The 226860-nt window shown below is 72.0% G+C and carries 218 protein-coding genes, 4 tRNA genes and 2 pseudogenes; 56 read left to right on the top strand and 168 right to left on the bottom strand.

The annotated features are described in order from the left end of the window. Window positions 1-654: 654 nt before the first annotated feature. Together E0L36_RS25745 and E0L36_RS25740 are read right to left on the bottom strand one after the other, a co-directional pair. A complete protein-coding gene (locus tag E0L36_RS25745; RefSeq protein ID WP_180931625.1) occupies window positions 655-2607 on the bottom strand; it encodes a serine/threonine-protein kinase in 1953 nt (650 codons plus the stop codon). Window positions 2608-2754: 147 nt separating this feature from the next. After that, window positions 2755-4461, bottom strand: a complete 1707-nt coding sequence (locus E0L36_RS25740) for a glycerol-3-phosphate dehydrogenase/oxidase (RefSeq protein WP_180931624.1) — start codon at window positions 4459-4461, stop codon at window positions 2755-2757. 617 nt (window positions 4462-5078) lie between these two features. Between E0L36_RS25740 and E0L36_RS25735 the strand changes: the two genes are divergently transcribed. Then, entirely contained in the window at window positions 5079-6341 is a 1263-nt protein-coding gene (locus E0L36_RS25735) for a nucleotide sugar dehydrogenase (protein WP_180931623.1), read from the top strand. Between the two features lie 121 nt (window positions 6342-6462). On the opposite strand, the gene E0L36_RS25730 is transcribed toward E0L36_RS25735, so the two are convergent. The 5 genes from E0L36_RS25730 to E0L36_RS25710 form a co-directional block, all read right to left on the bottom strand. Then, entirely contained in the window at window positions 6463-7578 is a 1116-nt protein-coding gene (locus E0L36_RS25730) for a GuaB3 family IMP dehydrogenase-related protein (protein WP_180931622.1), read from the bottom strand. A 66-nt stretch (window positions 7579-7644) separates the two neighbouring features. Next, entirely contained in the window at window positions 7645-7911 is a 267-nt protein-coding gene (locus tag E0L36_RS25725) for a hypothetical protein (RefSeq protein WP_180931621.1), read from the bottom strand. An 87-nt stretch (window positions 7912-7998) separates the two neighbouring features. Further along, window positions 7999-9510, bottom strand: a complete 1512-nt coding sequence (gene guaB, locus E0L36_RS25720; RefSeq protein ID WP_180931620.1) for an IMP dehydrogenase — start codon at window positions 9508-9510, stop codon at window positions 7999-8001. Window positions 9511-9564: 54 nt separating this feature from the next. After that, window positions 9565-10140 carry a sigma-70 family RNA polymerase sigma factor gene (locus E0L36_RS25715; protein ID WP_308416934.1) on the bottom strand — a complete coding sequence of 192 codons (576 nt, stop codon included), beginning with the start codon at window positions 10138-10140 and terminating at the stop codon, window positions 9565-9567. A gap of 972 nt (window positions 10141-11112) precedes the next feature. Further along, window positions 11113-11724, bottom strand: coding sequence for a response regulator transcription factor (locus tag E0L36_RS25710; RefSeq protein WP_003948568.1), 612 nt, complete (start codon window positions 11722-11724; stop codon window positions 11113-11115). A 369-nt stretch (window positions 11725-12093) separates the two neighbouring features. On the opposite strand from E0L36_RS25710, the pseudogene E0L36_RS28380 reads away from it, so the two are divergent. Both E0L36_RS28380 and E0L36_RS25700 read left to right on the top strand, forming a co-directional pair. Further along, a pseudogene (locus tag E0L36_RS28380) lies at window positions 12094-12417 on the top strand (WhiB family transcriptional regulator); the annotation flags it as partial. Between the two features lie 357 nt (window positions 12418-12774). Then, window positions 12775-13548, top strand: coding sequence for an SDR family oxidoreductase (locus E0L36_RS25700; protein WP_180931618.1), 774 nt, complete (start codon window positions 12775-12777; stop codon window positions 13546-13548). Window positions 13549-13674: 126 nt separating this feature from the next. On the opposite strand, the gene groL is transcribed toward E0L36_RS25700, so the two are convergent. Together groL and groES are read right to left on the bottom strand one after the other, a co-directional pair. Next, complete coding sequence (gene groL / locus E0L36_RS25695; protein ID WP_180931617.1) at window positions 13675-15300, bottom strand: chaperonin GroEL; 1626 nt, start codon at window positions 15298-15300, stop codon at window positions 13675-13677. Window positions 15301-15413: 113 nt separating this feature from the next. After that, on the bottom strand, window positions 15414-15722 hold the full coding sequence (groES, locus tag E0L36_RS25690; RefSeq protein ID WP_070011585.1) for a co-chaperone GroES: 309 nt from the start codon (window positions 15720-15722) through the stop codon (window positions 15414-15416). Between the two features lie 477 nt (window positions 15723-16199). Here groES and E0L36_RS25685 point away from each other — a divergent pair, with 477 nt between their 5' ends. Both E0L36_RS25685 and E0L36_RS25680 read left to right on the top strand, forming a co-directional pair. Beyond that, window positions 16200-17582 (top strand): methyltransferase domain-containing protein, encoded by a 1383-nt coding sequence (locus E0L36_RS25685; RefSeq protein ID WP_180931616.1) that lies wholly within the window; start codon window positions 16200-16202, stop codon window positions 17580-17582. A 253-nt stretch (window positions 17583-17835) separates the two neighbouring features. Next, the gene (locus E0L36_RS25680; RefSeq protein ID WP_180931615.1) at window positions 17836-18714 is read left to right on the top strand and encodes an arylamine N-acetyltransferase; all 879 of its coding nucleotides are present in this window, start codon (window positions 17836-17838) and stop codon (window positions 18712-18714) included. 42 nt (window positions 18715-18756) lie between these two features. Here E0L36_RS25680 and E0L36_RS25675 read toward each other — a convergent pair whose 3' ends face one another. The 5 genes from E0L36_RS25675 to E0L36_RS25655 form a co-directional block, all read right to left on the bottom strand. Next, entirely contained in the window at window positions 18757-19005 is a 249-nt protein-coding gene (locus E0L36_RS25675) for a hypothetical protein (RefSeq protein ID WP_180931614.1), read from the bottom strand. Next, window positions 19002-20180, bottom strand: a complete 1179-nt coding sequence (tsaD, locus tag E0L36_RS25670; protein WP_180931613.1) for a tRNA (adenosine(37)-N6)-threonylcarbamoyltransferase complex transferase subunit TsaD — start codon at window positions 20178-20180, stop codon at window positions 19002-19004. The genes E0L36_RS25675 and tsaD overlap by 4 nt, the downstream gene beginning before the upstream one ends. Further along, the gene (gene rimI / locus E0L36_RS25665; protein WP_180931729.1) at window positions 20173-20715 is read right to left on the bottom strand and encodes a ribosomal protein S18-alanine N-acetyltransferase; all 543 of its coding nucleotides are present in this window, start codon (window positions 20713-20715) and stop codon (window positions 20173-20175) included. The genes tsaD and rimI overlap by 8 nt, the downstream gene beginning before the upstream one ends. A 53-nt stretch (window positions 20716-20768) precedes the next feature. After that, on the bottom strand, window positions 20769-21431 hold the full coding sequence (gene tsaB, locus E0L36_RS25660; protein ID WP_308416932.1) for a tRNA (adenosine(37)-N6)-threonylcarbamoyltransferase complex dimerization subunit type 1 TsaB: 663 nt from the start codon (window positions 21429-21431) through the stop codon (window positions 20769-20771). Window positions 21432-21528: 97 nt separating this feature from the next. Next, window positions 21529-22965: a DUF2993 domain-containing protein gene (locus E0L36_RS25655; RefSeq protein ID WP_180931612.1), complete on the bottom strand. Its 1437-nt coding sequence runs from the start codon at window positions 22963-22965 to the stop codon at window positions 21529-21531. 271 nt (window positions 22966-23236) lie between these two features. On the opposite strand from E0L36_RS25655, the gene E0L36_RS25650 reads away from it, so the two are divergent. After that, complete coding sequence (locus tag E0L36_RS25650; RefSeq protein WP_180931727.1) at window positions 23237-23764, top strand: L,D-transpeptidase; 528 nt, start codon at window positions 23237-23239, stop codon at window positions 23762-23764. A gap of 173 nt (window positions 23765-23937) precedes the next feature. Here the strand turns inward: E0L36_RS25650 and E0L36_RS25645 are convergent, their stop codons facing one another. From E0L36_RS25645 to E0L36_RS25610, 8 genes are all read right to left on the bottom strand, one after another. Then, a complete protein-coding gene (locus E0L36_RS25645; protein WP_180931611.1) occupies window positions 23938-24138 on the bottom strand; it encodes a hypothetical protein in 201 nt (66 codons plus the stop codon). A 443-nt stretch (window positions 24139-24581) separates the two neighbouring features. Beyond that, window positions 24582-25142, bottom strand: coding sequence for a tRNA (adenosine(37)-N6)-threonylcarbamoyltransferase complex ATPase subunit type 1 TsaE (tsaE, locus tag E0L36_RS25640; protein WP_180931610.1), 561 nt, complete (start codon window positions 25140-25142; stop codon window positions 24582-24584). Next, the gene (locus E0L36_RS25635; RefSeq protein WP_308416931.1) at window positions 25045-26328 is read right to left on the bottom strand and encodes an alpha/beta fold hydrolase; all 1284 of its coding nucleotides are present in this window, start codon (window positions 26326-26328) and stop codon (window positions 25045-25047) included. Before E0L36_RS25635 ends, tsaE begins: the two co-directional genes overlap by 98 nt. Before the next feature lie 143 nt (window positions 26329-26471). Then, a complete protein-coding gene (gene alr, locus E0L36_RS25630) occupies window positions 26472-27572 on the bottom strand; it encodes an alanine racemase (protein ID WP_308416940.1) in 1101 nt (366 codons plus the stop codon). 294 nt (window positions 27573-27866) lie between these two features. Continuing rightward, the gene (locus tag E0L36_RS25625) at window positions 27867-29417 is read right to left on the bottom strand and encodes an NAD(P)H-hydrate epimerase (protein WP_180931608.1); all 1551 of its coding nucleotides are present in this window, start codon (window positions 29415-29417) and stop codon (window positions 27867-27869) included. A 131-nt stretch (window positions 29418-29548) separates the two neighbouring features. Continuing rightward, window positions 29549-29917: a holo-ACP synthase gene (locus tag E0L36_RS25620; protein ID WP_180931607.1), complete on the bottom strand. Its 369-nt coding sequence runs from the start codon at window positions 29915-29917 to the stop codon at window positions 29549-29551. 70 nt (window positions 29918-29987) lie between these two features. Beyond that, entirely contained in the window at window positions 29988-31835 is a 1848-nt protein-coding gene (gene glmS / locus E0L36_RS25615) for a glutamine--fructose-6-phosphate transaminase (isomerizing) (protein ID WP_180931606.1), read from the bottom strand. Between the two features lie 399 nt (window positions 31836-32234). Next, window positions 32235-32462, bottom strand: a complete 228-nt coding sequence (locus E0L36_RS25610) for a hypothetical protein (protein WP_180931733.1) — start codon at window positions 32460-32462, stop codon at window positions 32235-32237. 309 nt (window positions 32463-32771) lie between these two features. On the opposite strand from E0L36_RS25610, the gene coaA reads away from it, so the two are divergent. Continuing rightward, window positions 32772-33758 carry a type I pantothenate kinase gene (gene coaA, locus E0L36_RS25605; protein ID WP_180931605.1) on the top strand — a complete coding sequence of 329 codons (987 nt, stop codon included), beginning with the start codon at window positions 32772-32774 and terminating at the stop codon, window positions 33756-33758. Window positions 33759-33864: 106 nt separating this feature from the next. On the opposite strand, the gene glmM is transcribed toward coaA, so the two are convergent. The 4 genes from glmM to E0L36_RS25585 all read right to left on the bottom strand — a co-directional run bounded on the left by glmM (window position 33865) and on the right by E0L36_RS25585 (window position 38811). Beyond that, window positions 33865-35253 carry a phosphoglucosamine mutase gene (glmM, locus tag E0L36_RS25600; protein WP_180931604.1) on the bottom strand — a complete coding sequence of 463 codons (1389 nt, stop codon included), beginning with the start codon at window positions 35251-35253 and terminating at the stop codon, window positions 33865-33867. A 462-nt stretch (window positions 35254-35715) separates the two neighbouring features. Further along, complete coding sequence (gene rpsI / locus E0L36_RS25595; protein ID WP_180931603.1) at window positions 35716-36222, bottom strand: 30S ribosomal protein S9; 507 nt, start codon at window positions 36220-36222, stop codon at window positions 35716-35718. 42 nt (window positions 36223-36264) lie between these two features. Then, window positions 36265-36708: a 50S ribosomal protein L13 gene (gene rplM / locus E0L36_RS25590; RefSeq protein ID WP_180931602.1), complete on the bottom strand. Its 444-nt coding sequence runs from the start codon at window positions 36706-36708 to the stop codon at window positions 36265-36267. 330 nt (window positions 36709-37038) lie between these two features. Next, window positions 37039-38811, bottom strand: a complete 1773-nt coding sequence (locus E0L36_RS25585; RefSeq protein WP_180931601.1) for an ATP-binding cassette domain-containing protein — start codon at window positions 38809-38811, stop codon at window positions 37039-37041. A 53-nt stretch (window positions 38812-38864) separates the two neighbouring features. On the opposite strand from E0L36_RS25585, the gene E0L36_RS25580 reads away from it, so the two are divergent. Then, window positions 38865-39698: a hypothetical protein gene (locus E0L36_RS25580; RefSeq protein WP_180931600.1), complete on the top strand. Its 834-nt coding sequence runs from the start codon at window positions 38865-38867 to the stop codon at window positions 39696-39698. Window positions 39699-39770: 72 nt separating this feature from the next. On the opposite strand, the gene truA is transcribed toward E0L36_RS25580, so the two are convergent. The 47 genes from truA to E0L36_RS25345 all read right to left on the bottom strand — a co-directional run bounded on the left by truA (window position 39771) and on the right by E0L36_RS25345 (window position 78620). Further along, complete coding sequence (gene truA / locus E0L36_RS25575; RefSeq protein WP_180931725.1) at window positions 39771-40658, bottom strand: tRNA pseudouridine(38-40) synthase TruA; 888 nt, start codon at window positions 40656-40658, stop codon at window positions 39771-39773. A gap of 145 nt (window positions 40659-40803) precedes the next feature. Then, window positions 40804-41313 (bottom strand): 50S ribosomal protein L17, encoded by a 510-nt coding sequence (rplQ, locus tag E0L36_RS25570; RefSeq protein ID WP_180931599.1) that lies wholly within the window; start codon window positions 41311-41313, stop codon window positions 40804-40806. A 295-nt stretch (window positions 41314-41608) separates the two neighbouring features. Beyond that, window positions 41609-42631: a DNA-directed RNA polymerase subunit alpha gene (locus E0L36_RS25565; RefSeq protein ID WP_180931598.1), complete on the bottom strand. Its 1023-nt coding sequence runs from the start codon at window positions 42629-42631 to the stop codon at window positions 41609-41611. 138 nt (window positions 42632-42769) lie between these two features. Then, on the bottom strand, window positions 42770-43396 hold the full coding sequence (rpsD, locus tag E0L36_RS25560; RefSeq protein WP_180931597.1) for a 30S ribosomal protein S4: 627 nt from the start codon (window positions 43394-43396) through the stop codon (window positions 42770-42772). A 26-nt stretch (window positions 43397-43422) separates the two neighbouring features. Beyond that, on the bottom strand, window positions 43423-43827 hold the full coding sequence (rpsK, locus tag E0L36_RS25555; RefSeq protein WP_180931596.1) for a 30S ribosomal protein S11: 405 nt from the start codon (window positions 43825-43827) through the stop codon (window positions 43423-43425). A gap of 69 nt (window positions 43828-43896) precedes the next feature. After that, the gene (gene rpsM / locus E0L36_RS25550; RefSeq protein WP_180931595.1) at window positions 43897-44277 is read right to left on the bottom strand and encodes a 30S ribosomal protein S13; all 381 of its coding nucleotides are present in this window, start codon (window positions 44275-44277) and stop codon (window positions 43897-43899) included. A gap of 223 nt (window positions 44278-44500) precedes the next feature. Further along, a complete protein-coding gene (gene rpmJ / locus E0L36_RS25545; protein WP_003956441.1) occupies window positions 44501-44614 on the bottom strand; it encodes a 50S ribosomal protein L36 in 114 nt (37 codons plus the stop codon). Window positions 44615-44678: 64 nt separating this feature from the next. Continuing rightward, window positions 44679-44900, bottom strand: coding sequence for a translation initiation factor IF-1 (infA, locus tag E0L36_RS25540; protein WP_003948620.1), 222 nt, complete (start codon window positions 44898-44900; stop codon window positions 44679-44681). A gap of 396 nt (window positions 44901-45296) precedes the next feature. Further along, window positions 45297-46133, bottom strand: coding sequence for a type I methionyl aminopeptidase (map, locus tag E0L36_RS25535; RefSeq protein WP_180931594.1), 837 nt, complete (start codon window positions 46131-46133; stop codon window positions 45297-45299). 230 nt (window positions 46134-46363) lie between these two features. Next, window positions 46364-47014: an adenylate kinase gene (locus E0L36_RS25530; RefSeq protein WP_180931593.1), complete on the bottom strand. Its 651-nt coding sequence runs from the start codon at window positions 47012-47014 to the stop codon at window positions 46364-46366. Next, window positions 47014-48327: a preprotein translocase subunit SecY gene (gene secY / locus E0L36_RS25525; RefSeq protein ID WP_180931592.1), complete on the bottom strand. Its 1314-nt coding sequence runs from the start codon at window positions 48325-48327 to the stop codon at window positions 47014-47016. The genes E0L36_RS25530 and secY overlap by 1 nt, the downstream gene beginning before the upstream one ends. A 222-nt stretch (window positions 48328-48549) precedes the next feature. Then, entirely contained in the window at window positions 48550-49011 is a 462-nt protein-coding gene (gene rplO, locus E0L36_RS25520) for a 50S ribosomal protein L15 (protein ID WP_180931591.1), read from the bottom strand. Between the two features lies 1 nt (window position 49012). Beyond that, window positions 49013-49195, bottom strand: a complete 183-nt coding sequence (gene rpmD / locus E0L36_RS25515; protein WP_180931590.1) for a 50S ribosomal protein L30 — start codon at window positions 49193-49195, stop codon at window positions 49013-49015. Continuing rightward, a complete protein-coding gene (rpsE, locus tag E0L36_RS25510) occupies window positions 49195-49797 on the bottom strand; it encodes a 30S ribosomal protein S5 (protein WP_180931589.1) in 603 nt (200 codons plus the stop codon). The genes rpmD and rpsE overlap by 1 nt, the downstream gene beginning before the upstream one ends. A 79-nt stretch (window positions 49798-49876) precedes the next feature. Continuing rightward, window positions 49877-50260: a 50S ribosomal protein L18 gene (gene rplR / locus E0L36_RS25505; RefSeq protein ID WP_180931588.1), complete on the bottom strand. Its 384-nt coding sequence runs from the start codon at window positions 50258-50260 to the stop codon at window positions 49877-49879. 3 nt (window positions 50261-50263) lie between these two features. Then, window positions 50264-50803 (bottom strand): 50S ribosomal protein L6, encoded by a 540-nt coding sequence (rplF, locus tag E0L36_RS25500; protein WP_180931587.1) that lies wholly within the window; start codon window positions 50801-50803, stop codon window positions 50264-50266. 23 nt (window positions 50804-50826) lie between these two features. Next, window positions 50827-51225 carry a 30S ribosomal protein S8 gene (gene rpsH, locus E0L36_RS25495; protein WP_180931586.1) on the bottom strand — a complete coding sequence of 133 codons (399 nt, stop codon included), beginning with the start codon at window positions 51223-51225 and terminating at the stop codon, window positions 50827-50829. A gap of 294 nt (window positions 51226-51519) precedes the next feature. Beyond that, a complete protein-coding gene (locus E0L36_RS25490) occupies window positions 51520-51705 on the bottom strand; it encodes a type Z 30S ribosomal protein S14 (RefSeq protein ID WP_030883916.1) in 186 nt (61 codons plus the stop codon). Between the two features lie 2 nt (window positions 51706-51707). Next, on the bottom strand, window positions 51708-52268 hold the full coding sequence (gene rplE / locus E0L36_RS25485; RefSeq protein WP_180931585.1) for a 50S ribosomal protein L5: 561 nt from the start codon (window positions 52266-52268) through the stop codon (window positions 51708-51710). Beyond that, entirely contained in the window at window positions 52268-52591 is a 324-nt protein-coding gene (rplX, locus tag E0L36_RS25480; protein WP_180931584.1) for a 50S ribosomal protein L24, read from the bottom strand. Before rplX ends, rplE begins: the two co-directional genes overlap by 1 nt. A 2-nt stretch (window positions 52592-52593) precedes the next feature. Continuing rightward, entirely contained in the window at window positions 52594-52962 is a 369-nt protein-coding gene (gene rplN / locus E0L36_RS25475; RefSeq protein WP_180931583.1) for a 50S ribosomal protein L14, read from the bottom strand. A 169-nt stretch (window positions 52963-53131) separates the two neighbouring features. Then, window positions 53132-53425 carry a 30S ribosomal protein S17 gene (gene rpsQ / locus E0L36_RS25470; protein ID WP_180931582.1) on the bottom strand — a complete coding sequence of 98 codons (294 nt, stop codon included), beginning with the start codon at window positions 53423-53425 and terminating at the stop codon, window positions 53132-53134. Beyond that, window positions 53425-53649, bottom strand: a complete 225-nt coding sequence (gene rpmC, locus E0L36_RS25465) for a 50S ribosomal protein L29 (protein WP_180931581.1) — start codon at window positions 53647-53649, stop codon at window positions 53425-53427. Before rpmC ends, rpsQ begins: the two co-directional genes overlap by 1 nt. Further along, window positions 53649-54068 (bottom strand): 50S ribosomal protein L16, encoded by a 420-nt coding sequence (rplP, locus tag E0L36_RS25460; RefSeq protein ID WP_180931580.1) that lies wholly within the window; start codon window positions 54066-54068, stop codon window positions 53649-53651. Before rplP ends, rpmC begins: the two co-directional genes overlap by 1 nt. Window positions 54069-54073: 5 nt before the next feature. Then, complete coding sequence (rpsC, locus tag E0L36_RS25455; protein WP_180931579.1) at window positions 54074-54907, bottom strand: 30S ribosomal protein S3; 834 nt, start codon at window positions 54905-54907, stop codon at window positions 54074-54076. Next, window positions 54907-55254 (bottom strand): 50S ribosomal protein L22, encoded by a 348-nt coding sequence (gene rplV / locus E0L36_RS25450; protein ID WP_180931578.1) that lies wholly within the window; start codon window positions 55252-55254, stop codon window positions 54907-54909. The genes rpsC and rplV overlap by 1 nt, the downstream gene beginning before the upstream one ends. Window positions 55255-55296: 42 nt before the next feature. Beyond that, window positions 55297-55578, bottom strand: coding sequence for a 30S ribosomal protein S19 (gene rpsS, locus E0L36_RS25445; RefSeq protein WP_180931577.1), 282 nt, complete (start codon window positions 55576-55578; stop codon window positions 55297-55299). A 14-nt stretch (window positions 55579-55592) separates the two neighbouring features. Further along, the gene (rplB, locus tag E0L36_RS25440) at window positions 55593-56429 is read right to left on the bottom strand and encodes a 50S ribosomal protein L2 (protein WP_180931576.1); all 837 of its coding nucleotides are present in this window, start codon (window positions 56427-56429) and stop codon (window positions 55593-55595) included. Between the two features lie 39 nt (window positions 56430-56468). Beyond that, window positions 56469-56891, bottom strand: a complete 423-nt coding sequence (rplW, locus tag E0L36_RS25435; RefSeq protein ID WP_180931575.1) for a 50S ribosomal protein L23 — start codon at window positions 56889-56891, stop codon at window positions 56469-56471. Further along, a complete protein-coding gene (gene rplD, locus E0L36_RS25430; protein ID WP_180931574.1) occupies window positions 56891-57535 on the bottom strand; it encodes a 50S ribosomal protein L4 in 645 nt (214 codons plus the stop codon). Before rplD ends, rplW begins: the two co-directional genes overlap by 1 nt. A gap of 6 nt (window positions 57536-57541) precedes the next feature. Beyond that, the gene (rplC, locus tag E0L36_RS25425; protein WP_180931573.1) at window positions 57542-58186 is read right to left on the bottom strand and encodes a 50S ribosomal protein L3; all 645 of its coding nucleotides are present in this window, start codon (window positions 58184-58186) and stop codon (window positions 57542-57544) included. A gap of 13 nt (window positions 58187-58199) precedes the next feature. After that, window positions 58200-58508, bottom strand: a complete 309-nt coding sequence (gene rpsJ, locus E0L36_RS25420; RefSeq protein WP_016473429.1) for a 30S ribosomal protein S10 — start codon at window positions 58506-58508, stop codon at window positions 58200-58202. 833 nt (window positions 58509-59341) lie between these two features. Then, window positions 59342-60535: an elongation factor Tu gene (gene tuf, locus E0L36_RS25415; protein WP_180931572.1), complete on the bottom strand. Its 1194-nt coding sequence runs from the start codon at window positions 60533-60535 to the stop codon at window positions 59342-59344. Between the two features lie 223 nt (window positions 60536-60758). Then, window positions 60759-62882, bottom strand: coding sequence for an elongation factor G (gene fusA, locus E0L36_RS25410; RefSeq protein ID WP_180931571.1), 2124 nt, complete (start codon window positions 62880-62882; stop codon window positions 60759-60761). A gap of 39 nt (window positions 62883-62921) precedes the next feature. Then, window positions 62922-63392 (bottom strand): 30S ribosomal protein S7, encoded by a 471-nt coding sequence (gene rpsG / locus E0L36_RS25405; protein ID WP_180931570.1) that lies wholly within the window; start codon window positions 63390-63392, stop codon window positions 62922-62924. A 2-nt stretch (window positions 63393-63394) separates the two neighbouring features. Beyond that, entirely contained in the window at window positions 63395-63766 is a 372-nt protein-coding gene (gene rpsL / locus E0L36_RS25400) for a 30S ribosomal protein S12 (protein ID WP_003948652.1), read from the bottom strand. Between the two features lie 481 nt (window positions 63767-64247). Further along, window positions 64248-64736, bottom strand: a complete 489-nt coding sequence (locus E0L36_RS25395) for a DUF1707 and DUF4190 domain-containing protein (RefSeq protein WP_180931724.1) — start codon at window positions 64734-64736, stop codon at window positions 64248-64250. 218 nt (window positions 64737-64954) lie between these two features. Further along, window positions 64955-68887, bottom strand: a complete 3933-nt coding sequence (locus E0L36_RS25390; protein WP_180931569.1) for a DNA-directed RNA polymerase subunit beta' — start codon at window positions 68885-68887, stop codon at window positions 64955-64957. Window positions 68888-69040: 153 nt separating this feature from the next. Continuing rightward, a complete protein-coding gene (gene rpoB / locus E0L36_RS25385; RefSeq protein ID WP_180931568.1) occupies window positions 69041-72526 on the bottom strand; it encodes a DNA-directed RNA polymerase subunit beta in 3486 nt (1161 codons plus the stop codon). Between the two features lie 544 nt (window positions 72527-73070). Beyond that, complete coding sequence (gene rplL, locus E0L36_RS25380) at window positions 73071-73463, bottom strand: 50S ribosomal protein L7/L12 (RefSeq protein ID WP_180931567.1); 393 nt, start codon at window positions 73461-73463, stop codon at window positions 73071-73073. A gap of 82 nt (window positions 73464-73545) precedes the next feature. Further along, on the bottom strand, window positions 73546-74115 hold the full coding sequence (gene rplJ, locus E0L36_RS25375) for a 50S ribosomal protein L10 (RefSeq protein WP_180931566.1): 570 nt from the start codon (window positions 74113-74115) through the stop codon (window positions 73546-73548). Window positions 74116-74557: 442 nt separating this feature from the next. After that, window positions 74558-75499, bottom strand: coding sequence for a hypothetical protein (locus E0L36_RS25370; RefSeq protein WP_180931565.1), 942 nt, complete (start codon window positions 75497-75499; stop codon window positions 74558-74560). A 147-nt stretch (window positions 75500-75646) separates the two neighbouring features. Further along, the gene (rplA, locus tag E0L36_RS25365; protein ID WP_180931564.1) at window positions 75647-76369 is read right to left on the bottom strand and encodes a 50S ribosomal protein L1; all 723 of its coding nucleotides are present in this window, start codon (window positions 76367-76369) and stop codon (window positions 75647-75649) included. A 106-nt stretch (window positions 76370-76475) separates the two neighbouring features. Then, window positions 76476-76910, bottom strand: a complete 435-nt coding sequence (gene rplK / locus E0L36_RS25360; RefSeq protein ID WP_180931563.1) for a 50S ribosomal protein L11 — start codon at window positions 76908-76910, stop codon at window positions 76476-76478. Between the two features lie 260 nt (window positions 76911-77170). Beyond that, window positions 77171-78073 (bottom strand): transcription termination/antitermination protein NusG, encoded by a 903-nt coding sequence (gene nusG, locus E0L36_RS25355; protein WP_180931562.1) that lies wholly within the window; start codon window positions 78071-78073, stop codon window positions 77171-77173. An 85-nt stretch (window positions 78074-78158) separates the two neighbouring features. Next, window positions 78159-78437 (bottom strand): preprotein translocase subunit SecE, encoded by a 279-nt coding sequence (gene secE, locus E0L36_RS25350; protein ID WP_180931561.1) that lies wholly within the window; start codon window positions 78435-78437, stop codon window positions 78159-78161. A 110-nt stretch (window positions 78438-78547) separates the two neighbouring features. Further along, window positions 78548-78620, bottom strand: a tRNA-Trp gene (locus E0L36_RS25345). Between the two features lie 426 nt (window positions 78621-79046). On the opposite strand from E0L36_RS25345, the gene E0L36_RS25340 reads away from it, so the two are divergent. Next, on the top strand, window positions 79047-80285 hold the full coding sequence (locus E0L36_RS25340; RefSeq protein ID WP_180931560.1) for a pyridoxal phosphate-dependent aminotransferase: 1239 nt from the start codon (window positions 79047-79049) through the stop codon (window positions 80283-80285). 314 nt (window positions 80286-80599) lie between these two features. Beyond that, window positions 80600-81661 carry an adenosine deaminase gene (locus E0L36_RS25335; RefSeq protein ID WP_180931559.1) on the top strand — a complete coding sequence of 354 codons (1062 nt, stop codon included), beginning with the start codon at window positions 80600-80602 and terminating at the stop codon, window positions 81659-81661. A 24-nt stretch (window positions 81662-81685) separates the two neighbouring features. On the opposite strand, the gene E0L36_RS25330 is transcribed toward E0L36_RS25335, so the two are convergent. Continuing rightward, the gene (locus tag E0L36_RS25330; protein ID WP_180931558.1) at window positions 81686-82360 is read right to left on the bottom strand and encodes a TetR/AcrR family transcriptional regulator; all 675 of its coding nucleotides are present in this window, start codon (window positions 82358-82360) and stop codon (window positions 81686-81688) included. 52 nt (window positions 82361-82412) lie between these two features. Here E0L36_RS25330 and E0L36_RS25325 point away from each other — a divergent pair, with 52 nt between their 5' ends. Next, the gene (locus tag E0L36_RS25325; RefSeq protein ID WP_180931557.1) at window positions 82413-83048 is read left to right on the top strand and encodes an NAD(P)-dependent oxidoreductase; all 636 of its coding nucleotides are present in this window, start codon (window positions 82413-82415) and stop codon (window positions 83046-83048) included. Window positions 83049-83132: 84 nt separating this feature from the next. Here the strand turns inward: E0L36_RS25325 and E0L36_RS25320 are convergent, their stop codons facing one another. The 6 genes from E0L36_RS25320 to E0L36_RS25295 form a co-directional block, all read right to left on the bottom strand. Next, window positions 83133-84206, bottom strand: a complete 1074-nt coding sequence (locus E0L36_RS25320) for a UDP-N-acetylmuramate dehydrogenase (protein ID WP_219637100.1) — start codon at window positions 84204-84206, stop codon at window positions 83133-83135. 76 nt (window positions 84207-84282) lie between these two features. Continuing rightward, the gene (locus E0L36_RS25315) at window positions 84283-84717 is read right to left on the bottom strand and encodes a MaoC family dehydratase (protein ID WP_180931723.1); all 435 of its coding nucleotides are present in this window, start codon (window positions 84715-84717) and stop codon (window positions 84283-84285) included. 5 nt (window positions 84718-84722) lie between these two features. Then, the gene (locus E0L36_RS25310) at window positions 84723-85181 is read right to left on the bottom strand and encodes a MaoC family dehydratase N-terminal domain-containing protein (RefSeq protein ID WP_180931555.1); all 459 of its coding nucleotides are present in this window, start codon (window positions 85179-85181) and stop codon (window positions 84723-84725) included. 184 nt (window positions 85182-85365) lie between these two features. Beyond that, window positions 85366-85530, bottom strand: a complete 165-nt coding sequence (rpmG, locus tag E0L36_RS25305) for a 50S ribosomal protein L33 (protein WP_180931554.1) — start codon at window positions 85528-85530, stop codon at window positions 85366-85368. A gap of 90 nt (window positions 85531-85620) precedes the next feature. Next, a tRNA-Met gene (locus E0L36_RS25300) sits at window positions 85621-85693 on the bottom strand. 43 nt (window positions 85694-85736) lie between these two features. Continuing rightward, window positions 85737-85809 (bottom strand) — tRNA-Thr (locus E0L36_RS25295). A gap of 321 nt (window positions 85810-86130) precedes the next feature. Between E0L36_RS25295 and E0L36_RS25290 the strand changes: the two genes are divergently transcribed. Then, a complete protein-coding gene (locus E0L36_RS25290) occupies window positions 86131-87363 on the top strand; it encodes an amidohydrolase family protein (protein WP_180931553.1) in 1233 nt (410 codons plus the stop codon). Window positions 87364-87380: 17 nt separating this feature from the next. Further along, window positions 87381-88049, top strand: coding sequence for an NAD(P)H-binding protein (locus E0L36_RS25285; protein WP_180931552.1), 669 nt, complete (start codon window positions 87381-87383; stop codon window positions 88047-88049). Between the two features lie 39 nt (window positions 88050-88088). Here E0L36_RS25285 and E0L36_RS25280 read toward each other — a convergent pair whose 3' ends face one another. The 11 genes and pseudogenes from E0L36_RS25280 to E0L36_RS25230 all read right to left on the bottom strand — a co-directional run. Further along, window positions 88089-89006, bottom strand: a complete 918-nt coding sequence (locus E0L36_RS25280) for a DUF3048 domain-containing protein (RefSeq protein WP_180931551.1) — start codon at window positions 89004-89006, stop codon at window positions 88089-88091. 416 nt (window positions 89007-89422) lie between these two features. Further along, complete coding sequence (locus tag E0L36_RS25275) at window positions 89423-90376, bottom strand: hypothetical protein (RefSeq protein ID WP_180931550.1); 954 nt, start codon at window positions 90374-90376, stop codon at window positions 89423-89425. Beyond that, window positions 90373-91035 (bottom strand): sigma-70 family RNA polymerase sigma factor, encoded by a 663-nt coding sequence (locus E0L36_RS25270; protein WP_308416930.1) that lies wholly within the window; start codon window positions 91033-91035, stop codon window positions 90373-90375. Before E0L36_RS25270 ends, E0L36_RS25275 begins: the two co-directional genes overlap by 4 nt. Beyond that, window positions 91032-91199 carry a hypothetical protein gene (locus tag E0L36_RS25265; protein ID WP_180931549.1) on the bottom strand — a complete coding sequence of 56 codons (168 nt, stop codon included), beginning with the start codon at window positions 91197-91199 and terminating at the stop codon, window positions 91032-91034. The genes E0L36_RS25270 and E0L36_RS25265 overlap by 4 nt, the downstream gene beginning before the upstream one ends. A 416-nt stretch (window positions 91200-91615) precedes the next feature. Next, window positions 91616-92566, bottom strand: coding sequence for an alpha/beta fold hydrolase (locus E0L36_RS25260; protein WP_180931548.1), 951 nt, complete (start codon window positions 92564-92566; stop codon window positions 91616-91618). A 422-nt stretch (window positions 92567-92988) separates the two neighbouring features. Continuing rightward, on the bottom strand, window positions 92989-94011 hold the full coding sequence (gene rarD / locus E0L36_RS25255) for an EamA family transporter RarD (RefSeq protein ID WP_180931547.1): 1023 nt from the start codon (window positions 94009-94011) through the stop codon (window positions 92989-92991). A 280-nt stretch (window positions 94012-94291) separates the two neighbouring features. Next, complete coding sequence (locus E0L36_RS25250; protein ID WP_180931546.1) at window positions 94292-95401, bottom strand: 2-oxoacid:ferredoxin oxidoreductase subunit beta; 1110 nt, start codon at window positions 95399-95401, stop codon at window positions 94292-94294. Beyond that, window positions 95394-97316: a 2-oxoacid:acceptor oxidoreductase subunit alpha gene (locus E0L36_RS25245; RefSeq protein ID WP_180931545.1), complete on the bottom strand. Its 1923-nt coding sequence runs from the start codon at window positions 97314-97316 to the stop codon at window positions 95394-95396. The genes E0L36_RS25250 and E0L36_RS25245 overlap by 8 nt, the downstream gene beginning before the upstream one ends. A gap of 249 nt (window positions 97317-97565) precedes the next feature. Then, the gene (locus tag E0L36_RS25240; protein ID WP_308416929.1) at window positions 97566-98225 is read right to left on the bottom strand and encodes a response regulator transcription factor; all 660 of its coding nucleotides are present in this window, start codon (window positions 98223-98225) and stop codon (window positions 97566-97568) included. Window positions 98226-98588: 363 nt separating this feature from the next. Then, window positions 98589-100046 (bottom strand): sensor histidine kinase, encoded by a 1458-nt coding sequence (locus tag E0L36_RS25235; protein WP_258016554.1) that lies wholly within the window; start codon window positions 100044-100046, stop codon window positions 98589-98591. Between the two features lie 152 nt (window positions 100047-100198). Continuing rightward, window positions 100199-101362: pseudogene (locus tag E0L36_RS25230) on the bottom strand (sensor histidine kinase); the annotation flags it as partial. A gap of 668 nt (window positions 101363-102030) precedes the next feature. On the opposite strand from E0L36_RS25230, the gene E0L36_RS25225 reads away from it, so the two are divergent. The 12 genes from E0L36_RS25225 (at window position 102031) to E0L36_RS25170 (ending at window position 114891) form a co-directional block, all read left to right on the top strand. Then, complete coding sequence (locus tag E0L36_RS25225; protein WP_180931542.1) at window positions 102031-102402, top strand: NADH-quinone oxidoreductase subunit A; 372 nt, start codon at window positions 102031-102033, stop codon at window positions 102400-102402. Further along, window positions 102393-103025 (top strand): NADH-quinone oxidoreductase subunit B, encoded by a 633-nt coding sequence (locus E0L36_RS25220; protein WP_180931541.1) that lies wholly within the window; start codon window positions 102393-102395, stop codon window positions 103023-103025. The genes E0L36_RS25225 and E0L36_RS25220 overlap by 10 nt, the downstream gene beginning before the upstream one ends. Beyond that, window positions 103022-104431, top strand: a complete 1410-nt coding sequence (locus E0L36_RS25215; protein WP_374705587.1) for an NADH-quinone oxidoreductase subunit C — start codon at window positions 103022-103024, stop codon at window positions 104429-104431. The genes E0L36_RS25220 and E0L36_RS25215 overlap by 4 nt, the downstream gene beginning before the upstream one ends. Continuing rightward, window positions 104428-105390, top strand: a complete 963-nt coding sequence (gene nuoH, locus E0L36_RS25210) for an NADH-quinone oxidoreductase subunit NuoH (protein ID WP_374705591.1) — start codon at window positions 104428-104430, stop codon at window positions 105388-105390. The genes E0L36_RS25215 and nuoH (E0L36_RS25210) overlap by 4 nt, the downstream gene beginning before the upstream one ends. A gap of 134 nt (window positions 105391-105524) precedes the next feature. Next, window positions 105525-106070 carry a 4Fe-4S binding protein gene (locus E0L36_RS25205; RefSeq protein WP_180931539.1) on the top strand — a complete coding sequence of 182 codons (546 nt, stop codon included), beginning with the start codon at window positions 105525-105527 and terminating at the stop codon, window positions 106068-106070. Further along, window positions 106067-106849 carry an NADH-quinone oxidoreductase subunit J gene (locus E0L36_RS25200; RefSeq protein WP_180931538.1) on the top strand — a complete coding sequence of 261 codons (783 nt, stop codon included), beginning with the start codon at window positions 106067-106069 and terminating at the stop codon, window positions 106847-106849. The genes E0L36_RS25205 and E0L36_RS25200 overlap by 4 nt, the downstream gene beginning before the upstream one ends. Continuing rightward, window positions 106849-107295: an NADH-quinone oxidoreductase subunit NuoK gene (gene nuoK, locus E0L36_RS25195; protein WP_180931537.1), complete on the top strand. Its 447-nt coding sequence runs from the start codon at window positions 106849-106851 to the stop codon at window positions 107293-107295. Before E0L36_RS25200 ends, nuoK (E0L36_RS25195) begins: the two co-directional genes overlap by 1 nt. Beyond that, window positions 107292-109412: an NADH-quinone oxidoreductase subunit L gene (locus E0L36_RS25190; protein WP_180931536.1), complete on the top strand. Its 2121-nt coding sequence runs from the start codon at window positions 107292-107294 to the stop codon at window positions 109410-109412. The genes nuoK (E0L36_RS25195) and E0L36_RS25190 overlap by 4 nt, the downstream gene beginning before the upstream one ends. 1 nt (window position 109413) lies before the next feature. Continuing rightward, window positions 109414-111363, top strand: coding sequence for an NADH-quinone oxidoreductase subunit M (locus E0L36_RS25185; protein ID WP_308416928.1), 1950 nt, complete (start codon window positions 109414-109416; stop codon window positions 111361-111363). After that, window positions 111360-113177 carry an NADH-quinone oxidoreductase subunit N gene (locus E0L36_RS25180; RefSeq protein WP_180931535.1) on the top strand — a complete coding sequence of 606 codons (1818 nt, stop codon included), beginning with the start codon at window positions 111360-111362 and terminating at the stop codon, window positions 113175-113177. The genes E0L36_RS25185 and E0L36_RS25180 overlap by 4 nt, the downstream gene beginning before the upstream one ends. 449 nt (window positions 113178-113626) lie before the next feature. Next, window positions 113627-114490, top strand: coding sequence for a zinc metalloprotease HtpX (htpX, locus tag E0L36_RS25175; RefSeq protein WP_180931534.1), 864 nt, complete (start codon window positions 113627-113629; stop codon window positions 114488-114490). Further along, window positions 114487-114891 (top strand): YccF domain-containing protein, encoded by a 405-nt coding sequence (locus tag E0L36_RS25170; protein ID WP_180931533.1) that lies wholly within the window; start codon window positions 114487-114489, stop codon window positions 114889-114891. Before htpX ends, E0L36_RS25170 begins: the two co-directional genes overlap by 4 nt. Window positions 114892-115132: 241 nt before the next feature. On the opposite strand, the gene E0L36_RS25165 is transcribed toward E0L36_RS25170, so the two are convergent. Further along, window positions 115133-115621, bottom strand: coding sequence for a YajQ family cyclic di-GMP-binding protein (locus tag E0L36_RS25165; protein ID WP_180931532.1), 489 nt, complete (start codon window positions 115619-115621; stop codon window positions 115133-115135). 221 nt (window positions 115622-115842) lie between these two features. On the opposite strand from E0L36_RS25165, the gene E0L36_RS25160 reads away from it, so the two are divergent. Beyond that, a tRNA-Tyr gene (locus E0L36_RS25160) sits at window positions 115843-115924 on the top strand. A gap of 152 nt (window positions 115925-116076) precedes the next feature. Here E0L36_RS25160 and E0L36_RS25155 read toward each other — a convergent pair. The 26 genes from E0L36_RS25155 to E0L36_RS25035 all read right to left on the bottom strand — a co-directional run bounded on the left by E0L36_RS25155 (window position 116077) and on the right by E0L36_RS25035 (window position 135837). Beyond that, on the bottom strand, window positions 116077-117453 hold the full coding sequence (locus E0L36_RS25155) for a tyrosine-type recombinase/integrase (RefSeq protein WP_180931531.1): 1377 nt from the start codon (window positions 117451-117453) through the stop codon (window positions 116077-116079). Beyond that, entirely contained in the window at window positions 117450-117659 is a 210-nt protein-coding gene (locus tag E0L36_RS25150; RefSeq protein ID WP_219637016.1) for an AlpA family transcriptional regulator, read from the bottom strand. Before E0L36_RS25150 ends, E0L36_RS25155 begins: the two co-directional genes overlap by 4 nt. A gap of 195 nt (window positions 117660-117854) precedes the next feature. Beyond that, the gene (locus E0L36_RS25145) at window positions 117855-119096 is read right to left on the bottom strand and encodes a DUF3631 domain-containing protein (RefSeq protein ID WP_180931530.1); all 1242 of its coding nucleotides are present in this window, start codon (window positions 119094-119096) and stop codon (window positions 117855-117857) included. Then, window positions 119093-119455: a hypothetical protein gene (locus E0L36_RS25140; protein ID WP_180931732.1), complete on the bottom strand. Its 363-nt coding sequence runs from the start codon at window positions 119453-119455 to the stop codon at window positions 119093-119095. The genes E0L36_RS25145 and E0L36_RS25140 overlap by 4 nt, the downstream gene beginning before the upstream one ends. Further along, on the bottom strand, window positions 119452-120342 hold the full coding sequence (locus tag E0L36_RS25135) for a bifunctional DNA primase/polymerase (protein WP_180931529.1): 891 nt from the start codon (window positions 120340-120342) through the stop codon (window positions 119452-119454). Before E0L36_RS25135 ends, E0L36_RS25140 begins: the two co-directional genes overlap by 4 nt. Next, complete coding sequence (locus E0L36_RS25130; protein WP_180931528.1) at window positions 120339-120659, bottom strand: DNA cytosine methyltransferase; 321 nt, start codon at window positions 120657-120659, stop codon at window positions 120339-120341. Before E0L36_RS25130 ends, E0L36_RS25135 begins: the two co-directional genes overlap by 4 nt. An 87-nt stretch (window positions 120660-120746) precedes the next feature. Continuing rightward, window positions 120747-121196: a single-stranded DNA-binding protein gene (locus E0L36_RS25125; protein WP_180931527.1), complete on the bottom strand. Its 450-nt coding sequence runs from the start codon at window positions 121194-121196 to the stop codon at window positions 120747-120749. Between the two features lie 11 nt (window positions 121197-121207). Beyond that, window positions 121208-121699, bottom strand: a complete 492-nt coding sequence (locus tag E0L36_RS25120) for a hypothetical protein (RefSeq protein WP_308416927.1) — start codon at window positions 121697-121699, stop codon at window positions 121208-121210. 30 nt (window positions 121700-121729) lie between these two features. Continuing rightward, window positions 121730-121924 (bottom strand): hypothetical protein, encoded by a 195-nt coding sequence (locus tag E0L36_RS25115; RefSeq protein WP_180931526.1) that lies wholly within the window; start codon window positions 121922-121924, stop codon window positions 121730-121732. Between the two features lie 208 nt (window positions 121925-122132). After that, window positions 122133-124286 (bottom strand): hypothetical protein, encoded by a 2154-nt coding sequence (locus tag E0L36_RS25110; RefSeq protein ID WP_180931525.1) that lies wholly within the window; start codon window positions 124284-124286, stop codon window positions 122133-122135. An 85-nt stretch (window positions 124287-124371) separates the two neighbouring features. Continuing rightward, complete coding sequence (locus tag E0L36_RS25105; protein ID WP_180931524.1) at window positions 124372-125145, bottom strand: hypothetical protein; 774 nt, start codon at window positions 125143-125145, stop codon at window positions 124372-124374. Window positions 125146-125951: 806 nt separating this feature from the next. Then, window positions 125952-126398: a DUF3307 domain-containing protein gene (locus tag E0L36_RS25100; protein ID WP_180931523.1), complete on the bottom strand. Its 447-nt coding sequence runs from the start codon at window positions 126396-126398 to the stop codon at window positions 125952-125954. Window positions 126399-126440: 42 nt separating this feature from the next. After that, window positions 126441-126812 (bottom strand): RRQRL motif-containing zinc-binding protein, encoded by a 372-nt coding sequence (locus E0L36_RS25095; RefSeq protein ID WP_180931522.1) that lies wholly within the window; start codon window positions 126810-126812, stop codon window positions 126441-126443. Between the two features lie 3 nt (window positions 126813-126815). Then, on the bottom strand, window positions 126816-127103 hold the full coding sequence (locus E0L36_RS25090; protein WP_180931521.1) for a hypothetical protein: 288 nt from the start codon (window positions 127101-127103) through the stop codon (window positions 126816-126818). Continuing rightward, window positions 127103-128113: a DUF2637 domain-containing protein gene (locus E0L36_RS25085; protein WP_180931520.1), complete on the bottom strand. Its 1011-nt coding sequence runs from the start codon at window positions 128111-128113 to the stop codon at window positions 127103-127105. The genes E0L36_RS25090 and E0L36_RS25085 overlap by 1 nt, the downstream gene beginning before the upstream one ends. Continuing rightward, the gene (locus E0L36_RS27195; protein ID WP_308416926.1) at window positions 128110-128295 is read right to left on the bottom strand and encodes a DUF6303 family protein; all 186 of its coding nucleotides are present in this window, start codon (window positions 128293-128295) and stop codon (window positions 128110-128112) included. The genes E0L36_RS25085 and E0L36_RS27195 overlap by 4 nt, the downstream gene beginning before the upstream one ends. Continuing rightward, the gene (locus E0L36_RS25080) at window positions 128292-128777 is read right to left on the bottom strand and encodes a hypothetical protein (RefSeq protein ID WP_219637013.1); all 486 of its coding nucleotides are present in this window, start codon (window positions 128775-128777) and stop codon (window positions 128292-128294) included. The genes E0L36_RS27195 and E0L36_RS25080 overlap by 4 nt, the downstream gene beginning before the upstream one ends. Before the next feature lie 49 nt (window positions 128778-128826). Further along, window positions 128827-129198, bottom strand: coding sequence for a hypothetical protein (locus tag E0L36_RS25075; protein ID WP_180931519.1), 372 nt, complete (start codon window positions 129196-129198; stop codon window positions 128827-128829). After that, window positions 129195-129524 carry a DUF6284 family protein gene (locus E0L36_RS25070; RefSeq protein ID WP_374705586.1) on the bottom strand — a complete coding sequence of 110 codons (330 nt, stop codon included), beginning with the start codon at window positions 129522-129524 and terminating at the stop codon, window positions 129195-129197. The genes E0L36_RS25075 and E0L36_RS25070 overlap by 4 nt, the downstream gene beginning before the upstream one ends. A gap of 26 nt (window positions 129525-129550) precedes the next feature. Beyond that, a complete protein-coding gene (locus E0L36_RS25065; RefSeq protein ID WP_180931518.1) occupies window positions 129551-129757 on the bottom strand; it encodes a hypothetical protein in 207 nt (68 codons plus the stop codon). Next, entirely contained in the window at window positions 129754-130236 is a 483-nt protein-coding gene (locus E0L36_RS25060) for an AAA family ATPase (RefSeq protein WP_180931517.1), read from the bottom strand. The genes E0L36_RS25065 and E0L36_RS25060 overlap by 4 nt, the downstream gene beginning before the upstream one ends. Window positions 130237-130330: 94 nt before the next feature. Continuing rightward, window positions 130331-130474, bottom strand: coding sequence for a hypothetical protein (locus E0L36_RS25055; RefSeq protein WP_180931516.1), 144 nt, complete (start codon window positions 130472-130474; stop codon window positions 130331-130333). Between the two features lie 687 nt (window positions 130475-131161). Then, window positions 131162-131899, bottom strand: coding sequence for a GntR family transcriptional regulator (locus tag E0L36_RS25050; protein ID WP_180931515.1), 738 nt, complete (start codon window positions 131897-131899; stop codon window positions 131162-131164). A gap of 519 nt (window positions 131900-132418) precedes the next feature. Continuing rightward, a complete protein-coding gene (locus tag E0L36_RS25045; protein ID WP_180931514.1) occupies window positions 132419-133327 on the bottom strand; it encodes an aldo/keto reductase in 909 nt (302 codons plus the stop codon). A 265-nt stretch (window positions 133328-133592) separates the two neighbouring features. Next, a complete protein-coding gene (locus E0L36_RS25040) occupies window positions 133593-134624 on the bottom strand; it encodes an ABC transporter permease (RefSeq protein ID WP_258016552.1) in 1032 nt (343 codons plus the stop codon). Next, the gene (locus E0L36_RS25035; protein ID WP_258016551.1) at window positions 134611-135837 is read right to left on the bottom strand and encodes an ABC transporter ATP-binding protein; all 1227 of its coding nucleotides are present in this window, start codon (window positions 135835-135837) and stop codon (window positions 134611-134613) included. Before E0L36_RS25035 ends, E0L36_RS25040 begins: the two co-directional genes overlap by 14 nt. A 263-nt stretch (window positions 135838-136100) precedes the next feature. On the opposite strand from E0L36_RS25035, the gene E0L36_RS25030 reads away from it, so the two are divergent. Further along, window positions 136101-136340, top strand: coding sequence for a hypothetical protein (locus tag E0L36_RS25030; RefSeq protein WP_180931513.1), 240 nt, complete (start codon window positions 136101-136103; stop codon window positions 136338-136340). A gap of 161 nt (window positions 136341-136501) precedes the next feature. Here E0L36_RS25030 and E0L36_RS25025 read toward each other — a convergent pair whose 3' ends face one another. Further along, window positions 136502-137803 (bottom strand): DUF2092 domain-containing protein, encoded by a 1302-nt coding sequence (locus tag E0L36_RS25025; RefSeq protein ID WP_180931512.1) that lies wholly within the window; start codon window positions 137801-137803, stop codon window positions 136502-136504. 525 nt (window positions 137804-138328) lie between these two features. Then, window positions 138329-139342 carry a polyprenyl synthetase family protein gene (locus E0L36_RS25020; protein WP_180931511.1) on the bottom strand — a complete coding sequence of 338 codons (1014 nt, stop codon included), beginning with the start codon at window positions 139340-139342 and terminating at the stop codon, window positions 138329-138331. 753 nt (window positions 139343-140095) lie between these two features. Here E0L36_RS25020 and fahA point away from each other — a divergent pair. Beyond that, a complete protein-coding gene (gene fahA, locus E0L36_RS25015) occupies window positions 140096-141382 on the top strand; it encodes a fumarylacetoacetase (RefSeq protein WP_180931713.1) in 1287 nt (428 codons plus the stop codon). Between the two features lie 76 nt (window positions 141383-141458). Continuing rightward, window positions 141459-141959: a hypothetical protein gene (locus tag E0L36_RS25010; RefSeq protein WP_180931510.1), complete on the top strand. Its 501-nt coding sequence runs from the start codon at window positions 141459-141461 to the stop codon at window positions 141957-141959. A 69-nt stretch (window positions 141960-142028) separates the two neighbouring features. Here E0L36_RS25010 and recQ read toward each other — a convergent pair whose 3' ends face one another. Further along, window positions 142029-144128, bottom strand: coding sequence for a DNA helicase RecQ (gene recQ, locus E0L36_RS25005; protein ID WP_180931509.1), 2100 nt, complete (start codon window positions 144126-144128; stop codon window positions 142029-142031). Between the two features lie 44 nt (window positions 144129-144172). Next, a complete protein-coding gene (locus E0L36_RS25000; RefSeq protein WP_180931508.1) occupies window positions 144173-144568 on the bottom strand; it encodes a cupin domain-containing protein in 396 nt (131 codons plus the stop codon). A 123-nt stretch (window positions 144569-144691) separates the two neighbouring features. Here E0L36_RS25000 and E0L36_RS24995 point away from each other — a divergent pair, with 123 nt between their 5' ends. After that, the gene (locus tag E0L36_RS24995) at window positions 144692-145222 is read left to right on the top strand and encodes a hypothetical protein (RefSeq protein WP_308416925.1); all 531 of its coding nucleotides are present in this window, start codon (window positions 144692-144694) and stop codon (window positions 145220-145222) included. Window positions 145223-145341: 119 nt separating this feature from the next. On the opposite strand, the gene nuoN is transcribed toward E0L36_RS24995, so the two are convergent. The 14 genes from nuoN to E0L36_RS24925 form a co-directional block, all read right to left on the bottom strand. After that, on the bottom strand, window positions 145342-146976 hold the full coding sequence (gene nuoN, locus E0L36_RS24990; RefSeq protein WP_180931507.1) for an NADH-quinone oxidoreductase subunit NuoN: 1635 nt from the start codon (window positions 146974-146976) through the stop codon (window positions 145342-145344). Then, on the bottom strand, window positions 146976-148628 hold the full coding sequence (locus tag E0L36_RS24985) for an NADH-quinone oxidoreductase subunit M (RefSeq protein ID WP_180931506.1): 1653 nt from the start codon (window positions 148626-148628) through the stop codon (window positions 146976-146978). Before E0L36_RS24985 ends, nuoN begins: the two co-directional genes overlap by 1 nt. Window positions 148629-148630: 2 nt before the next feature. Next, a complete protein-coding gene (gene nuoL, locus E0L36_RS24980) occupies window positions 148631-150526 on the bottom strand; it encodes an NADH-quinone oxidoreductase subunit L (RefSeq protein WP_180931505.1) in 1896 nt (631 codons plus the stop codon). Window positions 150527-150539: 13 nt separating this feature from the next. Further along, window positions 150540-150839: an NADH-quinone oxidoreductase subunit NuoK gene (nuoK, locus tag E0L36_RS24975; RefSeq protein WP_180931504.1), complete on the bottom strand. Its 300-nt coding sequence runs from the start codon at window positions 150837-150839 to the stop codon at window positions 150540-150542. Then, window positions 150836-151771 (bottom strand): NADH-quinone oxidoreductase subunit J, encoded by a 936-nt coding sequence (locus tag E0L36_RS24970; RefSeq protein ID WP_258016550.1) that lies wholly within the window; start codon window positions 151769-151771, stop codon window positions 150836-150838. The genes nuoK (E0L36_RS24975) and E0L36_RS24970 overlap by 4 nt, the downstream gene beginning before the upstream one ends. Next, on the bottom strand, window positions 151768-152355 hold the full coding sequence (nuoI, locus tag E0L36_RS24965) for an NADH-quinone oxidoreductase subunit NuoI (protein WP_258016549.1): 588 nt from the start codon (window positions 152353-152355) through the stop codon (window positions 151768-151770). Before nuoI ends, E0L36_RS24970 begins: the two co-directional genes overlap by 4 nt. Then, window positions 152348-153694 carry an NADH-quinone oxidoreductase subunit NuoH gene (nuoH, locus tag E0L36_RS24960; RefSeq protein ID WP_180931710.1) on the bottom strand — a complete coding sequence of 449 codons (1347 nt, stop codon included), beginning with the start codon at window positions 153692-153694 and terminating at the stop codon, window positions 152348-152350. The genes nuoI and nuoH (E0L36_RS24960) overlap by 8 nt, the downstream gene beginning before the upstream one ends. 217 nt (window positions 153695-153911) lie before the next feature. Then, window positions 153912-156455, bottom strand: coding sequence for an NADH-quinone oxidoreductase subunit G (locus tag E0L36_RS24955; protein ID WP_180931503.1), 2544 nt, complete (start codon window positions 156453-156455; stop codon window positions 153912-153914). After that, window positions 156452-157801 carry an NADH-quinone oxidoreductase subunit NuoF gene (gene nuoF / locus E0L36_RS24950; protein WP_180931502.1) on the bottom strand — a complete coding sequence of 450 codons (1350 nt, stop codon included), beginning with the start codon at window positions 157799-157801 and terminating at the stop codon, window positions 156452-156454. The genes E0L36_RS24955 and nuoF overlap by 4 nt, the downstream gene beginning before the upstream one ends. Further along, entirely contained in the window at window positions 157801-158538 is a 738-nt protein-coding gene (gene nuoE, locus E0L36_RS24945; RefSeq protein WP_180931501.1) for an NADH-quinone oxidoreductase subunit NuoE, read from the bottom strand. Before nuoE ends, nuoF begins: the two co-directional genes overlap by 1 nt. Next, window positions 158535-159860 (bottom strand): NADH-quinone oxidoreductase subunit D, encoded by a 1326-nt coding sequence (locus E0L36_RS24940; protein ID WP_180931500.1) that lies wholly within the window; start codon window positions 159858-159860, stop codon window positions 158535-158537. The genes nuoE and E0L36_RS24940 overlap by 4 nt, the downstream gene beginning before the upstream one ends. Then, the gene (locus E0L36_RS24935; protein ID WP_180931499.1) at window positions 159860-160570 is read right to left on the bottom strand and encodes an NADH-quinone oxidoreductase subunit C; all 711 of its coding nucleotides are present in this window, start codon (window positions 160568-160570) and stop codon (window positions 159860-159862) included. Before E0L36_RS24935 ends, E0L36_RS24940 begins: the two co-directional genes overlap by 1 nt. Further along, window positions 160567-161121, bottom strand: coding sequence for an NADH-quinone oxidoreductase subunit B family protein (locus tag E0L36_RS24930; protein WP_180931498.1), 555 nt, complete (start codon window positions 161119-161121; stop codon window positions 160567-160569). The genes E0L36_RS24935 and E0L36_RS24930 overlap by 4 nt, the downstream gene beginning before the upstream one ends. A gap of 12 nt (window positions 161122-161133) precedes the next feature. Further along, entirely contained in the window at window positions 161134-161514 is a 381-nt protein-coding gene (locus tag E0L36_RS24925) for an NADH-quinone oxidoreductase subunit A (RefSeq protein ID WP_180931497.1), read from the bottom strand. A 1162-nt stretch (window positions 161515-162676) separates the two neighbouring features. Between E0L36_RS24925 and E0L36_RS24920 the strand changes: the two genes are divergently transcribed. Beyond that, window positions 162677-163516, top strand: coding sequence for a C40 family peptidase (locus tag E0L36_RS24920; protein WP_180931496.1), 840 nt, complete (start codon window positions 162677-162679; stop codon window positions 163514-163516). A gap of 896 nt (window positions 163517-164412) precedes the next feature. Here the strand turns inward: E0L36_RS24920 and E0L36_RS24915 are convergent. Then, window positions 164413-164616, bottom strand: a complete 204-nt coding sequence (locus tag E0L36_RS24915) for a cold-shock protein (RefSeq protein WP_180931495.1) — start codon at window positions 164614-164616, stop codon at window positions 164413-164415. A 279-nt stretch (window positions 164617-164895) separates the two neighbouring features. Here E0L36_RS24915 and E0L36_RS24910 point away from each other — a divergent pair, with 279 nt between their 5' ends. The 4 genes from E0L36_RS24910 (at window position 164896) to E0L36_RS24895 (ending at window position 169959) form a co-directional block, all read left to right on the top strand. After that, window positions 164896-165747, top strand: a complete 852-nt coding sequence (locus E0L36_RS24910; protein ID WP_180931494.1) for a menaquinone biosynthetic enzyme MqnA/MqnD family protein — start codon at window positions 164896-164898, stop codon at window positions 165745-165747. A gap of 216 nt (window positions 165748-165963) precedes the next feature. Continuing rightward, a complete protein-coding gene (locus tag E0L36_RS24905; RefSeq protein WP_180931493.1) occupies window positions 165964-167883 on the top strand; it encodes a serine/threonine-protein kinase in 1920 nt (639 codons plus the stop codon). Window positions 167884-168043: 160 nt separating this feature from the next. Continuing rightward, window positions 168044-169240 (top strand): cyclic dehypoxanthinyl futalosine synthase, encoded by a 1197-nt coding sequence (gene mqnC / locus E0L36_RS24900; protein ID WP_180931492.1) that lies wholly within the window; start codon window positions 168044-168046, stop codon window positions 169238-169240. 23 nt (window positions 169241-169263) lie between these two features. Further along, complete coding sequence (locus E0L36_RS24895; protein WP_180931491.1) at window positions 169264-169959, top strand: demethylmenaquinone methyltransferase; 696 nt, start codon at window positions 169264-169266, stop codon at window positions 169957-169959. 152 nt (window positions 169960-170111) lie between these two features. Here E0L36_RS24895 and E0L36_RS24890 read toward each other — a convergent pair whose 3' ends face one another. Further along, complete coding sequence (locus E0L36_RS24890) at window positions 170112-170660, bottom strand: GNAT family N-acetyltransferase (RefSeq protein WP_180931709.1); 549 nt, start codon at window positions 170658-170660, stop codon at window positions 170112-170114. 145 nt (window positions 170661-170805) lie between these two features. On the opposite strand from E0L36_RS24890, the gene E0L36_RS24885 reads away from it, so the two are divergent. Then, entirely contained in the window at window positions 170806-172101 is a 1296-nt protein-coding gene (locus tag E0L36_RS24885; protein WP_180931490.1) for a geranylgeranyl reductase family protein, read from the top strand. A gap of 27 nt (window positions 172102-172128) precedes the next feature. Here E0L36_RS24885 and E0L36_RS24880 read toward each other — a convergent pair whose 3' ends face one another. The 10 genes from E0L36_RS24880 to E0L36_RS24835 form a co-directional block, all read right to left on the bottom strand. Continuing rightward, window positions 172129-173601, bottom strand: a complete 1473-nt coding sequence (locus E0L36_RS24880) for a DUF6177 family protein (protein ID WP_180931489.1) — start codon at window positions 173599-173601, stop codon at window positions 172129-172131. Then, window positions 173598-177722, bottom strand: a complete 4125-nt coding sequence (gene eccCa / locus E0L36_RS24875) for a type VII secretion protein EccCa (protein ID WP_180931488.1) — start codon at window positions 177720-177722, stop codon at window positions 173598-173600. Before eccCa ends, E0L36_RS24880 begins: the two co-directional genes overlap by 4 nt. After that, complete coding sequence (locus E0L36_RS28375; protein ID WP_308416924.1) at window positions 177719-178810, bottom strand: hypothetical protein; 1092 nt, start codon at window positions 178808-178810, stop codon at window positions 177719-177721. The genes eccCa and E0L36_RS28375 overlap by 4 nt, the downstream gene beginning before the upstream one ends. A gap of 571 nt (window positions 178811-179381) precedes the next feature. Further along, window positions 179382-180905, bottom strand: a complete 1524-nt coding sequence (locus E0L36_RS24865; protein WP_180931486.1) for an EsaB/YukD family protein — start codon at window positions 180903-180905, stop codon at window positions 179382-179384. Next, window positions 180902-181198, bottom strand: a complete 297-nt coding sequence (locus tag E0L36_RS28060; protein ID WP_258016548.1) for a hypothetical protein — start codon at window positions 181196-181198, stop codon at window positions 180902-180904. Before E0L36_RS28060 ends, E0L36_RS24865 begins: the two co-directional genes overlap by 4 nt. A 286-nt stretch (window positions 181199-181484) precedes the next feature. Continuing rightward, window positions 181485-182126, bottom strand: a complete 642-nt coding sequence (locus E0L36_RS24855) for a hypothetical protein (protein ID WP_180931485.1) — start codon at window positions 182124-182126, stop codon at window positions 181485-181487. Between the two features lie 10 nt (window positions 182127-182136). After that, a complete protein-coding gene (locus E0L36_RS28370; RefSeq protein WP_180931484.1) occupies window positions 182137-184608 on the bottom strand; it encodes a hypothetical protein in 2472 nt (823 codons plus the stop codon). 5 nt (window positions 184609-184613) lie between these two features. After that, window positions 184614-185024 (bottom strand): DUF6507 family protein, encoded by a 411-nt coding sequence (locus E0L36_RS24845; RefSeq protein WP_180931483.1) that lies wholly within the window; start codon window positions 185022-185024, stop codon window positions 184614-184616. 77 nt (window positions 185025-185101) lie between these two features. Then, window positions 185102-185410, bottom strand: coding sequence for a pore-forming ESAT-6 family protein (locus tag E0L36_RS24840; protein ID WP_180931482.1), 309 nt, complete (start codon window positions 185408-185410; stop codon window positions 185102-185104). A 259-nt stretch (window positions 185411-185669) separates the two neighbouring features. Next, window positions 185670-186002, bottom strand: coding sequence for a hypothetical protein (locus tag E0L36_RS24835; protein WP_180931481.1), 333 nt, complete (start codon window positions 186000-186002; stop codon window positions 185670-185672). Window positions 186003-186592: 590 nt separating this feature from the next. On the opposite strand from E0L36_RS24835, the gene E0L36_RS24830 reads away from it, so the two are divergent. The 6 genes from E0L36_RS24830 to E0L36_RS24805 all read left to right on the top strand — a co-directional run bounded on the left by E0L36_RS24830 (window position 186593) and on the right by E0L36_RS24805 (window position 195545). Continuing rightward, window positions 186593-187663 carry a TetR/AcrR family transcriptional regulator gene (locus tag E0L36_RS24830; protein ID WP_180931480.1) on the top strand — a complete coding sequence of 357 codons (1071 nt, stop codon included), beginning with the start codon at window positions 186593-186595 and terminating at the stop codon, window positions 187661-187663. A 254-nt stretch (window positions 187664-187917) separates the two neighbouring features. Then, window positions 187918-188811 (top strand): 3-keto-5-aminohexanoate cleavage protein, encoded by an 894-nt coding sequence (locus E0L36_RS24825; protein ID WP_180931479.1) that lies wholly within the window; start codon window positions 187918-187920, stop codon window positions 188809-188811. 278 nt (window positions 188812-189089) lie between these two features. Beyond that, complete coding sequence (locus E0L36_RS24820; RefSeq protein ID WP_180931708.1) at window positions 189090-190178, top strand: 3-hydroxyacyl-CoA dehydrogenase NAD-binding domain-containing protein; 1089 nt, start codon at window positions 189090-189092, stop codon at window positions 190176-190178. Continuing rightward, on the top strand, window positions 190175-190639 hold the full coding sequence (locus tag E0L36_RS24815) for a thioesterase family protein (RefSeq protein ID WP_180931478.1): 465 nt from the start codon (window positions 190175-190177) through the stop codon (window positions 190637-190639). Before E0L36_RS24820 ends, E0L36_RS24815 begins: the two co-directional genes overlap by 4 nt. A 409-nt stretch (window positions 190640-191048) precedes the next feature. After that, on the top strand, window positions 191049-193958 hold the full coding sequence (locus E0L36_RS24810; protein WP_180931477.1) for a hypothetical protein: 2910 nt from the start codon (window positions 191049-191051) through the stop codon (window positions 193956-193958). Between the two features lie 708 nt (window positions 193959-194666). Continuing rightward, window positions 194667-195545, top strand: coding sequence for a TauD/TfdA family dioxygenase (locus E0L36_RS24805; RefSeq protein WP_180931707.1), 879 nt, complete (start codon window positions 194667-194669; stop codon window positions 195543-195545). Window positions 195546-195701: 156 nt separating this feature from the next. Here E0L36_RS24805 and E0L36_RS24800 read toward each other — a convergent pair whose 3' ends face one another. After that, a complete protein-coding gene (locus E0L36_RS24800; protein ID WP_180931476.1) occupies window positions 195702-196229 on the bottom strand; it encodes an SRPBCC family protein in 528 nt (175 codons plus the stop codon). A gap of 187 nt (window positions 196230-196416) precedes the next feature. Continuing rightward, the gene (locus tag E0L36_RS24795; protein ID WP_180931475.1) at window positions 196417-197610 is read right to left on the bottom strand and encodes an MFS transporter; all 1194 of its coding nucleotides are present in this window, start codon (window positions 197608-197610) and stop codon (window positions 196417-196419) included. 60 nt (window positions 197611-197670) lie between these two features. Between E0L36_RS24795 and E0L36_RS24790 the strand changes: the two genes are divergently transcribed. Both E0L36_RS24790 and E0L36_RS24785 read left to right on the top strand, forming a co-directional pair. After that, a complete protein-coding gene (locus E0L36_RS24790) occupies window positions 197671-198675 on the top strand; it encodes a helix-turn-helix transcriptional regulator (RefSeq protein WP_180931474.1) in 1005 nt (334 codons plus the stop codon). Between the two features lie 92 nt (window positions 198676-198767). Further along, the gene (locus tag E0L36_RS24785; protein WP_258016546.1) at window positions 198768-199253 is read left to right on the top strand and encodes a PaaI family thioesterase; all 486 of its coding nucleotides are present in this window, start codon (window positions 198768-198770) and stop codon (window positions 199251-199253) included. A 98-nt stretch (window positions 199254-199351) separates the two neighbouring features. On the opposite strand, the gene E0L36_RS24780 is transcribed toward E0L36_RS24785, so the two are convergent. The 3 genes from E0L36_RS24780 to E0L36_RS24770 are packed head-to-tail and all read right to left on the bottom strand — an operon-like array spanning window position 199352 to window position 202985. Beyond that, window positions 199352-201493, bottom strand: coding sequence for a xanthine dehydrogenase family protein molybdopterin-binding subunit (locus tag E0L36_RS24780; protein ID WP_180931473.1), 2142 nt, complete (start codon window positions 201491-201493; stop codon window positions 199352-199354). Next, window positions 201490-202482 (bottom strand): xanthine dehydrogenase family protein subunit M, encoded by a 993-nt coding sequence (locus E0L36_RS24775; protein ID WP_180931472.1) that lies wholly within the window; start codon window positions 202480-202482, stop codon window positions 201490-201492. The genes E0L36_RS24780 and E0L36_RS24775 overlap by 4 nt, the downstream gene beginning before the upstream one ends. Beyond that, window positions 202479-202985 (bottom strand): 2Fe-2S iron-sulfur cluster-binding protein, encoded by a 507-nt coding sequence (locus E0L36_RS24770; protein ID WP_180931471.1) that lies wholly within the window; start codon window positions 202983-202985, stop codon window positions 202479-202481. Before E0L36_RS24770 ends, E0L36_RS24775 begins: the two co-directional genes overlap by 4 nt. A gap of 563 nt (window positions 202986-203548) precedes the next feature. Here E0L36_RS24770 and E0L36_RS24765 point away from each other — a divergent pair. Then, window positions 203549-205294 carry an MFS transporter gene (locus tag E0L36_RS24765; RefSeq protein WP_180931470.1) on the top strand — a complete coding sequence of 582 codons (1746 nt, stop codon included), beginning with the start codon at window positions 203549-203551 and terminating at the stop codon, window positions 205292-205294. A 135-nt stretch (window positions 205295-205429) separates the two neighbouring features. Here E0L36_RS24765 and E0L36_RS24760 read toward each other — a convergent pair whose 3' ends face one another. The 3 genes from E0L36_RS24760 to E0L36_RS24750 all read right to left on the bottom strand — a co-directional run bounded on the left by E0L36_RS24760 (window position 205430) and on the right by E0L36_RS24750 (window position 208117). Beyond that, a complete protein-coding gene (locus tag E0L36_RS24760) occupies window positions 205430-206524 on the bottom strand; it encodes a hypothetical protein (protein ID WP_180931469.1) in 1095 nt (364 codons plus the stop codon). 212 nt (window positions 206525-206736) lie between these two features. Then, window positions 206737-207354 (bottom strand): DUF1707 domain-containing protein, encoded by a 618-nt coding sequence (locus tag E0L36_RS24755; protein WP_180931468.1) that lies wholly within the window; start codon window positions 207352-207354, stop codon window positions 206737-206739. 133 nt (window positions 207355-207487) lie between these two features. Continuing rightward, a complete protein-coding gene (locus E0L36_RS24750) occupies window positions 207488-208117 on the bottom strand; it encodes a TetR/AcrR family transcriptional regulator (RefSeq protein WP_180931467.1) in 630 nt (209 codons plus the stop codon). A gap of 89 nt (window positions 208118-208206) precedes the next feature. On the opposite strand from E0L36_RS24750, the gene E0L36_RS24745 reads away from it, so the two are divergent. Next, entirely contained in the window at window positions 208207-208614 is a 408-nt protein-coding gene (locus E0L36_RS24745) for a RidA family protein (protein WP_180931466.1), read from the top strand. 145 nt (window positions 208615-208759) lie between these two features. On the opposite strand, the gene E0L36_RS24740 is transcribed toward E0L36_RS24745, so the two are convergent. Next, complete coding sequence (locus E0L36_RS24740; RefSeq protein ID WP_180931465.1) at window positions 208760-209410, bottom strand: helix-turn-helix domain-containing protein; 651 nt, start codon at window positions 209408-209410, stop codon at window positions 208760-208762. 60 nt (window positions 209411-209470) lie between these two features. Between E0L36_RS24740 and E0L36_RS24735 the strand changes: the two genes are divergently transcribed. Both E0L36_RS24735 and E0L36_RS24730 read left to right on the top strand, forming a co-directional pair. Then, entirely contained in the window at window positions 209471-210418 is a 948-nt protein-coding gene (locus E0L36_RS24735; protein ID WP_180931464.1) for a S9 family peptidase, read from the top strand. Between the two features lie 242 nt (window positions 210419-210660). Next, window positions 210661-211557 (top strand): CPBP family intramembrane glutamic endopeptidase, encoded by an 897-nt coding sequence (locus tag E0L36_RS24730; RefSeq protein WP_258016545.1) that lies wholly within the window; start codon window positions 210661-210663, stop codon window positions 211555-211557. A gap of 209 nt (window positions 211558-211766) precedes the next feature. Here the strand turns inward: E0L36_RS24730 and E0L36_RS24725 are convergent, their stop codons facing one another. The 5 genes from E0L36_RS24725 to E0L36_RS24705 are packed head-to-tail and all read right to left on the bottom strand — an operon-like array spanning window position 211767 to window position 214168. Beyond that, window positions 211767-211985 (bottom strand): DUF397 domain-containing protein, encoded by a 219-nt coding sequence (locus E0L36_RS24725; protein WP_308416923.1) that lies wholly within the window; start codon window positions 211983-211985, stop codon window positions 211767-211769. A gap of 10 nt (window positions 211986-211995) precedes the next feature. After that, window positions 211996-212805, bottom strand: a complete 810-nt coding sequence (locus E0L36_RS24720) for a helix-turn-helix transcriptional regulator (RefSeq protein WP_180931463.1) — start codon at window positions 212803-212805, stop codon at window positions 211996-211998. A 25-nt stretch (window positions 212806-212830) separates the two neighbouring features. Then, on the bottom strand, window positions 212831-213073 hold the full coding sequence (locus E0L36_RS24715) for a DUF397 domain-containing protein (protein ID WP_180931703.1): 243 nt from the start codon (window positions 213071-213073) through the stop codon (window positions 212831-212833). After that, window positions 213073-213300 (bottom strand): DUF397 domain-containing protein, encoded by a 228-nt coding sequence (locus E0L36_RS24710; RefSeq protein ID WP_180931462.1) that lies wholly within the window; start codon window positions 213298-213300, stop codon window positions 213073-213075. Before E0L36_RS24710 ends, E0L36_RS24715 begins: the two co-directional genes overlap by 1 nt. Window position 213301: 1 nt before the next feature. Beyond that, complete coding sequence (locus E0L36_RS24705) at window positions 213302-214168, bottom strand: helix-turn-helix transcriptional regulator (protein ID WP_180931461.1); 867 nt, start codon at window positions 214166-214168, stop codon at window positions 213302-213304. Window positions 214169-214784: 616 nt separating this feature from the next. Between E0L36_RS24705 and E0L36_RS24700 the strand changes: the two genes are divergently transcribed. The 5 genes from E0L36_RS24700 (at window position 214785) to E0L36_RS24680 (ending at window position 217897) form a co-directional block, all read left to right on the top strand. After that, on the top strand, window positions 214785-215306 hold the full coding sequence (locus E0L36_RS24700) for a hypothetical protein (protein ID WP_180931460.1): 522 nt from the start codon (window positions 214785-214787) through the stop codon (window positions 215304-215306). Between the two features lie 354 nt (window positions 215307-215660). Beyond that, window positions 215661-215888 (top strand): hypothetical protein, encoded by a 228-nt coding sequence (locus tag E0L36_RS24695; RefSeq protein WP_180931459.1) that lies wholly within the window; start codon window positions 215661-215663, stop codon window positions 215886-215888. Window positions 215889-215915: 27 nt separating this feature from the next. Then, the gene (locus E0L36_RS24690) at window positions 215916-216410 is read left to right on the top strand and encodes an NUDIX domain-containing protein (RefSeq protein WP_180931458.1); all 495 of its coding nucleotides are present in this window, start codon (window positions 215916-215918) and stop codon (window positions 216408-216410) included. A 299-nt stretch (window positions 216411-216709) separates the two neighbouring features. Beyond that, the gene (locus E0L36_RS24685; protein ID WP_180931457.1) at window positions 216710-216880 is read left to right on the top strand and encodes a hypothetical protein; all 171 of its coding nucleotides are present in this window, start codon (window positions 216710-216712) and stop codon (window positions 216878-216880) included. Window positions 216881-216982: 102 nt separating this feature from the next. Then, window positions 216983-217897, top strand: coding sequence for an HEXXH motif-containing putative peptide modification protein (locus E0L36_RS24680; RefSeq protein WP_180931456.1), 915 nt, complete (start codon window positions 216983-216985; stop codon window positions 217895-217897). A 19-nt stretch (window positions 217898-217916) separates the two neighbouring features. On the opposite strand, the gene E0L36_RS24675 is transcribed toward E0L36_RS24680, so the two are convergent. The 3 genes from E0L36_RS24675 to E0L36_RS24665 form a co-directional block, all read right to left on the bottom strand. Further along, window positions 217917-218591, bottom strand: a complete 675-nt coding sequence (locus E0L36_RS24675) for a pentapeptide repeat-containing protein (RefSeq protein WP_258016543.1) — start codon at window positions 218589-218591, stop codon at window positions 217917-217919. Between the two features lie 118 nt (window positions 218592-218709). Further along, a complete protein-coding gene (locus E0L36_RS24670) occupies window positions 218710-219399 on the bottom strand; it encodes a response regulator transcription factor (protein WP_180931455.1) in 690 nt (229 codons plus the stop codon). Further along, entirely contained in the window at window positions 219390-220538 is a 1149-nt protein-coding gene (locus tag E0L36_RS24665; RefSeq protein WP_308416922.1) for a histidine kinase, read from the bottom strand. The genes E0L36_RS24670 and E0L36_RS24665 overlap by 10 nt, the downstream gene beginning before the upstream one ends. A 205-nt stretch (window positions 220539-220743) precedes the next feature. Here E0L36_RS24665 and E0L36_RS24660 point away from each other — a divergent pair, with 205 nt between their 5' ends. From E0L36_RS24660 to E0L36_RS24650, 3 genes are all read left to right on the top strand, one after another. After that, a complete protein-coding gene (locus E0L36_RS24660) occupies window positions 220744-222015 on the top strand; it encodes a serine hydrolase (protein ID WP_180931454.1) in 1272 nt (423 codons plus the stop codon). Between the two features lie 283 nt (window positions 222016-222298). Then, the gene (locus tag E0L36_RS24655) at window positions 222299-222892 is read left to right on the top strand and encodes a hypothetical protein (RefSeq protein WP_180931453.1); all 594 of its coding nucleotides are present in this window, start codon (window positions 222299-222301) and stop codon (window positions 222890-222892) included. 84 nt (window positions 222893-222976) lie between these two features. Beyond that, window positions 222977-223273 (top strand): antibiotic biosynthesis monooxygenase, encoded by a 297-nt coding sequence (locus E0L36_RS24650; protein ID WP_308416921.1) that lies wholly within the window; start codon window positions 222977-222979, stop codon window positions 223271-223273. A gap of 136 nt (window positions 223274-223409) precedes the next feature. On the opposite strand, the gene E0L36_RS24645 is transcribed toward E0L36_RS24650, so the two are convergent. The 3 genes from E0L36_RS24645 to E0L36_RS24635 all read right to left on the bottom strand — a co-directional run bounded on the left by E0L36_RS24645 (window position 223410) and on the right by E0L36_RS24635 (window position 225836). After that, on the bottom strand, window positions 223410-223814 hold the full coding sequence (locus E0L36_RS24645; protein WP_180931451.1) for a YciI family protein: 405 nt from the start codon (window positions 223812-223814) through the stop codon (window positions 223410-223412). A 120-nt stretch (window positions 223815-223934) separates the two neighbouring features. Then, entirely contained in the window at window positions 223935-224738 is an 804-nt protein-coding gene (locus E0L36_RS24640) for an NYN domain-containing protein (protein ID WP_180931450.1), read from the bottom strand. Window positions 224739-224960: 222 nt separating this feature from the next. Continuing rightward, the gene (locus E0L36_RS24635; RefSeq protein ID WP_180931449.1) at window positions 224961-225836 is read right to left on the bottom strand and encodes a helix-turn-helix domain-containing protein; all 876 of its coding nucleotides are present in this window, start codon (window positions 225834-225836) and stop codon (window positions 224961-224963) included. Window positions 225837-226860: the final 1024 nt, after the last annotated feature.

The following is a 226860-nucleotide window of genomic DNA, read 5'->3' as shown; positions in this document are numbered from 1 at the left end:
ACACGACCGGCTCCCTACCGCCCGACCGGCGGCAACTCGGCCCGTTCCCACCGTGTTTGGCCGAAACCGAGCGGGCCCCACCCCGGTGGGACGGCCGGATCCCGAACCCGGCACCGTCATCGAACCACCCGTCACCGACATCCACCGCGACGCCCCACACCGGCCGCCACCCGCCCCCGAAGGCGGTGACCCGGACGCGGTCAGCCCCGGAGGGCACGGTGACCGACCGGCGCGGAGTCCGCACACATCCGGAGGTGTACCGCCATGGGACGCGCCGGGCCCTTCGCCGCCTTCACACCCTTCACGATACGTCCCCGGACGGGCGGGCGCCGTCCGAACATCCACGTGAGGCCGCGCCGGGCACCGGCCGCGCCGCACCTGACCCGTCCGAACCCAACCCCCGTGCCGACGGGGTCTGTTCAGCGTCGCCGCCCGCGAACACCGGGCGTCGCGGGGGGGCGCGGAAGCACGGGTACGCCGAACCCCGGGGCACCGAAGCGCGGGGGCGGCCCCCCAGCGCCCCGCCGGGGCGACCGGGACACACCGGTTCCGCGCACGCCGCGCGTGAACGCGCCCGGACAGGCGGTCAGTTCGCGTCCGGCCGGGCGGTCGGTTCGGGTCCGGTCGGCGGCCGGTCCGGGGTCGGAGCGACCGTCACTTCGGGGCGAAGCTCCGGAACGCGGACTGCCGGAGCTGGCGGCACTCGCCCGTGGTCCACGCGTCGGCCGGGCAGGTGATCATGATCGCGTAGCCCCGGCCGCCGTCCACCTTGAAGCCCCGGTTGAGCACCCGCACCTTGGTTCCGCCCTCGGTACGGGTGAACTGCCAGTCGGCGACGGTCGGATAGTTCCGCCAGTCGACCGGCCGGAGGCTGAGCCGACGGTAGTCGTTGCTGGCCTTGCGCACGGCGGGCTCCAGGCCCCGCCAGGCGGCCGCCGCGTTCGCGCCGGGACGGCTGTTGTAGTCGACCTGGATCCGGGGGTAACCGCCGCCGGGCTTCGAGTACTTGCCGCCGGAGTTGGCGCCCGCGACGCCCGTCCGCTTCCAGCCGTCCGGCATCGCCATCCGGAAGTTGAAGCGGTCGTCCACCACGTCCTTGAAGTCGTCCGGAACGCGGGGCAGTTTCGGCTTCGCGGGCTTGTCCGAGGGCTTGGCGTCGTCCTTCCCGGAGTCCCCGCCATCCCCGTCCCTCTCGTCCCCCGGGGACTCGTCCTTGCCGGGCGTGGGGCTGGTGTCGCCCGAACCGCCGGAGGACGCCGACTCGTTGCCCTTGTCGTCCCCTCCACTGGCCGCGGCGGCGATCATCGCGCCCAGCGCCACCATCAGCGCCACCACCGCCGCGACGATCACCAGGGTGCGCCGCGAGACGTTGCGCCGCAGCTCCGGAACCTCCCGCAGGTCCCGCAGGGAGGTGATGGAGCCCACCGGCTCCGGGCCGCCGCCGGAGGGGGCGGCGGCGCGCGTCCCGCCGGACGTGCCACGCGCCCCCTGGTCCGCGGTCCCCGAAGAGGGGGTCTTCTCGCCAACAGCCTTGCTATGAGACGGAGTTGAGGCCCGGTCCGGGGCGGAGCGGGAGGACGGCGCGCGGCCGCTCGCGCCGGACCCGGAGCCCCCGGCGCTGGCCGCCGCGCCCGCCGTGGCGTTCCGCACCGACTTGAGCGCGCCCCGCAGCCGGTCGGCGGCCGGACGGCCCTCGGACGGCCGCCCGGAGCCGGAGTCGGCGCCGGGCGTCGGCAGCACGCGCGTGGTACTGCCCTCCGCGCCGCGCGCCTCCAGCGCGGCGCCGGAGGCGACCGGCTCCAGCAGGGCCCGCGCCTCGTCCACGCCGAGCCGCTGGTCCGGGTCCTTGATGAGCAACCCCCGGATGACCTCGTCGAGTTCGGCGGCGCGTTCGGCGGGCGGGACCGGTTCGGTCATCACCGCGGTGAGGGTGGAGATCGCCGAGCCCTTGTCGTACGGAGGGCGGCCCTCGACCGCCGCGTACAGCAGGCCGCCCAGCGACCACAGGTCGGCGGGCGGGCCCGGCGGCTTGCCGCGTGCCCGCTCCGGGGAGATGTACGAGGGGGCGCCAACGAGCATGCCGGTCGAGGTGACGGACGGGTCGCCCTCGACCTTCGCGATGCCGAAGTCGGTCAGCACGACCCGGCCGGTACCCTCCTCCAGCAGCACGTTGGAGGGCTTCACGTCCCGGTGCAGGATGCCCTCACGGTGCGCGGCGCGCAGCACGTCCAGGATGGCCAGGCCGACCTCGGCGGCGCGCTGCGCCTCCAACGGCCCGTGGTCCAGGATGTGTTCGGCCAGCGAGATGCCCTCGATCAGCTCCATCACGATCCATGGACGGTCGTCCTCGTCGACGACGTCGAAGACGGTGATGGCGCTGCCACTGCGGATCCGCGCGATGGCCTTCGCCTCGCGCAGGGTCCGCGTGATGAGCCGCTGCTTCTCCTCCTCCTCGACGCTGGAGGGAAAGCGGAGTTCCTTCACCGCGACCGTGCGGCCGAGGATCTCGTCACGCGACCGCCACACGGTGCCCATTCCGCCGCGGCCGAGGACCTCCTCAAGCCGATAGCGACCCCCTACCAGCCGTCCCGCGTCGTCCTCACTCATGAATCCCCTTGAGTCCCCTTCTGCGGTAAGCCCACCCCCCGCAGCGTCCTTCATTGTGAACCATCGTCCCGACTCCTCAGGGACGGGGGCTACACCGGTGAGCCACGATTCCCCCACATCTCACAGCGCCCCACCGGCCCCCCGGAGTTACAGCGGAACGATGTCCCGCGCCCCCAGCCGCGCGGCGTCCGCCGTCTGGTCGTCCGGCTGGAGTTGGGACTCGCGCTCCGCCTCCACACGCTTCTCGTAGTGCGTCACCTCCCGGTCGATCTGGGCCGTGTCCCAACCGAGTACCGGAGCCATCAACTCGGCGCACTCGCGGGCGCTCAGGGTCCCCCGGTCGAAGGTCTCGATCGAGATGCGCGTCCGCCGCGTCAGCACGTCGTCCAGGTGCCGGGCGCCCTCGTGGGTGCAGGCGTACACCACCTCGGCCTTGAGGTAGTCGTCAGCGGCGGGCAACGGCTCGCCCAACGCCGGGTCAGCGGCGACGAGTTCGAGCACCTCGTCGGTCAACGACCCGTAGCGGTTCAGCAGATGCTCCAGCCGCGCCTCGTGCAGACCGGTGCGCTGCGCCGTCCGCGCCCGCGCGTTCCACAGCGCGTGGTAGCCCTCGGCGCCCACCAGCGGCACCTCCTCGGTCACGCAGTTCGCCACCCGCTGGTCCAGCCCGCGCACCGCCTCGTCCACGGCGTCCTTCGCCATGATCCGGTACGTGGTGTACTTGCCGCCCGCGATCACCACGAGCCCCGGCACCGGGTGCGCCACCGTGTGCTCCCGCGACAGTTTGCTCGTCGCGTCCGACTCCCCCGCCAGCAGCGGGCGCAGGCCCGCGTAGACCCCCTCCACGTCGTCCCGGGTCAGCGGGGTGGCGAGCACCGCGTTCACGTGGTCGAGGAGGTAGTCGATGTCCGCGCTGGACGCGGCGGGGTGGGCCTTGTCCAGGTCCCAGCCGGTGTCCGTCGTCCCGACGATCCAGTGCCGCCCCCAGGGGATGACGAACAGCACGCTCTTCTCCGTACGGAGGATCAGCCCCGTCGAGGAGTTGATGCGGTCCTTCGGCACCACCAGGTGGATGCCCTTGGACGCCCGCACGTGGAACTGCCCGCGCTCCGCGATGAGTCCCTGGGTGTCGTCGGTCCACACACCCGTCGCGTTGACCACCTGCTTGGCGCGCACCTCGAACTCGCCACCCTGCTCCAGGTCACGGACGCGCGCCCCGACCACCCGCTCCCCCTCGCGCAGGAAGCCCACCACCCGGGCCCGGTTGGCCGCCCGCGCGCCGTACGCGGCGGCCGTCCGCACCAGTGTGGCGACGTACCGCGCGTCGTCCATCTGCGCGTCGTAGTACTGCAAGGCGCCCACCAGCGCGTCCCGGCGCAGGCCCGGGGCGACCCGCAGCGCGTGCCGCCGGGTCAAGTGGCGGTGGACGGGCAGGCCTCGCCCGTGCCCCGAGGACATCGACATGGTGTCGTACAGCGCGACCCCGGATCCGGCGTAGAACCGCTCCCAGCCCCGGTGCTGGAGCGGGTAGAGGAACGGCACCGGCTTGACCAGGTGCGGGGCGAGGCGCTGGAGCAGCAGCCCGCGTTCCTTCAGCGCCTCGCGGACGAGCGCGAAGTCCAGCATCTCCAGGTAGCGCAGCCCCCCGTGGATCAGCTTGCTCGACCTGCTGGAGGTCCCGGAGGCCCAGTCCCGCTCCTCGACGATGCCGGTGGCGAGGCCGCGCGTCGCCGCGTCCAGCGCCGCCCCGGCGCCGACCACCCCTCCCCCGACGACGAGCACGTCGAGTTCCCGCTCGGCCATGCTCGCCAGTGCCTCGGCGCGCTGCTCCGGTCCCAGTGTCGCTGTCCTCACGCTGCCTCCTGTGCTGTCGAAAGCCGGGCGCTGCTCACTCGGCTCACCTCGGCCGTCCGTCCGACGCCACCCGCCGTCCCGCTGGCTCCCGTCCCGCTCGCTCCCATCGCGCCGTCCGCTCCTGCCGTCCGCTCCCGCTCATCCCGCGCGCCCGCCAGCTCCCGCGCCCCGGGCCGGAACCCGGGCGCCTCCCGGCGGCCCGTGGCGCCGACGGGTGACGCGCGATCCGACGCGGTGCGGGGTGGGCCCGGTGTGCCGCCGTTCGCCCCGGGAGACGTCCGGGGCCCCACCGGGCCCGGCGCTACCGCGGAGGTGCGAGCATCCCCGCCCGGGCGCCGGGGTGTCTACGGGTACGCGCCCCGGCGCACGGATCCGGCCGCCGCCCGGCCGGTACGCGCCACGGCACCACCGTCCGCCCTCCGCCGGGCACCCTCAGCACCCGCCGCACTGTCGATGGTCCTCCATTTCCACGACTTTGGCTGGCGCCTGGCGCGGCTCGACCCAGAATTCCGTATATCTGTCATATAGACGCTTAACGTTGCATAGCGTCGCATGCCACTCAGTGCGCCGTACCGGGGCCGTACTCGGAGTGCCCAGGGGAAGGGAAGCCCGCCGCCATGCCAGCAGATCTCGCCGTCATCGGACTCGGCTGTTCGGGTCTCCCGCTGGCCCGCGCCGCCACCGCCGCCGGAGTCGGCACCATCGGCTTCGACCCCGACGAACGCGCGGTCGCCGAGCTGAGCGCGGGACGGCCCCCGGCCGACGCGGCGGCCACCCCGGCGGAGATCCGCAGGATGCTGGCCGGGGGCTTCCGGGCCACCACCAACCCGGCGGTGCTCGGACGCGTCCGCACCGCCGTGATCACCGTGCCGACGCCGCTGGGCGCCGACCGCGCGCGCGACCTCTCCGCCGTGCGCGCCGCCGCTCACACCCTCGCCTCCCAGCTCCGCCCCCGGACAACCGTGATCCTTGAGTCGACGGTGTACCCGGGCGGCACCGAGGAAATCCTGCGCCCCCTGCTGGAGGAGGGCTCGGGACTGCGCGCCGGACGGGACTTCCACCTGGCCTGCTCCCCGTCCCGCACCGATCCCGGCAACCGGGTCTACGGCTACCGGAACACCCCCCAGGTGATCGGCGGGCTCACCCCGGCCTGCACGGAGGCCGCCGCCGCCTTCTTCGGACGGCTGACGGACAAAGTGGTGCGGGCCCGGGGCCCCCGCGAGGCCGAGACCTGCAAGCTGCTGGAGACCAACTACCGCCAGCTGAACATCGCGTTGATGAACGAGATGGCGGTCTTCTGCCACGACCTGGGCATCGACCTGTGGGACGTGATCCGCTGCGCGGAGACCAAGCCGTTCGGCTTCCAGGCGTTCCGGCCCGGCCCCGGCGTGGGCGGCCCCGGCGTCCCGCTGGACCCCAACTACCTCTCGTTCCGCAGCCGTTCACTGGGGTACCCGCTGCGGATGGTGGAGCTGGCGCAGGAGGTGAACGAACGCATGCCCCGCTATGTCGCCCAGCGCGCCACCACGTTGCTCAACGAGCACGGCAAGTCGGCGCGTGGCGCCCGGATCCTGTTGCTGGGCGTCACCTACAAGCCGGACCACCCCGGCCGCCAGGGCTCCCCGGCGGACGAGATCGCCACCCGGCTCCGTGAGTTGGGCGCGCAGCTGAGCTACCACGACCCGTACGTGCTCCAGTGGCGGGTGGCGGGCCGCCCGATCCCCCGCGCGGACTTCCTCTACGAGGCCGCCGCCGACGCCGACCTGACGCTCCTGCTCCAGCAGCACCGCACCTACGACCTCCAGGGGCTGGCCGCCAAGGCGCAGTTGCTGCTGGACACCCGGGGCGCGAGTCCCGCGGGCGCCGCCCACCGCCTGTGACCGGCCGCGGGCCCCAACGACCGTCCCACGCCAGCCCGTTGCCCGGCCGCCGTCGTACCCCCGTACGACGTCGCGCCGCCCACCCGTGGACGGGGAGCGGCGCGAGCGCGGACGGCGGGGTTCAGCGGGAGCGGGCCACCGTGACCTCGACCCGCTGGAACTCCTTCAGTTCGGAGTAGCCGGTCGTGGCCATCGCACGGCGCAGCGCGCCGAAGAAGTTCATCGAGCCGTCCGGGGTGTGCGAGGGGCCGAGCAGGATCTCCTCCAGCGTGCCCACGGCCCCCAGGTCGACCCGGCGGCCCCGTGGCAGCTCCTCGTGCACCGCCTCCATGCCCCAGTGGTGGCCACGGCCCGGCGCGTCCGTGGCGCGCGCCAGCGGCGAGCCCATCATCACCGCGTCCGAACCGCAGGCGATGGCCTTGGGCAGGTCTCCCGACCAGCCGACCGCCCCGTCCGCGATGACGTGCACGTAGCGGCCCCCGGACTCGTCCAGGTAGTCCCGGCGGGCGGCGGCCACGTCCGCCACGGCGGTGGCCATCGGCACCTGGATGCCGAGCACGTTCCGGGTCGTGTGCGCGGCGCCGCCGCCGAAGCCGACGAGCACCCCGGCCGCGCCGGTCCGCATCAGGTGGAGCGCCGCCGTGTAGGTGGCGCAGCCACCGACGATCACGGGCACGTCCAGTTCGTAGATGAACTGCTTGAGGTTGAGCGGTTCGGCCGCGCCCGAGACGTGCTCGGCCGAGACCGTGGTCCCCCGGATCACGAAGAGATCCACCCCGGCGTCCACCACCGCCTTCGAGAACTCCGCCGTGCGCTGCGGCGACAGCGCCGCCGCGGTCACCACCCCGGACTCGCGCACCTCCTTGATGCGCTGCCCGATCAGCTCTTCCTTGATCGGCTCCGAGTACAGCTCCTGCATCCGGCGGCTCGCGCTCAGCTCGTCCAGCCCGGCGATCTCCTCCAGCAGCGGCTCCGGGTCCTCGTACCGGGTCCAGAGGCCCTCCAGGTTGAGCACCCCGAGGCCGCCCAGCTCCCCGATGCGGATCGCGGTGCGCGGCGAGACGACCGAGTCCATCGGAGCGGCCATGAACGGCAGATCGAAGCGGTACGCGTCGATCTGCCACGCGATGGAGACTTCCTTTGGATCCCGGGTACGCCTGCTCGGCACCACCGCGATGTCGTCAAAGGCGTAAGCCCGCCGTCCGCGCTTGCCGCGCCCGATCTCGATCTCAGTCACGAAAGTGGCCTTCCATACGGTTGCCGCCCCAGTATTCCCCACACCCCGACAGCCCCCGCACCCCCGTCACTCCGGGACGAGTACCTGCGTGAAGTCCACCACATGCAGGACCAGCACCAGCAGCAGACCGTCACTGACCACGTACTCGACGCCGATGTTCGGTGTCAGGGCCAGGGAGCGGGTCGCCTCGTCGGCCGAGATCGGGACGGACATCTCGGGCCGCGGGTCCTGCGCCAGCAGGGTGAGCCCGCGCTCCAGCAGCGCGCGGCGGTCGCTCGGCAGGCCGTCCCTGACCCGCGCCGCCTCCTCGCTGAACCGCACCGCGTAGAGCATCGCGCCCCCTTCGCGTCCGAACGGCTCCCCGAGCCGTCCGCCGGCTCCGAGAGACGCGCCCAGCCTAGCGTCCGGGGGCGGGCGGGTTCAGCGCCGCGTGTAGTTGGGAGCTTCCGTGGTCATCTGGATGTCGTGCGGGTGGCTCTCCTTCAGCCCGGCCGCCGTGATGCGCACGAACCGGCCCTTCTCCTTCATCTCCGGAACGGTCGCCCCACCGACGTAGAACATGGACTGCTTCAGACCGCCCACCAGCTGGTGCACGACGGCGGAGAGCGGGCCACGGTAGGGGACCTGGCCCTCCACGCCCTCCGGGATCAGCTTGTCGTCCCCGCTGACCCGGTCCTGGAAGTACCGGTCCTTGGAGTACGACTTCTGCTCGCCGCGGCTCTGCATGGCGCCCAGCGAACCCATCCCCCGGTACGACTTGAACTGCTTGCCGTTGATGAACAGCAGCTCGCCCGGCGACTCCTCGCACCCGGCGAGCAGGCTGCCCAGCATCACCGTGTCCGCTCCGGCGACCAGCGCCTTCGCGATGTCGCCGCTGTACTGGAGACCGCCGTCCCCGATCACGGGCACCCCGGCCTCACGTGCCGCGAGCGCCGCGTCGTAGATCGCGGTGACCTGCGGCACCCCGATCCCGGCCACCACGCGCGTGGTGCAGATGGAGCCCGGGCCCACGCCGACCTTGACGCCGTCCGCGCCCGCGTCGACCAGTGTGCGGGCACCCTCGCGGGTGGCGATGTTGCCGCCGATCACGTCGACCGAGGTGTTCGACTTGATCTTCGCGACCATGTCGGCGACCAGTCGGGAGTGGCCGTGCGCGGTGTCCACCACGATGAAGTCGGCGCCCGCCTGGACCAGTTCCTGAGCCCGCTCGTAAGCGTCCCCCGCGACGCCCACGGCGGCACCGACGATCAGCCGCCCCTCGGCGTCCTTCGCGGCGAGTGGGTACTGCTCGGCCTTGACGAAGTCCTTGACGGTGATGAGCCCCTTGAGCACGCCCTCCGCGTCCACCAGCGGCAGCTTCTCGATCTTGTGGCGGCGCAGCAGCTCCATCGCCTCGTGCCGCGAGGTGCCCACCCGGGCGGTGACCAGCGGCATCGGCGTCATGACGTCCTGGACCCGGCGGCTGCGGTCGTCCTCGAAGGCCATATCGCGGTTGGTCACTATCCCCAGGAGCTTGCCCGCCCCGTCGGTGACCGGCACCCCGCTGATCCGGAACGTGCCACACAGCTCGTCCGCCTCGGCCAGCGTGGCCTCGGGGCGGATGGTGATCGGGTCGGCGACCATCCCGGACTCGGACCGCTTGACCCGGTCCACCTGGGTGGCCTGGTCCGCGATCGACAGGTTCCGGTGCAGCACGCCGACCCCGCCCTGCCGCGCCATCGCGATCGCCATCCGGGCCTCGGTGACCTTGTCCATCGCGGCGGAGAGCAGCGGCACGTTCACCCGGACGTTCCGCGAGACCAGCGAGGAGGTGTCGATGTGCTCCGGCGCCATGTCCGACTCACCGGGGAGGAGCAGCACGTCGTCGTAGGTCAGCCCGAGAGTGGCGAACTTGTCGGGGACACCGTCTACCCCGGGGACTCGTTCCGTCATGACACCTTTCCCAATGCTTGCCCTGGTGCGGAAATCCATGGTAACGGGCCAGCGCTACTCCTCCGCCAGCTCCCGGAGCCGGTTCAGCGCCCGGTGCTGGGCGACCCGCACGGCGCCCGGGGACATCCCCAGCATCTGTCCCGTCTCCTCCGCCGTCAGCCCGACGGCGACCCGCAGCAGCACCAGCTCCCGCTGGTGTTCCGGCAGGTTGGCCAGGAGCTTCTTCGCCCACTCCGCGTCGCTGCTGAGCACCGCGCGCTCCTCCGGGCCCAGCGAGTCGTCCGGCCGCTCCGGCATCTCGTCCGAGGGGACAGCGGTGCTGCCGGGGTGACGCATCGCGGCCCGTTGCAGGTCAGCCACCTTGTGCTGGGCAATGGCCACCACGAACGCCTCGAACGGCTTGCCCGTGTCCCGGTAGCGCGGCAGGGCGCAGAGCACCGCGATACACACCTCCTGGGCGAGGTCGTCCACGAAGTGCCGCGCGTCCCCTGGCAGCCGGGTCAGCCGGGTACGGCAGTAGCGCAGCGCCAGCGGGTGGACCTGGGCGAGAAGGTCGTGTCTGGCCTGCTCGTCCCCCTCCGCCGCGCGTTGAACGAGGGCGCTGACCTCCCGCGGCCCGGCAACCGGCATGGGCGGCCCCCCGTTCTCGTCATCGCGCACCGGTGGGCGGTGCGTCGCAGTCCTACGATCCGTCGCACCGCGCCCGTTCTCGCGCCGTGCGGCACTATGAGCTGGCGCACTGGTACTCATGTCCCGCGCTCTCCCCTCACGCCTGCCCGACCGGTCGCCGAGGAACTCCATACCTCAAGCATGCGGCACGCGCGGGATTACTGAGCGCCGCCTCGCGATATCGCACCGGTCACACCTCGCTCCCGTCCCCGGCGACCCACCACTGACCTGGGACACCTCAATCCAGCAAGCGAACCAGAGCGTCCGGCGGGCCCTGCTGCCGGGGCCACGGAAACCCTGGCGGGCACCGCGGCGGCCCTCCGACCATCCGGCGAAACGGGCACGGAACGGCGGTTCCACCCCCCGGACCCGGTCCGGCGCACCGGCGGTCCTTCTCCCCCTCACCCGCCGCGTCCGGCCGGTGCCTTCCCCACCCCGGGTTCGCCCCCACCATCGGACGCGGCGTCGTCGCCCCCGGGGACCGGGCCGACGGCGCGGCCGGCGTACCGCGCTCCCGAACCACCCACTCGGGGGAAGCGCGGAACGGACGGACGTCGACGGGGCCGCGCCACACGCCCTGTCCCCACCACGGTCGAGCCCCACGCGCGTGAAGTCCGACCCCGCGCCACCGGCGGAACCCGGACCAGCCCGGACCCCGGTGGCCCCCGACGGAAGCCGGGGCGGCGGCCGTCCCCACGGGAGACGGCCCTGGCCCGAACCGACGGACGCCGTGCCGAGGCGGTCCCGGCCACCCCGACGGGGTCCGGACCGACGGACACGACGCCTCACCACCATCACCACGGCCCACCGCAACGGCGAACCACGGCTGACACATCCAGCACGTCCCGCACGTGAGCGAACCGGCCCGGGAGCACCGCCAGGTGCTCCCCGTACCGCCGCCCGGGGCGCCCGAGGGCGTGCGCCCCGGACCCGCTAGCGCACCAGACCCCAGCGGAAGCCGAGCGCCACGGCGTGCGCGCGGTCCGAGGCGCCGAGCTTCTTGAACAGCCGCCGGGCGTGGGTCTTCACCGTGTCCTCGGAGAGAAAGAGTTCACGGCCGATCTCCGCGTTGGAGCGGCCGTGGCTCATGCCCTCCAGCACCTGGATCTCGCGCGCGGTGAGCGTCGGCGCCGCCCCCATCTCGGCGGAACGGAGCCGCCGGGGGGCGAGTCGCCAGGTCGGGTCGGCCAGCGCCTGGGTGACGGTGGCCCGCAACTCGGCGCGCGAGGCGTCCTTGTGCAGGTATCCCCGGGCACCGGCGGCGACGGCCAGCGCCACACCGTCCAGGTCCTCGGCGACGGTCAGCATGATGATCCGGGCACCCGGATCAGCGGAGAGCAGTCGCCGTACCGTCTCCACGCCCCCCAGTCCGGGCATGCGGACGTCCATCAGAATCAGGTCGGAACGGTCGGCGCCCCAGCGGCGGAGGACTTCCTCGCCGTTGGCCGCCGTCGTCACCCGCTCCACGCCGGGCACGGTCGCCACCGCTCGGCGGAGTGCCTCCCGGGCAAGCGGGGAGTCGTCGCAGACGAGGACGGAAGTCATGACCGCCCTCCGCAGCTGATGCGCATCACCTTGAGCCTCCAGGCTGCTTGAATCGTCATCTGTGCGATTGACAGCCAGGACGTGGGAGCCCGAGCTGACTTCATCAACCGCTTTCGCACTCTCAACGACGGTCACCCGAAAGAGTTACGGCTTCCAGCGGCTGAGTCCAACACTCTACGTGAGTGCGCGTACACGGATCAGTTCCGCCGTCCTCGGGCATTTGGCGTGACCCGCTCCGCCCGTGGGCGGTTGTTTACTGCCCGATTTGAGGCATTTCCTCGGTTTTGGTGTCATCGGTAGCGAGATTCGAAAGAGTCATATTTACGTACCTCTTTCTTCGCAGCGCTCAGCACACCGAGGGGATAGGCAATGGCAGACTTCTCCCGCCTCCCGGGCCCGAACGCCGATCTGTGGGACTGGCAGCTCCTCGCCGCCTGCCGGGGCGTCGACAGTTCCCTCTTCTTCCATCCGGAGGGCGAGCGGGGCGCCGCCCGCAGCGCGCGGGAGACGTCGGCGAAGGAGGTCTGTATGCGCTGTCCGGTGCGCTCCGAGTGCGCGGCGCACGCCCTCGCCGTCCGTGAGCCGTACGGGGTCTGGGGCGGGCTGACCGAGGACGAGCGGGAGGAGCTGATGGGGCGCGCCCGCACCCGGATGAGCCCCGGACCCGCCACCGCGCCGCCCGCCACCGGTCCGGACGCCCGCCCGGACCCGCCGGCCAGGCCGCTCCCGGCCGAGGCCGCCCGTCCCGCGCGTCCGGCGCCGGGAACGCCCGGCTCCGGCGAACCGGAGACGTGGCCGGACTCCGACACCGGCCCCACCCACCACGCCCCGGTCACCTAGCCCGGGGCTCCGCGGAACGGGAGCCGGGCTTCGGCGGACCGCCGGGCGGCCGGGGCCGGAGCTGCCGGGGGCGGAGGCCGCACGGCTCGTCGGCGCCGCGTCCGTCCGGCGGATGCTCCGGCTGGCCGGGGCGGTGGGTGGCACGTCGCACGGGCGTACGTCCGTGCGGGCCCAACTGGGGGACGCGGCACGGCCGATACCGTTCGCGGTATGACGACTGCACTGATTACCGGGGCGACCGCCGGGCTGGGTGCCGCCTTCGCCCGGCGGCTGGCTCGGGACGGCCACGATGTGGTGCTGGTCGCGCGGGACACGGCGCGGCTTCGCGAACACGCGACCGACCTGCACGACCGGCATGGTGTCGAGGCGAGCGTCCTCACCGCCGACCTCGCCACCGAGAAGGGGATCGCGGCCGTCGAGGACCGGCTGCGGGACCGCGAACACCCCGTCGACCTGCTCGTCAACAACGCCGGGTTCGGCAACAAGGGCCGCTATCTGGACGTACCGATGGCGGACGAGCTGACGATGCTGAAGGTGCACTGCGAGGCGGTGCTCCGGCTGACCACGGCCGCGGTGGAGGGAATGCGGGACCGGGGCCGGGGCGGCGTGATCAACGTGTCCTCGGTCGCCGCCTTCTTCCCCCGCGGCACGTACGGCGCCTCCAAGGCGTGGGTCACGCAGTTCACGCAGGGCGCGGCGAACGACCTGGCGGACAGCGGGATGCGGCTGATGGCGCTCTGCCCCGGGTTCGTCCGCACCGAGTTCCACGCCCGGGCCGGGATGGACGCGGGCAGGGTGCCCGGCTGGATGTGGCTGAGGGCGGACCGGGTGGTCGACACGGCCTTGGCCGACCTGGCCCGGGGCAGGACGCTGTGCGTCCCCGACCCGCGGTACAAGGCGGTGCTCGGCGCGAGCAAGCTCGTGCCCCGGGGGGCGCTCGGCCGGGCGTCCACGAGGACCGGCCGCCGGTACACCCCGCGCTGAGGCGCCCCCGCCCGGGAGACGCGCGGTCGCGCGACGCGTCGGGGCCCGCTTCCACACCGCGTGGGTGGGAAGCGGGCCCCGGGCCGTTCCGTCACACGGGCGGAGCCGCGTGCTGTCGGACCTCGCTCAGTGCGCGTGACCGTGGCCGTGGCCGCCCGCGGCCTCCTCTTCCTCGGCCGGCTTCTCGACGACCAGGGTCTCGGTCGTCAGCAGCAGCGAGGCGATGGACGCCGCGTTCTCCAGCGCCGAACGCGTCACCTTCACCGGGTCGTTGACGCCCGCCTTGATGAGGTCGCCGTACTCGCCGGTGCCGGCGTTGAAGCCGTGGGTCTTCTCCAGCTCGGCCACCTTGGAGGTGACGACGTAGCCCTCGTGCCCGGCGTTCTCCGCGATCCAGCGCAGCGGCTCGACGACGGCGCGGCGGACGACGGCGACACCGGTGGCCTCGTCGCCCTCCTTGCCGAGGTTGCCGTCCAGCACCTTCGCGGCGTGCACCAGGGCGGAGCCGCCACCGAGCACGATGCCTTCCTCGACGGCGGCGCGCGTCGCGGAGATGGCGTCCTCCAGGCGGTGCTTCTTCTCCTTCAGCTCGACCTCGGTGGCCGCGCCGACGCGGATCACGCAGACGCCACCGGCGAGCTTCGCGAGCCGCTCCTGGAGCTTCTCGCGGTCCCAGTCGGAGTCGGTGGCCTCGATCTCGCCCTTGATCTGGGCGACCCGGCCCTGCACGTCGTCGGCGCTGCCCGCGCCGTCGACGATGGTGGTGTCATCCTTGGTGACCGTCACGCGGCGGGCGGTGCCCAGCACGTCCAGCCCGGCCTGGTCCAGCTTGAGACCGACCTCCTCGGCGATGACGGTGCCGCCGGTGAGGGTGGCCATGTCGCCCAGCATCGCCTTACGGCGGTCACCGAAGCCGGGAGCCTTGACGGCGACGGCGTTGAAGGTGCCCCGGATCTTGTTGACGACCAGCGTGGACAGGGCCTCGCCCTCGACGTCCTCGGCGATGATCAGCAGCGGCTTCGAGCCACCCGCCTGCATGATCTTCTCCAGCAGCGGCAGCAGGTCCTGGATGGAGCTGATCTTGCCCTGGTGGATCAGGATGTAGGGGTCGTCGAGGACGGCCTCCATCCGCTCCTGGTCGGTCACGAAGTACGGCGAGAGGTAGCCCTTGTCGAAGGCCATGCCCTCGGTGAAGTCCAGTTCGAGACCGAAGGTCTGGGACTCCTCGACGGTGATCACACCGTCCTTGCCGACCTTGTCCATCGCCTCGGCGATCAGCTCGCCGACCTGGTCGTCCTGGGCGGACAGCCCGGCGACGGCGCCGATGTCCTCCTTGGAGTCGATCGGCCGCGCGACGGCGAGCAGGTCGTCGGAGACGGCCTTGACGGCCGCGTCGATCCCGCGCTTCAGGGCGGCGGGCGAGGCGCCGGCGGCGACGTTCCGCAGCCCCTCGCGGACGAGCGCCTGGGCCAGCACGGTCGCGGTGGTGGTGCCGTCACCCGCGATGTCGTTGGTCTTGGTCGCCACCTCCTTGACCAGCTGGGCGCCCAGGTTCTCGTACGGGTCCTCGACCTCGACCTCACGGGCGATGGTGACGCCGTCGTTGGTGATGGTCGGGGCGCCGAACTTCTTGTCGATGACGACGTTGCGGCCCTTCGGGCCGATCGTCACCTTGACGGTGTTCGCCAGGTTGTCGACACCGCGCTCAAGGGCGCGCCGGGCGTCCTCGTCGAACTTCAGGATCTTGGCCATGGGAGCTGTTCGGTCCTCTCAAACGAGCCGCGCCCCGGCCCCGGCCAGCGCGTACGCGGCGGCGTACACGACTGCGGGGACCAGGGCGCGGATCAGGAGCAATCTTCGATGACTTACTTCTCGACGATCGCGAGAACGTCGCGGGCCGAGAGGACGAGGTACTCCTCGCCGCTGTACTTCACCTCGGTACCGCCGTACTTGCTGTACAGCACGATGTCGCCGACGTTGACGTCGAGCGGCAGGCGGTTGCCGTCCTCGAATCGGCCCGGGCCCACGGCCAGGACGGTGCCCTCCTGGGGCTTCTCCTTGGCGGTGTCCGGAATGACCAGGCCGGAGGCCGTGGTCTCTTCGGCGTCGAGCGGCTGGACCACGATGCGGTCCTCAAGCGGCTTGATGGCAACCTTGCTGGCGGTCGTCACGATCCGACCTCCCCCTTCGGAGATCTCATCACGGGGTCTTATGTCTGGGGTGGCGACCTGGAAGATCCGTCGTCGCGGGTGCCGGATCTGCCCGTCGCGTACTCTTGGCACTCCCTGAGGGAGAGTGCCAGCGCCGAGACTATGCGGGCATTAGCACTCGGTCAAGCCGAGTGCCAGCCGCGCCGGTTCCGGCCCCCGCTGTCCGCCGATCCGGCCCCGCCCCGGCCCGCGTGACCGCACCGGCCCGCTGGCACCCCGGCACCCCGGCACCCCGGCACCCCGAGGCAGCTTCGCCGCTTCCCGCTTTCCCCGCCTCCCCCGCCTCCGTCTCTCCCCGCCCCGGGGCCTGAACGGGGCCGCGTCCGGGCGCCGTTGGGCGGCCCCACGGCGCCGTCGCCGGCGCCGTCGCCGGGTCAGCGCACGGAGCACGGCGCCCCGCCCGCCCGTCCGCGCTCCCACGCGCCCCCGCACAATGAGACCGTGACCGACCTCGACGACCTCGACGCCTTCGCCGCCCTGCTGACCGAGGAGGGCGGAGCGCTGCTCACCTCGCTCCGCGACCTCGCCCCGGCGGACGAGCTGTCCGTCGCGACCCGGCTGCGCCGGGACCATCCGGCGCCGCTGGTGTCGGCCGCGCTCACGCAGGCCCGCCTGCGGCAGCGCGCGGTCGCCAAGTTCGGCGCCGAGGACGCCGCCCGGATGTACTTCACCCCGGACGGGCTGGAGCAGGCGACCAGGGCGAGCGTGGCCACCCACCGCGCGGGGCGCTTCGCGGAGGAGTTCGGGGTGCGCCGGGTGGTGGACCTCTGCTGCGGGATCGGCGGGGACGCGGTGGCCCTGGCCCGGGCGGGCATCGCGGTGCTCGCCGTCGACAGATCCCCGCTGACCTGCGCCGTGGCCCGGGCCAACGCCGAGGCGCTGGGGCTCGGCGAGCTGATCGAGGTGCGCCAGGCGGACGTGGCCGAGGTGCTGGCCGAGGTCGCCGGACCGGCCCGCGCGGACGGTACGGACAGCACCGCGGGTACGGACAGCACCACCGGCGGGGGCGGCGGCGACGGCACGGACGGCGGGGGGTGGGCGGGGGCGCTCGCGGATCCGGCCACCGGGCTGTTCGTCGACCCGGCGCGGCGCGGGGCACGGGGCGGAGGTGGCCGCGGCGGACGGATCTTCGACCCCGAGGCGTACGAACCCCCGCTCAGCTGGGCGATGGCGGCGGCGCGGACGGCGGCGTACGGGGCGGTGAAGGTGGCGCCCGGAATTCCACACGAGGCCGTGCCCGGGGAGGCGGAGGCCGAGTGGGTCTCGGACGCCGGGGACGTCAAGGAGGCGGTGCTCTGGTTCGGCGGGGGCAGCCCCGGGCGGACCCGTGCCACGCTGTGCTCCCCGCGCGGACGGCCGGGGAGGACCGGGCCCGGGGCCAACGTCACGCTGCTGGGAACGGGTCGCCCCGATCCGGAGGCGGGTCCGGTGGGGGACTATCTCTACGAGCCGGACGGCGCGGTGATCCGCGCGCACCTGGTGGCGGAGGTCGCGGCCGACACCGGGGGCCGATTGGTCGACCCGACCATCGCCTACGTCACCTCGGACCTCCCGCGTCCGACCCCGTTCGCCCCCGCGTACCGGATCACCGACCAACTCCCCTTCAACGTCAAGCGGTTGCGGGCGCTGCTGCGTGAACGTGGGGTGGGGGTGGTGGAGGTGAAGAAGCGGGGTTCGGCGGTGGAGCCGGAGGAGCTGCGCCGCAAGCTCAGGCTGTCCGGGCGCGCGTCCTGCACGGTCTTCCTGACCCGGGTCGCGGGGGCACCGGCGATGCTGCTCGGCCATCCGCTGCGGGACGCCACGGAATCCGAACTCCCCTCCTGAGCGGGGAACATGGGCAACGGTCGTCCGTATGCCGGAAGTTGGGTAGCGCGAGACGGCAGTACCGGTCCGGGGAGGTCTCCCGGTCGGGTGAAGGTTCGCGTGTGGCACGTCCGTTGGCCGTGCGGTACCGAACGCCCCCGTCGGATGGGCTCGTTGGGGTCGGGCGCGGGGCCGGGGACGGTCACGGCGTACCGGGAAGACTCGGCACCCGGAGGGCGCGACGCGGGGACCCGGCTGTCCTAGGCTCACAGTCATGTCGGAGCAGAGCGGCACCACTTCGGATTCCCCGTCCGCCATCGACCTCGACGCCTACGCCGCCCGGATCGGTTGGACCGGTCCGCACGAGGCCAGCGTGGAGACCCTGAGCGCGGTGCAGTACGCACATCTCCTCGCGATCCCCTTCGAGAACCTCGAACCGCTCGGGGGCGCGGCGCCCTCGCTGGACGTGGCGGACCTCCAGTCCAAGCTCGTCCACGGCGGGCGGGGCGGGTACTGCTACGAGCACAACTCCCTGTTAGCGGCGGTGTTCTCGGCACTGGGCTTCGAGGTGACGACGCTGGCCGCGCGCGTCCAGGTCGGCGCGCGCGGGGCGGTCCGCCCGCGTACCCACATGTGCCTGCTGGTGCGGTCGCCGGACACGGGCACCCCCTACCTGGCCGACGCGGGCTTCGGCGCACCGGGGGCGCTGCTGGAGCCGGTGCCGCTCGTCCCGGACACGGAACACCGTCAGGTGGGCGGCAGGTGGCGGCGGTTGGTGTGTCAGGAGCCGTCCGGGAAGCAGCCGTTGGAGCGCTGGACGCTCCAGGCGTACGAGGAGGGAGACGGCTGGGCGGACCAGTACCTGTTCACCCTGGAGCCGTACGAGGCACCGGACTTCAACGTCATCAACTGGTACGCCGCGACGCATCCGCGCTCGCCGTTCCACCACACTCCACGGGTCATGCGTGTACTGCCGGACGGCTACCGGCTGTTGACCGGTGACGCGGTCCATCGGGCGCGCGAGGACGTCGGTCTGACGGTCCAGGACATCTCCGCCACGGACGCCACGGAGCTACGGCGCATGCTGACCGAGGAGTTCACGCTGACGCTGCCGGACGAGCCGCTGCCCTTCGGTCCCCCGCCCACCTCCTGAGCCCGCCCCGGGAGGTCCGCACGGGAGGCCGGTGCGGGACGGTCAGACCTGCTCGAAGCGCCAGCGGTGGACCGGTCGGGCCACCAACGGCCCCGGGGGGTCTGGGAGTTCGGGTAGTTCGGCGGAGAGGTCCGCCTCCCACCAGCTGATCACCAGCACCCGTCCGCCCTCGGCCGCGAAGGTCTCCCGGCGCGCGGGCGGCGGGGTGAGCCGCTGTTCGCGGGCCCAGTCGAGCAGTTCGGCGCCGCGCCCGGGCGCGGCCTTGGACTCCCACATCAGGGCTACGGTCATGACGAGTAGAGGTTCTTCCCGCTCAGTTCGTGCACGTGGTCGTGGCTGTGGTCGTGGTCATGGCGGTGGCCATGGCCGTGCGTGTGTCCGGGCTCGTGGCCGTGTCCGGGGTCCTGTCCGTGCGGGTCTCCGCTGGCCGGGAGGTGGGGTTCCGTCACCGGCAGCGAGGAGTCGGCGGGGAGGTCCCAGCCGGAGGGCGCGCGGTTCCTGGCCACCATCTCGGCGCCGAGCGCCGCGACCATCGCACCGTTGTCCGTGCACAGCTTGGGCCGGGGGACGCGCAGCGTGATCCCCGCGGCGGCGCAGCGCTCCTCCGCCATCGCGCGCAGGCGGGAGTTGGCCGCGACCCCACCGCCGATCATCAGGTGGTCCACGCCCTCCTCCCGGCAGGCCCGGACGGCCTTACGGGTCAGCACGTCGACGACCGCCTCCTGGAAGGAGGCCGCCACATCGGCCACCGGCACCTCCTCACCCGCCGCGCGCCGGGCCTCGATCCAGCGGGCCACGGCCGTCTTGAGGCCGGAGAAGGAGAAGTCGTACGGGGCGTCGCGGGGGCCGGTCAGCCCGCGCGGGAAGGCGATGGCGGCCGGGTCCCCCTCGCGGGCGTACCGGTCGATGACCGGTCCGCCGGGGAAGCCGAGGTGCAGCACCCGGGCGACCTTGTCGAACGCCTCGCCCGCGGCGTCGTCGATGGTCGAGCCGAGCGGGCGGACGTCCGTGGTGATGTCCGGCGCGAGCAGCAGCGAGGAGTGGCCGCCAGAGACCAGCAGCGCCATCGTCGGCTCGGGGAGCGCGCCGTGTTCCAGCTGGTCGACGCAGATGTGCGAGGCGAGGTGGTTGACGCCGTAGACCGGCTTGCCCAGCGCGTAGGCGTACGCCTTCGCCGCGGAGACGCCGACGAGCAGCGCGCCCGCGAGGCCGGGCCCCGCGGTGACGGCGACGCCGTCCAGGTCGCGCGCGGCGACGCCCGCCTCGCGCAGCGCGCGCTCGATGGTGGGCACCATCGCCTCCAGGTGGGCGCGGCTGGCGATCTCCGGGACGACGCCGCCGTACCGGGCGTGCTCGTCCACGCTGGACGCCACCGCGTCGGCGAGCAGGGTGTGCCCGCGCACCACCCCCACGCCGGTCTCGTCGCAGGAGGTCTCGATACCGAGGACGAGCGGTTCATCAGCCATGGTTCTCGTGTTCCTTGTGTTCCCGGGAGACGTGGGGATCCTGGTCGGCTCGGGGAGCCAGGGGTGTCGGGGGTGCCGGAAACCCCGCGGACTCCGCGGTCCGGCGCATCACGAGGGCGTCGACCCCGGCGGGCTGGTAGTAGCCGCGCCGCACGCCGACCGGCGCGAAGCCGAAGCGCTCGTACAGCCGCTGGGCCCCGGGGTTGTCGACCCGCACCTCCAGCAGCACCTCGTGGCAGCCGAAGGCGGTGGCGGCGGAGAGCAGCGCGGAGAGCAGCCGGGCGCCGAGGCCCGCGCGGCGGTGGCTCGGCAGGACGCCGATGGTCTGTACGTCGGCGCTGCCGCTGACGGCCGCGAGGCCCGCGTAGCCCACGATCTCGCCGGTGTCCCGGTCGACGGCGAGGAGGTAGCGGCGGGTGGCCCCGGGACCGCGCGCGTGCGCCAGCTCCGACCAGAGCATCCCGGCGGACCAGGCGTCCTCCTCGAACAGCCGCCGCTCCAGCTCGGTGACGCGGGCGATGTGCCACCAGCGCATCTCGCGCAGCTCGACCCGCGCCTCACCCTCCGGGCCCGCTGCCGGTGTTCCGGTCACTGGGGGGTGACCACCTTGTAGTTGGCCGGAACCTTCGCGTCGGGTCGCCGGAGGTAGAGCGGCCGCGGCGGTGGGAAGTCGGCTCCCCCGGCCAGCCGCTCGGCGGCCAGCCGGGCCAGCGCGGCGGCGGACTGACCGGCCGGGAGGTCCGCGCGCAGACCGGGGAAGTCCGCCGGGTACAGCGCCGCCCCGGCGCCGACCGCGGGGAGTTCGCGTACCTCGGGCGGCAGCTCGCCGGGCCGGTTGACCGCCGGATCGCCCAGTCGCGTACGGGAGTTGGCGTACCGCGCCCAGTACACCTCCTTGCGGCGGGCGTCGGTGGCCACGACGAAGGGGGTGTCCAGCCCGGAGGCGTACGCGAGGCCGTCCAGCGTGCAGAGGCCGCGCACCGGGACGCCGAGCGCGGCGCCGAACGCCTCGGCGGTGGCCAGCCCCACCCGGAGGCCGGTGTACGGGCCGGGCCCCACCCCGACGACGACGCTGGTGACCTCGGGCAGCGGCACCTCGGCGGCGCGCAGCACCCGGTCGACGGCGGGCAGCAGCAGTTCGCCGTGACGGCGCGCGTCCGTCTCGTCGGAGGAGGCGAGGACGCGGTCACCGTCCGTGTCGTACAGGGCCACGGTGACGGCTGGGGTTGCGGTGTCGAGAGCGAGCAGCACACCCCCAGCCTACGGCGGCGCCGGGGGTTCCCCGCCGCCGTCGCCCGGCCCCGGCCGTCCTGCCGCCGGGCCACCCCCCTGGCCCGGCGGTGTCGCGCTACCGGCCGCCCTTGCCGTCCTTCTCGGCGGCCGAGCCGAAGGGGACGCCGGAACCGGTGACCTTCGCCCGGATCCCCTCCTTGACGACGGACACGCTCCGCAGCCTCACCTCGCCCGGCAGGTCGGGCAGCGAGACGGAGAGTGACAGCCGTTCCGCCAACTCCGGCTCCTCGATCTTCCGCAGCCCCGCGACCAGCGCCGGGTCGATGCCGAGCTTCTCCAGCAGCGCGGGGTTCCGGACGGCCACGTCCAACACGTTGACCTGCATCAGCTCCCGCGTGAACGTGGGCTTGCGGGTCACCCGGCTCAGCTCGCGGTCGCTGGCCCGCACGCGCTGGGCGCGCTCCGGGGTCAGCCCGAAGCGCTCCGCGAAGGCCCGCACCTCGAACAGCGCCCGCGCCTTCTCGGCGTCCCGCTGGATGCGCTCCGCCACCGGACGGTCGAGCAGCAACCCGCCGTTCTCGCCCGGCGTGTAGCGGAAGCGGCCGGGGACGCGCAGCAGCATGTTGTCGACGGTGGTGCCCACCGCCTTGTCGCCGTCCCGCCGCAGGTGGGCCCGGGCGCGGACGGCCACCTCCTCCCCGGCGACCGGCAGCTTGCCGTCCGCCAGGACGGTGTTCGGCCCGCCGGAACTGAACCCGACCTGGGAGGTGCCGAGTTCACGGTCGAGGTCGTCGAACTCCAGGAGCACGTCGGCCCGCATGCTGCCGAGTACCGCGCCCCTGATGGAGGTCGGCGCGTCCCCGACGATCCGCACGTCCCGCACCGAACCGCTGACCTGCGCGACCGATATCCGGCCCGCGGGCATGTCCGGAATCGTCACCTCGACGTGGTCGAGGCGGTCCCCCGCGAGCTGGGTGAGGAAGGGGAAGCCCCGGATGTGCACCTCCGGCTCGGCGTGCAGGTTCAGCGAGTCCTTCACCTTCTCCGCCGCCTTGCCCTCGGCGTAGAGCGCCGCCCAGCGGTCCGCGACGAACAGGAAGGCCAGCAGCACCACGCAGCCCACCACGCACTTGATCAGCAACCACAGCCGGGAGCGGCGGCGTCTGCGCACGGCCCGCAGGTACGGCATCCGCTCCTCGTAGTCGGAGTAGCCGGAGTACCCGGAGTGGCCGGAGTGCTCGGAGTCCGGGTCGTCCGGCCCGTCGTCGGGGCGGAAGGTGAACCCGAGCGGGCCCTCGTCGAGGGCGCCGCCCGCGTGGGGGGTGTCCGTTTGGCTGGATGAACCAGAGGGGCCGGAGGGGCCGGTGCGGCCGGTGGAGCCGTGGGGGGCGCCTGGTCCCTCGGCGGGGTCCGGTTCGGCGGCCAGTTCCTCGTACGGGTTCCGGCTCGGGGGGTCCGCCGGCGGGCTGCCGGGCGGCGCCAGCTCCGCGTAAGGATTCGGTGTACGTGGTACGGAAGTTGTGGAACGTGTCGATGAACCGTGGGGGGTCATCGCCACATGCGAACACAATGTCGGGCACCGGTCCAAGTCTCACCGGAGGAAGCCGGACAGCGTCCGCGCGGATCGCGGGCGGGCAGACGGCGGCCCCCGGCCACGGGGGCGGAGGCGCTCCCTCCGGCTGCTACCGTCGGCAGCGGTGCGGCCGGGCCGCGCCGCGCGGCTCGACGACGGCGTACTGGACGAGAGGTGGCGGCGCACGGTGGCAGGCAGCAGCGGGGGGCCCGCACAGTCCGGCGGTGGTTCGCACGGGGCCGGAATCGCCGTGACCGCGCTGACCGCGGGGGCGCTCGCCATCATCGGCTTCTTCGCGTACCAGGCGTCCGCCGCGCAGGACGACGCCTCGGCCCGCAAGCCCCCGCCGTCCTCGTCCCCCTCGAAGGACGCGAAGGACTCACCGAAGGAGCGGGCCGAGGCGCTGCCCGCCGACTCGGGGAACGGCAAGCGCGTGGTCTACGCGCTGAAGCGCCAGCGGGTCTGGCTGGTGGACAAGGGCGACAAGGTCGTCCGCACGTTCAAGGTCACCCCGAGCGCGGTCAATCCCCCGCCGGGGGGCTACCGCGTGGAGTCCCGCGCCGCGCACGTCACCGGCTCGGACGGCGTCCCCGTGGAGAACGTCGTGCGCTTCGCGACGGTGCAGGGCACCACGGTCGGCTTCAGCGCCGCCATCGACGGCACGATGCCGGAGCGCGAGACGGGACAGCGGACGGGCGGAGTCCGGGAGTCCCGGCCGGACGGCGAGGCGATGTGGCGGTTCACGATGATCGGCACGAAGGTCGTCGTCGTCCGCTGAGGGCAGCCTCCGCCGCCCGCCCCGGGGAACCCCCGCGCCGGGAACCCGACTCCGGGGCCACGCCGGGGGCCGTACCGAGGGACCGGTTCGCGGGCCGAGCGGGGGAGCCGCCCCGTCCGGCGCCCCGTCCGGACCCGCGCGCGACGCACGCGTCCGGAGGCGCCCGCCGGGGGCTAGGCGGCGTCCTGACCCGGCTCGGGGCGTCCGCACCCGGGGCGCGAGACGCGCGCCGGACGCCGGGTCTCGGACTCGGCCGGTTCCGGATCCGGGGGCGGGGTGGACACCGCGGCGGCGGCGGCGCAGGAGGCCAGCAGATCGCTCATCGGCACCGGTGACACCGGCTCCCGCCTCCGCTCACGCTCATGGGCCGTCATGGTCCCTCCCTGACTCGGGATGCCGGGTGGTTAGGTGTACCTAACCCAGCTGTCTTCAACCATAGGACCATGGGAAAGACCGCCCACGCAACATCTTGCCGACACCCTGTCGGAACGCTGGCGCGCGCTCCTCACCGGGGACGACGGGCGCCACCACCCTCCGTGGCGACGGACCTGACGGGGGACCTGACGGGCCTGACGAGCCTCAGCACACGGTGAGTTCGGCCCCGGTCGGGGCCGCGCGCGGGCGACGCGCGGGACGGCCCGGAGCCCGGACGGCCCCGGAGCCCGGGCGGGATGCTGGGTACGGGGCGTGGTGCCCCGGAGGCCGTGGCCGAGAGCCACGAGGAGACCTGCCGGGGTGGGTGCGTACGGGGGTCGGAGGGTGCCGTCAGGCTGCGGCGGGCGCCGGGGAGGCGAGGCACCGGGGTGGTGCGTACGGGTCAGAGGGTGGGCAGCTCCGCGCCGACCCAGCGGGGGCCGACGCCGGTGAGCCGGACCACCCGCTCGTCCACGCCGGGCCCGGTGGCGTCGCCGGAGGCGCGCTCGATCACCACGTGCAGCCGGTCCTCGGTCAGCTCCTCCACCCGGCCCTCGCCCCACTCCACGACGACCACGGACTCCGGCAGCGAGACGTCGAGGTCCAGGTCCTCCATCTCCTCCAGCCCACCGCCCAGCCGGTACGCGTCGACGTGCACCAGCGGCGGGCCCTCCCCCAGCGGCGGATGCACCCGGGCGATGACGAAGGTGGGCGAGGTGACGTCGCCCCGCACCGCCAGCCCCGCGCCGAGGCCCCGCGTCAGCGTGGTCTTGCCCGCGCCCAGCTCCCCGGTGAGCAGGACCAGATCACCGGCGCGCAGCACGGCCGCGAGGCGCCGTCCCAGCTCCCGCATCTGGTCGGCGGTCTCAACGGTGACGGTTCGGGCGGCCGTGGCGGCGGGGCGGGGTGTCGGCAGCTGGCCGGGCGGCGGGGGCGGGGGGGACGGGTCGTGCGGTGCTTCCATGCGTCCGGATGGTACGCGCCAGCAGCGCCCCGAGCCGCTCGGTGACCTCCCGGGGACGCTCCAGCGGCGCGAGGTGCCCGGTGCCCTCCAGCACCGTCAGCTCGGCGGCGGGCAGGGCCCGCGCGATGGCCTCCGCATGCTCCCTGGGGGTCAGCGGATCGCGGTCGCCCGCGAGGACCAGCGCCGGGATTCCGTCGAGCGTGGCGAGCGCGGCCGTCTTCTCGTGCTCCGCGAAGGCGGGGAAGAACTCCGCGACGACGTCGATCGGTACGGCCTCGATAAGCCGCTCCGCGAACCGGGCCACACCCGGGTCCACCTCGTCCGGGCTGCCGAAGGCGTACCGCTTGACGAGCCCCGCGAGCAGGTCCGCCGCGTGCCGCCGCCCCCGCTCGACCAGCTCCGTCCGGCTGGCCAGACCGCGCAGCACACCCGGCAGCGCGCGGCGCAGCAGCCGCAGCGCGGCCTCGGGCAGCGGCAGTCCGTAGCTCGCCGTGTCCAGCCCGCCCGCGCTGGTGTTGACGAGAACGACCCCGGCCACGCGCTCCGCGACGAACTCCGGATACTGGTCCGCGAGCGCCATCACCGTCATTCCCCCCATCGAGTGGCCGACGAGGACGAGCGGCCCCTCCGGGGCGGCGGCGTCCAGCACCGCCTTCAGGTCGCGGCCGAGCAGGTCGACGCTGACCGGCTCCCCGCCCGGGCCCCGGCCCGAGCGGCCGTGCCCGCGCTGGTCCCAGTAGACGCTCCGGAACGCGCCCCGGAGCGCGGCCCGTTGGAAGTGCCAGCTGTCCTGGCTGAGGCAGTAGCCGTGGCTGAACACCACGGTCGGCGCCCCCGGCCCGGGCGACGCCCCGGGGACCGGCGCCCCCTCCGTCCCGGGTCCGGTGTCCGGCTCCTGTCCGGCGTCCGGCTCGGGTACGGCGTCCGGTTCGGGTACGGCGTCCGGCTCGTCCACCTCGTAGTGGAGGGGCACCCCGTCCTCGGTGGTCGCGGTGCCCGGGGTGCCGCGGAGCGTGCCGTACGGTCCCTGGGCGTCCAGGGCGAGACGGGCCTCGCGCCGGACGGTGCGGTGCACCGTCATCCGCTCGACGGCCACGCCGACCGCCACCAGCCCGACCGCGGCCCCGGCGACCCCCGCGCCGCGCGGCCAGGGCGGGCCGCCCGCTCCCGCGTTCTCCCTCGTCACGGTTGAGCCCCCGTCCACCCGTAGTGCGCCGTGTTCCGGCGTGCACCGTCTCCGTCGCCGCGCGCGGTCGCTCGGCGTCGTCCACTCTCGCGCGCCACGGTCCGGGCGCCGGCCCGACGTCCGCGCGCGAGGCGGCCGTTCGGCTATCCCCGGTATACCCGCGGCACCCGGCCGCCGACGCGCGTGACGATCTCGTAGGCGATGGTCCCGGCGGCCCGCGCCCAGTCCTCGGCGGTCGGCTCGCCCGCGTCCCCGGGGCCGAAGAGCGTCGCCGGGTCACCGGCCGAGGCGGTGTCGCCGCCGAGGTCCACCACGAACTGGTCCATGGCGACACGGCCCGCCACCGTCCGCCAGGCGCCCGCGACCAGCACCGGACCACGGTCCGAGGCGTGCCGGGGGACGCCGTCCGCGTAGCCGATCGGGACCAGCGCGAGCGTGGTGTCACCGGCGGTGCGGTAGTGGTGGCCGTAGCTCACGCCGTGCCCCGGGGGCACCCGCTTGACCAGGGCGAGCGAGGCGCGGAGCGTCATCGCCGGGCGGAGTCCGAGGTCGGCGGCCACTCCGACCTCCGGGGAGGGGGCGAGGCCGTAGATCGAGATGCCGGGGCGCACCAGGTCGAAGTGGGCGTCCGGGAGCGTCAGGGTGGCCGGGGAGTTCGCGTGGTGCCGGACCTCCGGGGTGAGGCCCGCCCGCTCCGCCTCGGCGACGGCCGCCCGGAAGGCGGTCAGCTGCGCGGCGATGGAGGGGTGGCCGGGCTCGTCGGCGCAGGCGAAGTGCGACCAGACGCCGGTGACGCGGATGGCGCCCTCCGCCTCCGCCGCGCGCGCCGCCGCCACCAGCTCCGGCCAGTCGGCGGGCTGGCAGCCGTTCCGGCCGAGTCCGGTGTCGGCCTTGAGGTGGACACGGGCCGGGCGCCCGAGCGCGCGCGCCGCCTCGACGATCTCCGTCAGTGCCCAGTGTCCGCTCGCGGAGACGTCCACGTCCTCCGCGATGGCACGGGCCCACGGCCCGCCGGGGGTCCACAGCCAGCACAGGATCCGGCCGGTGTCCCCCGCCGCGCGCAGCGCGAACGCCTCCTCGGGGGTGGCGGTGCCCAGCCAGCTCGCGCCCGCCTCCCGGGCGGCACGCGCGCAGGGCAGCCCGCCGTGGCCGTAGCCGTCCGCCTTCACCACGGCCATCACCTCGGCCCCGCGCGCGTAGCCGCGCAGCGTACGGATGTTGGCCCGGACCGCGTCGAGGTCGATCTCGGCCCAGGCCCGCGGTGGGGGTGGGTCCTCCGGCTGGGGTGCGGTGGCGGGCGCCTCGGCCGGGACCGGCCGCCCGCGCGTGCCGGGGGAACCGTACCCGGTGGTATGTGGTGCGCTCACCCAGCCATTGTCCAGCACCGCGACGTCCGGGAGAAACCGGACGTCCGCCGAGGCCGGGGCCGGTCAGGCGGGCGGGCGGCCGGGCGGGCGCTCCGGGATCAGCCGGTTCGGCCGGGTCAGCCGGGACCGCGGGGAGCGGGACGGGGCGGCGCGACGGCGGCCGGGCGGGGGTCAGCCACCGACCTCCCGCCAGGCGGCGAACAGGCCGTCGGCGACGTCCGAGGCGCCCGGCGGCTGGGCCGCGAAGCGGCCGGCGAGACCGTGCAGATGCGCGCCGGCCGCGGCGGCGTCCCGGGCGCTGAGGCCGCTCGCGAGCAGCGATCCGGCCAGCCCGGAGAGCACGTCGCCACTGCCCGCGGTGGCCAGCCACCCGGAACCGGTGGCGTTCACCCGCACCGTCCCGGCCCACCCCGGGGCGTCCCCCTCGTCAGCCTCGCCCCCTCCATCCGGCTCGCCCGGCTCGGTGGTGTACGGGGGCCCGGAGGGGTTCGGGGGGTCGGCCACCAGCGTGGTCGACCCCTTGAGCAGTACCGTCGCCCCCGTACGGGCGGCCAGTTCGCGGACCGCCGCGAGGCGCGCCCCCTCGACCTCCTCACGGGCCCAGCCCAGGAGCGCGGCGGCCTCGCCCGCGTGCGGTGTCAGCAGGGTGGGGGCGATGCGGGTCCGCACCCGGGGCAGGTCCATCAGCCGCAGCCCGTCCGCGTCGACCAGCACCGGCAGCTCGGTGTCCAGCACCTCGCGGAGCGCCCGCTCGGCCTCGTGTCCCGCGCCGAGCCCGGGTCCGACCACCCACGCCTGGACCCGCCCGGCCCGTCGCGGCGACCCTCCGGACACCAGCGTCTCCGGATAGCGGGCGATGACGGCGTCGGCGGCCGGACCCGCGTACCGCACGGCCCCGGCGCCGCCGCGCAGCGCCCCGGCGACGGTGAGCACCGCGGCGCCCGGATAGTCCGCCGATCCGGCGGCGATCCCCACCACGCCCCGCCGGTACTTGTCGCTCTCGGCTCCGGGCCGGGGCAGCAGCGCGGCCACGTCCGCGTGCTGCGGGGACTCGGCCACCCCGGCGGCGGGCAGGTACGGGCCGAGCCCGATGTCGACCAGCCGGACCGCGCCCGCGTACGCCCGGGCCGGGTCGATCAGCAAGCCGGGCTTGTAGGCCCCGAAGGTCACCGTGGCGTCGGCGGGCAGCGCGACCCCCGGTACCTCGCCGGTGTCCGCGTCCACCCCGCTCGGCAGGTCCACCGCGACGACGGGCGCCCCGACGGCGCGGACCGCGTCCGCCAGTTCCACCGCGACCGGCCGCAGGCCGCCCCGCGCCCCGATGCCGACGATGCCGTCGACCACCAGGTCGGCCCGCTCCAGCAGCGGCGGCACCGGTTCCGCCACCCCCTCGACCACCGCGCCGGGCGCCGCCACGGCGCGCCCGCCCGCCGCGCGCAGGTCGGCGAGACCGCCCTCGTGCGCCCGTTCCGGGGAGAGCAGGACGGCGGTCACGCCCGCGCCCCGCCGCGCGAGCCGCGCGCCCGCGAAGAGGGCGTCCCCGCCGTTGTCGCCGCTGCCGACGAGCAGCACCACCCGCGCCCCGGACACCCGCCCGAGCAGCCCGGCGCAGGCGGCGGCCAGCCCGGCGGCGGCACGCCGCATCAGCGCCCCGTCCGGCAGCCGCCCCATCAGTTCACGCTCCGCCGCCCGTACCGTCTCCACGCCGTACGCAGTCCTCATGGGCCCAGTCTGCCGCGCGCCGCCCGGCGGGGCCGCCGGACGCCGGTTCCCCGGAAGGGCCGGGCGGAGGCCCGTCGGTCGAAGGCCCGTCGGTCGGAGAGCCGGGCCCGGGCGGAGGGCCCCTCGGCTGGTCAGCCCTCGGCGATGACGAAGGCGGTGGCGACGTCCGCGTCGTGCGAGAGCGAGAGCTGCCAGGAGCGGACCCCCAGCGCGGCGGCCCGCTCCGCGACGGTGCCGCGCACCACCAGGTAGGGCCGCCCGGAGTCGTACGTGCGCACCTCGGCGTCGGTCCAGCGCAGCCCGTCAGGGGCGCCCAGCGCCTTGGCGGCCGCCTCCTTGGCGGCGAACCGCGCGGCGAGCGAGGCGTCGCCCCGGCGCGTGCCGTCCGGACGGCACAACTCGGCCGGGACGAAGAGCCGTTCGGCGAGCGCGGGGGTACGCTCCAGCGCCGCGCCGAACCGCGCGATCCCCGCGACGTCCACGCCCACGCCCACGATCACGCCGCCCCCCGGGGGCCGACCGCGCGCACGGACGGGGCGGGAGCACCGCGCCCGGGGGGACACGGGCGGCTCACTCCACCGTCACCGACTTGGCGAGGTTCCGGGGCTGGTCCACCTCGTTGCCGCGCGCGGTCGCCAGTTCGCAGGCGAACACCTGGAGGGGCACCGTGGCGACCAGCGGCTGGAGCAGCGTCGGGGTGGGTGGGATCTCGACGAGGTGGTCGGCGTACGGGGTGACCGTGTCGTCGCCCCGCTCGGCGATGACGATCGTGCGGGCGCCCCTGGCCCGGATCTCCTGGATGTTGGAGACGATCTTGTCGTGCAGCACCGACCTGCCGCGGGGCGGCGGCACCACGACCACCACCGGCATCCCGTCCTCGACCAGCGCGATCGGCCCGTGCTTCAGCTCTCCGGCGGCGAAGCCCTCGGCGTGCATGTAGGCCAGTTCCTTCAGCTTCAGCGCGCCCTCCAGCGCCACCGGGTAGCCGACGTGCCGCCCGAGGAACAGCACGGTGTCCTGGTCCGCGAGGCCGCGCGCCAGCTCGCGCACCGGCTCCATGGTGGCCAGCACCTCCTCGACCTGCGTGGCGATCTGGGACAGCTCCCGGATGACGGCGATCACCTCGTCGCCCCACTTGCTGCCGCGCACCTGGCCGAGGTACAGCGCCACCAGGTAGCAGGCGACGAGCTGTGTGAGGAACGCCTTGGTGGAGGCGACGGCGACCTCCGGCCCGGCGTGCGTGTACAGCACCGCGTCCGACTCCCGGGGGATGGTCGAGCCGTTGGTGTTGCAGATCGCCAGCACCCGGGCGCCCTGCTCGCGGGCGTGCCGAAGCGCCATCAGCGTGTCCATGGTCTCCCCGGACTGGCTGACGGCGATCACCAGCGTCCGGGAGTCGAGGATCGGGTCCCGGTAGCGGAACTCGCTGGCCAGCTCGGTCTCGCAGGGGATGCGCGTCCAGTGCTCGATCGCGTACTTGGCGATCATGCCCGCGTGGAAGGCGGTACCGCAGGCCACTATCACCACCTTGTCGACCTCGCGGAGCACCGAGTCCGGGATGCGCACCTCGTCCAGCGTCAGCTCCCCCGCCGTGTCGATCCGGCCGAGCAGGGTGTCCGCGACGGCGCGGGGCTGCTCGGCGATCTCCTTCAGCATGAAGTAGTCGTAGCCGCCCTTCTCGGCCGCCGAAGCGTCCCAGTCCACGTGGAAGGGGCGGGCTTCGGCGGTGTTCCCCTCGAAATCGGTGACGGTCACCCCGTCCCGGCGCAGCTCGACCACCTGGTCCTGGCCCAGCTCGATGGCCTCCCGGGTGTACGCGATGAACGCGGCGACGTCCGAGGCCAGGAACGCCTCACCGTCCCCGAGGCCGACGACCAGAGGGGAGTTGCGGCGGGCGCCGACCACCGTCTCCGGCTCGTCGGCGTGCACCGCGACCAGTGTGAACGCGCCGTCCAGCCGACGGCACACCTGACGCATCGCCTCGGCCAGCTCCCCGCAGGACGAGAAGGACTCGGCCAGCAGATGGGCGACCACCTCGGTGTCCGTCTCCGAGAGCAGCTCGTGGCCCCGGTCGGTCAGCTCCGCGCGCAGCTCGGTGAAGTTCTCGATGATCCCGTTGTGCACGACGGCCACCCGGCCCGCGTTGTCCAGGTGCGGATGCGCGTTGACGTCGTTCGGCGCACCGTGCGTGGCCCACCGGGTGTGGCCGATACCGGTGTGCCCGGCCGGGAGGGGATGCTCGGCGAGCCGCTTGTGCAGGTTGGCGAGCTTGCCCTCCCGCTTCGTCGCCGCGAGTCCGCCGTCGGCCAGTACGGCCACACCCGCCGAGTCGTACCCCCGGTACTCCAGCCGCTGCAAACCCGCGATGACCACGTCGAGCGCCGACTGGCCACCCACATAACCGACGATTCCGCACATGGAAGCCCCTCACCTACCTGACCTGCCAGGCTCACGGTACGCGGCGGGTCCACGCGGTTCGCGGGCGCGTACCGAGGTCCGTGTCACACGAGGGAGCGCGGAGGCGTCGAGCTGGCGGCCGTCCGGCGCACGGGAACCGCCCGGGGCGCGCGCCCGCCCCCGGGGGAAGCGGAGGGGCACCGGGGGCGCTCCACCCCGCCGACGGCGCACGCGGGAGCGCGTCGAGGTACGCCGGGACGCACACCCCCGAACCCCCGACGAGGCGTACCACCCGCCGGCGGGGGGCGACATCCGGCCAGAGCACCGGGGGCGGGAGCGGGGACTGGGCCGGGGGACACCGGGGCGGCCGAGCGGGCGAACCGGCCGGGGCGACCGCGGGAACGGGGCGCGGCACCGGCCTCAGTGACCGCGCGCTATCCGATCGACGGCCTCCTCCACCAGCTCCAGGTACTCGCGCTCCTCACAGCGCGGCTTGCTGCCCGGAACGTACAGGTCCAGCGACTCCGACAGGTCCTCGGAGAGGTCCTCGTCCGGCAGGTCGTCCGTCAGGTCGCGGTGTATCAGTTCCTCCGCGCCGCTCATCCGCGGCCCCGGCGCGGCGCGGCCCCAGCCGCCGAGGCGTCTCACACGCCCCACCCGGCCGGCACGGCCCGTCTGACCTCGTGGATATGGCATGACCGGAACGTAGCGGCTCTGCCATCCCAAGTACACCGTTCGCACACGGAATATCCATCCGTCTCACCGGCACCTCCACCCCACCCGTCCACCCGGCCGCCCGTCCACCCGGCCGCCCGGCCGCCCGGCCGCCCGGCCGCCCGGCGAAGCGTCCCGCCACGCACGGAACGTCCCGGTGCGCACCCCGGCGGAACCCCCACCGTCAGCCCACGGCCACACCCCGGACAGGAGACGGCGGTGTGGCGCACGCAGAATGGGCGCGTGTCAACGAAGCCCTACGTCAACCTCTCGCGCTCCGCGTGGAGCGCGCTGCGGCACAGCACGCCGCTCCAGCTGACCGCCGCCGAGGTGGAGCGGCTGCGCGGGCTGGGCGACGTGATCGACCTCGACGAGGTGCGGGAGATCTACCTCCCACTGTCCCGGCTGCTGAACCTGTACATCGAGGCCACCCACGGGCTGCGGGACGCGCTCACCACCTTCCTGGGCGAGGCCGGGCGGGAGCACGGCGCCCGCCCGGCCACCCCCTTCGTCATCGGGGTGGCGGGCAGCGTCGCGGTCGGCAAGTCCACCGTCTCCCGGCTGCTCCAGGCGCTCCTCGCGCTGCCGCACAGCCGGACGGAGACGGAGGGCGGGGCGGTGCCCGAGCGCCCGCACGTCGAACTGGTCACCACGGACGGCTTCCTGCTGCCCAAGGACGAGCTGCGGCGGCGCGGTCTGATGTCCCGCAAGGGCTTCCCGGAGTCGTACGACCGGCGGGCGCTCACCCGGTTCGTCGCCAACGTCAAGGCGGGACATCCGGAGGTCAGCTGTCCCGTCTACTCCCACCTGATCTACGACATCGTGCCCGGCGAGCGGCAGACCGTCCGCAGTCCGGACATCCTGATCGTCGAGGGGCTGAACGTGCTCCAGCCCGCGCTGCCCGGGAAGGACGGCCGCACCCGGCTGGCCGTCGCCGACTACTTCGACTTCTCGGTCTACGTGGACGCCCGGACCGCCGACATCGAGCGGTGGTACCTCGACCGGTTCCGCCAGCTGCGCGAGACGGCGTTCCGCAACCCCCGCTCGTACTTCCACCCGTACACCCAGGTGTCCGAGGAGGAGGCGATGGACTACGCGCGCAACACCTGGCGCACCATCAACGAGCCCAACCTGCGCCAGAACATCGCGCCCACCCGCGGCCGGGCCACCCTGCAACTGCACAAGGCGGCCAACCACAAGGTGGAGCGGCTCTCCCTGCGGAAGCTGTAGCCACCGCGCGCCGCCCACACCGCCCGGCCGCCCGCGCCGGACGGTGAGCCGAGGCCGGACGGTGGGCCGGGGGCCGCGTCCGGCGGTCCGCGGTGGCGAGCGAGTCTCAGCCGAGGGTGCTCTTCACGACGTCCGCGAGGCGTTCCGCGACCGTCCTGGCCTGCTCCTCGTCGGCGGCCTCCACCATCACCCGGACCAGCGGCTCGGTACCGGAGGAGCGCAGCAACACCCGGCCGGTCTCCCCGAGTTCCCGCTCGGCCTCGGTGACCGCGGCGGCCAGTTCCGCCTGGGTGCTCACCCGCGACTTGTCCACGTCCGGGACGTTCACCAGCACCTGCGGCAGCCGCCGCATCGCCCCGGCCAGCTCGGCCAGCGGCTTGCCGGTCGCCGCGACCCGCGCGGCGAGCATCAGCCCGGTCAGCGTGCCGTCCCCGGTGGTCGCGTGGTCCAGCACGATGACGTGCCCGGACTGCTCCCCGCCGAGCGCGTACCCGCCGCGCTTCATCTCCTCCAGCACGTACCGGTCACCGACCGAGGTCTGGAGCAGCTCGATGCCCTCCCGCTCCAGCGCCAGCTTGAAGCCGAGGTTCGACATCACCGTGGCGACCACCGTGTCCCGCCGCAGCTGACCCGCGGCGCGCAGCCCGAGCGCCAGCACCGTGAGGATCTGGTCGCCGTCGACCTCCGCGCCCGTCGCGTCCACCGCGAGGCAGCGGTCGGCGTCCCCGTCGTGCGCGACTCCCAGGTCGGCACCGTGTTCCAGGACGGCGGCCCGCAGCCCGGCCAGATGCGTGGAGCCGCAGCCGTCGTTGATGTTGAGCCCGTCCGGTTCGGCGCCGATCGTGATCACCTCGGCACCGGCCCGCGTGAACGCCTCGGGCGAGACCCGCGAGGCCGCGCCGTGCGCCGCGTCGACGACGACGGTCAGCCCGTCCAGCCGGTTGGGGAGCACTCCCACCAGGTGCGCGACGTAGGTGTCGGCACCCTCACCGTGGTCGGTGACCCGGCCGACCCCGGCGCCGACCGGCCGGTCCCACTGCCGCTCGCCCGACTCGTGCTGCCAGTAGAGGTCCTCGATCCGGTCCTCGACCTCGTCCGGCAGCTTGTGCCCGCCGCGTGCGAAGAACTTGATCCCGTTGTCCGGCATCGGGTTGTGGCTCGCGGAGAGCATCACCCCGAGGTCCGCGCCGAAGGCACCGGTCAGATGAGCGACCGCCGGGGTGGGCAGCACCCCGACCCGGAGCACGTCGACCCCGGCGCTCGCCAGCCCGGCCACCACCGCAGCCTCCAGGAACTCGCCCGAGGCACGCGGGTCGCGCCCCACCACGGCCGTGGGGCGCGCACCGTCGTGCACCGCGCCCTCCTCGTGGCTGCGCCGGGGAGACCCCCAGGCCAGCACGTGGCCCGCCGCCACCGACAGGCCGAGCGCCATCTCGGCCGTCAGCCCTTCGTTGGCGACACCACGTACTCCGTCCGTGCCGAAGAGTCGTCCCACTGTCGTTCCTCCGAGTTCACCGCTGCCGGGTCACGGCCCGGCCTTTCCAGGTATACGCGTGGCGATCCGCGGCGGCACGCGCCATCACCGGCGCGCCGGACCACGGGCCACGGCGGCTCCCCCGCTCCGCCGAACCGCTCCTCTCCCCCCGTTCCGCGCTCGTCGTCCCGCCCTCGGACGGGGACCGGCACCACCCCGGTTCCCACGCCCCGTCCCCGCCGACCCGTGCTGGCCCACCGATCGACGTTCTCCCCCGCGCGCCCCGCACTCCCACCGGCCCACACCCCACGGCGGCCCGGCACCCGAGGCACCCGAGGCACCCGAGGCACCCGAGGCACCCGAGGCACCCGAGGCACCCGAACGACAAACGCCCCGTACGGCACCGAAGTGCCGACGGGGCGTTCGCGTACTGCCTCCCGCGGGGCCGGGCGCGCCCGGCCCGGGCGGACGGTGAGGCGCGGGTCAGCGCTTGCTGTACTGCGTGCCCTTACGCGCCTTCTTCAGACCGGCCTTCTTCCGCTCCACGGCGCGCGCGTCACGGGTCAGGAAGCCGGCCTTCTTCAGCGGGCCGCGGTTGTTGTCCACGTCCGCCTCGTTCAGGGCGCGGGCGACGCCCAGGCGCAGCGCACCGGCCTGGCCGGAGATGCCGCCACCGGAGATACGGGCGACGACGTCGTACCGGCCGTCCAGCTCCAGCACCTTGAACGGCTCGTTGACTTCCTGCTGGTGCACCTTGTTCGGGAAGTAGCCCTCCAGGGTGCGCCCGTTCACCTTCCACCGGCCGCTGCCGGGGATGATGCGGACCCGCGCGATGGCGTTCTTACGGCGACCGGTGCCCGCGGCGGGCTGCGGGTCGCCGAAGCGGGACGCCAGGGACTCGGAGGTGAACTCCTCCAGGGTGCCCTCGGGGGTTTCGGTCGTGTACTCCTCGACGCCCTCGACGGGGGTCTCAGCGGTGGTCTCGGCCACGATTCTCCTCGGCTTCTGTTCAGTCGTTGGGTGTGGCCGGACTTACTGCGCGACCTGGCTGATCTCGAACGGCACGGGCTGCTGCGCGCCGTGCGGGTGCTGGCCGCCCGAGTACACCTTCAGCTTCGAGAGCATCTGACGGCCCAGCGTGTTCTTCGGGAGCATGCCCTTGACGGCCTTCTCGACGGCCTTCTCCGGGTTCTTCTCCAGCAGCTCGTCATAGCGGACGGACCGCAGACCGCCCGGGTAGCCGGAGTGGCGGTACGCCATCTTCTGGGTCCGCTTGTTGCCGGTCAGGTGCACCTTGTCGGCGTTGATGATGATGACGAAGTCACCGGTGTCAACGTGGGGCGCGTACACCGGCTTGTGCTTGCCCCGGAGAAGGGTGGCGGCCTGGCTGGCCAGACGGCCCAGGACAACGTCCTGCGCGTCAATGACGTGCCACTGGCGCTGGATGTCGCCGGGCTTGGGGCTGTACGTACGCACGGTCGTAGCCTTCGCTTCTTCAGTGAGTGGGATCCTCCCGGACCGCGGGGGCCCAGAGGACGGTCCTGACAAGGCCACCTGGCAGATCACGACAGCCTTTGACCGCAGACATCGGTGACGCAAGCCGCGCTGCTGATCGCTGGTCATCGGCCCGGTGGGCCGGTGTGCGGGGCCTCCCACGTGAGAATAGGCAAGCCAGTACACACAACGACCTCGCAGGGTACCCGCCCTCCGCCAGCCGGGTCAAAACTCCCCCGGCCCACCCCGGAGCCAGTCCGGCCCGCCTGGACGTCGGCCCGGGAGCCCGGCCCGCCACGGCGCGGAACGCGCTCAGCGGGCCCGGGCCACCCGGCCCTCCTCCCACACCGGCTCGGGCGTCTCCCGCACCCGCCCGTCGGCGCCGAAGACCAGGAAGCGGTCGAAGGACCGGGCGAACCAGCGGTCGTGCGTCACCGCCAGCACCGTGCCCTCGAAGGCCTCCAGCCCCTCCTGGAGCGCCTCGGCCGACTCCAGGTCCAGGTTGTCCGTCGGCTCGTCCAGCAGCAGGGCCGTCGCGCCGGCCAGCTCCAGCAGCAGGATCTGGAAGCGGGCCTGCTGGCCGCCGGACAGCCGCTCGTAGCGCTGCTCGGCCTGCCGGGTCAGCTCGTAGCGGCGCAGCACCGGCATCGCACCGCCCCGGTCCCTGGCGTACTCGGTCCACAGGATCTCCAGCAGGGTGCGGCCCGCAAGCTCCCCCGACCCGGTGGCCCGGGCGCCGCCCGGCGCACCGGCCGGCTGACCAGGCGGTGCGCCCGCGCCCTCCCGCCCGGCGTCGCCGGGTACCGCCGGGCGCGGGGCGTCCCCGGCGCGGCTCTCCCGTCCGTCCGCCCCTTGGGCCAGCGGGGACTGCGCGAAGTAGCCGGGCACCACCCGGGCCCCGAGCCGCCAGCACCCGGTGTGCGCCACCGGACCGGGCCGCTCCGGATCGCTCGCCAGCAGCCGCAGGAAGTGCGACTTGCCCGAGCCGTTCGAGCCCAGCACCGCGACCCGCTCGCCGTAGAAGACCTCCAGGTCGAACGGGGACATCAGCCCCGTCAGCTCCAGCTGTTCGCAGGTCAGGGCCCGCACCCCGGTCCGTCCGCCACGCAGCCGCATGGTGATCCGCTGCTTCCTCGGCGGCTCCGGCGGCGGCCCCGCGTCCTCGAACCTGCGCAGCCGGGTCCGGGCCGCGCGGTAGCGGGAGGCCATGTCGTCGCTCCGGGACGCGTACTGCTGGAGGTCCCGCACCAGCTGCCGGAGCTGGGCCCGCTTCTCGTCCCAGCGGCGGCGCAGCTCCTCGAAGCGGGCGAAGCGCTCCTGCCGGGCCTCGTGGTACGTGGCGAAGCCACCGCCGTGCACCCACACGTCGCTCCCGGCCGGACTCGGCTCGACGCTCACGATCCGGTCGGCCGCGCGGGCCAGCAGCTCCCGGTCGTGGGAGATGAACAGCACGGTCTTCCGGGTCTCCCGCAACCGCTCCTCCAGCCAGCGTTTGCCGGGGACGTCCAGGAAGTTGTCCGGTTCGTCCAGCAGCAGCACCTCGTCCTTCCCGCGCAGCAGCGACTCCAGCACCAGCCGCTTCCGCTCGCCCCCGGAGAGCGTCTCCACCGCCCGCCAGCGCGCACGCTCGTAGGGGACGCCTAGCGCCGCCGTGGTGCACACGTCCCACTCGGTCTCCGCCTCGTACCCCCGCACCTCGGCCCAGTCGGCGAGGGCCTGCGCGTACGCCAGCTGCGCCGCCTCGTCGTCCCGTTCCATGATCGCCAGTTCGGCCTCGTCCACCGCGGCCGCGGCCTCCCGCACCGGCCGGGGAGCCACCGAGAGCAGCAGGTCACGGACGGTCTCCTCGCCCTCTCCGAGCCCGACGAACTGCGACATGACCCCGACGCCCCCGCTGGCCGCCACCGTCCCGGACTCCGGGCGCAGCTCCCCCGCGATCAGCCGCAGCAGCGTGGTCTTGCCCGCGCCGTTCGCGCCCACCAGCGCGGCGGAGACGCCCTCACCGACCCGGAACGAGGCGTCGTCGAACAGCGGACGGCCGTCCGGCAGCGAGTACTCCAGGTGCGCGATCTCCACATGTCCCATGGGCGGATTGTGGCCGGGGGTCCGTTCCCGGACCAAGCGAATAAGATGCGCCCATGAGCTTTGGGCAGGGGGGACCCGGCGGGGGTCCAGGAGGCGGCACCCCCGACTGGGCGGCGCTCGCGGAGAACGCCGAGCGCGCCCGCGCGCGCCGGAGGCGCTGGCTGATGATCGGCGGCGGGGCGCTCGCCACCGCCGCCGTCGCGGGCGTCGTCGCCGTGGCCGTGATCAACGAGGGCGGTGGTGGGGACGCCTCGGACGCCTCCTCGGAGTCCCTGCCCTCCCCGGAGGATCTGCCCTCCAGCTCACAGCCCGAGCCCACCTTCAAGGACGACGCGCCGCCCCCGCCTCCGCCCGAGGACTTCATCGCGGACAGCGAACGCGACAAGGCCCCGCTGACCAGCAAGACCCTCTTTCCCACGACCGAGATGACGGTCAAGGGACGGACGTACGAGCGGGTGGCGGTGAAGGCCAGCACGAAGTGTGGGAGCGCGGCCCACGCCGGTCTCGGCCCGGTCCTGTCGAAGAACGACTGCGACGCGATCTACCGCGCCACCTACACGAAGGACGGCCAGGCGGTCACCGTCGGTATCGCCGTCTTCGAGGACACCGCCGCGGCCAAGGCCGTGAAGAAGGGGTACAAGCCCAACCTCGTGGCACTGCCCGGCGGTGACGCGAAGGACTTCTGCCGCACCGTCGAGTGCCGGACGACGGTCAACCAGCTCGGCCGCTACGCCTTCTTCACCATCGCGGGCCACGCCGACGGCAAGGCCTCCGGCGCCTCCGACAAGGCCGCGGTGCGCGCCGCGCTGGACGGCTCCGAGTTCGCCCGCCAGCGCGTCTACGACCGCGGCGAGAAGCAGGCCGCCGAGGCGGCCAAGGAGAGCTAGCCGCACCGGCCCGACGGGCGGCGGCGGCCGCCCGCCCACCGGGCGCCCCGGTCGGCCACCACCGCCCGCCGTTCAGCAGCAGCCCGCCGCGCTCCCGGCGGACGGCAGCGACCGGCGGCGGCGCGCGGCCGCGTTCCGCGCCGCCAGCTCGGAGTCCGGCGGATAGCCGACCTCCTCCAGCGTCAGTCCGTGCGGCCGCACCACGTGCACCGCCGAGTCACGCACCCCCGCGGCCAGCACCGCGCTCGGCCACTCCGGCGAGCGGTGCCCGTCGCCCACGAACAGCAGCGCCCCCACCAGGGAGCGCACCATGTTGTGGCAGAAGGCGTCCGCCAGGACCGTCGCCTCCATCACGCCGTCCCGCCGCCGGGACCAGCGCAGCTCCCGCAGCGTCCGGACGGTGGTCGCGCCCTCCCGGCGCTTGCAGTACGCCGCGAAGTCGTGCTCCCCGAGCAGCCCGCGCGCACCCTCGTTCATCGCGTCCAGGTCGAGCGGCCAGTTGTGCCACAGCACATGGCCGCGCAGCAGCGGATCGACCCCGCCGGGGTGGTCGCTGACCCGGTAGACGTAGCGCCGCCAGATCGCCGAGAACCGGGCGTCGAAGTGCGGCGGCGCCGGACGCACCCGCCAGATCCGCACGTCCGCCGGCAGCCGCCCGGCCAGCCGGCGGGGCAGCTGCCGCCCGTGCTCGGCCCAGACCTCCGCGTCCAGATCGACGTGGGCCACCTGGCCCCTGGCGTGCACCCCGGCGTCCGTCCGCCCGGCGACGGTCAGCTCGGGGGTGCGGTCGAGCCGCAGCACCACCCGCAGCGCGTCCTCGATCTCCCCCTGGACGGTCCTGCGGTCGCCCTTCTGCCGGGCCCAGCCCGAGAACTCCCGGCCGTCGTAGCTCAGGTCCAGGCGCAACCGCACCACGGGACGCCCCTCCGCACCCGCCGCCGCGGCGGCCTCCTCCGTCATCCGGGTGTCCTCCGTCACAGACCGATCCTCTCAGAGCGCCGGAGCGGCCCCTCCCCTCCGGCCGACACAACGGTGGGCCCGCCCCCACAGCTGGGAGCGGGCCCACCGACGAGTCCGGCGGCCGGTCCGGCCGCCGAGAGCGGACTCAGGCGTCCTTCTTCTCCGCCTGCTCCTCGCCCGAGGCATCCTCGGCGCTCGCGTCCGACTTGACGCCGGACAGCGCCTCGTCGCCCGCGGCCTCCTTGGCGGTGCGCTTCGTCGCCGCCTCGGCCTCGCCGACCGCCTCCTGCTGCACGGTCAGCGCCTCGACCAGCTCGATCACGGCCATCGGCGCGTTGTCGCCCCGACGGTTGCCGATCTTGGTGATCCGGGTGTAGCCACCGGGACGGTTCTCGTAACGGGGGCCGATCTCGGTGAAGAGGGTGTGCACCACGCTCTTGTCGGTGATGGTGCGCATCACCTGACGGCGGTTGTGCAGGTCGCCCTTCTTCGCCTTGGTGATCAGGCGCTCCGCGACCGGACGCAGGCGGCGGGCCTTCGCCTCGGTGGTGGTGATGCGCCCGTGCTCGAAGAGGTTGGTCGCCAGGTTCCCGAGCATCGCCTTCTGGTGCGCGGCGCTGCCGCCCAGACGCGCGCCCTTGGTGGGCTTCGGCATGGTGTCTCCTTCGTTGTCCCTGCACCGGCCGTGTCAGGTACCGGTGGCAGATCCGGCCGTGTGAGGTACCGGAGGGTGTCCCGAGCGGAGGGTCCTCCGCCGGGGCCGGGGCTCACGCCCCGTCACGCGCGGGCGGCTGCCCACGCGCGCGGTGGGCCGGGGCGGGACCGCTTCCGGTCCGCCGCTCCCACCGCACACCGGCGCCGTCGCACCAGGCGACGGCACCGGGATGTTCCGTGCGGCCGGGCCACCCCTCCGGCCGTACCGGAGGGAGTCACCCGAGGTGAGACGGTGCTCAGTACTGCTCGGTCTCCACGAAGCCCGCGTCCGCGTCGTCGTCGGCGCCGAAGGCGTCCGCGGCGGCGGTCGGGTCGAATCCGGGCGGGCTGTCCTTGAGGGCCAGGCCCATACCGGCGAGCTTCGCCTTGACCTCGTCAATCGACTTCGCACCGAAGTTGCGGATGTCGAGCAGGTCCGCCTCGGAGCGCGCGACCAGCTCGCCCACCGAGTGGATGCCCTCGCGCTTGAGGCAGTTGTACGAGCGGACGGTGAGCTCCAACTCCTCGATCGGCAGCGCCAGATCGGCGGCGAGCGCGGCGTCCGTCGGCGAGGGGCCCATGTCGATGCCCTCGGCGTCGACGTTCAGCTCCCGCGCCAGGCCGAACAGCTCGACCAGCGTCTTGCCCGCCGAGGCCATCGCGTCCCGCGGGCGCATGGCCTCCTTGGTCTCGACGTCGACGATCAGCTTGTCGAAGTCGGTGCGCTGCTCGACACGGGTCGCCTCCACCTTGTAGGTGACCTTGAGCACCGGCGAGTAGATGGAGTCCACCGGAATCCGGCCGATCTCCTGACCCACCTGCTTGTTCTGCACGGCCGAGACGTAGCCACGGCCGCGCTCGACCGTCAGCTCCATCTCCAGCTTGCCCTTGCCGTTCAGCGTGGCCAGGAGCAGGTCGGGGTTGTGCACCTCAACGCCCGCGGGCGGGGCGATGTCCGCCGCGGTCACCAGGCCGGGGCCCTGCTTGCGCAGGTACATGACCACCGGCTCGTCGTGCTCCGAGGAGACGACCAGGCTCTTGATGTTGAGGATGAGGTCGGTCACATCCTCCTTGACGCCCGGCACGGTGGTGAACTCGTGCAGCACCCCGTCGATCCGGATGCTGGTGACAGCGGCTCCGGGGATCGAGGAGAGCAACGTGCGGCGGAGGGAGTTGCCGAGGGTGTAGCCGAAGCCCGGCTCCAGCGGCTCGATCACGAACCGGGAGCGGAACTCGTCGACGACCTCTTCGGTCAGGGAAGGACGCTGAGCGATCAGCATGGAAAGCGAACTCCAGTCTTCGGTACCCGCTATTTGATACCGAGCCAGACGACATTACGTACCAGGATACGGGCGGGCCACCGGAAACGCGGTGGCCCGCCCGCACCTGAGGTGTAGCTCCTCCGGTAACCGGGACGGTTACTTGGAGTACAGCTCGACGATCAGCTGCTCCTGCACCTGGGTGTCGATCACCTGGCGCTCGGGCAGCGAGTGGACGAGGACCCGCAGGTTGGCGGGGATCGACTCCAGCCACGCCGGGACGGTCTTCTCACCAGCCTCCGCCTGTGCCACCTGGAAGGGGGCCAGGTTCTTGGAGGACGCGCGGACCTCGACGATGTCGTTCACGGACACCCGCGCCGACGGGATGTCCGTCTTCCGGCCGTTCAGCTCGATGTGGCCGTGCCGCACCAGCTGACGGGCGTGGTCACGGGACTTGGCGAAGCCAGCCCGGTACACCACGTTGTCCAGTCGGGTCTCCAGGATGCGCAGCAGGTTCTCACCCGTCTTGCCCTGCTGGCGGTTGGCCTCCGTGAAGTACCCGCGGAACTGCTTCTCCAGCACCCCGTAGATACGAGCCGCCTTCTGCTTCTCGCGCTTCTGCAGCAGGTACTCGGAGTCCTTGGTGCGCCCGCGCCCGTGCTCACCCGGGGGGTAAGGACGGATCTCGATCGGGCACTTCGCGCTCTCGCACTTAGCTCCCTTGAGGAAGAGCTTCTGCTTCTCCCGACGGCAACGCTTGCAGTCGGCCCCGGTGTAACGCGCCATTGTCTCTGTTCTCCTCGTTCAGCTGGTCAGACTCGGCGGCGCTTCGGCGGGCGGCAGCCGTTGTGCGGGGTCGGGGTGACGTCCTGGATGGAGCCGACCTCAAGACCCGTGGCCTGGAGGGAACGGATCGCGGTCTCCCGGCCGGAACCGGGGCCCTTGACGAAGACGTCGACCTTGCGCATGCCGTGCTCCTGGGCGCGGCGAGCGGCGTTCTCCGCGGCCATCTGGGCGGCGAACGGCGTCGACTTACGCGAGCCCTTGAAGCCGACATGGCCGGCCGAGGCCCAGGAGATCACGTTGCCGGTCGGGTCAGTGATCGAAACGATGGTGTTGTTGAACGTGCTCTTGATGTGGGCGTACCCATGAGCAACGTTCTTCTTCTCCTTCCGGCGCACCTTCTTGACGCCGGCCGTACGGCCCTTCGGAGGCATATATGAAAACTCCCGTGGAGGTGGTCGGTCCTACAGCGCGGACCGCTGTCAAGCGTCCGTAGCTGCGGACTACTTCTTGCCCGGCTTCTTCTTACCGGCGATCGCGCGGCGCGGCCCCTTACGGGTGCGGGCGTTCGTCTTGGTGCGCTGGCCGTGCACCGGGAGACCCCGGCGGTGGCGCAGACCCTCGTAGCAGCCGATCTCCACCTTGCGGCGGATGTCGGCCTGGATCTCGCGGCGGAGGTCACCCTCCACACGCAGGTTGTTGTCCACGTACTCGCGGAGCTTGACGAGGTCCTCCTCGCCGAGGTCCCGCACGCGGGTGTCGGGGTTGATGCCCGTCTCACTCAGGGTCTGCTGGGCAAGGGTGCGACCAATGCCGAAGACGTAGGTGAGGGCGACCTCCACGCGCTTCTCACGCGGAAGGTCGACGCCTGCGAGGCGTGCCATGGATGTGGCTCCTGAACTGGTTCGTCGGAGGTCTGCCGCAGAGCCGTCCCCGGCTCGACCACTCCGGACACCGGAGCGGAAACACCAGGTCCCCGGCCTCCGACCGGGGGTGTCGTCCCCACCGACGCGGTGTGCTCACGGCGGGGGGTCGGGCTGCTGCGTATGTACGTTGTCGCTCGCGTCGCGCGAAGTGCTGCGCAGTGCGTGGGTGGTGGTACCGGCGTCAGCCCTGGCGCTGCTTGTGGCGCAGGTTGTCGCAGATGACCATGACCCGGCCGTGGCGGCGGATCACCTTGCACTTGTCGCAGATCTTCTTGACGCTCGGCTTGACCTTCATGGGATGAGGTTCTCCGGGTCAGGCCACCGACTCACGGAAGCGAGCGGTGGCTCGATCTGTCGATCTACTTGTAGCGGTAGACGATCCGCCCGCGCGTCAGGTCGTAGGGGGAGAGCTCCACCACGACGCGGTCGTCGGGAAGAATACGGATGTAGTGCATCCGCATCTTGCCGCTGATGTGCGCGAGGACCTGGTGACCGTTCTGAAGCTCCACCTTGAACATCGCGTTAGGCAGAGATTCGACGACGGTGCCCTCGATCTCGATGGCCCCTTGTTTTTTGGCCATACTTGAGCGCTTCACCTTCCGGGATCGGCTACCTGGGGTGGCCTGGGCGTACTGGGAGCATATTGGACATACGCCGACACCCGGACCGACGAGCCAGTCTACGTCACGGCATCCGGAAAGACGAATTCGGATAGTCTCCCCGGCGGCCGAGATCCCTAATCACGCCACCGGGCATCGTCGGCCCGTTCCCCACCCCGGCACCGGCCCCGAATCCGGGGAACCGGACTCCCCGCGAGCGCCACCGGTGTTCGCTTTCACCGGCCATCCACCCGGGATACACGGTTAGTGACGGTTACGTCACCAGCTGGCGAACGCCGGGACTCCACCCTGCTCCGGGGCCTCGCTCCCACCCCGCCGGGACCGCCACCGCACGAGCTGTGCCAGCGACCTCCGGGGTCAGCCGAGCGGATCGGGAGCGGCCTGCACCCCGAGCTCGGCCAGCTTCGCCCGGCCACCGTCCGGCGCGGTCAGCACCACCGGCCCGTCCTCGGTCAGCGCGACGGAGTGCTCCCAGTGGCTGGACCAGGTGCCGTCGTTCGTCTTGACCGTCCACTCGTCAGCCAGCACGTGTGTCTTCGCGGTACCCAGGCTCACCATCGGCTCGATCGCCAGGCACATCCCCGGCACCAGCTTGGGCCCCCGGCCGCGCTTCCGGTCGACGTAGTTCAGCAGGTGCGGGTCCATGTGCATCTGGGACCCGATGCCGTGCCCGCCGTAGTCCTCGATGATCCCGTACTTCCCGGAGGCCGGACGCGGCTGTCGCCGGATGTACTCCTCGATCGCCCGCGAGACGTCCACCAGTCGGCCGCCCTTGCGGACCGCCGCGATCCCGGCCCACATCGACCCCTCGGTGACCCGGCTCAGCTCCTGGAGTTCCGCCGGGTGCCCCTCCCCCACGAAGACGGTGAGCGCCGCGTCCCCATGCCAGCCGTCGATGATCGCCCCCGCGTCGATGGACAGCAGGTCGCCCGCCTTCAGCACCGTCTCCCGGTCGGGGATGCCGTGCACCACCACGTCGTTCACCGAGGTGCAGATGTTGCCGGGGAAGCCGCCGTACCCGAGGAAGTTGGGCTTCGCACCGTGGTCCGCCAGCACCTTCGCCGCGACCTCGTCCAGGTCCTTCGTCGTCGCCCCGGGAACCGCGGCTTCCGCGCAGGCGCGGTGCATGGCGGCGACGACCAGCCCCGCCTCGCGCATCTTCGCGATCTGCTCCGGGGTCTTGATCTCCACCATGGCGGCCGTCGCCTTCCTGTACCGAGTGACTGTCGAGTGCCCGCGCCCGTCTCCCAGCGGCGGCCCGGGTGGATCCCGGCGCCCGGGTCGCCCACCGGCCCGGCCGGGCGGCAACGACGCGTCGCCACCCCCAGTCTGCCATCACCGCGCGGGCGCCGGTCCCACGGCGGAGGCCCCCGCACCCGCCGCTCGGGCGGTACGCGGGGGCCTCCGCTGAACTACCGGTGGGGTCAGTCCTGTCCGAGCACGTGCATGGCGCGCTCGGTGACCTCGGGCACGGAGCCCAGCGCCGAGATGGTGGTCACCACGCCCTGCGCCTTGTAGTGGTCGATGATCGGTTCCGTCTCGCTGTGGTAGACGGAGAGGCGCTTGCGGACCGTCTCCTCGCGGTCGTCGTCCCGCTGGTACAGCTCGCCGCCACACTGGTCACAGACGCCCTCGGCCTTCGGCCGCGCGTACTCCACGTGGTAGACGTGGCTGCTGTCCTTGCGGCAGATCCGCCGGCCGGCGATCCGCTTGACGACCTCTTCCTCCGGGACCTCCAGGTCCAGCACCGCGTCCAACTTCTGGCCGTTGTCCCGCAGGACCCCGTCCAGCGCCTCAGCCTGCGTGATGTTCCGCGGGAAGCCGTCGAGCAGGAACCCCTGGGCAGCGTCCGGCTGCGCCATACGGTCCTGCGCCATGCCGACCGTCACCTCGTCCGGCACGAGTTGGCCCGCGTCCATGAACTCCTTCGCCCTGCGTCCGAGTTCCGTGCCCTGACTGATGTTGGCACGGAAGAGGTCACCGGTGGAGATGTGGGGAATCGACAGGGTCTGCGCGAGGAGCGCGGCCTGTGTTCCCTTACCCGCACCGGGCGGCCCGACGAGGACGATACGCATCAGCGGAGGAACCCTTCGTAATTGCGCTGCTGAAGCTGGCTCTCGATCTGCTTCACGGTCTCAAGCCCAACACCCACGATGATCAGGATGCTCGTCCCACCGAAGGGGAAGTCCTGCTGAGCGTTGAACATGATCAGCGCGACGGTCGGCACCAGGGCGATCAGCCCCAGATACAGGGAACCCGGCCAGGTGATGCGGTTCAGCACGTAGCTCAGGTACTCCGCTGTGGGTCTACCGGCCCGGATGCCCGGGATGAATCCACCATACTTCTTCATGTTGTCGGCAACCTCTTCGGGGTTGAAGGAGATAGCCACGTAGAAGAAGGCGAAGAACACGATCATCACGAAGTACGTGACGATGTAAATGGGGGAGTCACCAGCCACGAAGTTGGCTTCGATCCACTGCCGCCAACCCGCCTGCGACCCGCTGAAGTTGGCGACGAGCGCCGGAATGTACAGCAACGAGGAGGCGAAAATCACGGGGATGACGCCGGCCTGGTTGACCTTCAGCGGGATGTAGGTCGACGTACCGCCGTAACTCCGGCGCCCGATCATGCGCTTCGCGTACTGCACGGGGATCCGCCGCTGGGCCTGCTCGACGAAGACCACCAGGGCGACCATCGCCAGACCGCAGAGGATCACGGCCCCGAACTCGATCCAGCCGTCGGCCAGCTTGCCCTGCTTCTTGATCGCCCAGAGAGCGCCCGGGAAACCCGCCGCGATCGAGACGAACATGATCATCGACATGCCGTTACCGATGCCGCGGTCAGTCACCAGCTCGCCGAGCCACATGATGACGGCGGTACCCGCGGTCATCGTGAGCACCATCACGATGGTGGTGAAGATGCTCTGGTTCGGCACGATCTGGTCGGCGACCTGACACTGCGGGAACAGGGAGCCACTTCGCGCCGTCGCCACCAGACCCGTCGCCTGGAGGATGGCCAGCGCGATGGTCAGGTACCGCGTGTACTGCGTGATCTTCGCCTGACCGGACTGGCCCTCCTTCTTCAGGGCCTCAAGCCTCGGGATGACGACCACGAGCAACTGGAGAATGATGCTCGCCGTGATGTACGGCATGATGCCGAGGGCGAAGATCGTGATCTGGAGCAGCGCACCGCCGCTGAACATGTTGACGAGCCCGAACAGACCCTGGTTGGTCTTGGCCTCGTCCATGCACGCCTGGACGTTCTCATAGCTGACCCCCGGCACCGGGATATGGGCCCCGATCCGGTAGAGCACCACGATGCCCAGCGTGAAGAGCAGCTTCTTGCGCAGGTCGGGCGTCTGAAACGCCCGAGCGAACCCGGTGAGCACGGTGCCTCCTGCGCCCCCCGCGTTCGCTACGCGAGAGGTGACGGTCTTGAGGATCGACAGTTATTTCCCAGCCAGCGAGCTGGCCGCGCCGGACGGGGCGGACCCCGGGACGCGGACAGCGCGTGCCACCTTACCGGCGACCGCTGTCCCCGAGGAATGACCACCCTGGAACGACTGACCGGGGATGCCCCGTTGGGACACCCCCGGCCTCAGTCAACGAACTCAGACAAGCTCGGTGACGGTGCCGCCAGCAGCGGCGATCTTCTCCTTGGCGGTGCCGGAGACCTTGTCCACGGTCACCTGCAACGCCACCGAGATCTCGCCGGTGCCCAGCACCTTGACGAGCTCGTTCTTGCGCACCGCGCCCTTGGCCACCAGGCCGGCCACGGTGACCTCGCCACCCTCGGGGTACAGCTCGGCCAGCTTGTCCAGGTTCACCACCTGGAACTGCTTGTGCGCCGGGTTCTTGAACCCCTTGAGCTTGGGCAGCCGCATGTGCAGCGGCATCTGCCCACCCTCGAAGCGGGCCGGAACCTGGTACCGGGCCTTGGTGCCCTTGGTGCCACGACCAGCGGTCTTACCCTTCGACGCCTCACCACGACCCACACGGGTCTTGGCCTTCTTCTCGCCGGGGGCGGGCCGGAGGTTGTGGATCTTCAGCGGCTTCTCAGCGGAAGGCGCCATCTCAGTCGACCTCCTCAACCGTGATGAGGTGCCGCACGGTGTGCAGTTGACCGCGCACCACGGGGCTGTCCTCGCGTACGGCCACGTCGTTGACGCGCTTCAGACCGAGCGTCCGCAGCGTGTCACGGTGATTGCGCTTGGTCCCGATGACGGACCGGCTCTGCGTGATCTTCAGGCGGGCCATTACGCACCCACCCCGGCACGCGCCCGCAGCATGGCGGCGGGAGCCACGTCCTCCAGCGGCAGACCACGACGGGCGGCGATCTCCTCCGGGCGCTGAAGCCCGCGGAGCGCCGCCACCGTGGCGTGCACGATGTTGATCGGGTTGGAGGAGCCGAGCGACTTGCTCAGCACGTCGTGAATGCCGGCGCACTCCAGCACGGCACGCACCGGGCCACCGGCGATCACACCGGTACCGGGCGACGCCGGCTTCAGCAGCACGACACCCGCCGCCTCCTCACCCTGGATCGGGTGCGGAATGGTGCCCTGGATACGCGGGACCTTGAAGAAGTGCTTCTTGGCCTCCTCCACGCCCTTGGCGATCGCGGCCGGCACCTCCTTGGCCTTGCCGTACCCGACACCCACGGTGCCGTCACCATCGCCCACCACGACCAGCGCGGTGAAGCTGAAGCGACGACCACCCTTCACAACCTTGGCGACACGGTTGATCGCGACAACGCGCTCAACGTACGCGGTCTTCTCGGCGGCAGCGCCGCCGTCCCGGCCCTTACGGTCCCGCCGCTCGCCGCCACCGGCGCCGCCACCGCGGCGCTGGGGTCCAGCCATTGGAATTACCTCTCTCGTTTACTCCCCGCTCCCACCAAGCTCAGCGGCAGCGGGGGGCCCAGTCAGCTACGGAACCGGCTCAGAACCTGAGCCCGGCCTCACGGGCCGCGTCGGCCAGAGCGGCGATCCGCCCCGCGTACTTGTTGCCACCGCGGTCGAACACGACGGCCTCGACGCCCGCCGCCTTCGCCCGCTCGGCGACCAGGGCGCCGACCTGGGAAGCCTGGGCGCTCTTGTCACCCTCTCCACCGCGGACCGAGGAGTCCAGGTGCGACGCCGAGGCCAGCGTGTGGCCCGCGATGTCGTCGATCACCTGCGCCCGGATCCCACGGTTGGAGCGCGTCACCACGAGACGGGGGCGCTCGGGCGTGCCCGAGACCTTCTTGCGGACGCGGATGTGACGGCGCTTGGTGGCGGCGCGCTTGTAGGCGTCGCCCTTAGCGATCTTCACGCCGTATGACATGGGTTACTTACCAGCCTTTCCGACCTTGCGGCGGATGGTCTCGCCGGCGTACTTGACGCCCTTGGCCTTGTACGGGTCGGGCTTCCGCAGCTTGCGGATGTTCGCGGCGACCTCGCCCACCCGCTGCTTGTCGATGCCCTCCACCGTGAGCTTGGTCGGCGACTCGACCTTGAAGGAGATCCCCTCGGGGGCCTCCACCACGACCGGGTGGCTGTAACCCAGCGAGAACTCCAGCGTGGAGCCCTTCGCCTGGACGCGGTAACCCACACCGCTGATTTCGAGATCCTTGCTGAAGCCCGTCGTCACGCCAGTGATCATGTTCGCCACCAGCGTGCGGGACAGGCCGTGCAGGGCCTTGTTCCGGCTCTCGTCGTTCGGGCGGGTCACCGCGATGATGCCGTCCTCGCCCTTGGCGACCTCGATCGGCTCGGCGACGGTGTGCGAAAGCGAGCCCTTGGGACCCTTCACGCTGACCGTCCGGCCATCGATGGTGACGTCCACACCAGCGGGAACCTGGATGGGCAGCTTGCCGATACGCGACATGGCTTTACCTCCGTTCCCTTCCGTTACCAGACGTAGGCGAGGACTTCCCCGCCCACACCCTTCTTGCTGGCCTGCTTGTCGGTGAGGAGACCGTGCGACGTGGAGATGATCGCCACGCCCAGGCCGCCGAGCACCTTCGGCAGGTTGGTGGACTTTGCGTAGACCCGCAGGCCCGGCTTGGAGATCCGCTTGATGCCGGCGATCGAGCGCTCACGGTTCGGACCGAACTTCAGCTCCAGCACGAGGCTCTTGCCCACCTGGGCGTCCTCGGTCTTCCAGCCGGTGATGAAGCCCTCCTGCTGGAGGATCTCGGCGATGTGCGACTTGATCTTGCTGTGCGGCATCTCGACGGTGTCGTGGTACGCCGAGTTCGCGTTCCGCAGACGCGTCAACATGTCTGCGATGGGGTCGGTCATGGTCATGTGATGGCCTTCGGCCTCTCTCGCCGGGGTTTCCCTGTCTGCTCCGTCCCTCTCCCCGCTCTCGGCGGGACGGGTGTGGTGCGGGGGACCTACGGCGTAGTCGAATCCATTTGCGGGCTGCGCCCGCGACGGTCAGGGGCGGCGGCAACCCAGCCCCACAAGGCTAAGCCATGCGGAACCGGTCACCCGCCTGCCCTTCTGCGCCTTACCAGAGCGCCAGCGGCCCATCCGCCGTCCGGCACTCCGAACGCCGCCCCATGTGGGAGGGCGTCCGGGTGGCCGGACGGCGGCGGGTCACCAGGAGCTCTTGGTGACGCCCGGCAGTTCGCCACGGTGCGCCATCTCACGAAGGCACACGCGGCACAGGCCGAACTTGCGGTAGACGGAGTGCGGACGGCCGCAACGCTGGCAGCGCGTGTAGGCGCGCACCGCGAACTTGGGCTTGCGGCTGGCCTTGGAGATCAGAGCCTTCTTCGCCATGATCAGTTCTCCTTGAACGGGAAGCCGAGGTGACGCAGGAGGGCGCGGCCCTCGTCGTCGTTGGTCGCCGTGGTCACCACGGTGATGTCCATGCCCCGTACCCGGTCGATCTTGTCGGGGTCGATCTCGTGGAACATGACCTGCTCCGTGAGACCGAAGGTGTAGTTACCCCGACCGTCGAACTGCTTGGGCGACAGGCCGCGGAAGTCGCGGATGCGCGGCAGCGCCAGCGACACCAGCCGGTCCAGGAACTCCCACATCCGGTCGCCGCGCAGCGTGGTGTGCGCGCCGATCGGCATACCCTCACGCAGCTTGAACTGCGCGATGGACTTACGGGCCTTGGTCACGGCCGGCTTCTGACCGGTGATCATGGTCAGGTCCTTGACCGCGCCCTCGATCAGCTTGGAGTCGCGGGCGGCGTCGCCCACACCCATGTTGACGACGACCTTGGTCAGCCCGGGGATCCGCATGACGTTGTCGTAAGCGAACTCCTCCTGGAGCTTGCCCTGGATCTCCGAACGGTAGCGCTGCTTCAGGCGCGGTGCGTTGGTGGTGGCAGTCATCAGATGTCCTCACCGGTCCGCTTGGCAACGCGGATCTTGTTGCCGTCCTCGTCGAAGCGGTAGCCGACGCGGGTCACGACCTTCTTGCCGTCCTTCTCCACCACGAGCTGAACGTTGCTCACGTGGACCGGGGCCTCGGTGGTGACGATCCCGCCGGTCTTCGAACCCCGAGCGGTCTGGCCGGCCTTGGTGTGCTTCTTGACCCGGTTGACACCCTCGACGAGCACCCGGGCGTCCCGCGGGTAGGCCGCGATGACCTTGCCCTGCTTGCCCTTGTCCTTGCCGGTGATGACCTGAACCAGGTCGCCCTTCTTGATCTTCATGCTCACAGCACCTCCGGCGCGAGCGAGATGATCTTCATGAACTTCTTCTCGCGCAGCTCCCGGCCCACCGGGCCGAAGATACGGGTGCCCCGGGGGTCACCGTCGTTCTTGAGCACGACCGCCGCGTTCTCGTCGAAGCGGATGTACGAGCCGTCGGGGCGGCGGCGCTCCTTCACGGTGCGCACGATGACCGCCTTGACGATGTCGCCCTTCTTCACGTTCCCGCCCGGGATCGCGTCCTTCACGGTAGCGACGACGACGTCACCGATGCCCGCGTAGCGCCGGCCTGAGCCACCGAGCACACGGATGGTGAGAATCTCCTTCGCACCCGTGTTGTCGGCGACGCGAAGCCGAGACTCCTGCTGGATCACGTCTATCTCCTGATCGTCTGCCGGTTCCCGGCGGGGGCTCTCACCGAGCGCCCCCGCCGAGCCTGGCGGAACTCGTCCCGGGGCGAACCCCGGGCTCCACTATTGGAATTCCCTCACGGGAACGGTCCGCGCGGCGCCGCGAGGACGCCGCGGCCGGACCGCGGGCGAGTTACTTCGCCTTCTCAAGAATCTCGACGATGCGCCAGCGCTTCGTCGCGGACAGCGGACGGGTCTCCATCAGGAGGACCCGGTCGCCGACGCCCGCGGCGTTCTGCTCGTCGTGCGCCTTGAGCTTGTTCGTACGGCGGATGACCTTGCCGTACAGCGGGTGCTTGACGCGGTCCTCGACAGCGACGACGGCGGTCTTGTCCATCTTGTCGCTGACGACCAGGCCCTCACGGGTCTTCCGGATGCCGCGCTCCTGGCCCGAGCTGTTCTCTGTAGTCACGTTCGTCTCGCTCATCAGGCGCTCTCCACCGTCTCGATGCCCAGCTCACGCTCACGCATCAGGGTGTAGATCCGGGCGATGTCCTTGCGCACGGCCTTGAGCCGACCGTGGTTCTCCAGCTGCCCGGTCGCCGCCTGGAAGCGGAGGTTGAACAGCTCTTCCTTGGACTCCCGAAGCTTGCCGACAAGCTCCTCGTCGCCCAGCTGGCGCAGCTCGGACGCCTTGGTAACGGACGCCATCACGACTCACCTGCCTCGCGCCGCACGATCCGGCACTTCATCGGAAGCTTGTGGGCGGCGCGGATGAGCGCCTCCTTGGCAATCTTCTCGTTCGGGTACGACAGCTCGAACATCACACGTCCGGGCTTGACGTTCGCGACCCACCACTCCGGCGAACCCTTACCGGAACCCATGCGGGTCTCGGCGGGCTTCTTGGTCAGCGGACGGTCCGGGTAGATGTTGATCCAGACCTTGCCGCCACGCTTGATGTGCCGGGTCATCGAGATACGAGCGGCCTCGATCTGCCGGTTGGTCACATAGGCGCCGGTGACGGCCTGAATGCCGTACTCACCGAAGGCGACCTCGGTACCACCCTTCGCCATGCCCTTGCGCTTGGGGTGGTGCTGCTTACGGTGCTTGACCCTGCGGGGGATCAGCATGACGGTCAGCCCTCCTTCCCGGCAGCGCCGGGCTCAGCCGCCGCACCAGCGGGGGCCACGGACTCGGCCTTGGGGGCCTCCGCCGCCTGCTGCTGCGGCTTGCGGCCGCGACCGCCACGCTCGCCACCCCGGCGGGGGCGCTCGTTGCCGCCGCCACCCCGCGACGGACGGTTGCCCGCACGGGCCGCGGCGTTCTCGGCGCGGACCTCAGCGATGTTCTTCACGTCGCCCTTGTAGACCCAGACCTTCACACCGATCCGGCCGAAGGTCGTCCGGGCCTCGAAGAAGCCGTAGTCGACGTTGGCCCGCAGGGTGTGCAGGGGAACCCGGCCCTCGCGGTAGAACTCCGAGCGCGACATCTCGGCACCGCCGAGACGGCCGCCGCACTGGATCTTGATGCCCTTGGCACCGGCCTTCATCGCGGTCTGCATGCTCTTGCGCATCGCGCGACGGAAGGAGACCCGGGAGGACAGCTGCTCGGCGACCGCCTGGGCCACCAACTGCGCGTCCGTCTCGGGGTTCTTGACCTCAAGGATGTTGAACTGGATCTGCTTGCCGGTCAGCTTCTCCAGGTTGCCCCGGAGACGGTCGGCCTCGGCGCCCCGGCGACCGATCACGATGCCCGGACGCGCGGTGTGCACGTCGACCCGGACACGGTCACGGGTGCGCTCGATCTCGACCTTGGAGATACCGGCCCGCTCCATGCCCTGGGTGAGCATCCGGCGGATCGCGACGTCTTCCTTGACGTAGTCCTTGTACAGCTTGTCGGCGTACCAGCGCGACTTGAAGTCGGTGGTCACGCCCAGTCGGAACCCGTGCGGGTTTACCTTCTGGCCCATTACCGGGTTCCTTCCTTGCTGCTCACGACCACGGTGATGTGGCTCGTCCGCTTACGGATCCGGTAGGCGCGGCCCTGGGCGCGCGGCCGGAACCGCTTGAGAGTCGGGCCCTCGTCGACGTAGGCCTCGGAGATGACGAGGCTGTCGGCGTCCGTGTGGTCGTAGTTGTGCGCGGCGTTGGCAATGGCGCTGTCGAGCACCTTGCCCACCGGCACGCTGGCGGCCTGCGGGGCGAAGCGCAGGACGGCCTGAGCCTCCGTGGCGTCCATGCCACGAATGAGGTCCACCACGCGGCGGGCCTTCATGGGCGTCACGCGCACATAGCGCGCCCGAGCCCTGGCTTCCATGGTTGTCCCTTCGGTGTCAGTCATCGTCTTCACACCCACCGGTCAGCGACGCCGCGACTTGCGGTCGTCCTTGACGTGGCCCTTGAAGGTGCGGGTCGGCGCGAACTCGCCGAGCTTGTGGCCGACCATCGACTCGGTGACGAACACCGGGACGTGCTTGCGGCCGTCATGCACCGCGATCGTGTGGCCGAGCATGGCCGGGACGATCATCGAGCGGCGAGACCAGGTCTTGATGACGTTCTTGGTGCCCGCGTCGTTCTGCGTGTCCACCTTCTTGGCGAGGTGGTCGTCGACGAAGGGCCCCTTCTTGAGACTGCGCGGCATCTAAAACCCGCCTCCTAGCGCTTCTTGTTCGTCTTGCGGCGGCGGACGATGTACTTGTTGCTGGCCTTCTTCGGCGAGCGCGTACGCCCCTCCTTCTGGCCCCACGGCGACACCGGGTGACGACCACCGGAGGTCCGGCCCTCACCACCACCGTGCGGGTGGTCGATCGGGTTCATGACCACACCACGCACGGTCGGGCGAACGCCCTTCCAGCGCATCCGGCCTGCCTTGCCCCAGTTGATGTTCGACTGCTCGGCGTTCCCGACCTCGCCGACGGTGGCGCGGCAGCGGATGTCGACCAGCCGGATCTCGCCGGACGGCATGCGGAGGTGGGCCATGCGACCCTCCTTCGCCAGCAGCTGCACCGAGGCACCCGCGGAACGGGCGATCTTCGCACCGCCACCGGGCCGCAGCTCGATGGCGTGGATGACCGTACCGACCGGGATGTTGCGCAGCGGCAGGTTGTTGCCCGGCTTGATGTCAGCTCCCGGACCGTTCTCCACACGGTCGCCCTGCGTCAGCTTGGCCGGGGCGAGGATGTAGCGCTTCTCGCCGTCGACGTAGTGCAGCAGCGCGATGCGCGCGGTGCGGTTCGGGTCGTACTCGATGTGCGCCACCTTGGCGGGCACGCCGTCCTTGTCGTGCCGACGGAAGTCGATCACGCGGTAGGCGCGCTTGTGGCCACCGCCCTGGTGGCGGACGGTCACACGACCGGTGTTGTTACGGCCGCCCTTGCTGTGCAGCGGGCGCACCAGCGACTTCTCCGGCGTGGACCGCGTGACCTCGACGAAGTCGGCGACGCTGGAGCCACGACGGCCCGGGGTCGTCGGCTTGTACTTGCGGATACCCATTTCTCAGTCCTCGTCCGATATCGGACGATCCGGACTCCGTCAGGAGACCGGACCGCCGAAGATGTCGATACGGTCGCCCTCGGCGAGGGTCACGATGGCGCGCTTCGTGTCGGCGCGCCTTCCGTAGCCGGTGCGGGTGCGCTTGCGCTTGCCCTGCCGGTTCAGCGTGTTGACCCCCATGACCTTGACCGAGAAGACCGTCTCGACGGCCTGCTTGATCTGGGTCTTGTTGGCCCGCGGGTCGACGACGAACGTGTACTTGTTCTCGTCGAGCAGGGCGTAGCTCTTCTCCGAGACGACCGGCTTGATCAGCAGGTCGCGCGGGTCGGTGAAGGTCTTGCTCGGTTCGGCGGGTGAGCTCGGGCCGGGGCCGTCCGTGGCGCGGCGCGCGGCCTTGGCGACGCGCGCGGCCTTGGCGGCCTTGGCTGCCTTCGGCGCGATGCTCGGGTGGTGCTGTGCCATCAGGCGTCGCTCCCTTCGGTCTTCGTACGCGCGGCGACGAAGGACTCGAAGGCGGCCTTGGTGAAGACCACGTCGTCGGACACGAGCACGTCATACGTGTTCAGCTGCCCCGGCTCCAGGATGTGCACCTGGGGCAGGTTGCGGGCCGAGAGCCAGGCGGACTGGTCGTCGCGCTCGGCGACCAGCAGCAGGTTCTTGCGCTCGCTGATCTTCCCGAAGAAGGTCCGCGCGGCCTTGGTGGAGACCTCGCCGTCGACCACGCCGGTGACAACGTGGACCCGGGAGTGCCGGGCGCGGTCCGAGAGGGCGCCACGCAGGGCGGCGGCCTTCATCTTCTTCGGCGTCCGCTGCGAGTAGTCACGGGGCACGGGACCGTGCACCACGCCACCACCGGCGAACTGCGGAGCGCGCGTCGAACCCTGCCGGGCGCGGCCCGTGCCCTTCTGGCGGTACGGCTTGCGGCCACCGCCGCGCACCTCGCCACGGGTCTTCGTCTTGTGCGTGCCCTGCCGGGCGGCGGCCAGCTGCGCGACAACGACCTGGTGCATCAACGGCACGCTGGCCTGCGCGTCGAAGAGCTCGGCGGGGAGCTCCACGGTCCCGGCCTTCTCGCCCGCGGGCGAAAGGATGTCAATCGTGCTCATTTAACTTCAGGCCCCCTTGGCCGCGGTACGGACCAGGACGAGGCCGCCGTTCGGACCGGGGACCGCGCCCTTGATGAGCAGCAGGCCCTTCTCCGCGTCAACGGCGTGGACGGTCAGGTTCTGGGTGGTGACCCGCTCGTTGCCCATACGGCCTGCCATCCGGGTGCCCTTGAAGACACGTCCGGGGGTGGCACAGCCGCCGATGGCGCCCGGCTTGCGGTGGATGCGGTGCGCACCGTGCGAAGCCTTGCCGCCGTGGAAACCGTGCCGCTTCATGCCACCGGCGAAGCCCTTGCCCTTCGACTTGCCGGTCACGTCGACCTTGAGGCCGGACTCGAAGGAGTCGGCGGTCAGCTCCTGGCCGAGCGTGTACTCGCTGGCGTCGGAGGTCCGCAGCTCCACGAGGTGACGGCGCGGGGTGACGTCGGACTTGGCGAAGTGCCCCTTGAGCGGCTTGTTCACCTTGCGCGGGTCGATCTCGCCGAAGGCGATCTGGACGGCCTCGTAGCCGTCCCTGTCTGCGGTGCGCACCTGGGTCACGACGTTCGGACCGGCCTTGACCACGGTCACCGGGACGACACGGTTGTTCTCGTCCCAGACCTGGGTCATGCCGAGCTTCTCGCCCAGGAGGCCCTTGATCTGCTTAGCCATCTTCCCGCACCCCTCAGAGCTTGATCTCGATGTCAACGCCGGCCGGAAGGTCCAGGCGCATCAGCGAGTCAACGGTCTTGGGCGTCGGGTCGAGGATGTCGATCAGACGCTTGTGGGTACGCATCTCGAAGTGCTCGCGCGAGTCCTTGTACTTGTGCGGCGACTTGATGACGCAGTACACGTTCTTCTCAGTGGGCAGCGGCACCGGGCCCGCGACCGACGCACCGGTACGGGTCACCGTCTCGACGATCTTCTTCGCCGAGTTGTCGATGACCTCGTGGTCGTAGGCCTTGAGCCGGATGCGGATCTTCTGTCCCGCCATGGCTACTTCGTAGTCCTGTCTCTCGTAACGCTCTGGAACCCGTGACCACTCTCCGCCGACCCACGCGGTCGGGCGTGTCGCTTCCCTTCTCAGAGTGCTCCACGGTGCGTGGAACCCTGTGGACCACCCGGGAGCCGCGACACAGCGGGCTCACAACGGAGCGGCGAAGGGAGTCGGGGGAGAGAACCCACCGGTGCCTGGCTGGAAGCCCCTCCCACGCTTCCCGGAAGATTCCCGTACTTCCGCCCCTGATAAGGGACGACGAATACCTGGGACTCGCTTCCAGTCCTCCCGGCGGGAGGCGCGCGGCATCGGCACTCAACCGAGCAACCTGCACAGTGTGCCACACCGCGATTAGCTGACGCCAATCGGGGCATTATCACGGGTTCACCGCGGCATCCTCGGCGCCCTCCCCGGTCGGCCTGGTGTGAACCACCTGACCGCACTACCACAGCGCGCTCCCCCGCGACGCGCCGGTGGTACGCCGGACCCGTAGGGTCCCGGTCGCGGACCGCTCCGCCGGACGGACCCACCTCCCGGTGTATCCGGGACCGATCCCCGTCGGCTCGATGGCGAAGATGACCGCGAACACGACGGCTACGGACACGACCCACGCGCACGACGGCCGGAGGCCGAACCAGTCCGCGGTGGCGGCACCGCACGACACCGGCCCGGCACCGGAGGAGTCGGTGGCCCGGGCCCCGCGAACGGGGCGGAGCACACAGGGAGTTCGGCGAACTCGGGGAACACGGGGAACACGGGGAACACGAAAAAGGGGTCCCCCCGCCAAGCGGCGGAAGGACCCCTTCTGCTCTACGCCTAGGCGCGGAAGGTCACTTCAGGATCTTGGTGACCTGGCCGGCGCCCACGGTCCGGCCACCCTCGCGGATGGCGAACTTGAGGCCCTCCTCCATGGCGACCGGCTGGATGAGCTGAACGCTCATCTCGGTGTTGTCGCCCGGCATGACCATCTCGGTGCCCTCGGGGAGGGTCACCACGCCGGTCACGTCCGTGGTACGGAAGTAGAACTGCGGGCGGTAGTTGTTGAAGAACGGGGTGTGCCGACCGCCCTCGTCCTTCGACAGGATGTACGCCTGCGCCTCGAACTCCGTGTGCGGGGTGACCGAGCCCGGCTTGATGATGACCTGGCCGCGCTCGACGTCCTCGCGCTTGATGCCACGCAGGAGCAGACCGACGTTCTCACCGGCCTGGCCCTCGTCGAGCAGCTTGCGGAACATCTCGATACCGGTGACGGTCGTCGAGGTCTTGGTGTCCTTGATGCCGATGATGTCGACGTTCTCGTTGACCTTCAGCACACCGCGCTCGATACGGCCGGTGACGACCGTGCCGCGGCCGGTGATGGTGAAGACGTCCTCGATCGGCATCAGGAACGGCTTCTCGACGTCACGCTCCGGCGCGGGGATGGCCTCGTCGACAGCGTGCATCAGCTTGACGACGGACTCGCCCCACTCCTTGTCGCCCTCCAGGGCCTTGAGCGCGGAGACCTTGACGACCGGAACGTCGTCGCCCGGGAACTCGTACTCCGAGAGCAGCTCACGGACCTCAAGCTCGACGAGCTCCATGATCTCCTCGTCGTCCACCATGTCGGCCTTGTTCAGGGCGACGACGATGTACGGGACGCCGACCTGGCGGGCCAGGAGCACGTGCTCCTTGGTCTGCGGCATCGGGCCGTCGGTGGCGGCGACCACGAGGATGGCACCGTCCATCTGCGCGGCACCGGTGATCATGTTCTTGATGTAGTCCGCGTGACCCGGGCAGTCGACGTGGGCGTAGTGACGGTTCTCCGTCTGGTACTCGACGTGCGCGATGGAGATGGTGATACCGCGCTGGCGCTCTTCCGGCGCCTTGTCGATGTTCTCGAACGCCGAAGCCTGGTTCAGGTCCGGGTACGCGTCGTGCAGCACCTTGGTAATCGCCGCGGTAAGAGTGGTCTTGCCGTGGTCGATGTGACCGATGGTGCCGATGTTGACGTGCGGCTTAGTCCGCTCGAACTTCGCCTTCGCCACTGGGGTCCTCCTGTGGACTGGTGCTGTACACCCTCCACACTTTGCGGAGGGGTTCAGGTGGTCGTTCCGAACGGGTCAGGACCCCGAGGGGGATGCCCTTGACCAGTTCGCTTGGATGGGCGGGCGCCGAGGTCCCCACCACGGACCGCTGGGCGGTCTGTGGTGGAGTGCCCCGAATGCCGTTGCTCCAGCCTAATGGGTGAGGTTCAGCGCACGCGCCGCGTCACTCGCCCTTGGCCTTCGCGATGATCTCCTCGGCGACGCTCTTGGGAACCTCGGCGTAGGAGTCGAACTGCATGCTGTAGCTGGCGCGGCCAGAGGTCTTGCTCCGCAAGTCCCCGACGTAGCCGAACATCTCCGAGAGCGGCACCAGACCGGTCACGACCTTGGCCCCACTCCGGTCCTCCATGGCCTGGACCTGGCCGCGACGCGAGTTGATGTCGCCGATGACATCGCCCATGTACTCCTCGGGCGTGTGCACATCGACCTTCATCATCGGCTCCAGCAGGGCCGGGCTGGCCTTGCGGGCGGCCTCCTTGAAGGCCATCGAGCCGGCGATCTTGAAGGCCATCTCGGACGAGTCCACGTCGTGGAACGCACCGTCGAGCAGGGTGACCTTGACACCCGTGAGCGGGTATCCGGCGAGCACGCCGAACTCCATGGCCTCCTGGCAGCCCGCGTCCACCGACGGGATGTACTCCCGGGGGATACGGCCACCCGTGACCTTGTTCTCGAACTCGTACCCGTCGCCCTCAAGCGGCTCGACATCGATGATCACGCGGCCGAACTGGCCGGAACCACCGGTCTGCTTCTTGTGGGTGTAGTCGACCTTCTCGACCTTCTTGCGCAGCGTCTCGCGGTACGCCACCTGCGGCTTACCGACGTTCGCCTCGACCTTGAACTCGCGCTTCATACGGTCGACCAGCACATCGAGGTGCAGCTCGCCCATACCCGCGATGATCGTCTGGCCGGTCTCCTCGTCGGTGTGAACCTGGAAGGAGGGGTCCTCCTCGGCCAGCCGCTGGATCGCGACGCCCAGCTTCTCCTGGTCGCCCTTGGACTTCGGCTCGATGGCGACCTGGATCACCGGGGCCGGGAACTCCATGGACTCCAGGATCACCGGCTTACCGGGATCGCAGAGCGTCTCACCGGTGGTGGTCTGCTTCAGACCCATGACGGCGACGATGTCACCGGCACCCACCGCGTCGATCTCCTCACGCTTGTTGGCGTGCATCCGGTAGATCTTGCCGATGCGTTCCTTCTTGCCCTTCACCGAGTTCAGCACCTGCGAACCCGAGGTGATGCGGCCCGAGTAGACCCGGATGAAGGTGAGCTTCCCGAGGTGCGGGTCGCTCGCGATCTTGGAAACCAGCGCGGCCATCGGCTCGTCCTCGGACGGCCTGCGCGTCAGGGTCTCCTCGGGATTGTTGGGCGCGTGGCCCTCGATGGCCTCAACGTCCAGCGGAGCCGGCAGGTAGCGCACGATCGCGTCGAGCAGCGGCTGCACGCCCTTGTTCTTGAACGCCGTACCGCAGAACACCGGGGTGATGGTGGTGGTGCCCTCAACTCCGGTGGAGGCGAGGGTGATCCGGCGGATCGCCGCCATGAGCTGCTCCTCGGAAGGCTCCTGGCCCTCCAGGTACAGCTCCATCATCTCCTCGTCGTTCTCGGCCACGGCTTCCAGGAGCTTGCCGCGCCACTCGTCGGCGGCCTCCGTGTGCGTGTCGGGAATGTCGACGACGTCGTACGCCTCGCCGAGCGTGGCCTCCGGCGACCACACGAGCGCCTTCATGCGGACCAGGTCCACGACGCCCCGGAAGTCGGCCTCGGTGCCGATCGGCAGCTGCATCACCAGCGGAACGGCGCCCAGCCGCTTGTCGATCATGTCGACGCAGCGGTGGAACTCCGCGCCGGTGCGGTCGAGCTTGTTGACGAAGCAGATCCGCGGGACGCCGTAGCGGTCAGCCTGCCGCCACACGGTCTCGGACTGTGGCTCGACACCGGCCACACCGTCGAACACCGTGACCGCACCGTCGAGCACGCGCAGTGAACGCTCCACCTCGACGGTGAAGTCGACGTGGCCCGGGGTGTCGATGATGTTGATGGTGTAGTCGTCGTCGTTGAGCGGCCAGTGGCAGGTCGTCGCGGCGGACGTGATGGTGATGCCGCGTTCCTGCTCCTGCGCCATCCAGTCCATGGTGGCGGCGCCGTCGTGCGTCTCACCGATCTTGTAACTCACACCGGTGTAGAACAGGATCCGCTCGGTGGTCGTCGTCTTGCCCGCGTCGATGTGCGCCATGATCCCGATGTTGCGGACCTTGGCCAGGTCAAGTGAAGTGGTAGCCATAAGGCTTCAGTCTTCTCTCGGTCTCGATGGGGTGAGCGACTACCAGCGGTAGTGCGCGAAGGCCTTGTTGGACTCGGCCATCTTGTGCGTGTCCTCGCGCTTCTTCACGGCGGCGCCGAGCCCGTTGGAGGCGTCGAGCAGCTCGTTCATCAGGCGCTCGGTCATGGTCTTCTCGCGGCGGGCGCGGGAGTACCCCACGATCCAGCGCAGCGCGAGCGTGGAGGAGCGGCCGGGACGGACCTCGACCGGCACCTGGTAGGTGGCGCCACCGACACGGCGCGAGCGGACCTCAAGGGTCGGCTTCACGTTCTCCAGGGCCCGCTTGAGGGTGATGACCGGGTCGTTGCCGGTCTTGTCCCGCAGCCCCTCCATCGCGCCGTAGACGATGCGCTCGGCGGTGGAACGCTTGCCGTTCAGCAGCACCTTGTTGATCAGGGAGGTCACCAGAGGAGAACCGTAGACCGGGTCAATGATGACCGGGCGCTTCGGGGCAGGGCCCTTACGAGGCATGCTTACTTCTCCTTCTTGGCGCCGTAGCGGCTGCGAGCCTGCTTGCGGTTCTTGACGCCCTGCGTGTCGAGGGAGCCGCGGATGATCTTGTAACGAACACCCGGCAGGTCCTTCACACGGCCACCACGCACCAGCACGATGGAGTGCTCCTGGAGGTTGTGGCCCTCGCCCGGAATGTAGGCCGTGACCTCGATCCCGCTGGTCAGACGCACACGCGCGACCTTACGCAGGGCCGAGTTCGGCTTCTTCGGGGTGGTGGTGAACACACGCGTGCAGACACCGCGCCGCTGGGGGGATCCCTCCAGTGCGGGTGTCTTGTTCTTCTCGACCTTGTCCTGCCGGCCCTTGCGGACCAGCTGCTGGATCGTAGGCACCTGTTCTCCGGTTTCTGTGTGCCAGTCTCGGTAAAGCTAACCCGGGCCGCCAGCCCGACCCACGAGGTCGGGTGTGTCGAAGACCGCACGCCCCGCGAAAACGGGGACATCCTCTTTTCGACAGAGGACTCCCCTTGAGGAGAAGCATGCGGATTCGGTATCACCAGCCGCGCGATCCGTCCCGCCGACAGCGGAGTGGACTCAGGCGCAGGGGACACCCCAGGCACGAGGTCAGAGCCTACCTACCGTACCCGCTGGGGTCAAAACAAATGCCCACGCCACCGTAATACCCGGAACGATCGAGGGGAAGGGCGCCTCGGGCGGCGCCAGACGGCTCATCGGCACCCCGATCCAGGGGCGCACCGCCCGCTCCCCTCCCCCTGTTCTCGACGGAACGCGTCAACCACGGGCACCCGCCGGAGCGTCCACGGACGGTGCCCGCGCGGGACCGCCGGGCCACCCCGCACCCGGGCCCCGGGCCTCAGCGACCCAGCGCGACCGCGGCCACGATCACCAGCACCACCGCGACGAACCCGAGGGTCACCCAGCCCAGCACCAGCCCGGCCGTGGCCAGGCCCTCGCCGCGCTCCCCGGTCCGCCGGATCTCGGCCTTCGCCTTGTGCCCGAGGATGATCGCGGGGATCGCCGTCAGTCCGTACATCGGGGTCAGCACCCCGCAGACCAGCGCGCCGATAGCGCTGCCGTTGGTCTGCGGCGGGGGCAGGAAGGTCCGCGGCACCGGCTGTGCGACGTACGCCTGGGGCTGCGCGAACTGCTGCGGAGTGGGGGTGGGCAGAGGAAGCGGCCCCTGGGGAAGATCGGCGAGCAGCAGGTGCAACTCACCGTAGGTCTGCGCGTTCTGGGCGCGCTCCAGCCGCTGTTCGTACTCCGGCTGGCCGAGTCGCCCCTCGCTGAAGCCCGCCTTGAGCACGTCGATCGCGCGCTCCCGGTCCGTGTGGGACGCGCGCATCGCGGACAGCTGCGCGGGCTGCTGCCACGGCTGAGGGGTCAGCCCTCCCGGCACTCTGCCCGGACTCCCCTGGTTCCACGGCTGGTACGACACGGACCCCACCTCCCGGCGTTCCCCTCATCATCCATGACGTCCGGTGGGATGGGGGAGTTCCGGTGGGGACGAACAACGCGAGAGGCGCCCGTCCCCTCGGGAACGGGCGCCTCTCGTCAGCCACGTCAGGCGTTGTACGGACCGTAGTCGTAGTCCTCCAGCGGTACCGCCTGGCCGGAGCCGGTACCGAAGGGCGAGTAGTCGATGTCGTCGTATCCGACGGCCGAGTACATCGCGGCCTTGGCCTCCTCGGTCGGCTCGACCCGGATGTTCCGGTAGCGGGACAGGCCCGTACCGGCCGGGATGAGCTTACCGATGATCACGTTCTCCTTGAGACCGATCAGGGAGTCCGACTTGGCGTTGATCGCCGCGTCGGTCAGCACCCTGGTCGTCTCCTGGAAGGACGCGGCGGAGAGCCACGACTCGGTCGCCAGCGACGCCTTCGTGATACCCATCAGCTGCGGACGGCCGGAGGCGGGGTGACCGCCCTCCGCCACCACGCGGCGGTTCTCACCCTCGAACTTGGTGCGCTCCACCAGCTCGCCGGGCAGCAGCTCGGCGTCGCCGGACTCGATGATCGTCACCCGGCGGAGCATCTGCCGGATGATGATCTCGATGTGCTTGTCGTGGATCGACACACCCTGCGAGTTGTAGACCTTCTGCACCTCACCGACCAGGTGGACCTGGACCGCGCGCTGGCCGAGGATCCGCAGCACGTCGTGCGGGTTCTCGGTACCCACCGTCAGCTTCTGGCCGACGACGACGTGGTCGCCCTCCTGCACGGTCAGCCGGGCGCGCTTCGACACGCTGTAGGGCATGTCGTCCGAGCCGTCATCCGGGGTGACGACGACCTTCTTGGTCTTCTCCGTCTCCTCGATGCGGACCCGACCGGCCGCCTCCGTGATCGGCGCGACGCCCTTGGGCGTACGGGCCTCGAACAGCTCGACCACACGCGGCAGACCCTGGGTGATGTCGTCGCCCGCCACACCACCGGTGTGGAAGGTGCGCATCGTCAGCTGGGTGCCGGGCTCACCGATCGACTGCGCCGCGATGATGCCGACTGCCTCACCGATGTCCACCAGCTTGCCGGTGGCCAGCGACCGGCCGTAGCACATGGCGCAGGTGCCGACCAGCGACTCGCAGGTGAGGATCGAGCGGGTCTTGACCGTCTCGACGCCGTACCGGACCAGCTCGTCGATGAGCACGTCGCCCAGGTCGGTGCCGGCCGGGGCGAGCACCCTGCCGTCCACCACGATGTCCTCGGCGAGGCAGCGCGCGTACACGCTGGTCTCGACGTCGTCGGTCTTCCGCAGGCTGCCGTCGGTGTTCCGCACCGCGATCGCCAGCTTGAGGCCACGGTCGGTACCGCAGTCCTCCTCGCGGATGATCACGTCCTGCGAGACATCGACCAGACGACGCGTCAGGTAGCCCGAGTCCGCGGTACGCAGCGCGGTGTCCGCCAGACCCTTACGGGCACCGTGCGTGGAGATGAAGTACTCCAGCACCGAGAGACCCTCCCGGAACGACGCCTTGATGGGCCGCGGAATGGTCTCGTTCTTCGCGTTGGACACCAGACCGCGCATACCCGCGATCTGCCGCATCTGCATCATGTTCCCTCGGGCGCCCGAGTCCACCATCATGAAGATCGGGTTCGTCTTCGGGAAGTTCTCGTTCATCGCCTCGGAGACCTCGTTGGTCGCCTTGGTCCAGATGGCGATGAGCTCCTGCGTGCGCTCGTCCTTGGTGATCAGACCGCGCTCGTACTGCTTCTGGACCTTCTCGTCCTGGCTCTCGTAGCCCGCGATGATCTCCGGCTTGGCGGCCGGGACGACCACGTCCGAGATCGCGATGGTCACGCCGGAACGGGTCGCCCAGTAGTAACCGGCCGACTTGAGGTTGTCCAGCGCCGCCGCGACGACGACCTTGGGGTAGCGCTCCGCCAGGTCGTTGACGATCTGGGAGAGCTGCTTCTTGCCCACGGTGTAGTCGACGTAGGCGTACTCCTCGGGCAGCAGCTCGTTGAAGAGCGCCCGGCCCAGGGTCGTCTGGAGCCGGAAGCCGTCGCCCGGCTGCCACTCGCCCATGCCGTAGCCGCCGTCCGTGGCGGAGGCGTCCTCCGACTCGGTGGCGGGCGGCGGGGTCCAGCCCAGGGGCGGGACGGACCCGGCCGGGAACCGGATGTCGACCTGCGCCTGGAGCGAGACCTCACCCGCGTCGAACGCCATGATCGCCTCGGCCGGCGAGTTGAACGAGCGCCCGTCGCCCTTGGTCTCCCCTTCGACCTCGTCGGTCGTGAGGTAGAACAGGCCGAGCACCATGTCCTGGGTGGGCATGGTCACCGGACGGCCGTCGGCGGGCTTGAGGATGTTGTTCGAGGACAGCATCAGGATCCGCGCCTCGGCCTGGGCCTCGGCGGACAGCGGCAGGTGCACCGCCATCTGGTCCCCGTCGAAGTCCGCGTTGAACGCGGTGCAGACGAGCGGGTGGATCTGGATCGCCTTGCCCTCGACGAGCTGCGGCTCGAAGGCCTGGATACCCAGCCGGTGCAGCGTCGGCGCGCGGTTCAGCAGCACCGGGTGCTCCGCGATGACCTCTTCCAGCACGTCGTACACGACCGTCCGGCCGCGCTCCACCATCCGCTTCGCGGACTTGATGTTCTGCGCGTGGTTCAGGTCGACCAGCCGCTTCATGACGAACGGCTTGAACAGCTCCAGCGCCATCGCCTTCGGCAGCCCGCACTGGTGCAGCTTGAGCTGCGGACCGACGACGATCACCGAACGCGCCGAGTAGTCGACGCGCTTGCCCAGCAGGTTCTGCCGGAACCGGCCCTGCTTGCCCTTGAGCATGTCGGAGAGCGACTTCAGCGGGCGGTTACCCGGACCGGTGACCGGACGGCCACGGCGGCCGTTGTCGAAGAGCGCGTCAACGGCCTCCTGAAGCATCCGCTTCTCGTTGTTGACGATGATCTCGGGCGCGCCCAGGTCCAGGAGCCGCTTGAGGCGGTTGTTCCGGTTGATCACCCGGCGGTACAGGTCGTTCAGGTCGGAGGTCGCGAAGCGGCCACCGTCCAGCTGCACCATCGGACGCAGGTCCGGCGGGATCACCGGAACGCAGTCCAGCACCATGCCCTTGGGGCTGTTGCTGGTCTGGAGGAACGCCGAGACGACCTTGAGGCGCTTCAGCGCCCGGGTCTTCTTCTGGCCCTTGCCGGTCCGGATGATCTCGCGGAGCTTCTCCGCCTCCTCGTCGAGGTCGAAGGTCTCCAGCCGCTTCTGTAGCGCGGCGGCGCCCATCGAGCCGTCGAAGTAGGTGCCGAAGCGGTCCCGCAGCTCACGGTAGAGCAGCTCGTCGCCCTCGAGGTCCTGGACCTTGAGGTTCTTGAAGCGGTTCCACACCTCGTCGAGCCGGTCGATCTCGCGCTGCGCGCGGTCGCGGAGCTGCTTCATCTCGCGCTCGGCGCCCTCACGCACCTTGCGCCGGACGTCCGCCTTGGCGCCCTCGGCCTCCAGCTCGGCCAGGTCGGACTCCTGCTTCTTGGCCCGCGCCTCCAGGTCGGCGTCGCGCCGCTGCTCGATCTGCTGGCGCTCGACGCCGACGTGCGCCTCCAGCGAGGGCAGGTCGCGGGTCCGACGCTCCTCGTCCACGTACGTGATCATGTACGCGGCGAAGTAGATGACCTTCTCCAGGTCCTTCGGCGCCAGGTCGAGCAGGTACCCCAGGCGCGAGGGGACGCCCTTGAAGTACCAGATGTGGGTGACGGGCGCGGCCAGCTCGATGTGGCCCATCCGCTCCCGGCGCACCTTGGCGCGGGTGACCTCGACACCGCAGCGCTCACAGATGATGCCCTTGAAACGGACGCGCTTGTACTTACCGCAGTAGCACTCCCAGTCCCGGGTCGGGCCGAAGATCTTCTCGCAGAAGAGGCCGTCCTTCTCGGGCTTGAGGGTGCGGTAGTTGATGGTCTCCGGCTTCTTGACCTCGCCGTGCGACCACTGACGGATGTCGTCAGCGGTGGCAAGGCCGATTCGCAGTTCGTCGAAGAAGTTGACGTCGAGCACTCTCGTCAATCCCTCTCAGGGTTGTGCCCCTCGCCGTGGCGAACACGGGGCGCTGTCAGTGGTCTGAACGGGGTCCGGCTGGGGGTCCCCCCGGAAGCGCGGCAGCGGCTCCGGGGAGGGTCGGCGCCCGCGGGGGGACGCCGACCCGACCCGTCAGACCTCTTCGACGCTGCTCGGCTCGCGCCGGGACAGGTCGATACCGAGCTCCTCCGCGGCGCGGAAGACGTCCTCGTCGGTGTCGCGCATCTCGATGGACATACCGTCCGAGGACAGCACCTCCACGTTCAGGCAGAGCGACTGCATCTCCTTGATGAGCACCTTGAAGGACTCGGGGATGCCCGGTTCGGGGATGTTCTCGCCCTTGACGATGGCCTCGTAGACCTTCACTCGTCCGGTGACGTCGTCGGACTTGATGGTGAGGAGTTCCTGGAGGGCGTACGCCGCCCCGTAGGCCTCCAGGGCCCACACCTCCATCTCACCGAAGCGCTGGCCACCGAACTGGGCCTTACCACCCAGCGGCTGCTGGGTGATCATGGAGTACGGGCCGGTCGAGCGGGCGTGCAGCTTGTCGTCGACCAGGTGGTGGAGCTTCAGGATGTACATGTAGCCGACCGAGATCGGGTCCGGGAACGGCTCGCCGGAGCGGCCGTCGTAGAGCCGGGCCTTACCCGAGGGCAGCACCATCCGCTCACCGTCGCGGTTCGGCACCGCGCACTGGAAGAGACCCGCGATCTCGTCCTCCCGGGCACCGTCGAACACCGGGGTGGCGACGTTGGTGCCGGGCTGGACCTCGTCCGCGCCGATCTCGGCCAGCCGCAGCTGCCAGTCGTCGTCCAGGCCGTCGATCTTCCAGCCCTGGCTGGCCAGCCAGCCGAGGTGGATCTCCAGCACCTGTCCCGGGTTCATCCGGGAGGGGACGCCGAGCGGGTTGAGGATGATGTCGACCGGGGTGCCGTCCTCCATGAACGGCATGTCCTCAACCGGCAGGATCTTCGAGATGACGCCCTTGTTGCCGTGCCGGCCCGCGAGCTTGTCACCGTCGGTGATCTTACGCTTCTGGGCGACGTAGACCCGCACCAGCTGGTTGACGCCGGGCGGCAGCTCGTCGCCCTCCTCGCGGTCGAAGACGCGGACGCCGATGACCTTGCCGGTCTCGCCGTGCGGCACCTTGAGCGAGGTGTCCCGCACCTCACGGGCCTTCTCACCGAAGATCGCCCGGAGCAGCCGCTCCTCCGGGGTCAGCTCCGTCTCACCCTTCGGGGTGACCTTGCCCACCAGGATGTCGCCGGCCTCGACCTCGGCGCCGATCCGGATGATGCCCCGCTCGTCGAGGTCGGCGAGGACCTCCTCGGAGACGTTCGGGATGTCCCGGGTGATCTCCTCCGGGCCGAGCTTGGTGTCCCGGGCGTCGACCTCGTGCTCCTCGATGTGCACCGAGGAGAGGACGTCGTCCTGCACCAGCCGCTGGCTGAGGATGATCGCGTCCTCGTAGTTGTAGCCCTCCCACGGCATGAACGCGACCAGCAGGTTCTTACCGAGCGCCAGCTCGCCGTCCTCGGTGGACGGGCCGTCGGCCAGCACCTGACCCTCGATCACCCGCGCGCCCTCGTCGACCAGGACCTTCTGGTTGAAGGAGGTGCCCTGGTTGGAGCGGGTGAACTTGGCGACCCGGTAGGTCGTGTAGGTGCCGTCGTCGTTGGCCACGGTCACGTAGTCGGCCGAGACCTCCTGGACGACGCCGTCCTTGTCGGCCTTGATCACGTCACCGGCGTCCACCGCGCAGCGGTACTCCATGCCGGTGCCGACCAGCGGGGACTCCGCCTTGATCAGCGGCACCGCCTGCCGCATCATGTTCGACCCCATGAGCGCGCGGTTGGCGTCGTCGTGCTCCAGGAAGGGGATCATGGCGGTCGCCACAGACACCATCTGCCGCGGCGAGACGTCCATGTAGTCGACCTCGTCACCAGGGATCAGGTCGACCTCGCCACCTCGACGGCGGATCAGCACCCGGTCCTCGGCGAAACGCATCTCGTCCGTCAGCGGCGCGTTGGCCTGCGCGATGACGAAGCGGTCCTCCTCGTCCGCGGTGAGGTAGTGGACCTCGTCCGTGACGGTGCCGTCGACGACCTTCCGGTACGGCGTCTCGACGAAGCCGAAGGCGTTGACCCGGCCGTACGAGGCCAGCGAACCGATGAGACCGATGTTCGGACCCTCGGGGGTCTCGATCGGGCACATCCGGCCGTAGTGCGAGGGGTGCACGTCCCGGACCTCGAAGCCAGCCCGCTCCCGGCTCAGGCCACCCGGGCCGAGCGCGGACAGCCGGCGCTTGTGGGTGAGACCCGAGATCGGGTTCGTCTGGTCCATGAACTGCGAGAGCTGGCTGGTGCCGAAGAACTCCTTGATGGAGGCGACAACCGGCCGGATGTTGATCAGCGTCTGCGGCGTGATCGCCTCGACGTCCTGGGTCGTCATCCGCTCCCGAACCACCCGCTCCATGCGCGCGAGCCCGGTGCGCACCTGGTTCTGGATGAGTTCGCCGACGTTGCGCAGACGGCGGTTGCCGAAGTGGTCGATGTCGTCCGTCTCGATGACGATCTCGTCGCCCTCGGCGGAGACCGTCTCGGTCTCCCCCGCGTGCAGCTTCACCAGGTACTTGATGGTGGCGATGATGTCGGCGCTGGTGAGCACCCCGGAGTCGAGCGGCTCTTCGCCGCCGAGCTTCTTGTTGATCTTGTACCGGCCGACCTTCGCCAGGTCGTACCGCTTCTGGTTGAAGTAGAGGTTCTCCAGCAGGGTCTGCGCGGCCTCGCGGGTCGGCGGCTCGCCCGGGCGCAGCTTGCGGTAGATGTCGAGCAGCGCGTCCTCCTGACCCTGGGTGTGGTCCTTCTCCAGGGTGGCGCGCATGGACTCGTACTGGCCGAACTCCTCAAGGATCTGCTCGCTGGTCCAGCCGAGCGCCTTGAGCAGCACCGTCACGGACTGCTTGCGCTTCCGGTCGATGCGGACGCCGACCATGTCGCGCTTGTCGACCTCCATCTCCAGCCAGGCGCCCCGGGAGGGGATGATCTTGGCGGAGTAGATGTCCTTGTCGGAGGTCTTGTCGACGGAGCTGTCGAAGTACACCCCCGGCGAGCGGACGAGCTGCGAGACGACGACACGCTCGGTGCCGTTGATCACAAAGGTGCCCTTGTTGGTCATGAGCGGGAAGTCACCCATGAACACGGTCTGGGACTTGATCTCACCGGTCTCGTTGTTCGTGAACTCCGCGGTGACGAAGAGCGGGGCCGCGTACGTGAAGTCGCGCTCCTTGCACTCATCGATGGAGTTCTTCGGCGGCTCGAACCGGTGGTCGCGGAAGGTCAGCGACATCGACCCGGAGAAGTCCTCGATCGGGGAGATCTCCTCAAAGATCTCTTCCAGACCTGACTTGGTGGGGACGTCCTGTCCGCTGTCCAGTGCGGCCTCGACGCGACCCTTCCAGGCGTCGTTACCGAGCAGCCAGTCGAAGCTCTCGGTCTGGAGCGCGAGGAGGTTCGGGACCTCAAGAGGCTCTTTGATCTTCGCAAAAGAGATACGCAGCGGGGCAGTGCTGGCGCCGTTGTTCGAATTGGCAATCGAGGCAGTGCGCGAGGCGGCCAAGAGGGGGTCCTTCCGAGGGCTCGGACTCTCTGCGCGCATACCGGTGCCCCTGATGACGGGAAGGGGGCAGCTATTAGGCAGCGCAAAGGGTCAGTGTAGCCACAAGGCCCACTGATGTCCAGAGCAGATTTCCCGGAACCGCTCCACTCTCCGGCCTCCACCTCCGGTGCCTCGCTCAGCCCGCCCAGGCGGGGTGGTCTCCCCTCCGAGAGGGATCCCCCTAGTTGTGTCTCGCTGCCGCGACCGGCCCGGCGGCCTCGATCGCCGGGCCAGGATGTGTCTGCCGCAACACTTCCCGCTCCGTCCTCAATCCATGCCTCGGATCCAGGATTGATGTGACGACGCGTCCAGAGAATTGCGCGCTGCGTGCCGTACGTCAAGGCCCCCAGGGCAACGAAGATCACCATACCCGGCGCCGGGGACAGCGCGCCGCAGGCGCCGCAACGACGCCGAGGGGCGACCACCCAAGCGGGTGATCGCCCCTCGTGACGCTCTGCGCTGTCACCGCCGACGGGCGGCAACCTCGCAGGTCAGCGCGGTGAAGTCACTTGACCTCGACCGAACCGCCGGCGCCCTCCAGGGCCTCCTTGGCCTTCTCGGCCTGCTCCTTGGAGACCTTCTCCAGGACCGGCTTCGGGGTGCCGTCGACCAGCTCCTTGGCCTCCTTCAGACCCAGCGAGGTCAGCTCACGCACGACCTTGATGACCTGGATCTTCTTGTCGCCCGGGCCGGCGAGGATGACGTCGAACTCGTCCTGCTCCTCGGCGGCGGCGGCCTCGCCGCCACCACCCTGCGCCGGGGCGGCGATGACGGCGGCGGCCGGGGCGGCGGCCTCGACGTCGAACTTCTCCTCGAAGGCCTTCACGAACTCGGAGAGCTCGATCAGGGTCATCTCGCTGAACTGGTCAAGCAGCTCGTCCTGGCTGAGCTTCGCCATGGTGGGCGGTCCTTCCACTAGATCGGCTGGTGCCGGATGAATATGTCGGCGGGCTTACCGGCCCGCTGCGACCGAGTCGGTCTTACTCGGACTCGGCCTCGGCGGGAGCCGAAGTATCGGCACCGCCCTGCTCCACCTTGCTGCGCAGCGCGTCCGCGGTGCGGACGAACTTCGACAGGGGGGCCTCGAAGGTCGCCGCGGCCTTGGCCATGGACGCCTTCATGTCACCGGCCAGCTTGGCGAGCAGCACCTCACGGGACTCAAGGTCCGCGAGCTTCTGGAGGTCGGCGGCGCTGTACTGCGCGCCGTCGACGATGCCGCCCTTGATCTCCAGGGCGGGGTTCGTCTTGGCGAAGTCACGGAGACCCTTCGCCGCCTCGACCGGGTCACCGGTCACGAAGGCGACGGCCGACGAGCCAGTGAAGAACTCGTCCAGCTCGGTGATCCCAGCCTCGTTGGCCGCGATCTTGGTCAGCGTGTTCTTCACCACACGGTACTGAGCGTTGTCACCGAGCGACCGGCGCAGCTGCTGGAGCTGCGCCACGGAGAGTCCGGTGTACGCGGTGACCACAGCAGCGTTGGAGTTCCGGAACTTGTCCGTCATCTCCTCCACGGCTGCGACCTTGTCAGGTGCGATCTGGTCCCTCGCCATGGGCCTCGGCCTCCTTCCGGGTGATGAGGACCGCTCGGAAGGGGCTGGACAAAACGAAACGCCCCAGCGCAGGCGCATGGGGCGTGGCTCGACCGAGTGGATGCCCGGGAGTCTTCCTCAGTCACCTGCGCGGGTCGCCCGCAGCTAGCGGATCCTTCGGCCACCGCACCTCTGTATGAGCACGGCGACGACCAGCGGTCTTTGGCTTCTCCCGGAGAATACGCGAACGGCTCGGCCAGCACCAAATCGGTTCCGCTCCCAGCGGACCGTACCGGGGCGACCCGGCCGTACGGCCTCGGAGGCGGGTGGGACAGGCGGGGACGGTTTGCGCGGGCCCCCGACGGCCCCGGGCCCGAACGGGCCTGGAGCCGAGCGCGGTTGGGGGCGCCCGTCCGGAAACCGCCACGCGAAACCGCGGACGGGCCGGACGGGCGTCCGGGCGTCAGCTCAGGGCACCCTGTCCCGGTCCCCGGTTCTTCCAGGAGTCCAGGTCGCTGAGGTCGACCGTCTGGGAGGCGGGCGGGGCCTGCACCTTCACCGGGGTTCCGTAGTCGGTGAACCGGGTGGAGACCTTGACCGATCCCTTCTTTCCGGACATCGCGAGGTCCGTCCGCACGGGGTACTCGTCACCGCCGACCCAGGCGTCGATGTCGAAGCCGCTGAAGCCCTGCTTCTTGAGGGTGTTCAGCTGCCGCTTGCGCTCCTTGTCGCTGACTCCGCCGCTCGCCTCGGCGGCCAGCGCCTCCTCCAGCGTCACCGTGCCGGAGTAGTGCGTGGCCTTCACTCCACCGATCTTGGTCTCACCGACCTTCTTGACCTGTGGGGAGTCGACGAGGAGGCTCATCTGCTGTGCCGGGTCCTGCTGTTGGGCTCCGCTCGGCATCCCGTTGAACTCCCCCTCGGTGAGCTGCGCGGGGTCGACCCTCAGCCACCGCTTGCCGCCGAGACCGGCCGCGGCCTGCTCCCCCGCGTCGAGGTAGCTGACACCGTCGAGCATCCGCAGGCGCATCTCCTCCGGCGCTCCCAGCTCCTTCAACATGCCGGTGTCCAGGGTGGTCTCGGCCGCGACCGGGTCCCAGCTCTGGCTGCCGGACATGCTGAACTCACCGTCGCCCTGGCCGACGCCCTGGCCCGTGACCTTGATGGTGGAGGTGAACTTCACCGACTTGGCGCGCTTGGTCTTCTCCGTGGCCGCCGTCAGCACCTTGGTGACGGAACCGCCGCCCTCCGTACCGTCCTTGGCCGATCCGTCGTCGTCCCCACCGGACGACTGGCAGGCGGTCAGGGTGGCGGCCAGCGCGAGGGCACAGCCGCCCAACAGGCGCCTCCGCCGCGCGCTCGGCTTCGTGGGCCTCGTCCCCTCAACCTGTACGCCGATCTGCATCGTGCTCCCCCACCCGTCGTAGACAGATTTTCGGGCCAGCAGCCTACCTCCCGCCGGGGACGGAAGGACAACGCGACGGTCCCCGCCCTCCAGCGGAGGACGGGGACCGGGAGACGCTCAGCGCGTGGCGCGGGGCTGGGCCGTGGCTCAGACCGCCAGCGCGTCCTCCTCGCTCAGGAGGTTGCGGGTGCGGTTGGAGTCCACGGGGACGCCCGGGCCCATGGTGCTGGTGAAGGTGATCTTCTTGATGTACCGGCCCTTCGCGGCCGAGGGCCGCAGCCGGGTGATCTCCTCCAGCGCCGCCGCGTAGTTCTCGACGAGCTGCTGGTCATCGAAGGACGCCTTGCCCACGATGAAGTGGAGGTTCGAGTGCTTGTCGACGCGGAACTCGATCTTGCCGCCCTTGATGTCCTCCACCGCCTTGGTGACATCCGGGGTGACCGTGCCGGTCTTCGGGTTCGGCATCAGACCACGCGGGCCGAGCACGCGGCCGAGACGGCCGACCTTGCCCATGAGGTCCGGGGTGGCGACGACCGCGTCGAAGTCCAGACGGCCGCCAGCGACCTCCTCGATCAGCTCGTCGGCGCCGACGATGTCGGCGCCCGCGGCCTCCGCCGCCGCTGCACGGTCACCGGTCGCGAAGACCAGGACCCGGGCGGTCTTACCGGTGCCGTGCGGGAGGTTGACGGTGCCGCGCACCATCTGGTCCGCCTTGCGCGGGTCGACGCCCAGGCGCATGGCGACCTCGACGGTCGCGTCGAACTTCTTCGTGGAGGTCTCCTTGACGAGCCGGATCGCCTCCAGCGGGGCGTGCACCCGGCTGCGGTCGATCTTGGCGTCGCTCTCGCGGAGAGTCTTGCTGCGCTTCACTACTGCTCCTGACAGTCACACCGCGCGGTCAGAGCCGCGGGCAGTAAGGGAGTCGTGGTGTGGGCCAGCGCCTGGCCCTCCCACGGAGACGGACGGTGCCGCGAGGTCAGCCCTCGACGGTGACGCCCATCGACCGGGCGGTGCCAGCGATGATCTTCTCCGCGGCGTCCAGGTCGTTGGCGTTCAGGTCGGGCATCTTGGTGGTGGCGATCTCACGCACCTGGTCGCGGCTGATCTTGGCGACCTTGGTGGTGTGCGGAGTGCCGGAGCCCTTGTCCACACCGGCGGCCTTGAGGATCATCTTCGCGGCCGGCGGGGTCTTGGTGACGAACTCGAAGGAGCGGTCCTCGTAGACCGTGATCTCCACCGGGATGACCCAGCCACGCTGCGACTCGGTCGCCGCGTTGTAGGCCTTGCAGAACTCCATGATGTTGACGCCGTGCTGACCCAGCGCCGGGCCGACCGGCGGAGCCGGGTTGGCCTGGCCGGCCTGGATCTGGAGCTTGATCAGCCCCGCGACCTTCTTCTTCTTGGGAGGCATGCTCTCTCCGGGTCCTAGTGAGAGGTGATTCGTGCTCCGTCCCTCGATCCGGACGAAGCCGCACCACGATAGCTCGTACCGTGGAACGCACAGAAACCGAGCAGGTCAGACGGCTCAGCGGCCATCCGACCCACACGGAGACAGGTGGTCGGTCCCGTCGGGACCGACAGAGGGGGCGCCGTCGTGGCTCACCGGCCACCCGGTGGCGCGGGGCTCGCGATCATCGCGGGTCCCCGGCCGGAACGCCCCCGGCCCTCAGGTCAGTTCTTCTGGATCTGGTCGAAGCTCAGCTCGACCGGGGTCTCCCGCCCGAAGATCTCCACCAGGCCCTTGACCTTCTTGGAGTCCGGGTTGATCTCGTTGATCGTGGCCTGGAGGGTGGCGAACGGACCGTCGGTGACGGTGACCGCGTCGCCCACCTCGAAGTCCAGCACCTGGACCTCGACCTGGCGGCTCGGCGTGCCCGCGGGCTTGCCCTCCTCGTCAGCGGCGGCGGCCTTCGCGGCCTTCTCCTCCGCCTCCGGCGCGAGCATCTTGACGACCTCGTCCAGCGTCAGCGGGTACGGGTCGTAGGCGTTGCCGACGAACCCGGTGACGCCCGGGGTGTTACGGACGACGCCCCAGGACTCGTTCGTCAGATCCATCCGGATGAGGACGTAGCTGGGGAGCTTGTTCTGCCGGACCGTGCGGCGGTCGCCGTTCTTGATCTGGACGACCTCCTCCTGCGGCGTCTCGGCCTGGAAGATGTAGTCCTCGACGTTCAGCGAGACGGCGCGCTGCATGAGGTTGGTCTTCACACGGTTCTCGTAGCCCGCGTAGGTGTGGATCACGTACCACTCGCCGGGGAGGAACCGCAGCTCCTGACGGAGCGCCTCGACCGGGTCGACCTGCTCCTCCGCCTCTTCTTCCACGCTGTCGGCGGCCTGCTCCGCGGCCTCGGTCGTCGCCTCCTCGCCGTCGGCCTCAGTGGCTTCGGCGGTCTCGGTGGCTTCGGCGGGCGCTACGGTCTCGACGCGCACGGCGGTCTCCTCGGCCGCGTCGCTGGCGGCGAGGTCGGCAGCTTCCGTCTTGTCTACGCTGTCCGCCGCCTCGACGATGTCCTGCGCGGTGTCGTCGCCCTCGGCGGACTCGACGGCGGCGTCGTTCAGGTTGGGGTCAGACACGGTGGCTGCTTCTTCCTGGCTACAAGGGGTCGAACGCGCGCCAGTCAGGGTGTTCCCGGGGAACACGCTGGCCGTCACGGAATGGTCAGCCGAAGACGAACTTCATGACTTCGGTCAACCCATAGTCAAGCACGAAAATCAGGGCAATCATGATGACGACGAAAATGATCACCACGGTCGTGTACGTCGACAGCTGATGCCGAGTCGGCCAGACCACCTTGCGGAGTTCGGCGACGATCTGCCGGTAGAAGAGGGCCAGCCGTGCCAGCGGGCCCTTCTTTCCGCGCTTGCCCCCACGCCGGGACTTCTTCCCGTCCGACCCTCCGGGCTCGGGGACCTCGGCGGTATCCGTGATCTCCGTCACTCGTCCTCACCTGATCCGGGTCGTGGCCCTGCGGCGTCCGGCCCGGCCGCACGGCGGTGCAATTCAGTACGTACGCAAGCAAGCACACACCACGCCGACGATGTGTGGAGCAGGGCCGGAGGGACTCGAACCCACAACCGCTGGTTTTGGAGACCAGTGCTCTTCCAATTGAGCTACGACCCTTTGTCCGCTCCTCAACCTACCGCATCCGGACGGCTCCATGGAGTGTCCAGCGATGGCGGAAGGTGAAGGCCAACGACGTAGGAGTGTACGTGGTGAGCGCCCAGCCGTCGAACAGGTACCACCGAACCCCGCGCGCTACCCGGATCGGCGGCCCCCGGAGGCCGCCGGAGTGGGGCCGGGAGGGGGCCGTCCGGGGCCGTGGGAAGCGGGGAAACGGCGGCGGGAAGAGGCCGGAGGAGCACCAGACGAGGCAGGAGCCGGCCGGGAGAGGACAGGAGTGGCCAGTAGGCGCCGGGAGAGGGACGGGAAAAGACCGGAAGGGCGCGGGGGTCGGGGAGTGGACGTCGGGGAGCCGGTCAGGAGCGGGGGGAAGCTGGCCTGAAGGGTGATATGCGGAGGGCAGAACGGGTCTGGGACGATGCTTGTATGACCCCTGCGACACCATCCGCACATTCGTCCGCCGAGCGCCGCGTGTCCGCCCGCGTCGGCGCCATCTCGGAGTCCGCGACCCTCGCCGTCGACGCCAAGGCGAAGGCTCTGAAGGCCGCGGGACGGCCCGTGATCGGATTCGGCGCCGGTGAGCCGGACTTCCCAACCCCCAGCTCCATCGTCGAGGCGGCCGTCACGGCCTGCTCCGAGCCGCGTTTCCACCGCTACACCCCGGCGGGCGGGCTGCCCGAGCTGAAGGCCGCGATCGTCGAGAAGACGCGGCGTGACTCCGGGTACGAGGTCGACGTCTCGCAGGTCCTGGTGACCAACGGCGGTAAGCAGGCGATCTACGAGGCGTTCGCCACCCTCCTGGACCCGGGCGACGAGGTCATCGTCCCCGCTCCGTACTGGACGACCTACCCGGAGTCGATCCGGCTGGCGGGCGGCGTGCCGGTGCCGGTGGTGGCCGACGAGACGACCGGCTACCGGGTGAGCGTCGAGCAGTTGGAGGCGGCGCGTACGGAGCGCACGAAGGTGCTGCTGTTCGTCTCGCCGTCGAACCCGACCGGTGCGGTCTACCCGCGCGCCGAGGTGGAGGCCGTCGGCCGCTGGGCGGCGGAGCACGGGCTCTGGGTGCTCACCGACGAGATCTACGAGCACCTGGTCTACGGCGACGCCGAGTTCACCTCGCTGCCGGTGGTCGTGCCGGAGCTGCGGGACCGCTGTGTGGTGGTGAACGGCATCGCGAAGACCTACGCGATGACCGGCTGGCGGGTCGGCTGGGTGCTGGGTCCGCAGGACGTGGTCAAGGCGGCGACGAACCTCCAGTCGCACGCGACCTCCAACGTGAGCAACGTCGCGCAGGCCGCCGCGCTCGCCGCCGTCTCGGGTGGCCTGGCCGAGGCGGAGGCGATGCGGGTGGCGTTCGACCGCCGTCGGCAGACCATCGTGCGGATGCTGAACGAGATCGAGGGCGTGGTCTGCCCGGAGCCGGAGGGCGCGTTCTACGCGTACCCGTCGGTCAAGGCGCTGCTGGGCAAGGAGATCCGGGGCAGGCGTCCGGGAACGAGCGTGGAGCTGGCCGAGCTGATCCTGGAGGAGGCCGAGGTCGCGGTGGTGCCGGGTGAGGCCTTCGGCACCCCCGGCTATCTGCGGCTCTCCTACGCGCTGGGCGACGAGGACCTGGTCGAGGGCGTCTCCCGGCTACAGTCGCTGCTCGGGGAGGCGCGCGACTGAGACCGCGCCCCTCGGGCGCGTTCCGCTCGCCCACCGGGTGACCACTGAGCGCCCCGTTGACGCCACCGACCGTCCACGGGGTGATGTCCGCTGCCCCCGCGAGCTGAGAGGCCCGCCGTGCCAACGCGCGGCGGGCCTCCGGGACTTCGGACGGCCGCGAGGGGCGGCCCCTGGCCCTCCGCCCTCGGTCGGACCGGATCGGTCGGACCGGAGCGGTCACGGCTCCCTGGCGGTGCCGGTCGTCTATTCGGATCAGCGCTCGTTCAGGTAAGGGCGGCTTCCGGAGTTCCGAGACGATGCGGCAAGATCTGGGGATGCTGCACTCTGGCGTGGAGGCCCACCGCACCCCGGACGAGGCCCGTCGGCCCGTTCGTGACCTGCCCAAAGCCCATCTGCATCTGCACTTCACCGGCTCCATGCGCCCCAGCACGCTGCTGGAGCTGGCCGACAAGTACGGAGTCCACCTCCCGGAGGCACTGAGCGGGGGCGAGCCGCCCCAGCTGCGCGCCACCGACGAGCGCGGCTGGTTCCGCTTCCAGCGGCTGTACGACATCGCCCGCTCCTGTCTACGCTCCCCGGAGGACATCCAGCGGCTGGTGCGGGAGGCGGCCGAGGAGGACGTGCGGGACGGCTCGCGCTGGCTGGAGATCCAGGTCGACCCCACCTCGTACGCGCCCCGGCTGGGGGGTCTGACCCCGGCGCTGGAGGTCATCCTGGACGCGGTGGAGTCCGCCTCCCGGGAGACGGGCCTGGGCATGCGGGTCGTGGTCGCGGCGAACCGGATGAAGCACCCGCTGGACGCCCGTACGCTCGCCCGGCTCGCGGTGCGCTACCGGGAGCGGGGGGTGATCGGTTTCGGCCTCTCCAACGACGAACGACGTGGTTTCGCGCGGGACTTCGACCGCGCCTTCACCATCGCCCGGGAGGGTGGGCTGCTGGCCGCCCCGCACGGCGGCGAACTCTCCGGCCCCGGCAGCGTCCGGGACTGCCTGGACGATCTGCGCGCCGGACGCGTCGGGCACGGCGTGCGCGCCGCCGAGGACCCCGTACTGCTGTCGCGGCTGGCGGAGCGTGGGGTGACCTGCGAGGTGTGCCCGGCCTCCAACGTGGCGCTGGGGGTCTACGAGAAGGCGGAGGACGTGCCGCTGCGGCGGCTGTGGGACGCGGGCGTGCCGATCGCGCTGGGCGCCGACGACCCGCTGCTCTTCGGCTCCCGGCTGGCCGCCCAGTACGAGATCGCCCGGCGGTCGCACGGCTTCACCGACGGGGAACTCGCGGAGCTGGCACGGCAGTCGGTCCGCGCCTCGGTGATGCCGCCGGAGACGCTCGACGAGACACTGACCGATATCGACCGGTGGCTGACGGAAGCCGACTGACCCGGTCCGCTTCTGGACGGCGCGTCAGCCGGGGCTGATTCCCCGGAGCACGGTTCTGGCGAGCCCGGCGGCGAACTCCTCGATCGGCTGGTCGAGGGTCTCCCCGGCCGCGAAGTCACAGAGGAAGGCGCGCTGCGCGCAGGCGCCGAGCAGCAGCGCCGCCGCCGCGTCCGGGTCGGCGTCGGCCGCCACCCGTCCCGCGGCCCGCTCCGCGCGCAGGTAGTCGGCGAGCGCCGCGATCGGGGTGTGCGGGCCCGCGCCGAGTTGCCGTACGCCCGCGAAGTGCCGCTTCTTGAGCTGGGGTTCGGCGAAGAGGGACGCCGTTATGGGCACGGACCGTTCGTAGAAGTGGGCGGCGACCCGGGCGATCTCGGTGAGGTTCCGCTCGACGGACCGTTCGTCGTCGGCCGCCCCCTCTCCCGACTCCCCCAGATCCCCCCGCTGTCCGGGGCCGTGCGGAGTGGCGCGCTTCGGGGCGGCCACCAACTCGTCGAGCAGGGGGTTGAGGCGTGGGAGCCGTTCGCGCATCACCCCGACGAAGATCTCCTCCTTGCTGACGAAGTGCTTGTAGAGCGCGGCCTCGGAGCAGCCGGTCTCCCGGGCGATCTCCTTGGTGGTGGTCCGCGCCAGGCCAGCGGTGCGCAGCAGCCGCTCGGCCGCGTCGAGGATGCGGTCACGCGTTGACTTCGGGGTGGGCATTCACTCACCCTAGCAAGCAGTGAGTGAGTACTTACCAACCTGAGGAGACGTCATGCGCTGCACGGTTTTCGGGGCGACCGGCGGCACCGGCACGCAGCTGGTGCGACAGGCCCTGGACGCGGGCCACGAGGTCACCGCCGTCGTACGCGACCCGGGCAGACTGGACGTCCGACACGAACGGCTGGAGATCGTGACCGCCGAGGTGACGGACGACGCGACGTTGCGCCCGGCGGTGCGCGGCAGGGACGTCGCGCTCTCCGCCCTCGGCGCCACCGGCAACAGGACGGCGGGGATCGCGTCCCGGGGAACCCGGGCGATACTCCGGGCGCTGGAGGCCGAGGGGGTGCCGCGGTACCTGGGCGTGAGCGCCGTCCCCGTGGGTCCCACGCCGCCCGGGGAGAACCCGCTGTTCCGGGTCACTCTCGCGCCCCTGGTGCGGCGAGTGTTCCGGGAGGTGTACGCGGACCTCGCCGCGATGGAGGCGGTGATCCGCGAGAGTTCCGTGGAGTGGACGATCGTGCGCCCGCCGCAGCTCACCGACGAGTCGCTGAGCGGGAGTTACCAGCGGTCGATGGGCGGCGCCGTGCCGCGCAGCCACCGCATCGCCCGGGCGGACCTGGCCCACGCGATGCTGGCCATGGTGGACGAGGCGGCGACGGTACGGCAGGTCGTGGGCGTGGCGGCGTGACCCGGCGGGTGCAGCGCCCGGGGCGCCGGGCGTGCGCCGGCTGGCGGGCGGAGCGTCCGGACGGGCGGCGCGGCGGGCGGGGGCCTAGAGCGCGCAGCCGATAAGCACCGGTTCGTTGACGAGCGTGACGCCGAACGCCTCCCGCACGCCGTCCCGGACGTGCCGGGCGAGGTCGAGCAGGTCGGCGGTGCTGGCCTCGCCGCGGTTGGTGAGCGCGAGGGTGTGCTTGCCGGAGATCCGGGCCGGGCCCGTGCCGTACCCCTTGGTGAATCCGGCCCGGTCGATGAGCCAGGCCGCGGAGGTCTTGGTCCGGCCCTCGCCCGCGGGGTAGGCGGGCGGTTCGGCCCCGGGCCCGAGGCGCCGCCGCGCCCGTTCCAGGAAGGCCGCGAACTCGGCCTCGTCCAGGATGGGGTTGGTGAAGAAGGAGCCCGCCGACCAGGTGTCGTGGTCCTCCGGGTCGAGCACCATGCCCTTGCCAGCGCGGAGTTTCAGTACGGACTCGCGCACCGCCGCCACAGGGGCGCATTCGCCCGGCTCGACGCCCAGGGCGCGCGCCGCCTCGGCGTACCGCAGGGGGGCCGAGAGCCCGTCGGCGTCCTCCAGCGCGAAGCGAACCCGCAGCACCACGTAGCGCTCGGGGTCCGCCTTGAACCGGCTGTGCCGGTAGGCGAAGCCGCAGTCGGCGTTGGGCAGGGTGCGCGTCCGGCGCTCCCTGCGGTCGTACGCCACGACCTCGGTGACCGTGGAGGAGACCTCCTGGCCGTACGCCCCGACGTTCTGGATCGGGGTCGCTCCGGCCGAGCCGGGGATGCCCGCCAGGCACTCGATGCCCGCCAACCCCGCCTCGACGGTGTGCGCGACGGCGGCCGACCAGTTCTCGCCCGCCGCGAGTTCGAGGGCGCCGCCGGTCAGGTCGAGCCCGGTGGTGGCGATCCGCAGCGCGGTGCCCGCGAAGCCCTCGTCCGCGATGACGAGGTTGCTGCCGCCGCCGACGAGCAGCAGCGGGACGCCCCGCTCATCGGCGTCCCGGACGACCGCGACCACCTCGTCGTCGGTGGTGGCGGTCACGAGCCGGGCGGCGGGGCCGCCGAGCCGGAAGGTGGTCAGCGGCGCGAGCGGCGCACCGTGGTCAACATGGGGTTCTGGCACGCGGTCCAGCTTACGAGACGGTCCCGCGGCGGCCCCCGGGCGGACCGGGAGCCGCCGTGCGCCCGGGCGCACGCGCGGGGCGGGCTCAGCCGAGGGCGACCACCGCGCGGGACATGCCGAGCACCTTGCGGTCGTCGTGCTTCGCGACCAGGTCGACCCGGACGGTCCGCGCCTCGTCGTCCAGTTTCGCGGCGACCTTGGCGGTGACCTCGACGGCCGTCCCCTTGTCCCCCTCAGGCACCACGACGGGCCGGGAGAAGCGCACCCCGTACTCCACGACCGCGGCCGGGTCGCCCGTCCAGTCGGTGACCACCCGGATCGCCTGGGCCATGGTGAACATGCCGTGCGCGATGACGTCCGGCAGGCCCACGGCGTGCGCGAACCGCTCGTTCCAGTGAATGGGGTTGAAGTCCCCGGAGGCACCGGCGTACCGGACCAGCGCCTCCCGGTTCACCGGGAAGGTCTGTCCCGGGAGTTCCGTGCCGACCTCGACATCGGCGTAGGCGACCTTGGCTGTCATCTCCGTCACGCCCCCTCGGCCGCGGTGTCCCGCGCGACCAGTTTGGTGTACACCGTCACGACGAGCTCGCCCGCCGCGTCCACCACGTCCCCGCGCACGTCCAGGATGTCGTTGCCCGCGAGGGACTTGATCCCCTCGATGGTGGAGGTGACGGTGAGCACGTCCCCGGCGCGGACCGGCCGGGCGAAGGCGAACTTCTGGTCACCGTGCACCACACGGCTGTAGTCGAGCCCGAGCTGGGGGTCGTGGGTGACCTGCTCCGAGTCCTCCATGGTCAGGACGATCGCGAAGGTGGGCGGAGCGATCACGTCCGGATGGCCGAGCGCCCGCGCGGCCTCCGGGTCGACGTAGGCCGGGTTCTCGTCCCCGATGGCGCGCGCGAACTCACGGATCTTCTCCCGTCCGACCTCGTAGGGGCGGCCCGGCGGGTAGGTCCGGCCGACGAAGGACTGATCTAGTGCCATACGGCACCTCCTGTGACAGCGGGTGCGGGAAGACCGGCGCCGGGAGCGCGGTGGCTCCGGGGCCGGGTGCGCGAACGCCGGGAGCGGATCGGTGTCCGGACGGCACGAGGCCGCCCCCGGTATCGGGGGCGGCCTCGTCACAACCCTGGGGTGGACGACGGTCCACTCCGGATAACGCGATGGGTCAGCGCGTCTCGCGGTGCGCCGTGTGGCTGTTGCACCGCGGGCAGTACTTCTTCATCTCCATGCGGTCCGGGTTGTTCCGCCGGTTCTTCTTCGTGATGTAGTTCCGCTCCTTGCACTCAACGCATGCCAGCGTGATCTTCGGGCGGACGTCGGTGGCAGCCACGTGAGTGCTCCTTGACGAACGGACAGACGATTAACGCAAAAAGAGTAGCCGATCGGAGGATCGAGCCCACAACCGGCTACTTTCAGTGAGTAGCGGTGACCGGACTTGAACCGGTGACACAGCGATTATGAGCCGCTTGCTCTACCGACTGAGCTACACCGCCACGATGCGGCGACCCCCACCTGACGGTGGGGGAGTCACATCAGAGCCCCAAAACGGAATCGAACCGTTGACCTTCTCCTTACCATGGAGACGCTCTGCCGACTGAGCTATTGGGGCGAGCGGTGAAGACACTACACCGCCGCGCTCCAAACGTGAAATCCGTTAGGGACGCGGGGACCCCCGCACAACCCCTCTGACCCCAGCATTCTCCCGGCCGCCCGCCGGACCCCACCACGGCGGCCACGCCGCGCCCCCGGCGCCACGAGAGCCACTGACGATCCCCGGACACCCCGCCCTCTCGGGCACCCCGGCCTCCCGTCCGGGCCGCCGCCCCGCCGCTCTTACGACTATTCGGGCCGGTTGGGCGCGGAGGCGTTGCTCCGCGCCCAACCCCGCGACGCGGCCCTACTCTCGACCCCACGCGACCGTGGGAGCCCGATGTCCGACCGCCAGCCACCAGAGCCCGGCACGCTCGTGCTGTGCGGCGCCCGGCTCGCGGACGGCAGGGCGGTCGACGTACGCGTCGGCGGCGGCCGGATCGAGGCGGTCGGTACGGCGGGCAGCCTCGCCCCCGCCCGGAACCCCGGCCCCTCGGACGTCGACCTCTCGGGGTACCTGCTGCTCCCCGCGCCCGCCGAACCGCACGCCCACTACGACACCGCCCTCACCGCCCCGCCCCCCGGCGCCGCCGGCCGCCCGGACGACCCGCGCCGCCGGGCCACCGAGGCCGCGCTGCTCCAGCTCAGCCACGGCGCCACCGCCGTCCGCAGCCATGTGCGCGTCGGCGACGTGACGGGGCTCCACGCGCTGGAGGCCGTCCTCCGGACGGCCGAGGCGCTGACCGGCCTCACCCGACTCACCACGGTGGCGGTGCCCCGACTGCTCACCGGCGTCGCCGGAGCCGACGGGCGAGCCGCCCTGCGGGACGCGGCGAAGCTGGGCGCGGGCGCCCTCGGCGGCTGCCCCGACCTCGACCCGGACCCGAGCGGCTACGCCGAGACCGTGGTGGAGGTGGCCGCCGAGCACGGCTGCGCCGTCGACCTGCACACCGAGGGGGACGACCCGGCCCGCCTCGCGCGGCTCGCGGCCGCCACCGGCGGGCTCCGGACCGGCGTGACGATCGGCCCGTGCGGCGGGCTGTCCCGGCTGCCGGCGGAGGTGGCCCGGCGCGCCGCGGACCAGCTGGCCGCCGCCGGGATGACCGTCGTCGTCCTGCCGCAGGGCGACTGTGGGGTTCGCGGGCGGCCGCCGGAGCGCGGGGCGGCCACCGCGCCGGTACGGCTGCTGACCGCGGCCGGGGTGCCGGTCGCCGCGGGCAGCGGGGCGATCCGGGACGCCGCCAACGAGGTGGCCCGCGGCGACCCGCTGGAGGCCGCCTACCAGCTGGCCTGCCGGGGCGAGGCGGGACCGGCCGCCGCGTACGCCGCGGTCAGCTCCCGGGCCAGGGCCGCGATGGGGCTGCCCGAGGTGCGGGTGGAGGCGGGCTTCCCCGCCGAACTGCTGGCGGTGCGCGGCGCCCAGCTGCCCGCCGCGCTCTCGCTGGGCTACAGCCGGCTGGTGATCCACCGGGGCCGCATCGTCGCCCGGACCAGCGCGGTTCGGGAGTTCTGCGACGTCACACCGTCCGCGCGCCCCGCGTCCCCCGGGCTGCCTCGGCAGGCACAGGGCTGAGGACGTACCGTCGGACCATGCGCACAGTCATCGCAGGGGGACACGGTCAGATCGCACTGCGCCTGGAGAAGCTGCTGTCCGGGCGGGGGGACGCGGTGGCGGGCGTCATCCGCCGCCCGGAACAGGCCGGGGCGCTGCTCTCCGCCGGGGCCGAACCCGTCGTCTGTGACCTGGAGACCGCGAGCGTCGAGGACGTCGCCGCCCATCTGGCCGACGCCGACGCCGCGGTCTTCGCGGCGGGCGCGGGCCCGGGCAGCGGCGTACCACGCAAGCAGACGGTGGACCGCGGCGCGGCCGTGCTCTTCGCCGACGCCGCCGAGCGGGCCGGGGTGCGCCGGTTCCTCGTCGTCTCCGCCATGCGGGCCGACCCCGACTTCGACGGCGGCCCCGAGGGAGTCGACCCGGTCTTCGCCGCCTACCTGCGCGCCAAGGGCGAGGCCGACGACGACATCCGGGCGCGGTCCGCGCTCGACTGGACGGTGCTCCGCCCCGGCCGCCTGACCAACGGCCCCGGCACCGGGCGGGTCCAACTCGCCGGGGAGACCGGGCACTCCGAGGTCACCCGGGACGACGTGGCGGCGGTGCTGGTCGCGCTGCTGGACACGCCGAGCACGGCCGGGCTGACCCTGGAACTGGTCGGCGGAACGACCCCGATTCCGGTGGCCGTCGCCGCCGTCGCCCGCTGACCGCTTCCGCGCGCCCCTCGAACGCGGGGCGCGCGGGGCTCAGGGCGCGGGAGCCAGGACGATCCAGACCGGGCCGCGGGCGAAGGCGAGGCGCTCGCCGTCCGCGTCCTGGAAGGTCGTGCCGCTCTCCGCCGAGGGGCGCCGCCACTCGGCCGCGTAACTCCTCCCGCCGCGCAGCACCTTCGCCGTTCCGGAGCCGACGGTCTCGGTGTACGGGGTGACGCTGCCCGAGCTGTCCCGGAAGCGGGAGGGCCGGATCGTCACGTACTGCACCACCACGGTGGGGGCGCCGAGCCGGTCACCGCCCCGGACGCGGGCGGGGTCGCCGTCCATCGACACGAGCCACCGGTCCTCGGACCGCGACCAGTCGAAGGTGAGGCGGGCCGCCGGATAGCGGACGGTCTGCTGGGCGAGCCGCTCGCCGCCCTCCGGCGGGGCGCCGAAGCGGAAGCCGATGTCCCGCGGCGTGGCGGCGCCGGTCGCGGCGCGCAGCGCTCGGCTCGGGTCGACGTACAGGTTGTGCGGGGCGGGGCGGTCGGCGGCCCGCGAGTAGCCGTCGCCCAGCTGCCCGGGCGGCACGGGGTGCAGCGGGGCCCGCTCCAGCGTGGGCCGCAGCTTCGACTGGACGCCGGAGTAGGCCAGGGCCGGATCGCCGAACTGCCGCAGTAGTTCCAGGTCGGACTCGCGGGCGCTGCGCACCGGTCCGACGCGCTCCGGCAGACGGGAGGAGAAGACGGCCAGGATCCGGCTCAGCCCCGACTCGACCTGCTCGACATAGACCAGGTCGGCTCGTTCCAGGCCGGTGTGTGGCCGAGCCGGACCGACGTTGTCCACCTTCACCGCGAGCACCCCGGTCTCGCGCTCCGGGTCCACCCGCTTTCCGGTGAACGGCGAGCGGCCCGCGGCCCCCTGGCTCTCCTCCCCCTGACAGGCGGTGGCCAGCAGCGCCAGCACCACGCCACAGAGCGCGAGTCCGCGCGCCCCGGACCACCGGCGGTGTCCCCTCCCCCGCCCGGCCCGGAGCGGGCTGTCCCCGGGGCGCCCGGCCCATCCCACCGGGCGCGGGCCCGCGTCCCGCTTCCGCGTCACCCCGGCCGCTGTTCCCGACCCGGCCGTACCGGCAGATCCGTCCGACCCGGCGGATCCGCCTCGATGTACCGACGGCACCGCGCCACCGCCTTCCCGTGTCCGGGGGCTGAAGTCCTCTCCCCCACGGGGAGTTCGTCCCCCCGCTGGAGAGCTGTCTCCCCCGTGCGCGGCGTGGTGAACGTCCACCGAAAGGATGGCCGGACGGACGGGAGACGCGGTGACGGCGCGGCCCCGGGGACGGCGCGGGCGGGAGACGGCGCGGGCGGGCGGCACGGCTGGCCGTCTCAGTGCGCCACCGTCGCGTCGCACTCCCGGAGGGCGTCCTCCACGCAGGGGCTGGCCTGGAGGCGCTGCCCCTCCCCGTGCCGCCGGTCGCCCTGCCGGAGCCGGGGCTTCCGGGCGGGCAGCGGGGTGCGCCCCTCCGGGGCCGCGTCGCCGGGCTCGGAAACACCGGACCGGGCGGTCCGCTCCCCGCCGATCGCGACGTCCACCAGCACCTCCAGTCTCCCGTCCGGCAGCGGCAGATCGAGGTCCTCGTCCACGAAGCCGACGGTGTCCGGGATGTACTCGACCAGGGCGTGCAGCACCGTCGGGAGCGAGCGGTCACGGCGGAGCGCGGTCAGGATCTGGAGCGTGTTGGCGATCTCCACCTTGGTGGCCTCCTCCCCCAGCGTGGCGGTGGTGATGTGGGTGTGGTCCAGCCACCAGTCCGCCTCGTCCTCCTCCCCGAAGGAACGGTGGTACAGCGAGAGGCAGTAGGAGGAGACGGCGTCCGAGGCGCCCGCGGCGTACTGCCACCAGAAGCGCGCGCTGTCCTCGGAGGCCGCCAGGTAGAGGACGCCCGCCAGGACCCGCGCGCTCGACGGCTCGGGCAGCGGCGTCTCCAGGAAGTCCCCCAGCTGCCGCAGGACGCCCGGACGGGTCAGGAACGCCTCGCAGAGCGCGCGGAGCGCGCGGGCCGCCTGCTCCTCCTGGCCGCGGCCGCCCACCGGGATCCGTCCGGGGTGGGGCCATCCGGTGCCGGGCGCCTCCGTCTCCCCGTCGGCGCGCGCCGACGGTACGGACGCCGACGGTACGGACGCCGACGGTACGGACGCCGACGGTACGGACGCCGGCGGGGCGGGGCTGGCGGCCCAGGCCGCGATGCGCCGCTCGGCGGCGTCGATGTCCGCCTGGGTGTAGGGAACGGTCGGTGTCAGACGTGCTTTGGCCAGGAGGTGGTCGATGTGGTCGGTCACCGGCTCTTTTTCCCTTCTTCTTCGACTCGTTCCGCCGCTTCGGCGGCTCCCTCGGATCGCGGTGCCGACGACTCCCGGGGGGTGTCCGTCGCACGCTCCGGGGCGTCCGTGGCGCGCTCCGGGGTGCCCAGCACCTCACGCAGGCGGCGTTTGGCGTACCGGTCGATCGAGCGGACGCCCGCGTCGGTGATCCCCAGGTGGCTGGCGACCTCGGCGGTGCTGTAGCCCTCACAGTGCAGCAGCACGACCACGTCCTGCTGGCGGGGCGGCAGTTCGCCTATGGCGCGGAAGAGATGGAGGTGCTCCTCCAGCTCCCCGATCGGGTCGGTGGCCGTGCGCAGGGCGACGGTGTCGAAGGTGGCGGCGTCCATCAGCGAGGGCCGCCGCCCCCGGGCGCGCGCGTGGTCGATGACGCGGTTCTTCAGCACGGACCAGGCGTAGGCGGCCGGGTTCTCGAAGCTGAGGACCTTCGGCCAGATCCGTAACAGCGCGAGGAACGCGTCGTCCACGGCCTCCTCCGCGTCCGCCCGGCAGCTCAGGTACCGGGCCGCCCAGCGCACGTACACCGGACGGTGCATCTGGTGGAACACCGAGAAGTCCAGCGGGAGTTGCTGGACGTCCGCGCTGCCCGCCCGAGCCGTCGAGGATTCCTCCGTCACGGTCGTCCTCCCTTCTCCGGCACCCGGCGGCTCATCTCCGTCACACCGGCCCGTACGCCCGCGGCGGCCACGCGGCGCAGCAGGGCGAGCACGGCGGGGCCGAACACCCGCACGGCGAGTGCGGCGATCACCAGATCCCTTGCAACATCTTCCAGCTCGTACATCACGGGACCGCCTGGTCCTCTCCGTCGTCGTTCCGGACCCTCTCCGTGGCACGTCCTCGGACCGGCGCGTGACGGCGCCGAACTCACGTCGGGAGAGCCGGACTTCACCGAACCGGTTCCGTCCCGGCGCTCCGTGGCCCGCCCGTGCGTGACGGGCGCGGCTCACCACCCACGCGAATCCCAAGTCGCATCCAGGCCCCGGAGGCGCTGACTGCACCTTCTGCTACTCATAGCGTCCGCCGATGGCGATTCGTGCACAGCTCGGAGCGGAAACTTACGGAATGTTTTGCTCCGACTCCCCACCGTCAACCCCAACCCGACCGCCCCCCAGCCCAGTTGAGCCGCACCGCCCCGTCCGTGTCTCGTGGTGAGGGGGCTGGGGCTGATGGTGGGTGCCGGGGCGAACGGGCTTGGGGTCAGGGGAGGTGGTGGGTGGTGAAGGTGAGGATGTGGTCGGCCACCGCCCCGGGCGCCTCCAGGAGCAGGGCGTGGGTGGCGTCGATGGTGTCGACGGTGATGTGCGGGTGGGCCAGGGCGAGTTCGGTCAGGTCCCGGTCGAGTCCGGTGGCGTGGGCGGCCATCAGTTCGTCGAACCAGGGCAGGCCGGGTGTGGAGGGGTTGGGGCGGGTGGCGCGGCAGATGAACAGGGGGCACCGCAGACGCGGGTAGAGCGCGAAGAGGTCGAGCGCGTCCATCTCCGCCAGCATGGCGAGCGCCGACTCGCGCTCGGGGCGCAGGTGGCGGGGCCCGTCCGCGTCGCCGGCGAGTCCTCGGCGGGTCGCCGTGTCCATCAGCACCGGGTCGATGCCCAGGGACGCGGCGGTGGTGGCCTGGTGGGCGAGGACGGCCTCGCACTCCTCCGGGGCCAGCTCCCGGCCCGCCGCCTGGGCTGCGAACCGCCGTATCTCCGCGAGTCGTTGGGCCACGTACTCGGGGTCCAGCCCGGGGTACCGCCCCGGCTCGCCGTAGCCGTGGCCGTCGAGGTTGACGGCGGCGGGGGTGGCCGGACGGTCCAGGGCGTAGCACGCGGCGATCATCCCGCCGAGGGAGTGCCCGACGGGTACGGCGTGCGGCAGCCCGAACGCGTCCAGGACGGCCTCGACGTCGTCGAGGACGGCGGGGATGCTCCAGCGGTCGGAGCCGGAGTGACCGGAGGCGGAGTGGCCGTGGGCGCGTAGGTCCAGCGCGAGCACGCGGTGCCGGGCGGTCAGCAGGGGCGCCACCAGCGTCCAGTCCGCCAGGGTCCGTCCGGCGCCGTGCAGGAGCAGCAGTGGGGGGCCGTCCCCGCCGTGGTCGCGTACGGCGAGGTCGACGCCGTCGTGGTGGACGTACCGGTCGGCCGGGGTGGCGGAGGGCGAGAAGGGCATGGCGGGACGCTCCGTTCTGTCACGCGAGTCCGTGCGGGAGGGGCGGATCGAGCGTAGGCGCCGGAGGGCCGCACAAGATCGTCCGTGAAGGCGAGGACAGCGGGCCGTGTCCGGGGGCAGAATGGTTCTACGCTCACCCGGCCGCTGTCGCCCGCCGCCGGTCCCCGGGTCGCCAACCCCCGATCGCCAATCCCCGGTCACCTGACGGGAGTCCGCCTCGTCGGGCCGGAATCGCCGCCCCTCCAGGGGAGTTGGGCTGGCCCGGGGAAATCCGCGCTCGTCCGGCCGGCACTGCCCGTTCGCCTGGCGGCCTCCGCCTGATCCCTCCCAACTCCTGCCTATCTGAAGGCAGTTGGATCCGCCTCGGGTCGGAACCCCCGCCCGTCCAGAGCGAGCCGGATTCCACGGAACTGCGGGCGTGGTCAGTTCGGGGTGGCGGTGGGGCCCGGCGGGGTCGGAGAGGCCGGGGCGGCTTCCTCGGTGGGGGCGAGCGGCGTCGGCGTGGGGGGCGTGGTGGCCGCGGCGGCGCGGGCGGCGCGGAGGCGGGCGCGGCCGCGGCGGGCGGTGCGCAGCGCGTCCCAGGTGAGGATGGTCAGGGCGAGCCACACCAGCGCGAACCCGGCGAGCCGCTCCGGCGGCATGTCCTCGTGGAAGGCGAAGACGCCGAGCAGGAACATCGAGGCGGGGGTGGTGTACTGGAGCAGCCCGATGGTGGAGAGCGGCAGCCGGACGGCGGCGGCGCCGAAGAAGATCAGAGGCAGGGCCGTGGCGAGTCCGGAGAGGGCCAGCAGCAGGGCGTGGACGGGTCCTTCGGCGGTGAAGCCGGAGTCACCGCGGGCGCCGACGACGGCCAGGAAGGCCACCGCGGGCAGGAACTGGACGACGGTCTCGGCGCTGAAGCCCTCCACCCCGTCCAGCGCGACGCGCTTCTTGATGAGTCCGTAGGTGGCGAAGGTGAAGGCCAGGGTGAGGGAGAGCCAGGGGAGCCGTCCGTAGGCGAAGGTCATCACGGCGACGGCGAGCGCCCCGACGCCGACGGCCGCCCACTGGGCGGTGCGGAGCCGTTCCCGGAGGAGCAGGACGCCGAAGCCGATGGAGACCAGCGGGTTGATGAAGTAGCCGAGGGAGGACTCCAGTACCCGGCCGGTCTCGACGGACCAGATGAACAGGCCCCAGTTCAGGGCGATCAGGGCGCTGCCGAGGGCGATGAGGGCCAGTTTGCGGGGCTGTCGCAGCAGCGGGCGTATCCAGCTCCAGCGGCGCAGGAGCGTCAGGATGACGAGGGCGGTCGGCAGCGACCACAGCATGCGGTGGGCGAGGACCTCCAGGGAGCCGGTGGCGCTCAACGCGTGCCAGTAGAGCGGGAGGAGGCCCCAGAGTCCGTACGCGCCGAAGCCGTAGAGCAGGCCGCTGCGCTGCTCGGTGGGTGTCTCCTGGGCTGCCATGCGTCCTCCCGGGCTCGCCGCCGCTCGCTCTGACGGTAGCGGGCACCACCTGTCCTGTCATCGCCGTACCAGTGTGACGGTGCTGACGGCGCTGGTGATCCGGGGCGCCCTGGTCCCGGTGGCCTGGTCCCGGGTGGGGTGCGGCCCCGGTGGGCCCGGGGCGGGCGGGAGAGCGGTGGGGCCGGGCGTCAGCGGGTGACGCCCGGCCCCACCGTCCGTCTCGGGTGCCAACCGCCCTGTGCGCGGGGCGGCTTGGCACCGGCTGGCGGTGCTCCGGCGGTCAGCCGGCGACCGTCCAGGTGTCGTTCCCGGCGAGCAGCGCGCCGAGGTCGCCCTTGCCCTTCCGCTCGACCGCCAGCTCCAGCTGGTCGGCCATCTGCCGCTCGTAGACCGGGCGTTGGACGTCCCGGAGCACACCGATCGGGGTGCGGTACAGGGTGTCCGGGTCGGCCAGCCGGGAGAGCGCGAACGCGGTGCCGGGCGAGGGCGCGTGCGCGTCGTGCAGCAGGACGTCCGCCCGGCGGCCCGCGTTCTCCGCCGAGACGTCCACCACGCTCAGTTCGCCGCTGGCCGGGTCGCGGACGACGCCCTGCGAGCCGAGGCCGTCCTCCGCGGGGACGCCGAAGCGGATCGGCTCGCCGTGCTCCAGCCGGATCACGGCCTCCTGGGCCTGCTGTTGGTCCTTCAGCGCCTCGAACGCACCGTCGTTGAAGATGTTGCAGTTCTGGTAGATCTCCACCAGCGCGGTGCCCGGGTGGTCGGCGGCGGCCCGCAGCACCCCGGTGAGGTGCTTGCGGTCGGAGTCGACGGTGCGGGCGACGAAGCTGGCCTCCGCGCCGAGCGCGAGCGAGATGGGGTTGAACGGCGCGTCCAGCGAGCCCATCGGCGTGGACTTGGTGATCTTCCCCGGTTCGGAGGTCGGGCTGTACTGGCCCTTGGTCAGCCCGTAGATCCGGTTGTTGAAGAGCAGGATCTTGAGGTTGACGTTTCGCCGCAGGGCGTGGATCAGGTGGTTGCCGCCGATGGACAGCGCGTCGCCGTCCCCGGTGACCACCCAGACGCTGAGGTCCTGCCGCGCCGCCGCGAGGCCGGTGGCGATCGACGGGGCACGGCCGTGGATGGAGTGCATCCCGTAGGTGTTCATGTAGTACGGGAAGCGGGAGGAGCAGCCGATGCCGGAGACGAAGCAGATGTTCTCCTTCGCCAGCCCCAGCTCGGGCATGAAGCCCTGCACGGCCGCGAGGACCGCGTAGTCACCGCAGCCGGGGCACCAGCGGACCTCCTGGTCGGACTTGAAGTCCTTCATCGTCTGCTTGCCCTCGGCCTTGGGCACCAGGGACAGCGCTCCGGGCCCGGGGGTCTCCGGCCGCTCGGTGAGGGTCTCAGCCATTTCCGATGGCCTCCTTGAGAACGGTGGCGAGCTCTTCCGCCTTGAAGGGCAGTCCGCGCACCTGGGTGTGCGACTGGGCGTCCACGAGGTAGCGGGCGCGGACCAGGGTGGCCAGCTGCCCCAGGTTCATCTCGGGCACGACGACCTTGTCGTAGCGGCGCAGGACCTCGCCGAGGTTCGCGGGGAACGGGTTGAGGTTGCGCAGGTGGGCCTGGGCGATGTGCTGCCCGGAGCGGCGCACCCGGCGTACCGCGGCGGTGATCGGCCCGTAGGTCGAGCCCCAGCCGAGCACCAGCAGCCGGGCCGCGCCGGACGGGTCGTCGACCGCCAGCTCCGGCACCTCCACGCCGTCCACCTTGGCCTGCCGGGTGCGGACCATGAAGTCGTGGTTCTTCGGGTCGTAGGAGATGTTGCCGCTGCCGTCCTGCTTCTCGATGCCGCCGATGCGGTGTTCGAGACCGGGGGTGCCGGGCACCGCCCAGGGGCGGGCGAGGGTGTGCGGGTCACGCTTGAAGGGCCAGAAGACCTCGGTGCCGTCGTCCAGCGTGTGGTTCGGGCCGGTGGCGAACCGCACGCGCAGGTCCGGGAGTTCGTCCAGCTCCGGGACGCGCCAGGGCTCCGAGCCGTTGGCGAGGTAGCCGTCGCTCAGCAGGAACACCGGGGTGCGGTAGGTGAGCGCGATCCGCGCGGCGTCCAGCGCGGCGGTGAAGCAGTCGGCCGGGGTGCACGGCGCGACGATCGGCACCGGCGCCTCGCCGTTCCGGCCGTACATCGCCTGGAGCAGGTCGGCCTGTTCGGTCTTGGTGGGCAGGCCGGTGGACGGGCCGCCCCGCTGGATGTCGACGACCAGCAGCGGCAGCTCCATGGAGACGGCCAGTCCGATGGTCTCCGACTTCAGCGCGACGCCGGGGCCGGAGGTGGTGGTGACCGCCAGGGAGCCGCCGAAGGCCGCGCCGAGCGCGGCCCCGATCCCGGCGATCTCGTCCTCCGCCTGGAAGGTGCGCACCCCGAAGTTCTTGTGCTTGCTCAGCTCGTGCAGCACGTCGGAGGCCGGGGTGATGGGGTAGGAGCCGAGGAAGAGCGGCAGGTCGGCCTGCTGTCCGGCGGCGATCAGCCCGTAGGCGAGCGCGAGGTTGCCGGAGATGTTGCGGTAGGTGCCGGGCGGGAACGCGGAGGTCGCGGGCGCGACCTCGTAGGAGACCGCGAAGTCCTCGGTGGTCTCGCCGAAGTTCCAGCCCGCCCGGAAGGCGGTGATGTTCGCCTGGGCGACCTCGGGCTTCTTGGCGAACTTGGCGCTCAGGAACGCCTCGGTCTGTTCCGTGGGCCGGTTGTACATCCAGGAGAGCAGGCCGAGCGCGAACATGTTCTTCGAGCGGCCCGCCTCCTTGCGCCCCAGGTCGTAGTCCTTGAGCGCCTCGACGGTGAGCGTGGTCAGCGGGACCTGGTGGACGCGGTAGCCGTCGAGCGAGCCGTCCTCCAGCGGGCTGGCGTCGTACCCCACCTTCGTCATGGCGCGCTTGGTGAACTCGTCGGTGTTGACGATGATCTCGGCGCCGCGCGGGACGTCCCCGATGTTGGCCTTGAGCGCCGCCGGGTTCATCGCGACGAGCACGTCCGGCGCGTCACCCGGGGTGAGGATGTCGTGGTCGGCGAAGTGCAGCTGGAAGCTGGAGACGCCGGGCAGGGTCCCGGCGGGGGCGCGGATCTCGGCGGGGAAGTTCGGCAGGGTCGAGAGGTCGTTACCGAACGTCGCCGTCTCCGAGGTGAAGCGGTCGCCCGTCAGCTGCATGCCGTCGCCGGAGTCGCCGGCGAACCGGATGATCACCCGCTCCAGGCGCCGCACCTCCTTCCCGGCGCTCTCAGCCGTCCCGACGGACGGCTGCTGCCCGGCTGGGCTACTGACCTGACTGGTCACGGTGTCGGTCCTCCCTCAAGGCGGCGGCTCGCCAGCCATCGTACGTTGGTAAGGGTTACCTTCCCGAGGGTGGTCATATGTCGGACGCGGTTTCGAGACGCTTCGTCCGTCCCCCACGGCGCTCCGTGTCGCACCACCCCCGTGCGCCCCGGTCACCGGGTCCGCCCTCCGCCACCTCGGTGGGGCTGGAGACCGCCCGTGACCTGGGGCCTCGGCCGGGGGCGCCGCCTGGCGCCACCCGGCGCGGGGTCACGAGTTCAGATACGTCAGCACGGCGAGCACCCTTCGGTGATCCGCGTCACTCTGCGAGAGCCCGAGCTTCAGGAAGATGTTGCTGACGTGCTTCTCCACCGCTCCGTGGCTGACCACCAGCTCCTGGGCGATGGCGGAGTTGGTGCGGCCCTCGGCCATCAGCCCGAGCACCTCGCGCTCGCGCGGCGTCAGACCCGCCAGCGTGTCCTGCTTGCGGCTGCGGCCGAGCAGCTGCGCGACCACCTCCGGGTCGAGCGCGGTCCCGCCCTCCGCGACACGCACCACCGCGTCGACGAACTCGCGGACGTCCGCGACCCGGTCCTTCAGCAGGTAGCCCACGCCCCGGCTGGAGCCCGCCAGCAGCTCGGTGGCGTACTGCTCCTCGACGTACTGCGAGAGCACCAGCACTCCGAGATCACCGTGCGCGGCGCGGAGCCGGATCGCGGCCCGCACCCCCTCGTCGGTGTGGCTGGGCGGCATGCGCACGTCCGCGACGACCACGTCGGGCGGCTCGCCGGCCGCGGCGAACTCCGCCACCGTCTTCACCAGTGCCTCGCCGTCACCCACCCCCGCGATGACCTCGTGGCCGCGGTCGGTGAGAAGCCTGCGCAGCCCCTCCCGCAGCAACACGGAATCCTCCGCGATGACCACCCGCACCTTGAGTCCCCACTCTCCGGCGCCCTTCGGCTCTCCGGACTCTCCGGACTCCCGTGATCCTTGGGCACCACCCCACCCCCACGGCGCGTGCCCGGGTCGGCGGCGCCCCCAGCATCTCAGATCGTGGAAGGCCCGGTGGGGTTATCACCCCCTGGGTACCCCAGCCCGACGCCCAGCCGCCGCCATCTCCTGCCGATGCGGCCCACCGATCCGCCCGCCGATCCGCCCGCTGGCGGACCGGCGCCGGGCGGCGGAAGGCCCGCCGCGGGCGCGGCGGGCCTCGGTGGATCCGGTGGATCCGGTGGATCCGGTGGATCCCCCTTGGGGCTCGGCGGTGGTGCCCGCCAAGCCCCCCAACGGGCGTCAGCGCCAGGGGAGTTCGGCGGTGATGCGGGTGGGGCCGCCCTCCGGGGAGTCGACGACCAGCAGCCCGTCCACCGCGTCCAGCCGCTCGGCGAGCCCGGTGAGCCCCGACCCGCCGGAGCCGCCCGGGCCGCTGGCCGGGCCCCCGGCGCTCGCTCCGCCGCGCCCGTCGTCCGAGACCTGGAGGAACAGCCGGTCGCTGGACCGCCACACGTCGACCCACGCCCGCTCGGCCCGCGCGTGCTTGCTGACGTTCTGGAGCAGCTCCGAGACGGTGAAGTACGCCATCCCCTCGATGGCCTGCGCCGGACGCTCGTCCAGCTCGACCGTGACCGAGACGGTCGCGGTGCAGCGCGAGGCCAGCGCGGAGAGGGCGGGGCCGAGCCCGCGGTCGGTGAGGATGGCCGGGTGGATACCGCGGGCCAGGTCCCGCAGCTCCTCGATGGCCAGCTTCACCTCGCCGTGCGCCTCGCCGACCATCTCGGCGGCGGCCTCCGGGTCCTCCAGCAGCTTCTCCTTCGCCAGCCCGAGGTCCATGGCGAGGGCGACGAGCCGGGCCTGGGCGCCGTCGTGCAGGTCGCGTTCGATCCGGCGCAGGTCGGCGGCGGCGGTGTCCACCACCGTCCCCCGGTCCGACTCCAGCTCCCACATCCGGGTCGCCAGCCGGGACGGCCCGAGCAGTCCGGCCACCAGCAGCCGGTCCACGCTCGTCAGCCCGTGCGTCAGCCAGGGGGTCAGCAGCACGACGAGCAGCCCGATGCCGCTGGTCAGCCAGATCTCCGGGGTGCTGTCCAGGTACCAGGTGTTGCCGTCCGGGCCGGGCCACATCTCCATACCCGGCTGGTCCATGTAGGCCGGGTGCACCCAGTGCCAGGCCGGGTAGAGCGCCGCGGCCCAGCCGACGAGCAGGGTCGTCAGCCACATCACGAAGGTGAACAGCGCCCAGGGGAAGTGCAGTTGGGTGTAGAGCAGGTTCCGCCAGGCGGAGCCGCTGCGCAGCACCGCGCTGACCCTGGCGGTCAGCCCCTCACCGCGCTGGAGCGCGCGGACCGGCTCCGGCTCCGCGACGTCCAGGTCCAGCAGGGCGCGGGCGCGGCCCCGTTCCATCCAGCCGATGACCCGGCAGCCCAGCAGGCTCACCGCGAGGACCGGGATACCGATGAAGGTGATCAGCAGTCCGACGCCCAGCATCAGCGTCACCAGCGCGTAGACGAAGCTGAGGATGGCGAACGGGAAGCTGGTCAGCACGTACAGGTACTCGCGCCAGGTACGGCCGGAGACGGGCGCCAGCAGCACGGTGGCCACCGCCGACCTCCGGGGACCGGCCGGGAGGGCGGGTTCCCCGGCCGGGGAACCGCCCGGGGCGCCGCTCGCGGGGCCGTGCGGGCTGGTGCCCGGCAGCCGTCCGGGGCTCGTCCGCTGTTCGCCGCCTGTCCAGGTGTCGTGCATGGTGCTCATGCCCCTCCCGCCGTTCCGTCGTGGTCTGCCGCCGTGCCCTTGCCGTCACCGGTGCCCGGGGGCGTGCCGGTGGTGGTGCCCAGCGCCGTGGCTCCCCCGGGACGTGGCCGCCCCTTCCCCCCGCCACGCCCGGCGCCTCCGGGTCCGTGCGGGGCGTGCGGGGCGTTCTCCCGGTCGCGCCAGGGGAGTTCGGCGGTGACGCTGGTGGGACCGCCCTTCGGGGAGTCGACGACCAGCAGCCCGTCCACCGCGTCCAGCCGCTCGGTCAGCCCGGCCAGCCCGGAGCCGCGGTCCGTGCTCGCCCCGCCCTGGCCGTCGTCCCAGACGCGTACGAGCAGGCGCGGGCCCGCCCGCCACACCTGGACCCGCGCCGCCCCGGCACCGCTGTGCTTGCTGACGTTCTGGAGCAGCTCCGAGACGGTGAAGTAGGCGATGCCCTCGATGGCCTCGGCCGGACGCGTCGCCAGGTCGGTGCGGACGGTCACCGGGACCGTGCAGCGCGAGGCGACCGCGGAGAGGGCGGGGCCGAGCCCGCGGTCGGTGAGGATGGCCGGGTGGATACCGCGGGCCAGGTCCCGCAGCTCCTCGAGCGCCAGCTTCACCTCGCCGTGCGCCTCGCCGACCATCTCGGCGGCGGCCTCCGGGTCCTCCAGCAGCTTCTCCTTCGCCAGCCCCAGCCCCATCGCCAGGGCGACGAGCCGGGCCTGCGCCCCGTCGTGCAGGTCGCGTTCGATCCGGCGCAGGTCGGCGGCGGCGGTGTCCACCACCGTCCCCCGGTCCGACTCCAGCTCCGCGATGCGCCGCTCCAGCTCGTCCGAGGGGGAGAGCAGCGCCCGGACGAGGATCCGGTCGACGTTGGTCAGCCCGCGGGCCAGCCACGGCAGCAGCGGCCAGCCGATCAGCAGCGCGGGCAGCGTGATCGCGAAGGTGACCACCGCCCAGGGCAGCCGGATCGCCATGTAGAGCGCGCACCGCCAGCCCACCGGGTCCTTCAGCTGCGCCCACACCCAGCCCAGGAAGGTCTTCTGCGGCTGGGGCGGTGGGCTCGGCTCGTCCACCGTGACGCGCAGCAGGGCGCGGGCCCGGGCACGCTCCAGCTTCCCCGCCAGCCGCGCGCCGCGCAGCGAGAGCGCCAGCAGCGGGAAGCCGACGACGGTAACCGACAGCACCGCGCTGACCAGCACGGAGACCATCACGAAGACGAAGCTGAACAGGTCGATGAAGAGGTTGCTCAGCAGGTGGGCGATCTCCCGCCAGGTCTGCGCCTCCAGGGGGGCCCGTGGCCGGGACAGGCCCGAGGACTCGACCGAGTCGATCGACGGCCGCCGCCGCGGACCGGCCGGGGGCCGGGACGCTCCCGCCGGTCCCCCGGACCAGGGTGGTCCGGGCGGTCCCCCGGACCACGGCGGCCCGGGCGGACGCCCGCGCCCCGCTCCCGCGACTCCCGCTCCCCCGGCTCCCGGCGCGCCCCCTCCCGGTCCGCCCGCCCGGCGGCCGGTGCCGGGCGATCCCCCGGGAGGCGGGCCGAAGCCGGGTGTGGACGCCGGGCCCCCGGCCGGGGGCTGCGGACGCGGGGTGGGCTGCCGCCCCGGACCGGCCGGAGTGCCCGGCTGGTCCGCGGTCTGCGAAGCGGCTGCCGGAACCCCCCGATCCGGCCCGATGGCGGGCTCCGGACGGGGGGCGGACGGTGGCTGGGGCCTGTGCGCGGTCATGCGATCAGCCTGCCTGGCCGTCAACGGCGGCGCCATGGGGTCCGGAGGTGAGCGCGAGGTGGGGATAACCCCCCTGCCTCCCGCGCCCAGCCCCCGTTCGGCCCGCGCCCCGCACCCCGCGCGGCCCGCGCTCGGGCCCCCGCGCGGCGCCGCCGGGAACCCGGTGCGGACGTAACGGGGGGTGACGCGACGGTCCTCCTGTGACGGGGCAGGGCCTAGACTCCCGTGCGTACACATCGTCGAATGCCGATCTCGGATGAGGGCGTGCGGACGTGCCGGACTACTTCCACGGCTACGGGGTCGTCGGGCTGGTCGCGGTGGTCGGGGTGGTCTTCGTCGCCGTGGCCTTCGCCGCGGGGCGGCTGCTGCGGCCCGTGGTGCCGACCCGCGAGAAGATGCTGACCTACGAGTGCGGCGTCGACCCGGTGGGCGAGAACTGGGCGCACACCCAGATCCGGTACTACGTCTACGCGTTCCTGTACGTCGTCTTCGCCGTCGACTCGATCTTCCTGTTCCCCTGGGCGACGGTCTTCGCCGAGCCCGGGTTCGGCGGGGTCACCCTGGTGGAGATGTTCGTCTTCCTCGGTTTCCTGGCCGTCGGGCTGCTGTACGCGTGGAAGAAGGGCGTCTTGGAATGGACGTGACGGTTCCCGAGCGCGGCGGACGGCTGGGCGCCCTCGCCCGGCTGGCCCCCGAGCCGATGAAGGTGGTGCTCAACTGGGGCCGCCGCTACAGCCTGTGGGTCTTCAACTTCGGTCTCGCCTGCTGCGCCATCGAGTTCATCGCCGCCTCCATGGCGCGGCACGACTTCATCCGGCTCGGGGTGATCCCCTTCGCCCCCGGCCCGCGCCAGGCCGACCTGATGGTCGTCTCCGGCACCGTGACGGACAAGATGGCCCCCTCCGTCCGGCGGCTGTACGAGCAGATGCCCGAGCCGAAGTACGTGATCTCCTTCGGCGCCTGCTCCAACTGCGGTGGCCCGTACTGGGACTCGTACGCGGTGACGAAGGGCGTCGACCAGATCATCCCGGTCGACGTGTACGTCCCGGGCTGCCCGCCCCGGCCCGAGGCGCTGCTCCAGGGCATCCTGCGGCTCCAGGAGCGGATCGCCGCCGAGTCGACCGCCGAGCGCTACGGCGGAGGCCCCGCCACCGCCTCGACCGCCGCCCTCACCAGCGACCTCGTCACCCCACCCACGCCGCCCACGCCGGGCGCTCCCGACGCGTCCGACGGACCCGGCGAGCCCGGAGGAGGGACGACCCGGTGAAGGGGGGACAGCGGGGGACGCCGGGAAGCGGGCCCGGCCGCCCGGACGCCGGGGCGTCCGGCGCCGGTGACGGCGGGGCCCCGGAGCGCGGCGGCGGAACGGCGGCGGGAGACGGCCCCGCGGGATGGCTGCCGGACACCCCGGAGGCCCTGTTCGGAGCCGGGGCGCGGGCCGCCACCGCGTACGAACTGCTCACCGTGGACGTACCGGCCGCGTCCTGGGTCACCGCGCTGCGCACCGCGCGGGACGAACTGGGCTGCCGCTTCTTCGACTGGCTGAGCGCGGTCGACGAGCCGGAGTCCGGCTTCCTGGTCTCCGCCCACCTCGTCGCCCTCCCCGGCGCCCCCGGTGGGTCCGCCGACAGCGGTCCGGGCGCGGAAACGGCCGGGGGCGCGGTACGGCGTCTGCTGCTGCGCACCGCCGTACCGCACGCGGAGCCCGTCCTGCCCACCGCCGTCGGGGTCTTCGCCGGGGCGGAGTGGCACGAGCGGGAGACGCACGAGATGTTCGGCGTCACCTTCACCGGCCACCCCGCGCTCACCCCGCTGCTGCTGCCCGACGCCTTCGAGGGCCACCCGCTCCGCAAGGACTTCGTCCTCGCCGCCCGGGTGGCCAAGGCGTGGCCGGGCGCCAAGGAGCCCGGCGAGCCCGGGCACGGCGGCGCCAAGCGACGCCGGATGCTGCCGCCCGGGGTACCGGACCCCAACGAGTGGGGCCCGGAGCGCGGACAGCTGCCGCCCGCCCCCGCCCGCCCGGCGCGCGGCCGCGCCGCCGCGGGCGAGCGGCCGCCCCGCAGGAGCCGTTCGGCGAGCGGCGGTTCGGCCAGCCAGCGCCCGGCCGGGTCCGCCAGCGGGGCGGAGCCCGCGACGGGCGAACCCGCGCGGGGCGCCGCGCCCGCCCCGGACACCACCGACCCGGCCACCGCCACCGACGCCACCGTCGCGGGGGCACAGAGCACGGACGGCGCGGCACGTCCCGCGCGGCGGGGACCGCGCCGCGCGCGCTCCGCGTCCGGCGGCTCCGCCTCGCAGCGCGCGGCCGGCAGCTCGCCGGCGGCCGCCACCCCACCGGAGGCGGCGGGCACGACGGAGGCGGAGGGTGCGACGGAGGCGCGCGGGAGCGCCCCGCGCTCGCCGGACGCCCCCTGGCACCACGCCCGTCCGGCCTTCGACGACTCCCCCGGGGAAGCCACGGCGCGCGGGCCGGAACCCGAGTCCGCACGGGAGGACGCACCCGCGCCGCCGGAGCCGGAGCCTCGGCCCGAGCCCGAGCCCGAGCCCGAGCCCGCACCCGGGACCGCACCCGGGACCGGGTCCGAGCCGGAGTCCGAGACCGGTTCTGGTCCCGGGTCCGGGTCCGCGCCGGGCGCGGACGGGGAGGCGCCGGAGCGGGGAGGCGGGAGCTGATGGACGTGCTGGAGGTGACCCTGCGGGTGCTCGCGGTGCTCCTCGCCTTTCTGCTGCTGCCGCTGCTCGTCGGGCAGACCGAGCACAAGGTGATGGCCCACATGCAGGGCCGGGTGGGCCCGATGCACGCGGGCGGCTTCCACGGCTGGGCCCAACTGGTCGCGGACGGCGTGAAGTTCGTCCAGAAGGAGGACCTCGTACCGCGCGGCGCCGACCGCCGCGTCTTCCAGCTCGCGCCCGCCGTCGCGCTGGTCCCGTACCTGCTGGTGCTGGCCGTCATCCCCTTCGCGCCGGACGGCGGGGTCGGTCAGGCCATCGACGCGGGGCTCCTCTTCGTCCTCGCGGTGATGGGCGTCGGGGTACTCGGCTCGCTGATGGGCGGCTGGGCCTCCGCGAACAAGTACTCGCTGCTGGGCGGGTTGCGGAGCGCCGCGCAGCTGATGGCGTACGAGCTGCCGCTGCTGCTGGCCGCCGCCTCGGTCGCGATGGCCGCCGGGACCCTCTCGCTGCCCGGCGTCCTGGACGCCTGGGAGTGGTGGTGGCTGCCCTGGCAGCTGATCGGTGCCGTGGTGTTCTTCGTCGCGGGGCTCGCGGAGTTGCAGCGTCCCCCGTTCGACGCGCCGGTCGCCGACTCGGAGATCATCTTCGGCGCGTACACCGAGTACAGCGGCCTGCGGTTCGCGCTGTTCCTGCTCGCCGAGTACGCGGGCATCGTGGTCGTCTCCGCGCTCACCGCGGTGCTGTTCCTCGGCGGCTGGCACGGTCCCTTCGCGGCCGAACTGGGCTGGCTCTGGACCCTGCTGAAGACGGCGCTGCTCGCCTTCGTGGTCATCTGGCTGCGGGTCAGCTATCCGAGGCTGCGCGAGGACCAGATCCAGCGGGTGGCCTGGACGGTGCTCGTGCCGCTCGCCCTCTTCCAGATCGCGCTCACCGGCGTGGTCAAGGTGGTGATCTCCTAGTGCCCCCCGCTCCCGACAACCCCACGGACCCGGCGGCCGCCCCGAGCGCGCCCGCGGCCCCGACGGCCCCGGACCGGCCGCGTGGACTGCCCGGTTCCGGTCTCGCCAGGGGGCTGGCCGTCACCCTCCGGACGATGACGCGCCGCGCGGTCACCGAGCACTACCCGGAGGCGCAACCCCAACTGCCGCCCCGCAGCCGGGGGGTGATCGCGCTGTTCGAGGAGAACTGCACGGTCTGCATGCTCTGCGCCCGGGAGTGCCCGGACTGGTGCATCTACATCGACTCGCACAAGGAGACCGCCCCGGCTCCGGAGGGCGCCCAGCCCGGCGCGCGCGAGCGCAGCCACAACGTGCTGGACCGCTTCGCGATCGACTTCGCGCTCTGCATGTACTGCGGTATCTGCGTCGAGGTCTGTCCCTTCGACGCGCTGTTCTGGTCCCCCGAGTTCGAGTACGCGGAGACCGACATCCGCGAACTCACCCACGAGCGCGACCGGTTGCGCGCCTGGATGTGGACCGTCCCCGAACCGCCCGCGCTCGACGAGCGCGCCGAGGAGCCCAGGGAGCTGACCGCCGCGCGCAGGGCCGCCGACCGGGCGGCGGCCGACGCCGCCGCCGACGAGGTCCCGGACGCGGACGGGCGGCCAGGCGGCGGCGCCCCCGGGGGAGGCGCGGTATGAGGCCCACGGGCCGGTCCGGGCCGGGGAGCACGCTGGCCGCCGAGGCGTCCGGGTTCCTCTCGCCCACCGGGGTGGAGATCGTCTTCGTCCTGGTCGGGCTGGTGGTGCTGGGCGCCGCGGTGGCCACCGTCACCACCCGGCAGCTGGTGCACGCGGCGCTCTGGCTGGTGGTGGCGCTCGGCGGGGTGGCCGTCGAGTACCTGCTGCTCACCGCCGAGTTCATCGCCTGGGTGCAGGTGCTGATCTACGTGGGTTCGGTCGTCGTCCTGCTGCTCTTCGGTCTGATGCTGACGCGGGCGCCGATCGGGCCCTCGCCGGACGTCGACTCCGGGAACCGGTGGGTCGCGTTCGGCGTCGCGCTGGCCACCGCGGGCACCCTCGTCACCGTCGTGGTGGACGCCTTCCGCGCCAGCTGGATCGACCTGGACTCGACGGTCGCCGGATCGACGGAGGTGACCGGCGCCGCGCTGTTCCGCAACTGGGTGCTGCCCTTCGAGGCACTGTCGGTCCTGCTGCTCAGCGCGCTCGTCGGCGCGATCGTGCTGTCCCGGCGCGGGCCGGGCGGCCTCCGCGCCGCGAACGCCCGGCCGCGCGGCCCCCGTTCCGCCCCGGCCGCCCGCCCCGGCCCGGCCCGGGAGGCCGGGCGGTCCCCGACGGCCCAGGACAACCAGCGGGGCCACGAGAACCGGGGCGGCCAGAGAGGCCAGGGCGACCAGCGGGACCGGGGAGACCACGGGGACCAGGGCGATCAGGGAGACCAGGGAGGGGGGCCGAGCTGATGCACCTCGCCTATCCGGCGGTCCTGGCCGTGCTGCTGTTCAGCGTGGGCGTCTACGGAGTGCTCGCGCGCCGGTCGGCCATCCTCGTCCTGATGTCGGTCGAGCTGATGCTCAACGCCGTCAACCTCAACCTGGTCGCCTTCGACGTGTGGCTGCGGGACAGTCTGCACGCGGGACAGGCGCTCACCCTCTTCACCATCGCCATCGCCGCCGCCGAGATCGGTATCGGACTCGCCATCGTGCTGCTGGTCTACCGCAGCCGGGGCGGCTCCGCGCTGGACCGGATGCGCGCCCTCCGGGAGGACGGCGCCGCGGACCCCGGCCCGCCAACCGGCGACGGGCCCGGCGCCGACGGCCCGGACGGCGGCGCCCCGGACGGCGGTGACGGCCCGGACAACGGCTCGGACCAGGGCCCCGGCACCCCTGCCTGGAGGCAGCACGCGTGACCACCACCACCCTCGCCGTCCTCGTCCCCGCGCTGCCCTTCCTGGGCGCGGTCGCCGGACTGCTGGCGGGCCGCCGGGCGCCCGGCTTCGTCCGGCCGCTCGCGCTGCTGCCCACCCTGACCTCCACCGCGCTCGCCGTGCTGCTGGCCGTACGGCAGGGCGGCGGGGAGCCGCACCGCGCGGCGACCGAGCTGACCCCCACCGGCAACTCCGCGCTGCCCATCGAACTCGCCATCCACCTCGACGGGTTCGCGGTGCTCGTCGCCGTGCTGGCCGGGGTCGTCGCCAGCTGCGTGCAGCTCTACTCCACCGGCTACCTGCGAGACGACCCGCGCTACCCCTCCTACGCCGCGCTGGTCTCGCTCTTCACCTCCGCGATGCTGCTCGTCGTCTACACCGACGACCTGATGGTGCTGCTGGTGGCCTGGGAGATCATGGGCGTCTGCTCGTACTTCCTGATCGGGCACTACTGGGAGACGCGCGCCGCCCGGGCCGCCTCGATCAAGGCGTTCCTGGTCACCAAGCTCGGTGACGTGCCGTTCCTGATCGGCGTGCTGGCCCTCGCCTCCGAGGCGGGCAGCTTCCGGATCAGCACCATCACCGCCCGGCTCACCTCCTCGGTCTCCGGCTTCGAGCTGTCCCACCCGACCGTCATCGCGCTGCTGCTGCTCGCCGGGGTCGTGGGCAAGGCGGCGCAGTTCCCGCTGCACGGCTGGCTGCCGGACGCGATGGCCGGGCCCACCCCCGTCTCCGCGCTGATCCACGCCGCGACGATGGTCGCCGCCGGGATCTACGTGGTCGCCCGGCTGCTGCCGGTCTTCGCCGCCTCCTCCGCCGCGCTGGTGGTGCTGGCCGTGCTGGCCGCCGTGACCATGGTCGGCTCCGGGCTCGCGGCGCTCGCCCAGGACGACCTCAAACGCGTCCTCGCCTACTCCACCCTCGGCCAACTCGCCTACATGGCCGGGGCGCTGGCCGTCGCCGACCGGAGCGCGGCCGTCTTCCACCTGCTCGCGCACGGCGCCTTCAAGGCGCTGCTCTTCCTCGCCGCCGGGGTCGTCATCCGCGTCGCGGGCACCGCCTCGCTGAGCGCGATCTCGCGTGCGGGCGGCATCGCCCGGCGCGCCCCGGACGCCTACTGGACGCTGACCATCGGACTGCTGGCGCTCGCCGCGCTCCCGCCCTTCGCCGGGTTCTTCTCCAAGGAGGCGGTCCTCGCCTCGGCGGAGCACGCCGCGTTCGGCAGCGCGCCGGAGCACGCCACGCTCGGCGCCGGGACGGACGTGCCGGTCGCCGCCGGCTGGCTCGTCCTGGTCGCCGGGCTGGTCACCGCGCTGCTGACGGCGGCCTACGCCACCCGCCTCTGGCTGCTCACCGCCCCGCCGGGACAGGCGGCCACCCCGCGCCCCGCCCCCCTTCCGGCCGGTCCGGCCGGTCCCGCCGCCGGACCGCCCGCCGATTCGGCGCACCAGGGGGCGGAGGCCATACCGTCCGGGGACCGGCCCGCGCCGACCGCCACCCCTGGCTCGGCCCCCACCCCGGACTCGGCCCCGATCCCGCGGGAGCGCCCCCGGCCGGAACACCCCGCTCCGGAGACGGTCCGGGTGCCCGTGGTGCTGACCGTGGTGCTGTGGATCCTCGCGGTGCCCTCCCTCGTCCTCGGCCTCACCTTCGACGCCCTGCCCACCATGCTGGACGGCGGCTCGCTCGCCCCCACCCTCACCACCTCGGTGCTGGCCACCGGGCTCACCCTGGTCGGCGCGATCATGACGTACGCGGTCTGGCGGCACACCAGCGTGCTGGTGCCCGACGCCGACCCCGGACCGCTGATCCTGGGGCCGCTGCACCGGCACGCGGCGGCCGGATTCCACCTCGACGCCTGCTACACGGCGCTGGCCGTCCACCCCACCCGCGCCGCCGCCCGCCTCGTCCGCTTCCTCGACCGGAACGTCGTCGACACCTACGTACGCGGCGCGGGCTTGGGGGCCCGGCTGCTCGGCACCGCCGTGCGCCGCGCGCAGACCGGCAACGCGCAGACCTACCTCAGCGTGCTCCTGCTGGGCGCGGTCGCGCTGGTGGTCGCCGCCGTCCTGCTCGCCACCGGAACCGGAGGAGCGTGACGTGATCGCCCTCGACAGCACCGTCTCGCGTCTGCTGCTCCTCGCGGCCGTCGCCCTCCCGCTGCTCGGCGCGGTCGCCGCGCTGCTCCCGGCCCCGCCCGGGCTGCGCGGCCGGAACCCCCGGCAGGCCGTCCTGCGGCACGGCGTGACCGTCACCGGAGCGGTGCTCGCGCTCACCGTCGTCCTCGCGCTCGGCTTCGACCACGACCGGGCCGGGACCATCCAGGCCGAGACCGACGTCCGCTGGATCCCCGCGCTCGACGTCCGTCTGCACCTCGGCGTGGACGGCGTCTCCCTGCCGCTGCTGGTCCTCACCGCGCTGCTGACGTTCCTCTGCGCGCTGCACTCCTACCTCCGCCCGCCGGACGGGCCCTCGCCGAAGGTCTTCGTGGCGCTGCTGCTGCTCCTGGAGACGGGCACCCTCGCCACCTTCGCCGTTCTCGACCTGATGCTGTTCTTCCTCGCGTTCGAGACGGTGCTCATCCCGATGTACTTCCTCATCGCCCGCTGGGGCGGCGCCCAACGGGCCGCCGCGGCTTGGAAGTTCATCCTGTACACGCTGCTCGGCTCGGTCGTGATGCTGCTCGGCCTGCTGCTGCTCGGGCTGAGCGCCCGGGGTGGCCCCACCTTCGACATGCGCGCGCTGGCCGAGGCGCAGGGCGCCGGGATCGGGCACGGCACCCAGGTGCTGGTGGTGCTCGCCGTCGGCCTCGGGCTGGCCGTCAAGACGCCCATGTGGCCGCTGCACAGCTGGCTGCCCGACGCGCACACCGCCGCCCCCACCACCGGTTCGGTCCTGCTGGCCGGGGTGCTGCTGAAGATGGGCACCTACGGCTTCGTCCGGGTGCTGCTCCCCGCCGCGCCGGACGGCATGCGAACGCTCGCCCCGTACCTCGCGGCCTTCGCGGTCGTCGGGATCGTCTACGGCTCGCTGGTCTGCCTGGCGCTGGCCCGCCGGGGGGCGCGCGGCGACCTGAAGCGGCTCATCGCGTACTCCTCGGTCGGGCACATGGGCTTCGTCCTGCTCGGCATCGCCACCCTCACCCGCACCGGAGTCAACGGGGCGCTCTTCGCGAACATCGCCCACGGACTGCTCACGGGACTGCTGTTCTTCCTGGTCGGCGCGGTGAGGGAGCGGACGGGCAGCACCGACCTCGACACCCTCTCAGGGAGCGCGGGAGCGGCCCTCTACGGGCGCGCGCCCCGCCTCGGCGGGCTCCTCGCCTTCGCCGCCGTCGGCTCGCTGGGGCTGCCCGGACTCGCCGGGTTCTGGGGCGAGATGCTGGCGCTGCTCGGCGCCTACCATCCGGCCGACGGGCTCAGCCGCCCCGGCTACCTGGTCTTCATGGCGCTCGGCGGCCTCGGCACCCTGCTCACCGCGGCCTACCTGCTGATCGTGGTGCGCCGCGTCTGCATGGGCGACCCCGCCACCGCCCCCACACCCCCGGTGTCCCTCGCCGCCGAGACCAGGGGGACCGCCCGGACCACGGGACCCGCCCGGGACACGGAGCCCACTCAGGCCACGGGACCCGCCGGCTCCGGGGACGGGCAACCCGCCGCCCCCGCCACCGGAGAGGGATCCGGCCGCCCCGGGGGCGGGGCGACCGCCAGCGCCGCCGTCACCACCGGCGTCACCGCCGAGGAGGCGGACACCACCGGCGCCGACACCGACGAACCCGGCGCCACCGGGGGCGGAGAGGACGAGGCACACGCCGCCGGGGTCACCGGGGCACGGGCGGACGCCGTCAGCGCCGCACCCCCCGGCGGTACCCGTCCCGGCGGCTCCGGACCGGGCGCGGGCGAGCATCCGCTGCCCGACGCGCGCGGCCCCGAACTCGCCGTCTGGGGGCCGCTGGTGGCGCTCACCGTGCTCGCCGGGCTGTGGCCCGCGGTCCTCCTCGGCCTCACCGATCCGGCCGTGCAGCACCTCCTGCCAGGAGTGACCCGATGAGCGCCCTCCTCGCCACCGCCGCGGCCACACCCTCCGCCCCGCCGGGGGACCTCAGCGCCGCGCCCGCCGTCGTGCAGTCCGTGGACTGGGTCGCCATCGCCCCACCCACCCTCGCCGCAGTCTTCGCGATCGCCGTGCTCGTCGTCGACCTGTTCGTCGCCGAGCGGCGCAAGCGGCTGCTGGACTGGCTGGCGCTCAGCGGGCTCACCCTCGCCGGGCTCACCCTGCTCCCGCTCGTCGGCGCGGACCGCCGCACCTTCTGCCTCACCCGCGACCCCGACGCGTGCAGCTACGTCGCGGACCCGTTCACGCTCACCGTCCAGCTGCTGGTCTTCGGCGGCGCCCTGGTCTGCGCGCTGCTCGCCACCCGGAACGGCCCCACCACCGCCCCCGGGCCGGGCGGCGGCGCGGGACCCGACGCGGCGCCCGACGCCAGCGCGCGGAGCGTACGCGGGGAGTTCTGGTTCCTGCTGCTGTGCTCCGTCGCGGGCGCCGCGCTGCTGCCCGCCGCCCGGGACCTCGCCACGCTGGTCGTCGCCCTGGAGGTCGTCTCCCTCCCGGCGTTCGCCCTCGTCGGGCTGCGCGGCGACACCCGGCGCTCCGGCGAGGCCGCGCTGAAGTTCTTCCTCTCCTCGGTCACCGCGACCGCCGTCACCCTGCTCGGCGTCAGCTTCGTCTACGCCGCGTCCGGCAGCACGCACCTCACCGTGCTCGCCGAGAAGCTCCCCGGACCCGGCGAGGGCGAACTCGGCACCCTGGCCGCCACCGGTGTGCTGCTCACCCTGGTCGGCTTCGCCTTCAAGACGGCCGCCGTCCCCTTCCACTTCTGGGTTCCCGAGACCTACGCGGGGGCGCCACTGCCCGTCGCCGCCTACCTGTCCGTGGTGGGGAAGGCGGCCGGGTTCAGCGGCGTCCTCCTGGTCACCGTCCTCGCCTTCCCCGCGCACCGGGAGGTCTGGGGGCCCGCGCTGGCCGTCCTGGCCGCCCTGACGATGAGCGCCGGGAACCTCGCCGCGCTGCGCCAGCGCGCGGACCGCGAGCACGGCGCGGTGCGCCTCCTCGCCTGGTCCTCGATCGGCCAGGCCGGATACCTGCTGGTCCCCCTCGCGGCGGCGGGGTACGCCGGGGAGCCCCGCGAGGCTGTCGGCCCGACCCTCGCCTACGCCCTGATGTACGCGGTGGTCAACCTGGGCGCCTTCGCCGTAGCCGCCCTCGTCGGCCGTGCCGGACGGCGCAACCGGCTGGCCGACTACCGGGGCATGGCCCGCGGCCGTCCGCTGCCCGCGCTCGCCCTCGCCTTCTTCCTGCTCTGCCTGGCCGGGCTGCCACCCGGGATCATCGGGCTGTTCGCCAAGGTCACCGTCTTCCGGTCGGCCGTCGACGCGGGACTCGGCTGGCTCGCCGTCGTCATGGCGGTGAACGTCGTGCTCGCGCTCTACTACTACCTGCGCTGGACGGCCGAGCTGTTCCGCGCCGAACCCGGGACCACCACCGAGACCGGCGACCCCGTGGAGCGCCCGCGCACCACCGCCCCCGCCCACCCGGCCACCCCCACTTCCCCGGCCACGTCCGGCCACCCGGCCGGGGCCGCCACCCCGGCCGAGGACGCGCCCTCCGCCGCCCGCACGGTGACGGACCCGCCCCCGGCCACCGAGGCGGCCGACCCATCCCGCGTGCCGGACGGCCACCGCACCCCGCTCGGCGGCACCCCCGCCCCCCTCGCCGTCGCGATCACGCTGACCCTGCTGCTCTCTCTCGCCCTCTCCGCCGCCCCCCAGCTGATCCTCCGGTTCGCCACCCTCCCCCTGTTCTGAGGCGAGCCCGGGACCCGGGACCCGGCCGCCACCGGACCCGGAAGCCGGCCCCCGTCGCCCGGTCGCCCGGAACCGACCGGCCACCGGTGAGGTACGTCACCGCCCGACCCCGCGCCCGCGCGACGGAGCGCGCGAGCCCACCACGACCGGCCGCCCGCGCGCCGCCCCGCGACCCCCGTTCCGCACCGTCAACTGACGCGTACGCGGCGGCACGTACGCGCGGGAAGGTCAACCGGAACACTCTCGTCCCACGCTCCGCCCCGCTCACCGGCCAGCCCTCCGGCACCCGCCCCGTTTCCGGAGGCCAGCGGGGCGCGGCGGGGCTCGGCCGGGGCCGCTGGGAACTGCCCGGGTCCGACCCACGTTCACCTCTACGTGAGGGTCCGCCGATCCGTGGAAGGACCGTCTGGCTCAGGGTCCCCCCTGCTGCACCACCTGGAGGGCGTACCGTGCACCGCCGGCACAACGGGCTGAAGTCGGCCCTTCTCCTCGGGGGGATGACCGCCCTCATCCTGCTCGTCGGCAGTTTCTTCGGCACCACGGGGCTGCTCCTCGCCCTCGTCCTCGCCCTCGGCACCAACGCCTACGCGTACTGGCGCAGTGACCGGATCGCGCTGCGTGCCATGCGGGCCCGGGCGGTCAGCGAGTTCGAGGCGCCCCAGCTGTACCGGGTCGTCCGGGAGCTGTCCACCGCCGCGCGGCAGCCGATGCCGCGTCTCTACATCTCCCCGACCCGCGCCCCCAACGCCTTCGCCACCGGCCGCAACCCCCGGAACGCCGCCGTCTGTTGTACGGAGGGCATCCTCGGCCTGCTGGACGAGCGCGAGCTGCGCGGCGTCCTCGGACACGAGCTGAGCCACGTCTACAACCGCGACATCCTGGTCTCCTCGGTCGCCGGAGGGCTCGCCTCCGTGGTGCTCTTCCTGGTGCACTTCGCCTGGCTGGTCCCCTTCGGCCGCTCCGACGACGAGGACGGCCCCGGAATCGTCGGCATGCTGCTGATAGCGGTCCTCGGCCCACTCGCGGCCACCCTCATACAACTGGCCGTGAGCCGCTCCCGGGAGTACGAGGCGGACGCCGCCGGGGCCCAGCTCACCGGCGACCCGCTGGCGCTCGCCTCCGCCCTGCGGAAGCTGGAGGCCGGAATCGAGCGGTTGCCGCTGCCGCCCGAGCCCCGGCTGGAGACCGCGAGCCACCTCATGATCGCCCACCCCTTCCGCAGGGGAGCGGGCATGTCGCGACTGTTCTCCACACACCCTCCGGTCGCGGAACGTGTCGCCAGGCTGGAGAAGATGGCAGGCTGGCGTCCGTGAAGACACTGCTGAATCTCGTCTGGCTGATCTTCTCCGGGCTGTGGATAGCGCTCGGCTATCTGGTCGCCGGGGTGATCTGCTGCGTACTCGTGATCACCCTGCCCTGGGGCCTGGCCTGCTTCCGGATCGCCGGATACGCCCTCTGGCCCTTCGGCCGGACGACGGTGGAACGGCGGGGAGCGGGTGTCCCCTCCGCGATCGGCAACGTCGTCTGGCTCGTCTTCGCGGGCATCTGGCTCACGATCGGGCACATCACGGCGGGCGTCGCCTTCTGCCTGACGATCGTGGGGATCCCCTTCGGCCTGGCGCACTTCAAGATGATCCCGCTGTCCCTCACCCCACTCGGACGGGACATCGTCTCCACCGACACCGCCTCCGCCTACCCGCACTACCGCTGGTAGCCCCCGCCCCACCACCCGCGCCCCGGCCACCCGGCCAGACCGCACCGCCCACCCAGGCCCGCCGTCCTGGCCACCCGCCGCGTACGGGGCTACCTCGCCCTCACCGCCACCGCTCGCACGCGCACCCGGCAACCGGGCCCGCACGCCGCCCGCCCGGGGCTCCGGGACGCCCCGCGGACACCGCTGACGGACGCCCCGGCACCCCCGCCGGAGAACCTCGGAACCGGCAACCAGCGCCGGATCAGCGGTAGTTGACGAACTGGAGGGCGAAGTCGAGGTCCTTGCCCTTGAGCAGCGCGATGATCTCCTGGAGCGCGTCCCGGCTCTTCGAGGTCACCCGCAGCTCGTCGCCCTGCACCTGGGCCTTGACGCCCTTCGGGCCCTCGTCACGGATGATCTTGGCGACCTTCTTGGCGTTCTCCTGGGAGATCCCCTCCTGGAGCGACCCGAAAATCTTGTACTCCTTGCCGGAGGACTGCGGCTCGCCCGTGTCCAGCGACTTCAGCGAGATCCCGCGCTTGACCAGCTTGGACTGGAAGATGTCGAGGACGGCCTTGACCCGCTCCTCGGAGTTGGCCCGAAGCTCGATCTTCTCGCCGGACCACGCGATGGAGGCGTCCACGCCCTTGAAGTCGTAGCGCTGCGAGATTTCCTTCGCCGCCTGGTTGAGCGCGTTGTCGACCTCCTGCCGATCGACCTTCGAGACGATGTCGAAACTGGAGTCGGCCATGGTGGGTTGGCTCCTCGTGCCTAGGGGTCCGTCAGGGAAGCGGACCGCCGCGCGGACCGCGCCCGCAAGCCTAGCCACCCAGCTCGCACACCGGCGCGAGTGCGCTGCCCGGGGCCCGGACGGGGCCATCAACCGAGTGGCGAACCACCCCCGGGGATCGGGTATGGTTTACCCCGCTGCGAAGGAAACCCGCCCAGCGCGGACCCGGAGCGGCAATCCCAGGCGGTGTGCCCGAGCGGCCAAAGGGAGCAGACTGTAAATCTGCCGGCTCAGCCTTCCCAGGTTCGAATCCTGGCGCCGCCACACGGATTGAACACCCCCGTGACCTCGCTAAACAGAAGGTCACGGGGGTGTTCTCATGTGCGGACGGACACCGCCGCCTGTCTCGTGGTATCTCGCACTCGACCGTCCTGTCTCGTGTGGTGTGGACGGTGCGTGGACGGGATGCCGCGTGCTCAGGTCCGCTGGTTGAGCCGTTGGTTGAGCCGTGCGGAGATCTTCGCGTTCGCGGCCTCGTCTCCGTCACTCAGGAACTTCGCGTACTCCCGGAACAACACAGCGACGCTGTGTCCGGCTCGTTCTGCCACGAGCTGAGGCTCAACGCCGGAACTGAGCCACGTGGAGACGGCAGCATGGCGCAGGTCATACGGTCGCTTCGCCAAGGGAGAGGCGAACTCGCTCGCTGACAGGGCCTGCTTCCGGGCTGCTGCCCATGTCTCCCCGTACCCCGTGTCCTGGACCAGTCCTCCGCGCAGCGTCTGGAAGACGCGCCCGTCCGGGGCCGTGCCGTAGGCCGTGAGGTGCCAGCGCAACAGAGCGACCAGCTCTGGCGGGATCGGCACACGTCGGACAGTCTTGCGTGGCCGGTGCTTCAACCCCTTCTTCTCATGACTCTCGCCGCTGTCCGTCCACGCACTCCCGGAACGCGGGTAGGTGTCACGCAGTCGAAGCAGGCCCCACCCCCGCCGGGGCAAGTCGCAATCCGCGACCCGCAGACCGATCACCTCAGCGGGTCGGCCCGCCGCGTAGTACATGCACCCGAAGAAGGCTACGAGCCGTCGGCCGCGCTTCCCCTGTCTGTGCACCGCCGCCAAGAGTCTGGCACCTTGCTCGGGGTTGGGTACACACTCGGGGTCCACCTCCTCCACGACCTGCTCTGGCGCCTTCCACTTAACTCGGTCAAGTGGATTGTTGGGCAACAGCTCGGCGTCAACCGCATATTCGAGCGAGTTGTAGAGGATCGCCCGCTTACGACGGAACATCGCCGCCGATGCGTTCGTTCCGTCCAGCTTTTTCGACAGGGAAGAAAGTGCACTTCGGATGGTCAGCAGGTCCGAGAGGCGCGACACGGGAAGCGATTTTCTTTCAACCCAGGCCAACACTGTCGCCACGTCGGCTGGAATTTCAGCGTCCCACCTGTTCTTGTTGAACGCGTACCCATAGAGCGCGTGACGCATCGCACGCACGCTTGGCGCCCCCTTTGCGTCTTTCACGAACACGGGAGTCGCCGTTGCCATGGCTTCGGCCAACGTGCGACGGGTGTTGCCCGGGGAGTCATCCCACTTCATGGCAATGAAGTTACGGGCGTGTTCGTACCACGAGATGTCCCGGTCCTTCATCACCAAAGACTTCGGCAGACCAGTGTCCACATCGAACGGTTCACCCGCACGTGCCGCCGTGACGAGCTGGGCCCGACGACTCTCCGCCAGGCCCAACGTGAGGAATGACTCGGCGTGCGGCCGAAAGCCCACCTTCCAGCGAACCTGATACGGCTTCTGGTAGTCACGCTTCCGAATGGCCCAGATTTTTACCGTGTAACTCCACTCCGTCATGCGACCTCCAGCTCTTCCTTGAAGGCATCAAGCGCACTTCGCAGGACGCAAATGCGACCGGAGGGGGTACGGCGAGCTTCCGGGGTGAATCCTCGGTCACGCCAGCGATACCAAGTCGGGCGAGTGATTCCGAGTTCAGCCAGAACCTCGGGGAGCGGGATAAGTTCGTCTTTCGGTGCACGCCGAGTGCGAGATGAGGTAGCCATCAAGAAACTCCCTGTGGATTTGGAGAATTACTGCCGGAGGCCCGGGAGGAAGCGCCGAGCCCCCTCTGTGGGTGCCGCTACATCCGCTACATCCGCTACATGCCTGGTCAGGGGCTTGTTTTGTGTAGCGGATAGGCCCGGTGTAGCGGATAGAGTCCGCTACACCGGGCCGCCGACACGGCGGCCCGGGCGGGGTTATCGGGTAGCGGATGCGGGGGTGATGTAGCGGATCTCCGCGAGGGGTTCCGCTACGTTTTCACGGCTGGTGACCTGCGGTGTAGCGGGTGTAGCGGCTGTAGCGGCTTCTGGGAGGGGGGTGGGGCAGTACCGGGTCCACGCGTCCAGTAGGTCCTCCGCGTAGTACCCCTTGGGCACCCCGCCGGAGGTGCGGATCGAGCGGGGTCGGACCGGCTTCCCCGCACCGTTGTCGTACTCCCCGAGCATCTTCGACAGCAGCCGGGGGGTGAGCTTCTTCCCTGTCCCTGTGCCGTCCAGGTCCGCCCAAGGGCTCTCCTCGATCCCTTCAAGGCATTCGAGGATGGCGGCGGTCGGGAGCCGGTCGGTCCCCTGGAATACCCGGTCCCGCAGATCAGTGAGCAACTGGACGCCGAGGGAGGCCTTGTCGCCTTCCTTCGCGGCGGTCACCAGGTGTACGCACGCTGCGCGGGCCCGCTCCGGCCAGCGTCCGCCAGCCGCGTCCGCCACCGCCAGGAGTGGCTCCCACACGTCGGCGGGCCGGTCGCTGACGCCAGGTGGCAGGTCGGGCCAGGCGTCGGCCACCTGGTCACGCACCTGGTCCGCCCACTTCGCGAGCTGGTCCCGAAGGGTGTGGCCTTGCGGTTCGTGTACACGCACGCGGTAGGGCTGAACCTTCTCGTTCGGCGCTCGCTTACGCATCCTGACGATCACAGACCGGTCCAGGATCGTGTCCGGCAAGGAGCCCAGCCCGGCCATCGCCACCGGGCAGAACGTCGAGTACTCGCTCGCTTCCTGATTGCTGCCTTCCCCCACGCAGCGCAGCACCCCGACCCCGCGTCGGTGGCCGGCGTTGATGAAGCCCCTGAGGGGTTCGTTGTCGCCTGCCTTGGGGCCGAAGATGGTGTCCACCTCGTCGAACAGCACGGTCGGGAGGCGCTCAGTGTCACCGACAGCTCGGTACATGGCGTTGGCTGTGGCGTGCGCGGCTACCAGACGGTTCGGCACCAACGTCTCGACGATCTCCAGGGCCCTCGACTTCCCGCTGCCGGGCTCCGGTGAGAGGAAGGCGATCCTGGGCGTGGAGTCGAAGCAGTCGATCAAGTGGGCGTGGGCGTCCCAGAGGACGACCGCAACGTACGCGGCTTCACTGGGGAACACGTTGAACCTGCGGTGGAACTCCTCGACCGAGTCGAGGAGTTCGGCGCCGTCGATCGGGTCGGGCTGGGGGTTGTCGGTCATGCGGCGGTCCTCGTCTCGGTGTGGGCGGGGGTTCGGAGGGGGCAGGCCCCGCGATGGGCGTGGTGGTCCTCGGTCAGGGCCGTGACGCGGCGGTGGCCGGTGGTGAAGCGGTCGCGTCCGCACGCGCACCAGGAGCGGGCGGTGGGGGTGGCGCCACGGCCGGGTGCGGTGATGTGGAGCCAGGCGACCGGGTACCGCCCGTCGCTCGGGTGCGGCTCCGAACGGAGAGCTGAAGAGGGCGCCCTTCGGGCGGCGTTCTTCGGCGCCTTGGGCTCGGCTGTGGCTGGGGCGGAGTGGGCGGCGGTGGGGTGGTTGGGGGTGGGGTGGCTTTTCAGGCGGAGGGAGGTCGGGGTGGTCATGCCGTCTCCCGGGGTCGGGCGGTGCGGATGGACCAGGTCAGAGCGCTGCGGAGGGTGGAGCGGCACTCGGCGGTGGTGAGTCCGGCGGCTTCTCCCCCCGCCTGAAAAGCTTCTTCGACCTCGTGGCGGGGGATGTCGCCCCAGGCCACGAAGCGGCCCATGGCGCGCGCGGCGGTGAACAGCGTGTGCTCGCGGGTGCCTTCAGGGGCGGTTTGGATTCGGGCGCTCTCGCGCTCCAGTGCCACGCGGGCCACCTTCGTGGCGTCCCGGGCGGGCGTGATGGTGGCCGGGGCGGGCGCTGGCGGCTCTCGCAGCAGGCCGGTGAGCCAGGTGGGTAGCGGGGCGACGGTGGCGGGGTCGGTGACTTCGTACCGGCCCGCTGGCGTGGTGCTGCCGGGGGCCAGGACGTAGCCGCCCCACGCCCGTGTGTCGATCCGATTGGCGAGGCGCCCCGCGCTGGACTTCAGCCGCGGGCTGGAGGGTGCGGTGAAGTACAAGTGGGCGCCGCCGCTGGGAGTCCGCACTCGCAGGGTTCGGGGTACTGGCTGCCCGGCGCGCTCGCAGAGCGCCAGGAAGGCTGTCGCGCCGTCAGGCGCTCCTTCTTCGTCTGTCGGTTTGAGCGTGTCCAGGTCCACCACGAGCAACCCGGACGGGCCCGTCGCCAGCCCAATGTTGTACGGGTGGGCGGTCCAAGCGGCCTGGATCAGTTCGGGGTTGGTGGTGGCCCGCTGCTCGGGGGTGAGGTGCCCGTTGGCGCATCGGCCGGTCGCGGGGCACAGATCGGCGCGGTGTCCGGCCGGGCGCTTCCCGCCGGGCCGGACCGGGAAGATGGGCCAGCCGCGTTCGGCGGCGGCCAGGGCGACGGTCAGTAGCGGGTTGGTGGTCATGCAGCGGCCCTCGCTTCCAGGGTGAGGAACTGCTGGGCGATCCACTTCGTATTGGCGGGGGGCACGGCTTGGCGGGCCTCGCGGCGGCCGCGCCAGGCGGTGACACGGGCGTATGCCAGGCAGGGCCAGGAGGCGTGGACCAGGGCGAAGCCCTCCAGGGGGAAGGTGAAGGGGTAGTTCGGCTGCGGGACGATGTCCACTCCGACCACGTCGAACCCCGCACGGTGGTAGCCCATGGACAGGCCACCGGCACCGCAGCGCAGATCCAGTACACGCGGCCGTCCAGCCGCTCGCCGGATGTCGGCGGGCTGGGTCATGATGAGACCTCCAGTTCACTGTTGAGTTCTGGGTGCAGAGCAGGGGCGGCCCGGTTCATTGGCGTGAGGGGGCCGCCCCTGGCAAATTCAGAAGGGGGGCTTGTCCCCGGCGGGTGCGGCCGACCAGGGGTCCGGCGCGCCCGCTCCTGTCCCGCCCCCGGTCGCGTTGCGGGTGGTCTTGGTGACGGCGGCGGTGGCGAAGCGGAGGCTGGGCCCGATCTCGTCCACTTCCAGCGCGAGCATCGAGCGGGTCTCGCCCTGGTCGGTGGTCCAGTCGAACTGGCGCAGGCGGCCGGAGGCGACGACGCGAGTGCCCTTGGTGAGGGACTCCGCGATGTGCTCGGCCATCTGCCGCCAGGCCGAGCAGCGCATGAACATCGCGGTCCCGTCCTTGTACTGGCCCGACTCCCGGTCGTAGGCGCGGGGGGTGGAAGCGATGGTGAACTTCGCCAGCGCCGCTCCGGCCGGGGTGAACTTCAGCTCGGGGTCGCTGGTGAGGTTCCCGACAATGGTGAGGGGGGTCTCTCCGAGGGCCATCTGATTCTCCTTCAGCGGTTGATGGTTCCGTTCGCGCGGCTCATGAAGCCGCGGGCGTTGATGTGTTGGGTGATGTGGGTGGGGCGGCGGGCTCGGGTGATCAGGGCGAGGGCGACCCCGCCGACGGCGATGGCTGCGACGGTTGCCCATAGGGCTGAGGCCATGGCGAGGACTCCGGGTGCGGCGGCGGCCAGGCCCCAGGCGCCTACGGCGATGCCGCTGCCGATAGCCGGGGCCAGGAGGGCGGTGGTCTTGGCCCAGGCCGGGATCGACTGAGGTACGGGCGGTGGCGGGGCCGGGGCCGGGGCCGGTTGGGTGTAGGCCAGGACGCGGCGGCCGTCGGGGAGGGTGACCGCCGTGACGCCGGGCGGGATCTCCTCGGGCCGCATCGCGGTGTGCGGTGTGGGGGTCAGCGGGGGGTGGATCACGGACGCCGGGACGGGGCGCGGGTGGGGGTGGTCGGTGCGGGTGAGGGCGGTGATCTGCTGCGGCAGGGGTTCCACAAGGGGCCTCCTTCGGCGTCGGGGCCGTGGTTACGCGGTGAGGTTGGTGACGGCTCCGGCAATCGCTTGCAGCGTGGTGTGGATGGCGCTGGAGGCGCCGGTGTCGGCGACGAAGAAGCCGAAGAGGAAGAGCATCGTGGCGGCGCCGATGCCGACTGATCGGCTGCGGACGAGTACGAGTGAGATGAGGCTGAAGAGCACGACGGCGGACAGGGTCAGGGCCATGTGGGATCTCCCGTTGGGTGGTTCGTGGAAGGGGCTGCGGGCGGCGTGGTGCGCCTGTCACTTGCCTGTCACCGGGGCCCGTCATCCGCCTGTCACTGTCACCTGTCTGTCACCTGTCATCCGCAGGTCAGAAAGGGGTTACAGGCGCCTGCGGAGGTCCGCGAGGGATTTTTCGCCGACGGGCGACAGGTGACAGACAGGCGGCCGTTCAGCCGCTCTCGGGCGGGGTGTTGGTGTGGGTGTGGTGGACGTAGCGGGCCTTGCTGCCTTCGCCGACGCGGACGATTTCGCCGCTCTCCGCCCACTCCTTCAACCAGCGTTGGATGACCGGCCGGCGGGTGCCGTAGGTGTCCTTCAGCGCTCGTTCCATAGCTGAGGCCCCGGTGCCGTCCGGCCCGGCTTCGATGAGCAGCTTCAGTGCGGCCTGCCGGGCGTCGCCGCTGTCGCTGCCGCTCTCGGGGGTGCGCTGGTAGGAGAGGTTCAGTCCGGGGCGCTCCTGGGCGTCCTGATCGCGTTGGCCGGTGTCGCCGAGTTCCTCGTCGAGCTGGCGTCGGAACTCGGCGATAAGGGCATCTTCGTCGGTGGTCTGGCGGCGCTTGTAGGTGAGGTCGAGTCCTCCACCGGCCGGGGTTTCGGTCGTGGTGGGTTCGGTGCGTGGGGTGGGGGTGTCGGTGTCGTAGAGCCATCCGGCCCGCTCGCGGCTCCAGCGGTCGCGGTAGTCGTCTCCGGCGGCGCGTGCGGAGGGCTCGTCGAGGGTGGGGCGTCGGTCGCTGGTGGCGAGGACAACGTCGCGGACCATGCCGGGGGTGGTCATCCAGCCCTTGAAGGGGGTGGGGGCGAAGCCGTCCGCGCGGGCGTTGCCGATGACACCGGTACCTGCCTCCCGCAGCTGGGTGGTGTCGATGCGGGCGCGGGGGAAGAGCTTGGCGGCGTTGTTCCCCGCGGACTCGCCGGAGGTGAGGGCGACGCCGACAGGGGAGTACTTGCGTACCTGGGTGTCGCCGATGGCGCTCACGTTGCCGTCGACGGCGGTCAGGACGTAGCGGACACCCATGGCACGGGTGGTGCGCATGCCCTTGCGGAGCAGGTCCCCGAGCTGCTTTTTCTTCTTCTCCTTCGGGTTCGCGGAGAGGGCTTCGACGCCCTCATCGACCACGAGCATGACCTGCGGGATCTGCGGACTGATCGGCAGCAGGTTCGTGTTCTCCTGCTGCATCAGCCGCTGGTACTCCAGCTGACGGGCCTCGTTGATGGCCAGCGCCGCCTCGGCCATGAGGATTGCCTCGTCCAGGTCGCCCGCGAGCCAGTCGACTCCGGGCCGGGTGCCTTCGGGGGCGGTGCGTGAGCCGGGGAGCGGCTCGCGCAGGCCCTCGGCCTCCAGGTGCGGGGTGACCCAGGGGATGCCGAGGCCGCCTCGTTTGAGGTCGATCACCCAGGTGAGGACATCGGTGCACCGTGCGAAGCCGGTCAATACCGCGTCCATGAAGGTGGACTTGCCCGATCCGGGAGGCCCCAAGATCAGCGCGCACGCCTCCCGGAGCATCAGCCGTACCGGTTCGGAGTGCGGCAGCAGGCCCCAGGGGATGCCGGTCAGCAGGGACAGGGGCGAGTAGTCGTCGGGGTAGGGGTATTCGCCTGCCATGACGTTGCTGGTGGGGATGTCGAGGACGACGCGGCCTTGCAGGTCGCCTTCCTCGACGTGGACGACGCAGCCGCGCGGCAGACGGGCGTCGCCTGCCAGGGCGCGGGCCCGGTTGCGGATCTGGTCCCAGGTAGCACCGCCGCCGGGCATTTCCGCCGCGAGGGAGAACCCGGCTCCGGTCTTCCACTGCTCGACGGCGAAGACGCGGACCTGTACGCCGGTGACGCGGTGGATGCGGTCCTGCCATTCGGCGGCGATCGCCCGCCGTTCCGCGGACAGTTCGGCTGCGGCCTCCCGGGCCTGCTTCGTCAGCCGCTCTTCCTCTGCGGCTTCCTCGTGGGCGGCGGCGTGAGTGGCCGCGGCTCCGATGCCGACGCCGAGAGCAGCGAGGGTCCCCGCCGCGGCCCAGGATAGGGGGCCGGTGGTGATGGCCCAGGAGGTCCAGCCCCCTGCCAGGAGCCAGGAGGCGGAGCGGGTGGCCAGTGTGCGGGCGGTCAGGCGCCGCACGATGCTGTGCGCGATCCCGTGCCCGACTGCCCCGGCGGCGCCGACGAGCAGCGGCCACCCCGCGGGCATACCCCCGGCCGCGCCGAGGAGAGCGACCGCCCCGGCGCCGGTGGTCGCGGACAAGGCCCCGGAGACCGGGCCGTGCGGGGCGGCCCAGTCCAGCGCCGGGCCAGAGCGGTCCTGCTTCCTCTTCGTCTGCTTCTTGCTGGTCACGGGGGTCCCTTCCCAAAACGCGGGGAGGGGCCCGGCGTGGTGTGCCGGGCCCCTCCCTGGGGCTCATCAGACGTGCGGACGGTGGTCAGTCGCCGTTGTAGTTCCACTTCTCCTCGCCGACGCGGGGGTCTTCGAGGCGCTCGATGTCCGCCTCGTGGGCCTCCCGGAAGGTCTTGCCCGCCTCCTCAGCGGCTTCGCCGGCCTGCTGCAGGAGGGTGAAGACCTCCGAGAGGGCTTCACCGACCTTCGGGTCGAGGGGGTACTCCTCGTCGCAGCGCTCGATCATGAGCTTGAAGATGTTCCCGATCGAGGTCAGCCCGGTCGGGAAGGAATCGATCGCGGCCAGGACCTGCATCATCCCGTCCGGATCGAAGGACTGCGCCTTCTCCTCCATCTCGGCTGCCGCCTCGGCGAACCCGAACTCTCCGTCGTACGCGCTCACATCTGCTCCTTCCCCGCTGCGGGAGCCGTCCCGCGGCACACGGTCACTGATCTCGGTCTCGTCCTCGTCTTCCGCCTCATCCCGGCAGGCGGCGAGGAGGTCGTTGTGCAAATCGGCGCGGGCCTTGCCGGTCATGGCGGCGAACAGCCGTCGCCCGGGATGCATCAGCCACGTCCAGCCCAGGCGGCGGCCAATCGGCGTGGTCAGCAGCCCCAGCACACCCAGCGGCAGCGCCAGCGCCGCCGCAGGAATGCAGCGGGCGGCGTACCGCAGGCGGGCCTTCAGCACGCCCCCGGCTCGCTTGAGGCGGGCCCGGGCCGTCACCCTGGCCTTCTTCGCCCGCTCCGCGCGGATCTCCCGCGCCTCGTCGGCATGCCGCCGCGCCCTCGAACGCGCTGCTGCGGGAGCCGACTTCACCCGCCCCCACACCGAACGCCCGCCCCCCGTCACGCCACCACGGCCCGAACGGGAGGCTCCGGCGCCAGCTCGACCTCCCGTACGCGCCCCGGGGCTCGACCTGGCGCCGGAGCCTCCGAGCCGAGCGCCTTCGGTAGCCCGGCGGGAGTCGCCCAGCTCACGACGTGCCGCGGTCATCTGCTGACGCCGCCCCGCACGCGTCGGGGCCGAGGCCTGCTGCTGACGTCGCAACTCCCGTACGCTTGCCGCTGATCCGAGTACTCCAGCCCCCGTACCGCGGCCCGCCCGGGCGGACAGACCGGACGACGGGGATGAGGACCGAGCAAAGCCCGTACGGGAGGCGGCGGGTGACTTCCGCAGACTGACCGCCCGCCCGCCAGACCCACCGCCCCGGCCCGAGCCGCGGTTACGGGCACGCGTGCCGCCCCGCGACCGCAGCCCGCTCTGAGCGCCACCGGAGCGGGCACCAGCACCACGGCCGTACCCGGCCCGCGATGCACGGTCCCGCCGGCGGCCGGGTCCCTTCCGATGGCGGGCAGCAACGGCGACACCGCCTGCGGCCAGCATCCCGGCGCCGACCGTCGCGGCCAGCATCGCGGTAGGACCGGCCGCCAGTACGGCGCCCGAGAGCCCGGCGACAGCCGAATTCGCCGTCGTGATGACCGCGGGAACAGCCGGGATCCCGCCCGGCGTGTGACCGGCAGGCGCCTTGGCTGCCGGAGTATCGGACTTGGGGTCGGGCGGCTTCGGGTAGGGGACGGCAGGAGCCTGCGACGGCTCCACATCCGTCTCCTTCGTCGCGGCTGTCATAGCGCCACCAGCACGGCCGCCGGGAACACTCCGACGACCAGGTGCATGGCCTGATCGACCAGGGGCATCCCACCCCGATCCACGAACCCGCCCGATCCGGTGTGGGTCATCCACCAGCGCACCGGCCACCGCCGATCGATCAGACTGTGGGTCACATGCACCCAGACCAGCGCGGCGGCCAACTCCAGCAACGACAGCGGCAGTCCGACCGTCACCGCCAGCACTCCGAGCACGATCAGCGAGGAGGCCGTGTGGATCGACGCATGGACCTGATTGGCGCCCCACCCGTGGTGGTGACGACCCGGGGCGGGGTCCTCGGGACCCTCGGTCCAGGCGGCCTTGCGCGCGGACTGGCAGTCGGACTGGAACAGGTAGTCCGCCGCGTGATGAGCCACGAACAGCCCGAGGAACGCGGCAGCGAACGCCGAAACGTCAGAAGACATGAAGTCTCCAAAGGGAGAAGAGGAGAAGGAGAGAAGACGAGGTCAGGCGGCGGTCGACCAACGGCCGGCCGTGTCGCACTCGTTGCACACCCCGATCGAGGCGGGGATGCAGTAACCCCGGTCACAGCCGCATTCGGGGCAGACGCGGCGGGCGGCAACCGCCGCCCCGACCGCCCGCCAGCGGCCCGGGGTCATCGGCCGCACGGGAAGCGCGCGGTCGACCCGGTAGAGGTAGGCGACCAGCGGCGGTCGGCCCCCGCGTCGGGGCCGCTCCAGCACCGCGACGGGGTCTTGGCCGCCGGGCCGTAGACCAGCCGCGCGCAGCTGGCGGCGGGTGGCCAGACCGTCCGGGGCCAGCCGCCACCGATAGACCGGGATACCGTGCCGGGCACCGGCCGGATCGCAGACCCGCACGGCCTACCCCTCCTGCCCGGCGAGGGTGAAGGAGGTCAGCTCGACGGTGGCACCGCCCACAGTGGTGGTGACCGTGGTCCAAACCCGACCGTCCCCGCTGGTGGTAGTGCCGTCGAGCGGGGTGAGTCCGAGGGCTGCGAGCCACTGGTCGAAGTCGGCGGGCTGGTCGTGGAAGGACACCTTCAGCCGATCCGGATGAATCGAAGTGATCTTGATGTGCCCGGCGGGCAGGTCCCGGCGTGTCATCAGCAAGGTGAGCGCGGCGATGGGGGCAGACAGATCGTGGAGCATCACGCGGCGGCTCCCTCAAGGGCAGGAGTGTGCTGGTCGGTTGTGTCGCGCAGTTCCTGGTAGCGGGCCGTGACCCAGCCGGTCGACCAGCCGCACAGCTCGGCGGCCTGACGGACCGGCAGCCCAGCGGCGTAGGCGGCGGCGAGGAGCTGCCGGGCCCGCTCCTCGGGTAGCTTCTCCTCAGCGGGCCCACCAGCCAGCAGGGCGGCGCGTTCACGCTCAGCCCGCTCCTGCCGCTCGCGCTCCTCACGGCGTGCGGCTTCCTCCCGCCGCTGACGCTCCTCCTCCCGGAGTCGCGCGGCCTCCCGCTCACGCTGTTCACGCTCGCGTTCAGCGTGTTCACGCTCGCGTTCACGGCGTTCACGAGCTTCCCGCTCCGCCCGCTCCGCAGCGGCGGCCCGCTCGCGCTCATCGCGCCGCGCCGCCTCCTCACGCTCACGCTGTTCACGGGCGAGGGCAGCCTCATGTTCACGCTGTTCACGGGCGAGCGTCGCGGCGTGCTCACGCTCCTCGCGGGCCCGCCGGTCAGCGGCATCCCGCCGCTCGGCCCGGGCGCGGTCGCGGGCCTCACGCTCCGCGCGCTGCTCGGCCTCCGTCTGGGCGACAGCGGCGGCGATGGCCCGCCGGTAGGCCAGGCTGGTCTCCGCCGTGACGATCAGCAGGAGAGGGGCGACCGCGTGCACGGCCACGCCCACCATGTCCTTCTTCAGCGCGGAGTCAGCGACGTTCAGGGCCAGGGTCATGCAGCCGGTCATCCAGCGCAGGGCCACCGACCACCGCCCGCCGTGCGCGTCGAGCTGGGCCAAGACGGCATCCAGACGGACCACGATCACTACCGCCGCATCCACCACTAGCGGCAAGATCGGCGCCGTCCACCGCCACTGATCGGGCGTGTGCGCGGCGGCCAGCGGCGTCACCGTGAGAATGGAGTAGAGCATCGCGCCCGCGACGATCAGCCACGTGCCCCACGACAAGGTGCGCTCCGCTGAACGGATCTGAACAGCGTTCACCGTGTCGCCTCCCGCACCCTGACGGAGGCGATCAGACACACCGGCGAAGCGGGATCATCCGGGGACTCGCTCGACTCCGTCCACTCCCCCTCGACCCCGGGCACGACCGCGTACCCCAGCACGTCCAGCGCTCGTGAACACTCCTGAACACTCGGCGGTGCCGAGCCGGGGAGCCCCGTCACTGGGCACCGCCCAGCGCCATCGGGCAGATCCGCCAAGCCACCTCGGCCGCCGGTGACAGCGACTCACCCGGAATGTGGGGAGCCCAGCCGCTGTGCGGGGCCCCCTCGGCCTCGGCCGCCGCCTCCGCCGACTCCACCGTGGAGTGCAGACTGTGCAGCCGACCCCGCTGATACAGAACGAAGACATGCGGCACCTTCCGTGCCTGGCGGCGGGCCTGCCGCAGCAGAGCCCGCAGCGCGACCTGATCCTCATGCTCCAGCGCGGGGCGGGCCCGCGCCTCATCCCGCTCAGCCTCCGCCACCGCCAGCCGGGCCGCCATACCCTTCTGATCAGCCTCGGCCTGCCGCACCTCGGCTACCAGCTCCGCCACCTCGGCCTCACGCCGAGCCAGCAGCTCAGACACCTCGCCCAGCCGCTCGCGGGCCATGGCGGCCACCGCCTCGCTCGCCCGCAGCCGATGCGTCCTCACCACACGAAACATCAATCCTCCTTCGAGATCAGGTCGACGTACGGGCTCTTCGGGCACCGACTCACGCCGCCTCACCCCCAGGGGCGGGCAGGAAGCGGCAGTGGTAGAGGTGGACCCGCACCCCGGACACGGTGGCGTCGGCGGTGGTGAGGACGGCCCGCACGCCCCACGGATGGGCCACTTCCGTCGTGCGGATGGGCACCCGGCGCAGCAGACCGCCGCGCAGCCGTCCGGCCCAGGCCTGCACTGTGGCCAGGTTGGGCAGGTGCAGGTGGACTTCAGCGGCCTCCCCCGGCCGCCGCAGGTGCACCCCAGCCACGGGAAGGTCCTCGTGGTCAGCCAGCAAGGCCCGGGCCACATCAGCGGCCCAGGCCATGTCCGCCTCGGCAGCGGCGATCTGACCCATGAGGCCACGAGGCAGACACTCGCTCACGCCACCTCACCCCCAAGCACCGACTCGGCACTCCGGCGGGTCGCGGCGGTGCGGGCCTCCAGCACGCGGCGGTGCGCGCGCCGCAGACGCCGATCGGCCCACGCCGTGCGCGGCGTATCGAGCAGGCTGATCTGGGTGTCCAGCAGCTCGACCTCGGCCGAGATGACCGGCATCTCCGCCTCGATCGCGTCCAGGTCGGCGGCGGTGGGCTCCGGGGTGCTCGCGGCGGCGTCCAGCGCGGCGAGCACATGCAAAGACAAGATCTTCACCAGGTTCTCCAGGTGGGAATGCCGGTGGGGCGCGACGATGCGTTCGTCGCGCCCCACCGGGAGTTGATGATGAGGAAAGGGGGTTACCAGTCGCCGTAGGTACACACCGGCCCGCACCCGGAGGTGCGGCACGAGTGCTCCCGCAGCTGGCGGGCGGTCGGGTAGCCGTGGTGGTGTCGGTCGCGGGTGGACCAGCGGACCGGCTCAGCGCCCGCCGCCAGCTCCTCACACCGGGGACAGTCGGCCACCCGGCGGCCGAAGACGACACGGTGGGTGTGTTTCGTGGTCACGTGGGGACCTCTTCCGAGTCGGTGAGGTGCATCGGGTGGACCTCCGCGAAGCCCTCGGCCCGCAGGTCTCCCGGGAGCGGGAGGCGCCGGTGCTGAGCGCGGATCACCTCGGGCGGCACCTGCCGCTGTCGGCGGGCGGCACGGTGGAGGCACACCTCCACCGGCGCCTCGAACAGCACGGCGAGGGGGGTGCGCTGCCAGTAGCGGGCCCGCGCCAACAGCGAACGCCGCACATGGCCCTCCAGGTTGGTGGAGTCCACGAGCGTGGTCAGCCCACGCGCCAGCCGCTCCTCCAACACCAGCCCCTGGACGCGCACCGCAACGGGTGTGGCGCTCTGATCCGCCGCGTCGCCGCTGACCATTTCCCGCAGGTCATCCAGGCACACACGCCAGGACGCCGGGACCCGCCGCGCGAACGTCGACTTCCCCGAGCCCGCCGGGCCGATCAGGACGACCAGCGCCCCAGGATCGAGGATCACAGCGAACCCCCCGGCTCCCGCTGCGGCAGCGGCGGAAGCTCCTGCCGGTCCTCCGGCGCCCGCTCGTGCTCCGGCTCCGGCTCACCAGCGGCCATCACCGACCACCGCCCTGCTGAAGCGCCTCCGCCAGACGCCGAGCCGACTCCTCGGCCGCGACCCGGTCCGCCTCCGCCCGCTGGCGAGCCTCCTCCATCTCCGCGAGCTGCCTCTGACGGACCGCCTCCAGATCCTCAGTCATCGCGCACCCCCGAACTGGCCGATCCGGTTCGCCCGGTACGGGTGAGGTGTCATGCTGATCACAGGTGCCTCCAACTCAGGTGCCTGTCAGCGCCGTCCGGGGGGCAACCCGGACGGCGCGCTTCGTGTGTACGGGGCCTTCCTGCTGCCCCACGCCGACGCCCCTCCGACAACCCGATGAAGGGCAGCGAGAGGGGCGACGACGTGCAGTGCAGGACTGCTGACTGCTGGTGGTCTCGTTCACGCGGCGGCCGGTCGAGCCCGGGGAGACCGTCATCCCGAGCCGTGCTCCCAGCCCAAGGTGGGCCGCGTGGTTCTTTAACGTCGTGAGGTTGCTGGCCCACCGCGCTCACCCACAGCAATCAGCCCTGCGGGGTCCTGGCACGTGCCGAGCTGCCACCACCAGCGGTAATGGCGCCTCACGACGGATCTCCACCCACCTCCGCCGGAGTCAGCACGGCATCACCGGTGGTGGATCACACTCTTCAGATCTCAAAGAACTGGCGCGTCCTTCGAACCCGTGTCACCGGGCCTCCGGGCGCGGGGGCATGCCGAACAGAGCCCCTTTCGGGACCCTGAGCGGCGAACCTCCCTAGGGATATTTAAAGCACATGTCCCTAGGGAGGTCAATGAGACGCGCGAAAGGGGCCCGTCACTGACGGGCCCCTCGACTGGTTCTTCGATCCGGCTAGCCGCTGATGCGGTACTCCATGACGTACGCCCCCGCGTCCAGCAACATCCTGTTGACCTCGACTGGCGTGCCCTCCTCGGTAAGGGCAGTGCGGTAGATCTCCACAACCGGCGTGCCCGCAGTCAGGTGCAGACGGCCGGACTCTTCATGGCTCGGCATCCGCGCACGCAGCTCTTCAACGAAGCGCACCGGCTTGACTCCCAGCTCGGCAAGCCGGGCGTACGTGCCACCAGGACCGGTGTCCTCCTGGGCAATAGCCGACTCCCTCACGAGGTCCGCCGGCAGGTACGAGATGGCCGCCTGTACTGGCTCGCTCTCGACAGTGAACAGCCTGTCGCGAATGACGACTCGCTCGCCCTCCTCCAGGTCGAGGAGAAGCGCGACATCGTCCGGCGCCTGAGCCTCGTACACCCGCAGGTCCGTGACACTCATGGGTCGCTGACCCACATCAGCGCCCCAGATCGACCGGCCCTCACCCCACCGCTCCTGAGAAAGTCGCTGGTTAGCAACTCGACGAATGGGCTGGAAGTCCCGTACGTACGTGCCGCTCCCCTTATGCTGCACGGCCAGACCTTCGGTCACCAACAGAGTCAGGGCACGCTGAGCCGTCGCCTTGGCCACCCCGTGCTTCCGCACCAGGGCAGGCTCACCGGGGAGGCGAGCGCCCGGCTTCCTCTCGCCGGAGCGGATACCCTCCGCCAGCTCGTCCGCGATCTCTCTGGCGGTCACCGCCATCGGACTCCCTCGCTTCCCTAGGGTGCTCATCTACCAGCTTCGCACACGCGCAGTGTGACGCCGCGCGGTGGGGAGCAGCGCAACAGCTCGCGGGTGTGGATGGGCCAGAAGTAAACGGTCGGCCCCGTGGATGCGGCCGAGTTTCAAGATCAGGACGCACTGTGGACGGGGCCCCCTGACGAGGTGACGAAGTCGAAGTAAGTAGCAGGTCAGACGCCATCGAGCGCGTTTTTCTTGCGAGGACTGTAAATCTGCCGGCTCAGCCTTCCCAGGTTCGAATCCTGGCGCCGCCACAGCGAGGAGAAGCCCTCCTGACCTGCGAGAGAGCAGGATCAGGAGGGCTTTTTCGTGTTCGCGAACCGGGCCTCGGAGGGGACCCCCTGAGGGACCCCTGCCGGGGGTTGAACATCCCGGTTTACCCCGTCGTGTCCCCCGGCTGTCCTGGTGCTGACCAGTGGGCTGGCCCTCACGTGTCCCCCAGGCGTCCCCCGGGCCAGCGGCTTTGGCGGGGCGTGCCTGTCAGGCGTCGGCGGGGTGTGGTGCGGTGAGGCGCGCCATCTCCTCCTGGGAGAGGCGCAGGGCGCCGGCCGCCATGTTCTGCGCGAGGTGGTCCGGGTCACCGGTGCCGGGGATCGCCAGCACGTGCGGTCCCTGGTGCAGGGTCCAGGCCAGGCGGACCTGTGCGGGGGACGCGCCGTGTGCGCGCGCCACGGCGCGGACCTCCTCGGTGTCGACGGCGGCCGGGCCCGCCTCGCGGCCGGCACCGGCGATCGCGAAGAAGGGGACGAAGGCGAGGTCCAGTTCCCCGCAGAGCCGGAGGAGCGCCCGGTCCTCGTCCGTCGCACCGATTCCGTAGGGGTTCTGTACGCAGACGACCGGGGCGATGGCGCGGGCCTCGGTCAGCTGCTCGGAGGTGACGTGGGAGACGCCGAGATGGCGGATCAGCCCGGCCTCGCGCAGTTCGGCCAGCGCGCCGAAGTGCTCGCTGATCGGTCCGGTCCGTCCGCTTGGTGGGACGCGCAGGTTCACCACGTCCAGGTGGTCCCGGCCGAGTTGGCGAAGGTTCTCCTCGACCTGTCCGCGCAGCTGCGCCGGGGTGGCCCACCACCACGTGCCCGAGGGGTCGCGGCCCGGCCAGACCTTGGTGGCGATGACCAGTTCCTCCGGGTACGGGGCCAGCGCCCGGTTGATCAGCTCGTTGGCGGAGCGCGTCGCGGAGAAGTAGAACGCGGCGGTGTCGATGTGGTTCACGCCGAGTTCGACCGCCTGCCGGAGCACTCGGATCGACCGCTCGCGGTCGCGCGGCACGCCCTGGTCGAAGGGAGCGGTGCCCGTCAGGCGCATCGCTCCGAACCCGACGCGGTTGACGGTGAGGTCGCCGAGGCGCCATGTCCCGGTAGTCGTGGGGGTGTTCGTGGTGGGGTTCATGAGCTGGCTCTCCTCTGTGGCCGGGGACGGGCAACTGACGGGTCAGTGTGGCGCGTTCGGGCCCTCGGCCCCCAGGTCCCCGCTCTCCGGCGTCCGTCCGGCCGCTCGTCGCCTTCCCCGGTCTCTCCCTCGCCTCGCCTCTTGTCTTCTCGCCTCGCCGTTCCCCGCCGCTCGTCGACTTCTCCGCCCCCGTCGTCGCGCGCCAGCCGGGGGACGACCGGTACCGGGCCCGCGTTCCGGCCGGGTACCGGTCGGCGCACCGGGGTCAGGCGGTGATGTCGCGGGTGGTGAAGCGGGCCCAGGCGGCCGAGGTGAAGAAGACGGCGTAGAGCGCCTGGAGTCCGAGGTTCTTGGCGATGTCGTCCCAGAGCACCGGATCGCGGAGCAGGTCACCGAAGCTCAGCCAGTACTGGGGGAAGAGGAACGGGTGGAGCACGTCCAACTGCGGGATGGCGCCCACGATCTGGACGCCGATGAGCAGTCCCACGGTGGTCGCCATGGCGGTGATTCCGCTGTTCGTCAGCGTCGAGACGAAGAGCCCGAGTGCGGCGAAGCCGATGAGGGAGGCGGCGACGAGTACGGCGACGGCCAGCCCGCGCAGCAGTCCCTCGGAGAACGGCACCGAGGTGCCGGACAGCAGTGTGACCTCACCGAGGGGGAACAGCAGGGCGCCGGTGGCCAGCGCGAACACCGCCACGACGAGGGTGGCCAGCAGGCAGAACGTCAGGGTGACGGCGAACTTGACGAGCAGCAGCCGAGTCCGGCCCGCCGGGGCGACCAGGAGGTAGCGCAGGGTGCCCCCGTTGGCCTCACCGGCGATGGCGTCCCCGGAGATCACACCGACCGTCATAGGCAGGAAGAAGGGCAGGGTGGCCGCGAGCGAGGCGAAGACGAGGAAGAGGCCGTTGTTGGTGACCTGGGAGAGGAACGGCGGCCCCTCTCCCCCGCCGCCCGAGTGGCCGTCCGTCTCGATCTTGATGGCGATGCCGACCAGCACCGGGACGGCGGCGAGCACGCCGAGGAGCGCGAGGGTGCGCCAGCGCCGGAAGGTCGTCAGCAGTTCGCTGCGGAGCAGCCCGTCGCCGCGCGGCCACGGACGTCGCCGCGCGGGCGCGGGTGGCCTGGAAGTACCGGCGGCTACGGGGGAGTTGGCGCTGGCCGAGGAGTCGCCAGAGCGGCGAGCGGCGGTGTCCGGGGGTCCCGAGGGTGGCGTCCCGGTGAGTGAACTCCCGGCGTGCGCGGCCTCGGTGGGTGGTGTGCCGGTGGGTGGTGTTCCCGGTGTGTCAACCCGCGACATTGAAGCCCTCCCCGGTGAGCGAGACGAAGACGTCCTCCAACGAGGCCCGGCGCAGGGCGAATCCGCGCACCCGGACGTCGGCGTGGACGAGCGCGGCGTTGAGGTCCGCGAGGTCCGGCGGGGCCGCCCGGCCCGTGCCGTCCGCGTCCGCCAGCACGTCCTTGCCGCCACCGCCGCTCTGAGCGTCCGTGCTGGGTGCCGGGGTTCCGGTGGCCATCTCCGCGGTGTCCGGCGGGAGTTCGCCGGTGACCTCCTCGCCGTCCACCGTCACCGAGGTGACCCCGTGCTCGCGGAGCACCCGGGCCGCCTCGGCGGGGTCGGGGGTGGTGACCACCAGCCGTCCCCGGGCCTGGCCCGCCATCTCGGCGACGGTGCCCTGGGTGACCAGGCGGCCCCGGTTCATCACGGCGGTGTGCGTGCAGACCTGCTCGATCTCGTCGAGGAGGTGGGAGGAGAGGAAGACGGTGATCCCGTCGCCCGCCAACTCGCGGACCAGGGTGCGGATTTCCCGCATGCCCTGGGGGTCCAGACCGTTGGTCGGCTCGTCGAGCACGAGGAGTTCGCGCGGCTGGAGCAGGGCGGCGGCCAGCCCCAGCCGCTGCTTCATGCCCAGCGAGTAGGCTCCGGCCTTCTTCCCGGCGGCCGCCGAGAGTCCGACGCGCTCAAGCGCCCCGCCGACCCGTGCCCGCCGGGTCCGGGGGTCCGCCACCGGGTCGGCGGCGTCGAAGCGGAGCAGGTTGTCCCGGCCGGAGAGGAAGCCGTAGAGCGCGGGTCCCTCGATCAGCGCGCCAACTCGGGGCAGTACGCGGTCGGTTGCCTCCGGCATCGGCTCACCGAGCAGTCGGGCGCTGCCCTCGGAGGGTTCGATCAGTCCGAGCAGCATGCGGATGGTGGTGGTCTTGCCCGAGCCGTTCGGCCCGAGGAACCCGAAGACGCTGCCGCGCGGAACGGTCAGGTCGAGGCCGTCCACGGCGAGTTGGCCGCCCCGGTACCGCTTGGTGAGTCCGCGTGCGGCGATGACGGCCGCGCCCTCCGTGGCGCTGCCGGTCGGCGGTGCGGTGTCCGGTCCTGCGGCGCTGCCGGTCTCGGGGCGCTCGGTGCCCGGGAGTTGGGCGGGTGCCGAGGCGCCGCGCGTGGCGGCCGCCGTGGTGCGGGTGGGCCCGGCGGTGGGGTTCGCCGTACCGGCCGTGGCCCGCGGGGACGGCTCAGCCATGGGTGTTCCTGTTCCTGACGATCACGGTGGCTCCTCGTCGTCCTGCTCGTGTCATGGGGCGCGCGTTCCCGGGCTCCGTGGCACGGGCGGGGGCACGGGCGCGTGGGGCGCCGCCGGTCGGACGAGCGGCACCCATCCTGTCAAACCCGCCGGTCGGCTGCCCCGCGGGACCGGCGCGCGGTGGGCGGCGCCGGGACGGTCCGGCGCGTGCGGCTCGCCCGGCCCCGCTGCGCGACCGGCAACGTCCGGCCCCGACAGGGGCGTTGGGCGGACGGGAGCACCGTGGGCCGGTCCGGCTGCTGGCGCTCGACAACGAGAACCTCGACGTTGACGAACCGGCGCACGGCGAGGGGCACGAGGCGTACGTCGCCTGGCTCGACCGGCCCCTCGGGCTGACGCCGACGGAGGACGTGGACGCGCTCCTCGCCTCCCAGTGGGACCTCGGCGAGTGGTTCGACGCCTGGGCGGCGCCGTTCCTGGAGCGGGACGGCGGGCGGCGCTGAGCCCCGGCGAGCGGTCAGGGAGACCGATGGGGCGCGGCGTCCGGTGGGGCACGCGGCCGACCGGCGCGCGGGGGCCGACCGGAACGCGAAGGCCGGCGGGGCGCGGGGGCGCCGACCGGAACGCGGGGGCCGTGGGGTCACGAACCCCCGCGCGGTCGGCGCTACTTCGCCGCGTTGGCGGCCTTGACGAGGCCCTCCTTGGTCACGGCCCCGGCGTAGACCTGACCGTCGTCGGTGAGGAGCACGTTGACCAGCCGGGTGCTGAACACCCGTCCGTCACCGAAGTCGCCCCGCACCTTCTCGGTGACGCTGTTCACCAGCTTGTCGAGCCGCGGCCCGCCCTCGGCGTCGCCGTCCGCGCCGCCCCTGCCCGGCAGGCCGCCGCCCTTGAGGGGGTTCTCTCCCAGGTCGACCCGGACGACCGCGTCCCAGCCGTCGCCGAGCACCTCCGGCCCGCCCCCGGCCCCGCGCTCCGCGAGCCCGGGGAGGCCGGGGAGCGTCTCGCCCTCGCCGTGCTGGCCGGGCGCGTCCTTCGGCTTCTTCTCCTCGACGCTGGCGCCCTTCGGCGGGGTGAACTCGAAGGTGCGGGCCTCCGGCGTGCCGAAGTCCACCTTCGTGTAGGCGAGATCGACGATCGCCTTGCCACCGCTCTTCGGCGTGACCGTGAACTTCAGCGGCACGCCCTTCTCGGCGTCCACCGCGACGCGGATCTCCCCGACCGTCGAGTCGGAGGCGCCGCGCGGCGTGAGGACCAGCTGGTAGGCGTCCCGGTCGGCGATACGCGCGGTGCCGTCCACCGAGACGGCGGCCTTGCCGTCCAGCGCCTTCAGCGCGGCCTTCGCGCTCTCCTGCGGGGTCATGCGCTCCAGCGCGGCGCGGTCCGGAACCTTTCCGTCCGGGCCGTGCGGCGAGGCACCGGCGCCCTTCGGGGCCGTGGTGTGCCAGGCGGAGTTGGAGGCGCTGTCGTAGGCCCACAGCTCCCGCTTGTTCCGGATCACGCTGTACTCGGCGGTGTCCTCCACCACCGAGAGGCGCTGCCGCTCGGGCCCGTCGACGGCGAAGCGCAGGGTGTGCTCGCCGGAGGCCAGCCGCGCCAGCTGGTTCTGCGGGCTCGCGTCCCGCTCCTCGCCACGCTCGTCGCCGTCGCGCTCGCCGTCGCGTTCGGGGCCGCCGTGCGAGCCGCCGCCGAACATCCCGCCCCCGCCGCCACCGGAGCCGGGGAGCGCGGGGAGGCCGAGGTCGGTGTTGACCTTCAGCGTGCCGGACATCCGCTGGACGTCGGACTCGGCGATCTTGGCGACCAGCTTCTCGGCCGAGATCCTGGGAAGGTCCGGGTCGCCGGTGTTGGCGAGTGCGGGGAGGCCGACCCCCGCCGCCACGGTGACGGCCACCACCGCGACCGGTACCCCGTACCGCAACAGCTTCTTCCGGGGGTTACGTGTTCCCGGTTCGCGTTCTGCCATCTGCCTACCTCCGTTGTCGGCGGCGGCCCCCGCGTCCCGCGAGGCGTCCACCCCGTGCCGCCATTCTCACCCGAATCGGTGTGGGGTGCGGGGTCTATCGCACCAAATCGCCGCAGCCGGGGCGTCAACCGACGGGGCCAACTCCCCGTACTCCCAGGGGAGGACGCCGAGCCGCCCCGTCTCCGCCGCCAGAGCGGCCCACCCCTGAGACCCCGGAGGGGCCGGATCCGGGGAGGCGGACTCCCGGAAGGCGGACCGGTGGACAGCCCCGTGGGTCGCTCGGTGGTACGGAGTCCCGGAGGCGGCCCGGGCGGGCTCCCACGACGGCGGGACGGACCGGGGGCGGACGAGGGACGGACCGGTCGAGGTACGCCGGAAGCCGGTCGGGGTACGCCGGAAGGCGGAGCGGTCCACCGGCCGAGCGAGCGGAGCCGGACGGACCGAGCACGGCGAGGGCGAGCCGCACGAGCCGAGCACGGCGAGGGGAGGGCTGAGCCAGGCGGGCCGAGTCGGGTCGCCGGGCCGTCATCCGGCGCGGTGGACCACCGCGTCGCAGAGCGCGGACAGCGCGGCCTTGGCGGCGCTGTCGGGCAGCGGGGACAGCGCGGCGCGCGCTTCCTCCGCGTATCGGACGGTGTCCCGGCGGGCCTGCTCCAGCGCCGGGTGGGCGCGGAGCAGCGCGAGGGCGCGGGCGTGCCCCTCCTCGTCGGTGGCGAGGTCGGAGTCGAGCAGCGCGCACAGCTCGCGGTCGGCCGCGGTCCCCCGGGACGAGGCGGCGTGGGCGCGCAGGCGCAGTACGGGGAGGGTGGCGACGCCCTCGCGCAGGTCGGTGCCGGGCGTCTTGCCGGACTCGTGGGAGTCGCTGGCGATGTCCAGCACGTCGTCCGCGAGCTGGAAGGCGGTGCCGATGCGCTCGCCGTACTGGGTCAGGGTGGAGACCACGCCCTCGTCGGCGCCGCACATCATCGCGCCGAACCGGCAGGAGACGGCGACCAGCGAGCCGGTCTTGCCCGCGATGACCTCCAGGTAGTGCTCGACCGGGTCCCCGGCGCCCGGGCCCGCGGTCTCCAGGATCTGCCCGGTCACCAGGCGTTCGAACGCCTCGGCCTGGACGCGGACCGCCTCCGGGCCGAGGTCGGCGAGGACCTGGGAGGCGCGGGCGAACAGGAAGTCGCCGGTGAGCACGGCGACGGAGTTGTCCCAGTTGGCGTTGGCGCTGGCCACGCCGCGCCGGACGGCGGCCTGGTCCATCACGTCGTCGTGGTAGAGCGTGGCGAGGTGGGTCAGCTCCACCACCACGGCGGACGGCACCACCCCGGGGGCGTGCGGGTCACCGAACTGGGCGCTCAGCATCACGAGCAGCGGCCGGAAGCGCTTCCCTCCGGCGTGCATCAGGTGCTGGGCGGCCTCGGTGATGAACGGCACCGTGCTCTTGGTGGCCTCGACGAGGCCCTCCTCCACAGCCGTCAGTGCTGCTTGGACATCAGCCTCAAGGGCCTGATCCCGCACCCTCAGCCCGAACGGCCCGACGACGGTCACGAGGGGTACTCCTCTGTCTGCGTAACGTGTCTGAACGATCTGGTTCGATCGCGCGGCGCTCAATGTCTCAATGCCACCATTACCTGGCAGCGTATCCGGTAACGGACCGATCACGGTTGGCCCCCACCTCACACTCCACTCCGCCCTCACACCCACGACTCGGACTCCTCGGGCGATATGGGAAGTTGTGGGAAGTTGGAGATGTTTCGCCTGACCGATCCACCAGCTCGCCGGGGAGCACCCGGCACCCTGGGTCCGCGCTCACCGGATATGCCCGACACCTCCCGAAGAGTCCCCGTGGGGGCGCGGCGGCGCCCCGGGCCGAACCCCCGTGGTCCCCCGGAGCGACCCGGTACGGGCCCACCGAGTGGCGCGCCCCCGCCCCTCCCCTGCCCGGTGCGCCCGCCCCGGAACCCCGGCCCCCCACCGGCCTCGCCCACCCCGGCGGCCCCGCCCCGGGGCTCTCGTACGGCGACCCGCCCCGTCTCCCACGGTCTCCGCGCCGGGTCCGCGCCGGATCTCCGTACGGGGTCCGCCTCCCCCGTGGCGGCGCCCGGCCTCGTAGGCTGCCCGCACACCGGCCCCGTAGGCGGCCCTGACCGGCGACGATCTCGAAGGTGAGGCACCGTGACGCCACCCGCCACCCGCCCCGCGTCCAGCGCCCCCACGGCGCGTACCCCCTCCTCCACCCCACGGCCCGGCGCGTCCCCTGGCGGCGCCCCGCTCGCTTCCCAACCCGCCGACGACGACGCCATGTCGGCCAGCGAGGGCGCGGCGTTCGACGCCCGGGCCGCGCTGGAGCCGCCCGTGGACCATCCGTTCGGCCCGGACAACCTGCCCTACGGACTCTTCACCGTGCTCGGCCAACAGCCCGGCGTTCCGGGGGAGTCGGACGGACGGCGACGCGTCGGCGTCCGCTTCGGCGAGGCGGTGCTGGACGCGGGTGCCGCCGCCGAGGCGTTGGGCTCCCCGCACGCCCAGCTGTTGGGCGCCGACCGGCTCAACCCGCTGCTGGCGGCGGGGCGTTCGACGTGGCGGGCGGTCCGCGCCGAGCTGCGCTCCTGGCTCACCGAACCACGTCACCGCGAGACCGTCGCGCGGTTCCTGCGCCCGCTCTCCGCGGTCCGTCTCCATCTACCCTTCGACGTCGCCGACTTCGTCGACTTCTACGCGAGTGAGCACCACGCCACGAACGTCGGGCGGATCTTCCGGCCGGACGGCGCCGCGCTGACCCCCAACTGGAAGCACCTGCCCATCGGTTACCACGGACGGGCGGGCGGCGTGGTGGTATCCGGAACCCCGGTGACCCGGCCGAACGGGCAGCGGCTGCTGCCCTCCGAGGGCGCCCTCCCCCAGTTCGGCCCGTCCACTCGGCTGGACTTCGAGGCCGAGGTGGGCTTCGTGGTGGGCACCCCGTCCGTGCCCGGCGAATCGGTGCCGCTGGACGCCTTCCGCGAGCACGTCTTCGGCGTGACGCTGGTCAACGACTGGTCGGCGCGGGACATCCAGTCCTGGGAGTACGTGCCGCTCGGCCCGTTCCTCAGCAAGTCCTTCGCCACCTCGGTCTCCCCCTGGATCACGCCGCTCGACGCGCTGGACGCCGCGCGCACCGCGCCGCCCCTCCGCGACGTGCCGCCGCTGCCCTACCTGGACGACGCCACCGCGCCCGAGCCGGGCGGTATCGACGTACGCCTCACCGTGCGGCTCAACGGACACCCCGTCGCGGAGCCGCCGTTCTCCGCGATGTACTGGACGGCCGCGCAGCAGCTCGCCCATCTCACCGTCAACGGGGCGGCGTTGAGGACCGGCGACCTCTACGCCTCGGGCACCGTCAGCGGCCCCGAGCCGGGGCAGCGCGGCTGCCTGCTGGAGCTGACCTGGAACGGCCAGCAGCCCCTCCAACTCCCCGACGGCGAGCGGCGGTTCCTGGAGGACGGGGACGAGGTGACGCTCACCGCCTGGGCACCGGGCCCCGAGGGCACCCGGGTTGGCCTCGGAGAGGTGACTGGTCGTGTCCGGGGCGCCACGCCACAGTGCTAACTTGTCGTGCGCCTGTAAGACCGACTCTCTTGGGGGAAGACCTGTGCGCACCTCAGCGCGACTGACGGGGGCAGCGGTGGCGATCGCCGCTGCGCTGCTGGTGAGCGGCTGCGGCGGGAGCAGCAGCGACGACGGCGGCGACAAGGACGACAAGGGCGGCAGCGCCCAGTCCGGAGGCGGTGACAGCGGCGGCGGGGGCGGCGCGGACGGCCCGCTCGACCCGGCGGACCTCGCCGGCGGCTGGCTGTCCGACGGCAGCCCGAAGCTGGTCCTGGGGATCACCAAGAGGATCGGCACGGTGACCGACAACAACGACGTCGCCTGCACCGGCCCCCTCAAGCCCGAGGGCCAGGCCATCACCTTCGCCTTCACCTGCAAGTCCGGCAGCGACTACAGCAAGGGCACGATCAAGAGCGTCGAGGACAAGATGATGACCGTGGAGTGGGCCAACGGCCAGACCACCACGTTCACCCAGCACAGCGACGCGTCCGGCGCCCCGGAAGCCCCCACGGACCTGCCGACCGACCTGCCCACCGACGCCGGGGACCTGCCGACGGACCCCGCCGACCTCGGCTGACCGGGAGCCGGTCAACTCCCCTCCACGGCACGCCCGTCGACACTCGTCCGGCGGGCGTGCCGCGCGGGGTCAGCCGCCGTCCAGCTCCGGGTCCGGCGGATACGGCGGCTCCCCCAGCGCGTCCGGCTCGGGTTCGGGCGCGGCCCCCGGCGGGAAGCCGGACCACGGGTCCGCCCCGCCGTCCGCCGCTCCTCCGCCACCGGCCGGACCGGCGCTCCGCACCTCCACGCCCGCCGCCCCGGGCACCCGGGCGGGCTCCGCCCCGGCCCCCGGCCCGTCCCCCGAACCGGCGGCCGTGCCGGGCAGTTCGGCCAGCAACTCCAGCACGCCCTCGCCGTAGGTCGCCAGCTTCTTCTCCCCCACCCCGCCCACCGTGCCCAGCTCCGCGAGCGAGGACGGGCGCAGCATCGCGATCTCGCGCAGCGCCGCGTCGTGGAAGACGACGTACGCCGGGACGCCGCCCTCCCGCGCCCGCTCCGTACGCCAGGCCCGCAGCGCCTCGAAGACCGGCTCCGCCTCCGGCGGGAGTTCGACGGCCGCGCCGCCCGAGCGCTTCGCCCGGCGCGTGCTCCCACCACCGCCACCGCCGCCCGCCGTGCTCCGTCCGGCGGGGTCGGTGCGCAGCCGGACCTCGGTCTCACCGCGCAGCGCCGCCGGGCTGGCGTCGGTGAGCACCAGGGTGCCGTGCTCGCCCTCCACCTCCAGCAGTCCCCGGGCGATCAACTGCCGCAGCACGGAACGCCATTCGGCCTCCGACAGCTCGGCGCCGACGCCGAACACGGAGAGCGCGTCGTGGTCGAACTGGATGACCTTCGCGGACTTCCGGCCCAGCAGGATGTCCACGATCTGCCCGGCACCGAACTTCTGGCCGCGCTCCCGCTTCAGCCGCACCACGGTGGACAGCGCCTTCTGCGTCGCCACCGTGCCGTCCCAGGTGGCGGGCGGGCTGACGCAGGTGTCGCAGTTGCCGCAGCTCTCCCGCTCGGGCGCCTGGCCGAAGTACTGGAGCAGACGGCCCCGGCGGCAGTCGACCGTCTCGCAGAGCGCCAGCATCGCGTCGAGCTGCCCCCCGGCCCGGCGCTGGAACGCGGCGTCGCCGCCGCCCTGTTCGACGCGCTTGCGGTGCTGCACCACGTCCTGGAGGCCGTAGGCCAGCCAGGCGGTGGACGGCAGGCCGTCCCGGCCCGCGCGGCCGGTCTCCTGGTAGTACCCCTCGACGGACTTGGGGAGGTCGAGGTGGGCGACGAAGCGGACGTCGGGCTTGTCGATGCCCATGCCGAAGGCGATGGTCGCCACCACCACCAGCCCGTCCTCCCGCAGGAAGCGGGACTGGTGGGCGGTGCGGGTCGCCGCGTCCAGCCCCGCGTGGTACGGGACGGCCTCGACGCCCTGCCGGCAGAGGAACTCGGCGGTCGCCTCCACCGCCTTCCGGGACAGGCAGTAGACGATCCCGGCGTCCCCCGGGTGCTCCTCACGCAGGAACCGGAGAAGCTGCTTCTTGGGATCCATCCGGGGGACGATCCGGTACTGGATGTTCGGCCGGTCGAAGCTGGCGACGTAGTGCCGGGCCCCGGGCAGACCGAGCCGTTCGGTGATCTCCTGGTGGGTGGCGCGGGTGGCGGTCGCGGTCAGCGCGACGCGCGGCACCTCGGGCCAGCGCTCCCCGAGCAGCGAGAGGGCGAGGTAGTCGGGGCGGAAGTCGTGGCCCCACTGGGCGACGCAGTGCGCCTCGTCCACCGCGAAGAGCGCCACCTTGGCGCGGTCCAGCAGGGAGAGGGTGGCGTCCAGCCGCAGCCGCTCGGGCGCGAGGTAGAGGAGGTCCAGCTCCCCGGCGAGGAACTCGGCCTCCACGGTGCGGCGTTCGTCGAAGTCCTGGGTGGAGTTGAGGAACCCCGCCCGCACGCCCTGGGCGCGCAACGCGTCCACCTGGTCGCGCATCAGCGCGATGAGCGGGGAGATGACGACACCGGTGCCCGGTCTGACCAGCGCGGGGATCTGGTAGCAGAGCGACTTTCCGCCGCCCGTCGGCATCAGCACCACGGCGTCGCCGCCGCCCACCACATGCTCGATGATCTCTTCCTGCTGCCCGCGAAAGGCGTCGTACCCGAAGACGCGGCGCAGCACCTCCCGGGCCTCGGTCCCGGTCGTGTTCCCCAGACTCCCCTGCATCCCGCCACCCTATGGGGCGCGGCCGACACCCGCGCCCCTCCGGGTCAGCTGGGGCGGGACGGGTCCCGTGGGGAGAGCAGGTGGACCGACTCCTGTTCGCTCGGGTCGGTCCGGGCCACCACGGCGACCACCGGCTCCTCCCCGGTCATCGGCATGTGCGGCATGTCGGCGGGGATGTAGACCATGTCCCCCGGGTGCAGCACGTCGGTGTGCTCCAGGTCCATACCGTGCCGGATCTGGTGCGTCCCGCTGACGACGTAGATCGCCGACTCGTGGCCGGTGTGCTTATGTGGCTCACCGCGTGAGTGCGCGGGTATACGCAGCACGTGCATACACAGCCCCTTCGATCCGACCGACTCGGCGGACACCCCCTCGGCGAAGATGCCGCCCTGCTTACCTTGGTAGCCGCCTTCTTCCTGGCGGAGGATCACACAACCCATGCCACGGTTTCCTATCGCCCTTGCTCGTTCTTGTCACCGGTGCCTCCCCCGGCTCGGAGTGCACGCTGCTACGTTGACATGCCCTAAGCACCCATTTTCTCAGTCAGCGAAGGGGACAACGACGTGCGCAGGTCAGCGCGGATGACGGGGGCGGTGACGGTACTCACCGCCGCGCTGCTGCTCGCCGGTTGCGGCAGCGGCGGGGACGACGACAAGGGCTCCGACAAGCCCGGCGACGCCCAGTCCAAGGCACCGGACGACAGCCAGGAGAACGGCTCCGACCAGGGAGAACAAGGCGGCGACGGGCAGGAAGGGGACAAAGGGGACTCCGGCCCCGGCACACTGCCCGGAGTGTGGAGCGCCAAGGCCGACGGCACGGAACTGGTGATGACCGTCGCCGGGGACGCGGTGTCCCTGCTACGGGACAAGAAAGTGTGTTCGGGGCGGGTGATGGAGGGCGACACCCAGACGCTCACCCTGAAGTGCCCCGGCGGCGGCGGTGAGGACCGCGCCAGCGGCACCGTCGACAAGGTCACCGGCAGCTCCCTCAAGGTCACCTGGAACGGCGGCGCGAGCGACACCTTCCGCCGCGTCTCCAACGCGCCCGACACCCTGCCCAAGGACCCGAAGGAGCTGGAGAAGCTCCTCCCGTAGCGCCACCCGGGCCCCGCGTCGAAGACGCGGGCACACCCCGGCAGGCCCGCACGGGACGAGGCCGGGGCGGCACGGGCCGCCCCGGCCTCGCCGGTCACGTCAACGCGCGGGTCGCCACCTCAGCGCACGAACACCCCGGCCTGCGAGGCGAGATCGAGGAAGTACTGCGGCGCGACGCCCAGCACCAGGGTGACCAGCACACCCGCCCCGATCGCGGTGGTCGTCAGCGCGCTCGGCACGGCCACGCTCGGACCGTCCGCCCGCGGCTCGCTGAAGAACATCAGCACGATGACCCGGATGTAGAAGAACGCCGCTATGGCCGAGGCGATCACGCCGACGACCACCAGCGCCCCGGCGCCACCCTCGGCCGCCGCCTTGAACACCGCGAACTTCCCGGCGAAGCCGGAGGTGAGCGGGATGCCCGCGAAGGCCAGCAGGAACAGCGCGAACACCGCCGCCAGCAGCGGCGAACGCCGCCCCAGCCCGGCCCACTTGGACAGGTGCGTCGCCTCGCCGCCCGCGTCCCGCACCAGCGTCACCACCGCGAACGCGCCCAGCGTCACGAAGGAGTACGCGCCCAGGTAGAAGAGCACCGAGGAGATACCGCTGTCCGACACCGCGATCGAACCGGCCAGCAGGAACCCGGCGTGCGCGATCGAGGAGTAGGCCAGCAGCCGCTTGATGTCCGTCTGCGTGACGGCCAGCACCGCACCGGCCAGCATGGTGACGATCGCGACGCCCCACATCACCGGACGCCAGTCCCAGCGCAGCCCCGGCAGCACGACGTACAGCAGCCGCAGCAGCGCGCCGAACGCGGCGACCTTGGTCGCGGCGGCCATGAAACCGGTCACCGGAGTGGGGGCGCCCTGGTATACGTCCGGGGTCCACATGTGGAACGGCACCGCGCCGACCTTGAACAGCAACCCCATCAGCACCAGCGCCGCACCGATCAGCAGCAGCGCGTCGTTTCCGGTGGTCTCCGCCAGCACCGGGTCGGTGCTCGGGTCGGTACCGGAGATCACCCGGGCGATGCCCGAGTAGTTGACGGTGCCCGCGTAGCCGTAGAGCAAGGCCGTGCCGAACAGCATGAAGGCCGAGGAGAACGCGCCCAGCAGGAAGTACTTGACCGCGGCCTCCTGCGACAGCAGCCGCCTGCGGCGGGCCAGCGCACAGAGCAGGTACAGCGGGAGGGAGAAGACCTCCAGCGCGATGAACAGCATCAGCAGGTCGTTCGCCTGCGGGAAGAGCAGCATGCCGCCGACCGCGAAGAGCAGCAGCGGGAAGACCTCGGTGGTCGTCCACCCGGCCTTCGTCGCCTGCTGCTCGCCGTCCCCACCCGGCACCGCGGCGGGCTGCGCGGCGAAGGAGTCCACCGGGGTGCCGTGCGCCACCGGTTCCAGCCGCCGTTCCGCGAAGGTGAACACCGCCACCAGCGAGACCAGCAGCAGCGTGCCCTGGAGGAACAGCGCGGGGCCGTCCACCGCCAGCGAACCGACACCGGCGATCTGCGACTCGCTGGTGCCCGCCCCGCTCACCGCGAGGCCGATCACCGCGGCGAACGCCCCGGCGAGCGCCACCAGCGACAGCAGCAGCTGCGTGGTGTGCCGGGCCTTGCGTGGCGCGAACGCCTCGATCAGGACGCTCAGTCCGGCGGCGCCGAGGACGATCAGCGTCGGCGAGAGCTTGCCGTACTCGATGCTCGGGACCTGGAGTTCAGTGGCCCCGAGCGTCCACAGGCTGGGATCAGCCCTCATCACTCGTCACCTCCGGCGTGTGCGTCAGCCGGTTTCTCGTCGGAGCCGGTCCGTTCCGCGACGGGATGGTCCGGCTGGGGGTCGGTCTGCCGCACGTCGGAGAGCGTGTGCTCGACGGCCGGGTCAACCACCTCGGTCAGCGGCTTCGGGAAGACCCCGAGGACGATCAGCAGGGCGATCAGCGGGGCGACCACCGCCAGCTCCCGCACCTTCAGGTCCGGCATCCCCTCGACCTCGGGGTTCTTCACCGGGCCGGTCATCGTGCGCTGGTAGAGCAGCAGGACGTAGAGCGCGGCGAGGATGATCCCGGCGGTCGCCACGATCCCGGCGGCCGGGTAGCGGCTGAACGTGCCGACCAGCACCAGGATCTCGCTGACGAACGGCGCGAGACCGGGCAGCGACAGCGTGGCCAACCCGCCCACCAGGAACGTCCCGGCCAGCACCGGCGCCACCTTCTGCACCCCGCCGTAGTCCTCGATGAGCCGCGAGCCGCGCCGCGAGATCAGGAACCCGGCGACGAGCATCAGCGCCGCGGTGGACAGGCCGTGGAAGACCATGTAGAGCGTGGCACCGCCGTGGCCCTGGCTGGTCATCGCGAAGACGCCCAGCACGATGAAGCCGAAGTGCGAGATGGAGGCGTAGGCCACCAGCCGCTTGATGTCCTTCTGGCCGACCGCGAGGAGCGCCCCGTACAGGATGCTGATCAGCGCCAGGACGATCACCACCGGCGTCGCCCACTCGCTGGCGCCGGGGAACAGCCCCAGGCAGAAGCGGAGCATCGCGAAGGTGCCGACCTTGTCGACCACGGCGGTGATGAGCACCGCGACCGGAGCCGTCGACTCCCCCATGGCGTTCGGCAGCCAGGTGTGCAGCGGCCAGAGCGGCGCCTTGATCGCGAAGGCGACGAAGAAGCCGAGGAACAGCAGCCGTTCGGTGTTGGTCGCCATGCTCAGCTCGCCCTCGGCGCGCGCCTCGCTGAGCGCCTGGAGGGAGAAGGTGCCCTCACCGAGCTGGTCCGCGGAGACCGCGTACAGCCCGACGATGGCGGCCAGCATGATCAGGCCGCCGGCGAGGTTGTAGAGCAGGAACTTCACCGCGGCGTAGGTGCGCTGCTTGGCGCCCTCCTCCTCACCCGCCGCGTGCGCGCGGTCCCCGAAGCCCCCGATGAGGAAGTACATCGGGATGAGCATGGCCTCGAAGAAGATGTAGAAGAGGAAGACGTCGGTGGCGGCGAAGGAGATGATCACCATCGCCTCGACCGCCAGGATCAGCGCGAAGAAGCCCTGGGTCGGCCGCCAGCGGCGGCTCCGGTCCCGGGCGTCCTCCGCCTCGTCGGCGTCGTGCCAGCCCGCTCCGATGATGAACGGGATCAGCAGCGCGGTCAGCGCGATCATGGCGGCACCGATGCCGTCGACGCCCAGCTCGTACCGGACGCCGAACTCCGCGATCCACGCTTTGGACTCGGTGAGCTGGTAGCGGTCACCACCCGGGTCGAAGCGGATCAGTACGGCGGCGGCGAGCGCCAGGGTGGCGATCGAGACGAACAGCGCGAGCCACTTCGCCGCGGTGCGCCGCGCGGCGGGTACGGCAGCCGTGGCGACCGCGCCGAGCGCGGGTACCGCTGCCGTAGCCGTCAACAGGGGAAATGACATTCTCAGACCGCCCTCATGAGCAGGGTCGCGGCGATCAGCAGGGCCGCACCGCCGAACATCGAGACCGCGTAACTGCGGGCGAAACCGTTGTGGAGCCGCCGCATCCGGCCGGACAGCCCGCCGATCGAGGCCGCGGTCCCGTTGACCGCGCCGTCGACCAGCTTGTTGTCCACGTACACCAGACTCCGCGTCAGGTGCTCGCCGCCTCGGACCAGCACCACGTGGTTGAAGTCGTCCTGGAGCAGGTCGCGCCGCGCGGCCCGGGTGAGCAGGCTCCCCCGGGGCGCCGTCACCGGCACCGGCTTCCTGCCGTACTGGAGCCACGCGGCCCCGACACCGATGAGCAGCGCGACGACCGTCGCCGCCGTCACCGTCGCGGCGGAGATCGGCGGGTGGCCGTGCTCGAACTGGGTAACCGGCTCCAGCCAGTGCACGAACGACTCGTTGAACTTGAACAGCCCACCCGCGAACACCGAGCCGAAGGCGAGGACCACCATCGGGATCGTCATCGAGCGCGGCGACTCGTGCGGGTGCGGTTCGTTGCCGTCGGCGTCCGGCTGCCAGCGCTTCTCACCGAAGAAGGTGAGGAGCATGACGCGGGTCATGTAGTAGGCGGTGATCGCCGCGCCCAGCAGGGTGACCGCGCCCAGGATCCAGCCCTGGGTGCCGCCCTTGGCGAACGCCGCCTCGATGATCTGGTCCTTGGAGAAGAAGCCGGAGAGGCCGGGGAAACCGATGATCGCCAGATAGCCCAGCCCGAAGGTGACGAAGGTGACCGGCATGTACTTCCGCAGGCCGCCGTACTTGCGCATGTCGACCTCGTCGTTCATGCCGTGCATCACGGAGCCCGCGCCGAGGAACAGCCCGGCCTTGAAGAAGCCGTGCGTGACCAGGTGCATGATCGCGAAGGCGTAGCCGATCGGGCCGAGCCCGGCGGCCAGGATCATGTAGCCGATCTGCGACATCGTCGACCCGGCGAGGGCCTTCTTGATGTCGTCCTTCGCGCACCCGACGATCGCACCGAAGAGCAGCGTCACCGCGCCGACGACGACCACCACGGTCTGCGCGTCCGGCGCCGCGTTGAAGATCGCGCCGGAGCGGGTGATGAGGTAGACGCCCGCCGTCACCATCGTCGCGGCGTGGATCAGCGCGGAGACCGGTGTCGGGCCCTCCATCGCGTCCCCCAGCCAGGACTGGAGCGGCACCTGCGCGGACTTGCCGCACGCGGCGAGCAGCAGCATCAGCCCGATCGCGGTCAGCTTGCCCTCGCTGGCCTCGGTGGCGCTGGCGAGCACCGGCTCGAAGGCGAAGGTCCCGAACGTGGTGAACAGCAGGAAGATGGCGATGGCCAGTCCCGCGTCACCCACCCGGTTGACGATGAACGCCTTCTTCGCCGCGGCGGCCGCGCTCGGCTTGTGCTGCCAGAACCCGATGAGCAGGTACGAGGCGAGGCCCACGCCCTCCCAGCCGACGTACAGCAGCAGCAGGTTGTCCGCGAGGACGAGCAGCAGCATCGCCGCGAGGAAGAGGTTCAGATAGCCGAAGAAGCGGCGGCGACGCGCGTCGTGCTCCATGTAGCCGATCGAGTAGATGTGGATCAGCGTGCCCACACCGGTGATCAGCAACACGAAGGTCATCGACAGCTGGTCGAGCTGGAAGGCCACGTCCGCCTGGAAGTCCGCCACCGGCACCCAGCTGTACAGGTGCTGGTGCAGGGCGCGTTCCTCGCCGTCCCTGCCGAGCATGTCGGCGAACAGCGCCGCCGCGAGGACGAAGGACGCCCCGGCGAGCAGGGTGCCCAGCCAGTGTCCCGTCCGGTCGAGGCGCCGCCCGCCGCACAGCAGCACGGCGGCGCCGAGCAGGGGCGCGCCGACGAGCAGTCCGATCAATGACTCCACTGGTTCGTTCCCCTTACAGCTTCATCAGGCTGGCGTCGTCGACGGAGGCCGAGTGCCGGGAGCGGTACAGCATCACGATGATCGCCAGCCCGACCACGACCTCCGCCGCGGCGACGACCATGACGAAGAACGCCATGATCTGCCCGTCGAGGTTGCCGTGGATCCGCGAGAAGGCGACCAGCGCCAGGTTCGCGGCGTTGAGCATCAGCTCGACACACATGAACACCACGATGGCGTTCCGGCGGATGACCACCCCGGCGGCACCGATGGTGAACAGCAGCGCCGCCAGGTAGACGTAGTTGACGGGACTCACTTGCTGGCCTCCTCGCGCGCCGCGTTCCCGGAGTCCTCACCGGACGCGGCGACTTCCGTGCTGTCCGCCGCGCCCGCCGTGGGGCTGGTCGGCCGGCCGCGGCTCTCCGACGGAGGGCGGCCGTAGTAGTCGGCGCTGCGCTGTTCCAGCGCGGCCAGCTCGGCCAGCGCCTCCGGGTTGACCTCGCGGATCTGGCCGCGCTCCCGCAGGACCGGGTTGACGCTGATGTCGGCGGGGGTACCGTCCGGCAGCAGCGCCGGACGGTCCACCGCGTTGTGCCGCGCGTACACGCCGGGGGCGGGCAACGGCGGCAGCTGGGTGCCCTTCCGCACCCGGGCGGCGGCCTGTTCGCGCTGGGTGAGGGTCTTCTCGATCCGCTCACGGTGGGTCAGCAGCGTCGCGCCGACGGCGGAGACCGTCAGCAGCGCGCCCACCACCTCGAAGGCGACCACGTACTTGGTGAACAGCAGCTCGGCGATGGCCGGGACGTTGCCCGGCGCGTTCGCCGCGTCGAGGCCGTTGAAGCTGCCGACCGACGCCTGGCCGATGCCCGCGACCAGCAGGACGCCCATCCCGAGTCCGGCGCCCAGCGCCAGCCAGCGCTGGCCCTTGATCGTCTCCTTGAGGGAGTCGGCGCTGCTCACGCCGACCAGCATCAGCACGAACAGGAAGAGCATCATCACGGCGCCGGTGTAGACGACGATCTGCACCACACCGAGGAAGTAGGCGCCGTTGGCGAGGTAGAACAGCGCCAGGATCACCATCGTCCCGGCGAGGCAGAGCGCCGAGTGCACGGCCCTGCGCAGCAGCACCGTGCCGAGCGCGCCGATCACCGCGACGGTCGCCAGCACCCAGAACTGCGCGGCCTCCCCCGAGGAGGTCGCGGTCTCCGCGGCGAGCGCGGTGAGCCCCATGGTGGACGAGGCACTCATGCGCCACCCTCCCCTGGCTCCGCCGAGCCGTGCCCCGCCGGGGTCGCGTCCCCGGTGGGCCGCTGCCGCTCGGTGCCCGGTGCGGCCTCCGTCACCAGCCCGCTGTAGTAGTCCTTCTCCGTCATGCCCGGGTAGATGGCGTGCGGGGAGTCGACCATGCCCTCCTGGAGCCCGGCGAGCAGCTGCTCCTTGGTGTAGATCAGCGACTCCCGGGAGGAGTCGGCGAGTTCGTACTCGTTGGTCATGGTCAGCGCCCGGGTGGGGCACGCCTCGACGCACAGCCCGCACAGGATGCAGCGCAGGTAGTTGATCTGGTAAACGCGGCCGTAGCGCTCCCCCGGGGAGTAGCGCTCCTCCTCGGTGTTGTCCGCGCCCTCGACGTAGATCGCGTCGGCCGGGCAGGCCCAGGCGCACAGTTCGCAGCCCACGCACTTCTCCAGCCCGTCCGGATGACGGTTGAGCTGGTGGCGGCCGTGGAATCGGGGGGCCGTCGGCTTCTTGTACTCGGGGTACTGCTCGGTCAGCCGCTTCTTGAACATGTCCTTGAAGGTCACGCCGAAGCCGGCCACGGGGTTCTCAGGCATGCTCGCCACCCCTTTCCTCACTGGTTCCTTCAGAGCTGGGTTCGCTGGACCCGCCCGCTCCCACGAGCTGTCCCTCAGCGCGGGAGCGCCGCCGCGGCACGGGCGGCAGGGTCTGTCCGGGCAGCGGCGGCACCGGATAGCCGCCAGCCATCGGGTCGAACGGGGTGGCCTCCTCCTTCGCCTGTTCCTCGGCCGCCTCGCGTTCCTCGGTGCGGCTCTTGAAGAGGTCGACGACCAGGAAAACCAGGACCAGCGCGAGCGCCGCGCCACCGACCCAGTAGACGAGTTCGGCCGAGGTGTAGCCGTTCGCCCGCAGGCCGCGGACGGTGGCGACGAGCACCAGCCAGCCGAGCGCGACGGGGATGAGGACCTTCCAGCCGAGCTTCATGAACTGGTCGTAGCGGGTACGCGGCAGCGAGGCCCGGATCCAGATGAAGAAGAAGATCATCAACCAGAGCTTCGCCATGAACCAGAGCATCGGCCACCAGCCCTGGTTGGCGCCCTCCCAGAAGGTGGAGATCGGCGCGGGTGCGCGCCAGCCGCCCAGGAAGAGCGTCACGGCCACGGCGGAGACCGTCACGATGTGGATGTACTCGGTGAGCATGAAGAGCGCGAACTTGATGGAGGAGTACTCCGTCTGGAAGCCCGCGACCAGGTCGCCCTCCGACTCCGGCATGTCGAACGGAGCCCGGTGCGCCTCGCCCACCATCGAGATCATGTAGATGATGAAGGAGATCGGCAGCAGCCAGGCGAACCACCGGTCGTCCTGCGCCGCGACGATCGTGGAGCTGGACATCGAGCCGGAGTACAGGAAGACGGCGGCGAAGCTGAGCCCCATCGCGATCTCGTAGCTGATGATCTGCGCCGTGGCGCGGACACCGCCGAGCAGCGGGTAGGTCGAACCGGACGACCAGCCCGCCAGCACCACGCCGTACGCGGCGATGGAGGAGGTGGCCAGGATGTAGAGCATCGCCACCGGCAGGTCGGTCAGTTGGAGGGCGGTGCGGGTGCCGAAGATGGAGACCGGATCGTCCGCCGGGCCGAAGGGGATCACCGCGATCGCCATGAAGGCGGGGATCGCGCCGATGATCGGGGCCAGGATGTAGACGACCTTGTCGGACCCCTTGACGACCAGATCCTCCTTCAGCATCAGCTTCACGCCGTCGGCCAGCGACTGGAGCATGCCCCAGGGGCCGTGCCGGTTGGGACCGACGCGCAGCTGCATCCAGCCGACGATCTTCCGCTCCATGACGATTGCCACCAGCACGGTGACCACCAGGAACGCGAAACAGAAGACGGCCTTGAGGGCGATCAGCCAGAAGGGATCCGTCCCGAACATCGACAGATCCTCGTCGGCGAGCAGCGTTGGCTCCGCCCCGGCGATCTGTGTGAGGGCACTCACGCGCCCACCTCCTCACGCACTGCACGCGTATCGCTCGCTGCTACCCGCCCGCCGAGCGGCGGTTGGGCTCGGCCCCCCGCTCCGAGGGGCGGCCGCGGTCCGGGCGCCGGGCGGATCGACCGCCCCGGCCCCACGGGCACCGGCACACCGCTGGTCACTGGGCCACCTCCCCGCTGCCGGACGCCGGCTCGGCGTCCTCGGCGGTCACACTGACGGTGACCAGTTCGCCGGGGGCGGCTCCGGTCTCGGCGGTCACGCCCCGGCCGACCGAGCGGATGGGCAGCCAGACCACCCGGTCCGGCATCGCGGTCACCCGCAGCGGGAGCCGGATCGACCCGGCGGGCCCGGAGACCGTCAGTTCGGCACCGTCGGCGACGCCCGCCTCGGCGGCGGTGCGCTCCGACATCCGCGCGACGGCGGCGTGCCGGGTTCCGGCGAGCGCGTCGTCGCCCTGCTGGAGGAGGCCGTCGTCGAGGAGGAGGCGGTGCCCGGCGAGCACCGCCTGCCCGTCGCGCGGCTGCGGCAGCGACCGGGCGGGCTGCTGGGGCGCGGTGACCTCACCGGGTTCCCAGTGGCCCAGCCGCTCGACCTCGGCCCGGATGGTGCGCACGTCGGGGAGGCCGAGGTGCGCGTCGAGGGCGTCGGCGAGCATGTGCAGCACCCGGGCGTCCGGCTGGACGTGGCGGCGGGTCATCTGGTCCGGCTTGATCGCGGCCTCGAACGGGCGGGCCCGGCCCTCCCAGTTGAGGAAGGTGCCCGCCTTCTCGGCGACCGCGGCGACGGGGAAGACCACGTCGGCGCGTTCGGTGACGGCGCCGGGCCGCAGCTCCAGGCTGACCACGAACTCGGCCTCGTCCAGGGCGCGCAGGGCGCGGGCCGGGTCCGGCAGGTCGTCGGGTTCGACGCCGCCGACGACCAGCGCGGACAGCTCGCCCGCCAGCACGCCGTCGATGATGCCGGTGGTGTCCCGGCCCGGCTCCGCCGGGAGTTCGGCGACGCCCCAGGCCCGGGCGACCTCGGCGCGGGCGCGCGGGTCGTGGGCGGGGCGGGCGCCGGGCAGCAGCGCCGGGAAGGCGCCGGTCTCGACGGCGCCCCGCTCGCCCGCCCGGCGCGGAATCCACACCAGGGTGGCGCCGGTGGCGGTGGCGGCGCGCGCGGCGGCGCTGAGTCCGCCGGGCACGGCGGCCAGCCGCTCCCCGACGGCGATCACCGCGCCCTCCTCGCGCAGGGCCTCGGCGGTGCGCTGGCCCAGCTCCTCCAGGCCGACGCCGCCGGAGAGGGCGTCCAGCCACTCCGTCTCGGTGCCGGGCGCGGCGGGCAGCAGGGTGCCGCCCGCCTTCTCCAGGCCGCGGGTGGCGTGGCTGGCGATGGCGAAGGTGCGCTGACCGTGTTTCCGCCACGCCTTGCGCAGCCGCAGGAAGACGCCGGGCGCCTCCTCCTCCGCCTCCAGGCCGACCAGCAGCACGCTGGGTGCGGCCTCCAGGGTGGAGTAGGTGAGGCCGCCGCCGTCGAGGTCGCGTCCGCGTCCGGCGACGCGGGCGGCGAGGAACTCCGCCTCCTCGGCGGAGTGACGGCGGGCGCGGAAGTCGACGTTGTTGGTGCGCAGGACGGCCCGGGCGAACTTGGCGTAGGCGTAGGAGTCCTCGACGGTCAGTCGCCCGCCGGTGAGGACCCCGGCCCGGGAGCCGCCCTCCGTCCCGCGCGCGCCGGCGGCTTCCAGGCCGCGCGCCGCCGCCTCCAGCGCCTCGGGCCAACTCGCCTGCCGCAGCTCGCCGTCGGCGTCGCGGATCAGCGGGGTGGTGAGGCGGTCGGGGCGCTGGGCGTACCGGAAGCCGAAGCGGCCCTTGTCGCAGAGCCACTCCTCGTTGACCTCGGGGTCCTCGGAGGCGAGGCGCCGCATGACCTTGCCGCGGCGGTGGTCTGTGCGGGTGGCGCAGCCCCCGGAGCAGTGCTCACAGACGCTGGGCGAGGAGACCAGGTCGAAGGGGCGGGAGCGGAAGCGGTAGGCGGCGGAGGTGAGCGCGCCGACCGGGCAGATCTGGATGATGTTGCCGGAGAAGTACGACTCCAGGGGGTCGTCCTCGCCAGTGCCGACCTGCTGGAGGGCGCCGCGCTCCAGCAGCTCGATCATCGGGTCGCCCGCGATCTGCTGGGAGAAGCGGGTGCAGCGCGCGCAGAGCACGCACCGCTCCCGGTCCAGCAGCACCTGCGTGTTGACGGGGACCGGCTTCTCGAAGGTGCGCTTGCGGCCCTCGAAGCGGGAGGTGGCGCTTCCGGCGGACATCGCCTGGTTCTGGAGCGGGCACTCGCCGCCCTTGTCGCAGACGGGGCAGTCCAGCGGGTGGTTGATGAGCAGCAGCTCCATCACCCCGCGCTGGGACTTCTCCGCGACGTCCGAGGAGAGCTGGGACTTGACGACCATGCCGTCGGTGCACTGGATGGTGCAGGAGGCCATGGGCTTGCGCTGGCCCTCGACCTCGACGATGCACTGGCGGCAGGCTCCGGCCGGGTCGAGCAGCGGGTGGTCGCAGAACCGGGGGATCTCGATGCCCAGTTGCTCGGCGGCGCGGATGACCAGGGTTCCCTTGGGCACGGAGATCTCGGCGCCGTCGATGGTGAGCGTCACCAGCTCCTCCGGCGGCGCCGCGGCGTCCCCTCCTCCGCTGGGGGATGGCGTCGTGGACGGGGGCGCGGTCATGCGGTGACCTCCATGCGGGAGTCGGCCCATACGGTGGAGCGGGTGGGGTCGAAGGGGCAGCCGCCCTCGGTGACGTGGCGCTCGTACTCGTCCCTGAAGTGCTGGAGGGAGGAGGCGATACACGCCGCGGCGCCGTCGCCGAGCGCGCAGAAGGACTTGCCGTTGATGTTGTCGGCGATGTCCTCGATCGTGTCGATGTCCGAGAGGGTGGCCTTGCCGTCCTCGAAGTCCCGCAGCAGCTGGACCAGCCAGTACGTGCCCTCGCGGCAGGGGGTGCACTTGCCGCAGGACTCGTGCGCGTAGAACTCCGTCCAGCGGGTGACGCAGCGGACCACGCAGGTGGTCTCGTCGAAGCACTGGAGGGCCTTGGTGCCGAGCATGGATCCGGCCTCGCCGACGCCCTCGTAGTCGAGGGGGACGTCCAGGTGCTCGTCGGTGAGCATCGGGGTGGACGAGCCGCCGGGGGTCCAGAACTTCAGCCGGTGTCCGGGGCGCATCCCGCCGCTCATGTCGAGCAGCTGGCGCAGGGTGATGCCGAGCGGCGCCTCGTACTGGCCGGGGGTGGCGACGTGGCCGCTGAGCGAGTACAGGGTGAAGCCGGGGGACTTCTCGCTGCCCATCGAGCGGAACCAGTCCTTGCCCTTGTGCAGCAGGGCGGGAACCGACGCGATGGACTCGACGTTGTTCACCACGGTGGGACTCGCGTAGAGCCCGGCCACGGCCGGGAAGGGCGGGCGCAGCCGGGGCTGGCCGCGGCGGCCCTCCAGCGAGTCGAGGAGGGCGGTCTCCTCACCGCAGATGTAGGCGCCCGCGCCGGCGTGCACCACCAGGTCGAGGTCCCGGCCGGGGCCGAGGGCGTCCTTGCCGAGGTAGCCCGCCTCGTACGCCTCGCGCACCGCCTCGTGCAGCCTGCGCAGCACCGGAACGACCTCGCCGCGCAGGTAGATGAAGGCGTGGTTGGCGCGGATCGCATGACAGGCGATGACGCAGCCCTCGATCAGCGCGTGCGGGTTGGCGTAGAGGAGCGGGATGTCCTTGCAGGTGCCCGGCTCCGACTCGTCGGCGTTGACGACGAGGTAGTGCGGTTTGCCGTCGCCCTGCGGGATGAACTGCCACTTCATCCCGGTGGGGAACCCGGCGCCGCCGCGGCCGCGGAGTCCCGCGTCCTTGACGTAGGCGATGAGGTCGTCCGGGTCCATCGCGAGCGCGGTGGCCAGACCGGCGTAGCCGTCATGCCGCCGGTAGGTCTCCAGCGTCCACGGCCTGGGGTCGCCCCAGGACGCGGAGAGCACCGGGGCCAGCAGCGACGTGGGGCCGCCCTCGTTGACCTGAGCTGCCACGCTCATCACTCACCCTCCCCGCCGTCGCGCGGCGGTACGACCTGACCGGTCCCGCCCGGTGCCGTCTCTCCCTGGGCGAGCCGCAGTCCGGCCAGCGAGGCGGGTCCGGCTCCGCCGGTGGCCTCGACCGCGCCGGGGCGCTCGTCGGGGAAGCCCGCGAGGATGCGGGCGGTCTCCTTGAAGGTGCACAGTGGGGCACCGCGGGTCGGCTGGACCTCGCGTCCGGCGCGCAGGTCGTCGACGAGCCGCCGGGCGCTGTCCGGCGACTGGTTGTCGAAGAACTCCCAGTTGACCATCACCACGGGCGCGTAGTCGCAGGCCGCGTTGCACTCGATGTGCTCCAGCGTGACCTTGCCGTCCTCGGTGGTCTCGCCGTTGCCGACGCCGAGGTACTCCTGGAGGTCCTGGAAGATGGCGTCGCCGCCCAGCACCGCGCAGAGCGTGTTGGTGCAGACCCCGACCTGGTAGTCGCCGGAGGCCTTGCGCCGGTACATGGTGTAGAAGGTCGCGACGGCGTTGACCTCGGCGGTCGCCAGTCCGAGCTGTTCGGCGCAGAACCGCTGGCCGGTCCGGGTGACGTGGCCCTCCTCGGACTGCACCAGGTGCAGCATCGGCAGCAGCGCCGAGCGGCTGTCCGGGTAGCGGGCGATGATCTCCCTCGCGTCCGCCTCCAGCCGTTCGCGGACGTCGGCCGGGTAGTCGGGGGCCGGGAGTTCGGGCATCCCGAGCTGGATGTCTGTCATCGGTCGACGCCTCCCATCACGGGGTCGATGGACGCGACGGCGACGATCACGTCGGCCACCTGGCCGCCCTCGCACATCGCCGCCATGGACTCAAGGTTGGTGAAGGAGGGGTCGCGGAAGTGGACCCGGTACGGGCGGGTGCCGCCGTCGCTCACCGCGTGTACGCCGAGTTCGCCCTTGGGGGACTCCACGGCCGCGTACGCCTGGCCGGGAGGCACCCGGAAGCCCTCGGTGACCAGCTTGAAGTGGTGGATCAGGGCCTCCATGGAGGTGCCCATGATGTTCTTGATGTGGTCGAGCGAGTTGCCCAGGCCGTCCGGGCCGAGCGCGAGCTGCGCGGGCCAGGCGATCTTCTTGTCGGCGACCATGACCGGGCCGGGCTCCAGCTTCTCCACGCACTGCTCGATGATCCGCAGCGACTGGTGCATCTCCTCCAGCCGCAGCAGGAAGCGGCCGTAGGAGTCGCAGGTGTCGGTGGTGGGGACCTCGAAGTCGTAGTTCTCGTACCCGCAGTACGGCTGGGCCTTGCGCAGGTCGTGCGGGAGTCCGGCGGAGCGGAGGATGGGGCCGGTCGCGCCGAGCGCCATGCAGCCGCTGAGGTCGAGGTGGCCGATGTCCTTGAGCCGCGCCTTGAAGACCGGGTTGCCGCTGCACAGCTTGTCGTACTCGGGCAGGCTCTTCCGCATCTTCTTCAGGAAGTCGCGGAGCGCGTCGATGGTGCCGGGCGGCAGGTCCTGCGCGAGGCCGCCGGGGCGGATGAAGGCGTGGTTCATCCGCAGGCCGGTGATCAACTCGTAGAGGTCCAGGACGTGTTCACGGTCCCGGAAGCCGAAGATCATGACGGTGGTCGCGCCCAGCTCCATCCCGCCGGTGGCGATGGAGACGAAGTGCGAGGAGAGCCGGTTCAGCTCCATCAGCAGGACGCGGATGACGTTGGCCCGGTCCGGGACGTCGTCCTCGATGCCGAGCAGCTTCTCCACGGCCATGCAGTACGCGGCCTCGTTGAAGAACGGCGTGAGGTAGTCCATCCGCGTGACGAAGGTGGTGCCCTGCGTCCACGTCCGGTATTCGAGGTTCTTCTCGATGCCGGTGTGCAGGTAGCCGATGCCGCAGCGGGCCTCGGTGACCGTCTCGCCGTCGATCTCCAGGATCAGCCGCAGCACCCCGTGCGTCGACGGGTGCTGCGGGCCCATGTTGACGATGATCCGCTCGTCGTCGCTGCGGGCCGCGGCGGCCGCGATCTCGTCCCAGTCGCCACCGGTGACGTCGTAGACGGTGCCCTCGGTGGTCTCGCGGATACCGGCGGGTGCGTGCGTGCTCATCAGCTGTACGACCTCCGCTGATCGGGAGCCGGAATCTGGGCGCCCTTGTATTCGACGGGGATGCCCCCGAGCGGGTATTCCTTGCGCTGCGGGAAGCCCTGCCAGTCGTCGGGCATCATGATCCGCGTCAGCGCGGGGTGCCCGTCGAAGATCAGGCCGAAGAAGTCGTACGTCTCGCGCTCGTGCCAGTCGTTGGTCGGGTAGACCTCGACGACCGAGGGAACGTGCGGATCGGCGTCCGGCGCGGTCACCTCAAGCCTGATCAGGCGATTGTGAGTCAGTGAACGCAGGTGGTAGACGGCGTGCAGCTCCCGCCCGCGGTCCTCCGGGTAGTGCACACCGCTGACCCCGGTACACGTCTCGAAGCGGAGCGCGGGGTCGTCACGCAGCGTGCGGGCGACCTGGAGGAGGTGCTCGCGCGCGATGTGGAAGGTGAGTTCACCGCGGTCCACCACCGTCTTCTCGACGACGTGCTCCGGGGTGAGCCCCTGCTCCTCCAGCGCGCCCTCCAACTCGTCCGCGACCTCGTCGAACCAGCCGCCGTACGGCCGTGAACTGGGCGCGGGCATCCGCACGGTGCGCACCAGGCCGCCGTAGCCCGAGGTGTCGCCACCGGCGCTGGCGCCGAACATGCCGCGACGCTCCCCGATCGCCTCACCGACGTCGCCGCGGGCCGCGGGGACGGCGCCGTTCTCCTGCTCGTCACTCACCGGAGCAGCCCCTTCATCTCGATGGTGGGGAGCGCGTTGCGCGCCGCTTCCTCCGCCTCCCGGGCCGCCTCTTCCCGGTTGACCCCGAGCTTTCCGTTCTGCACCTTCTCGTGCAGCTTCAGGATCGCGTCCAGCAGCATCTCGGGACGGGGCGGGCAGCCCGGCAGGTAGATGTCGACCGGGACGATGTGGTCAACGCCCTGCACGATCGCGTAGTTGTTGAACATCCCGCCCGAGGAGGCGCAGACACCCATGGAGATGACCCACTTCGGCTCCGGCATCTGGTCGTAGACCTGCCGCAGCACCGGGGCCATCTTCTGGCTGACCCGCCCGGCGACGATCATGAGGTCGGCCTGCCGGGGGGAGCCACGGAAGACCTCCATCCCGAAGCGGGCGAGGTCGTACCGGCCCGCGCCGGTGGTCATCATCTCGATGGCACAGCAGGCGAGTCCGAAGGTCGCGGGGAACATGGATGACTTGCGCACCCACCCGGCGGCCTTCTCGACGGTGGTCAGCAGAAAGCCGCTCGGCAGCTTCTCTTCGAGTCCCATAGTTGATTGCCCCTAGTCCCACTCCAGGCCGCCGCGGCGCCAGTCGTACGCGTACGCGATACCGATGAGCGCTACGAAGATGAGCATTTCGGCGAGTGCGAAGAGACCGAGGCCGGTATCCGGATCGACGAGCACGTCGAAGTGCACGGCCCACGGATAGAGGAAGACGATCTCGATGTCGAAGATGATGAAGAGCATCGCCGTCAGGTAGTACTTCACCGGGAAACGGCCGCCGCCCTCCGGCTGCGGCGTGGGCTCGATGCCGCACTCGTACGCTTCGAGCTTCGCCCGGTTGTAGCGCCGAGGGCCGACGAGCGTCGCCAACACGACGGAGACGACGGCGAAGGCCGCTCCCAGGGCTCCCAGTACAAGGATCGGCGTGTAGGCGTTCACGCTTCCCCGCTCCTTCCAGTGCTGTCGACGCTGACTGCCCGCTGGCCCGAGGACCGGACCGGCCTCACGAAGATCGCTCCTATGTGAGGCAGTTCACAAGCCCTCGCCGCAGGCATCCTATGCCCGGGGCTCTGTGACGTGCGACACGGGGTACCACAACTGCTTTGTGATCTCCACCACCTGATACTGAGTCATCTCACTCATCGAGAAAAGATCTTCACACGCGAAGCAGTACATCGGTCACCGGCGGTGACATCCGGATCAGGAGCACGGCATATCCGTGGTGTTCAGCACAGGTAAACCGATCGACCCCGCCTGTCGCCTAGCAAGAGGTGCCATGCAAAGGCAAATTCGCGATGGACAGCGCGCCATGATAGATGCGGCCACCACTTATCTAGCCTCCACGCAGCCCCCGGCACATCGTGAACACCGGCACAACCGCCCGCCGGGGAACAGCCCCAGAGCCCCGAGGCGCCCCCCGCGACGGCGACGACCCGGAATCGCGGTGAACCAGCGGCCCACGCCTCGCGTCTTTCCCTCAGGGCCCAGCCACCCCGGCTCCCCCTACGCCGCCCCTACCTCACCCCATACCGGTACAGAACCCCCACTCTCCCCACGCCCGCCCGCACCCACGCCCCCGCACGGCGACCAACCCACGGAGGCGCACCGGGAGATCGAGCGCGGAGCGCGGACCCGAACCCCGCCGCCGCACCCACCTGGACCCGGCCCCGACTCCGGCGCCGGACCCGAACCCGGATCCAGCCCACACGCATAACTCGCCAACCACCCAGACACGCCCGGGAATCGGAAAAGTGGGCGAATCGACTGGCATTAAGCCCCAGTTGGCGCGACCATGAACCGTATTGACCGTTTTACTGCGGCAGTTCGGACTCACGTCGTGATCTGCACCACTCGCCACATCCGGCGGTCGCTGCCTTCTTTGCGCCCCCTGGTCACGCCGTGATAACGACCGCGATCACCCGTGCCGCATTACCGGCATTGTGGACAACTCCCTGGTGAACGCGGTGCGATGGGAATCCGCCCACGGCCTCCGTCGACCGCCGGGACATGCTGATCATGGTCAACTGGCCGCGAATCGGGCGACTGTGGCGCATCGCACCTTTGTTGAGCGGATCGTCCGATCGCTGCTACCCATGCAGCCATGTCCCCGAGAGCTCAGAAGCCCAGCCACCGGAAGCCCCGGCCCAGCAGCAGGATGAACCTGGCGCTGCGCGCGGGGATGACGGGCGGCGTCATGGGCACCATCGCGCTGACCGCCTCCGCCGCCCCGGCGAGCGCCACGGACCGCGACGCCGCGGCCGAGACGCAGGAGATGCCAACCCTCACCTCGGACCTGACGGTCTCCAACGCCCAGGCGGCCAGCTCCCTGGAGACCTCCGCCCACCGCTACGAGCTGCGCGAGGCCCGCGACAGCGCCACGGCCGAGGCCGTGGAGGAGGCGCGCGCCAAGGCCAAGGAGACCAAGCAGCGCGCGGAGGCCAAGGCGAGGGCCAAGGCCGAGGCCGCCCGCGAGGCCGAGGAGGCGCGGCAGGCCCGCGCCGAGTCGGCGGAGCGCGCCAACCGGTCCACCGAGCGCGGCTCCCTCGCGAGCGCCTCCGCCGAGGCGCCCAGCGCCGCCCCGCAGAGCGGCAACGCCGCGGGAGTGATCAGCTTCCTCAGGGCCCAGGTCGGCAAGGGCTACGTGCTGGGTGCCACCGGCCCCTCCTCGTACGACTGCTCCGGGCTGACCCTGACCGCGTTCAAGCGGGCCGGGATCGACCTGCCCCGCACCTCGCAGCAGCAGTCGACCACCGGCACCTCGATCCCGGTGAGCGAGGCCAAGCCCGGCGACATCCTCTACTGGGGTGGCGCGGGAAGCGCCCACCACGTCGCGGTGTACGTGGGAGGCGGCAAGTTCATCGGCGCGCAGAACCCGTCCACCGGTGTCGTCGAGCGCGACCTGAGCTACGACCAGCCCTCGGGCGCCGTCCGCGTGCTCTGACCGGAACACCCCAGCCAGTCCAGCCAGTTCGGACACCCGGACCCCCGGTTACCTGGCCTGTCGCACCGGAACCGTCACCTCGGCCGTCAGCCGCTCCGTCCCCGACGGCTGTCCCCCGGCGAACAGCCGCACCACACCCTGGAGGGGCGCACCATCCGGTGCGCCCCTCCGGTCGTGTCGGTTCGCCACCCCGGGCCGGGCCCGGGTCTGACCCCGGCCCGTCCGCGGTGTCCGCCGTGGCGGTCGCCGCCCGTTCGCCACACGGCCGTCCGGGCCCCTGTCCCACCGGTTTCCCCACCGGTAATTCCCCCGGTACCGGTTTTCCGGCGGCCGGCCACTTCGGCGCTCCGTTCTCCCCCGCTCTCCGTCGCGCCGGATTCCCGTACCGTCGCGGTCCGGTTCCGGTCTCGCGTCGGCGAGCGGGTTTCCGGAGGGCGGGACGGCGGCGGCCGACGGGCCGGACGCCGCCTGGGATTCCGTGAACGCCCGGGTCCGCCCGCGAATGGGGGCGGGCGAACCGGCGACTGGCCCGGAATGCGTCGGCGCGGGGGCGGCGCGGGTCGGGATTGGGGGCGGGAGCCGGGCCACCGGAATCGAGCGGGGACGCGCGCCGGGAGCCGCATCCGTGGAAGGCGGGGAACCGGAGAACCCGGCGGGGAAACCGCGGGCGAAGGCCGGGGAAAGCACGGGGGCCGGAATCCACCCGGCGGGCCGGAATGGGCGGGTCGCGGGCCCAGGAGGGCCCGGAGCCGTGTGGCCGCGCGGCGGGAAGCCGCAGGAGACGGCGGTGGCGTCCCCGGGGAGGCCGCCCGGCCGCGCGGGACGGGGCCGCCCCGCCGAAAAGGCAGGAGCCCCCGCCACTGGCGGGGGCTCCTTGGGTACTGCGTGAGAAAGGGTTACTGCGCGGTGACGTTCTCCGCCTGCGGGCCCTTCGGACCCTGCGTGACGTCGAAGGTCACAATCTGGTTCTCCTCAAGTGAGCGGAAGCCAGACGCGTTGATAGCGGAGTAGTGGACGAAGACATCGGGGCCGCCGCCGTCCTGGGCGATGAAGCCGAAGCCTTTTTCGGCGTTGAACCACTTGACGGTTCCGGTAGCCATAAGCCCTCCCTGGGCCTATAAGGGTCGCCCTGCTCCCAGACCCACGAAGAAGTCTCTGAAAACGACGAGAGCCTGCGGTCACATGCTCCGCAGGCTCTGTACTGCAAGGGAAACCAAACTGCAACTTGCCGCGAGCGTAGCACGGTCCGCGTGTGAGGTGGAAGGGACAAAGATCACTCGTGCCGGAAGGCGCCGCGCGGCCGGGTGTGCCCGCTCGGGCACACCGGTCCGGGCATACCGGGCGCGGCGGGCGGCGTTGCCAGGCGTACCCTCCGGTGTGTGACTGCGCAGCCGAGATCCCGCCCCCGCGTCGGGCATATCCAGTTCCTGAACTGTCTGCCGCTCTACTGGGGCCTGGTGCACACCGGATCCCTCCTCGATCTCGACCTGACGAGGGACACCCCCGACCAGCTGAACGACAAGCTGGTCGGCGGGGAGCTGGACCTGGGCCCGATCTCGCTGATCGAGTTCCTGCGGAACGCGGACGACCTCGTCGCGCTGCCGGACATCGCGGTGGGCTGCGACGGCGAGGTGATGTCCTGCGAGATCGTCTCCCGGAAGCCGCTGGAGGAGCTGGACGGAGCGCGGGTCGCGCTCGGCTCCACCTCCCGTACCTCGGTGCTGCTCGCGCAGCTGCTGCTGCGGGAGCGGTACGGCGTCGAGCCCGAGTACTACACCTGCGCGCCCGACCTGGAGCGGATGATGCGGGAGGCCGACGCCGCGGTGGTGATCGGGGACGTCGGGCTCCGCGCCTATCTGCGGCACCTGCCGGAGGACGGGCTGGTGGTGCACGACCTCGGCCGCCTGTGGAAGGAGTGGACGGGGCTGCCGTTCGTCTTCGCGGTGTGGGCGGCGCGCCGGGACTACCTGGCGCGCGAGCCGGAGTCGGTGCGCGAGGTGCACCGGGCGTTCCTGGACTCCCGTGACCTGGCGCTCGCGGAGCTGCCCAAGGTCTCGGAGCACGCGGCGCGCTGGGAGGTCTTCGAGCCGGAGGAGTTCGAGCGGTACTACACCGCGCTCGACTTCCGCTTCGGGGAGCGGCAGCTCTCCGGGCTGCGGGAGTTCGCCCGGCGCACCGGTGGCGCGGCCGGGTACCCGCCGGACGTCGCGGTGGAGCTGCTGCGCCCCTGACCCGTACGGGCGGCTCCCGGCCGGTCCGGGGCTGTCCGGACCGTACGGGGTCGCGGAGCCGTTCACGGTTGTGCGGGAGTGTCCAGGACCGCCCCGGCTGCCCCGGTCCGCTCCGGGCTGTCCGTAACCGTCTCCGCCGGCGGCTGAAGTGCTCGGCGCCCGTGGTGGCGAGGGTCCTATGGTGGGCTGGACGGACAGCCGGAGGGGGAGCTCACCATGCAGCCGCTCGACGCCGAGGACCCGCGGGCGCTCGGCCAGTACCGACTGCTCCGCAGGATCGGCAGCGGCGGGATGGGACGCGTCTACCTGGCTCGCTCGGACAGTGGCCGCACGGTGGCGGTCAAGGTCGTCCATCCGCACTTCGCGGTGGACGAGGTGTTCCGGGAGCGGTTCCGGCGGGAGGTGGCCTCGGCGCAGCGGGTCGGCGGGCAGTGGACGGCACCGGTGCTCGACGCCGATCCGGACGCTCCCGTCCCGTGGGCGGCCACCGGCTATGTGGCCGGTCCCTCGCTCCAGGACGCGGTGGCCGAGCACGGCCCGCTCCCGGTCGCGACGGTCCGGGCGGTGGGAGCGGGGCTGGCGGAGGCGCTGCGGCACGTCCACGGGCTCGGGCTGATCCACCGGGACGTGAAGCCGTCCAACGTGCTGCTCACCCTGGACGGCCCGCTGCTGATCGACTTCGGTATCGCCCGGGCGACGGACAGCACCGCCTCGCTGACCTCCTCGGGGGTGTCGATCGGCTCGCCCGGCTACATGTCCCCGGAGCAGGTGCTGGGTCAGGGTGCGACCGCCGCGTCCGACGTCTTCTCGCTGGGTGCCGTGCTGGCGCTGGCGGCCACCGGTCATCCGCCCTTCCCCGGGGACAACTCGGCCTCGCTGCTGTACAAGGTGGTGCACGAGCCCCCGGAGATCCTCCCGATTCCGGTGGACGGGGAGGACGCCTCGGAGGCGGAGGGGCTGCGCGAGCTGATCACCGGCTGTCTCGCGAAGGATCCGGCGGAGCGGCCGTCCCCCGAGGAGGCGGCGCGAGCGCTGACCGGCGGTGCGGGGGACGCGGCCGACCTGGTGGGCAGCGGCTGGCTCCCGGCCCCGATCGTCGAGCAGGTGAGCAGGCGGGCGGTCGACCTGCTCAGTCTGGAGCCGGAGGGCGGCCCCGCGGCCGCCAACACCCCAGCGGAGCCGGGCGGTCCGGCCGTCTCCGGCGGCGGGTTCGCGGGGGGCGGCCCGTCCGGCGGCGGGACGTCCGGGGGCGCGGGCGCGCCGCCGGGGGTCTTCGGCCCGCCGCTGAGCCAGACCGCGCCGCACGACACCGGTGGCGGCGCTCATCCGTCCGGTGCGGGGGAGCCGGGGGGCGGCGGCGCGTCGGTGGCGGGCTGGGGGTCGGGCGGCACGGGCTTCGGCTCCTCCTCCGGGTTCGGGGGTGGGCCCGGGGGCCCGGCTCAGGTGTCGGGATCGGCGGTGCCCACCGGGGCGGGCGGGGAGCGGCCGGGAGACCGGAGTGGCCGGTCCCGGTGGTTGTGGCCGGTGGCCGCCGGGGTGGTGGCCGCCGTCCTCGCCGGGGCGCTGCTGGTCAGTCAGCTCGGAAGCGACGACGGCGGGAACGGCGCGCAGAGCGGGGGCAGCTCGACCGGTGGTGGGGGCGCGGGTGGGAACAGCGGGGCGACCGGCGGCAGCGGGGGCGACGAGGCGAGCAACGGGGACGGCGGGGCGGACGGCGGGAGCGCGGAGGGCTCCGACGGCGGTGGAGGTGGCCCCGAGGTGGACGAGATTCCCAAGGAGTTCCTCGGGTCGTGGAGCGGCGAGATCGTCACCCGCAGCAAGATCACCCGCGCCACGCTGCGGGTCACCGTCCGTAAGGGCGGCAAGGGGGACCGCGCGCTGACCATCACCTCGGTCCCGGACGGCGCCAACGGGCTGGAGTGCTCGGGCAGGGCGACCGTCCGCAAGATCACGGCGAACCGGCTGACGGTGCTGGAGGAGGGCGTCAAGGACTCGCCGACGATGCTGGGCCTGCCGGTGTGCAGCGACAAGTCCTCGCCGTCGACCCTCACCCGGGAGGGGTCGAAGCTGCGCTACGAGTCGCGGAGTTCGGAAGCGGGCCAGCCCCACGGGACGCTCAGCCGCACCGGTTCCTGACCGTCCCGCCGCGTGGCCGGGCGGCGCGGGCTGCCGCCGGGCGGGGGCGCGTCCGGCGGCTGGGGCGTGGGCGGGCCTCACCCGCGCCGGGCGGCGGTGGACGGCGGGCGTACGCTGGGGTGGTCCGTCAGACGTACGCCTGCTCGGAGGAGACGCCCCGGTGCCCGAGAATGCCGACCTTCAGTCCGTCCTCGACCGCGCCGCCGAGGGCGGGCGCGTCACCGCCGACGAGGCCCTGGAGCTGTACCGCTCGGCCCCGCTGCACGCGCTCGGCGCCGCCGCCGACGCCGCGCGCCGCAGGCGGTACGCCGGTACCGAGCACATCGCGACGTACATCATCGAGCGGAACATCAACTACACCAACTCCTGCGTGACGGCGTGCAAGTTCTGCGCCTTCTACGCCTCGCCGAAGAGCGACAAGGTGTGGACCCGCGATCTGGACGACATCCTCCGGCGCTGCGCCGAGACGGTGGAGCTGGGTGGCACCCAGATCATGTTCCAGGGCGGCCACCACCCGGACTTCGGCGTCGAGTACTACGAGGAGCACTTCGCGGCTATCAAGGCGGCCTACCCCCAGCTGGTGATCCACTCGCTGGGCGCCTCCGAGGTGGAGCACATGGCGCGGATCTCCGGGGTGACCCCCCGGGAGGCGATCCAGCGGATCCACGCCGCGGGGCTGGACTCCTTCGCCGGTGCCGGTGCCGAACTGCTCCCGGCGCGGGCGCGCACGGCGATCGCTCCGCTCAAGGAGTCGGGTGAGCGCTGGCTGGAGATCATGGAGATCGCGCACGGTCTGGGCGTCGAGTCCACCTCGACGATGCTGATGGGCACCGGGGAGACCAACGCGGAGCGCATCGAGCACCTGCGCATGATCCGGGACGTGCAGGACCGTACGGGCGGCTTCCGCGCCTTCATCCCGTACACCTACCAGCCGGAGAACAACACGCTGAAGGGCCGCACCCAGGCGACCGTCCTGGAGTACCTGCGGATCATCGCGACCGCCCGGCTGTTCCTGGACAACGTCCCGCACATCCAGGGTTCCTGGCTGACCACCGGAAAGGACGTCGGCCAGCTCTCGCTGCACTACGGCGCGGACGACCTCGGTTCGGTGATGCTGGAGGAGAACGTCGTCTCCTCGGCGGGCGCGAAGCACCGCTCCAACCGGCTGGAGCTGCTGAACCTGATCCGCCGGGCGGGCCGCGTCCCCGCGCAGCGCTCCACCACCTACGAGCACCTGGTGGTGCACGAGGACCCGGCTCAGGACCCGGCGGACGACCGGGTGGTCTCGCACTTCTCGTCGACCGCCATCGAGGGCGGCACCGCGCACCCGGAGCTGAACCTCGTCGACGCCCGCTGAGGGCGGGTGGGCACAATGGGCCGGTGACCCGAGCCTCCCTGGACAAGAAGCCGCAGGACGTCGCCGCGATGTTCGACGACGTAGCCGCGAAGTACGACCTGACGAACGACGTGTTGTCGCTGGGCCAGGCCCGGCTCTGGCGCCGGGCGGTGGCGCGCGCCGTGGACGCGCGGCCCGGTGAGCGGGTGCTGGACCTGGCGGCGGGCACCGGTACCTCCTCGCTGCCCTTCGTGGACGCGGGCGCCTTCACCGTTCCGTGTGATTTCTCCACGGGGATGCTCGCGGAGGGCAAGCGGCGGCACGCCTGGCTGCCCTTCACCGCCGGGGACGCCACCCGGCTCCCGTTCGCCGACGGGGTGTTCGACGCGGTCACCATCAGCTTCGGGCTGCGGAACGTCTCGGACACCGACGCCGCCCTCCGCGAGCTGCTGCGCGTCGCCAAGCCCGGCGGGCGGCTGCTGATCTGCGAGTTCAGCCATCCGACGGGGCCCGCGTTCCGCACCGTCTACACCGAGTACCTGATGCGGGCGCTGCCGCCGGTCGCCCGGGCGGTGAGCAGCAGTCCGGACGCCTACGTGTACCTGGCCGAGTCCATCCGCGACTGGCCGGACCAGCCCGCGCTGGCCCGGCGGTTGCAGCACGCCGGCTGGACGCGGGTCGCCTGGCGCGATCTGAGCGCCGGGATCGTCGCCCTGCACCGCGGCGTCAAACCCAGCTGAGCGCGCCCGGGTCCGACCGCGCCCCCGTGCCCCCCCGTGCCCCCCGTTCCGCCGCGGCGCCCGCGCCCGGCCGCGGCGGGCGCGGGCGCGGCCCGGGGGCGGCTGCGGTTCGGCCCCGGGCGGCTCCGGTTCGCGCGGTGGCTGCGGTTCGGTCAGAGAGGGAGGCGGAAGCAGAGGGCCGTCCGGCCGGACGGGCTGGTGAACCGCTCGGCGAGCGTCATCCCGAGACGTTCGGTCACCGCCACCGAGCGCGCGTTCCCGTCCGCCACCATCGCGACCACGTGGGGCACTCCCGCCTCCCGCACCCGTTCGACCGCCAGCCGGGCGGCGGCCGTGGCGTACCCGTGGCCCCAGTGGGCGCGGCCCAGCCGCCAGCCGATCTCGATCTCGCCGGCCGGCCCCCAGTCGTGTGGCCAGGGCTGCGCCCCGGTGAAGCCGATGACCGCGCGCCCGGCGCCCACCTCCGGGTCGGCGTCCGCCTCGGGTCCGGTCCCGGTGCCGGGGTTGGTGCCGGGGCTCTCGGCGGGGTCGAGCAGCGTGTAGAGGCAGAAGCCGTGGCGGGCGGCGTGCGCGCGCTGCCGCGCCGTCATCTCCTGGTACACGGACAGCTCGGCGGCGGACCCGCCGTGGAACTCCATGACCTCCGGGTCGTCGAACACCCGGTGCCAGGCGAAGGCGTCGGCCTCGGTCGGTATCCGCAGATCGGCGCTGGACAGCGGGGCGCCGGACGCACCGGGCGACGATCGGGGAACAGTGCTCTCACTCAAGGGTCAACCCCTCCTCAACGGGTCGGCTGTGCCTGCATAGACTGCCCGTGTCCCCCACCCTCATCCTGCGGGAGTCCTTGTGGCCGAGCATCACACGAAGCCAGCCTCCGAGCGGACCGCCGATGTGATCGTCGTTGGCGCGGGACCGGCCGGTTCCACCACGGCCTACCACCTCGCCCGGTCCGGTCTCGACGTGCTGCTGCTGGAGAAGACCGCCTTCCCCCGGGAGAAGGTCTGCGGGGACGGCCTGACGCCCCGCGCCACCAAACAGCTGGTCGCCATGGGGATCGACGTCTCCGAGGAGGCGGGCTGGCTGCGGAACCACGGGCTGCGCATCATCGCGGGCGGCCACCGCCTCCAGCTGGACTGGCCGGAGCTGGCCAGCTACCCGAACTACGGACTGGTGCGCAAGCGGGACGACTTCGACGAGCAGCTCGCCCGGCAGGCGGAGAAGGCCGGGGCCCGGCTGCACGAGCGGTGCACCGTCGGCGAGCCGGTGCTGGACGCCCGCACCGGCCGGATCACCGGGGTGCACGCCAAGCTGGGCGAGGAGCGGACCCCGGTCACCTTCCACGCCCCGCTGGTGGTGGCGGCCGACGGCAACTCCACCCGGCTGTCCCTGAAGATGGGCCTGCACCGCAGGGACGACCGTCCGATGGGCGTCGCGGTGCGCACCTACTTCACCTCGCCCCGGCACGACGACGACTACCTGGAGTCCTGGCTGGAGCTGTGGGACAAGCGCGGCGCCGAGGACCGCCTCCTCCCCGGCTACGGCTGGGTGTTCGGGATGGGCGACGGCACCAGCAACGTCGGGCTCGGCATCCTCAACTCCTCCTCCGCCTTCAAGGAGCTGGACTGGCGTGAGGTGCTGAAGGCGTGGTGCGCCTCGATGCCGGAGGAGTGGGGCTACACCCCGGAGAACATGCTCGGCCCGATCCGCGGCGCCGCCCTGCCCATGGCCTTCAACCGTCAACCGCACTACACGCGCGGGCTGTTGTTGGTGGGCGACGCCGGTGGGCTGGTCAACCCGTTCAACGGCGAGGGCATCGCGTACGCCATGGAGTCCGGTGTCATGGCGGCGGAGACGATCGTGCAGGCCCAGGCCCGGGCCACCCCGGCCCAGCGGGAGCTGGCGCTGCGGAACTACCCGAAGGTGCTCAAGGAGACCTACGGCGGGTACTACAACCTGGGCCGGGCCTTCGTGAAGCTGATCGGCAACCCGAAGGTGATGAAGCTCGCCACCGAGCGGGGCCTCTCGCACCCGCTGCTGATGCGCTTCACCCTGAAGATGCTGGCCAACCTGACCGATCCGCGCGGCGGTGACGCCATGGACCGCGTGATCAACGGCCTCAGCAAGGTAGCCCCCCGCGCCTGACCGGCACCCGGCGGGGACCGGTGCGCCTCACCCTCCGGTGGCGCGCAGATGGCCGACCAGTTCCTCGAACTCCCGCCACGCGGCCCGCTGTTCGGCGGCGCCGCCGCCGGGTTCCGGGGCGTCCCCGGGGCCGAGGGGGAAGTAGTAGCCGGGGCGGGCCCCGCCGCCGAGCCGCCGTGGCCGGGCCCCGCCCGGCAGCGGCGCGGAGTCGGCCCGCGCGGTCCCGACGCCCGCCACGTCGCCTGGGCCGAGCGCGAAGGCCACCGGCCCGGCGGCCCCTTCGGCGCGGGGCGGGACGGTCAGGTCGGCGCGCGCCGCGCGGCTCTCGACGAGCAGGGTGCGCAGCCCGTGCGCGCCGCTCAGCTCCTCGGCCAGCGCGGGCAGTGCGTCCAGCGGGAGCGCGGCGCCGGGGCGGTAGCCGAGCGTCAGCGTCGCGCGTTCCTCGACTCCCGCGCTCGTACGGGTGGTTCGGAGCGTGGCCACGCCGGGGGTGCCGGTGAAGCCCACCGCGACAAGCCAGGTGGGCCGGGGCGCCCGGTCCCGCACGCGGTCGGTGAGCTGTGCGCGGGACCAGCGCTGGGTCACCGGCTCCGCGGTTCCCCAGCCGTCGGGCGGGGCGCCGGTGAGCGCGCGCCAGATCGTCTCCAGCGCCCCGCCGAGCAGGAGTTCCCCAGTGGGGGCGCGCACCGTGCGGGCTCTGACGGTGAGTTGCCGCTCGCCGGGTTCCCGTTCCTGGTCGGGTGCGGTGAACTCGCGGGCCACGGTGGCGAGTTCGGGCTCCGAGCCGCCGCCCTCGGTGCGGGCGGTGAACTCGCCGTCGCGCCAGTGCAGTTCGGTGCCGTGCAGCCCGTCGCGGTAGCCGCCGTCGTCCCGCCGGACCACCCAGCGTGCGGCGGGCGGGGCGAGCAGGGCCCGGGTGGCCGGGGTGATCCGACTGCCCGGCGGGGTGACCAGCGCCAGCGTCCGGCCGCTCTCCGCCGCGCCCCGCAGCGCGTCCGCGAGCCAGGCGGTGGCGGGCACCGGATCGCGGTCCTGGAAGACGACGGCCGTCCGGTCCGTGCGCAGGTCCACCCCGGGCTGTGCGGCCGGGGGCTGGTGGGTGGCGCGCAGGTCGGTGGGGACCACCTCGCCCGGCCAGGCGGCCGCCGCCTCCGGCGGCCAGACCGCCCCCTCCAGCTGGGCGGCGACCCGGCTGGCGAAGGCCCCGGCCAGCGCGCCGCCCTCGGGGACGGTGCTGCTGCCGCGCGCCTCCGTCCACCACACCGGGTGGGGCGCCGCCGCGCCCACCGCGCCGAGGAGCCGCGCGGCCTCGCCCGGGACCCGCAGCAGCTGCGGTGACTCGACGGTCACCAGCGGGCCGCCGTCCGCCGCGCACAGCTGGATCAGCGCGCCCTCGGCGAGCGAGCCGACCCGGGCGTCCGGGCCCGCGGCGAGCAGCCCCGCCAGGACGGCCCACGTGTCGGGGCAGCGCGCGGTGAGCGCGATGGCGTCCTCGGTCATCTCCCGGCCTCCTTGGGTGACGGTTCGGCCATCGCGGTCTGCACGAGCCGCGCGCCCGCCCCGCGACGGATGAGGGTGCCGCGCCCGGGCGGCATCGGCGCCGCGTAGACGCCGGGGAACAGTTGGCCCTCCATGCGTTCACCGGTCATCACCAGCGCGGCGGTGCCGCTCTCCCGCAGGGTGGTCAGGAACGGTTCGTACAGCGCGCGGGAGGCGCCCGCCACCCGCCGGGTGACCACGAAGTGCAGCCCGATGTCGGACGCGGCGGCCAGGTACGGCAGGAACGGGGCGAGGGGCTGCTGCCCGCCGGAGGCGATCACGTCGTAGTCGTCGACCAGCACCACGACGCGCGGTGGGCCGCCGGAACTCCCGGGCGCGGGCGGGGCGTCGGGGCCGGACGCCTCGTCCGGCAGCCGTTTCTCCAACTCGTCCGCGACACCGGTGGCCAGCGCGGCGCAGAGCCGCGGGGTGTGTGCGTGGCCGCCGCGGTAGGGCTCGGGGACGGCCCGGCGCAGCCCCTGCCGGGGGTCCATGACCGCGAACACCAGCTCGTCCGCGGAGTACCGCTCCGTCAGGCCGCGGGCGAGCAGCCGCAGCAGGTTGGTCTTGCCGCACTCGGTGTCGCCCAGGACCATCAGGTGCTGGTCGTGTTCGAAGAGGTCGAGCAGCGCGGGCGCCAGCCCCTCCTGGTCGAGCCCGATCGGCACCCGCGCGGGTTCGGCGGCCGCCGTGGGCAGCCGGCCGGCGGGCAATCTGCCGGGCAGCACCCGCACGGGGCGGGCCCCGGGCCCGTCCCAGGCGGCGCGCACCGCCCGTACCGCCCGCTCCACGGCCGCTCCCAGGTCGTCGGCCTCCGTCTGTCCGTCGATCCGGGGCAGCGCGGTGTGCGCGAACAACTCCCCGTCGGTCAGGGCCCGTCCGGGTTCCTCGGCGGACAGGGTCTCGGCCAGCTTCCGCTTGACGCTGCTCTCACCCGGGTCGTTGAGCCGCAGCTCCACCCGGGTGCCGAAGGCGGACTGGGTGGCGATGCGCACGTCGTTCCAGCGCAGCATGCCCGCCACCACGTGGATGCCGTATCCGCCACCGCGCTTGAGCAGTTCGGCGACGGCGTCGTCCAGTTCCTCGAAGTCGTCCCGCAGCGCCCCGAAGCCGTCGATGACCAACACCACGTCTGTGGAGTCCAGTTGGGGGAGACGGCCAGCGGCGCGCAGACCGCGCAGCTGCTCCACGGAGTCGACACCCCACTCGCGGAACAGCACCTCGCGCTCCGCGAGCATGCCGCGCAGCTCCTGCACGGTGCGGGCGGCCCGCTCCCGGTCCGCGCGCCCGGCGATCCCGCCGACGTGGGGCAGCCCGGACAGCGCCTGGAGTCCCCCGCCAGCCAGGTCGACGCCGTACACGCCGACCTCCTGGGGGGTGTGGGTGAGCGCGAGGGAGAGCACCAGGGTGCGCAGCAGCGTCGTCTTGCCGGACCGGGGCCCGCCGATGACCGCCACGTGGCCACCCGCCACCGTGAGGTCCAGCAGCCACCGCCCCTGCCACTGGCGCGCCGGGTCGTCCAGCAGGCCGAGCGGCACCCGCGGCCCGTCGCCGGGGGCGCGGGACGCGCCGCCGCCGGGCAGGTGGAGGCCGCGTTCGGCGTCCGCCCGGGGCGGTCCGGCGACGGTGTCGAGCGGGACGGCGGCGGGCAGCGGGGGCAGCCAGACGCTGGGCACCGGATCGGCGGCCTCCCGCAACTGGTCGACCATGACGGACAGCACGGTCGGCCCGCGCGACCGCCGCGTCCGGCCTGCGGCCAACTGCCCATCTCCCGAGGGCTGTTCCGCTCCCCCGGGGCCTACCGGGAGAGCCGGGCGGGACGGCTCCGGGGCCCCGGCTCCGTCCGGCTGCCCACCCCCGGCCGCCGGGCCGGACAGGGGGTAGGGCCACACCTTCGGCCGGTCCGGGGTCTCCTCCACGGCCCGTACCGGGCCGGTGTACGGGCCGGAGACGTAACTTGCCTTGAACCGCTCGTAGACGGAGGTGTCGACCTTCAGGTAGCCGAAGCCGGGCAGCGGCGGCAGGTGGAAGGCGTCCGTCGAGTCCAGCACGGTGCGGCTCTCGTCCGGGGAGAACGTCCGCAGGCCCAGCCGGTAGGCCAGGTAGGTCTCCAGCCCCCGTAGTTTGCCGCCCTCGATCCGCTGGCTGGAGAGGAGCAGGTGGATGCCGATACTGCGGCCGATCCGCCCGATCGACAGGAACAGGTCGATGAAGTCCGGTTTGGCGGTGAGGAGTTCACCGAACTCGTCGATGACGACGAACAGGTGGGGCAGCGGCGGCAGTTCCGGCCGGTGCGCGCGGACGTCCGCGTACTGCCCGATGTCGGCGAGGTCCCCGGCGTCCTTCAGCACCTGCTGTCGGCGCTTCACCTCGCCCGCCAGGCTGACGTGCACCCGCTCGATCAGCCCCGCCTGGTTCTCCAGGTTGGTGATGACGCCCGCCACATGCGGCAGCCCGTCGAACGGCGCGAACGTCGCCCCGCCCTTGTAGTCCACCAGCACCATCGCCAGCTCCTCCGGCGGGTGGGTGGTCACCAGCGCCAGCACCAGGGTGCGCAGCAGCTCGCTCTTGCCCGATCCGGTTGCCCCCACGCACAGCCCGTGCGGGCCCATGCCCAGCTCCGCCGACTCCTTCAGGTCCAGCAGCAGCGGCTCGTGCCCGTCCGTCACCCCGACGGGCACGCGCAGGAAGCGCTGTTCGGAGCGCGACTCCCACAGCGCCGGTACGTCCAGTGCCGCCACGTCCTCCAGCCCGAGCAGCTCCGCGAAGTCCACCGGTCCGCTCAACGGGGCGTCGGCCGCGCCCGGTTCGGCGGACAGCCGGAGCGGGGCCAACCGCCGCGCCAGGGCCTCAGCGCCCGGCGGTGTCAGTTCGTCCGGCGTTCCGTGCGTGGTGACCGGCGCCTCACCGGCCAGCTCCTCGACGGTGACGCGGGCGCCGTCCACCGTGATACGGACGCCGACCTCCCCCGGCTCCGCCACTCGTTCGTGCACCAGGTGCAGCACCGTCACGCCCAGGTCCGACAGCGGCAGCGTGTCGTCCGGCCGGGGGAAGTCCCGGGCCGGGTCCCCGTACCCGTCGCTCACCACCACCAGCCGCGGCATCAGCCGCAGCGCCTCCCGGCCGCTCAGCCCGCGCCGCACCTCCGCCGCGTACGCCGCGCGCCGCCGCAGCTCCGGTCCGAGCAGCGTCGCCAGCGCGCCCAACTCGCCCGCGACGCGGTGCGATCCGGCCGCGTCTCCGCCCTCTCCGGAGGACGCCCGGTGTCCGGTCCCATCCCCGCGGAGGTGCGGAAGCCACTTGACCCAGTCCCAGTCGGCGGCCCGCCCCTCCGGGCAGGCCACGGCCAGTCCCACGTCGTCCGGCGCGTGCGCCACCGCCAGCTGGACGGCCAACGCCCGTGCCACACCCAGCACCTCGTCCCGCTCACCCACCAGGCTGACGTGGCCCACCCGGTCCAGCGGTGCGGTCAGCGGCAGTTCGGGCGTGGTCGAGAACCGCCGGGTCACCGCCCGCGCCTCGTTCAGCATGAACGGGTCGGGCGGGGTCAGCACCGTCGAACCGGTGGGCTGCTCGATCGCCAGCCGCCGCACGGGCATGTCGCCCGACCCCAGCCGGACACGGAGGAAGTCCGGGTCGGTACGCCGCCGTTCCCATAGCCGGGCCGGATCGGCCACCAGGTCGTGCAGCGCCTCCGGCGGCGGATACAGCAGCCGCGCCTGTCGCCGTACCGACCGGTCCTGGTCGGTCAACTCCTGCCGCAACTCCTCCAGATACTCCAGATACCGCTCCCGCTGGGTGCGCCGGGTCCGCTGCGCCCGGCCCCGCTGCGACAGCAGCATCGCCACCCCACCCGCGACGGCCACCACCAGCACCAACGCACCGATCACCGCGAACTGGCTGCCGCGCAGGACGGTCATCATCAGGACCGATCCCATGATCCCGGCCATCGGCAGCAGCGCCGTGAAAGCCGAACCGGCCTTCCCCTCCGGCAGGTTGGGCGGTGCCTCGACGGTGCGCACCGCGGGTTCCGGCAGGGGCCGCACCGTACGCGCCGGACGGTGCACCAGTCGCGCCGTCATCGCCGCACGCCCAGCAGCCGCCGACCGCCCGGGCGCCCACCGGAACCCCCGTCCGGCTCCGCGTCGGAGCCGTCTGTCGAACCTCCAGGCAGGACACGATCGTTGGCGCTCACGGCGACCCCGTCCACCGCGCGGCCGAGCGCCGCGGCGGCGATCCGGGTGGCCGCCTCCCGGCTGCTCTGGGCCAGCAGGTCCGCGCGGATCTCCCCACCGCCCGCCAAGTGCCGGTCATAGGGCAGTCGTACGACGCTCGCGCCGCCAACGGACAGGTACTCGACGGCCTTCGCCGTCTCCAGCCGTACGTCCGGGGCCGTCTCGGTCAGCACGATCACGGTGCCCCGCAGCATCGGACGTGGCAGCGAGGCCATCCACGCCAGCACCGAGCGGGTACTCGCCAGCCCCTCCACCGTCGCGGGCACCACCAGCACCCGCGACTGCGCCGCCGCGAGCGCCGTCCGCGCCACCTCGGCGGGCAGCGTCTCGCAGTCCACCACCGTCACCCCGAAGAACCGGCGCAGTGACACCATCAGCGTCCGGTACTCCGCCAGCCCCAGCCGCGCTCCGACGACCCCCTGGCTGCCGGGTAACAGCCAGCCGCCGCCACGCAGTCGGACGAGGTAGCCGATCACGTCGTTCAGCCGCATCGACGGGTCCAGCACCCGGGCCAGGTCCGCGCCGCTCCACCGCACCGACTCCGCGCCCAGCCGGATCGGCAGCGTGCCCAGCGCCGGATCGGCCTCCAGCGTCAGGACCGGATCCGTGCGGTAGTAGGCGAGGGCCTGCCCCAGCAGCGCGGCAACCGTGGTCTTCCCGGCGCCGCCCCGGATGCTCGTCACCGCGATCTGCCGCCCCGTGGTGACCGGTCGTTGCAGGGCCTCGGCCCGTTCCTCGGCCCGTCGGCTCTCTCCGGCCGCCGAGCCGCCCACCGCCCGGGCCACCGCGCGTCCGGCCCGGCGGCCCAGCGAGTCGCCCCGGAGCGGCGCCCCCTGGGCGTACGCCAGTCGCGGATCGAGGGTGGCCACCGGCTCCGGACTCCCCGCCACCGCGCCACGCACCACTTCCTCGGCGGCGTGACTCCCGCCCGCCACCGGCCGGTTCGTCCGTAACGCCGCGACTCCCCGGTCCGCCACGGGCGTTCCGGCTTCCCCGGCCGCCCTCTCCCCACTCCCGCCGTACGCCCCGGTCCTGACCCGGCCCGCGCCGTCACCGGGAACGGGGGCCGCACCGGCCCGACGCGGGGAGGACCGGCTCAGGGCGACCGTCGCCTCTGGCGAGGCCGCCGAACTCCCCCCGGACACACTTTGGCTGGAGGTATCCCGTGCCCTCGCGTCCGAGGTTCCGGACGCGGAACCGGGGCGGGCGCCGTGCGGCGCGACCTGTCCCACGTACCCCGCCGTACCGGCCGCGGCGCTCGTCCCCCCGGCCGGACGCCCCTTCCGGGCGCCGTCGGGTGCCAGTTCGTCGAGCAGCGCCCGCTGCCACTCCCCCCGTGCCATGGTTCTGCCTCCTCCCTCTCGTCTCATCGAGCCGTCTCGTGGGCCGTGCGTCCGGACCGTCCCGCTGTACCTGCCCCAACTCCCGCTGGTTGGCGCCGTATCGGGGACCAACACTGGTGAACGTGGCGGTCGCGCCCGGGCATCGCGGCACGTCCCTCGCCGCTCAGAAGGTGTCCAGCAGCCGCCCGTACGCGCCGAACGCGCCCACCGCCAGCGGCAGCAGCGCCACCACTCCCAGCGACTCCACACCGTTCAGCGCCCGCCCCAGCCGCACCCGTACGTGCTCCGGCGGACGCGCCGCGAGCACCCCCAGCGGCAGCAGCGCCAGGGCGCACGCCGCGAGGACCGGCCAGACCACCTCGGCGGCGCCGTCCCGCGCACGCTCCATCCACAGCGCCACGAGCCGCAGCATCAGCACCGTCCCCGCCGCCTGGAGCGCCACCACCTCGGCCACCAGCGGGTAGGCCCGCGCCCTGGAGAACAGCACCAGCGTCAGGACGGCCACCAACAGCACTGTCCACACCGTCGGTTCACCCACCGCCACCCAGCCAGCGACCCCGGCCGAGACGGCCGTCGCCAGCGTCGCGAGGACCAGACCCCGGTGCGTCGCCGCGAGCGCGGTCCGCACCGCGTGCCGGCTGACCGAGGCCCCCGCCGAACGGCGGTCGTCCAGCGAGGTCAGGCCCGCGCCCGCGAGCGCCCAGCGGGGCAGCACCCCGAGCAACACCGCCGACACCACGGCGACGACCACCGCGGCCCGCGCCTCCCGCCCCTCACCCACCAACACCCCACTCAGCAGCCACAACCCCGCCATCCCCACCACGGCGGCCGCCCCCACCAACCCGCCCCTGCCGACGGGCGAGAACCGGCCGAGCAGCGCCAGCGTGGCGCCCACCACCAGCGACAGCAGGGTCAACCGGCCTTCCCACGCCCACTGTTCGGTGTCCGCCACCATCCAGCCGCCCAGGCCCCCCAGCGCGCCGCCCACCACCAGCAGCACTGCGGCGAGCGCCCGCTGCCCCACGACCGCCGCTTCCCCGTCCTCCAGCGAACGCCCAACACCCCTGTCCGCCACGTCCGTTGCTCCCTGTCCAGCCGCTGCCGTGCCTCCCACCACACCAACGCCACCGTCCCGCCCGTCGGTTGTGGCGGAGTCTCCTGCCGTCCGCGTCGCGCGGCCCAGCAGCGCACCGCACAGCACCGCGAGCAAGGCGGCCCCGCACAGCCCCCGGCCCGCCGTCTCCGCGCCCCAGCCCGCCCTCGCGAACCCCCCGGCCACCAGCGCCAGAACGACCGCCGCCACCCCCGCGACCCAGCGTCGGGACCACGGACGCCAGCGCCAGTGGCGCAGATCAACGTCCTCCGACGCCTCGTCCGTCACGTCGTGGACGACCGGCGCGGGCGGCGCCTCCCCCTCGCGGAACAGCCGCAGCACCGCACCGTCCGGGATCTCCGCCGCCCCCAAGGTCGCGTCCTGCGGCAGGACGTCGCCCCGAGCCGTCACCAGGCGGCGCACCACGGGCCCGCGTCCCTCCGGGTCACCCAGCAGGCGCACCACCTCGGGAAGCAGCAGACCCACCGGCTCGTCCGCGGGCAGCACCACGTCCGCGCGCCGCCGCTCACCGACCAGCGTCACCCGGCACAGGCCCCCGGCCCGCACCGTCCGCACGCCCCCGCTCTCGCTCATCTGCCGCTCACAACGGTTCCGTTGACGGACGGCGTCACCGAGGCGCCCGACCCGGCCCCGTGGACCCGTGGCGTGGAGTACCCGCCCCGTTCCCCCATCCGCTCCGAGACGAACGACCAGCCGACGCAGCCCGCACACACCACGGCCGCCAGCGCCGTACCCCCCAGAAACCTGCCCAGCCCCTCGTCCAGCGAGCGACGCGTCCGCGCGCGGCCGAACAGCACACCGTCCCGTAATCGCCGCCGCCGCACGGCGACCGACTCCAGTAACTGACTGTCGTACTCCCGCGCCATCAGCTGTCCCCCTTCAGCTCGCGCTCCAACAGCACACATCAGGGTCGGAGTTGGTTCAACCCCACCGTCAGCACGCCTCTCCGTCATTCATGCCCGAACCCGCCCTTACGGTTCCCACCCCACACCCCCACCCCACCCATCCCAGCCACCCCGGGTACGGGCCCGGCCGATCCGTCATCCACGGCCGACCACCCGTACCCGTCTCCCACCGCCCCGGGCACGCGACCGGGTCCGGAGCATCGAGCGCGCGTCTCAGGCCGACTGGGCATGCGTGCCGCGGGCAACGTCACATCAGATCCAAGAGGTTCGGACCGCTGCCATCCGGCTCCAGGTCTGGCGCGGCCACGCCGTAGCCCTCAGCCACCCCGAACCGAGTCGGCTCACCCGGCGTGGCCCGCCCGCCCAGTTCGGCTTCGACTGCCCGAACGGCATCGGCCAGACGTGGCGCGTTCCGTTGCCACAGGTCCGGGTGCGGCACGCCAGAGAAGTCGTGTGACTGCCAGATGTCATGGTGAACACTCAGTTCCACGCCCAACCCCGTGGGGTCCGGGGACAGTTCCAGATCCAGGAGGCGGGGCTCGCGCCTCTCCGCCCCTCCGCCGTCAATCCACACACCGGAACCGATGATCCTTACATCCCCCACCTCCGCCAGGGGGAACCCAACGGGCCGACTCCCCACGACGCGTGACACGAACGACGGGTCCCCCAACGGAAGCGCCAGTCCCAGCGTGGTGCGGATAGCGAGGCCCCCCGTCCCCGGCTCGAACCAGTCGCACTCCACCTCTCTCGCCTCCAGGAGTCGGTGATCGGCAAGCACCCCGACAACGCGGGACGCCGCGGCCAGCGCCGAGCCGACGGTCGCTCCACTCTCCTCCAACTCCCAAACCCACGCCGCGCACTCTCGCGGCGACCGCATCAGAATTGACATGGCTCTCCCTTCAGGGGTAGACGACACCATCTCCCGGCACGGTTATGGACCCATCCGTGAAACGGAGATGAAAGACCGCGCCAGACTTGATGGAAGCCCCCACTACCTTCCTCAGAGCATCTTCCGTGAGGGCCGCACGCGGCTGATGCACATCCAGAAAACCAATCTTCGCACCCGAACTCGGCGGCGAAAGCTGCTTGGCCGCCTTACGCACCGCAGAACCTATTCCTTCGATGGTCTGCACGTCCTTCAGCTGGTACCCGTGACTCACTTCTCCGTCCGGCCCCTTCACCGCCACATCGAGGTCGAGGCCCGTGGCTTCGACTTTTTTCTCAAACTCCAGCCGATCGGAGGGAATTCCCCTCCGATGGAGTTCAGTGGCCTGCTCCAGCGCCATGGTCGCAGCCGGACCCATTCTCTTATCCTTGATCATCTTCAGGATTTCATCGTAGCCTCCGGCCTTGGAAAGGTGCCCCCGTCCGATCAGTTCCGCCGCCCGGGAACCGGTGGGGTTTCTCTGAAGCCGATCCAGAATCTTCTGCTGATCCGCGGCACTCAACCTCGTTCGGGAGAGTTGATCGACGACTCGTGCTTCCTGGTCCGGCCGCATGGAACCCACTTCGCCCGGTACCACCTCGGGTCCCTCGCGAGGCGGCACGCTCGGAACGTCCGGGCGCCCCCCGCCCGGACCCGAGGGAGGTCCGGCCTCACGCCCCGGCCCGGCGGGAGGTCCACCGTCTCCGGACGGCGGACCCGGTGTTCCGCTGTCCGGCCCGGTTTCGGGCCCGTTGCCGCCCGGCCCGGACTCCGGTCCGGGCCCACGGCCGCCGGGGCCGGCGTCCGGCCCACCGCCGCCGGAGGGGCCGCCGCTACCGGGACCGCTTCCGCCACTGCCGCTCGGGCCGCCGCCGGTGCCGGGTTCTGTGCGGGGACCCGGGGTGGTGGGCAACTCCCGGGCGGGGCCTGTCCGTTCGGGGGTCGGGCGCGGGGTGCCGCCCGACGGGGGTGTCCCCTCGTCTCCGTTCCTGACGGAGGCCGCGGGGCCTCGCTCACCCCCCACGCTCGCGGGCTCGCGGCCGCCTACCAGCGCCGGTTCGCGATCGGTCCGCACCGACGGCGGTCCGGTCTCCGCCGCACGTACCGGCGGCTCGGACTCCGTTGTCCGTACCGGCAGTTCGGGCTCCCGCGAGCGTGGTGGGATCTCCGAGGCGGCGGGCTCCCGGGGCGCCCGCTCCAGCGGTACCGGGTTGCCCTCGCCGTCCAGCCGCACCAACGCCCCGTCCTGGCGCAGCGCGTAGCCGCCCTGCGGGTCCACCGCGACCACGCCCTCGGGCAGGGCACCAGCCCGGCCCGGACGCGCGCCGCGCACCAGATCCACCAGCGCCGACACTTTCGGCAGTTTGCTGACCCCCGCCATCACCGGCGTCATCGGGTCCATGTAGACCCCGGCCTTGCCCAGGCCCCTGGCCACCCTGGAGGCGGCGCCCGCGCTTCCGGTCCTGCCCGCGTGCGTCACACCGCCAGCCTTGAGCAGGGGAGTGGCGGCGAGCGTGAGGACGTTGAACGTGAGAATGCCACCGGCCTTGGCCGGGTTGTCACTCCACTCGTCCCACCCGACGAACGCCTTGCCGAACTCACGGACGGCTTCCTTGCTCTGCTTCTCGTACGGCGAGTCCTCGATCTGCTGGCCGGGGTGGGCCGCCTGCTTCAGCGCGTCGCTGAACGGCTCCATGACGTAGAAGGCGGTCCCGGCGGCGACGTCCCGCAGTCCGCTCCAGGTCTCACCGTCGAGGGTGGCGAGGTTCCACAGGCCCTCGACCGCGGCGCCTCCGCCGCCCACGATGACCCCGTCCCACACGAACTCCTTGGTGCCGGTGGCCACGTCGACGTACCAGGGCTCGTCCTTCTCCTCCGGGGTCCCCCACGGGGTGGCCTCGGCCGCCTCCAGCATCTCGCGGTCGAACCCGTACATGCCGGGCTTGCCGGTGCCGTCGTCGGGGACGATGGGGGGCTTGCCGACCAGTCCGCGGATGGTGGAGGCACAGTCGCGCTCGGCCGCCTGGAAGCCCAGGACGGCCTGGGTCACGTCCTGTTGGAGATCCTTGTCCCGCTGGACCTTGTCGCCGTCCTTGCGCCAGTCGTCGTCTCCAGAGACCGAGTCGACGAACTCGTCGGCCTCGGTGCGTAATCGCTTCAACGCCGCGACGTGTAATCGCGCCTGGGCCGCGAAGACCTCCAGCGCGGAGGCCACTTTGACCAGTCTGCCCGCGAACTCGGCGGCCTTGCCCGCGACCGGCTGGGTGGTACCCAGCAACTGCTGGGCCTCGGGCGCGACGTAGTCACGCGCCAACTCGCCGAAGGCACGGTGCACGTCGACTCCCGCACCTTTGAACTTGTCCGCGTTCCTGCGCAGGGCGGCGGCGTCCCTCTCCAGTTGGTCGAGGTTCCCGGCGTACACCGGGATCGTGGACGGGATGATCACTTTGGTCAGCCCCCCTCGGCCGCGCGCCGGAGGATGGCCTCCACGTCCGGCGCGGCCAGGGCTTCCCGCTGCGCCTCGGCGGCCATCGACAGGTCACCCCGCTGGTAGGCCATCGTCGCCATCCCGGCGCCGTTGATGGACTTCCCGGACCGGGCGACGAGATAGACGATCTCCCGCCGCTGTGCCTCCATGAACTCGCCCAGCGCCGCGGCCACGAGTCCCTGCCCCTGATCGGCCTGCGGTGGCGGGCCGCCGTCCACCGTGCAGAGCCCCTGGGTGAGTCCGCCGGCGTGCCCCGCCGCGTTCTCCACGGTGGTGCCGAGCGTCTTCGCCAGTCCTTCGAACTTCCGGGCCTCAGCTCCGGTTTCCTCCAGTGTCGCCGCCACTCCGGACGGCGTGATGTCCCAGCCAGTCATCGCGCGTAAGCCCTTCCGCTCCCCCGTTGGCCTGTCGCCTCCGCGCGGTCGGGGAGTTGGGCTCCCCGACCGGCGGGTCACATGATGTTGTCGACGGCGTTCTTCGCGCGGGCCAGCGTCTGCTGGGCCGTGCCGTCGTTCTTCTCCAGCACGCCCTTCAGCAGCCGGATGATCGAACGCACCTCTCCGGCGGCGGAGTTCCAGCGCTGTTCGACGCCCTGGTACTGGTCGGACACCCCGTCCGCCTGGAAGTCCGCCATCGCCGTCTTCACCGCCGTGTCGCGCTGCCCGATCACGAACTCCAGCCGCGCGATGACCGCGTTGATGTTCACCTGCGCGTCGCCCGACGCTCCGGTGTCGAAGCTCCGTCGATCCGCCGTACCCATGTCCGATCCCCCCGTGTCGTGTTGAACGTCGTCGGGCGCACACCGCGCCGGGCGTGAGCCCGCGGTGCGCCCGCGTCATGAGGCAGCGGGACGTGGCCCGCCCCTGGTGTGTCCCCGTCGGGTCCGTCGGGTCCTTGGTGCCGTATCCGTCGTCCACGTCGTCGGCGTATCCGGCCGGACTTCCGGGACGTGTGCCGTCAGGCGTCCCAACAGCCCTGTGCGAAAGGCGTGTTGGCGGACGCGATCGGCGCTGTCCGGCTCAGCGTCCGGAGAACCGGGCTCCGTCGAAGTTCGCCGCGCCCAGCGCCTGCCGGGCGTTCTCGCCCTTCTCCTCGTCACCCGAGCCGAACGCCAGGTCCATACCCGACTGGCCGCCCAGGATCGAGGAGAGCGCACCGTTCAACGACCGTGCGATGTCGTCCGAGTTCCGCTTGAACTCGTCGAACGCCACCTTTCCCGCTCCGTTGAACTTGCCCTCCAGCGGCGCGGCCGCCTGCACCAGCAGCGAGATCAACGTCCCCAGATCGTCCGAGGCGGCACCGGTGTCCTTGCCCAGGGTGCCCAACGTCGAACTTCCCATGTCGAACTTCACAGCTCCCCCTTTCCGGGCCGTGCGGCCCGGCAGCTGGCCATCCGTTGCGCCCCCGGTCAGCCGCCCCCACCGGACCGCCCCGAACCACCGTGCCGTGCGGGGAGGTTCAGCTTCTCGCGACGTCTCGCGCGAAGGCGGTCGGGGACCCGACGTCCGAACCGGCGTGCCGGTCCGGAGCGGACCCCGGTAGATCACAGATGACACACGAGGCCGTGAATGTCTCGTTACGCGCAGAGACGTACCCGGCCGTCACCCGGTTCCCCACACCGCCCCGACCCTGACGGGACCGTGACAACGCAACGACGACGCGACGCGTTCGGCACGCGGGTCGGGACACGGACCGCGCCCCGCGAACGCACCGCCCGGGCGCGGGGCGAGGGAGGCACGCGCGCCAGTCCGCCGACGTCCACGGCTGACGACCCCCGGTGCGGGTGGGTACGGAGCGCGGTGTCGCGCTCACTGACTGATGAGGAAGTCAGTGTTGTGAAACTCTGGCCACACTTGCTCCCACCTGCACATATGAAGGTCAAGCGAGCGGGCTGACGATGCGGTGTTGCGGTTTTCTCAACGCTTGTCCTACGGTGGTGGGCATGCAGCAGCAGACAGCTGTCCGGGTGCCGGACGACTCGGGACATGTGGCCGAGCGGGTCCGCGAGGTCATCGAGTGGACCGGGTGCAGCCAGCGGGAGTTCGCGCGGCGGATCGTGATGGACCCCTCGAAGCTCTCCCGTTCGCTCGGCGGGAGCCGCCGGTTCACCGCCGCCGAACTCGTCCGGATCGCGGACGCGGGGGCGGTCGACGCCGGGTGGCTGCTCGGCTCCCGTGCCGGGGCGTCCCCCGCACCGGGCGCGGGCGAGCCGTCCTCGGCGGTGGGGCGGTCGGTCGGGGCCGGGGCCAGCGCGCCCGGCACGACCACCTCGGAGGCGGCCACCGGAACCGCCGGGCGGCCGGTGGCGGGTTCCGAGGGTGGGCGGCCATCGGGCCCGGAGGGCGGGCGGCCCCTCCAGATCGTGCGCGAGACCGTCCGGCTGATCGCCGAACGGGGTTTCCACGCCGTGCGGGTGGCCGACATCGCCACCGCCTGCTCGACGAGCACGGCGGCGATCCACTACCACTTCCCGGGCCGCGCGGAGCTGTTGGAGGCGTCAGTGCGCTGGTGTATGGACGAGGACACCGCGCTGCGCGCCGCCCACACCGAGCGGGCGGAGAGCGCGGCCGAGGAACTGCGCCAGCTCATCGCCCTCCAGACGCCGCGCACCGCGCAGCAGCGGCGGCAGTGGCTGGTCTGGCTCGACCTGTGGGCCGAGGCGGCTCGTTCGACCGCCGTGGGCAGGCTGCACGTCGAGTACTACCGCCAGTGGCGGACGACGGTCGCGGACGTGCTGCGGCGCGGCATCGCGCAGGGCGTCTTCCGCGAGGTCGATCCGGAGGCCAGCGCCCTGCGGCTGACCGCCCTGATCGACGGTCTGGCCTCCCAGGTGCTGGCCACCGGCGAGGACGGCGGGACCAGCGCGGAGGACATGTACGACGCGCTACTCGCCCACGTCGACACGGAGTTGGCCGTACGTGACGCCGACGGACCGGCAGCGGAAACGGCGTCCGCGCCCGGCCCCGCCCGGAACAGCGGCGTGACGGGCGCCCCTGCCGGAACAGCCACCTGACGGCCGGGCCACCCCGGCTCGTCCCACCCGTCCCGCCCCCCATCACCCCCACCCCCGTCCCCCACGCCGCTTCCCGCCCACCGCCCCCGGCGTCCGGGGCCCTCCCGCCTGCCCGCGCACTCCCCGCCCCCACCCGCTCGGCGGGGGCGGGCGGTCACGTGCGTCCCCGGTGTGCCGGCGCCCGTAGGGAGCGGCCCACCAACGTCACGACACCCTCAACGTCACGACACCGTCAACGAGTTCGGAGGAGAACCGTGTCCCCCAACGAGAACGTCGTCATCACCTGTGCGCTCACCGGCGCCGGAGACACCGTGGGCCGCAGCCCGCACGTGCCGGTCACGCCGGAGCAGATCGCCACCTCCGCCGTGGAGGCGGCCGAGGCGGGCGCCGCCGTCGTCCACATCCACGTGCGGGACCCGGAGACCGGTGCGCCCTCCCGGGACCCGAAGCTGTACGCCGAGACCGTGGCCCGGATCAGGGACACCGGAACCGACGTGGTCATCAACCTCACCGCCGGGATGGGCGGCGACCTGGTGATCGACCCCCAGCGTCCGCTGGAGCACCTGCCCGGCACCGACCTGGTCTCCGGCCTGGAGCGGCTGCCGCACGTCGAGGAACTGCTGCCGGACATCTGCACGCTGGACTGCGGTTCGCTGAACTTCGGTGACGGCTCGAACCTCTACGTCTCCACACCGGACATGTTGCGCGAGGGCGCCAAGCGGGTCCAGGAACTCGGTGTGCGGCCGGAGTTGGAGATCTTCGACACCGGACAGCTGTGGTTCGCCAAGCAGTTGCTGGCGGAGGGCCTGCTCGACAACCCGACGCTGTTCCAGCTCTGCATGGGCATCCCGTGGGGCGCCCCGGCCGACCCGGGCGTGCTCCAGGCGATGGTCAACATGCTGCCGGAGGGCGCTCAGTGGGCCAGCTTCGCGCTGGGCCGCACCCAGATGCCGTGGGTGGCGCAGTCGATCCTGCTCGGTGGCAACGTGCGCGTCGGTCTGGAGGACAACCTGTACCTCAGCCGGGGCGTCAAGGCGACCAACGCCCAGCTGGTGGAGCGCGCGGTGCTCCTCACCGAGACGCTCGGCGCGAAGGTCGCGACGCCGGACGAGGCTCGCGAGCGGTTCGGCCTCCGCCCCCGGAGCTGAGCCGCACCGGCCGTCAACTCCGTCGCACGGCCGTCGGGTTGGGTCCCTCCAGCCCGACGCGGGGCCCGGCCCGCCCGCCCGCCGCGCGGGCCCATGGCACTCCCCCGCTCGTCCCACGCCCCGTCCACGTCCGGTCCGGGGTGCTCCGCGCGCGGAGCGCCCACGGCGGCGCGTCCCGTCCCACTCCCCTCTCCTTCTTCTCCCCACCGTTTCCGGAGGAACGAACCGAGATGACCAACTCCCCCACGACACCCACCGGTTCGTCCGAACCGTCGTCGATGGAACCGGCCTCCGCGGTCACCCCGCCCCCGTCCGCCGACCCGTCCCCGAACTCCACGGTGGCACCGCCCTGTTCGCCCGAGGAGGTGCGGCGGGTCGCATGTGTGGGGGCCGGGGTCATCGGTGGTGGCTGGGTCGCCCACTACCTGGCGCGCGGCTACGACGTCACCGCCTGGGACCCGGCGCCGGACGCCGAGGACAGGCTGCGGCGGCTGGTGGAGTCGGCCTGGCCCGCGCTGGAACAGCTCGGGCTGGCGGAGGGTGCCTCCACCGACCGGCTGTCCGTCACCGCCACGCTCCAGGAGGCCGTCGCCGAGGCGCAGTTCGTGCAGGAGAGCGCGCCGGAGAAGCTGGACCTCAAGCGCTCGCTGCTGGCCGAGCTGGACGCGGCGACCCCCGCCGGTGTCGTCATCGCCTCGTCCACCTCGGGCTATCCGATGACCGACATGCAGACCGAGGCGGCCACCCCCGAACGGCTCCTGGTGGGGCACCCGTTCAACCCTCCCTACCTCATCCCGCTGGTCGAGGTGGTGGGCGGCGAGCTGACCGACCCGGCGGCCGTCACCTGGGCGTCCCGGTTCTACGAGGTGGCCGGGAAGTCCGTCATCACGATGGACCGCGAGCTGCCGGGCTTCATCGCCAACCGTCTTCAGGAGGCGCTGTGGCGGGAGGCGCTGCACATGGTCGCCAACGGTGAGGCGACCGTGCGGGAGATCGACGACTCGATCACCGAAGGCCCCGGGCTGCGCTGGGCGTTCATGGGTCCCTGCCTGACGTTCGCGCTGGCCGGGGGCGAGGGGGGCATGGGCCACATGCTCGACCACTTCGGACCCTCGCTGAAGTCGCCCTGGACCCGCCTGGAGGCACCGGAGTTGGACGAGGCGCTTCGTACTGCCATGGTCGAGGGCTGCGACGAGGCGGCCGGAGAACGTACGATCGCGGATCTCGTCGCCGAGCGCGACCAGGGCGTCATCGACGTGCTGCGCGCCACCGGACGACTGCCGCAACAGCGGGCGCGACAGTCGGATCGAGCCCAGCGGCCGAAGCAGCCAGAGCAGCAGCGAGAGAACGAGCGAGGTGCCCCGTGAGCGACCGGCTCCCCGACTTCCAGCAGACCGTCCGGCCGGAATGGATCGACTACAACGGCCACATGAGCGAGGCGTTCTACGTTCTCGTCTTCGGGCACGCCACCGACATGATGATGGCGGAGACCGGACTGGGCTCCGGCTACCGCGAGCGCACCGGATGCTCCCTCTATACCGTCGAAGCGCATGTCCGGTACCTCCGCGAGGTGGAGGAGGGAGCCGAACTGACCGTGCGTACACGGGTGTTGGGCGTCGACTCGAAGAAACTCCGGTTCACGCACGAGATGTACGTGGGTGAGGTGGACGGCGACCCGGTCGCCACCACGGAGTTGCTCGGCGTCCACGTGGACCAGGGCGCGGGCGGCTCCGCCCCCTTCCCGGACGAGGTGCGCGATCGGTTCCGCGAACTGGTCGAGAAGGAGCCCCCGGCCTGGGCGGGGCGTTCCATCCGCGCCGTGGCCTGAGCGGTCACCCCGCGCACCGCCTCCCTCCGGCATCCGCGCCCGCCCGGCCCTTCCCGCACTCCCGGACGCCCGCGCCAAGCGCCATCAGCGGTACGGCACATGGGCTCCGGCCGGTCCACGGAGGGGAGTTGGGCGATGCGGAGAGCCGGTGGGAGACGGCGGCGCGGGTCAGGGTGGAGGGGCGCCGGGGAGGTTGGGAACGACCCGTGAACGGCCGGATCCCTGCGCTAGGGTGGCCCAGCTGAGTAGGGGGTGTCGGTTCCGGGTCAACACACCCGATTCAGTCCGGCGTTGGTGAGAACGAACCGTCGGGCCTCTCGCGCGCGAGCGCCCACGCCTCCGGCGCCACACCTTCCCACCGTGCGAACGCGAACGGAGCTCCCGGACCTCCGTTTCTTGGAGTGAGCCGATGTCGGCCACCTGTCCGAGTTGCGGCGCCACAGCCGCCACACCGTCGGACCGCCACTGCCCGGACTGCGGGGCCGATCTGAACCCGTCCGGTAGCGGAACCCCAGACGGGTTCAGATCGGCTCCCGCCCCGGAACCGGCGTCCGGCGAGGGCGAGTCCACCGACCGGAGCGAGGCGTCCACGGGCGACACGGAGACACCCGCGGCCGGTCTGGAGAGCGGCGCGACGACCCGGATCCGTGGCTCCGCCGCTGGCGTCACCTCCGAACCCCTCGTCTCCGACGCCGGTTCGCCCTCCGCGTCCGACAGCGGCACCCCCTCCGAACCCGGCTCCGGCTCCGCCACGGACTCCGGCTCGCCGTCCAACTCCGGTACCTCCGGTGGGTCGTCCTCCGGCGCGGCGCCCGAGGACGAGACGGTGCGCGGGCCGTCCACCCCGGAGCCCCAACCATCCACGGCGACAACCCGGTTGCCGCACCAGCAGACGGCGGAGCCCGCGGCCTCCACACCGGACGCGCGACCGGCGGAGCCCACCACGGCCGCGCCCGACGCGCAATCGGCACCGGCCTCGCGGTCGGCCGCCCCGTCGCCGCGGACGGGACAGTCGGGGGGAGAGGGGCAGGCGGGGCAGCCCGCCGCCGCGTCCCCGGCCGGGGACGCCGCAACGCCCGCCCCCGGAACGGCCGATGCCGAAGCCGCCGCCTCCGGGGCGGTCCCGGGAACCGCCGGGGCGGTCCCCGGTCAGCAGCCGCCGCACGCCGGGCAGCCTCCGGCCGGGCAGACGCCCCCCGTACCGCAGCAGGCCCAGTACTCGCAGTACCCCCAGTCCCCACAGTCCCCCCAATCCCCGAGCTACCCGCAGGGGGCGGCGCCCGGCGCCGCCCCGCAGCCCGGCCAGCCCCACCCCGGCACCGGTGCGTACCCGGCGGCCGGTGCGCCCGCCGGGTACCCGACGGGCGGCTACCCCGCGGCGGGTTACCCGGCCGTGGGCGGACCGGCCGCCCAGCCACACCCCGGGGGCCTCCCCCAACCTCCGGCGCCACCCTCGGCGTTGGGCCAGTTCCTGGTCCGCACGTTCACCGGCGACTGGGGCGGCTCCGCCAAGGCGGCGGTCCCGGCGGTGCTGATCCTGCTGGCGGCCGCCGCCGGGCTGGCGATCCCCTCGGACGAGGCGTTCGACGAAGCCGACATCGGCTACGGCACCCGGCTCCGGTACGCGCTGGCGCTGCTGCTCCAAGGAGTCGGCGGATCCGTCGAGTTGACGGGCCGCGCCGAGTGGGCCGACGCGTTCTTCAGCATCGGCGCGCCGTCGGAGAGCGACAGCACGATGACGCTGGGGCTGCTCCCCCTGAGCAGCACCGTGCTGTTCGTCCTCACACTGTGGATCGGCTCCCGGCTGATCCGGCGTGGGCTGGAGACCCAGCGGGCGCACAACACCGCCGGTGTCGAGCACGCCGTGCGCGTCTCCCTGCTGTCAGCAGCTGGTGTGCTGCTGCTGTCGCTGCTGGCACGGCCGGAGGTACAGGACGTCGAGCTGTCCAACGCGCCGCCGATGGCGATGCTGGGCGCCCTGCTCCTCGCCGCCGTGACGACCCTGGTGGTACTGACCCGCCCGCAGGTCGAGTGGTGGCTGTCCACCCGCGACGCGCTCCGGCTCCTGGTCGCGACGGTTCGGACGACGCTGCTGGCCCTGGTGATCGTCCTGGCCATCGCGTCCGTCGTCACCTACGTCGCGCTGCTCGTGTACTGGCGGGACGACCTGGACGTCTGGCTCGTGACGCTGCCGCTCGTGATCCTGCCGAACCTCGGCATCCACGGGCTGAGTATCGCGTGGGGCGCCGCGGTGCGGGGCGAGAGCGACGGCTCCTCGACCGCCGCTGGTACCAGGACCTACTCGGAGTCCGCGTCGTTCGGGCTCTCCGAACTGGGCGACGCCGTGGGCGAACACGGCGATCTGGCCATCGCGGGAGCGGTGGCGGGCGGTCTGCTCTGTGCCCTGGTGCTCGGGGTGCTGGCCGCCCGGCGGCTGCCGGGGCGCGGCCTCCCGCTGCTGGCCGGGGGCCTGTTCCTGGGCGCGGTGCTGCTGGGTGGGGCGGTCGGCGACGGCCGTGCCGAACTCCAGGTCACGGAGGGCTCGTCCAGCCAGACTCCGGACTCCGACACCCCCACGCCGGACGAGGGGGCGAGTTCGGACGGCGGTCTGACCTCCGGCGGCAGCGACGGCGGATTCAGCTCCGGAGGATCGGACGGTGGCTCCGACGGCGGATTCAGCTCCAGCGGTTCGGACGGTGGCTCCGACGGCGGCTTCAGCTCCAGCGGTTCGGACGGTGGCTCCGACGGCGGCTTCAGCTCCAGCGGCGGATCCGACGGCGGTTCGGACGGCGGATTCAGCTCCAGCGGCGGCAGCGGCGACGGCGGCCTGGCGGAGGGGCCGGAGGGCGGCCCGAGTGGCGATCGGGACACCCTGACGCTCAGCGTCGAGGGCTCGGTGGACACCGCCGAGCTGCTGCTGTTCGGCCTGCTGTGGACGATGGGCGCGACGCTGCTGGTGCCGTTCGTCGCCAGTCTGATGCGCGGCGAGCGCCCGGGTGGGGCGAACCAGGTCCCGGGCGGCTACGCCCCGTACGGCGCCGACCCCTCCGCGATGGCTGGATACGGCGCGTACGGCCCCGGTGGCCAGGCCGGTTACGGAGGGCACGGCTACGGGGAGGGCGCGGCTCCCGGTCAGACGGGCTGGGCGCCCGCCCAACAGGCGGGCCAGACCGGCGCGTTGCCAGCGGTCGACCCCGGGGCGCAGCCCGGCGGTCCGTGGGCGCCCGGCACCCCCGGGGCCCCCGGGGCTGGCGGAAGTCCCTGGCTTGACGGCAAGGGAGACCCCGGCGGGCCGGAGAAGCCGGACGCGAAGGGCTAGGTGAGGACGCGCGGTCCGCGATCCGCCGGAGGCGGGTACGGTCCGCGACACCGCGCCGTGGGGGCGGGGTCTCTTCGGAGGCCCCGCCCCACGGTCGTTGACCGGCCGGGACCGGGGGGTTGGTTGACCCGCTCGCGGCCGGTGGTCCGACGTGACGGAGGGCGGGCCGGGGCGAACGGACGTTTGACTGTCCGGGTGACGGCTCGCAGAATGGCGCCATGCTGCCGTACACCTCCACCCCGCTGGGCCGCTGTGGCGTGCCCTGGCGTGGCGGGTGCGAGCGGTCCGGTCGATAGCGGCGTTCCAGGTTCCGACCCGCCCCTGTCCCCCACCGGAGCACGTCGGCGCGCCTCCGGCGCGCGGCACCGGCACGGTTCCCGCCGCCATCCGGCGTCCCGTCGTGGTGCTCCGGTCGATGACCCGAGGATCGTCATGCCAGCACACTCGACCACCGCCCCCGCCGCCCCCCTCTCCCCGGCCGCCGCCGACAGCGTCCCGGCCCCCACCCCACCCACCGACTCCACCGACTCCGCAGAGTCCGCCGAGTTCCCCGAGTTCGCCGAGAGCACAGCGCCCGCCGGGACCACGGTGACCACCAGGTCCCCCGTCCCCGACTCGCCCGTCACGCCCGGTACTTCCGCCACCGGCCACCCAACGGCCCCCGCCGGGGGGCCCGTGCTGCGCGCGGCGCGCGTTCCGGCCGGCGGGATGTACGAGGGGCGCCGCACGCTCCGCCGGGTGCCGGACGGCTGGCCGGAGGAGCGCCCGTACGAGCTGTTCGACGTGGTGCCGCAGGGGCGCGTCATCGGCGCCGAGATCCGTGGCGTCGACCTGTCCCGTCCGCTCGACCCGGAGCTGCGCGAGGAGTTGAACCGCGCCCTGCTGGAGTGGAAGGTGCTGTTCTTCCGGGACGCGCACCTCACCTCCGAGGAGCAGCGCGCCTTCGCCCGCCACTGGGGCGAGTTGGAGACCAACCCGCTGCTGGCCCAGGGCTCGGCGGCCGAGGTGGCGCGGTTCGAGAAGGGCGGCGCGGCGACTCCCACCTTCGAGAACGTGTGGCACACCGACGTGACGTTCCGGGAGCGGCCCGCGCTGGGCGCGGTGCTCCAGCTGCGTGAGGTGCCGCCGTTCGGCGGTGACACCCTGTGGGCCGACATGGCCGCCGCGTACGACAACCTCTCCGACGAGGTGAAGGCGCGGATCGATGACGCCGTCGCCGTCCACGACTTCATCCCCGGCTTCGCCCGGTTCTACGGTCCGGAGCGACTGGCGCCGCTCCAGGAGCGGTTCCCGCCGGTGCGGCACCCGGTGGTGCGGACCCATCCGGAGACGGGGCGCCGCATGCTGTTCGTCAACACCTCGTTCACCACCCATATCGAGGGCGTGGACCGGGCGGAGAGCGACGAGTTGCTGGGCCTGCTGGTACGGCAGGCCCACGTCCCGGAGTACCAGGTGCGCTTCACCTGGCGTCCCGGGTCGATCGCCTTCTGGGACAACCGGGCCACCCAGCACTACGCGGTGGACGATTATTTCCCGCACCGCCGGGTCGCGGAGCGGGTCGCCATCGCGGGTGACCGCCCCCGCTGAGCCCCGGTCCAGCGTGGGCCCCGGTCCACCGCCGTGAGCCGCCCCACGTCCCGCCGCCCGTTCCCCCGTGACGGGCGGCGGGCGGGTGCTTCCGGGGACCGCTGGTGGACGCTGCCAGGCCAGGGCCCGACTCCCCTCCCGTCACGGGGAGTTGGGTCAGCTCCCGGTCCGGGTCGCGCTGGCCTCCATCGCCCTGAGAGTGACGGTCATGTGCCGCCGCAGCTCGTCCAGCCGGTCGGTCAGGGCCGCTTCGGCGTTGCCGGGGTCGGCCTCCTGCGCCATGGTGACGCCGCTCTCCGCCGGGCCGTGGGTGAACGACTGGCGTACCAGGGTCTGTTCGGGCCGCTCCCCCACGTCGAGGTGGTAGCGCCAGTGGGCCAGCGGTTCCACCCGCTCCGGGGCGTCACTGTGCACGTCCCAGGCGAAGACGTACGGCGGTTCGACCTCGGTGACGACGCACATCACCTCGGTGACCAGGCCGTTGGAGAAGCGGTTCCGGGCCTCGAAGCGGGCGCCCGGGGCGGGGCCGGTGGCTCCGTCCAGCCACCGCGCGTGGCTGCACTCCGGGCTCCACTCGGGGTTCCGGGAGACGTCCGTGACCAGCTCCCAGAAGCGCTCCACGGGTACGTTCACGGTCAACTCCACCTCGGTGCGGGCGCCTGCCGCCCGGTGCTCCGCTGTCATGCCGGAACAGACCGGCCACGCGCCGCGAACTCATCGGCCATCGCCGTACCGGAACCCGACCGCCCACGCCACCTCACCGTCCACGCCCTGCCGTGGCGCACCACCCAGGCCGTCCGCACCGAACCCGGGCCGTCCCCCACCGAACGCGAGCCGCACCGAACCCGGCCTTCCGGCCCGGACGTCAGGCTCAGGACCCGCGCGCTTCGGGTGCGGCCGAGGGGTCGTGCGGGACGCGGAGGCCGGGGGCGAGGAGCAGGGTCACGGTGACGGACGCCGCTCCCATCACCGCCATCGCGACGGCCGGAGTGGTGAACTCGGCGACAGCTCCGGCGAGTCCGGCACTGACGCCCTGGAGGGTCAGCATCCCGGAGGTGCTCAACCCGAGGGCATGGCCGCTGAGTTCGTCCGGTGTCAGCTCCATCAGCCGCTCCTGGAGGAGCAGGCTGGCGGAGAACCCGACGGAGGCGAGCCCCACCGCGAGGAGGGCCAGCGGCATGCGGGGGTCGAGGGCGAACAGCAGGTAGGGGACGCCGAGGAGGAGCCGCAGGGCCGGGCCGAGCCGGACGCGCCAGCGGCGGGGCAGCAGGCGACCGGCGAGCACGTCCCCGCAGAACATCCCCCCGGCGGCCACCGCGAGCAACAGGCCCGCGTGCCCGGGTGAGTAGGGGACGAACAGCGATTCGCAGCCGACGACCAGGCCGTTCGGCACCCACAGGGCGAGGTAGACGAAGCGGCGGGGGCGCGCGGACCACAGCAGCCGGTTGTTCCGCCAGGTCTCGGCGACCGAGGGCCGTCCGTCGGCGCGGGGCGCGCGGGCGCGGAGCCCGAGGCGGGTGACGAGCGCGCCCGCGAGGTACAGCGCGGCGCCGGTCAGCAGGCCGCCGCGCGGGGAGACGGCGGCGACCAGCGCCCCGCCCAGCGCGAAGCCGCAGATCTGGGTCACTCCGGCGGACATGTTCAGCACGGACCGGCCGAGCAGGTAACCGTCCCGGTTCAGCAGCTCGTTGAGCAGTCCGTAGCGGACTCCGCCGCCGAGCGCGGACAGGGTGCCGATCACCAGCATCAGCGCGAAGATCGTCCACACCGGGGCGCCGGGAAGCGCCTGGACCAGCGTGCACAGTCCGGAGACGAGGCCGAGACCGGCGAGGGTGGCGCGGGGCGGGAGCCGGTCGGCGGCCGAGAGCAGGGTGGTCGCGCCGAGCACCTGGGCGAGGGACGGGCCGAACATCGCGAGGGCGGACAGCAGCGGGGAGCCGGTGGCGCTGAACACCAGGGTGCTGAGCGCGAGTCCGCTGACGGTGACCCCGGCGACGTGCAGGGTGCTGCTGGCGAACAGCGGGCCGAACTCGGGTGTGCGGAACAGCTCGTGGTAGGTGCGCATGGCTCCGCAGCCTCCGGCGGGCCCGAACGGGGACGTTACTCTTTCGCGGGGAGGCGAAACATGGGCTGGTGGCAGCTCAGTACGGACACGCTGGCGGCGAGCCGGTTCACGGTGTCCGCCTTCGCGGAGACCACCGCGAGCCTGGGGGTGCTGCATCGGGGTTCGCCCAGCCATCCCGGCGAGCGCGCCTGGTTCCGTGCCCATTTCCCGGCGTATCAGCAGCTGTTGGAGCGGCAGCCGCTGACCGCGCTGCTGATCCGTTCGGCCTGGCGGCCCCGTTACGGGGCGGACTTCATGGCGCCGGTACCGCGCGTCGTCGCGGGGCGTCCCGCCCCGGACTCCGGTGACCGTGGTTTCCACGCCGAGCTACGGCGTGTTCGGGAGACGCCCGCCGAAGTGGCCCGCGCCGACGTGGCGTTCGCGCTGGGCAGGCGGCTTCCCGAGGAACTGCTCCGGGCCGATCTGGCCGAACTCGCCGCCGACCTCCTGGAGTGGGCGTGGCGGGAGACGGTGCGACCCTACTGGGAGCGGCGGCGCCGGATCCTGGAGGCCGATGTGGTGTACCGCGTGGGGCAGTTGGGTCAGCGTGGCTGGGCGGAGACGCTGGACGCCCTGCGTCCGGGGATGCGCTGGCTGGGCCGGAGTCGCCTCCAGATCAACCGCTACGACTATCCGCCCCGTGAACTGCCGGCCGCACGCCTGTTGTTCGTGCCGGTGACGTCGGACCGGGGCTGGGTCACCTGGGAGGGTCCGGACCACTACGCGGTGGTGTACCCGTGCGCGGGGGCGCTGGTGCGGGTGGAGCGGCCGGAGGCGCCGGAGGCCCTGGGCAGGCTGCTGGGCCCGGCGCGGGCCAGGGTGCTGCTCCTGCTCGACGCCCCGAAGAGCACCACACAGCTGGTGGCGCTCACCGGTCAGGGGCTGGGGTCGGTCGGCCGCCATCTGCGGGTGCTGCTGGACGCGGGACTGGTCGGGCGGCGGCGTTCCGGGCGGTCGGTACTCTACTTCCGGGCCGCCGCTGGCGACGCCCTGGTCCACGCTCAACTGCCCTCGTCCGCCTGCTGAGTTGATGCATTCCCGAACCCGGCGAGCCGCACACCGTCCGTTTCCGCCGGACCGACCCGGCCCCCGGCCGTTCACCGAAAGGACCCCGATCGATGACCGGTACCCCTCCCGACGGCCAGGACTCCTCTGACGGCTCCGCCGCGCCCGCCGACGCGGCCGAGCCGGACGCGCTCGCCTCGCTGATGCCGTTCGCCCAGCTGCTCGGCCTCGTCACGGAGCGGCTGTCCGCCGAGACGGTCACCGCCCGGCTCGACTGGGACGCGCGGCTGTGTACCAGCGGCGGGACGCTGCACGGCGGGACGTTGATGTCGCTGGCCGACTGTGTCGGCGCCGCCTGCGCGTTCCTCAACCTGCCCGCCGGGGCGGGGACGGCGACGGTGGAGTCCAAGACCAACCTGATGCGGGCGGTACGCGGCGGCGCGGTGCGGGCCACGGCCCAACCGGTCCATGTTGGGCGGTCGTTCATCGTCGTCCAGACCGACATCCACGAACTCCCCCCGTCCGGGGCCGATCAGGGCGGCGGCCGTCTGGTCGCCCGTACCACCCAGACGCAGGCGGTCCTCTCCCCCGGTTCCTGATCGGGGGACCGGCCCCGGAACGCGAACGCCCCCGCCGGTGGGGCCGGGGGCGTCGCCGTCGGGTGGGCGGTGTCGTTGTCGGTGCCGGTGTCGGTGGATCAGTCCCGCGGGATCATCTTGTCGGGTGTGACGGGGAGTTCGCGGACGCGGACGCCCGTCGCGTTGTACACCGCGTTCACCACGGCGGCGGGGCTGCCGACGATCCCGATCTCCCCGATGCCGCGCGAGCCCATGGGGTTGGCGTGCGGGTCCTCCTCGTCGAGCCAGACGGCCTCGATGTCCCCGACGTCCGCGCAGCTGGGGATGTGGTACTCGGCGAAGTCCTGGTTGACGACGTGCCCGGTGCGGTGGTCGAACACGCCGACCTCGAAGAGCGCCATCGACAGGCCCCAGGTCATCCCGCCGATGAACTGCGAGCGGGCGGTCATCGGGTTGATGATCCGGCCCGCGGAGAAGACACCGAGCATGCGCGGGACGCGGATCTCGCCGGTGTCCCGGTGCACCCGGACCTCCGCGAACTGGGCGCCGAAGGAGTGCACCGAGTACCGCTCCCGGTCCCGGTTCTGGGGCATGTCGGCGGTCGTGCGGGAGCCGGGCCGGGGAGCCGGGCCGTGCTCGGCGCGGAAGGCGCGGGCGGCGCTCACGATGGTGGAACCCCAGCAGGTGATGCCGGAAGAGCCGCCCGCCACCGTCGCCGGAGGCAACTCGGTGTCGCCCAGCTCCAGTTGGACCGCGCTCAACGGGCAGTCGAGCGCGTCGGCGGCGATCTGGCTGAGGGCGGTGCGGGCGCCGGTGCCGAGGTCGGCCGCGCCGATACGGACGCTGAACCGCTCCACGCCGCCCGCGTCGCGACGGTGCTCCACGGTGGCGGAGGACCCCTCGCCGCCGTAGCCGGGGTAGGTGGCGGCGGCGACGCCGAGGCCGACCAGCCAGTCGCCCTCGCGGCGGCTGCCGGGTGCCGCGCGGTCCCGCCAGCCGAACCGTCCGGCGCCGGTGCGCAGGCACTCCGCGAGCCGCCTGCCCGACCAGGGCTTCCCGTCGTCCGGGTTGGTCTCGGGATCGTTGCGGATCCGCAGGTCGATCGGGTCGAGTCCGCACCGTTCGGCGAGTTCGTCCAGCGCGCACTCCAGCGCGAACATGCCGGGCGCCTCGCCCGGGGCCCGCATCCAGGACGGTACGGGCACGTCCAGCGCGGCCAGCCGGTGGCTGGTCGAGCGGTGCGGAGCCGCGTACATCATGCGGGTGGCAACGGCGGTCTGCTCCGCGAACTCCTTCACGCGCGAGGTGTGTTCGATCGCGTCGTGCCGGATCACGCTGAGCCGTCCGGTGGCGTCGCAGCCCAGCCGCACCCGCTGCACGGTGGGGGTGCGGTGCCCGGCGAGGGAGAACAACTGCTGCCGGGTGAGGGCGAGTTTCACCGGACGGCCGGGTACGGCGCGGGCGGCGAGCGCGGCCAGCACGTTGTGCGCGTGCGGCATGCCCTTGGAGCCGAACCCGCCTCCCACGTGCTGCGCGACGACCCGCACCCGGGCGGCGGCGAGCCCGAACAGCGGGGCCAGCGTGGCGCGTACGGTGTGCGGACCCTGGGTGGAGTCGTAGAGCGTCAGGTGCTCGCCGCCGTCCGCCTCGCTGTCCGGGAGGAACCACACGGCGACCGTGGTGTGCGGCTCCATGGGGTTGTTGAACTCCATCGGGGTCCGGTACGTCACGTCGACGGACCGCTCCGAGGCGGCCAGGGCACCCTCCGGGTCGCCCTGTTCGGTGTCGGTGGGGAAGGCCGGGTTGACGTGTGCGGGCGTGTACAACTCGCGGCTGTCGGCCCGTAGTTCGGTCTCGTGCGGCTGCTCGGCGTACACCGGACGCACCAGCCCGGCGGCCTCCCGCGCCACCTCCGGGGTCTCCGCGATGACGGCGCCGACGAACTGCCCACGGAAGGCGACCCGTGGCGTCTGAAGGACGGCGAGTTCACCGTCGTCGGTGTCGGCGAGCCGGGTCGCGTTCTCGTGGGTCAGGACCTCCAGCACCCCCTCGACGGCGAGCGCCTCCGTGGCGTCGATCCGCTCGACCACCCCGCGCGCGACGGTGGCGCGGACGGGGAAGACGTGGGCGGCGGCGGGGAGTTGGACCGGGTCGTACTCGTAGGCGTAGGGGGCGTGGCCGGTGGCCTTGGCCATGCCGTCGAGGCGGCGCGGCGAGGTACCGATGGAGCGCGGTTCGAGGGTGAGGCGTTCCTGTGTCATGTCCGTCCCTCCGTGCTGAGTTCGCGCAGCAGCGCGGTGAGGGTGCGGCGGGCCATCGGCACCTTGAACTCGTTGCCCGGCAGCGGTTCGGCCGCGTCCAGTTCGGCCTCGGCCGCGTCGCGGAAGCTCTCCTCACTCGCGGGCGCCCCGAGGAGCGACGCCTCGGCGCGGACGGCCCGCCACGGCTTGTGCGCGAGGCCGCCGAAGGCGACGCGTACGTCGGTGACCACGCCGTCGGCGCTCTCCAGCACGGCGGCGGCGGAGACCAGCGCGAAGGCGAAGGAAGCCCGGTCACGGACCTTGCGGTAGCCGGACCGGCCGCCGTGGGGCAGCGGCGGCAGTTCGACGGCGGTGATCAGCTCGCCGTGCTCCAGCACCGTGTCCCGCTCGGGGGAGTCCCCGGGGAGCCGGTGGAACTCCTGGAGCGGGACGCGCCGTTCGCCGTCGGCGCCGAGGATGACGACGACCGCGTCCAGTACCGACATCGCCACCGCCATGTCGGAGGGGTGGACGGCTACACAGTGCGGTGAGGCGCCGAGCACCGCGTGGTAGCGGTTGTAGCCGCCGAGCGCGGCGCAACCGCTGCCCGGGGAGCGCTTGTTGCAGGCGGTGGTGGTGTCCTGGAAGTAGACGCAGCGGGTGCGCTGGAGCAGGTTTCCGGCGGTGGTGGCGGCGTTGCGCAGCTGCCCGGAGGCCCCGGCCAGCAGCGCGCGGCTGAGCACCGGGTACCGCTGCCGCACCAGCGGGTGGGCGGCCAGGTCGCTGTTGCGCACGGTGGCCCCGACGCGCAGTCCCCCGTCCGGGAGTTCGTCCACACCGTCCAGCGGGAGCCGGGAGATGTCGACGAGCAGGTCGGGCCGGGCGACGCCCAGCTTCATGTGGTCGACGAGGTTGGTGCCCCCGCCGAGGTAGGACGCGCCGGGGTGGCCGGTGACGGTCGCGACGGCCGAACTGGCGTCCGGCGCGCGGTCGTAGGCGAAGGGCCTCATCGCGCGGCCACCTCCCGGATGGCGGTGACGATGTTGCCGTAGGCGCCGCAGCGGCAGAGGTTTCCGCTCATCCGCTCCCGTACCTCCTCGTCGTCCAGGGTGACCCGGGCGGTGAGGTCGCCGGTGACGTGGCTGGGGCTGCCCTCGGCGGCCTCGGCGAGCATGCCGACCGCCGAGCAGATCTGGCCCGGTGTGCAGTAGCCACACTGGAGACCGTCGTGTTCCACGAAGGCCCGCTGCATGGGGTGGGGTTGGCCGTCGTCCGCGAGTCCGGCGGCGGTGGTCACGTCGGCACCGTCGTGCGCGACGGCGAGGGCCAGGCAGCTGACCACTCGGCGTCCGTTCAGCAGCACGGTGCAGGAGCCGCACTGTCCGTGGTCGCAGCCCTTCTTGGGCGCGGTCACCGACAGCCGGTCACGTAGCGCGTCGAGCAGGGTGGTCCGGGTGTCGACGGTCAGCGGCCGATCCATACCGTCCACCCGCAGGGTGATATGAGCATCCATCCGGCTTCGGGTACCACCGCCCACCGCCCCCTAACGCCCACCGGCCCGCGCGCCCGTCGAACGGCCCACCCCCGCTGGTCCGTACGGAGCCCGGGCCGGAGGGGCCCCGGCCTGTTCCGGCCCCGGCAGAGGGGCCCCGGCCTGTTCCGGCCCGGCGGAGGGGGCCCGGCGGAGGGGCCCGGACCGGAACGGTCCCCGGGGCCGTGCGCCGTGCCGGGGGTGGTGGTGACGCACGGGTTTGGCGGACCGGCGCGTACGGAACGGCTCTCGCGCGCCGCGCACACCCGTACGCGGACGTCCCCGGCACCGCCGGTGCGAGGTCCCGGGCCCGCCCGGCCCTGGACGGCGGCCCCCGCCCGGAAGCCGGGGTCGCGCGCCGGACACGGGCCCGGACGGCGAGCGGGGCACGGACGGCGGTGCGGGCCCGCACCGCCGTCCGTGCCCCGGACCCCGCCCACCAGCCGCCACCGGGCCCGCGCACGGTCCACCCGGAGGACGTCCGTCCGTACCCCCGGTCCGTACGCGGCGCGTGTCAGCATCCCGGGCGGCCGGAGGAGTACGACGTGGTTCAGGGTTTCTCCCAGGAACCGGGCACTCGCGGTCCGGTCGCGCACTGCCACCCGGCGGGGCTGCGCAGGGTCCGGCGCGCGGGACTGCTCATCGCGGTCGGCGGCTTCCTGTTCGGCTACGACACCGGGGTGGTGTCCGGCGCCCTCCTCTACCTCCGGCAGGACTTCGGGCTCGGCTCCCTCCAACAGGGCACGGTGGTCAGCGTGACGCTGATCGGCGCGATGGTCGGCGCCCTGGTCTCCGGCCGGATCGCGGACCGGCTGGGCCGCCGGACCACTCTCGGCCTGGAGGGCGTCGTCTTCGGGATCGGCACGGTGCTCGCGTCGACGGCGGGCGGCTACGTCGAGCTGGTGGTGGCCCGGGTGGTGCTCGGACTGGCCGTCGGCGCGGCCTCGGCGACCGTCCCCGTGTACCTCGCGGAGATCTCGCCGCCGGAGGTCCGGGGGCGGGTGCTCAGCACCAACCAGTTGCTCATCACCGTCGGCATCGTCACGTCGTACCTGGTGGACCTGGCGTTCGCGGGCGGTGGCAACTGGCGGGCGATGTTCGCCGTCGGCCTCCTTCCGGCGCTCACCCTGATCGTCGCGGCGCTGTGGCTGCTGCCCGAGTCGCCGCACTGGCTGATCCGCCACGGCCACACCGAGCGCGGCCGCCGCCTGATCGCCTCCGTCTCCGGGGAGGAGCGCGCCGACGAACTCCTCGCGCGCGCCCAGCGCGACACCGACGGCACGCCCCCCGACGGCAGGGACGACACGAACGGCACGAACGGCACCGACGGGGCGGAGGACGCCGACACCGGCCGAGCGGGGCGGGCGGGCGGCGGACCCGGCGGATCTGACGGGGCCCGGGCGGCGGAGGAACCGGACGCCGGAGCCGGCGGCGGCAGCGGGGACGGCGGGGAGCACGAGCGGCGAGGCGGCGAGGACGACCGGCCGGAGGACGACCGGCCGGAGCACGACCGGCCGGAGCACGACCGGCCGGAGGACGGAGACGACGGGCGGGGCGACGGCCACGACTGGCCCCGGCACCCCGCGCACCCGGACGGGAACGGCCGGACGGGCCGCACGGGCTGGCGGATGCTGCTGGAGCCGGAGGTGCGCCCCGCGCTGGTGGTCGGGCTGACGCTGGCGGCGGTCCAGCAGCTCGGCGGGATCAACACGATCATCTACTACGCCCCGACGATCATCGAGAGGACCGGTCTCGACGCCTCGAACTCGATCTTCTACTCGGTGTTCATCGGCCTGATCAACCTGGTCATGACGGTGGTGGCGATGAAGCTCATCGACCGGGTGGGACGGCGCCCGCTGCTGCTCTGGTCGCTCGGCGGCATGCTCGTCACCCTGGCGCTGCTCGGCCTGAGCTTCGTCGCCGGGCTGAACTCCGAACTTACGCTGCTGTGCATGGTCGTCTACATCGCCGCCTACGCCGGTGGGCTCGGCCCGATCTTCTGGGTACTGGTCGGTGAGGTCTTCCCCCCACGGGCACGCGCCCTGGGCTCCAGCTCGGCCACGACCACCAACTGGCTCGCCAACTTCGTCGTCGGCCTCGTCTTCCTCCCGCTGGCGAACGCGATCGGCGAGGGCGGGACCTTCTGGATCTTCGGCGGGGTCTGCCTGGTGGGGCTGCTGTTCGTGGCGCGCTTCGTCCCGGAGACCCGCAACCGGGAGTTCGACGAGGTGGACGCCGCTCTCCACGCCCGCTTCGGCCGCCGCCCCCACATCCCCAGCCAGTCCCGCTGACTCCCCTCCCGGAGACCGGGCGCCAGGCGCCGGGTTCCGGGTCCGGAACCGGTGGCAGGCCGCGGGCCGCGGGCGGTCCTCGGAGGCGCCGCCGCCCGGGAGGCCCGGGAGAGGTGGCCCCGGTCCACCGCCCGCTCAGTAGCGCGGCAGGGCGGCGACGCCGTCCACGCACCGGGCGGGCGGCAGGATCTCGGTGAACGAGGCACCGCCGAGCACGGCCGAGCGCAGCAGCAGCGGCGCGGCCGGGGCGCTGAAGGCCGTCGGGTCCGTGCCGAGGGCCGCGGGGTCGGTGCCCAGCGCGCGCGGGTCCTGGCGGGAGGCGAACAGCTCGGGGTCGCCCGCGCGGTCGGCGGCCAGCAGCAGCGTCTCCACCCGGCCCTCGGCCAGGGCCTCCTTGACCGCCGGGATGCCCTGGAGGGCGCGGTCCCCGGACAGCTCCGCCTCCAGGCGTTCCAGCACGGTCCGGTGACGGGCGGTCATGATCTCGTGCATCGCGGCGTCCACGCTCGCGCGCAGGCTCTCCCGGGCGGAGGCGTCGGTGCGGCCACCCTCGACGTAGACCACCTCCGCCTCCGGCGGACGGGCGGCCAGGTGCTCGCGGAGCAGCCCCACCGCCTTCGGGTCCCCGGCGACCAGGACGACGGCAGCGTCCACCCCCGCCGCCGCGTCCCGTACGTCGTCGGCCGCCTGCCCGGTGTTCTCCGTCCACAGGTTGACGGTGCGCCGGTGGAAGGACGCCTTCGCCTCGGCCCCGGCGCGCACCCTGCTGATGTGCAGCGTGCTGCCGTTGAAGGTGCGCCGCAGCGTCGGCTCGAAGCCCGAGGCCGGGTAGGCGTCCACGTCCGCCCCCTCCCGGTCGACGGCCACCACGACGTGCGGGAGCTGGTGGTCGCGGTCGATCGCCACCCCCAGCGGATCCGGTACCGGCAGCACCCGCGCGCTGTCCGCCGCGGGTGGCTCCACGAGGGTGAACGCCCCCAACAGCCGTCCGGCCGAGGCGAACAGCGCCTCCCCCTGCGGGCCGGGGAGGTCGGGGAGGCCGCCCACGACGCCGTCCAGCACCTCCAGGTCCACCTCCTCCGCGCCCTGCTCCCCCAGGGCGCGACGCGCCGCGCGCCACCGCAGCTCGATCTGCTTGTCGGCGTCGTGCGTCAGCCGTGAGGTGTCGAGATGGACGGAGACGACGGAGGAGTCGTCGGCGTACAGGGGCTGGAGGAACGCGAGATCCATGAGGGTTCCGGGCGCTGTCGCACCCTGCCGCCTTTCCTGAGGTGCACCGCAACAGGCAGTACAATAAGCCCTATTTCTCCCTGTATGGGAAATCTCTCCCCGGGCGCGTTGCCCCACCCCAAGGGACCTCGCCGTCCGCACGCACGCGGGAGCTGGCGTCACGCACCGAGCCGCCGCCGCACAGCCGCCGCCACGACACGACCCCGTCCGACTCAGCCGATCGCGGGGCGGTCGCGCAGCCTGCGCCGCTCCCAACGGCTGGGGTGGCGGACGACGACACCGGCCATGCCACCCTCCCCGACGAGCCGGATCAGCGGGGTGCCGGGCAGCCGCTCCCCGGTGGTCCTGTCCCTCAGGCCGCCGATACCCGGATCCATCCCGTCGGTGTTCGCGGCCCAGCCGTCGGGCAGCACGACCGTCACCCCGGCCATGTCCCCGTGCGCCTCCACGACCACCTCGGGGACGTCGCAGCGCGCCCGGCTGAAGTCGAGCTTTACCCCACCCCAGCCGCCGTGGGCGACGACCCGCGCGGGCACCTCCCAGACGCCGGGGCCCCGGGAGGCGCCGTGCATCCCGCCCTTGAGAACCAGCGGCGGCAGTTCCTCGGGCGCCCGCGGCCGTGGCAGGTCGACGGTGAGGGCGGCCAGTTCCGCCTGCGTTCTGGCCTCCAACGCCTGACCCACCCGCGTGTCCAACTCGTCGAGGTCGATGCGGCCTTCGGCCGCCGCGTCCCGCAGCCGATCCACCACCGCCTCCCGCTCGTCGTGCGAGGCACGGATCTGCCCCGCGGGCACGGGATCCGACGAGGATGCGGACGGCTCGGCAGTCATACCGCAAGGATAGGCAACCCGGGAGGATCCGGGACCTCCCCCGGCCACACCGCCCAGCGGACCGGCCGCCCGAGCCGTCGCGATCGGGGCGCCGTCACGGTCAGGCGGCGGTCGCGCCGGTCACGGGTCACGGTCAGGCGTCGGTCGCGGCCCCGGACACCGGCGCCCAGCCGCGCTCCACCGACCGTCGGCAGCGCTCGGGTTCGTCGCCCGCGCTGGTGAACAACGCCGTCAGCAGCGGCACTCCGTGCGCCAGAGCCTCCGGCGGCAGGGGGCCGGTGGCGACGAGCGAGGCGATCCCGTGGCCGACGGTCCAGCTCTGGGTGGCCAGTTCCAGCGGATCGGTCTCGGCGCGGAACCTCCCCTCGTCGCGGGCCCGTTCGACGGTGTGGACCAGCGAGTGGAGCAACTCGTCGGCCGCTCCGAGGTCTTCGAGCGCGAAGCGCGCGTCGAACATGACCCGGTAGAGGTCCGGGTTGTCCAGCGCGTTGCCGAGGTACGCGGCGCCCAGCGCGGCCAGGTCACGCACCGGGTCCTCGGTCGGCTCGACGAGCGCGAGCCTGGCGCCCAGACGGACGAACCCCTCCTGGCGCAGGGCCTTCCACAGCCCGTCCATCCCGCCGAAGTGGGTGTAGACCGCCATCGTCGACACACCGGCCCCGTCAACCAGAGCGCGGAGCGTGACCGGCCGCCGCTCCCCCAGCATCCGGGCGGCCCGGTCGAGCAGCAGGGAGCGGACCGCCGGATCTCTCGTCCTCGCCATGGCCGCCACGATACATAGCGACGTTATGCTTTCATGGCCTGACCCGCCACCCGGGTCCGCCCAGACCCCGCACCACGAGGAGACCGCCCATGCCCGTGACGCTGATCAACCCCGAGGGACTGCCCCAACCCGAGGTCTACCGCCAGCTGTCCGTCGCCACCGGCTCCCAACTGGTCTTCCTGGCCGGGCAGGTGGCCCGGGACGCCGACGGACAACCCGTGGGCGAGGGGGACTTCGCCGCCCAGGTGGAGCAGTGCTACCTGAACGTCGCCACCGCCCTGGCCAGCGTCGGCGGCAGCTTCGACGACGTGGCGAAGCTGACCGTCTACGTCGTCGACTGGACCCCGGAGAAGATGCCGCTGCTGGGCGAGGGCGTGAGCCGGGCGGCCGAGCGCCTGGGCGTCGACCCGGCCAAGCCGATCACCCTGCTGGGCGTCACGGCGCTGGGCGAGCCCGACCTTCTGGTCGAGGTGGAGGCCACCGCCGTCCTCCCCTGATCGCCGACGAACCGTCCCCGCACCCCACCACCCCACGCCTCACGGTCCACGGCAACCGGCGTACGACGGAGCACACCACGCGCGGACCGTACGCCCGGTGCGGTCGGTGGCGTGCCAGGCGGCGCTTCCGACGGGCGCGGCGCCCTCAACTCCCGCCTTCCGTACCGCCGTTCGCTTCCACCCCAGCCTGATCACCCTCCCCGGTGCCCCCAGCCGCCCCTCCCGGACGATCCGGACCGCCCGGACTGTCCGAGGAGGCGGCCTCCCCGGCCGCCTTGTCGGGGACGAAGGCGAAGCTGAGGATGTGGCGGGTGCGGCCGTCGCCGGGGGTGGTGTGGGTGCGGCGGCGAACGGCGGCCTCGATCTCCGCGACGAGTTCGCCGAACTCCTCCGGGGTCAGCCAGGCCATGCCCTGCCGGTAGAGGACGCCCTCCCGGGCCGGTTCGGCGTCGTCGCGCGAGAGGTACCGCTCGAAGTCGCCCATGAGGGCCCCGGTGAAGAGGGTCAGCGCCTGCCGGTGGTCCTCCGTCGTCATCTCCGTCCGGGTCTCGTCGTCGACCACGGCCTCGTCCTGGCGGACGCGGTAGCTGCGTTCGAGGGTGCCGCGGACCTGCCGTTCACGGACCACCTCCAGGATTCCGGCCTTGGCGAGGATGGCGACGTGGCGGTACATCGTGGCCGCCGAGACGTCGGGCATGCGCTCCCGGAGCTGGGCGGTGGTCAGCTCGTCCGCGCCCAGCAGGGTGCGCAGAACGCGCGCCCGTACCGGATGGAGGAGGAGGTTCGAGTTTGCCATGACTCCATAGTCTCATGTTTGATAACGTTATCGAAGTTGAGAACATTGAGAGGCGGAGCTGTGCCCGACACCGAGATGACGGTCACCACGGACGACGGAACCCCGTTGGCCGGCACCCTGACCCGGCCGGAGGGCCCGGGCCCGCACCCCGCAGCTCTACTCCTGCACGGCTCCGGCCCGCTGGACCGCGACGGCAACACCCGCAAGCTCCCCCTGCACCTCGGCGGTCCGCTGGCCGCCGCGCTCGCGGCGCGCGGAGTCGCCACGTTCCGCTACGACCGGCGCGGCGCCGGGGCCACCCCCGGCGCCTGGCGGGCGGCCGGTTTCACCGGCAACCGCGCGGACGCCGCCGCCGCGCTCCGCGCCCTGGCCGCCCACCCGGAGGTGGACCCGGACGCGGTGGGCGTCGTCGGGCACAGCGAGGGCGCGCTGCACGCCATGTCCCTCGCCGCACACCAACAGGTGCGCGCCACCGTGCTGTTGGCGGGATACGCGCGGCCGGGCGAGGAGGCCCTGCGCCACCAGGCCCGCTCGATCGTCCACGGTCTGCCCGCCCCCGTCCGCTTGCTGCGACGCCCCCTCGGGGCCATCGGCGAACGTCTCCTCACCCGCGTCCGGCGGACCCGGACCGACGAGGCGCGCGTCGCCGGACTCCCCGTCAACGCCCGCTGGATGCGCGAGAACCTCGCCCACGACACCCGCGCCGACCTCGCCGCCGTCCGGGCCCCGGTGCTGGCCGTGACCGGCGGCAAGGACCTCCAGGTCGACCCCGCCGACCTGGAGGTGATCCGTCGGCTGGTGCCGGGCGGCGCCGAGGTCCACCGCCTCCCGGACCTCACCCACGTCCTGCGCCGTGACCCCGGGCGGCACACCCTCGGCTCCTACCGCCGCCTGCTGCGGGAGCCGGTCGACCCCGAACTGCTCACCCTCGTCACCACCTGGCTAGGCCGCCAACTGTCCAGCGAGGCCCAGGAGATGACGCCCGAAGCGGGTACGGCCACCGCCTGACCCCCGGGCGCCCGCCCACACCCGCCCGCCCCGGTCTCCACCCACCGCTCTCCCCCACCACACGTCTCCCACCGCACGTCCAGCGCCCCACACCACCCGCGCCCCAACACCCCACGGGCCAACTCACCACCACCCAGAGGCCCGACGCCCTCCCAGATCCCATCTCGCGTCGCTGAGCGGCCCCTCGCCGAGGGGTCCGGCTCGACGTGCGCGACGGCCACCACCCGATCGAGAGATGCCCCATGACGACCGCACCCCACACCCCGGCACCCGCCGTCTCCCACCGCGGCGACCTGATCCTCTTCATGTCCCTGGCATTCGGGCTCAGTTGGGCCTCGTGGTGCACCGCCATCGCGCTCGGCGGCGACGCGACGGCCGGTCCCACCGCGCTGCCCTTCCTGTTCGGCGCCTTCGGGCCGCTACTGGCCGCGCTGGCCGTCCGCGTCCGCCGTACCCGCCGCGGTGAGCCCGTGCCGCACACCGTGGTGCGGACCGGGCGAAGGACGCTGCTGTGGGCGCCGCTGCTGCTGGCGCTGACCTCCGCGACCGTCCTCGTCGCCGTCCTGCTGGCCCAGGCGGCCGGGGACGGCGGGCCGAGCACGGACACCGCCCGCGACCTCATGCGGGACGCGGGCGGGCCCGTCGCCTTCGTCATCGGCATGGTCGTCTCCGGTCCGCTGTCCGAGGAGCCCGGCTGGCGGGGCACGGCGTACCCGCGGATGCGCGTCACCATGAGCCGCTTCCAGGTCAGCGCGGTACTGGGCGTCATCTGGGCCGTCTGGCACCTTCCGCTGTTCTACATCGACGGGACCGTGCAGAACGACCTGGGCCTGGCCTCCCCGAACGGCGTCCTCTTCTCGGCCAGCGCCATCCCCATGACCATGCTCGTCTCCTACGCCTACGAACGCGCCGGGGTCATCGCCTCGATCGCCACGCACTTCGCGGCCAACACCACGATGGTGGTGCTGTCCGTCGACACCCCCGTGACGCTGGCCCTCATCACCGGCGTCCAGGCGCTCGTCGCGGTGCTCCTGCTGGCCACCGCCCGCCCCGCGCACTCCCCCGCCATCACCCCGGCGGCCACCCCCCACTCCCCCGCCGCCCCCGCGTCCCAGCCCCTCGGCACCCCCCACGCCTGACCGCCCCCACCGCCCCAACCTCCCCCAGCCGCCCGCCCGTTCGCCGCCAACCCGGGGACGGGCGGGCGATGGGACGAGCGGGCGGCGGCTACGTGGACATGGGTGGCCGTTGTTCACCAAGCGTTGGGCGAGGCCAGGAGACGACTACCGCACGTTGTACGAGGAGTTCACGCCACACTGATCAGCCGGTGAGGAACGACCGGGCAGCGTCACCGAGTTGCGGGATCCCGCAGGTCGCTGAGGAAACTGGCCCAGGAGACCTCGCTCACCAGCATGACCGGGGACGGCTGCTTGCTGTCACGGACCGGAACGGCCCCGCCGAGGGCATACGCCACCTCGACGCAGTCGCCGCCCTGGCCGCTGTAGCTACTCTTGCGCCAGACGGCGCTCTCAAGGTCGGGGGTGAACATCTCGTCGCTACCTCTCACTTCGTCACCACTACAGGCTGTGCAGTACTTCCGTAATCAGGTCGGTGCTCTGGGATGGGCTCAAGGCGATGGACCTGAGCGAATCGAAGATCAGCGTATATTCCGCCGTCTCCTCTGGCGTCTCCATGTAGAGCGTTCCTGTCCGGTGCTCCACGCACACGACGTCCGAGAACGCCGGGTTGGGGAAACCGAACATCACGAACGAGCCGAACAGTCCGGCGTGGGCGCCCGCGCCATCCGGGATCACCTGGAGGTCTATGCCGGGTTGCCTGGACGTTTCCAGTAGATGCGACAGCTGCTCACGCATAACCGCGTGACCACCCACGAGTTGCCGAAGCGACGCCTCCTGCTGGATCACGCAGAGGCGTGGTGGGTTCTCCCGCCGCAGCACCTCCTGGCGTTCGATACGTGCGGTGATCAGGGCATCAATCTCCTCGTCGCTCAACGTTGACGGGGCCGCTTCGAGTAGTGCCCTCGCGTAGTCGGCGGTCTGAAGTAGTCCAGCGATGAGCGACGATTGGTAGGACCTGACGTAGTCCGCCGACTCCTCGTAGCCGATGAAGTCGGTGTAGGTGGGTCGGGCCAGGCTCGCCCTGCGGACCCACCCCGGCTCCCGGCCGCGACGGGCGAGTTCGACAAGCTCATCCACCTGCGCGCCGTCGGTGACCCCGTAGAAGTTCAGCAGGTCCCGCAGTTCGCCCAACGAGATACCGAGCCTGCCGTTCTCGATGCGGTTGATCTTCGTCCGGTGGCAGCCCAGGCGCTCGGCGGCCTCCTCCTGATCCCTACCCGCGTCGCCCCTCGTACGGCGAGGGGCCATACGAGGGGCGTTGCCAACTCTACGATCACGTATCCGACGGAAGGTCGAACTCGCCGTCCCGCACCCCGAGGGTGAATGCCTCCCACTCAGCGGCGGTGTATCGCAGAACCGTGCCGTTTGGATCTGCTGGGTTCCGCAGCGCCACGGCCCCACCCGGTAGCTTGGCGATCTCCAGGCGGTCGTTCGGAGTGCTGTCCGGAGCACTGAGCCACGTCACATCAGAGAGGTCCAGCTCGTACAGCTCGGCCTTCGCGGTGACGTGAGCCATCACGCCGTCAGGGTGTCGTCCGCGACAGACGCAAGGAACGCGGACCATGCCTGCTGAGAGACACGGCTGGCGGGAATATCCACGTTCTTGGAGTCGCGCACCGCGAACCCCGCCACACCCGGGACGTTGGCGACCTCCACACAGTTGCCGTTGTTCGCCGTGTAGGAGCTCTTGCGCCACGGGACTTCAGCGAGGTTGACCGCGTACAGGTCGGACAGCTCGTTCATCTCACGATTCCTTCTCGATACGTTCGACCAGCTTGCGAGTATCGTGCTCGGACAACGCGGTCGTTGCCAAGTTGCCGAACAGTCGGTTCAGCCGTCGCAGCACGAGCGCGTCGTCGCGGAACGTCGTAGCCTCCGCCGACTCCATAAAGACTACGTCCGGATCGACACCCTGCCCACTGCTGAACAACGTGAAGGCTCCAGTGCTGGCACCGTTTTCTCCTGCACTGAAGGGGATGACCCGGAAGGTGATGTCCTTCATGGACGCGATCGAGGCCAAGTGCCGTAGCTGAGCTCGCATCACGTCCCTGCCACCCACTTGCAGCCGCAGTGCCGCCTCCGTCACGACGGCGTCAAGAGCCAGGGAAGCGCGGTCACCGATCCGCTCTTGGCGGCGCATGCGTACCTCGGTGAGACTGTCGATCTGATCCGGCCCAAGGGCGGCGAAGCCTGGGCCGGTGATTGCACGGGCGTAGTCCTGGGTCTGCAACAGCCCTGGGATCAGCAAGGGCTGGTACTCAAAGCACCGGACCGCCTCAGCCTCATAGGCAAGGAATTCGGCGTAGTTGGCGGAGATCACATCCGCGTAAGCCTCCCACCACGGCGGAATGCGCTGCATCGCCCGCGTCGCCAGTTCGGTCAGCTCCGCCCGCTTCTCTTCATCTACCTCGTAGAGCTCCATCAGCGCTGCGAAGTCCTTGCGCGTACACATGCGCCTGGCGAGTTCAACGCGGCTGACCTTGGAGTTGTGGCAGTTGAGGTGTGTGCCGACCTCTTCCGTCGTCAGCCCCAGCCTGTCGCGGAGTATGCGCAGCTCAGCACCCAGCTTCCGCCTTGCGGCGAGCGGGCTTCCGCTACTGAGAACGGCCATAGTCCCTCCATCTCCCCTGCTGGTTCGGCCCGTTGAGGGTATCTCAGCACTTCACGGAGCGCCGCGCAGCAGATTGGCAATCTGCCACACAACTGCTTGACGATGTGGCAGCGTTACTCGCACCATGTTCTTCGTAGCCGTGGGTGCCCCTTTGACTCCATAGCGCGTCGACCCGTCGGGCTGCACCGCCAGCCAGTGGCAACCCGCACTGGATGGTGCGCACTCACTGGCAGCACGCCACCAGTTCTCTATGGGAGCCCCGAAGTATCCCGAAAGGCCCTGGTTCAGGGCTGATGACCGAGACACATACAGGAGAGTGATGCGGAGATGGGGACACGTGAACGCGACGCAGCGGGCTCCATTCCGGAAGCGGAGCGGGTGCGGCGGGAGTTACGCGACGCCTTGGAGGACGTCGGTGTGAGGTTGCCGTCGTTGGGGTTGGACCCGCTGTCGTGTACGGGGCCACGGCCGCAGCCGTTGGTGGATTTGGGGCGGTGTGATCTGGCGACGGCGCGGGAGTTGACGGCGTTGTTGCGGAGGTACCGCGAGTGGGGGAGGCAGCGGTGAGGGCCTATCGGGTGCTGGCGCGCGTGTGGGTGGCGGGCTGGTTACTGGTGTGGGGGCGAAGGTGAACGGCTGGGCACAGACGGTCGGTTACGCGGTCGCCGTCGGTGGCGTGGTCAGCGTCTACCTGTGGTGCGTGCTGACCTCCGCCGCCTCGGACGCCGACGCGCGGGCAGAGTTCGGGGAGCCCGACGGCTTCGACCTGGCCGAGGAGGACGACTCAACCGGACGGGGTGTGTGGGGGGTTGGGCGGTGTGGGCTGTACTGCGGTCGCGAGGAGGTACGCGTGACGGGGTTCCGCACCGTGCCCATGCCCTGGGGCCCGTTGACCCTGTACGGCTGCGTGCGCTGCCTGCGACGGCTCAACTTCCTGGAACGCCAGCGCACCCGCGAGTTGACCGCCCCCTGGCGCACACCCCTCAACCCCCACCCCACCCCGCCGAAGACCCCACCACCGACAGGCAGCCAGCCACAACCCGCACCACGAGCACGAGGTCAGGAGCCGGGCTCGAACTCACCGCTGGGACACAGCCCGTTGTGGTGCCCGGGGAGGTGCCGTGAACCAGACATGTGACCACCGCACCACCACGCGCTGCGACCACCCCACCACCGTCACCCGCGAAGGCAAGACCCACTGCGGCACCTGCGGCCGCCAGCTCTACCTCTGAGCCCCAACCACCCCCACACGAACGGTACGTGGGCCATGCCCCAACCCCCAACACCCACCCGGACCAGAGAACGCAACAGACCCGGCCCACCACCACACCCGCACCCGTGCCCGTACGGAGTGGCAGCGCAGACCAACTCCACGACGGGATACGCCCCGTGGGGCCACACAAGAATCGCGCACGATCTGGCGGACGATCCGACCGGTGACCCGGCGGACGGGTACCGATGCCCACCGGAACTGGACCGACCCATCCTCGCGGTGGCACTGACCTCCATCACCGCCCTGCTCACCCTCGGCATCGCCCTCGCCGCCTGCCAACACCCCACCACCCACAAACCCACCACACCCAAACCCGCAACCCACATACCCACCCACTGCACCCCAGCCACCACCACCCCACCACCCCGCACCGACACCCCCACCAGCCACCCAACACACCCACACCACAACCACGTTCAAAACCAACCCACCCCACCCACACGCTGACCCACCCCAGGAACAGGTACCCAACCCATGCACACCGAGTACGACTTCACCCACCCACCCGGCCGCCGCCTCGGCGCCCTCGCCCTCATCACCAACCCAGCAGGCCACATCCTGCTCGTGGAGAAGATCTACCGGAAACAACAGGGCGACCCACACCCCTGGGGACTACCCGGCGGCTGCGCACAACCCGACGAAGACCTCCACGACACCTTCCGCCGCGAACTCCTCGAAGAACTCGGCCACCACATCGAACCCGGCGACCTCCTCACCGTCCACCACATGCCCGCCAACCCACCCCACCGCGAGGGCTACAACTTCGTCTTCGACGGCGGCCAACTACCCCCCAACACCACCCTCACCCTCCCCCCACACGAACTCAGCGACCACCAGTTCGTCCCCCTCGACAACCTCCACCACTACCTCGCACCCCACCAACTCACCCGCGTCCGAACCGCCGTCCGCAACACCCTCCACAGCCACCGCACCGCCTACCTCTCCGGTACTCCCCAACACCTCAGCTGAGGAACATCACGGCCGCACTGACTCCGCAGACCCCACATGAGAAGCCGGTCTCGGGACGGACCTCAGCTCGGCAGAGATCTTCGCTCATTCTCGGGTAAATACAGCGCCGCTCCTTGGATTTAGCATGCCTGAAAACAAGTAGCAGCCACCCGCATATTCCATTTCGAGAATCCTTGACCTTCCTGGTTTCACCAGTAAACCTCGCAGGTAAAGTAACCACCTACAGGGCGCTGGAGATTGAGAGTCGTCGTTTCCACGTCCGAGGAAAGTCAGTTCCGGGTCCGTGGAAGGAGAAGGTCATGGCACAGTGGGTCACTGCGAGGGCAGTTGTCGATCACAAGGATCTAGCCGCAGCACTGAAAAGTGTCAAGAGTGACGCAATGACGCAGCAGGAAGCAGTGTCCAGCAATGTCCAGGCGTCTCTCGCCGAAGCCAACTCCTGCATGATGGGCGGCTGGACGACCTCGTGAACCTCCTCGTGGCGCAGGTTGCGCCTTGATGCCCCGTGTGCCCGGAGTCTGGTGTCCACCGCTCCGGGCACACGCACCAGCGACCACTCAAGGAGGAATCAGATGCATTTCCTCAACAACGGCCATCTGGTCGCCAGCGTTGGTCGATTGATCCGCGCCCGAGGCGGAAACGTACCCACATTAGAAGAACTACCAGCGGCTTACCGCTCCACGATCAGTGGCCTTCGTCCCGTCGGCCTCGGAGTGCGCGGCGAAGGCATCAACATCACTTACGAAGACGGCGAATGGGCGGAGTACTGCCGTAGCCAGGGGATCTTCCAGCACATCCTCGAAGGTTCCTCCACTTCGAACAGCACGACTCGGAGGGCCTGGGTCGCAAACGTCGACGCTGCGCTCCAACTCATTCAGGACATTCACCCGGGCCTTCGGTACATGGTCGACCTTCTGGTTACTGACCTGGTCGTCCTCGACTCCGGAGCGGATGGTGGTGGAAGCGCTTCCCAGATGCCCGGCGTGGTCATCATGAGCCCTCGCAAGGAGCGGGAGACCACCGACCCGGCGACGGGTGAGCAGGTTTCCCAGACCCCATGGGAGATTCTGGACTACGCCATGTGTCTGGTGCACGAGAGTCTGCATCTCGCCTTGTTCATCCTGGACATGGTGTACGGCACCTTCACCAAGACGAGTGCCGAGCTGGAAGACGAGCGGCACCGCGCACTGTCGGCCGTTAAGATCGGCCAGATGCGCCCGCTGGACAAGGCGTTCCATGCAGCGATCGTGGCGGTGCCGCTGATGTTCATGGAGCGCGTCTGCGGGAAGAGAGACCTGGTGGACCTGTACACACAGTCCCTGGGCGACGCGTGTGAATCCCTGGAGAATCGACGCGAGTTCTTCACCCCCTACGGAGCGATGCTGCTCGATGAGTTGGCACGTTTCGGCAAGACAGTCGACTTTCGACTCGTCGAGCAGAGCATCACCGATGAGGAGATGGCGCGCTACGCACCGTCATTGGGCTGATCGCGGTCGCCCTGACCGTCTACTCGAAGACGATTCCTGCTTCACGTGCGAGGCTCAGGGCCAACTCCATCGATCCCGGGCCCTGTACCGTGACGCCCGCGAGTGCTGCTGCGCCTCCGACGTCGACCAGCGTGCAGCTCTCGAAGCGCACGGCGCCGGGCTTCAGATGGGCGAACTGCGCTCCGCTCAGGTCGCAGTTCACGAATCGCACGTTGTGCAGTCCGGACTTCTGGAAGTCCGCGCCATGCAGAGGAACGTCCTGGAACACGACGCCGTAGAACTTCGACTCACGGAAGAGCGCGTGGTCTGCCTTGCCGCCCTCGAATCGCACGTCTCGGAAGGTCGCGCCGTTCCACGACGACCCGGTGACGCGGCTTCCGGTCACCGTGCAGCGCACCAGGGAGACGTCGCGGGCCCGCAGTTCGGCGAAGTCACACGTGTCGAAGGCCGTGTCGGTGAACTGTCCGCGCACCAATTCCGCGCCGGAGAAGCGCACCCCCTCGAACCGGCAGCCCTCCGTCTCGAACGCCTCCGCGCGGAGCCCGGCGAAGGACGTGGCGGGGTAACGGACCCTCTTGACGATCACGTCGTCTTCCAGGGTGTCGCGCGGCAGTTCCGCCGTTTGAACGTGTGTGGGCAACCTGGGAGCGGCGGGGCTCTTGATCGGGCCGCCGTGCCGCAGCGCCTGAGACATCCGCACGTCCTCTCGTAGATCGCTCGACTGCGGAGCGGCGTGCAGCGTAACAGCGCGACCACGGAGCGGATCTCTACGTCGGAGAAGTCCCAACCGTCGCCCGCCCACTCCGGAAGGCTTACGGGAGACGTCCGGGAGGAGCGGGGGGCCGGGGTGGGGTGGGGGTGGTGCCTTGGCGGCGGAGGTAGGCGAGGACGGCGCGGACGCGGCGGTGGCCGCTGTCCCCGACGGACAGGCCGAGCTTGTGGAAGACGTTGCCGACGTGCTTGTGGACGGCGTTGTCGGTGACGACGAGGCGCCGGGCGATGGTCGCGTTGTCGTGGCCCTCGGCCATCAGCGCGAGGACTTCCCGCTCCCGTGCCGTCAGCGCGTCCACCGGGTCGCCGTGGGCGAGGAGTTGGGCGATGACCTCGGGGTCCATGGCGGTGCCGCCGGTGGCCACCCGGCGCAGCGCGTCGGTGAACTCCGCGACGCGGCTGACCCGGTCCTTGAGGAGGTAGCCGATGCCGCCCCGGGTGTCGGCGAGGAGGCGGCTCGCGTACTCCTGTTCCACGTACTGCGACAGGACGAGGACGGGCAGCCCGGGGTGGTCGTGGCGGGCCTGGACGGCGGCCCGGATGCCCTCGTCACGGAAGGTCGGTGGCAGCCGCACGTCGACGAGGGCGACGTCCGGCTCATGGTCCCGGACGGCGGCGAGCAGGCCGGGGGCGTCGGTGACGGTCGCGGCGACCTCGAACCCCTGGGAGTTGAGGAGGAGTTCGAGCCCGGAGGCCAGCAGGACGCTGTCCTCGGCGAGTACTACGCGCACGGTAGCTCCACGGTGATGACGGTCGGCCCGCCGCGCGGGCTGCTGAGGCTCATCCCGCCGTCCAGCGCGGCGGCGCGGCGGCGGACGCCGTCCAGCCCGGAGCCCTGGGTGGCCCGGGCCCCTCCGATCCCGTCGTCGGTGATCTCCGCGCGGAGCAGCGCGCCGTCTCGGGTGACGCGCACCGCGGCGCGGGTGGCCCGGCTGTGGCGGGCCACGTTCGCCAGCGCCTCGGTGACGGCGAAGTAGGTGATCGCCTCGACCGCGGCCGGGACCTCACCGAGGGCGCCGACCTCGACGCGGGTCGGGACTCCGGCCCGGGTGGTCAGGGTGGTGAGCGCCCCGGAGAGGCCCTGGTCGGCCAGGATCGGGGGGTAGATGGCGCGGATGACGGAGCGCAGCTCGGTCATCGCCCCCTCGGTCTCGGCGTGGGCCTGCCGCACCAGGACGGCGGCCTCGGAGTCGTCGGAGAGGGTCTCCCCGGCCACCGCCAGCCGCACCGCGATGGCCACCAGCCGGGCCTGCGTTCCGTCGTGCAGGTCCCGTTCGATACGGCGGAGTTCGGCGCTGTGCGCCTGGAGCACGTCCGCGCGGGTCCGGGTGAGTTCCGTGACGCGCTCAACGAGCCGTTCCTCGGGCGTTGTTGCCAGGATCGCGAGGCAACACCGAGCGTGTGCGCGGGCGAGGGGCGGGAGGACGAGGGCGGTGAGAGCCGCGAGCACCAGGAGGTTCGCCAGCCCGAGCGGCAGCGCACTGCCCCAGCCGGTGAGCGGGAAGCTGATCACCGGCAGCCAGGGTGCGGAGGGGAAGGCCCACCACAGGGCCGTGACGAGGGGTGTGGCGGCCAGACATCCCAGGATGAGAAGGGTGAGGGCGCCCGCGGGCAGACCGATGGCCACGTGGGCCAGCAGCCATCCCAGGGTGCGGCGGGTGGGGCGGGCGCGGGGCTCGACGGGTTTCGTCAACTGCGCCCCGGCGTCCCGGCGGTGGCGTTCCGCCCAGGGCCGTGCCACCGTGGGGGCGCAGAACAGGGGTGCCGCGAGCAGTGTCACCGTCGCGGTGGCCAGGACGCCCAGCAGGTACCGTCCGGCGCTCCGGGTGGTGTGCCATCGCGCGCCGAACGCGTCGTGTGTGCCGGGCACGTGGGTCGCCCTCTCCTGTCCTGGGCACCACTGGCGCGCCGTTCGTACCGACCGGCCGGGCGGGGCGGTGGGGTGGCGGGGCGGTCGCCCCCGTGTTTCCGCAGCCTAGGCACCGGACGGGCCGGTGGCACTACAGCTGGCTGTACCTCGGCGTCGGGGGTGCGCGGTAACGCTTCGCGTTCAACGTCCTACCTACCGTGGGGACATGAGATCCGCACCCACGGCCACCGTGCCGCCAACCCCGCAGACTCCCGTACGTGGCACGGCTGTTGGGCGGTGGTGGCGGCGGTTCGGCGGGCGCTGGCCGGTGGTCGCCACTGCCGCCGTCCTCAGCGCGGGTGTGGCCGTCGCCGCCCATCTGCCCGCCGACGCGCACGAGACGGCCAGCCCCGGGTACGGGCGGGACGATCTGCGCCGGGACACCGACGCCGTCCGGGAGCTGGGGGTCACCGGCGTCCAGGCGCGGGTGACCACCGGCTCCGGCCGGGACTTGGTCGCGGCCAGCGGCGTCGCCGAGGTGGGCGAGGACCGTCCGGTCCCCCGCGACGGGTACTTCCGGATGGCCAGTACGGGCAAGGCGCTGGTGGCCACCGTCGTCCTGCAACTGGTCGACGAGGGAGCGCTGACGCTGGACGACCCGGTGGACCGCTGGCTGCCGGGGCTGGTCCGGGGCAACGGGAACGACGGGCGCCGCATCACCGTCCGCCACCTCCTCCAGCACACCAGCGGCATCCACGACGACGACATCCCCGGCTACACCACCCCTCGGGAGTACGAGGAGCGCCGGTACGACACCTATCGGCCCCGGCAGATCGTCGCCCGGGCCATGCGGCACCGCCCCGACTTCGCCCCGGGCGACGGATGGGGCTACTCCAACACCGGCTACGTGCTGCTCGATCTGGTCATCGAGCGGGTCACCGGCCGTCCCTGGCACCGGGAGGTCAGGGACCGTGTGCTGACGCCGCTCGGCATGGACGACACCTACCGTCCGGGCCGCGCCCCCACCCCGCGCGCGCCGTACGCCCGCGCCTACCAGCTCTTCCCCTCCGGCGAACGGGTCGACGTCACCCGGCAGTTCCTTCCGGACCCGGGCGCCTACGTCTCCACCACCACGGACGTCAACCGGTTCTTCGGGGCGCTGCTCGGCGGTGAACTGCTGTCCCCCGCGCGGCTCGCGGAGATGCGGAGGACCGTCCCGGTGGACGAGGAGACCAACGTCCTCTGGCCTGACGGGCGTTACGGTCTCGGGCTGGTGCGGCGGCCGCTCTCCTGCGGCGGTGCCTACTGGAGCCACGAGGGCGGCGACGGCGGTTACGTCACGCTGAACGGCGCCACCGGGGACGGCGGCCGCGCCGTCACGGTGTCCATGTCCAGCGCCCTGGGCGACTCTCCGGAGAACGCGCTTGGGCAGGAGAGGGCCGCCAGCGCCCTCGTCGACCGGGCGCTCTGCGGCGCCCCGGCCGGCAGGCGGGGGTGAGGGCCGCCGGCCACCGCGCTCGGCGCGGGTCGGCTCCGACCGCTGCCGCCGCCGGGGATGCCGGGCGGGGGCCGACGGCGGGCGGGGGTACGAAGGCGGGCGGGACGGGTACCGTCCAGCCGGGACCGTCGGCGGGCGAGGAGGCAGACCATGACGAGTGCGGACACGGGCTCCCCGGGCGCGGGACGCCGCGCGTGCGGCAGCACCCCGGGTGCGGCGCCGCGTGGCCGCCGAACACCGCCCGCACGACCGGTGGTTGACGCCACGGGGCGACCGTAGAGCGATGGTCGGATCCGGTCCCGACGGCTCGCCCCTGCCGGCGCTCGTCCTCGCTGAGTGCCTGGGCCTGCTGGCCTCCGTCCTCCTCCTCGGCAACGAGGAACGTCTGCGGCGTCTCAAACCGCCGTCCAGGACGTTCGTTCGGGATGAGAAAGCCCGGGCCCACGACGCGCGGGTGCGGAGCCTGCTGGGCGTCAGCTCCTTCCTGAACGGGCTGGTCCTGCTGGCGTTCGCCGCAACCCCGCTGCTCGGCCTGGGTGTCGCGCTGTCGCCGGGCCGGGCGACGCACGGGGACGACGGGCTGCTGCTGACGCTCGTCCTCCTCGGCCTCGCTCTCGCGGTCGGCGGCGAACTGCGCCTGCGGCTCGCCGGGACGCGGGTGATGACCCACCGCGTACTGCTGCGGTACCTGCAACTCAAGGGCCTGAGCGTCGCGTTGCTCGCGGGCGGCGACCTGGCCGAATGGTGGTCGATCTCGCTGGGCGCGATGCTGGCCTGGCCGTCCCTCATCGTCGGCGGGTTGACGGCGGTGGCCCTGTTCCTCCTGCTGCTGTGGCTGGTGCTGGAGCTGAACGGCCGACTCGACGACCGTCGTTGAGGCCCCGGGCGGCGGGTCCCGCCCGGCGCGGCCGTCGGCTCCCGGCCCGGGGACGGCGCGGCCCGGGTGTGGCAGGCTGACGGCGTGATCGTCAGAGTGAGTGAGGCCCGCGTACGCCCCGAGCGCTTCGAGGCGTTCCACGAAATGATCGTCTCCTCGGTGCGGGAGTTCCCCGGCCGCTATCCGGGGCTGGTGGACCACGAGGTGCTGGTCGCCCCTCCGAACTCGCTGCTGTACGTGAGTCGTTGGCGCGGTGAGGCGGACCTGGTCGAGTACGCCGGAGAGCACTGGCGCGACCAGCCGGTGGTGCTGCCGGGCGAGGACGAGTACCTCCTCGGGCCGCTGGAGGTACGGCACTTCACCGTCGCCTCCCTGACCTGACCCCCGCCCGGTCCACCGGCCGTCCGGGACGGGGCGCCGCCAGCCGGGTCCCGTCACCCCGCCCGCGACCCGGCGCGGCCCGACCGGCCCGGCTCCACGCCCCACCGGTCGGCTCCCCGCTCGGGCGGGCCCGGCCTCACTCGGTGTCGGGCCGTGGGGTCATGAACGGGCGCAGCTCCAGCCATTCGTGGATCGGCTCCCCGCCCGCGCCCGGTGCGGCCGACAGCTCCCCGGCCAGCTCGACGGCGCGCTCGTGGCTGGCGACGTCGATCGCCATCCAGCCCGCGACGAGGTCCTTCGTCTCCGGGAACGGCCCGGAGGTGACCGGCGGTCGCCCCTCCCCGTCGTACCGCACGAAGGTGCCCTCGGGGGCGAGGGCCTGGCCGTCGACGAACTCCCCGGTCTCCTCCAGGCGTTCGGCGAACCGCCGCATGTACCGCATGTGCGCCGAGACCTCCTCCGGCGTCCACTGGTCCATGGGGACGTCGTTGACCGGGGCCGGAGCGCCTCGGTAGTGCTTGATCAGCAGGTACTTCGCCATGGGGGCCTCTCCTGGGAGTTCGGGGGCGTTCAGTATGGGATCGGCCTCTGACACCGCCCGCGCGCCACCCCGCCGGGACACCCGGCCGGTCCAGGCCCGTCCCGGTCGGCCCCCGGATGGTCAGCCGGGATCGGCGGGGTGCGTTGGGTGGGGAGCGTCGGACGGAGCGGGTGACGCCCCCGCGCCACGGTTGCGGACGAAGACGACCGGCGAGTTGCCGTCGCCCGGTTCGCGCTTGTCCACCTCGAAGTCGCGGGTCGCCTCCACGAGCGGCATGAGTTTGGGGAAGCCGTAGCTGCGGGGGTCGAAGTCGGGCTGCCGCTTCCTGACGAGGTTGCCGACGTTGCCCAGGTGCGCCCACCCGTCGTCGCCCGAGGTCTCCTCCACGACGTTCCGCAGCAGGCTCAGCAGCGCGCTGTCGCGCAGCCGGGCCGACCGGTCCTGTCTGCCGAGCCCGCCGGTCAGTTGGCCATCGGTCTGGGTGTAGGTGAGGTTCTCGGTGTAGATGAACTTGTCGCAGGCCGCCACGAACGGTTTCGGGGTCTTCCGCTCCCCGAACCCGTAGACGGTCAGGCCGGATTCGCGGATGCGGGCGGCGAGGCGGGTGAAGTCGCTGTCGCTGGAGACGATGCAGAAGCCGTCGAACCGCTCGGAGTAGAGCAGGTCCATCGCGTCGATGACCAGCGCCGCGTCGGTGGCGTTCTTCCCCGTGGTGTAGGAGAACTGCTGGATCGGCTGGATGGACTGCTTGAGCAGGTGGTCCTTCCAGCCCTTGAGGGACGTTCCGGTCCAGTCGCCGTAGGCCCGTTTGACGTGCGCCGTCCCGTACTTGACCACTTCGGCCAGGAGTCGTTCGATGATCGACGGCTGTGCGTTGTCCGCGTCGATGAGCACCGCGAGCTTCGCGGTGTGTTCGTTGTCCATGCTGCTCCTGTGGCGACCGGGGCGGGGTGGGACGCGGGTTCGCCTCCCGGGGACGCCCTCCCCGGGGCACCCCCATCAGGATGGTGCCGAGCGACGACGGACCGCACAACGGCACACGCCCGCCGGAGGCTTCCGGGCGGCGCCCGGGAGTTGGCCCGCCCCACCGCCCGGGAGTTGGCGCCCGGCCGCCGGGGCGGGCCGGGCCCGGGGCGCCGGAGCCGGCTACGGAGCCGGGGAGGCGGGGCTGGCCTGGCCCTGGCCGGTGCTCCAGGAGGCGAGGATGCGCAGGCCGTCGTGGGCCGGAGAGCCGGCTTCGGCGCTCCACACGATGAGTTGCTGGTCGGGGTCGCCCGCGCAGGTGAGGGCGTCCCAGTCCAGCGCCATCTCGCCCGCGACGGGATGCCGCAGCACCTTGCTGCCCCGCCTGCGCAGCATGACGTGGTGCTCGGCCCACCAGCGCCTGAAGTCCGCGTCCCGCATGGAGAGTTCACCGACGAGGCTCGCCATCCGCTGGTCGTGCGGGTTCTGTCCGGCCTCCCTGCGCAGCATCGCGACGGCGCTGTGCGCGACGTTCTCCCAGTCGGCGTGCAGCGCGCGGACGTCGGGGTCGGTGAACAGCAGCCAGGCGTGGTTGCGTTGCCGCTCCGGCAGCCGTCCGAAGTCGGTGATGAGGGCTGCGGCCAGGGGGTTCCAGGCGAGGATGTCCATCCGACGGCCCAGCACCATCGCCGGGCTGCTGGCCAGGTCGTCGAGCAGCCGCCGCAGTTGGGGCCGCACTCGCTGAGTGGCCGGGCGCTCACGGCGCCCGGCGGCGTCCTTGCCCGCCAGGGCGAAGAGGTACGCGCGCTCCTCCTCATCCAGCCGGAGGACGCGGGCGAGGGTTTCCAGGACCGGTACGGAGGCCCGCCTGCGGCCCTGTTCGAGGCGCGTGTAGTAGTCGGTGCTGATCGAGGCGAGCAGGGCGACCTCCTCGCGGCGCAGCCCCTGCACCCGCCGCTTGGCGCCGGTGTCGGGCAGCCCTGCCGTCTGCGGGCTGATGCGGGCCCGTCGGGCTCGCAGGAATTCGCCCAGTTCGCTGGAGTGCGCGTCGCCCCTCATGGAGGGAGTCTCGCAGAGGACAGGGGGTGCGTTGAGGGGGCCAGTACTGTCCCTGGACAGCCGAGTCGAGGGATGGATGCGTTCCATTGTGCGCTCCGGCTGCCCGGGTGGCCGTCGCTGGTGGCTCGCGAGAATCCCGGATTCCCGGAAATCCGGGATTCCGTTCGCACGGGCATTCCGTGACCACCCGGCGCCGTGCCGGGGCCCCTCCCGGGCCCCGGACGCCCGCCGGTGACGCCCCGCGTCCCCACCCGGCGGGCGCGGGCCTCCGCCCCTCCGACCACCGCCCGCCACCTCGGACGCCCCGGTGACGGTGGCGGCGAGGCACCCGGAATTCCCGGCCCGGGGACGCCTCCGCGCCCGCACGTCCCACTGTTCGCACGTCCCGTGTCCGGTGCCGTGGCGTGCCGGGGAGCCGCGACGTCCGGCGTTCTCGCGGCGCGCGAACTCCGCCGGACGGCCGGGCTCCCCGGCACCACGGAAACGGATATCCGCGAAGGTGTTCCGCCGCGTGGCAGTCCGAGACCAATGCGGAACCGGCCCCGCGAACGGAATGCGGGCCCGGGAATCGGCCGCCCGACGAAAGAAAGGACGAAGAGAATGCGGACGGACGTCATCTCTTCCGCGCGGCCGTGAACCGGCTCACCGGCTTCCTCGGCACCCATCTCTGACGGCTCCGAGGCTGACGGCCACTCCTGAACTGACGTACCGCCAACCGACCTCCACCACCGGCCCGATGGCCACCACCCGCTCGACGGCTCGCCCAACACCTGTCGTGGCCACGGTGGTTGACAAATGGGCGAGCGGGAAGGACCCCGCTGCCGCAGCCGTCCCCTCCGCTCTCCGGACGGCATCCGTCCACGCGATCCCGTTCCAACACGCCGCGTTGGGCGGAGAGTTCGGGATGGCACCGGCGTGGTCCGGCGGGGCCCGGGCGTCGGTGGGGGCGTGGAGAGGGACGGGGCGGGGTGGAGCGTGCGCCCCGGGGGGACGACGGCGCCGGGAGAACGCGGTGCCGCGCGGG

This window comes from Streptomyces sp. AJS327 (assembly GCF_013450295.1).
Lineage (GTDB): Bacteria > Actinomycetota > Actinomycetes > Streptomycetales > Streptomycetaceae > Streptomyces.
Note: the sequence above shows the minus strand (reverse complement) of the source record. Positions and strands in the feature narration are given on the sequence as shown.

Bases quoted from the DNA above. Each gene is read 5' to 3' on its own strand.
- E0L36_RS25745 (WP_180931625.1), bottom strand. From the start codon at position 2,607: ATGAGTGAGGACGACGCGGGACGGCTGGTAGGGGGTCGCTATCGGCTT.
- E0L36_RS25735 (WP_180931623.1), top strand. From the start codon at position 5,079: ATGCCAGCAGATCTCGCCGTCATCGGACTCGGCTGTTCGGGTCTCCCG.
- E0L36_RS25725 (WP_180931621.1), bottom strand. From the start codon at position 7,911: ATGCTCTACGCGGTGCGGTTCAGCGAGGAGGCGGCGCGGGTCAGGGAC.
- guaB (WP_180931620.1), bottom strand. From the start codon at position 9,510: ATGACGGAACGAGTCCCCGGGGTAGACGGTGTCCCCGACAAGTTCGCC.
- E0L36_RS25715 (WP_308416934.1), bottom strand. From the start codon at position 10,140: ATGCCGGTTGCCGGGCCGCGGGAGGTCAGCGCCCTCGTTCAACGCGCG.
- E0L36_RS25710 (WP_003948568.1), bottom strand. From the start codon at position 11,724: ATGACTTCCGTCCTCGTCTGCGACGACTCCCCGCTTGCCCGGGAGGCA.
- E0L36_RS25700 (WP_180931618.1), top strand. From the start codon at position 12,775: ATGACGACTGCACTGATTACCGGGGCGACCGCCGGGCTGGGTGCCGCC.
- groL (WP_180931617.1), bottom strand. From the start codon at position 15,300: ATGGCCAAGATCCTGAAGTTCGACGAGGACGCCCGGCGCGCCCTTGAG.
- E0L36_RS25680 (WP_180931615.1), top strand. From the start codon at position 17,836: ATGTCGGAGCAGAGCGGCACCACTTCGGATTCCCCGTCCGCCATCGAC.
- E0L36_RS25675 (WP_180931614.1), bottom strand. From the start codon at position 19,005: ATGACCGTAGCCCTGATGTGGGAGTCCAAGGCCGCGCCCGGGCGCGGC.
- tsaD (WP_180931613.1), bottom strand. From the start codon at position 20,180: ATGGCTGATGAACCGCTCGTCCTCGGTATCGAGACCTCCTGCGACGAG.
- rimI (WP_180931729.1), bottom strand. From the start codon at position 20,715: ATGCGCTGGTGGCACATCGCCCGCGTCACCGAGCTGGAGCGGCGGCTG.
- E0L36_RS25655 (WP_180931612.1), bottom strand. From the start codon at position 22,965: ATGACCCCCCACGGTTCATCGACACGTTCCACAACTTCCGTACCACGT.
- E0L36_RS25645 (WP_180931611.1), bottom strand. From the start codon at position 24,138: ATGACGGCCCATGAGCGTGAGCGGAGGCGGGAGCCGGTGTCACCGGTG.
- tsaE (WP_180931610.1), bottom strand. From the start codon at position 25,142: ATGGAAGCACCGCACGACCCGTCCCCCCCGCCCCCGCCGCCCGGCCAG.
- E0L36_RS25625 (WP_180931608.1), bottom strand. From the start codon at position 29,417: ATGAGGACTGCGTACGGCGTGGAGACGGTACGGGCGGCGGAGCGTGAA.
- glmS (WP_180931606.1), bottom strand. From the start codon at position 31,835: ATGTGCGGAATCGTCGGTTATGTGGGTGGCCAGTCGGCGCTCGACGTG.
- E0L36_RS25585 (WP_180931601.1), bottom strand. From the start codon at position 38,811: ATGGGACATGTGGAGATCGCGCACCTGGAGTACTCGCTGCCGGACGGC.
- E0L36_RS25580 (WP_180931600.1), top strand. From the start codon at position 38,865: ATGAGCTTTGGGCAGGGGGGACCCGGCGGGGGTCCAGGAGGCGGCACC.
- truA (WP_180931725.1), bottom strand. From the start codon at position 40,658: ATGACGGAGGAGGCCGCCGCGGCGGCGGGTGCGGAGGGGCGTCCCGTG.
- rplQ (WP_180931599.1), bottom strand. From the start codon at position 41,313: ATGCCGAAGCCCACCAAGGGCGCGCGTCTGGGCGGCAGCGCCGCGCAC.
- E0L36_RS25565 (WP_180931598.1), bottom strand. From the start codon at position 42,631: ATGCTGATCGCTCAGCGTCCTTCCCTGACCGAAGAGGTCGTCGACGAG.
- rpsD (WP_180931597.1), bottom strand. From the start codon at position 43,396: ATGGCGCGTTACACCGGGGCCGACTGCAAGCGTTGCCGTCGGGAGAAG.
- rpsK (WP_180931596.1), bottom strand. From the start codon at position 43,827: ATGCCTCCGAAGGGCCGTACGGCCGGCGTCAAGAAGGTGCGCCGGAAG.
- rpsM (WP_180931595.1), bottom strand. From the start codon at position 44,277: ATGGCACGCCTCGCAGGCGTCGACCTTCCGCGTGAGAAGCGCGTGGAG.
- rpmJ (WP_003956441.1), bottom strand. From the start codon at position 44,614: ATGAAGGTCAAGCCGAGCGTCAAGAAGATCTGCGACAAGTGCAAGGTG.
- infA (WP_003948620.1), bottom strand. From the start codon at position 44,900: ATGGCCAAAAAACAAGGGGCCATCGAGATCGAGGGCACCGTCGTCGAA.
- map (WP_180931594.1), bottom strand. From the start codon at position 46,133: ATGGTGGAGATCAAGACCCCGGAGCAGATCGCGAAGATGCGCGAGGCG.
- E0L36_RS25530 (WP_180931593.1), bottom strand. From the start codon at position 47,014: ATGCGTATCGTCCTCGTCGGGCCGCCCGGTGCGGGTAAGGGAACACAG.
- rplO (WP_180931591.1), bottom strand. From the start codon at position 49,011: ATGGCGCCTTCCGCTGAGAAGCCGCTGAAGATCCACAACCTCCGGCCC.
- rpmD (WP_180931590.1), bottom strand. From the start codon at position 49,195: ATGGCCCGCCTGAAGATCACGCAGAGCCGGTCCGTCATCGGGACCAAG.
- rpsE (WP_180931589.1), bottom strand. From the start codon at position 49,797: ATGGCTGGACCCCAGCGCCGCGGTGGCGGCGCCGGTGGCGGCGAGCGG.
- rplR (WP_180931588.1), bottom strand. From the start codon at position 50,260: ATGTCATACGGCGTGAAGATCGCTAAGGGCGACGCCTACAAGCGCGCC.
- rplF (WP_180931587.1), bottom strand. From the start codon at position 50,803: ATGTCGCGTATCGGCAAGCTGCCCATCCAGGTTCCCGCTGGTGTGGAC.
- rpsH (WP_180931586.1), bottom strand. From the start codon at position 51,225: ATGACCATGACCGACCCCATCGCAGACATGTTGACGCGTCTGCGGAAC.
- E0L36_RS25490 (WP_030883916.1), bottom strand. From the start codon at position 51,705: ATGGCGAAGAAGGCTCTGATCTCCAAGGCCAGCCGCAAGCCCAAGTTC.
- rplE (WP_180931585.1), bottom strand. From the start codon at position 52,268: ATGACTGCCACCACCAACGCACCGCGCCTGAAGCAGCGCTACCGTTCG.
- rplX (WP_180931584.1), bottom strand. From the start codon at position 52,591: ATGAAGATCAAGAAGGGCGACCTGGTTCAGGTCATCACCGGCAAGGAC.
- rpsQ (WP_180931582.1), bottom strand. From the start codon at position 53,425: ATGAGCGAGACGAACGTGACTACAGAGAACAGCTCGGGCCAGGAGCGC.
- rpmC (WP_180931581.1), bottom strand. From the start codon at position 53,649: ATGGCGTCCGTTACCAAGGCGTCCGAGCTGCGCCAGCTGGGCGACGAG.
- rplP (WP_180931580.1), bottom strand. From the start codon at position 54,068: ATGCTGATCCCCCGCAGGGTCAAGCACCGTAAGCAGCACCACCCCAAG.
- rpsC (WP_180931579.1), bottom strand. From the start codon at position 54,907: ATGGGCCAGAAGGTAAACCCGCACGGGTTCCGACTGGGCGTGACCACC.
- rplV (WP_180931578.1), bottom strand. From the start codon at position 55,254: ATGGAAGCCAGGGCTCGGGCGCGCTATGTGCGCGTGACGCCCATGAAG.
- rpsS (WP_180931577.1), bottom strand. From the start codon at position 55,578: ATGCCGCGCAGTCTCAAGAAGGGGCCCTTCGTCGACGACCACCTCGCC.
- rplB (WP_180931576.1), bottom strand. From the start codon at position 56,429: ATGGGTATCCGCAAGTACAAGCCGACGACCCCGGGCCGTCGTGGCTCC.
- rplW (WP_180931575.1), bottom strand. From the start codon at position 56,891: ATGGCACAGCACCACCCGAGCATCGCGCCGAAGGCAGCCAAGGCCGCC.
- rplD (WP_180931574.1), bottom strand. From the start codon at position 57,535: ATGAGCACGATTGACATCCTTTCGCCCGCGGGCGAGAAGGCCGGGACC.
- rplC (WP_180931573.1), bottom strand. From the start codon at position 58,186: ATGGCTAAGCAGATCAAGGGCCTCCTGGGCGAGAAGCTCGGCATGACC.
- rpsJ (WP_016473429.1), bottom strand. From the start codon at position 58,508: ATGGCGGGACAGAAGATCCGCATCCGGCTCAAGGCCTACGACCACGAG.
- fusA (WP_180931571.1), bottom strand. From the start codon at position 62,882: ATGGCTACCACTTCACTTGACCTGGCCAAGGTCCGCAACATCGGGATC.
- rpsG (WP_180931570.1), bottom strand. From the start codon at position 63,392: ATGCCTCGTAAGGGCCCTGCCCCGAAGCGCCCGGTCATCATTGACCCG.
- E0L36_RS25395 (WP_180931724.1), bottom strand. From the start codon at position 64,736: ATGCGCGCGTCCCACACGGACCGGGAGCGCGCGATCGACGTGCTCAAG.
- rplL (WP_180931567.1), bottom strand. From the start codon at position 73,463: ATGGCGAAGCTCAGCCAGGACGAGCTGCTTGACCAGTTCAGCGAGATG.
- rplJ (WP_180931566.1), bottom strand. From the start codon at position 74,115: ATGGCGAGGGACCAGATCGCACCTGACAAGGTCGCAGCCGTGGAGGAG.
- E0L36_RS25370 (WP_180931565.1), bottom strand. From the start codon at position 75,499: ATGCAGATCGGCGTACAGGTTGAGGGGACGAGGCCCACGAAGCCGAGC.
- rplK (WP_180931563.1), bottom strand. From the start codon at position 76,910: ATGCCTCCCAAGAAGAAGAAGGTCGCGGGGCTGATCAAGCTCCAGATC.
- E0L36_RS25340 (WP_180931560.1), top strand. From the start codon at position 79,047: ATGACCCCTGCGACACCATCCGCACATTCGTCCGCCGAGCGCCGCGTG.
- E0L36_RS25335 (WP_180931559.1), top strand. From the start codon at position 80,600: ATGCTGCACTCTGGCGTGGAGGCCCACCGCACCCCGGACGAGGCCCGT.
- E0L36_RS25330 (WP_180931558.1), bottom strand. From the start codon at position 82,360: ATGCCCACCCCGAAGTCAACGCGTGACCGCATCCTCGACGCGGCCGAG.
- E0L36_RS25325 (WP_180931557.1), top strand. From the start codon at position 82,413: ATGCGCTGCACGGTTTTCGGGGCGACCGGCGGCACCGGCACGCAGCTG.
- E0L36_RS25315 (WP_180931723.1), bottom strand. From the start codon at position 84,717: ATGACAGCCAAGGTCGCCTACGCCGATGTCGAGGTCGGCACGGAACTC.
- E0L36_RS25310 (WP_180931555.1), bottom strand. From the start codon at position 85,181: ATGGCACTAGATCAGTCCTTCGTCGGCCGGACCTACCCGCCGGGCCGC.
- E0L36_RS25290 (WP_180931553.1), top strand. From the start codon at position 86,131: ATGTCCGACCGCCAGCCACCAGAGCCCGGCACGCTCGTGCTGTGCGGC.
- E0L36_RS25285 (WP_180931552.1), top strand. From the start codon at position 87,381: ATGCGCACAGTCATCGCAGGGGGACACGGTCAGATCGCACTGCGCCTG.
- E0L36_RS25265 (WP_180931549.1), bottom strand. From the start codon at position 91,199: ATGTACGAGCTGGAAGATGTTGCAAGGGATCTGGTGATCGCCGCACTC.
- E0L36_RS25260 (WP_180931548.1), bottom strand. From the start codon at position 92,566: ATGCCCTTCTCGCCCTCCGCCACCCCGGCCGACCGGTACGTCCACCAC.
- rarD (WP_180931547.1), bottom strand. From the start codon at position 94,011: ATGGCAGCCCAGGAGACACCCACCGAGCAGCGCAGCGGCCTGCTCTAC.
- E0L36_RS25250 (WP_180931546.1), bottom strand. From the start codon at position 95,401: ATGGCTGAGACCCTCACCGAGCGGCCGGAGACCCCCGGGCCCGGAGCG.
- E0L36_RS25235 (WP_258016554.1), bottom strand. From the start codon at position 100,046: ATGAGCACCATGCACGACACCTGGACAGGCGGCGAACAGCGGACGAGC.
- E0L36_RS25220 (WP_180931541.1), top strand. From the start codon at position 102,393: ATGGACGTGACGGTTCCCGAGCGCGGCGGACGGCTGGGCGCCCTCGCC.
- E0L36_RS25205 (WP_180931539.1), top strand. From the start codon at position 105,525: ATGACGCGCCGCGCGGTCACCGAGCACTACCCGGAGGCGCAACCCCAA.
- E0L36_RS25200 (WP_180931538.1), top strand. From the start codon at position 106,067: ATGAGGCCCACGGGCCGGTCCGGGCCGGGGAGCACGCTGGCCGCCGAG.
- nuoK (WP_180931537.1), top strand. From the start codon at position 106,849: ATGCACCTCGCCTATCCGGCGGTCCTGGCCGTGCTGCTGTTCAGCGTG.
- E0L36_RS25180 (WP_180931535.1), top strand. From the start codon at position 111,360: ATGAGCGCCCTCCTCGCCACCGCCGCGGCCACACCCTCCGCCCCGCCG.
- E0L36_RS25165 (WP_180931532.1), bottom strand. From the start codon at position 115,621: ATGGCCGACTCCAGTTTCGACATCGTCTCGAAGGTCGATCGGCAGGAG.
- E0L36_RS25155 (WP_180931531.1), bottom strand. From the start codon at position 117,453: ATGACGGAGTGGAGTTACACGGTAAAAATCTGGGCCATTCGGAAGCGT.
- E0L36_RS25150 (WP_219637016.1), bottom strand. From the start codon at position 117,659: ATGGCTACCTCATCTCGCACTCGGCGTGCACCGAAAGACGAACTTATC.
- E0L36_RS25145 (WP_180931530.1), bottom strand. From the start codon at position 119,096: ATGACCGACAACCCCCAGCCCGACCCGATCGACGGCGCCGAACTCCTC.
- E0L36_RS25140 (WP_180931732.1), bottom strand. From the start codon at position 119,455: ATGACCACCCCGACCTCCCTCCGCCTGAAAAGCCACCCCACCCCCAAC.
- E0L36_RS25135 (WP_180931529.1), bottom strand. From the start codon at position 120,342: ATGACCACCAACCCGCTACTGACCGTCGCCCTGGCCGCCGCCGAACGC.
- E0L36_RS25130 (WP_180931528.1), bottom strand. From the start codon at position 120,659: ATGACCCAGCCCGCCGACATCCGGCGAGCGGCTGGACGGCCGCGTGTA.
- E0L36_RS25125 (WP_180931527.1), bottom strand. From the start codon at position 121,196: ATGGCCCTCGGAGAGACCCCCCTCACCATTGTCGGGAACCTCACCAGC.
- E0L36_RS25115 (WP_180931526.1), bottom strand. From the start codon at position 121,924: ATGGCCCTGACCCTGTCCGCCGTCGTGCTCTTCAGCCTCATCTCACTC.
- E0L36_RS25100 (WP_180931523.1), bottom strand. From the start codon at position 126,398: ATGTCTTCTGACGTTTCGGCGTTCGCTGCCGCGTTCCTCGGGCTGTTC.
- E0L36_RS25090 (WP_180931521.1), bottom strand. From the start codon at position 127,103: ATGCTCCACGATCTGTCTGCCCCCATCGCCGCGCTCACCTTGCTGATG.
- E0L36_RS25080 (WP_219637013.1), bottom strand. From the start codon at position 128,777: ATGTTTCGTGTGGTGAGGACGCATCGGCTGCGGGCGAGCGAGGCGGTG.
- E0L36_RS25055 (WP_180931516.1), bottom strand. From the start codon at position 130,474: ATGACTGAGGATCTGGAGGCGGTCCGTCAGAGGCAGCTCGCGGAGATG.
- E0L36_RS25050 (WP_180931515.1), bottom strand. From the start codon at position 131,899: ATGGCGGTGACCGCCAGAGAGATCGCGGACGAGCTGGCGGAGGGTATC.
- E0L36_RS25045 (WP_180931514.1), bottom strand. From the start codon at position 133,327: ATGAACCCCACCACGAACACCCCCACGACTACCGGGACATGGCGCCTC.
- E0L36_RS25040 (WP_258016552.1), bottom strand. From the start codon at position 134,624: ATGTCGCGGGTTGACACACCGGGAACACCACCCACCGGCACACCACCC.
- E0L36_RS25035 (WP_258016551.1), bottom strand. From the start codon at position 135,837: ATGGCTGAGCCGTCCCCGCGGGCCACGGCCGGTACGGCGAACCCCACC.
- E0L36_RS25025 (WP_180931512.1), bottom strand. From the start codon at position 137,803: ATGGCAGAACGCGAACCGGGAACACGTAACCCCCGGAAGAAGCTGTTG.
- fahA (WP_180931713.1), top strand. From the start codon at position 140,096: ATGTCGGCCAGCGAGGGCGCGGCGTTCGACGCCCGGGCCGCGCTGGAG.
- recQ (WP_180931509.1), bottom strand. From the start codon at position 144,128: ATGCAGGGGAGTCTGGGGAACACGACCGGGACCGAGGCCCGGGAGGTG.
- E0L36_RS25000 (WP_180931508.1), bottom strand. From the start codon at position 144,568: ATGGGTTGTGTGATCCTCCGCCAGGAAGAAGGCGGCTACCAAGGTAAG.
- nuoN (WP_180931507.1), bottom strand. From the start codon at position 146,976: ATGAGGGCTGATCCCAGCCTGTGGACGCTCGGGGCCACTGAACTCCAG.
- E0L36_RS24985 (WP_180931506.1), bottom strand. From the start codon at position 148,628: ATGTCATTTCCCCTGTTGACGGCTACGGCAGCGGTACCCGCGCTCGGC.
- E0L36_RS24970 (WP_258016550.1), bottom strand. From the start codon at position 151,771: ATGAGTGCCTCGTCCACCATGGGGCTCACCGCGCTCGCCGCGGAGACC.
- nuoI (WP_258016549.1), bottom strand. From the start codon at position 152,355: ATGCCTGAGAACCCCGTGGCCGGCTTCGGCGTGACCTTCAAGGACATG.
- nuoH (WP_180931710.1), bottom strand. From the start codon at position 153,694: ATGTTCGGGACGGATCCCTTCTGGCTGATCGCCCTCAAGGCCGTCTTC.
- E0L36_RS24955 (WP_180931503.1), bottom strand. From the start codon at position 156,455: ATGACCGCGCCCCCGTCCACGACGCCATCCCCCAGCGGAGGAGGGGAC.
- nuoF (WP_180931502.1), bottom strand. From the start codon at position 157,801: ATGAGCGTGGCAGCTCAGGTCAACGAGGGCGGCCCCACGTCGCTGCTG.
- nuoE (WP_180931501.1), bottom strand. From the start codon at position 158,538: ATGACAGACATCCAGCTCGGGATGCCCGAACTCCCGGCCCCCGACTAC.
- E0L36_RS24940 (WP_180931500.1), bottom strand. From the start codon at position 159,860: ATGAGCACGCACGCACCCGCCGGTATCCGCGAGACCACCGAGGGCACC.
- E0L36_RS24930 (WP_180931498.1), bottom strand. From the start codon at position 161,121: ATGGGACTCGAAGAGAAGCTGCCGAGCGGCTTTCTGCTGACCACCGTC.
- E0L36_RS24920 (WP_180931496.1), top strand. From the start codon at position 162,677: ATGTCCCCGAGAGCTCAGAAGCCCAGCCACCGGAAGCCCCGGCCCAGC.
- E0L36_RS24915 (WP_180931495.1), bottom strand. From the start codon at position 164,616: ATGGCTACCGGAACCGTCAAGTGGTTCAACGCCGAAAAAGGCTTCGGC.
- E0L36_RS24905 (WP_180931493.1), top strand. From the start codon at position 165,964: ATGCAGCCGCTCGACGCCGAGGACCCGCGGGCGCTCGGCCAGTACCGA.
- E0L36_RS24880 (WP_180931489.1), bottom strand. From the start codon at position 173,601: ATGACCGAGGACGCCATCGCGCTCACCGCGCGCTGCCCCGACACGTGG.
- eccCa (WP_180931488.1), bottom strand. From the start codon at position 177,722: ATGACGGCGCGACTGGTGCACCGTCCGGCGCGTACGGTGCGGCCCCTG.
- E0L36_RS24865 (WP_180931486.1), bottom strand. From the start codon at position 180,905: ATGAGCGAGAGCGGGGGCGTGCGGACGGTGCGGGCCGGGGGCCTGTGC.
- E0L36_RS28060 (WP_258016548.1), bottom strand. From the start codon at position 181,198: ATGGCGCGGGAGTACGACAGTCAGTTACTGGAGTCGGTCGCCGTGCGG.
- E0L36_RS24855 (WP_180931485.1), bottom strand. From the start codon at position 182,126: ATGTCAATTCTGATGCGGTCGCCGCGAGAGTGCGCGGCGTGGGTTTGG.
- E0L36_RS24845 (WP_180931483.1), bottom strand. From the start codon at position 185,024: ATGACTGGCTGGGACATCACGCCGTCCGGAGTGGCGGCGACACTGGAG.
- E0L36_RS24840 (WP_180931482.1), bottom strand. From the start codon at position 185,410: ATGGGTACGGCGGATCGACGGAGCTTCGACACCGGAGCGTCGGGCGAC.
- E0L36_RS24830 (WP_180931480.1), top strand. From the start codon at position 186,593: ATGCAGCAGCAGACAGCTGTCCGGGTGCCGGACGACTCGGGACATGTG.
- E0L36_RS24820 (WP_180931708.1), top strand. From the start codon at position 189,090: ATGGAACCGGCCTCCGCGGTCACCCCGCCCCCGTCCGCCGACCCGTCC.
- E0L36_RS24810 (WP_180931477.1), top strand. From the start codon at position 191,049: ATGTCGGCCACCTGTCCGAGTTGCGGCGCCACAGCCGCCACACCGTCG.
- E0L36_RS24805 (WP_180931707.1), top strand. From the start codon at position 194,667: ATGTACGAGGGGCGCCGCACGCTCCGCCGGGTGCCGGACGGCTGGCCG.
- E0L36_RS24800 (WP_180931476.1), bottom strand. From the start codon at position 196,229: ATGACAGCGGAGCACCGGGCGGCAGGCGCCCGCACCGAGGTGGAGTTG.
- E0L36_RS24795 (WP_180931475.1), bottom strand. From the start codon at position 197,610: ATGCGCACCTACCACGAGCTGTTCCGCACACCCGAGTTCGGCCCGCTG.
- E0L36_RS24790 (WP_180931474.1), top strand. From the start codon at position 197,671: ATGGGCTGGTGGCAGCTCAGTACGGACACGCTGGCGGCGAGCCGGTTC.
- E0L36_RS24785 (WP_258016546.1), top strand. From the start codon at position 198,768: ATGACCGGTACCCCTCCCGACGGCCAGGACTCCTCTGACGGCTCCGCC.
- E0L36_RS24780 (WP_180931473.1), bottom strand. From the start codon at position 201,493: ATGACACAGGAACGCCTCACCCTCGAACCGCGCTCCATCGGTACCTCG.
- E0L36_RS24775 (WP_180931472.1), bottom strand. From the start codon at position 202,482: ATGAGGCCCTTCGCCTACGACCGCGCGCCGGACGCCAGTTCGGCCGTC.
- E0L36_RS24770 (WP_180931471.1), bottom strand. From the start codon at position 202,985: ATGGATGCTCATATCACCCTGCGGGTGGACGGTATGGATCGGCCGCTG.
- E0L36_RS24760 (WP_180931469.1), bottom strand. From the start codon at position 206,524: ATGGATCTCGCGTTCCTCCAGCCCCTGTACGCCGACGACTCCTCCGTC.
- E0L36_RS24755 (WP_180931468.1), bottom strand. From the start codon at position 207,354: ATGACTGCCGAGCCGTCCGCATCCTCGTCGGATCCCGTGCCCGCGGGG.
- E0L36_RS24750 (WP_180931467.1), bottom strand. From the start codon at position 208,117: ATGGCGAGGACGAGAGATCCGGCGGTCCGCTCCCTGCTGCTCGACCGG.
- E0L36_RS24745 (WP_180931466.1), top strand. From the start codon at position 208,207: ATGCCCGTGACGCTGATCAACCCCGAGGGACTGCCCCAACCCGAGGTC.
- E0L36_RS24740 (WP_180931465.1), bottom strand. From the start codon at position 209,410: ATGGCAAACTCGAACCTCCTCCTCCATCCGGTACGGGCGCGCGTTCTG.
- E0L36_RS24730 (WP_258016545.1), top strand. From the start codon at position 210,661: ATGACGACCGCACCCCACACCCCGGCACCCGCCGTCTCCCACCGCGGC.
- E0L36_RS24720 (WP_180931463.1), bottom strand. From the start codon at position 212,805: ATGGCCCCTCGCCGTACGAGGGGCGACGCGGGTAGGGATCAGGAGGAG.
- E0L36_RS24715 (WP_180931703.1), bottom strand. From the start codon at position 213,073: ATGGCTCACGTCACCGCGAAGGCCGAGCTGTACGAGCTGGACCTCTCT.
- E0L36_RS24710 (WP_180931462.1), bottom strand. From the start codon at position 213,300: ATGAACGAGCTGTCCGACCTGTACGCGGTCAACCTCGCTGAAGTCCCG.
- E0L36_RS24705 (WP_180931461.1), bottom strand. From the start codon at position 214,168: ATGGCCGTTCTCAGTAGCGGAAGCCCGCTCGCCGCAAGGCGGAAGCTG.
- E0L36_RS24690 (WP_180931458.1), top strand. From the start codon at position 215,916: ATGCACACCGAGTACGACTTCACCCACCCACCCGGCCGCCGCCTCGGC.
- E0L36_RS24685 (WP_180931457.1), top strand. From the start codon at position 216,710: ATGGCACAGTGGGTCACTGCGAGGGCAGTTGTCGATCACAAGGATCTA.
- E0L36_RS24680 (WP_180931456.1), top strand. From the start codon at position 216,983: ATGCATTTCCTCAACAACGGCCATCTGGTCGCCAGCGTTGGTCGATTG.
- E0L36_RS24675 (WP_258016543.1), bottom strand. From the start codon at position 218,591: ATGTCTCAGGCGCTGCGGCACGGCGGCCCGATCAAGAGCCCCGCCGCT.
- E0L36_RS24660 (WP_180931454.1), top strand. From the start codon at position 220,744: ATGAGATCCGCACCCACGGCCACCGTGCCGCCAACCCCGCAGACTCCC.
- E0L36_RS24655 (WP_180931453.1), top strand. From the start codon at position 222,299: ATGGTCGGATCCGGTCCCGACGGCTCGCCCCTGCCGGCGCTCGTCCTC.
- E0L36_RS24645 (WP_180931451.1), bottom strand. From the start codon at position 223,814: ATGGCGAAGTACCTGCTGATCAAGCACTACCGAGGCGCTCCGGCCCCG.
- E0L36_RS24640 (WP_180931450.1), bottom strand. From the start codon at position 224,738: ATGGACAACGAACACACCGCGAAGCTCGCGGTGCTCATCGACGCGGAC.
- E0L36_RS24635 (WP_180931449.1), bottom strand. From the start codon at position 225,836: ATGAGGGGCGACGCGCACTCCAGCGAACTGGGCGAATTCCTGCGAGCC.